The following is a 224,691-nucleotide window of genomic DNA, read 5'->3' on the forward strand; positions in this document are numbered from 1 at the left end:
CTCACCGATGCCGATGCCGATGCCGATGCGGGCGGGTCGGCGTCGGTGGGTGATGTGGTGCTGGTCGCCCCGAACGTCGAGTTCGGGTACGAACCCGAGGGCACCGTCACGGTGAGGACAGTGGCAGTGGATACCGATTACTGGTCGAGCAGTTGTTCTGGCAGCACCTCGACGTGCTCGCGGACGGCGAAGCCGCACGCGACCTCGCAACTCACCTGTATCCCGATCCGGTGCAGGTGCTGCGCGTCGGAGAATCGCAGGCCGAACGGCTCGGGCCGATCCTCGATGAACTCGCCACACTCACCGGCGAAGACCAATCGCCGCGCGGCTACTTCCGTGCGTATGCGCTGCTGTTCACGGTGCTCGCCGCCATCGCGCCGCTGGTTCGTCACGCGCCGGTGGAGGTGCCGCCGCTGACCTCTCGGCAGCGGGCCGTGCGGGTCGCGCCTCCCCGGTGGCGGGAGTTCAAGCCGGTGCGCCGCGAGATTATGCGCACGGCGGCGCTCATGCAGAGCAACATCGCCAGGCAGTGGCCGCTCACCGAACTGGACGCGCACGCCTGCCTGTCGCCGAGTCAGCTCAATCGGGTGTTCAAGGACTCGTTCGGGGTGACGCCGCCGGTGTACCTGTCGATCCTGCGCGTACAGGAGATGGCGCGCCTGATCCGCGAAACCGATCTGCTCATCGGCACGATCACCGAACGGGTCGGCTGGTGCCACCACTGCGGGCAAGCCTCGCGCATCTTCCGCCGCTACATGGGCGTGACCCCCATCGAGTACCGGCGCTACGGCCCACCGTCCGCGAGCCGGGCGGGGCCGGGCGTCGGCATCGCCACCGCACGCGCCGACGACTCCCGTGGGAACGGGTGCGCACCTACCTACTGACACCTGCCCACACGACCGGAGGAACCCGACGATGAGCACCGCCACCACGCGACCGCGATACGCTCCGGCGCGCCTGCATGTCGGGGTGGGGGTGACGGTTCCGGCAAATTGCCGGAACCGTGCGACCAGGGCTTTTACTCCCGGCCGGGGTGGTTCCGTCGAATCGGCGGCACCACACTCGCGGGGCGACGGTCGGGGAAAATTTCCCACACCGTCCAGCCTGCGACCTCGGCCCGCTGTGCTGCTCGTTGTGGTTCTCGTGACGGTGGTGGCAAATTGGCACCACCGTCCGACCAGGAGTTTCGCCGTTGCCCCCGCGAACCAAGCCGCATCCGCTGCGACCTCACCGCGACCGTTCACGGTGGTGTCGAATCGCCACCACCGTCGGACCTGCGCTTTCGCTCCGCTCGGCTGGCCGTCACGGGCGCGAACGGTGCCGCAAAATTTGCGGCACCGTTGAGCCGGTTCACGAGGGTACCGAATCGGCACCCCCGTGACATACCCCGTTTGGGGTCGGTCGCAGGTAGCTCCCTGTGGATAAGTCTGCATATAGTACCTCAACTCGATGCCAGGTACTAGATGTACCCGGCCATGAGGTTGGTGGCGTTTCCGGTCTTGTGAAAGGGGAGAACCTCCGGGCTTAGTGGAGATGTCTGACGTCTTCACGAACTCGGAGGTTCTCGTGTCCCACCGTAATGCCCGCTTGACCGTGCACGGCAGGCTGCTCATCGTCCATCGTGCCGGTGCCGGGTGGAAGCAGGCGCATATCGCCGCGGCAATGGGCGTGTCCCGACGCTGCGTGAAGCGGTGGCTGGACCGCTACCGCGCCGAGGGTGAAGCCGGTCTCTACGATCGCTCCTCGCGGCCTCACCACGTCGCCAACCGCACCCCCGATGCCAGGGCCGCGGCGGTGGTCGCGATCCGGAAGAAGGAACGAGTCGGCCGTGACGAGGTCGCGGCCCGCACCGGGGTGCCGGCGCGGACGGTGTCGCGCATCATCGCCCGGTCCGGGCTGCCTCGTCTGGTCGATCTGGACCCGATGACCGGGGAGCGGATCCGCGCGTCGAAGACCACAGCGGTCCGCTATGAACGCGAGCAGCCCGGCGAGCTGGTGCACATGGACGTGAAGAAGCTCGGTCGCATCCCCGACGGCGGCGGGTGGAAGGCGCACGGCAGAGCGATGGGCTCCACAGCCGCCCGGAAACAGACCGTCGTCGGCTACGACTACGTGCACTCCGTCGTCGACGACCACTCCCGGCTCGCATACTCCGAGGTCCTCCCCGACGAGAAGGGCCCGACCTGCGCCGCGTTCCTCGAACGCGCCATCGGCTACTTCGCCGCGCACGGCATCCCCCGCATCGAGCGGCTGATCACCGACAACGCCTGGGCCTACCGATGGTCGCTGCGCGGCGTCTGCGGCGCGCACGGCATCCGGCAGAAGTTCATCAAACCGCACTGCCCGTGGCAGAACGGCAAGGTGGAGAGGTTCAACCGGACCCTGCAAACCGAATGGGCCTACCGGCAACCGTTCACCTCGAACGACGACCGCACCGCAGCACTTGACCCCTGGCTCGAGCACTACAACACTGGACGACGCCACTCAGCCCTCGGAGGCAACCCCCCGATCAGCCGACTGCAACCAACGTCCTGACCCCGTACACCTAGATGTTGTGGTTTGCCTGTCGTACCTGTCTACATGGATACCTCGACGCAGACCACCACAACCACGCCCGAACCAGCCTCGACCGATGCCCCCGAACCACTCGGCGCACGCCTCGCGCGGGAGAGCCGCGCAGCGCAGGGCCTGCCTCCGGTCATCGCTGACCCACGGGTGCGTGAGCAACTGCAAGCCCTCTGCGGCCTGCCGAAGGCGCGGGGGCGTTAGGCGCGCCAGACGAACTCGACCCGATGTGCGAGAATCCCCGCCCGGTACACCTCACGGCGGGCATGAAACGCTTCGACGGTCTCATTGCGCCGCCTCGCCGGTGTCGCGCCGTTCATCCCCCTGGGCAGGGCGTGAACGAGGACGGCTTCAAGGACGAGACTGGCGGCCTGGTGCTGCCACATCGGGGTACGGTCGGCCCACTCCTGTGCGACGGTCGTCATATCAATCGACGGGCCAGTGTGCTCCGGCACCGTGGCGGCGTACTCGCGGCGGGTGCGTTCGATGCGTTCGGCGATCCGTGAGCGTTGCCGCACCCACATCGACTTGTCGATCAACCCGTCGTAGTAGTCATCATCGAGCCGGGCGAGGCGTTCCCGGTCGGCATCGAGCGTCGCGGCAAGCCCCACTCGTGCGGCCTGATCCGCGCCCGGAGACTGGCGCTTGGCGGGGTTGAGGGTGATCTGCTCGAACGTCGCGAGCACGGCTTCCTCCACGAGTTTGGTGAGGTCGCCGGAACGGATCGAGCGGTTGCACCCGCCCGGCACCTGTTGCACACACTGATACACCTGGCCGCGATGCAGCATGGCGCGTCCGCAGGTCGAGCAGCGGATCAGACCCGAGAACGGATACAGCCGTTTCGCCGCCCCACTGCCGGGCTGATGGAAGTTTCGGGCCTGCTTGCGGGCATCGAGCACATCGGAGACCTGCTGCCAGGTGTCCTCGTCCAAGATCGCGGGCCACGCGGCGGTCGTCTGCATCAGGGAGGTTTTCGACCGGGTGCCGTCCGGCAACAACGGTCGATACTCCCGTACCCCCTTGATCGAGGGGTTGCGCAGCACCAGTTTGAGTGTCCGATCCGACCACCGGCACCCGTGCGTCGTACGGATACCCCGCCGGTTCCAGTCGGTGAGAATCCGGTACAACGTCTCTCCGGCCAGCACCCGCCGCGCGGCTTCCCGCACCAACTCGGCAGCCTCGGGGTCGATCACGAGCGTGTGGTTCTCGGCGCGGTAGCCGAACGGCACCTGCCCACCATGCCAAGTGCCCTCGATGGCCTGCTGCTTCGCCGCCCGAGCGACACGGCGGGCGGTGTCGGCTGAGGACTTGTTCGCCATCGCGACCAGCACCCGCGCCATCGCCACATCAGAATCCGTATCCAACCTCAGCGAGCCGGTCACGGAGCGGACGCTGAAGCCGTTGAGTACCTTGGCGTCGATCAGGTCTTCCAAGTCTCTCGGGTCGCGCACCGCCCGATCCAGGTCGTAGGCGATCATCACCCCGGCGCGCTGCTCGCTGAGGTGCTTCAACATCGCGCGGAACTCCGGGCGCACCACGCGCCGCACCCGCTCACCCGTCGGGAGTGTGATCGTGCGCTGCTTGAACGCCGACGTGTCGTTCTCCCGGTACACCTGGGCGACTTCCCACCCGTGCGCTGCCGCATACGCCCGGCAGTCAGCTTCCTGCCGGTCAACACCGCGCTCGGTGCCCTCGGGATCATCACTGATCCGCACATACACCACCGCCCGCAACGACGGCGACGCCTGCGCCGTCGCCTGGTCGTTCGGCTCATTGCCTGCGGTTCGTTCCTGCTGATCGTGGCTCATCTCAGCCACCGCCTTCCTAGCTCTCATCGAGAGGTAGGTGCGTTTACAGAACCTCGGCTACTCGTGCACGACGACTCGGGCGAACCGCGCAAGATCATCATCTTCACCGAGCACAAGGACACCCTTGACTACCTGCGGCAGAAGATCACGACGCAGCTGGGTCGCCCGGAGTCGGTCATCACGATTCACGGCGGCACGCGCCGCGAAGACCGCAAGGCGGCGCGCGAGCAGTTCACCTACGACCGCAACACCGTCGTGCTCCTGGCGACGGATGCCGCGGGCGAAGGCCTCAACCTGCAGCGGGCGCACCTCATGGTCAATTACGACCTGCCGTGGAACCCGAACCGGATCGAGCAGCGTTTCGGCCGCATCCACCGCATCGGCCAGCGGGAAGTGTGCCACTTGTGGAACATGGTCGCGAAGGACACACGCGAGGGGGACGTGTTCACGCGGTTGCTGTCGAAGATCGACCAGATGTCGATCGCGTACAACGGCAACCTGTTCAACGTTCTCGGCGACGCGGATGCTTTCCAGGAGAAGTCGCTCCGTGAACTGCTGATCGAGGCGATCCGGTACGGCGACGAGCCGGAACGCAAGGCCGAGCTCGACCGAGTCATCGACGCGAGCGTCGCCCACGGGCTCGACACCATGGTCGCTGAACGAGCCTTGCACCCCGAGATGTACTCCTCGCTCAATCTCGAAGAGATCCGTGAGCGGATGGAGAAGGCCCGCGAGCGACGCCTGCAGCCCGGATACATCGCGGCGTTCTTCCTCCCCGCCTTCGAACGCCTCGGTGGCCGTATCCGTCGGCGCGAGAAGGGCCGATACGAGATCACGCGGATACCACAGCGCGTCATCGACACGGCACGCCGACTCAACCGGTGGGCACCTGTGCCGGAGCGGTACGAACGAGCCACGTTCGAGACTGCACACGTTCGCCCCGAGAATCAGACACAGGCGGCACTTCTCGCCCCCGGCCACCCGCTCCTCCAAGCGGTCATCGAACTCACGATCGAAGACCTCGGGCCCGTGCTCAAACGAGGAACCGTGTTCGTCGATCGCCGTGAACAGCAATCCGAGCACACTGCACTGCTGTATGCCGTCGAGCAGCGCATCCAGAACGCCACCACCGATGCCGACACCGTGTCGCACCACTTCGACTACCCCGTCCTCGACACCACGGGGGCTGTCACGCTCGCTGCTGCGCCGCCCTACCTCGACTACGACGCACCACACGCGGGTGAGGCTGCGGCAATCGCCGAGGTCCTCGCGGACGAGTGGGCAAACAGCGACCATGAACGCTCTATCCGGACGTGGGCGTATCGAGACGGACTCGCACCTCGCATGGACGAACTCGCCGCGCGGATAGCCGTGGATGTCGACCGCACCCGCGTGCAGGTCAAGGAACGCCTCCTGGCCGAGATCAACCATTGGGACCGCGAGCACAATCGCCTCGAAGCGCTCGAACGCTCCGGCACCATAGGCCGCCTCCGCGCCGACGCCGCGCTCCAGCGAGCCCGCCAGCTCGACGAACGACTCGACAAGCGGCTCCGCGCCCTCGACGAGAGCACGCAACTCGTCGCACTTCCCGCCGTTGTCCGCGGGTCAGCACTCGTCGTGCCGAGCAAACGACTGTCGCCTGGCGACGAGGATGCCGCGCCTCAGACCTTCGCGCGCAACACCGAGCTCGTCGAACGCCGAGCCGTCGAAGCCGTTCTCGCTACCGAACGCGCACTCGGCCGCACGCCCCACGAGATGCCCAGGAACAATCCCGGATACGACATCCAGTCCTTCGATCCCGACGGGCGCATTCACTACATCGAGGTGAAGGGGCGGATCGAGGGGTCCGACACCTTCACCATCACGACGAACGAGGTCACGTTCGCGCAGACGCAGGGCGACCGTCACCGACTCGCCCTCGTCCTCGTGTCGCCGGACGGCGAGAAGCGGGACCGACTTCGCTATGTCATGGACGCGTTTACCCACATTGAGCCGTCCGCGACAACACGGTCGTACAACGAGGAATGGCACGACTACTGGGATCGCGGAGGCCCACCGCGATGACAGATTCAGGCGACACGACTAACGGACCCACGAGAGATGCATCAGTGAACGCAGCACCCAAGAAGAAGCTCATCGAGACGTCTCTGCCGCTCGAAGCCATCAACTTCGCCGCCGCTCGTGAGAAAAAGTCGATCCGCAAAGGGCTACCTCTGATGGTGCACCTTTACTGGGCGCGCCGCCCTATTTCGGTCGCACGCGCCGTTCTCTTCGCCCAGCTGGTCGACGACCCTGCGTCTCGTCCGGAAGAGTTCCCCACAGTCGATGCGCAGGACGCGGAGCGTGCACGACTGCATCGACTGCTCGAGCGGCTGATCATCTGGGAGAACAGCAATGATGATGCGCTTCTTGCCCAGGCGAGAGCGGAAATCCGCAAGAGCAACGATGGCAAGCTACCCTCCGTCCTGGACCCGTTCGCCGGCGGTGGGGCCATTCCACTCGAAGCGCAGCGGCTGGGGCTCGAAGCGCACGCGAGCGACCTAAACCCCGTCGCGGTCCTCATCAACAAGGCGCTCATCGAGATTCCGCCGACCTTCGCCGGCCGACCACCTGTCCATCCAGGCGCTGCTGGGACCCGCAATGCGTGGGGCCGCTCCGAGGGATTGGCGGAGGATGTTCGCGCGTACGGCAACTGGATGCGAGACCAAGCCGAGCGGACCATCGGGCATCTTTACCCCAAGGTCACCGGACCAGACGGTACGCAGCACACTGTCATTGCCTGGATCTGGGCCCGCACCGTCAATAGCCCGAATCCGGCAAACCCAATCGAGGTTCCGTTGGTTCGCTCCTGGTGGCTGAACAAGAAGAAGGGTAGCGAGGCGTGGATCGAAGCCCGGGTTGTCGGCAGAAAGATCCACTACGAGGTGCACAATGACGCCAACGGCCCGAAGGGTGATGACGACGGCACCATCAAGCACGGGAAAGGCGCCCGCTCGGTTGCTGATGGCACACCCTTCACGTATGACTACGTCCGCGAAGCGGGGAAGCGGGGCGAGCTTGGAGCACACCTCATAGCCGTAGTGGCGGAGGGCGCGCGCGGCCGACTCTACCTATCGCCCACTGCAGAGCAGGCCGCGGCCGCGGCGGTCGATCGTCCGGATTCATCTATCGATGCCGACGTACCAACGAACCCCCGTTGGTTTTCGCCACCGGCCTATGGATTGACGAAGTTCTCCGACCTCTTCACCAATAGGCAGCTCGTTGCGCTGACCACGCTGAGTGATCTCGTCGCGGACGCCCGCGAGAAGGTCCGCGACGACGCGCTTGCCGCGGGTCTCCCGAAGGGCGACCGACTCGAGAATGGAGGGACTGGCGCGGAGGCTTATGCAGATGCCGTCGCAACGTATCTCGCGCTGGCGGTCAGCCGAGAAACCAACGCCTCGTCATCAAGTTGCGGCTGGGACAGCAGTCTCCAGAAGATCCGAAACGTGTTCTCTCGTCAGGCCATTCCCATGGCGTGGGACTACGCAGAGGCGAATGTGTTTTCGACATGGTCTGGAGGGTTCATAACCCAGATCGATGGAATGGCCGACGCCATCGACCGTCTCCCGGCGGGACGTCGAAGCACCGCACGTCAGGCGGATGCCTCGACACGTGACTACTCGGGCGCCGTCATCTCCACCGACCCGCCCTACTACGACAACATCGGTTACTCGGACCTATCGGACTTCTTTTACGTCTGGCTGCGACGATCTCTTTCAACGATCCACTCGAAGACGGTTGGGACTATGCTCACTCCGAAGTTCGAGGAGCTTGTCGCTAATCCGTACCGACATGATGGCAAAGCAGGAGCGGAGAAGTTCTTCATCGAGGGCTTCAACTCGGTCTTTGCCCGAGTCCGCGAGGGCGCAGACCCGAATGTCCCGCTGACTGTCTATTACGCGTACAAGCAACAGGAGGCCAACGCCGAGGGGACCTCCTCTACCGGCTGGCACACGCTACTGGACGGTCTCATTGACTCTGGGTGGGAGATAACCGCGACGTGGCCCATGCGAACCGAGATGAGCGGAAGGCTAATCGGTTCAAATGCCAACGCCCTGGCCTCTTCGATTGTCCTGGCTTGTCGCCCCCGCCCGAGCGATGCGCCTACGACGACCCGACGAGCGTTCGTGGCCGCACTGAAGGCGGAGCTCCCAGAGGCGCTACGCACGTTGATGCAGGGCGCGATTGCACCCGTCGATCTCGCGCAGGCGGCAATTGGACCCGGCATATCCGTGTTCTCCCGGTACTCGCGGGTGCGGGAGGCGGATGGCTCCGACATGAGTGTGAAGGACGCACTCCTGCTCGTAAACGCCACGCTGGACGAAGTAATCGGCGAGCAAGAGTCGGACTTCGATCCCGACACTCGGTTCGCAGTCAAGTGGTATCGCCAATACGGCTGGACCCAGGAGAACTCCGGCATTGCTGACCAGCTTGCGCGCTCTTCCGATACGTCGATCGGAGCGCTTGAGCGCGGGGGCATCTTCGAGGCAAAGGGCGGGAAGGCGCGACTTCTCTCGCCGACCCAGCTTGAAGGCGCATGGGACGTGAGCGCCGACGAGCGCGTCAGCGTGTGGGAGGCGACGGTTCGCCTTGCGGCGGTGATGGCAAAGCACGGAGCCGATCAGGTCGCTTCCCTGCTTCCTTCAGTTCAGACGCGGGTGAATCTCGACGCGGTGAAGGAGTTGGGATTCCTGCTATTCCACGAGGCCGAGAAGAAGCGCGACACCAAAGACGCGATTCTCTTCAACGGGCTGGTGAGTGCGTGGGGTGACGTGAACGAGCAGGCGCGAAAGCACGCCGGTACGCCGCGGGCCGTTCAGCAGGCGTTCGACTTCGATGAGGATGGGGACTGAGCTCGATGGCGATGAACAACCGTGATCGCGTGGGAAAGGCCTTCGACCTGTTGTCGGAGGGTCTGCTCGATTCCGTCGATGAAGTGATGACCGCAGCCTACGGTACGTCGGATTGGCCTGCCGCGTGGGCACAAGAAGACGCGCAGCGCCGGGGTGGACTAGCCCGAACGCTGACTAAGCATGATGTGCAGGTGCAGCTTCGCGCGATCACCGAGCAGGGCTACCGGTTCAAGGACGTGCTGTCGCGTGCGCAGCAGGGTTTCGGCTCAGAGCTCCGCGAGACGCGAAATCTGTGGGCGCACAACGAGCCGTTCAGTTCTGATGACGCGGCGCGCGCGCTCGACACGATCGAGCGACTGCTTCATGCCGTTGGAGCGGTGGACTCGGCCGAGGACGTCCGTAAGCTCCGGGTCGACCTACAGCGCACGGTCTTCGAGGATCAGACGCGTAAGCAGGTCAAGCGGACGGCAGTGACGCTCGACCCGGGTTCGGGGTTGCGGCCGTGGCGCGAGGTTATCCGCCCGCACGATGATGTGGCACGCGGCGAGTTCACGGCATCCGAGTTCGCTGCCGACCTGCATCTCGTGCGAACCGGTCAGGCGACGAGCCCCGAGTATGGCGACCCGGTCGAGTTCTTTACCCGCACCTACCTCACAGAGGGTCTGCGGGATCTGCTGTCGCGCGCGCTCCGACGCGTGGGCGGCGGGGACGGCAACGCGAGTCCGGTCGTCAACCTGCAGACCAACTTCGGTGGTGGCAAGACGCACTCGATGCTCGCTCTCTACCACCTCTTCAGCGGCACCCCCGCAAAGGACTTCCCGCAGGAGCTGCAGGAGCTCATCGCCGAGACCGGAAACCCGGATCTTGCGGCGCTGGGCGTGAAGCGCGTCGCGCTCGTCGGCACGTACTTGAAGGCGGGATCACCTCTCATTAAGGACGACGGGACCGAGGTGCGCACGCTCTGGGGCGAGCTCGCGTGGCAGCTCGGCGGCCGCGCGGCGTACGACCTCATCGCAGACGATGACCGTGCTGGGACGAACCCCGGTGAAGCGCTGCGGACGCTGATCGCGAAGTACTCGCCGGCGCTGATCCTGATCGACGAGTGGGTCGCGTACGCCCGGCAGCTCGTCACGGACAAGGAGCTTCCGTCAGGCTCGTTCGAGACACAGTTCACGTTCGCGCAGTCGTTGACGGAGGTCGTGCGGTCAGTGCCCGGCGCGATGCTCGTCGTCTCGATCCCGGCATCTGATACCGGTGATGCGGGTAGCGGTAGCGACATCGAGATCGGTGGCGCCAACGGCCAGCTTGCGCTGGAGCGCCTGCAGAACGTGATCCGCCGGGTCGCCGACCAGTGGCGACCGTCGAGCAAGGACGAGTCGTTCGAGATCGTCCGCCGCCGGATCTTCCAGGCGCCGAACGCTGAGGGCTTGACCACGATCTCCGCCGTAGCTCGCAGCTTCGTCACTCTTTATCGGAGCAACACCGCCTTATTCCCCCGGGATGCCGCGGCACCGAGTGACGACTACGAGCAGCGCATTCGCGCGTCGTACCCGCTGCACCCCGAGCTGCTGGATCGCCTCTACGAGGACTGGTCAACGTTGGAACGGTTCCAGCGCACCCGCGGCGTGCTCAAGCTCGTGTCGTCCATCGTGCACGAGCTGTGGGCTTCGAACGACACGTCCCCGCTGATCCTCCCCGGCAACGTGCCGCTGGAAGCGACGACGGTCAACACCGACCTCACTCAGTATCTCGAGGACCAGTGGAAGCCGATCATCGACTCGGACATCGACGGTCCGGGGTCGATGGCGCAACAGATCGACCTCGACCGCCCCAATCTGGGCCAGCGGTTCGTGACGCAGCGGATCGCGCGAACGATCTTCATGGGAGCTGCCCCGAGGATCAAGGCGTCGCGGAAAGGCTTGGATAAGCAGTACGTCTGGCTCGGAACCGCGGCGCCCGGTGACACGCTCGGCAACTTCGGCAGTGCGATCGAGCTGCTCGCGCAGCGGTCGACGTACTTCTACGAGGAACAGGGCCACTATTGGTTCGACACTCAGCCGTCGGTGACGAAGACTGCGAACGACTATGCCGAGCGACTCCGCGAAGACGTCGAGACCGTGTGGAACGAGATCACCGAGCGACTTCGCAGCGAGGAACGTGCGCGCGGTGTCTTCGATCGAGTTCACGTCGCGCCGGCATCCAGCGCCGACATCCCCGACCTCGAAGACGCGCGCCTGGTGATCGTCCACCCGCGCCACTCGCGGCGGAAGTCCGACGGTGCCAACTCCTCAGCCCACCAGTGGGTGCGCGAGGCGATCGAGACCAAGGGCGCCAGCCAGCGCGTGCACCGCAACACTCTCGTGTTCCTGGTGGCCGATAAGAGCGAGCTGGAGAGCCTGGAGGCCGCTGCTCGCAGCTATCTCGCGTGGAAGCGCGTGCAGGCGACCAGCGAGAGCCTCAACCTGTCGGTACAGCAGCGCAAGCAGACCGACGACTGGGTCACGCGCCTGGATCGGACCGTCTCGGATCGAATCCGCGACACCTTCGTGTGGGCGGTCTACCCCGAGCAGTTCGACGCCACCAAGCCGTTCGAGCTGATCACCGACAAGGTGCCGGACTCGAGCGGCCGCTCGCTTGCCGAGCGCGTCGCCGCAAAGCTGTCCCGCGACGATCAGCTTGTGACCGAGCTGGGTGCGCCGATCCTCGGAGCGACCCTCCATCAGGAGCTTGGGCAGCTGTGGCGCGACAAGGGCGAGATCAGCGTTGGCGAGTTGTGGGGCTACTTCACGCGCTACGTCTACCTGCCGCGCCTCGTCAAGAGGGAGACGCTCGACTCCGCGATCGAACGCTCGCTCAACTCGGTCCTCGTCGACGGCGAGAAGTTCGCGATCGCGTCAGCGAAGGACACTGAGGCCAGTCGCTACCGCGGACTGATCGTGCCGCCTGCGCAGAACGCCGCGCTCCAGGTGACCGACAGCACGCTCCTCGTGGACTGGAACAAGGCCGACGAACAGGCCTCTGCAGATCGTGCCGCCGCCGCTCGAGAAGCCGCCCGGCGCGCAGCAGAGGACGGCGCCGCCGAGGTCGGCCCGGTGGACGTCGTCTTGATCGATGACGAAGCAGACGAGGAGGGATCGAACGAAGAGAGCTCCGCGCCGCGACGCCCGAGCCGCTACTTCGGCTCCGTGAAGGTCGACCCCGACCGGTACTCGCGCGACATCGGAAACGTGACTCGCGAAATCATCGACCGCCTCGCCGGCGCCGGCGCCAAGCTCGAGATCACCATCGACATCCAGGCCAGCAAGAGCGACGGATTCGACGAAGGCGAAGTGCGCACGATCTCCGAGAACGCGCGCGTTCTCAAGTTCGACCCGAGCTCCGGTTTCGAGAACTGACCAGAGTCTGGACACGATCAATGACCCGATTCCTCGTGTCGGCGGTAGCGCCGAATGGTGGCAGTATCGACCGTCAGCAGGTTGACGCGGGCAGTGAGCGGGAAGCTGCAGATCAGTTCCTCGCCATCCACACCTGGGACCCTCCGCTCAAGGTGACGTCCATCAGTCGAATGCCGACTGATGGTGACAAGTTCCCCGACTCGGTCACCATCAGACGAGCTGGCGTCTTTGGGATCGACTCGGTTGGCTCTGAGCACGAATTCATCGAGATCTCGGACTGGTCGCACCCAGTCCAGTACTTCGTCGGGCGAAATGGCAGCGGAAAGTCAAAGGCCGCTCGCGCGATCGCCTTGGCCACAGGCGAGCGGATCCTGACAACCGATCGCCTGGTCGGGTTGATGAACGTTGTTAACCACGGCTGGGGTTCAACACCCACCGAGTACCGCGGCGTCCCAATCGGCGAGGAAGAACGCCGACAGATCCTCGAGATGGCAAGGCTCGCTGGTCTCGCGACCACTGAGCTCTATGCGCTTCGTGAGGAGCCAGAGGTCCTGCTACGCGTTGCAGCTTTCACCCGTCGCGCTCTCGGGCGATCCATCGAACTGCGCGAAACAGCCGGATTCCTAGACCCGTACGTGCGCATGGGATCAGTCGAGTACTCGTTGCTTCGAGACGAGGGTCACGGTCTTCGCGAGCTGGTGGTCCTCCTCGCCGCGGTCTATCGAGATGACTGGCGGTTGCTTGTTGTCGATGAGGCGGAACTCCACCTGCACCCCTCCATGGCCAGGCTGTGGCTCGCCGAGCTGAACAGAGAATGCGAGCAGTCGGGACGATCCGCGATCGTAGTCACACACGAGCCGAGCTTCTTGCGGCCACGACTCGCCAGCGACTTGGCGTCGATTTGGGTCTTCGGCGCCGGATCGCCGCCGCGCCGGATGAGCGAGAGCGTCTTGGATGTGCAAGCGGACCGCGTGGAGGCTTCGCTCGCACAGAATCCACAACTGGTAAGCGACATCGTGTTCTCGCCCCGACCTGTTCTGCTCGAGGGTGTGACGGATGTCGCCGCGATGTCTACAACTCTTACACGCGTCGCGTCGGCGGAAGTGGTCGCGCAGACAGATCTCGTCGACTGCGGCGGGAGCGGCGGTGTGGCGTTATGGCTGGAGATCTGCACGAAGCTGGGCTTGGACGTACGCGCGGTGTGTGATCTTGACGCGCTGTTCGACCCCGAGATGCAGCGCACCCTCGACTCACTGCCGGGGCTCTCAAGTGCAATCACGGAGACGTTCGCCGAGAGCCCCGGTCGGATCTCAACGGTGCTGCGTCCCCTAATCCGCAAAGCGGATGAGGCTAAGGTTCCGAGCGATCCCGCATCGAGGGGAGCTTGGTTGGCCGGTCTCGATGACGAGTCGACTGCGGAGGGCATCCGAAAGGCGCGGCTCCTCACTTTGCTTGCGGACCACGGGGTGTGGGCGCATCCGCAAGGCACGTTGGAGCAGGTTCTAGCTATCGATCGCAAGGGCGTCGCTGAGGCACGTGCCGCAGCCTCGGTGACCTGTGACCTCGACCCCGCCGCGGTGTGGTCCGCCTACGAGCTTGACCTCCATGGCGACGTTGAAACGCTTCTCGCAGTGGCCGTGGAAAGAGTCGCGCACTCGATCATGGAAGCCCTCAGAGAGGACCCATCGGCCCAGTTTGGTTCGCCGGTCGGAACATCCGCGCAGGCTGACGCGCGCCTCGTCAAGGTCCTTCCGGTTGGCGAAGGCGTGCACAGGCTGGAAGTGATTGCGCCGGCTGCCTTCGCAGGGTGGTGGCTCGAGTTCTCACGGGAGAGCAGAGCGACCGACTTGAACCTCCAAGCACCAGCCTGACCGGCGCTTGGATGTCTCTTGAGACATCCGACTTGCGCATAAACGCCGGCTCGAGGAACCGCGAATCGATCCGCTCCGTCTCCGACTTGACCAGATCGAGCATGTCGTCGACCAGCCAACGAGGCGTGAACACCTCGCCGTGATCAGAGACGCGCTGCCGTGATTTGACCAGGCGCTCAGGCGGCGCGGCATCCCCATTCCCATTCACGATCATGAGTGTACAAGTACCCGGGGACACACGCCCTGGCACGATCAACCTGGGTTGATCAGGCTTGATGGGTGCCCCGAATCCCGTCCGCCGCCGCAACTCACGTCGGCACGAGAATCGCCGCACAGCGCAAGGCGCGAGGCCTCACTCAGGACCAGCTCGCGGTGCTCAGCGACATCGACTCGTCGAACATCCGCAGCTACGAATCAGGGCGCGCGATGCTCAGCGTTCAGACGCTCGTGCGCATCGCCGAAGCACTGAAGACGGAGCCCGGCGAATTCCTCGATGGACTCACCTCGGAGATGTTCGGCGGAGCGGCCACGAAGCAACGCGCGTCGTAGGCAGGGCGCGCGACGTTTCGGCTCGCTCCGCTCGCTCAACGACCTGAAGCGAGAACCCAGGAGAGAGCCTTTCCAGTGTCACGGCCGAATGTCGTAGGTATGTTCGATACTCGGTGCATGAACACGACACCTGCCACCGAGGCTGAACAAATCGTCCGCTCACTCGCACGCACGCTGACCGCCCCGCAGCCGACCGAATGCCTTCCGTGCTACCTCGATCGCGTACTGCGCGTCGCGCGGTGCGACGGAACGTTACGACTCGCGAAGCGATACCGCGACACGGTCGCTCCGCGCGCCACCGCCCTGGAGCGACGGATGCACCAGTCCGGCGGATGCTGCGACTGCGAGATCCTCATGAACGTCTACGAATCGAAATCCGACGACGTGCACCCATGCCAGGGCACACGAAAAGGAAGCACCTCGCCGTGCGGACTGTGGAGGCCGGTACGTCACTGGTGACCCCGCGGCATCCGCTTGATGCGATGCGGCGACTATGCCCGCCCCTGGGACCGCATGGTACCACGCGTGTCCAGGGCGAGCTCCTCGGCGTCTATCGCCGTCATCAGCTCGCGCATGAGCTCCTCGTCGAGGCCGTCGGCATCGCGCGCAGCGAGCAGCACCTCGCGCCGCACGTGCAGCCAGCCCTTCGACAGCGCGACGAGATCGTCGTACGACGGCCGCGGCACGGACTCCTCGACCTGCTGCGCACGATCGGTGTCGGTCTCCACCCGCGTCATCCGCGACGTGAACGCGTCGAACGCCTTCATCTCGGCCTCGCCGTACTTCGCCGCCCACACCCCGCGCTGCTCGGCCAGGAACTTCTTGCCGGCCTCGCGGCTCCGCCGGCGCACGGCCGCCATCGCCGCGGTATCCTCGGCGTGATCCGCGTCCCCCGCAACCCCGAGCCGCCGGATCAGCACCGGCAGCGTCAGCCCCTGCAGCAGCAGAGTCGCCACGGTCACGATGAACGCGACCACCACGATCGCGTGCGAGGACTTCACGTCCAACGTCGCGAGGTCCGCCGCGGCGAGCGCCGTCGCCAGCGTCACGACCCCGCGCATGCCCGCCCACGAGATGACGGCATTGTCCTTCCAGTCCAGCGTCGGCTCGGTGAGCCGCTCCTTCATCTGTTCCGCGGTGACTGGCCGACGACCCGGTCTCTGCCGGCTCTCATCGAACCGCCCTGCGGCCACCGCTCTATCCCAGCGACGCAATCGTGCTCGCTCCTGCCAGCGAGCGAGCGCGTGAGCCGGATAGATGTACAGCGGCCGGACCAGCAGCACGACCGCACAGCGCCCGACAGCAGCAGGATGTGCCACACCGACTCGTCGCCCAGGTCGCTCAGCACGCGCTTGAACTGCAGACCGATGTACGCGAACACGAAGCTCTCCAGCAGCAGATCCGCCGACAACCACAGCGGCGCCTCCTGCTGCCTCGTCGTGTAGTCCGTGCGCGGTGCGTTAAACCCGACGTACAGACCCATCGCGACGACGGCGAGCACGCCGGAACCGCCCAGGTGCTCGGCGATCGCATAGGCCCCGAACGGCACGAGCAGCCCGAACGTGCCGATGACGACGGGATCGGCGACACGCATCCGCAGCTGATGGAGGAGGATGCCGAACACCAGCCCGATGGCGACGCCGAGCACGACGGCCAGAGCGAACTGCCAGATGCCGTCCCACACCGTGAGCGTCGCGCCCGCGATGATCGCCGCGAACACCCGGTAGAGCGTGAGCGAGGTGGCGTCGTTGATGAGGCTCTCCCCCGACAGCACCGTCATGATCCGCCGCGGCAGCCCGAGCTTGCGGCCGATCGCCGCCGCCGACACGGCATCCGGCGGCGCGACGATCGCGCCGAGCAGCAACGCCCCCGGAAGCGTCAGCGACGGCATGATCAGCCACGCGATCACCCCGACGACCGCGGTCGTCAGCAGCACCAGCCATATCCCCAGCCGCCGGATCTGCGGCAGGCTGCGCTTGAACCCCACGAACGAGACGTCCAGCGCCGCCGAATACAGCAGCGGCGGCAGCACGATGTTCAGCAGCACGTGCCCGTCGATCTCCATCTCGGGGATGAACGGCAGAAAGGATGCCGCGAGCGCCACGACCGTCACGAGCAGCGGCGCCGGCCACCCCCGCCATCGCGCGATCGCCGCCACGACCACCGAGCCGACGAGAACATAGAACAGCGTGGCGTCCATGCCGAAAGACTACGCGGGGGAATGCTGGCGCCCGCGGCCCGGTTGCCAGAGATGATGACTGCTGCAGCCCCCGCCCTGTCCGTGCTCGACCTCGTTCCGGTGCGAACCGGTCAGACCAGCTCCGAGGCCATCGCCGCCTCCCTCGCCCTCGCCGAGACGGCCGACCGGCTCAGCTACCGCCGCTACTGGTTCGCCGAGCACCACAACATGCCCGCCGTGGCATCCACCACTCCCCCGGTGCTCATCGCCGCCGCGGCGTCGCGCACGACCACGATGCGCCTGGGCTCGGGCGGCGTCATGCTCCCCAACCACGCTCCCCTCATCGTCGCCGAGCAGTTCGCCGCCCTCGAGGCCATCGCCCCCGGCCGCATCGACCTCGGCCTCGGCCGCGCTCCGGGCAGCGACCCCGTCATCACGCAGCTGCTGCGAACCGCCGGAACGACCAGTGACGTGGAGCAGTTCCCCCGCCACGTGCAGGACATCGCGCTGCTCCTCGGCGCCGAGGGCGCCAGCCTGCGCTTCACGTCGGGCGGGGAGTACACCGTGCACGCCACCCCGGCGGCCACCGGCGCACCCGAGGTGTGGCTGCTGGGTTCGAGCGACTACTCCGCCCAGCTCGCGGCATCCCAGGGCCTGCCCTACGTGTTCGCGAATCACTTCTCGGGTCAGGGGCTCGAGCGCGCCCTCGACCTGTACCGCACCGGATACCAGCCGAGCGAGGCGCACCCGACTCCCCGGACCTTCCTCACCGTCAACGCCGTCGCCGCGTCGACGGCCGAAGAGGCCGAGGAGCGTGCACTCCCCCAGCTGCGCATGATGGCCCGCCTGCGCCTGAACAAGCCGCTCATCGCGCTCGAGACCGTCGACGAGGCCCTCGCAGCGGCATCCGACCCCCAGACCGATCAGGTCATCGAAGCGGCGCGCTCGCGCTGGTTCGTCGGCACCGGAGAATCGGTCGCGGCCGAACTCCGCGAGTTCGCGGCGAAGTTCGGTGTCGACGAGGTCATGCTCTCCCCCGTCGCCGGCGCGTACGCCGCCGAGGCGATGGATGCCGCGACCGGCCGCGCGCAGACCCTGGAGCTGATCTCCGCCGCACTCTGACCAGCCTCTGGCCGAAACGCCCGTGCGGGAGTACGGTCAGCAGTATCGAGTCGGAAGGGGGCGGTCATGAGTGCAACGCAGACGCGCGGACTCTGGGTCGCATACGGATCGAACGGGGTCGTCGGCAGCATCCGCCACGAGGACGACGACTACATCGTCGTGATGGCCGCAGCGGATGCCGAGACCGGGCGCTATCCGAGTCTCGAAGTCGCCAAGGGCGCCCTGTACTCGCACATGTCGCCGGGCAGCTCCTGGCCCCGGTACCAAGAGCACTGACGGACGGTCAGACCTCGGGCTCGCCGGTGATGAGCCCGCGCAGCCAGTCGCGCGCCTCGACGAAGACCTCGTCGGCGTAGCGGTCCGGATACTGAACGATCTTCCGGTCGGCCCGCGGGTACGACCCCAGGAACACCACGCGCGGGCTGAACCGGCGGATGCCGAGCAGCGCATCCGCCATCCGCTCGTCCGCGACGTGGCCGTCCGCGTCGAGGACGAACCGGTAGCGCCCGAGCGCGTCGCCGATCGGACGCGACTCGATGAGCGACAGGTTGATGCCGCGGGTCGAGAACTGCTCGAGCATGTCGAGCAGCGCGCCGGGGTGGTCGTCGGGCAGCTCGACGATGAGGGAGGTCTTGTCCGCGCCGGTGGGATCCGGCGGCGTCGTGGTCCGCGTCACGAGCACGAACCGCGTGACGGCCGAGGTGCTGTCGCCGATCTCGGAGGCGAGCACGTCCACGTCGTAGTGCTGCACGATTCCGGGCGGAGCGATCGCGGCCTGCGCGGGCGACGACCCGTCGAGGACGCCGATCGCGGATGCCACGTTGCTCGCCGCAGGCACGTGGGCGTGGTTCGGCAGGTGTTCGCCGAGCCAGCTGTGGCACTGCGCATACGCGACCGGATGCGCGGCGATCACCGTGACGTCGTTGAGCGTCGTGCCGCGCGGCGCGACGAGCACGAAGTTCACCTTCACCAGGTACTCGCCCACGATCCGCAGGCCCGGCAGCGTCGCCAGAGCATCCTGCGTGGTCGAGACGCCGCCCTCGATCGAGTTCTCGATCGCGATCATCGCGGCGTGGCTGCGCCCCTCGAGCACGTCCGCAAGCGCCTCGCCGACGTTGTGCACGGCCCGCCACTCCTGCCCTCGGGCCTCGGCGACCTGGTCCAGTGCCGCTTCGGTGAAGGTGCCCGCAGGGCCCAGGTAGCTGTAGGTGCGCCGTTCAGTCACGCGTTTCACCTTAGCCCTGCCCGCCCTCCCCGGCGCGAGACGGCATTCGGCGTGCGCGCACGCGATGAATTCGGCGTGCGCGCACGCGATGATCGGGGCAGACTGTTCCCATGACCAGTCGTGCCGGCCTCCCCGCGGAGGAAAGTGACCTCATCGATGTCGACGCCCTGATCGCCGCGTACTACGACCGGCATCCGGATCCGTCAGACCCCGCGCAGCGCGTCGTGTTCGGCACGAGCGGCCACCGGGGTTCGTCGCTGTCCGGCAGCTTCAACGAGAACCACATCCTCGCCACGACCCAGGCGATCGTCGACTACCGACGCGAGCAGGGCATCGCAGGTCCCCTGTTCCTCGGCCGCGACACCCACGCGCTCTCGCTCCCAGCCGAACGCAGCGCGATCGAGGTGCTCGTCGCGAACGGCGTCGACATCCGCGTCGACGCCCGCGACTCGTGGGTGCCGACCCCGGCCCTCAGCCACGCGATCCTCACGTACAACCGCGCCCTTCGACAGGCTCAGGGAGCGGGAGACGCGGATGCCGCGGGCCGGGCAGACGGCATCGTCGTCACCCCGTCGCACAACCCGCCGCGCGACGGCGGCTTCAAGTACAACCCTCCGCACGGCGGCCCCGCCGACACCGACGCGACGAGCTGGATCGCGAACCGCGCGAACGAACTGATCGAGGGCGGCCTCGAAGGCGTGAAGGCGCAGAGCTTCGCCGACATCGACTGGGACGCCCTGCCGAGCTACGACTTCCGCGACGCGTACGTCCGTGATCTGCCGTCGATCATCGATGTCGAGGCGATCAAGAAGGCCGGTGTCCGGATCGGCGCCGACCCGCTCGGCGGAGCCTCGGTCGACTACTGGGCGCTCATCAAGGAGATGCACGGCATCGATCTGACCGTCGTCAACCCCGAGGTCGACCCCACGTGGCGCTTCATGACCCTGGACTGGGACGAGAAGATCCGGATGGATCCGTCCTCGCCGAACGCCATGGCATCCCTCGTCGCGAAGAAGGGCGACTTCGACGTCCTCACCGGCAACGACGCCGACGCCGACCGACACGGCATCGTGACGCCGGATGCCGGGCTCATGAACCCCAATCACTACCTCGCCGTCGCGATCGACTACCTGTTCTCGCACCGCGCGGACTGGCCGCGGGATGCCGCGGTCGGCAAGACCCTCGTGTCGTCCATGATCATCGACCGCGTCGCCGAGTCACTCGGCCGCCGTCTGCTCGAGGTCCCGGTCGGCTTCAAGTGGTTCGTGCCCGGCCTCCTCGACGGCTCTGTCGCGTTCGGCGGCGAGGAGTCCGCCGGCGCATCGTTCCTGCGCCGCGACGGATCCGTGTGGTCGACCGACAAGGATGGCATCCTGCTGTGCCTGCTCGCGGCCGAGATCATCGCCGTCACGGGAAAGACCCCGTCGGAGCGCTACGCCGAGCTCGAGCAGGCGTTCGGCGCATCCGCCTACCAGCGGGTCGACGCCCCGGCGACGCCCGAGCAGAAGGCCACCCTCGGAAAGCTCGCACCCGAGTCCGTCACGGCGACGACGCTCGCCGGCGAGGCGATCAGCGCGAAGCTGTCGCACGCGCCGGGCAACAGCGCTGCGATCGGCGGCCTGAAGGTGCAGACCGAGCACGCGTGGTTCGCGGCGCGCCCGTCCGGCACGGAGGACGTCTACAAGCTCTACGCCGAGAGCCTCAAGGGTCCCGAGCACCTCGCCGAGGTCCAGGAGGAGGCCAGGGCGGTCGTTGCTGAGGCGCTGGGCGGCTAGAGCCGCCGAGCGAGGTCCGCACCGGCGGCTCTCAGCCACCGGGCGGGTTCGCCGAGGGACGCCTCAGCGGAGCCGGCGAGATCGGTGAGCGAGACGGCTGCCGCGAACAGGCCGGTGTCCGCCTCGGGTGTGATGCGACCGGCCACGACCGCGGCGCGCACTCCTGCGGCTGCGGCGATCCCGGCGACGTACGAGGGGACCTTGCCGTCTCCGGACTGCCCGTCATAGGAGCCCTCGCCCGTGATGACGACGTCGGCACCGGTGACGGAATCCGCCAGTCCGATCAGACGGGAGACTTCAGCTGCACCGGACTCGATCCGCGCGCCGCATCTCATCAGGGCGGCACCGGCACCACCGGCGGCGCCGGCTCCGGGCAGGCTCGGGTCGACGCCGATCAGACCTGCCAGGCGGGCGAGCGAGCGATCCACCCGTCGGATGTCGGCATCCGCCGCGAAGCCCTTCTGCGGACCGAACACGGCCGCGGCGCCGCGATCGCCGGTCAGCGGGTTGGTGACGTCAGTGAGCACGACGGCGTCGGGGATCGGACGCAGCCCTGTCAGGTCGACGGCCGCGACGTCGAGGAGACCGCGCGCGCCGGGCGCTACGGGTGCCCCGGACTCGTCGAGGAATCGAACGCCGAGCACACTGAGCAGACCCACGCCGCCGTCGGTCGATGCGCTCGACCCGATGCCGAGCACCAGACGGGAGACGCTGTGGTCGAGGGCCGCCACGATCGCCTGTCCGAAGCCAGAGGTGTCGGCATCCCAGGGACGCAGCTCGTCGAGCAACTCGATGCCCGACGTCGAACCGATGTCGATCACGGCGGTGCCGGCGGGATAGTCCGGCGTCGGCGGCAGCAGCAGCCAGGATGTATCGGTCGGCGTCCCGGCCGGCCCGTCGACGGCGATCGGCATCCGCTGGGCACCCGGAACAGCCGTGGCGAACGCATCGACGGTCCCCTCGCCGCCATCCGCCATCGGGCGCGACAGGATCACCGCAGCTGGATCGACACGGCGCCAGCCGTCAGCGAGTGCCCTGGCCGCCTCCGCGGCCGAGATCGTCCCCTTGAAGCTGTCGGGAGCCATCACAACAGTCGTCATCCTCGGAGCCTAGCGAGCGCGCGGAGCGCACCCTTCACGGTGCGGGCTCGCACGTCGCGCGGTTCGCAGAGTGCGAGGATGGAGACACTGCGAATCGAGCACGAGGAGAGCACATGTCCTGGATCGTCACCGGCGGCGCCGGCTACATCGGAGCGCACGTCGTGCGCGCACTCGCAGCAGCCGGGCTCACCCCGGTCGTCCTGGACGACCTGTCCAGCGGCGTCCCGTCGTTCGTGCCCGGGGACGTGGCGCTCGTCGAAGGAAGCATCCTCGATCGCGACCTCGTCGAGAAGACGCTGCGCGATCACGCGGCCGAAGGCGTCATCCACGTCGCCGGCTTCAAGTACGCCGGCGTCTCGGTCCAGCGCCCGCTGCACACCTACGCGCAGAACGTCGAGGGCACGCGCGTGATCCTCGAGGCGATGGAGGCCGCCGGCGTCCGCAACATCGTCTTCTCGTCGTCCGCTGCCGTGTTCGGCACGCCCGATGTCGACCTCGTCGTCGAGGACACCGCGAAGCGGCCGGCGAGCCCGTACGGCGAGTCGAAGCTCATCGGCGAGTGGATGCTGCGCGACCAGGGCGTCGCGACGGCCGGGAGCGCCGCACCCCTGCGGCACACCTCGCTGCGCTACTTCAACGTCGTGGGGTCCGCGGACCCGACCGTCTACGACGTCAGCCCGCACAACCTCTTCCCCATCGTGTTCGAGAAGCTGCTGGCCGGCGAGACCCCGGCGATCTTCGGCGACGACTACGACACCCCCGACGGCACGAACGTGCGCGACTACGTGCACGTCGGCGACATCGCCGCAGCGCACGTCGAGGCCGCGAAGCGCCTGGCATCCGGCGAGCCGATCGAGCCCGCGTACAACCTCGGTTCGGGCGACGGCCTGTCGGTGAAGCAGATCATGGACGCCATGGTGCGCGTCACCGGCATCGACTTCGTGCCCGAGATCGGTCCTCGCCGCCCCGGCGACCCGGACCGCATCGTCGCCACCGGCGAGCTCGCCGCCCGCGACCTGGACTGGCAGATGCGCTACACGGTCGACGAGATGGTGCAGACCGGCTGGGAGGCCCGCCGCAACGCGGGCTGAGCGATGCTCGTGCGCGCAGCTGTTCCCGCCGATGCCGACGGCATCGGCGAGGTGCACGTGCGCTCCTGGCAGGGCGCGTACCGCGGTCTCATGCCGCAGGACGTACTGGACGCACTGTCGGTCGAGCAGCGCGCGGAGGGCTGGCGCGGCATCCTCGGCGACGCGTCGCGCGCCTCGCGGACGCTCGTCGCCGAGCACGAGGGGCGCATCATCGGGTGGGCGAGCTTCGGCGACGCGCGCGATGCGGATGCCGTGGGCACCGGCGAGCTGTGGGGCATCTACGCGCACCCTGACACCTGGTCGTCCGGGGTCGGACACGCGCTGATCACCGCGGTCGAGCGCGACCTGGCGGATGCCGGGCACACCGTCGCCTACCTGTGGGTGCTGGACGGCAACGAACGCGCGAGCGGCTTCTACGAGCGGCACGGCTGGGATGCCGACGGCGGCGTCAAGGTCGACGAGCGCCCCGGGCTCGTGCTGCACGAACGGCGGCATGTGAAGGTGCTGGGGAGGGCGGTGTGAGCAAGGCCCCCATCGTCGACACGGCTTCCGGCCCGGTGCGCGGCTTCTGGCGCGACCACGGAACGCCGGACGCATCGGCCGCGTTCCTCGGCATCCCGTTCGCGAAGCCGCCGGTCGGCAAGCTCCGATTCGCAGCTCCCGTCCCTCCCGATCCGTGGACCGAGCCGCTGGATGCCACCGCCTACGGCGCCACGCCGCTGCGCATCACCGGTGTCGACAACCTCATCCCGGAACCCGCGATCCCGGGCAAGAGCACCCTGAACGTCAACGTCTTCACGCCTGCCCTCGACGGCGCCCTCCCCGTGCTCGTCTGGATCCACGGCGGCGGCTACACCGAGGGTTCGCCGGCGAGCCCCTGGTACGACGGCGCCCGGTTCAACCGCGACGACGTCGTGACCGTGACGATCTCGTACCGCATCGGCTTCGACGGCTTCGGGCACATCGAAGGAGCCGCGGCGAACCGTGGCGTGCTCGACTGGATCGCCGCCCTCGAGTGGGTGCAGCAGAACATCGCCGCGTTCGGGGGCGATCCGTCCCGGGTCACGATCGGCGGCCAGTCGGCCGGCGGTGGCGCAGTGCTGACGCTGCTCGGGATGCCGCAGGCGCAGCACCTGTTCCACCGGGCGATGTCGTTCTCGGGCGCTCTCGCCGATGTTCCTCTCGCCACCGCGAAGGCCAGGGCGGACCGGATGGCCGAGATCGGCGGAGTGCAGGCGGATCTCGAGGGCTTCCGCACCCTCACCGAGCGCCGCATCCGCCAGCTGCAGCCGCAGGCCGCGACGCCGCGGAAGGGCATCGGCATGGTGTTCGACCTGCTCGGCGACGGCCTGCCGTGGGGCCCGATGATCGACGGCGAACTGATCCGGCAGCCCACCGTGGACGCGCTCACCGCGGGCGTCGGACGCGACAAGCCGCTGATGCTGGGGTCGGTCGACGACGAGTTCACGATGGTCGCCGAGCGCGAGGGCGGGCGTGTGAAGTGGCTGCCGTCCGGCATCCTGCTCCTGCCGTTCCTGCGCCCGTGGCGCACCCGCCGCGCGTATCTCGCCGCCAATCGGCCGCAGCGCAAGAGAGGCGGCGTCGCGATGGTGGGGCGCTTCATCAGCGACCACGTGTTCCGCGTGCTCGTCCCGCGCGTCGCGGAGGCGCGAGCCCATGCAGATGCCGGTACCTGGGCGTACCGGTTCTCCTGGGTGTCGCCGGTGAAGGGCTGGGCGTGCCACTGCCTCGACGTGCCGTTCTGGTTCGACGGACTCGACCGCGAGAAGGTCGCGAACCTCGCCGGGGAGGACCCGCCGCAGAAACTGGCCGATGAGATGCACGCCGCCGCCGTCGCGTTCATCGCGGGGGGCGACCCGGGCTGGCCGGCATGGTCGACCGCCCCCGGTGTCGCGCGCGTGTTCGGCGGGACGGGCGCGACTGTCGCCGACGATGCCTACGACAGCGTCCTCGCGCTCGTCTGAGCGCACTCGGACCGACGCCGCCCGACGACGCGAGAAGCTTTTCGGGCCTTCCGAACGCTCACCAGCCCCGAAACCCTTCTCCCGGCGGCGAAACCTCAGTCGCGCAGGCGCTCCACGGCCTCCGCGACGAGGAGGTCGGGGGCGCGGTCGACGATCACGTCGAATCCGGCCTCGTCGGGCTCCAGATCCTCGAGCGTCGCGAGCTGCGAGTCCAGCAGCGACGCCGGCATGAAGTGGTCGGTCCGCGCGGCGGCCCGCGAGGCGAGCAATTCGCGGGATCCGGTCAGGTGCACGAAGACCACGTCGGGGGCGACCGCACGGATCCGGTCGCGGTACACGCGGCGCAGCGCGCTGCACGCCATGACCAGCCCTGTGCCGGATGCCGACGCGAAGGCGGCGCCGACGGCATCGAGCCACGGCCACCGGTCGTCGTCGGTCAGCGGGGTGCCGGCGTTCATCTTCGCCGTGTTGGCGGCGGGGTGCAGCCCGTCGGCATCCGCGAACGGCAGGCCCAGGGTCTCGGCGAGGGCGGTGCCGACGGTGGACTTGCCCGCCGCCGACACCCCCATCACGCACACCAGAGGCGTGCTCACCAGTCGTGGACCGTTCCGTCGGCGAGGCGGTTGTAGGGCAGGTACGCCTGCTCGTACGGGTACATGCCCGCCTCGTCCAGGTTCAGCTCGACGCCCAGGCCCGGGTTGTCGCCCGGGTGCAACAGGCCGTTCTGCCAGGTGAATGACTGCTCGAACACCTGGTCGGTCTTCTGACCGTGCTGCATGTACTCCTGGATGCCGAAGTTGTGGATCGCCAGCCCCAGGTGCATCTGCGCGGCCATGCCGACCGGCGAGATGTCGGTCGGGCCGTGGAAGCCGGACTTGATCTGGTACATCGCGGCGTAGTCGACGGTCTTCTTCAGCGGGGTGATGCCGCCCATGTGGGTGACCGCTCCGCGGACGTAGTCGATGAGCTGATCGCGGATGAGGTCCTTGAAGTCCCAGATCGTGTTGAAGATCTCGCCGATCGCGAGCGGTGTGGTGGTGTGCTGGCGGACGAGCTTCAGAGCCTCCTGGTTCTCGGCCGGGGTGCAGTCCTCGAGCCAGAACAGGTCATAGGGCTCGAGCGACTTTCCGAGCTTCGCCGCCTGCAGCGGAGTCATGCGGTGGTGGCCGTCATGCAGCAGCGGCATCTCGGGGCCGAACTCGTTGCGCACGGCCTCGAAGACGCCGGGAAGGTGACGCAGGTAGGCGCGGGTGTCCCAGTCCTCCTGCACCGGCTTGGCGCCGCGGCGGGCCGGCTCGTGGTCGTAGCGGGCCTCGCCGCCGCCGGTGTCGGCCGCCTGCGACGCGATGCCGTAGATCGCCTTGAGTCCGGGCACACCGGTCTGCACGCGGATCGCGCGGTATCCCTGCTCCTGGTGCGACCGGATGCTGTCGAACAGCTCGGGAAGCTCCTTGCCGGATGCGTGGCCGTACGCGAGCAGGCCCTCACGGGATGCACCGCCGAGCAACTGGTACAGCGGCATGCCTGCGGCCTTCGCCTTGATGTCCCACAGCGCCATGTCGACGGCGGCGATAGCAGCCATCGTCACGGGTCCGCGGCGCCAGTACGCCGAGCGGTACAGGAACTGCCAGGTGTCCTCGACCTTCGAGGCGTCCGAGCCGATCAGCAGCGGCACGACGTGCTCCTGCAGGTACGCGACGACCGACAGCTCGCGGCCGTTCAACGTCGCGTCTCCCAGTCCGGTGAGCCCCTCGGCCGTGGTCAGCTTCAGCGTGACGAAGTTGCGATCGGGGCTGGTGACGATGACTTCAGCCTTGTCGATGATCATGATTCCTCCCGTGGTGTCAGTTCTGAGTGACGTCGTCGGCGGCTCGGTGACAGCCTTGACGATATCCGATTCGGTGACACGCTCATCGATCAGCGTCAGCAGGGCCTCGACGGCGCGATCGCCCTGAGCCGCGGCCTGTGCGACTGCGACCCCGTTGGTGTCCTCAGGCAGTGCGCCCGAACGGGCCTGCGCGACCCACGCTCCGAGCACGCGGATGCTCGCGGCGGCATCCCGGCCGGCCTCGCGCTCCGCCAGCAGCACCTCCACGATGCGCATGCGCAGCTTGGTCGTGCCGTCCTTGCCGATCTGGGCGAGCAGGTGCTGGATGCGGGCGTTGTCGAAGCGGTCCAGCAGCGCCGCCCGGTAGTCGTCCAGGTTCAGGTCGGGCGCGGTGAGGTGCCGTGCGGACTCGTCCCACAGCTCGCCCACCCAGGCGCGGATCTGCGGGTCGCCGATCGCCTGCGCGACCGTCTCGTGTCCACGGGCGGCACCCGCGTAGGCGAGGAACGAGTGCGATCCGTTCAGCATCCACAGCTTGCGACGCTCGAACGGGTCGATGTCGTCGACGAAGCGCGCGCCGGCCTTCCCCGCGCTCTGAGATCGCTCCCGCGCAGCAGGTGCGCGATGCGGTCGATGCGAAGCGGGCGACGATGGATCACCTCTCGCACCCGATCGGAACCGCGACCGGAACCTACTCCGGGGAGGCGTAGTAGAACCTCAGCGATGCGCTCGATGCCGCAGATGCCGCTGCATCCGACCCGGAGCTGAGTCAGGAGGACGCCGACGACGTTCTGGCCCGGATCACCGCAGCACAGACGGCACTCGACGGATCGCTGAGCCTGGAGGGCGACGGCGTGACGTACAACGCCCATCGCTCGTTCGAGTTCGACGAGGCCGGCAAGCTGCCGTACGGAATCGCCGTCGAGGACCTCACGAACGGCGCCACCGCGCTCGTCGCCGAAGAGGAGGGGAACACGTTCCTGCGGCTCACGACCGAGGCCAGCGGGAAGGCGAATCTGAGAGAAGCTCATAGGCCATCGATTCGGGATCGACGGCTACGCCGACGCCTCCATCGACTTCGACGACTTCAGCGTCCAGGTCGTCGGGGAAACGGATCCCGCCGAGGGCTGAGCAGCGCTGAAAGAAGAGTTTCCGGCCTCCGATTCGTCTCGGAGGCCGGAACTTCTTCTTTCACCGGGTGGATGCGGGGGCCGTCAGGGGGCCGCGACCTCGGCGTGTGGCATCCGCTCGCGCATCACGCGGATGGCCTCGGGGTTGTCGTCGACGAGCACGGCGTCGCGGCCGAACGCCGATGCCACGGCCCCCGTCGTGCCCGACCCGGCGAACAGGTCGAGCACGCGGTCGCCGGGACGGCTGGAAGCCTGAACGATGCGCCGCAGGATCCCCTCCGGCTTCTGCGTCGGGTAGCCGGTCTTCTCCCGGCCCGTGGTCGGGACGATCGTGTGCCACCAGACGTCCGTGGGGAGCTTGCCGCGCGCGGCCTTCTCGGGGGTGACCAGCCCCGGAGCCATGTACGGCTCGCGGTCCACGTCGTCCGAGTTGAAGACGTGCCCGCCCGGCGTCTTCACGTAGACGAGGATCGTGTCGTGCTTGGTCGGCCAGCGCCGCCGCGACTTCGCACCGTAGTCGTATGCCCAGATCAGCTCATTGAGGAAGGCCTCGCGCCCGAACACCGCATCCAGCATGACCTTGGCGTAGTGCGCCTCGCGGTAGTCGAGGTGCAGATAGAGCGTGCCGTCGTCGGCGAGCAGGCGCCAGGCCTCTTCGAGCCGCGGCATGAGGAACGCGCCGTAATCGTCGAAGCGGTCGTCGTAGGAGCGCAGCATCCCGCGCACCCGCTCGTACTCGTGACCGTGGAATCCGTGCCGAACCTCCTTCAGCGGCTGCTCCGGTTGATAACTCCTCAGATCCACCTCCGAATCGGCGGGTTCGGCCGAAGAACCACCCGGCTGCGCCGATTCTTGAGGAGTTGTGAACATCCGACGGGCGGTGATCACCTGCCGAGCCTGGGCCCTGCCGGTGTTGAACGGCGGATCGAGGTAGATCATGGTGAAGGATGCCGATGGCAGCGTGCGCGCGACGTCGAGGTTGTCGCCCTGGATGACCCGGACGGCGCCGATCCGTGGCCCTTCGACGGGCTCAGGGGTCGAAGGGTCGGCGGACGCGGACTCACTCACGGCACACGGTGCAGCCACGCCTCGGTCGAGAACTTCGACGCGACGAGCGCCTCGGCATCCGCGTACTCGTCGGCCGTGATCGCGCCGTCCTCGGCATTCGTCAGCGAACGGAAGGTGTCCGTGAAGCGATCGATGATCTCGGCGCGGCTGAGTCCAGTCTGCGTGCGCAGCGGGTCGACGCGCTTGGCGGCAGAGGTCGTGCCCTTGTCGCTGAGCTTCTCGCGCCCGATGCGCAGCACCTCGGTCATGACCTGGCCGTCGATGTCGTACGAGATCGTCGCGTGGTGCAGCACGCCACCGTTGGCGAGGCGCTTCTGCGCGGCGCCGCCGATCTTGCCCGTGGGGCTCGCGATGTCGTTGAGCGGCTGGTAGGTCGCATCGATTCCGAGCGAGCGCAGCGCCTGCAGCACCCAGTCGTCGAGGAACGCGTACGAGTCCGCGAACGTCAGACCCTGCACGAGGGATGCCGGCACATACAGCGAGTACGTGATGATCTGACCCGCAGCCATCATCATCGCCCCTCCGCCGGAGATGCGGCGGACGACGTCGAAGCCGTGCTTCGCCGCCCCCTCGGGGTCGACCTCGTTGCGGTAGGACTGGAACGAGCCGATGACGACGGCGGATTCGTCCCACTCCCAGATGCGCAGCGTCGGACGCCGTCGCCCCTCGCCGACCCGTGAGGTGAGCACCTCGTCGAGCGCGAGATTCATCCGCGGCGAGACGGCCTTCTCGTGCACGATCTCCCAGTCGAAGTCGCGCCAACCCGGAGCCGTCACGAGCGCGCGGCGCACGGCGGTCCCCACGGACTCCGGATTGAAGCCGAGCAGCTGAGCACCGGCGGGCAGGGCCGCCCGCACGGCGTCGGCGATGACCGTGGCGTCGGACTCCGCCGGCAGACCGTTGACCGCCGCATTGATGTCGTCGAGAGCCGAGTCCGGCTCGAGGAAGAAGTCGCCGGCGAGCCGGAAGTCCGTCAGCCTGCCGTCAGCGACCTCGACGTCGACGACCACGAGCTTTCCACCGGGGACCTTGTACTCACCATGCACGAGACCAGCTTAACGCCGGACCCCTCGACCGTCTCCGGGCCGGAGAGCCCGCGGCGTCAGCGGCTCGGGATGTGCTTGTCGAGCCAGGCGAGCAGGTCGGCGCGGACCTCCTGCTGCTGCAGTTCGTTGAAGATCTCGTGACGGGCATCCGGATACACGAGCGTCGTGACGTCGGTCAGACCCGAGCGCGAGCGGTACTCGTCCGCGAGCTTGTGCACGCTGTGCGGACCGCCGACCGGATCGTCGCGCCCCACCATGAGCAGCATCGGGATGTCGCGGCCGAGGTCCTTCGCCGGCCGTCCGTAGAGCTTGAACGCCTCGATCGGCCCGAACAGCTTCAGCAGCGGCACGTTGGTCGTCAGCGGGTCGTCGTCGAACTCCTGCCAGACGGCCTTGTCGCGGCTGAGCCATTCGTAGCCGGTGGCGTCCTTGTCCTCCCACTTGGCGTTCAGTGGTGCCGCGTTCAGGTCGCGGATCGTGCGCAGCGCCGAGCCGGAGAGCACGACGGCATCCCAGGCTTCCGGATGCTCGTTCACGAGCATCTGCGCGAGAAACGACCCCCACGAGTGTCCGAGCAGCACGAGGGGAAGATCCGGGTGCTCGTCCTTGATGATCCCGGTCAGCTGCCAGACGGCATCCTTCGCCGCACGCAGACCGCCCTTGCCGAGGTGCCCGAGCTTCGCAGGTCCGCCGTGCTGGCGGATGCCGGTGCGCCCGTGCCCGCGGTGATCGTCGGCGTAGACGATGAATCCGGCCGCGGTGAGGGCGGCGATGAGCTTGCCGTACCGTCCCGCGTGCTCGCCGACGCCGTGCAGCAGCTGCACGACGCCTCGGGGCGCGCCCTCGGCCGCGTGAACGTCGTAGACGATCGCGACGCCGTGCGCGTCGGTGAACTCCGAGGTCTGGGGCATGCGTCGAGTCTAGGGTCGCGGAGCCTCGCGCGTCAGAGGCCGAGGGCTTTCCGCACGGCGAATGCGGCGTCGCGGTCGGTGACGTCGTGCCCGCCCATGCTCGCCGCGACCGATCCGTCCGCGGGAGCGGCGATCGTGCGCTTGGCCGAGAAGTGCAGCGCATCGACGCCGACGGCGGCGAGCGCCGGGGCGGATGCCGCGTTCACCCCGCTGCCTGCCATCACCTCGATGCGCCCGGAAGCCGCACCCACCATCGCGCGCAGGATGTCGATGCCGCCCTGCGCCGTGGATGCTCCGCCGGAGCTGAGCACGCGGCGCAGACCCAGATCGATCGCCTGCTCGAGCGTCGTGACCGGGTCCGCGGTGACGTCGATCGCCCGATGCAGCGTGACCGATGCGGAGCCGGCGGCATCCCGCAGCCGTGCGAGCGCATCCGTGTCGAGCCCGCCCACCGGGTCGAGCGCCCCGACGACGACGCCGGCCGCTCCGGCCGCGACGGCCTGTTCGACGTCGCGCACCGACATCGCGATCTCGTCGGCGTCGTAGTGGAACCCGCCCGCGCGCGGGCGGATGAGGACGTGGATCTCGGGTCCGCCCTCCCCCGCCGCATCCAGCGCCAGCTCGAGCAGACCGATCGACGGCGTGAGCCCGCCGAGGGCGAGCGCCTGGGTCAGTTCGACGCGTGCCGCGCCGACCTCTCGGGCGATGCGGACTCCGGCGGCATCCTGGACGGCGATTTCGAGGGCGATCGTCACGGCATCCATTCTGCACTCCCGTTCCCCAGAAAACTTAGTTAGACTACCTAAGTAATGACCCACGATGATGACCTCCTCCACGACACCGCCACCGATCTGCGCCTCGCCACGTTCCGGCTCGCACGACGGCTGCGCCGCGAGCGCGCCCGCGACGACATCAGCGACGCGCACTTCGCCGTCCTCGCCAATCTGAAAGCACACGGCCGCATGGCCATCGGCGAGCTCGCCCAGCGCGAGCGGGTGAGCGCTCCGAGCATGTCCAGCAGCGTCGACGCCCTCGCCGAGGCGGGCCTCGTCATCCGTATGCCCTCCGAGGAGGATCGCCGCCGGGTCTACATCGAGATCACGGATGCCGGCATCGAGATCGTCACCGCGACCGTCCGCAAGCGCGACGCCGCCCTCGCCGACGCCCTGGCCGAGCTCGACTTCACGGCGAAGGAGCTGCACACGCTGCGCGAAGCCTCGGCCTTGATGCGGAAGGTGGTCGAACGATGAGCGCCATGTTCCGCTCGTTCACGAACGTCAACTACCGCATCTGGTTCCTCGGCGCCCTCGTCTCCAACATCGGCGGATGGATGCAGGCGACGGCCCAGGACTGGGTCGTGCTCACTGAGCTCACCGACAACGACGCCACCGCGATGGGCGTGACCATGGCGCTGCAGTTCGGTCCGCCGCTCGTGCTCGTCAGCCTCACCGGCTGGGTCGCCGACCGGTTCGACCGCCGGCGCATCCTGCTGCTGACCCAGTCCGTGCTCATGCTCCTCGCGCTCGGCGTCGCCGCCCTGCTGCTGACCGGCGTCATGACGCTGCCGCTGATGTTCTGCTTCGCCCTCGCCTTCGGCATCACGAACGCGTTCGACGCCCCGGCGCGTCAGGCGTTCGTGTCCGACATGGTGACGCTCGAGGACGCCTCGAACGCCGTCGCCCTGAACTCGGCCTCCTTCAACATGGCGCGCCTGATCGGACCGGCCGTCGGCGGCCTGCTCATCGTCGCCGTCGGCACCGGGTGGGTGTTCGTCGTCAACGCGGCCACGTTCCTGGCGATGCTCGTGGCGCTGATGCTGATCCGCCGCGGCGAGCTCATCCCCCGGGCGAAGAACAGCGGCCGCGGCGGTCTGGCCGAGGGCTTCCGGTACGTCTGGGCGCGCAGCGACCTCAAGGTCGTGTTCGTCATGGTGTTCCTCATCGGCGCGTTCGGCATGAACTTCCCCATCTACGCCTCCACGATGGCGCTCGAGTTCGGGAGAGAGGCCGACGGGTACGGCATCCTCAGTTCGATCCTCGCGATCGGCTCGCTGGCAGGAGCACTGCTCGCGGCCCGGCGCGATCGGGCGCGCGTGCGCGTGCTGATCGTCGCGGCGGGGCTCTTCGGCGCGGCATCCATCCTCTCCTCGGCCATGCCGACATACGGGACGTACGCCGCCGTCCTCGTCCTCGTCGGGTTCTCGACCGTCACCATGCTGACCACCGCGAACGGGTACGTGCAGACGACGACCGACCCGGCGCTGCGCGGGCGCGTGCTCGCCCTGTACATGGCCGTCGTGATGGGCTCGACCCCGATCGGCGCTCCCATCGCCGGATGGATCACGGATGCCGCGGGTCCGCGCGCGGCGATCCTCTTCGGCGGCGTCGCCGGGCTCGTCGCCGCGGGCGTCGGGCTGACGTGGATCATCGCCTCAGGACGGCTCCGTCGCGAGACCGGCGCGCGATTCCGCCTGACGCTCGACGAGACCCGGCCGATCACGATCGCGCCGGTGGACCCGGTGGAGTTCAGCGACGAGGTCGCCGCGGCGACCACTCCGATCCGCACGGAACGCACCGACTGATCCTGCGGGTTCGGGGTGCTTCTCGGTACCGTGTAGCCATGAGCTCTTCGGGGGAAGCACAGAACCGGGATGCCTCGGCATCCACCGCCTCGGATGCGGCGGAGGCCGCGCCACCGCCCCACCGGTCTCTGCCTCCGGTGCAGCGCTGGGTGTTCTGGCCGGCGGCGATCATCGTCATCCTGTTCGTCGCGTTCACGCTCATCGTCCCGGGCGTCGCGGAGAGTCTGTTCACGACCATCCAGACGAGCATCGTCAACGCCTTCAACTGGTACTACGTGCTCATCGCCGCGGTATTCGTGGCGTTCAGCCTGTTCCTCGGCTTCAGCAAGTACGGCGACATCAAGCTCGGCAAGGACGACGACGAACCCGAGTTCTCGCTGATGAGCTGGTTCTCGCTGCTGTTCGCCGCCGGCATGGGCATCGGGCTCGTCTTCTACGGCGTCTCAGAGCCGCTCACCCATTTCGTGACGCCGCGCCCCGGCGTCACCGGCACCCCGGAGCAGCTCGCGCAGGCGGCCCTCGGCCAGACCTACCTGCACTGGGGCGTGCACGCCTGGTCGATCTACGTCGTGATCGGTCTCGCCCTGGCGTATGCGATCCACCGTCGCCGCCGCCCGATCTCGATCCGGTGGACGCTCGAACCCCTGCTCGGCAAGCGCGTGGAAGGCGGCTGGGGGCACGTGATCGACGTCATCGCGCTCGTCGGCACCCTGTTCGGCGTGGCCACCTCGCTCGGACTCGGCGTGCTGCAGATCAGCGCCGGCCTCGACGTCGCCGGCATCGCCGATCCCGACGAGACGACGCAGATCGTCATCATCCTCATCATCTCGGTGTTCGTGCTCGCCTCCGTGCTCTCGGGAGTCACGAAGGGCATGAAGTGGCTGTCGAACATCAACCTGATCATGGCCGGCATCCTCGTGCTGTACCTGCTGGTGGTCGGCCCGAGCGAGTTCCTGCTGCGCGACTTCGTGCAGTCGATCGGGTACTACATCCAGAACTTCATCGGCCTCTCGTTCAACGTCAGCGCGTTCCAGGGCGAGGCGGGCGAAGCCTGGCAGGCGAGCTGGACCTCGTTCTACTGGGGCTGGTGGATGTCGTGGGCGCCGTTCGTCGGCATCTTCATCGCCCGTATCTCGAAGGGACGCACGGTCCGCCAGTTCGTCGCAGGCGTCATCCTCGTGCCGACCCTGATCGGCATCCTGTGGTTCGCGGTCATGGGCGGGTCGGCACTGGCGATGGAGCTGGAGAACCCGGGCATCCTCCGCAACAGCGAAGGCGGGGTCGACCTGCAGGGCGCGCTGTTCGAGATGCTCCAGCACGTGCCGGGCAGCACGATCGCGAGCTTCGGCGTGCTGTTCCTGATCGCGATCTTCTTCATCACCTCGGCGGACTCCGGAGCGCTCGTGATGGGCATGATCGCCACGGGCGGCCAGCAGAACCCGAAGCGCTGGATCCGCACCTTCTTCGTCGCGGTCACGGCGGCCCTCGCGATCGCGCTGCTGCTGGCCGGCGGCCTGACGGCGCTGCAGACCGCGGCGATCACGATCGCCCTGCCGTTCAGCGTGGTCATGCTGCTGATCTGCTGGTCGACGATCGTCGCGTTCACGCGCGAACGTCGTGCGTACGCGCGAGCAGAACGCGCACAGCTCATCGACAAGATCGGCGACTACTACGGCCTCGAGGTCGAGTCGCGCGATGCGGGAGGCGTGCTCGGTGCGCAGCCGCGCTGGCTGCGGCAGCTGCAGAAGCGGCTGGGCATGCCCGTTTCGCCCACGACGCCCATCCGCATTCCGCAGGCGATCCTCGATGCGGAGCGCAGCGCGGACGCGGGACCTGCCACGCTCGACGTCGACGAGCTGGTCTCATCGGATGAGCTGTCCGGGTACGACGACCACGACGTCCCCTCCCACGGCGAGGACGAGGCCCCGCCGGTGAGGTAGCGTAGCCCTCCCGGCGCTCAAGTAACGCAAATGACCCCATCCTGCGCCCGGATGGGGTCATTTGCGTTACTTGAAAGTGGGTCAGCCCGCGAGGACCACGCGCAGCTGCTCAAGCGCCCAGTCGATCTCGGTCGCGCGGATCACCAGCGGCGGCGCGATGCGGATCGTCTGCCCGTGCGTGTCCTTGACGAGCACGCCGCGCTCCATGAGCTTCTCGCTGATCTCGCGTCCGGTGCCGCGTGCCGGGTCGATGTCGACACCGGCCCACAGGCCCGCGACGCGGATGCCGGTGACGCCGTCGCCGACGAGCTTCTCGAGCCCCGCGCGCAGGTGCTCCCCGAGCTGGCGGGCGCGATCCTGGAACTCGCCGGTCTCGAGCATCTCGACCACACGGAGTCCGACCGCGGCCGCGAGCGGGTTGCCGCCGAACGTCGAGCCGTGCTCGCCGGGGCGGATGACGCCGAGGACGTCGCGGTTCCCCACGACGGCGGAGACGGGCAGGATGCCGCCGCCGAGCGCCTTGCCGAGCAGGTACAGGTCCGGGACGACGCCCTCGCGGTCGCAGGCGAACGTCTCGCCGACGCGGCCGAGGCCCGCCTGGATCTCGTCGGCGATGAACAGCACGTTCTTCTCGTCGCAGATCTCGCGGATGCGCTTCAGGTACCCCTCCGGCGGGATGATGACGCCGGCCTCGCCCTGGATGGGCTCGACGAGGACCGCTGCAGTCTCATCGGTGATGGCGGCGGCGATGGCATCCGCATCCCCGTAGGGCACGGCGTCGAAGCCGGGTGTGAACGGGCCGAACCCGTCGCGCGCGGTGTCGTCGTCGCTGAAGCTGACGATCGTCGTCGTGCGGCCGTGGAAGTTGCCGGCGGCGACGACGATGCGCGCCTTGCCGGCGGGGATGCCCTTGACGCGGTAGCCCCAGGCACGGGCGACCTTGATGCCCGTCTCGACGGCCTCGGCGCCGGTGTTCATCGGCAGGACGAGCTCCTTGCCGCACAGGCGCGCGAGCGCCTCTGCGAACGGCTCGAGCCGGTCGTTCATGAACGCACGGCTGGTGAGGGTGACACGTCCGAGCTGCTGTACGGTCGCCTCGACGAGAGAGGGATGCCGGTGCCCGAAGTTCACGGCCGAGTAGGCGGCGAGGAGGTCGAGGTAGCGCTTGCCGTCGACGTCCGTGACCCACACGCCCTCACCGGACTCGATGGTGACGGGCAGCGGGTGGTAGTTCTCCGCGACGTGCGCCTCGGCGGCCACGTCCGCCGGACCCTGAGCCTGTCGAAGGGCGCTCACTTCGCACCGCTCTCGCTCAGTGCACCGCGCAGTTCGAGCGTGCAGCACTTGATACCGCCACCGCCGAGCAGCAGCTCGGACAGGTCGACCGTGATGGGGTTGTAGCCGCGCTCGCGCAGCTGCTTCTCGAACCCCGTGGCGCGCGGCGAGATGATGACGTTGTAGCCGTCGCTGGCCGAGTTCAGGCCGAACACGGCGCCGTCCTCATCCGAGACGAGGATCGCGTCGGGGAAGCGCTCCTCGAGGATCGCGCGGCTCGCGTCGTCGAATGCTCCGGGCAGGTAGGCGATGTTCGCCTTCTCGGGGCCGCCGTTCTCTGCACCGATGACCGGGTCGAGCACGGTGAGCGCGGTGTCGAGGTGGTAGAAGCGCGGGTCGATGAGCGTGAGCGTGACGACCTCACGGCCGAAGACCTCGGCGACCTCGCGGTGACTGTCGCCGGCGGAGCGGAAGCCGGTTCCGGCGAGGATGACGTCGCCGGCGAGCAGGAAGTCGCCCTCGCCCTCATTGACCTCTTCGGGCAGGACGGTGTCGAAGCCGTTGGCGCGGAACCACTCGGCGAACGCGGGCGCCTCGCCGGCACGCTCCTCGAAGTAGAACTTCGGCACGTACGCGCGGTTATCGATGAGGAAGCCGCCGTTGGCGGTGTAGACCATGTCGGGGTAGCCCGCGAGCGGTTCGATGAGCTCGACCTCATGGCCGAGCTCGAGGTACAGGTCGTACAGCTTCTGCCACTGCTCGACGGCCTTGGCCGTGTCGGTGGGCTTGGCGGGCTCCATCCACGGGTTGATCTTGTAGCTGACCGTGAAGTGCTCCGGCTTGCACATCAGGTAGCGGCGGTGCTGCGCGGTGCGGGTGACAGCTGCGGAAAGCGTGGTCTGAGGCGTCGACATGGTGCTCCTTGAAAGGGGGACGCGGCGGACGCTGTCCAGGGGCCCGGCGGAAGTTCGACCCGCGGTCGGGGAAGATGCGCTCAGGGCACGCCGGATCTATTTTGACATCCGGCACGCCCTGATCGCCACCGGCACGTCGGGGTTCACTCCTGCGCGAGCACCACGACCTTGCCCACGGTGCGACCGGACTCGAGGCGCTCCAGGCCCGAAACCGCGGCATCCCAGGGCAGGGTCTGCTCGATGACCGGGGCGATGCGGCCGTCGGCGACCAGCGCGACGAGCTGCTCGTTGACCTCGCGCTTCGCCACGGCCATGACCATGCGAATGCTCCGGCGCGAGCCGATCGAGAGGAACATCGCCCGCAGCATCCGCGGGATGGGGCCGAGCACGCGCCCGCCCTCCCCGCCGACCATCGCGACGGTTCCGGTCGGGGTCACGAGTCTGCGCAGACGACGCAGCGGCAGATTGCCTGCGATGTCGATGATCGCGTCGAAGGATGCCGGGATGCTCGACACATCGGTGCTGCGATAGTCGAACGTGCGGGTCGCGCCGAGGGATTCGACGAGCTTCCGGTTGGGCTCGCCACACGTGGCCCACACCTCTGCTCCCCGGAGCGCAGCGAGCTGCACGACGAACGTTCCCACTCCGCCGGACGCCCCGAGTACCAGCACGCGCTGCCCGGGCTCCACACCGGCGACATCGAGCGCCTGCACGGCCGTGCCGCCGGAGATCGGCAGGGTCGCGGCGATCTCGGGCGCCACCTCCGCAGGGCGAGCGACGACGCGGTCGACGCGCGCGACAGCGAACGGGGCGAGCCCGCCGCCGCCGTCGAGCTCCACGACGACCTCCTCGCCGATGCGGCCCGCGTCTACCCCCTCGCCGACGCCGACGATCGCTCCGGCGACGTCATTGCCGCGGATCGGCTGCTTCGGCCGGCGGATCCCGAACGTGAGCCGCATGAGCAGCGGGTCGCCCTGCATGAGATGCACGTCGGCGGCATTGAGCGCCGTGGCCCGCACCCGCACCAGCACCTCTCCCTTGCCGGGCTGCGGGGTGGCGACGGTCTCCTGCCTGGTGCCGCTCGCCGGGCCGTACTGACCGTTCAGCCACGCGGGCATGGTGGCCGGTCCCTGAGCCCGTCGAAGGGTCGTGTTCATACGTCAGTCCTCCGGGTACTGGAAGAGGTCATCGATGCCGACCTCGAACGCGCGGGCGATCTGGAAGGCGAGTTCGAGCGTGGGCGAGTACTTGCCCTGCTCGATGGCGATCAGCGTCTGCCGGGTGACGCCGATGCGGCCGGCGAGGTCGGCCTGCGTGATGCCGGCCTCCTCGCGGCGCGAGCGGATGCTGTTGGTGACGAGCGTGGGCTTGACCATCACACGAGCCCGCGGCGGTAGGCGATGACGCGGGCGACGCCGCCGACGAACGCCGAGACGGCGAAGCCGAGGAACATCGCGTTGGCGATCCAGAAGAGGTGCGCGCCGACGGCGCACAGCACGATGACCCCGAGCCCGGCGATCACGAGCAGCGAGTGCTCGACGCGGCCGCCCATCCGGTCGATGTCGCGATCGCGGACGTCGGATGCCGTCGCCCCTTTCGGGTCGCGGAGGCCGGCGACGATCCCCCAGAGGATGCTGAGGACGATCGTCCCGGCGATGCTGAGCCCGATCGCCCACAGCATGTTCGGGACCCAGTCGACCGCCGTGAGCGGACCGCCTCCCGCCTGCTGGAGCGTCACGAGGATGTAGATCGGGACCATGACGACAGTCGCGACGAGCGTCGACCAGACGTTGCGTTCTGCGTAGACCATGACGACCTCCGATGTAAAAGATTCTTGACACGATGACCGTACCGCCGCCACGGCAGTCATGTCAAGAATCTTTTACATTGACGCGTCAGATGATGTCGGCGCTCCAGTCGTCCGGGTTGCCGAAGCGATGCGCCGTGATGGCGATGGCCTGCTCGTGCACGAACGGCAGCAGTTCGATCCGCCCTGCCGACGTCACCTCGCCGTCGTACACCGCGAGATCGGGGTCGCCGCCCACCGCCGCCGCCAGCGCGCGGTGCAGTTCTGCGACCGCATCCCGCGATCCGACCAGGCGCACGCGCGAGGCCCGCGGCGGAGCATCCGCATCGAGCAGCTCGTCCCGCGGCGCGGACATCCGGGCGATCCACTCCTCATCGCTCTCAACCGCCACCGCGACCCGGAGCTCCGACAGCGCCCGGCGCACCTCTGCGGGCAGGCCGACCGGCGCCGATAGGAAGAACGTCGACCCGGTGCGGATGCCGGCCACGACCACGCGCAGCAGTTCGTGCCAGCCAGCATCGCCCGTGGCACGGATCATCACCGGCACGGGACGGTAGCGGAACAGGTTCCGCTCGACGCCGAGCTGCGACACGTCGCGCACCCGCCCGAACTCGCGGTCCCACGCGATCGCATCCGACAGGGCGCCGCGGCGCAGCCATTCGAAGCTCTCGTAGTCCAGCGACGGCTGAGCCGCTTCGATGAGGTCGGTGATGCGCGAGTCGAGCCCGCGCAGATGCAGGGTGCTGGATGCCGCTCCCCCGCTGCTCGCACGCCACCGGCCGAGCCCGATGAGATAGTTCGGTCCGCCGGCCTTCGCACCCGGTCCGACCGACGAGCGCTTCCAGCCGCCGAAGGGCTGACGCTGCACGATGGCCCCGGTGATGCCCCGGTTGACATACAGGTTGCCGGCCTGCACGCGGTCGAGCCACGTCGCGAGGTCCTGCGGATCCTGCGTGTGCAGCCCCGCCGTCAGCCCGTAGTCGACGGCGTTCTGCATCTCGACGGCGCGCTCGAGGTTCGGCGCGTGCATGATGCCGAGCACGGGGCCGAAGAACTCCTCCTTGTGGAACCGCGATCCCGGCTGGACTCCGACGCGGACCCCGGGGCGCCACATCCGCCCCGTCTCATCCCCGGGTACGGGCGACGGCTCGATCAGCCACTGCTCGTCGCCCTCGAGTTCCGTGAGCGCCCAGGCGAGCTTGCCCTGCGGCTTCTCGATCACCGGGCCCATCTCGCTCAGGGCATCCGCCGGCCAGCCGACGTGCAGCGAACGGACGGCATCCACCAGCTGCCGCGCGAAGCGCTTGGATCGCCCGACCGGGCCGACGAGGATGACGAGCGACGCCGCCGAGCACTTCTGCCCTGCGTGCCCGAAGGCGCTCCCCACGAGGTCGGCGACCGCGAGATCGAGGTCCGCCGACGGCGCGATGACGATCGCGTTCTTGCCACTCGTCTCGGCCAGCAGCGGCAGGTCCGGCCGCCAGGAGCGGAAGAGGGCTGCGGTGTCCCAGGAACCGGTGAGGATGACGCGGTCGACGAGCTCGTGGGAGATCAGCTGGCGGCCGAGCTCCCCCTCCTCGATGTCGACGAGCGCGAGAACGTCGCGCGGGATGCCGGCCTCCCACAGCGCTTCGGCGATCACCGCGGCGCATCGGCGCGCCTGCGGCGCGGGTTTGAAGACGACGCCCGAGCCCGCGGCGAGCGCGGCCAGCGCGCCGCCCGCCGGGATCGCGAGCGGGAAGTTCCAGGGCGGGGTGACGACCGTGATCCGCGCCGGTTCGAAGGCTGCGCCGGCGACGGCATCCAGCTCGCGGGCCTTGGCGGCGTAGTACCGGGCGAAGTCGACCGCCTCGCTGACCTCGATGTCGGCCTCGGCGAGCACCTTGCCCGTCTCGGATGCGGCGACCTCGATGAGTTCCGCGCGCCGCGCCTCCAGCGCCGCCGCCGCGCGCAGCAGCGTCTCGGCGCGCTCGGCGGCCGGGCGCGCACCCCATGCGGGTGCCGCATCGTGCACCCTGCGGATCCGCTCCTCGAGAAGCCCGGCATCGTCGACGAGGGCTGCGCGGAGGGTGGCGTCTCCGGCGGTCGAGTCCTGGATGCGCGATCGGATCTCGCGGGCCCAATCGCGGTTGGCGGGCAGTGCCGGGTCGCTGTCGGAGGTGTTGTGGAATCCCGGTGCGCCGGCGGGTTCGGCGTCCACCTCGCGCGGCGAGTACACGGCCGTCTCGACGAACGCATCGCCGCCACCCGAACCGCGGGCGATGCCGAGCACCGCCTTGGTGAGATCTTCCTCCGCCGCCGGGGCGGGTGCGGCGGGTCGCAGCGACTCGTGCACGGGTGTCTGCCGGTTCTGGGTGCGCAGCGGCACGATGCGCAGCGTCCTGTCGCGCGAGCGCTCGAGCGCCGCGAGGAACCGGTCGCGCTCGCGGGCGAACAGGCTCTCGTCGTCGTGCAGGTGGAAGGCGGCGGACAGGAAGTTGTCGTGCTCCGCACTCTCCTCGAGGCGGCGCACGAGATAGCTGATGGCGACGTCGAACTCGGCAGGACTGACGACCGGCACGTACAGCAGTACGTGCCCGACCTCGCGCGACACGGCCTGCACCTGCCCCTGCGCCATGCCGAGCAGCATCTCGAACTCGATCGCGTCGCGGACATCCCGCTCGCCCGCGAGCAGCCAGGCGTACGCGATGCCGAAGAGGTTGTGTCCGGCGATGCCCACGCGCACGGCCGCCGTGTTCTCCGGGCGCAGCGCCTCGTCGAGGACGCGCAGGTAGTTCGCGTCGGTGTCGAGCTTGGTGTCGTAGGTGGCGAGCGGCCAGCCGTGCATTCTGGCATCCACTCGCTCCATCGGCAGATTCGCGCCCTTGACCAGCCGCACCTTGATCGGCGCGCCGCCGTGCATGACGCGATCCTTCGCCCAGGCGGTCAATTCCCGCATGGCAGCGAGCGCGTCGGGCAGGTACGCCTGAAGGACGATGCCGGCCTCCAGCCCTCGGAGCCCCGGGTCCTCGAGGATGCGGGTGAACACCGCGATCGTGAGGTCGAGGTCGCGGTACTCCTCCATGTCGAGGTTGATGAAGGTGCCGGTCTCGGCCGCGGTGGCGTACAACGGGGCGAGACGATCGGCGACGCGTTCGACGACCTCGTCGAACGCCCACATCGACAGATGACTCATGACGGACGAGACCTTGACCGACACGTAGTCCACGTCGTCGCGGCGGATGAGGTCGTGGATGCCGTCGAGCCGGCGCTTGGCCTCATCCTCACCGAGCACGGCCTCGCCGAGCAGGTTCAGGTTCAGCCGGGCGCCGCTCTCGCGCAGCTTCGCGATCGTCGCCTCGAGCTTGGCGGGGCGCGCATCCACCACGAGATGGCCGACCATCTCGCGCAGCACCCGTCGCGCGATCGGTACCACGGGCGCGGGCAGGGCCGGCGCGATGCCGCCGCCGACGCGGACGGCGCCGCGCAGATACCAGGGCAGGAACTCCGGCACGATCGGCGCGATCCGCTGCAGTTGCGCGGCCGCGGCGGACAGGCTCTCCGGGCGCATCACGCCGTCGACGAACCCGAGGGTGAAGGGCAGGCCGTTCTCGTCCTGCAGCACGTCGGCGAGCCGGGCCGCCGACGGGTCGACCTCCGCCTCTGATGCCTCGATGATCCAGCGCTGCGCGAGCTGCACGGCACGATCGGCGAGGGAGGCTGCCTTCTGGTCGGGCGACTCGGACATGAGATCAGCCTAAATCCGTTGCCGGGCGCGGGGCGGGCGGACACTCTATGCTGTTTGCCGTGGCGGGGGGACCGAAGGCGACAGGCGACGGCCAGGCCGCGCCCTCTGCCGGAGCGGATGCTGCGTCGCCCTCTGCGGAAGCGGATGCCAGGGCCAAGGTGCTCGGGTGGGCACGGCGCAGCATCGACCTCATCCCGACCGGATGGTTGATCACCGGCGCCGGGGCCGTCCTCCTGGCGGCGACGGCGATGTTCGGCGGCCTCGAGGCCGTCGCCGCCCCACCGACCCCAGAGCTCTCGGTCGGCGAGACGTTCGCCGGATCGGACTTCGAGATGACCGTGATCGGAGTCGAGCTCAGCGACGAACGGGGCCAGGCGCTGGTGTTCCCCGACGAGGAAGCCGGCGAACGCGTCCTCATCGTCACGGTCGACGTCGTCAACACCTTCTCATCACCGCGCAACTCCACGGATCAGTCCGAATCGTCGCCGGTGATCACCGGCATCCGCATTCAGGGCCTCGACGAGGCTCCGGCGATCTCGCGGGCCGACGACGGCACGGGCTCGCCGGTCCTGCAGCCCGACGTCCCGGCACGTCTGCTGCTGGCCTGGCTGGTCGGGCCGGGTGATTTCCACGACAGAGACGAGATCGTGCTGACGCTGCCGGACTCGACGCACCGCGTCGGCGAGAGCCTGTTCCGCGGCGACTACTGGGATGACGTGCACGTCGGGGCGCGTGTGACGGCGACCGTCGAAGAGGTGAGCACCCCGTGAAGAAGCACATCCTCGTCTGGTCGCTCACCGCCGCGCTCCTGGCGGGCGCATGGCTGGTCTCGAAGGCCACGCTCGACGACGACGCCCCGACCTCGCCGTTCGTGACGACGGCCCGGGTCGGCGAGCAGGCGACGACGCGCAATCTCGCCGTCACCGTGCACGACGTGCGCCTGGCGAACCGTGTGACGGATGCCGCCGGATGGTCGGCGCAGGGCACCTGGCTCGTGATCGATCTGGATGCCGCGACCGTGCTGACGCAGGAATCCGGGCTCCTGTCGTTCGCCCGCCTCACCGTCGGCGAGCGCACCTTCAGCGCGACCGATCGAGGCAGCACCTTCGCCGACCAGCGCCTGGTCACCGGGGTCCCGCGCACCGGGAGCCTCGCGTTCGAGCTCGCCGATGATGTGATGGGCGGTCAGGCCACGCTGAGCCTTGCCGTGGGCACCGCCGGCGGCGACGTCATCGCGGACGGCGTGATCGAGGTCCCGATCGACCTCGGCGACCTTCCGATCGAGGCCGAGGCGACGCTGGTGGAATCCGGGTGGGCGGACTGATGACGATCCCTCCGCTGCCCTCGGCGCAGCCCTCGACCGAGAACGAGACGCCCGCCGACGGCGAGGGCGTGCAGCCGGCGCCGAAGCGGTCGTGGTGGCGGAGCAACCTCGTCGCCCTGGTGGCGCTCGTCATCCTGCTGCCCGCCACGGCGGCGACGGTCGGATACCAGGAGTGGTACCAGTACTTCGGGTTCGGCGCTCGCGCGGTCACCGCCGTCATGGTGCCCGATGACGAGTCGGTCGAGCGCCTCGGCGCGACCTGGGGCCCGTTGCGCGGCGGCGAGGTGCAGGACCTCTCCGGGCTCGACGTGCCGGAGGGCACGAGACTGCTCGGCGTCGCCGTCCCCGTCGACGCGAGCACGGAGGGCATCGCCTGCGAGACCCCGAAGCTCGTCGAGCAGTCGACCGGTCGTGAGTGGCGACCGGTGCGGCTGGAGATCGGGCTGCTGTCGAGTTCCGACGAACCGGAGAGATGCCTGAGTGCGGAGAGCGGCGAGTACGAGATGATCGTGCCCTTCGTCGTGCCGGACGACGCGGAGGGCCCGTTCTGGGTCGATGTGTTCCTCTACGACTCCGGCGGCGAGTTCCTCAGGTTCTCATTCGAGCCCTGACCGCTGATCGTGTCCCGCGGCGGAGCGGAGACGACGGCTGCGGCGACAGCATCCACGGAGGAGGGCAGGAGCCCTGCCGCGTCGGCGACGGCCCGCATCTCGGCCTCGGCCGGCGTCGTCGCCGTGTCGGACTCGGTGCGCTCGCTCTGCTTGCGCCTGAGGCGCCCGAGCGTCGCATCGTAGGCGCCGCTGATGACGCTGAGGCGCAGCGGCTCGATGAGCAGCATCGGTGCCAGGGAGACAAGCGGCATCGCGACGCCCCAGAAGACGAAGTCCTGCGGACCGATGAGGCGGGTGACCCCGAAGGCCAGGAACGACTCCAGGGCCTTCACCGCCACGTAGACCAGCGCGTAGGAGGCGACGAGCTGGGGGCCGGCGCGCCACATGAGGAGCAGGGCCCGCCCGATCGGCCGGAACCTGGCGCCGAGCTCGTCGCCGAGGTCGCGCAGCCGGCGCACGAGAGGGTTCGGGATCGACTTGGTGTGCTGGCGGAAGCGCGAGATCAGATCGCTCTCGACGCGCAGCTTCTCGGCCACGATCGCCTGACCGAAGACGACACCGGCGATGGTCAGCCAGGCGAGCGGGGCGAGCAGCACCGGGCCCGCCTCGGTGATCACCCACCCGACGGCATCCCAGAGCCAGCGCAGCGGTGCGACGGCATCCAGCACCTGCTCGCGCACCGACTCGAGGAACACCATCGCAGCACGGCTGTCGACCCATGCCTTGACGGCGTCGACGATGTCGCCGATCACCATGACCGAGAAGAACACCCAGACGACTTCGAAGTAGACGGCCACCGGCGAGAGCCAACGGGCGATCTTGTCCGACCACTTCGACCACGCCCACCGGCCGGCGAACGCCACGACGATGATCGTGATCGTCCACACGTTCAGCGGCAGATTGAGCACCGTGTCAGCGGCGCTCACCGGCTCATCGCCACCGAAGATCGCGACCGCGACGATATCGCTGCGGACCGCGAGGGCGCGGGCGGAGTAGGCGCGCACGTCCTCGCCGAGCAGGCCCTGCGCCCAGTAGACCGCGAAGAACGGCAGGATGCCGGCGAGCAGGGCCGTGAGGAAGGTGCGGCGGCGCTCCGCGGCCGACTCCGGGAGCGGGGCGATCTCCTGGAGGTTGCGCAGCCCGTCGCGGAGGACGAGGAACATCGCGACGAGGCTGACCAGCCGGGCGAGGATCGCGAGCGGCAGCACGAGGAAGCCGAGTGTGGCCGACGATGCGCCGATGGTTCCGGCGATCTCGGTGATCACGTAGTGGACGAGGATCCCTGCCAGATACCAGGCGACGAGAGCGGGCCAGTGCCGCCACAGCACGCGACCGGTCGTCGCGAGGATCGTCAGCACGGCGGTGCGGATGCGGTCATCGCCGTCACGAGGCGAAGGGGAGCCAGAGGAAGGTCGCGACGAGCAGCAGGATGCCGGTGAGCGCGGCGAGCGCCGACAGCACGATCGCGATGATCCCGAAGAGCCTGCCGCGGGGCGTGCGCAGGGCGAGGATACCGAGCACGATGCCCGCGACGGCGAGGATCAGGCCCAGGATCGGCACCCAGCCGAGGACGAAGGCGACGATGCCGACCACGAGTGCGGTGATCGCGAGGCCTCCGATGCCAGGGCCCTGGTTGATCGGCGCGGGCGGGTACGGCGACGGCCCGGTGTAGCCGGGGTACTGCTCGGACATGCTGCCGGGCGCACCTGCCATGTTCGCGGGGCCGGTGGCCCCCGGATAGGCGACGGGGGCGATGGGGTCGGGGTAGTCGGGTGTTCCGTACTTCTCGGGGTCGGGGTTCATCCGCTCGTCAGACATCCTGTGCTCCCTCATCGCCTGCCTGTGCGCTCGACACTAATGGGTCGGCGGCCAGGTCACCAGGTGCCCGGCGTCAGTTCCAGACGCTGGGGGCCTCGGCACGGGTCGGCGGGAGCGCCGTGGCGGCGGCCCACTCGTGCATCCACTCGTCGATCTCGGGAATGCCGTCGGGGCGCCCGACCGCGGCGAACAGCTCTTCGTGCGAGAGGGTGCCGCCCGAGCGCTTGAGCATGCGGCTGCGGATGATCGCGCGCGCGTACACCTCGCCGTCGACGACCGCGCGATGCTCGAGGTAGATCGCCTTGTCGTCGTGACCGATCATGCGGGACTCGACGTCGAACCGCTGCCAGAGCTCGAGCGACTTGCGGAACGTGATCGTCTCCGCCGACACGACCGCATACCAGTCGTTGCGCTTCATCACGTCCAGCATCCCCGTGCGGACGAGAAGATCCCAGCGACCGAGATCGAACAGCGACAGGTAGCGGCCGTTGTTCATGTGCCGGAGGATGTCGAGGTCGGTGGGGAGGGTCGTCACGCGGATGCGGCTGATCTCCGACGGCGCGATGCGTCCTTCGCGGCGGAGTCTGCGGCGCGCGCGCCACATCACGAGCAGGGTTCGCCAGATCACGTTCACGAGATCAGATCGTAGCCAGCGCCGCACGATGCGCCGATCCGTTTGTCGGGTTCGCACAGACGACTCCCCCGATTTCCCGTTCTCGCCGGGCCCGCGTAGAGTCGCGGCATGAGCGCCGAAGCCCAGCCTGAAGTCATTGTCCGTCCGGTCCGTGATGTGGATGCGGAGGCCCTGGGTCGCGTGCACGCGAAGTGCTGGCACGAGACCTACGACCACCTGATCAGCAAGGCTGCGCTCGAGCGGGTCTCTCCCCGCCGCATGGCCGAACTCTGGACGCACTGGGCCTCGCAGGGCGACGACTTCACGATGCGCGCCGCACTCGTCGACGGCGAGATCGTCGGCTTCGTCGGCTCGGGTCCTGCCCGCGACAAGGATGCTCCCGCGTTCCGCGAGCTGTACTTCATCTACCTGCTGCACGAGTGGCACTCCACCGGCCTCGGCCAGAAGCTGTTCGACGCGGCTGTCGAGAAGGATGCTCCGCTGTACCTGTGGGTCGCCGAGGACAACCCCCGCGCGCACCGCTTCTACGAGCGCAACGGCTTCCACCTCGACGGCGCGACGCACACCGAGCCGTTCCTCGGCGAGACGCTGACCGAAGTCCGCTTCGTCCGTCCCTGACACCTCGACAGACCCCGTCTTCGATACCTCGACAGACCCCGTCTTCGCGACGAGACCCCGTCCTGCTGACGTCGGCAGGACGGGGTCTCGTCGATAACGCGAGGTCTGTGCGCGGTCAGCGGCTGCTGACGCTGCCGAAGAGCCTCGCGATCGGTGCGAGCACGAGTGGCCTGGCGGCGACCCATGCTGCGGCGATGACGACGAGGGATGCGACGAAGAACCAGAACCCGGTCCAGTTGCCGGCGTAGGCGTTCGGGTCGACCGAGCCCTGCGCGGCGTACATGTGGTTGAGGTTCCGCAGCGCACCGGTCGCGAACACGAGGAACACGTGGATCGCGATGAACACGACGAAGTAGAGCATGACCGGGAAGTGCACGGCGCGCGCCCACTCGATCGGGTACGCCTTGCTGAGCTTCTCGGCGTTCTTCGGCCACATCCCGCTCATCCGGAATCCGGTGACGGCGGCCAGAGGCGCCGCGATGAAGATCGTCGTGCCGTAGGCGAGCTGCTGCAGGGAGTTGTAGTTGACCCAGCCGTTCTCGGTGGGCCAGTCCAGCGACACATACTGCAATGCGGCCGAGATCGCGTTGGGGATGACCTCCCAGCTGGTGGGGATCACCCGCATCCACTGCCCGGACACGAACAGCAGGATCACGAACACGATGCCGTTGAGCAGCCAGAGGATGTCGAGGGACTGGTGGAACCAGATCGTCAGGCTGACCTTGCCCTTGGGGTTGTTCTTCGGGGTCCAGAACGCAGTCGGACGCTTCTCCGTTCGGATGCGCAGACCCGACCGGATGATCAGCACCATGAGGAACACGTTGAGGAAGTGCTGCCAGCCCAGCCAGCCGGGGAACCCGACCGGGGCGCCCTCGGGCAGGTGGTACTCGCCGGGGAAGGTCGCGACGAAGTCCTGCAGGGCGCCGAAGCTCAGCAGCCAGCGCACGAGCAGCACGGCCATCGCTGCGGCACCCAGGAGCGCGGCCCCACAGACGATCACGGCACCGGCCCACTGGGCCTTGGTGAACGGTCCGATGCGCTCGGGCTCCGGCTTCGGCGCGGGGCGCTCGAACGCGGTCGCACCCGGGAACACGGTCTGCTGGAACGGCAGGGGCGTCGAGACGTCTACCGTCGCGACAGCGGTGGATGCCGGAGCATCTGCCGGGTCGTTGAGCGAAGGCTGCGCAGCAGCCGGAGACGACCCTTCGACAGCTGAGCCTGTCGAAGCGTCAGGGACCGGCTGAGCGAGCGAATGCGAGTCGAAGCCATCCACGACGACAACGGCGGCAGTGCCCGCAGGTGGCCAAGGCTCGCCGCCGGGCGTGCGCGGCAGGCCCCGGCGGAGGGCTGCGCCACCGGATGCTGCAACTGGGGACGCGGTTTCGACTCGCTCCGCTCGCTCAACCCGTTTCGTCTCGCCTTCGGCTCGCTCAACGCCCCGCACGGGATCGCTCGCGGGAGCGGAGGGACTCGCCACAGGAACAGTCGACGCGGCGGCGACAGGAGCGGCATCCGCAGGGGGCCACGGCTCCCCGCCCGGCGTGCGCGGGAGCCCGCGTCGCAGGGCCGCTCCCCCCGCGGACTTCTCCTGCGGGTCGTTGAGCGGAGGCGACGCCGTCGCCGCAGACGACCCTTCGACAGGCTCAGGGGCCGGCTGAGCGAGCGTCAGCGAGTCGAAGCCGTCTTCAGCCGCAGGAGCCTCCGTCGGAGCATCCGCCACCGGAGCCTTAGTCGCCGGCGCAGCAGTCGCAACATCCGCCACGGGCGCAGCAGTCGCAGTATCCCCCACCTCGACGTCCCCGGCCGGGGGCCAGGGGTCGCCGCCTGCGACGCGCGGCAGACCGCGTCGGAGCATCCGCGTGCCCATGGTTACTTCTTCCGCGCTTCGAGGGCCTCGACGACCTGCGGGACGATGGTGAAGAGGTCGCCGACGATGCCGAAGTCGGCGATGTCGAAGATCGGGGCCTCACCGTCTTTGTTGATGGCGACGATCGTCTTCGCGGTCTGCATGCCGGCACGGTGCTGGATCGCGCCCGAGATGCCGACCGCGACATACAACTGCGGCGACACCGAGACACCGGTCTGACCGACCTGGTGCGCGTAGGGGATGTATCCGGCGTCCACGGCCGCGCGCGATGCGCCGATCGCAGCGCCCAGGGCGTCGGCGAGCTGCTCGACGAGCACGAACTGCTCCTTCGACCCCAGCCCGCGGCCGCCCGAGACGACCTTCGCCGCTCCGCGCAGCTCGGGACGCGACGACTCGACCTCGACGACCTCGACCGCGCCGGCCTTCGCCGCGACCGCACCGGATGCCGCCACCTCGAGCGCCTCGACGGCAGGCTGCGCGACAGCTTCCGCACGGTGGTCCACCGCGCCCTGACGGACCGTGATCACCGGGGTGCCGAACGTCGGCGCCGAGTCGACGAGGTACGCGCCGCCGTACACCGAGTGGTGCGCGACGATGCCCTCGTCGTCACGGGAGACGCCGATCGCATCGACCGAGACGGCGAGCTTCTCTCGCACGGCCAGGCGGCCGGCGACATCGCGGCCGGTGATCGAGTTCGAGATCAGGACGGCGTCGGGCTGCACCTGCTTGTACGCGGCCTGAACGGCGTCGACCAGCGGAACCGTGAGCGTCTCGGTGTCCACGGATGCCGTCAGCACGACGGATGCACCGGCGGCGGCCGCGGCATCCACCGCGTTCTGCGCCCCACCGGGAACGAGCGCGACCGGGGAGCCGATCTGGGACGCGGCGCCGATCAGCGCCGCCGTCGACGAGGCAGCCTCGCCTGCGGGGGTCACATCGACGAGGACGAGGATCGAATCTGCGGGATACGACATGCTCACACCAGCCTGTTCTGCACGAGGAACTCGACCAGCTGCGCGCCGGCATCGCCCTCATCGGTGATCTTCACACCCGCCGCACGCGGGGGCTTCTCGGAAACAGTCGTCATGATCGTGCGGGGAGCGGCGGAAGGGTCAGCGGAGACGCCGAGGTCGTCCAGCGACAGCACCTCGAGGGGCTTCTTCTTCGCAGCCATGATGCCCTTGAAGTTCGGGAAACGCGCATCCGGCAGAGCCTCGGTGATCGAGATCACCGCCGGGAACGGCACAGTGACCGACTGGTTGCCGTCATCCGCGGCGCGCGTTCCGGAAACGCCGTCCGAGGTGATCTCGACCGCGTTCAGCGCCGTCGCCTGCGCGAAACCCAGGTGCTCGGCGAGCATCGCCGGGATCATGCCGCCCGAGCCGTCCGTCGACAGGTTGCCGGTGATCACGAGGTCGGGCTCGGCGCGGCGGATCGCCGCGGCCAGCGCCTCAGCCGTCAGACCCAGATCCGCGCCGGTGAGCTCTGCGTCCACGACATGCACCGCCGACGCCGCACCGATCGCGAGCGCACGGCGGATGGATGCCGTCGAAGACTCCGGAGCCATCGCGAGCGCCACGACCTCGGTGCCGTCGTTCTTGTCGGCGTAGCTCAGCGCGACCTCGAGGGCACGCTCGGTGATCTCGTCCAGAACGACATCCCCGGCCGCACGATCGGCCAGACCGGTCTCCAGATTCAGCTTGCGGTCACCATAGGTGTCGGGCACCTCTTTGACCAGGACGAAGATCTTCATCGAATGCTCCTCACGACTGAGTCGAGTCTAACCGCGGAAGGGTGTGGAATCGAGTGTCATAAACCATGATACTCAGATTCAGAAGAGGTTCTCAGTGGAGGCTGTGCGCACCCGATACCGTAGACCCATGGCCCGTCCCCGTCCGCTCCCGATCGATCCGCTCGCCGAGGCGAAGCGGCAGTGGCTCGCGCACGGCTGGACGGATGCCGCCGACGGCATGACCGCCGTCATCTCGGTGATGCGTGCGCAGCAGCTGCTGCTGGCTCGGGTGGATGCCGCGCTCAAGCCGTTCCGCCTGTCGTTCGCGCGGTATGAAGTGCTGCGCCTGCTGGCGTTCAGCCGCGCGGGACGCCTTCCGCTGTCGAGCGTCGTCTCGCGCCTCCAGGTGCATGCGACGACCGTCACGAGCACGGCGGAGCGTCTGGTGCGCGACGAGCTCGTCGTGCGCGAGCCGCATCCGCACGACGGCCGCGCCGCGATGCTCGCGCTGACCGATTCCGGTCGCAACCTCGTGGAGCGCGCCACGGCTGCCCTGAACAGCCAGGTCTTCACCAATCCGGGCCTCAGCGACGAGGACACGGCGGACCTCGTCGCGATCGTGGCACGCATGCGCCGGGATGCCGGGGACTTCACCGCGCCCCGCCCGACGCCCGACCCGCTCTGAGCCGCCTCGCCCATACAGATGTCGGTCCGGATCACGGGTGTCGGCACGGAACCGCCGATTTTGACCGACGACTGTATTCCGCACTGACGTGTGTCGATCGCGATTGATCGAGGAGCGCAACGACCACCTCACGAGGGAAGTCGAGTCGGCGTAGCCTGTCGCGCATGAGTGAACTGCATCTGAGCACCACCCTCGAGCCCCGCGGTCCCGCCGCAGCGATCGTCCTCACCGACGAGCAGGTCGCGTCACTCGGCGCCGGCAAAGCCTTCCCCGTCGTCGTGGACTTCGGCGATCGCAGCATCCGCCTGCGCCTGGCGCGCATGGGCGGCGAGAACATGATCGGGTTCAGCAAGGCCGCGCGCGCCGAGGTCGGCGTCGCGCCCGGCGACACGATCGACGTGACGATCCGGGTGGATGCCGAGGAGCGCGTCGTCGAGGTCCCGCCCGCGCTGGCCGACGCGCTGGATGCCGATCCCGGCGCCCGAGCCGCTTTCGACGTCCTCGCACCGTCGAAGCGCAAGGAGATGGCGCGCCAGATCGCCGAGGCGAAGCAGGACGAGACCCGTCAGCGCCGCTTGGAGAAGGTGCTCGACGCGCTGCGCGAGTGACCACCGTTACAGCGCGGGCCGGACGTCGGTCTCGCTGAAGTCGTCTCCGACGAACAACAGCGACTCCCCTGAACTCACGGCGAGCGCGTATGCGAAGCAGTCTCCGTAGTTGAGTCGCGCGGCGTGACCACTTTCTCGCCCGTACCGGCGGTACGCATCACGTGCGATTCGCGCCTGGTCGGCTGTCACCGGCGCGACAGAGATCTGGGCCAACGACATCAGCTCGTCGAACTCCCGTTGCGTGACGATGGACCGGTTGTCGACGACGATCCCGGCCTCGACCCAGTTCGCGGCAGAGATCCGGCATTCCTCCGCCAGGAGCCGGTCGATGCATTCGGCTGCCTTCGGTTCGCCCTGCATGACCGCGAGCAGGGCGGAGCTGTCGACGATCATCGGGGAAGGCCCGTCTGCTCGTCGTACAGGTCCTCTACGCGCACGATGCCTCGGGCTGGCGTGCGCTCCTCGCGTCGGAAGCGCGCACCCATCGCCAGCATCCGTTCAGCACGCGCGGCACGATCCGCCTCGCGCGGGTCGCTCCCTCGTTCGCGAAGCAGCGCCTCGAGCGCCTGCTCGATTGCGCTCGTCTGCGAGCCGCCCGTCAGCCGCGCGGCCTCGCGGGCCAGCTCATGCACACGCTCGTTCTTGATGTTGAGCCCCATGGAACCATGGTACCTCTACAAGAATCTACCTTCTACCCTGGTACGAGGGTCACCGGCCGGTGCGAACGTCACCGGTTCGTGAAGTTCGGCGCCCGCTTCTCGCGGAAGGCGGACATGCCCTCCTTCTGGTCCGCGGTGTCGAAGAGCTCCGCGAACGTCTGCTTCTCGTGCGCGAGTCCGTCGGCGAGGGTCGTCTCCATCGCGGCATCCAGCGCGGCCTTCGCCGCGTAGACCGACGGCAGACTCTTCGACGCGATCGTCTCGGCGAGCGCGGTCGCCTCATCGAGCAGATCGGATGCCGGCACCACCCGTGAGACGAGTCCGGCTCGCTCCGCCTCCTCGGCGCCCATCATCCGTCCGGACAGGATGAGCTCCGCCGCCTTGTAGTACCCGACGGCGCGAATGAGCCGCTGCGTGCCCCCCATGCCGGGGATCACACCGAGGTTGATCTCGGGTTGGCCGAACTTCGCGGTGTCGGCGGCGAGGATGATGTCGCACATCATCGCCAGCTCGCATCCGCCGCCGAGGGCGAATCCGCTGACCGCGGCGATCACAGGAGTCTTCACGGCCGCGAAGTCGCCCCACGCCCCGAAGTGGTCGGTGGAGAGCATGTCGGATGCCGACATCCCCTCCATCTCCTTGATGTCGGCCCCGGCGGCGAACGCCTTCTCCGATCCGGTGACGACGATCGCGCCGACGCCCTCGTCCCCGTCGAAGGCCGTGGCGGCGGCCGTCACCTCGTCGGCGATCTGTCCGTTCAGAGCGTTCAGCGCCTGCGGGCGGTTCAGGGTGATCCATCCCACGCGTCCACGCTGCTCGACAAGGATCGTCTCGTACTCGGTCATCGGCTTCCTCTCCATCGGGGTCGTGTTCAGTCTGCCGGATGCCGGTCAGACCCGCCCGTCGCGGATGTCGGTGATGATGCCCGAGAAGTCGCGGCCCGCGCCGTCGCCTGCGGCGAACGCCGCGTACAGCTCCTGCGCCAGCCGCCCCATCTTCGCGTCGGTCGACGTCTGCTCGATCGCCTGCAGCGCGAGGCCGAGGTCCTTCGCCATCAGTGCCCCCGCGAATCCCGGCTGATAGTCGCGGTTCGCCGGGCTCGTCGGCACCGGACCCGGCACCGGGCAGTTCGTCGTCAGCGCCCAGCACTGACCCGACGCGTTCGCGGCGACGTCGTACAGAGCGTCGTGCGAGAGCCCCAGCCGCTCCCCGAGAACGAACGCCTCGCCCACCACGATCTGCGACACCGCGAGGATCATGTTGTTGCACACCTTGGCCGCCTGGCCGAGCCCCGGGCCGCCGCAGTGCACGATGCGCTTGCCCATCGCCTCGAGCAGCGGGCGCGCCACCTCGAAGTCCTCGTCGGATGCGCCGACCATGAACGCCAGCGTCCCGTTCTCCGCACCGACCACGCCGCCCGACACGGGGGCGTCGACGTTTCGGTGACCGGCCTCCACAGCGAGAGAGTGCGCGGCGCGCGCCTCATCCACGGCGATCGTCGACGACTCGATGAACAGCGTCCCCGGCGCGACCGCCTCGAGCAGCCCGCCCTGATACGCCTCGAGCACGTGCCTGCCGGCCGGGAACATCGTGACGACGACATCCGCGCCGGACGCGGCATCCGGCCCAGACGAAGCGACGACCAGGCCGGCATCGGCAGCCGCGGCGCGCGCAGCATCCATGACGTCGAACGCGACGACGTCGTGACCGGCCTTGACCAGATTCCGGGCCATCGGCAGCCCCATGTGGCCGAGCCCCAGGAAGGCGATGCGGGTCATGATGCGCTCCTCACCGGCTCGCTCGCGACGCTGCGCATGGACGCGGAACCCGCAGGGCGAAGCATCTCGCGGCCCACGATGAGCCGCATGATCTCGTTCGTGCCCTCCAGGATCTGGTGGACCCGCAGGTCGCGGACGACCTTCTCGATCCCGTAGTCCTGAAGGTAGCCGTACCCGCCGTGCAGCTGAAGGGCACGGTTGGCGACGTCGAATCCGGCATCCGTCGCGAAGCGCTTGGCCATGGCGCAGCGCATCGTGGCATCCGGCGCCTTCTCGTCCACGGCCTGTGCGCCGTCCCTGACCATCAGCCGCGCGGCCTGCAGTTCGGTGCGCATGTCGGCGACGGCGAACAGGATCGACTGCTTCTCGGCCAGCGGCTCACCGAACGCGACCCGCTCGTGCACGTACTGCACGGCGCGGTCGAGCGCCCATTGCGCGCCGCCGAGCGAGCAGGCGGCGATGTTGAGGCGGCCGCCGTTGAGAGCCGACATCGCGATCGCGAATCCGGTTCCCTCGTCGCCGAGCATCGCGGATGCCGGAACACGGACGCCGTCGAAGATCACCTGACGGGTGGGCTGGGCGTGCCAGCCCATCTTCTTCTCGAGCGCGCCGAAGCTCAGGCCCTCGGCGTCGCCGGGAACGAGGAAGGCGCTGACGCCGCGAGCGCCGCTGCCGGCGTCGCCGGTGCGCGCCATGACGACGTAGACCGCCGCCTCCCCCGCGCCCGAGATGAACTGCTTGACGCCGGTGAGCACGAACTCGTCGCCGTCGCGTACGGCGCTCGTCGCGATCGCCGCGGCATCAGATCCGGCACCGGGCTCGGTCAGGCAATAACTGCCGAACCCGTCCATGGCGGTGAGCTCGGGCAGCCAGCGGCTCTGCTGGGCGTCGTCGCCGTAGGTGTCGATGATCCAGGCGACCATGTTGTGGATGGAGATGTACGACGCGACGGCGGGGTCGCCTTTCGCGAGCTCCTCGAAGATCGCGACGGTGTCGACCCGGGAGAGCCCGGTGCCGCCGTTCTCCTCGCGGACGTAGATGCCGCCCAGGCCCAGCTCGCCGCCGCGGTGCAACGACTCCCGCGGGAACAGGTGCTTCTCGTCGCGCTCGCCCGAGAACGGGGCGAGTTCGGTCTCGGCGTATTCACGCACAGCGCCGAGGATGGCCTCGCGCTCCTCGGCGGTCGTGGTGGTGATCATCGTCATGGTGCATCCTTGTGGGGCTCAGTGCATGGTCGGGATGACGAAGCTGGCGCCGTCACGGGTGTCATGAGACAGCCAGCGGCTCGTCACCGTCTTGGTCTTGGTGTAGAAGCGGAAGGCGTCGGCGCCGTGCTGGTTGAGGTCTCCGAAGCCGGACTTCTTCCAGCCGCCGAACGTGAAGTAGGCGATCGGCACGGGGATCGGCACGTTGACACCGACCATGCCGACGTTCACGCGAGCGGTGAAATCACGGGCGGCATCGCCGTCGCGGGTGAAGATCGCGACGCCGTTGCCGAATTCGTGATCGGATGCCATCGCGAGCGCCTCTTCGTAGTCGTTCGCCCTGGCGATCACGAGCACGGGCCCGAAGATCTCCTCGCGGTAGATCGACATGTCGGTGGTGACGTGGTCGAACAGGGTCGGGCCGAGGTAGAAGCCCTCCTCGTGGCCTTCGACGGAGAAGCCCCGACCGTCGGCGAGGAGGGTGGCGCCGGCATCCACGCCCTGCTGGATGTAGTCCTCGACGCGCTCGACCGCGGCGCGGCTGACCAGCGGCCCGTAGTCGACGCCTTCAGCGAGCGACGGGCCCACCGTGAGCTGCGCGACCCGCTCGGTGAGCTTGGCGGCGAGCGCATCAGCGGTCTCCTTGCCGACCGGGACGGCGACCGAGATCGCCATGCACCGCTCACCCGCCGAGCCGTAGCCGGATCCGATGAGCGCGTCGACGGCTTGGTCGAGGTCGGCGTCGGGCATGACGATCATGTGGTTCTTCGCACCGCCGAAGCACTGCGCGCGCTTGCCGTGTGCGGCGGCGGTCTCGTAGATGTACTGCGCGATGGGTGTGGATCCGACGAAGCCGACGGCCTTGACGCGGTCGTCGGTGAGCAGTGTGTCGACGGCCTCCTTGTCGCCGTGGACGACGTTGAGGATGCCTTCGGGCAGTCCCGCCTCGAGGAACAGCTCGGCCAGGCGCACCGGCACCGATGGGTCGCGCTCACTGGGCTTGAGGATGAAGGCGTTGCCGGCGGCGAGCGCGGGCCCTGCCTTCCACAGCGGGATCATGGCGGGGAAGTTGAATGGCGTGATGCCGGCGACGACGCCGAGCGGCTGGCGCATCGAATAGACGTCGATGCCCGTCCCCACCTGCGTGGAGTATTCGCCCTTGAGCAGATGCGGTGCACCGATGCAGACCTCGATGACCTCGAGACCGCGCTGGATGTCGCCCTTGGCGTCGTCGAAGGTCTTGCCGTGCTCGCTGGAGAGAAGCTTGGCCAGTTCGCCCATGTCACGGTTCACGAGATCGACGAAGCGCATGAGGACCCGAGCGCGCTTCTGCGCGTTGGTAGCGGCCCATTCCGGCTGCGCGGCCTCGGCGTTCTCGATCACACGGCGGACCTCGTCGGAGGATGCCAGCGGCACCCGCGCCTGGACGGCTCCCGTGCTCGGGTCGAAGACGTCGCTGAAGCGACCCGATTCCGGGGTGATGAGCGATCCGCCTACGAGATGCGGGATTGTACGAGTCATTGTGCACTGTCCCTTCACGCCGTCGTTGGCGTGATGAACAGATTACTCCGCCACCCGGATAATTACGAGGATGTCCTTGTATATCGGCGCTCTGAGTTGGTCACCCGGTGCGCACCAGATCGTTTCAGTGGGCGTCGAACACGCCGCGACGGCGGGTGGCGTACAGGACTCCTCCCGCCACGAGCAGCAGCACGGCGCCGAGCGCCCAGCCCCATGGCGCCTGGGCCCCCGTGGTGGCGAGCTCGCCCGCGCGGACGACCGTGATCGAGCCCTCGAGCGGCGTCAGCGATCCCGATTCGATCACGAGCGTGTGCTCGCCGAGCGCGAAGTCGACGGGGATCACGACCTCGAAGCTCACGCGCCCTGACGCGTCGGCTGCGGGGATGCCGGAGATCTCCAGCGGGTCGCTGTGCAACGTCGCCGTGATCTTCTGCCCGGGCTCGAGGCCGGTCACGGTCGCCGTGAAGGAGCCGCCCTGCTCGACCCGCTCGGCCGACAGTGAGAGCGTGCCCCACGCGTCGGAGTCATCGCCGTCGCCGCTGCCGTCACCATCACCGTTTCCGTCGCCATCACCGTCGCCGTCGCCATCGCCCGGGCCGGTGGGCGGCGTCTTCCGGTCGTCGACCAGGACGGCCACGGAGCGCGCCGGCACCGACACGGTGCCCGTCGCCGATTCCCACGTCGTCGAGGCCACGACCTCATCCACGCCGTCCGCCTGAGCGGCGGTCAGCTCGAAGTCGCGACCGGCGAGGCCGGCCACGGTCTCGGTGACCGCGTCGGGCGAGGCGTTGAAGACGACGAGAGCTCCGTCGAGTGCGGGATCGGCATCCTTGCCGACGAGATCGTCGATCTGCATCACGATCACGCCGGGGGTGGCGTCGGCGCCGCTGTTCGGGAAGGTGACCTTCTGCTCGATCAGGTCGGCCGAGCCCAGACGCAGCAGAGACACCTCCTGACGCACCTTCAGCAGTTCGAGCGCCTGCGCCTCGGCCGAGGCGATGTCCGCCGCGCCGGGCTTGAGGTCGGCGTTCGACAGGAGCGGCTCCATGATCGACCACTTCTCTTGGTTGTCTGCCGCCGTCGGCAGTCCGGAGCCGAATGTCGACTCCTGGCCCGTCCAGTCGATGCGGTTGAACCAGTCGCCGGAGTTGTAGCTGTTGCGATCGAGCGACTTCGAACGCAGCAGCTCGGTTCCGGCGTGCCAGAACGACGGCGACTGCGAGAGCGCGACGGTCGCCAGCGACAGCGTGTTCATGCGCACGCGGTCCTCCATCGACGTGTCGACGGGCAGCTTGAGCACGGACAGGTCGTACAGCGTCTCGTTGTCGTGCGCGTCGACGTAGTTGATCACCTCGTCGGGCTCGTCGGCGTAGCCGGCCGGGGCACCGCGATAGTCGATGTCCTCTCCGGCCGTCACCTCGCCGTCGCTGGTGACGAACGAGAAGTCGCGCAGGTTGCCCGCGAGCCCGAGCTTCACAAGATCGGTCTGGTGCCCGAGATCGGCGAGAGCCTCCTCGGTCGTCCCGTTGATCGCGTTGCCGTTGGGGTCGGTGCCCAGCCCCGTGCCGAAGCCCTGCTGGAACGTCGACGCGCCGTCGACCGGGCTGCCGCCGTGCACGGCATCGCGCAGCCGGTCGTTGAACGTGCCGATCCCCGTACCGCCGAGCTGCCCCTGCGTGGCCTGCTCGAACAGAGCGTTGTCGGCGACCTCGCCGAAGTTCCAGCCCTCGCCGTACAGGTAGATCGCCCGGCCGTCGACACCGTCCTTCTTGAGGGTCAGCTCGTCGAGCGCATCGCGGATCGCCTGCATGTTGGCGGTCGAGTGGTGCCCCATCAGGTCGAAGCGGAACCCGTCGACCTTGTAGTCGCGCGCCCAGGTCACGATCGAGTCGACCATGAGCTTCTGCGCAGCCAGGTGCTCGGTGGCGACGTTCTGGCAGCACGTCGACGTCTCGACCGAACCGGCGGCGTTCAGCCGGTGGTAGTACCCGGGCACCACCTGATCGAGCACCGAGCGCTCGCCCTGACCCGACTCCGCCGTGTGGTTGAAGACCTGGTCGAGCACGACCTGCAGGCCCATGCCGTGCAGCGCACCGACCATCGAACGGAACTCGCTCACGCGTGCACCGCCGTCGGCGTCGACCGCGTACGAGCCCTCGGGAGTCGAGAAGTGGTACGGGTCGTAGCCCCAGTTGAAGCCGTCGTCGTCTGCGACGGCCTGGATGCACGCCTGCTGCGCGTCGTCGGCAGGACCGTAGGACGCCAGATCGCAGTCCGGCACGGCCTGCGCCTCGCGGTCCTCCTCGATCGTGGCGATGTCGAACGATGGCAGCAGGTGCACCGTGTTGATGCCGGCGTCGGCCAGCTCGCGCAGCTGCGCGGTGCCGGCGCTGTCGCGCGTGAACGCGAGGTACGTGCCGCGCTCGGTCTCGGGGACGCTGTCGTCGCCGATCGAGAAGTCACGGATGTGCAGCTCGTAGATCGCTCGATCGACCGGACGCTCGACGACGGGTGCCGCGGTCGTCCGCCACTGCTTCGGCTGCCACTCCTCGTCGGCCAGATCGACGGCGACCGAGCGCTCCGAGTTGAGCGTGAGTGCCACCGAGTAGGGGTCGGTGACCACGTTCGTCTCGATCGCACCGGTGGAGGGAGCGTAGACGCGGACCTCCCAGGCGTACTCGTCGCCCGCGAGCCCCGCAGCGCCCGCGACCTCCCACACGCCGGTCGCGTCATCGCGCTCGGCGTCGTGACGCACCGGCTCGTCGTCGGAGCCGGCATCCCACGTGATTAGCGTCGCCTGCTGCGCGGTCGGAGCCCAGACGCGGAACGCGGGCGCCTTGCCGGAGAAGTCGACTCCGAGTTCGGCCGCGTCGAGCGCATCCGCGTAGAGATCGTCGAGGACGCCGGCGATCTGAACGCCAGTGACGGCCGTCAGCGCGCCCGATTTGTCGCGCTGGGCGACGGCGAGCTGCGTGCGCAGCCGTTCCGCGGCATCCGCGTCGTCGACGCGGAGCACGAGGTAGCCCTCGAGCGCAGAGAAGCGCTCGAGCTGCTCCGACGTGAGTCCGCCATCCACGACCGAGAGGGCGATGGGGTCGCCTCCCTCGACCTCGTCGTCGACGACCGCGACCGACGCGTCATCGGACGAGTACAGCTCGTACGATGCGCGGTCGATCGTACCGAGGGTCGCCGGCCACGCGATGGTGGTCTCGTCGATCCACTGCGCACGCAGCTGTCCTGCTCCCGGCAGCGGCGGGTCGTCGCTGGAGATCTCGAGGACATGCGTCTGGAGCGTGTACCGGAAGGTCGTGACCTTGCCCTCGGCCGCGCTGAACGAGATGTTCGCGCCGTCGCGGACGCCGTCGACGCCGTAGTTCTCGGCCCAGCTCAGGCCGTGCGCGACCTTGAGCTCGTACGCGCCCGTCGGGAGCTCGGAGGTGCTGAACTCGTAGACGCCGTCGTGGTCGCCGTCGGCCATGAGCGTGCCGAGGCAGTCGGGCATCCAGTCGCCGGAGCAGCCCAGCTCATCCTGGAGCGAGCCGGGGAGCGTCACGACGGGGCCCTCGGCGGTCGACTGCACGATGTTCGTGCGCGGGTCGAAGTAGAACGTGATCGGACCGCCGTCGTGGCTGATCGCGATGTTGGGGCCGTCGAGCACGCCGTTCGCACCGTAGTTGACGGCCCAGCTGCCGTTCACGGCAGCCTTGTACTCGTAGTCGCCCGCGGGCAGGTCGAAGGTGCCGGCCCACACGCCGTCGGCGCGCAGCGTCAGCTTGGCCTTCTCGCACGCGGGATCCCAGTCGCCCGCGCAGCCCATCTCGGAGTTCAGGCTGCCCGACACCGTGACCATGTCGATCGGCGACTCCGGCTCCTCGCCGACCTCGAGCGTGACCGCGTTGCCGACCGAGGCGAACGTCGATGCGGCGGCGTGATCGCCGGCGGCATCGGTCGTGATCGCGCGGTACTCGACGAGCGTGCCCTTCGCGAGCCCGCGGACGTCGTGGAAGACCCGGGGCTCGGTGTTCTCCGCCGTGCCGAGCGCGTGCCACTCGTCGGAACCGACGACGCGCCACGCGAAGCTCGTCTGCGCCCACTGGTCGGCGATGTCGGCCTGCACGGCGGACTGCCCCGAGATGCCGGCGCCCGCGGCCGGTGCGCTCACCGACAGGGCGGCCGCCTCTTCGGGAGCCGTGACGGTCGCGCCGGCCTTCCAGACCACCGCCGAGCGGGCCGGGACCGTGATGGAGGTCGCGGCCCCGGCATCCGTCGTGATCGGCGAACCGTCGCCGTAGACCACGGCGTACGACGCTCCCGCCGTGAGGGTCGTGAGGTCGACCGTCTGCGCGGTCGCGGCGTTGTTCACCGCGACGAGGTACTCGACCTTCTCGTCGGCGTCGACGCGCGAGAACGCGTACACGCCCGCGCCGGATGCCGCGTACCGCTCGATCTGGGCGCCGTCGCTGAGCGCCGGGGTCTCCGAGCGGAGCGCCGAGAGCTCGGCGATGTGACGGTACAGCGCGGCATCCGTGTCGTAGCGATCGACCGAGCCGGCGTTCTCTCCGGTCACCAGCGGCTGGTTCGCGTACTCGGCCACCTGCGTCGCGAACAGCGTCTGGCGGGCGTCCTTGTCGCCGCCCGTGCCGGCGAAGCCCTGCTCGTCGCCGTAGTACACGACCGGCTGGCCGCGGGTGAGGAACATCAGCTCGTGGGCGAGCTCGTCGCGCTCGAGAGGCGCGTCGGTGGACCGCAGGAATGAGCCCACGCGACCCATGTCGTGGTTGCCGAGGAAGGTCGGCAGCGCCGTCGCCGAGGAATCCGGCGTGGTATAGCGGTCGTCTCCGGCGAAGAGCGTCTGCAGGCCTTTGGCCGAGTTGCCCGAGGCGTAGCTCACCGCCGACGACTGGAAGGTGAAGTCGAGCACGGAGTTCATGTCGGTGTCGCGCACGTAGGGGGCGAGCTTGACGGGATCGGCGTCGTACACCTCGCCGAACATGAAGAAGTCGTCCTTGCCCTGGCCGTGGGCGTAGTCGAGGACGGCGGTCGTCCACTTCTGCCAGAACTCGAAGTTCACGTGCTTGACCGTGTCGATGCGGAAGCCGTCGATGCCGAGGTCGATCCACTGGTTGTACACCTGCACGAAGCCGTTCACGACGGTCGGATGCTCGGTCATGAGGTCGTCGAGGCCGTCGAAGTCCCCGTAGGTGACCGACTCGCCCGACCACGTGGAGTTTCCGCGGTTGTGGTAGAGCGTGGGGTCGTTCAGCCAGGCGGGAACCTTGACGTCGGCCTCGGCGTCGGAGACGACCGGGGTGTACGGGAAGCTCGTCGCGCGGTCGAGGGTCGGGAAGCCGTCGGTGCCGGCGTACTCGGCCGGGTCGAACGCCTCGCCGTCGGCGTCCGTGTAGGGGCTCGTCGCCTGGTCGATGTAGCCGTACTCGCCCTCTTCGTAGTCGATGACGTCGGCGGTGTGGTTGGTGATGATGTCGAAGTAGACCTTGATGCCGCGGTCGTGCGCCTCGGCGATCAGCGCCTCGAGCTCCTCGTTCGTGCCGAGGTGCGGGTCGATGCGGGTGAAGTCGGTGATCCAGTAGCCGTGGTAGCCCGCTGAGGCGTCCGCGCCCTCGCCCTGCACGGGCTTGTTCGCGAAGCTCGGGGTGAGCCAGATCGCCGTCGTGCCCAGACCCTCGATGTAGTCGAGGTTGTCGCGCAGACCTGCGATGTCACCGCCCTGGTAGAAGCCCTTGTCGGTCGGGTCGAGCCCCGTCACGAGGCGGTCGCCCGTCAGCCCGCCGGTGTCGTTCGACGCGTCGCCGTTCGCGAAGCGGTCGGTCATGACGAAGTAGAACTGCTCCCCCGCACCGGCCTGACGCACCGGGTCGGCGATCAGATCCTCGTCGTCGGCGGTGTAGGCGCCGCGCAGATCGACGACCTCCACGCCGACCCGCTTGAGGTTGTCGTCGAACGTGAAGCGCAGCGTCGCCGGCCCCGCGATCGTGAGCGGGATGTTGTCGGCGCCGCCGTCGAGGCCGTATGCCTCATCCCACGCGTCGTTGATCGCGACCTTGTACTCGTATGTGCCTGCGGGCACCTCGAACTCGGTGGAGTAGATGCCCTCGGCCCCGGTCGGGGCGAGCTCGCTCTCGGCGCAGTCGGGTGCCCAGTCGGCGGTGCAGCCGAGCTCGGACTGCAGGTCGCCGACCAGCGCGACCGTGCGGTCGGCGGCGGATGCCGGCGCCGGGGCGAGGGCGAGGGCGGCGAGCGCCGAGACCGCAAGAGCTGTCGCGGTCAGGAAAGCGGCAGGGCGTACGGCGGTCGGCTTCGACACTGGGGCTCCGTGGGGGATCGGCGGCAGGCACGACGACGTGCGTGGAAGTGAAAGTACCAGCATCCGACGCCGATGTGCAAGCGTTTTCAGAGAGATGGCTGAATGCGCACGACCCAGGTGCTCCCCGCCGTTCAGGCGCGGTTCACCCGCACGTCACCCGGAACGCGTACAACTGCTGGTGCGCGGGACGACTCAGACCGGATCGGGTAGTCAGAAGCTTTCCGCGCCTCGGTGAGCTCGGCTCCCGAAAAGGCCCCCGCCGAATCGGGTCGGCGGGGGTCTTGCCTCCCCACCGCGTTCAAGTAGCGCAAATGACCCGATCTCCGCGTTGAATCGGGTCATTTGCGTTACCTGAACAGACGAGGGGCTGTGGATAACGCCGTCACCGAGGTCAGCGAACGTGCCAACCTGCAGCGATGGGACGACGAACCCCGCTGCCGACGGAACTTCCAACCGCGTTCTCCACCGCGCTCGCGCGAGGACATGGCACCAGTCGCTCGCGCTTGAACGGGAGCGACTTGGATGCGCCGTTCCACGGCGTCCGCATCCGGACGGAGCCACCCACCGAGTCCGAGTCCGCATCCGACGATCCGTACGAGCGGCAAAGGCGCGGGCGAATCTCTCGTGCACGCCAGTACGCACCGCGGCTGCACACAGGACACGTCTTCAGCCACGAGACGGCGGCCGCGATCTGGGGCGCGCCGCTGCCTCTCGTCTTCGATTCGTTCGGCCGGATCGCCGAAGCGGAGGATCTCGAACTGCACGTGTGCGCCGTCGGCCCCGCGCCCGTACCGCGAGCCGCGGGGGTAACCCGGCACAAGACATATGCAAGTCTCACAGTTCCGGACGAACACGATGGTCTGCGCGTGCCCTCACCGGCGGCCACATGGGTGCAACTCGGCCGCCTCGCGCTCAAGGACATCGTCGCCGCGGGCGACTACTTCTGCCGCAAGTGGCGTCCGGGGTACGGGCGGCCGAATGCGGGAAAGCCACCCCTCGCCGAGATCGACGAACTGCGGACCCTGTTGGAGGCAGGACGTCGGCGGGGCGCAGCCCGGCTGCGGACGGCTCTCGACCTGATCCGCGAGGACTCGTGGTCGCCGAGGGAAAGCGCTGTGCGCATCATCCTTGTGGCCGCGGGCCTCCCGGAGCCGCGTCTGAACATCGACGTCTTCGACGACGACGGCCGCTTCCTCGGTTGCGTCGACATGGCCTACCCCGAGCGCAAGATCGCAATCGAATACCTGGGGATGCTGCACGGCGAGAGCTGGGCAAGAGACGTGGAGCGCATCGCCCGGTTGCGCGCCGCCGGCTGGAACGTTCTCGAGGTCACGTCGCCGCTCCTGAAGCATCCCGATGAGTTGGTCCGACGCGTGACCGCGGCCCTGGCTGCGTTCAAGTAACGCAAATGACCGCATCCACGGCGCGGATCGGGTCATTTGCGTTACTTGAACGGGTTCAGAGCCGCTCGAGAATGAGAGCGTTGGCCATGCCGCCGCCCTCGCACATCGTCTGCAGACCGTAGCGACCACCCGTCGCATCGAGGTGGTCGATCAGGGTGCCCAGCAGCCGTGTCCCGGAGGACCCGAGCGCGTGGCCGAGGGCGATCGCCCCGCCGCGCGGATTGAGCTTGGACGGGTCCGCTCCGAGCTCGGCCGCCCAGGCCAGCGGCACCGAGGCGAACGCCTCGTTGACCTCGTAGGCGTCGAGGTCGTCGATGCCGAGCCCCGCGCGCTCCAGCACGCGCCACGTCGCGGGGATGGGACCGGTGAGCATGAACATCGGGTCGTCACCGACCACGTCGAACGCGCGGAAGCGAGCGCGAGGGGCGAGACCCAGTGCGTTCGCACGTTCTGCGCTCATCATCAGAGCGGCGGACGCGCCGTCGGTGAGCGGTGAGGAGTTGCCGGGCGTGATGCGCCAGTCGAGTTCGGGGAAGCGCTCGGCCAGCGCGTCGGTGCGGAAGGATGCCGGGAGCCCGGCGAGCTTCAGGGCCGTCGTGCCCGCGCGAACGGTCTCATCGAGGCGCGCTTCAGGAGCCTCGGGGACGGGGACGACCGTGCGATCGAAGAACCCGTCCTCCCATGCCTGGGCTGCCCGGCGGTGCGACTCGGCGGCGAACGCATCCAGCTCCTCTCGCCCGAGGTCCCACTTCTGGGCGATGAGCTCGGCGCTCACGCCTTGGTTCACGAGGCCGTGCGGGTAGCGCGTCCGCATCCGCGGCGACATCGGCGATGCGTCCCCGAGCGAGGAGCCGAGCGGGATGCGACTCATCGATTCCACTCCCCCGACGACCACGATGTCGTAGGCACCGGCGGCGATGCCCTGTGCGGCGAAGTGCACGGCCTGCTGACTCGATCCGCACTGGCGATCGATCGTCGTCGCCGGGACCTGCTCGTCGAAGCCTGCCGCGAGCACCGCCTGCCGCGCGATGTTCATCGCCTGCTCGCCGACCTGGCTGACGCAGCCGAGCAGCACGTCGTCGATCTGCGCCGACTCGAGGCCGTTGCGTTCCAGGAGCGTCTGCAGGACCCCGGCGGCGAGGTCGACGGGGTGCACGCCCGACAACGTCCCGCCCTGCTTGCCCCGGCCCACGGGTGTGCGGATGACGTCGACGATCACGGCTTCATTGCTCATGCCTTCGATTGTGCCTCGGCTGCGCCCCAGCCGGGGCCGCCCCCGCTCATCTACACTCGTATCCGGCCATCCGCCGCCCCGTTACGCTCAGACCCGAGCAGCAGCATCCTGAGGACCCACCTTGTCCGAGCCCGTCACCGTCTCCATCCGCCGCGAAGTCGACCCCGAGCGCATCCCCGAGGCCACCGCCTGGGTGCAGACCGGCGTCAACCTCGCCAACCGCCACCCGGGATTCCTCGGGTCCGGCTGGGTGCGCGAAGGCGCGGACTCCCGCGTCTGGCACATGCTCTACCGATTCGCGACGGACGAAGATCTCGAGCAGTGGGAGCGCTCGCCTGAGCGCGCAGGGTGGCTCTCGATGGGCGAGGGCTTCGTGCTCAGCGAACGCGTCGAGCGGCGCACCGGGATCGAGGGATGGTTCGACGAGCCGACGACCGGGACGATCACGATTCCCGACCCGGACACCGGAGGCACGACGACCGTCGCGGTCGTGCACACACCGCCGCGGTGGAAGCAGGCCGTCTCGATCTGGCTGGGGTTCTTCCCGGTGAACCTCGCGTTCAACTATGCCATCGCACCCGTCCCCGGCTGGGATCAGCTGCCGATCTGGCTGCGCGCGCTCACCACCACGGTCGTGCTCACCCCGATCATGACGTACGGGGTGCTGCCGTGGGTGACGCGGATGCTGCGCGGGTGGCTCGGGCGCTGAGCCGATCCCGCGCCGGCCGGCCGTCCGCTGATCACGCCGAGACGGCGTCTGCTCCGACCCGCGCCGCCAGCCGCATCCAGGTCTCGACCACCGTGTCGGGGTTCAGCGACATCGACTCGATGCCCTGATCGAGCAGCCAGTCCGCGAGGTCCGGGTGGTCCGACGGCCCTTGCCCGCAGATGCCGATGTACTTGCCGCGGCGCCGGCACGCCTCGATGGCCATCGCGAGCATCTTCTTCACGGCAGGGTCCCGCTCGTCGAACGTCTGGGCGACGAGTGACGAGTCACGGTCGAGACCGAGGGTGAGCTGGGTCATGTCGTTCGAGCCGATCGAGAACCCGTCGAAGTGGTCGAGGAATTCATCCGCCAGGAGCGCGTTCGATGGGACCTCGCACATCATCACGACCTCGAGGCCGTTCTCGCCTCGGCGCAGCCCGTTCTCCGCGAGCAGGTCGACGACGGCGGCGCCTTCGGCGACCGTCCGGACGAACGGGATCATGATCTTCACGTTCGTCAGGCCCATGTCGTCGCGCACGCGCCGCAACGCCTCGCACTCCATGTCGAAGCACTCGCGGAACTCGTCCGAGATATAACGAGACGCCCCCCGGTACCCGATCATCGGGTTCTCCTCGTGCGGCTCGTACCGGTCTCCGCCGAGCAGGTTGGCGTACTCGTTCGACTTGAAGTCGCTCATCCGCACGATGACCGGCTCGGGTGCGAAGGCCGCGGCCAGCATCCCGACGCCTTCCGCGACGCGCTGGATGAAGAACTCGCGCGGCGACGGGTAGGCGGCGATGCGGTCGGCGACCTGCGCGTGCAGGTCGGCCGGGAGCGCGTCGAACTCGAGCAGCGCGCGGGGGTGGATGCCGATCTGGCGGTTGATGATGAACTCCAGCCGCGCGAGGCCGATGCCGCGGTTCGGAAGCCGCGAGAACGAGAACGCCTGATCGGGCGTGCCGACGTTCATCATGATCTTGACCGGGACCTCCGGCATCCGATCCAGGTGCGTCTCGTCCTCGCGGAAATCGAGCAGTCCCTGGTAGACGAAGCCGTCGTCGCCCTCGGCGCACGACACGGTGACGTCGAGCCCGTCGGGCAGCACGTCGGTCGCGTTGCCGGTGCCGACGACAGCGGGGATGCCGAGTTCCCGCGCGATGATCGCGGCGTGGCACGTGCGTCCACCGCGGTTCGTGACGATCGCGGAGGCCCTCTTCATGATCGGCTCCCAGTCGGGATCGGTCATGTCCGCGACGAGCACGTCGCCGGCGCGGAAGTGGGCCATCTGGTCGATGCCGCGCAGCACGCTCACCGCTCCCGAGCCGATCTTCTGCCCGATCGCCCGTCCGGTGGCCAGAACGTCGCTGCGCTCGGCGAGTACGAAGCGGCGCATGACGTTGGCGTCGGCCCGCGAGACGACGGTCTCGGGGCGGGCCTGCAGGATGTACAGCCTGCCGTCGGCGCCGTCACGCGCCCACTCGATGTCCATCGGACGCCCGTAGTGCTTCTCGATCGTCACAGCGTGGCGGGCGAGTTCGGTCACCTCGGCATCCGTGATGCTGAACAGTCGACGCTGCTCGGCGGGGACATCTTCGAAGACCGTCGTCCCGCCGACCTGGCTGCTCGTCGTGTAGCGCATCGCGACGGCCTTCTCGCCGACCGAGCGCTTGAGGATCGCGGGGCGGGATGCGGCCAGCGCCGGCTTGTAGACGTAGAACTCGTCGGGGTTCACAGCCCCCTGCACGACGGCCTCGCCGAGGCCGTACGAGCTGGTGATGAACACGGCATCCTCGAAGCCCGACTCGGTGTCGACGGTGAACATGACCCCGGACGCCCCGATGTCGGAGCGCACCATGCGCTGCACGCCGACGGAGAGGGCGACGTCGTGGTGGTCGAAGCCGTTGTGCACGCGGTAGGCGATCGCGCGGTCGTTGTAGAGGGAGGAGAACACCTGGCGCACGGCCTGCAGGATGTTCTCGATGCCGGAGATGTTCAAGAAGGTCTCCTGCTGGCCGGCGAACGACGCGTCGGGGAGGTCCTCGGCGGTCGCCGACGATCTCACCGCCCACGAGACGGCTTCCGGAGCCACGTCGTTCTCGAGCAGACGCGTGTAGGCGGAGCGGATGTCGCGCTCGATGTCAGCGGGAAGCGACTGCTGCTCGATCCACTGCCGCACGGTGGCGCCGACGCGCGCGAGCTGGGTGACGTCGTCGACGTCGATCGCCTCGACGGCCGCGCGGATTCGCGCGTCGAGCCCGTCGGATGCCAGGAAGGCGCGGTACGCGTCGGCGGTCGTCGCGAACCCGCCCGGCACGCGCACGCCGAGGTCGGACAGGTGCGAGACCATCTCACCGAGCGACGCGTTCTTGCCGCCGACCTGGGGAAGGTCGGCCATGCCGACCTCGTCGAACCAGAGGATGTTGCTCATAGCGCTGCTTCTTTCACTGGGTTGGCGGAATGCACGGGTTTGCGGAAAGCACGGTCAGGCACGCAGCTTCATGGTCTGCATGATGACCGCCGACATCTCCTCGACGCTCTTGGTCGAGGAGTTCAGGAACGGGACACGATTTCGTCGGTAGAGGTCTTCGGCGCGGCGCAGCTCGAGCGTGCACTGCTCGAGGCTCGCGTACTGGGATCCGGGCCGGCGCTCGTGACGCACCTGGCTCAGACGCAGGGGCGTGGTCGTGAGCCCGAAGCAGCGGTCGCGGTACTTGGCGATGGATCGCGGCAGACCCTCGGCGGGCAGGTCGTCTTCCGTGAGCGGATAGTTCGCGACGCGCAGACCGTGCTGGAGCGCGAGGTACATGGTCGTCGGCGTCTTGCCGCAGCGCGAAGGTGCGACGATGACGACGTCGGCCTGATCTAGGGCGCGGTAGCTCTGCCCATCGTCGTGTTCGATGGCGTACTCGACCGCGCGCATGCGGGCGAAGTAGCGGTCGGTGTCGCCGAGGCCGTGATATACGCCCAGCTGCTCGGATGCCGTGACCCCGAGCGCCTGCTCGAGCTCGGTGAGGTGGCCGGCGAGGAGGTCTATGACTGTCGCCTTCGATGCACTGAGGATGCCGCGGAGCGCTGCCTGCTTCACCGTGATGAACAGGAGCGGCTCGCGACCCTCGGCCGCATCTGCCGCGATGCTCGCGGCGACCGTGCGCGCTTCGGACTCGGACGCGACGAACGGGATCGTCTGCTTCGAGAAACGGATGCCGGGGAAGTTCGCCAGCAGCGCGCTGCCGAGCGTCTCGGCGGTGACGCCCGTGCTGTCCGACACGAAGTACGCGGGGCGCGTCGCTGCCGGATCGCGATCGGTCATGCGTTCACTCTAGGAAAGAGTCCCTGGCTCCCTTGACCGATCCAGCGCGAAGGATTCGCTGTTCTTTACGTTTCGGCAAGCGGGATACTCGCGCCCGCGTGCCTCATCAGCCCGCGGCCTCCTCCGGCCGCTCCTGCACCTCGACCGCAGCCGTGTCGGGGACGTACCCGTCGATGTGCCGCTCGTCCGGTCCGTTGTACGCCGACAACGGGCGGATCAGTGCGTTCGAGGCCTGCTGCTCCATGATGTGGGCCGTCCATCCGGTGACCCGCGCCGCGATGAACAGCGGCGTGAAGGTGAGCGTGTCGTAGCCGATGAGGTTGTAGGCCGGGCCCGACGGGTAGTCGAGGTTCGGATAGATGCCCTTGCGCGAGACGAACTCATCCTCGAGGGTCTCGTAGAGCTCCGCGACATCCGGCCGGTCGTAGTGCGCGACAAGAGTGTCGAGTGCGGCCTTCATCGTCGGCACCCGCGAGTCGCCGCGCTTGTAGACGCGGTGACCGAAGCCCATGATCTTGCGCTTCTCGGCGAGCGCCTCGTCGAGCCATCCCGAAACGGCGGACGCCGTGCCGATCTCGTCGAGGATGTGCATCACGGCCTCGTTCGCACCGCCGTGCAGCGGGCCCTTCAGCGCGCCGATCGCACCGACGACGGCCGAGTAGATGTCGCTCAGCGTCGACGTGATCACGCGCGCCGTGAACGTGGACGCGTTGAAGGAGTGCTCCGCGTACAGGATCATCGAGCGGTTGAAAGCATCCACGACCACGGCATCCGGCTCCTCGCCGAACGTGAGCCACAGGAAGTTCGCCGCGTAGTCGAGGTCGTCTCGCGACTCGACGATCTCCTGGCCGCGACGACGCCGCTGGCCGTACGACACGATCGCCGGAAGCACGGCGAACAGCTTCAGGCTGCGCTCAAGGTTCTCAGCAGGCGTGCCGACGGCATCCAGAACATTGGTGATGCCGGCCGTCTCGATCGCGCCGATCACGCTGACCGCCGTGCGCACCTCATCCATCGGGTGCGAGTCGAGTGGCAGGCGGTCGATCGCCTCCTTGACCTCCGCGGGGAGGGCACGGTTCGCGCGCTCGGTCGCACGGAACTCGGTCAATTGCTCGTCCGAAGGCAGCTCGCCGTGCCACAGCAGATACGCGACCGCCTCGAAGGGCTGCGTCGCGGCGAGCTCCTGCACCGGGTATCCGCGGTAGAGCAGGCTGTTCGTCTCGGGATTGACCTTGCTGATCGCCGTCTCATCGGCGACGACGCCGGCCAAGCCCTTCTTGATGTCGGTCATGCTGTGCTCCTTTGCAGTGTGTGCGTGCCGCTCAGCGGTCGATGGTGAAGTTGAACACGCCGGAGTCGAAGTGGTTGTACGACTCGTAGTCGATCAGGTCGTAGAGGTCGGCGCGGTGCTGCATCTCGCCGAGCCTGCCGGTCAGGTGCCCTTCCTCCAGCAGGGTATCGAGACCCCGCCCGACCGCCCCCATGGCCAGACGCAGCAGCGACACCGGCCAGATGACGATGTTCACGCCGACATTCCGAAGCTGGTCCACCGAGAACAGGTCCGATTTCCCGAACTCGGTCATGTTCGCCAGAATCGGCACGTCGACGGCATCCCGGATCGCGGCGAACTCCTCGAGCGACCGCATCGCCTCGGGGAAGATCGCGTCGGCACCGGCATCCACCAGCGCCTTCGCACGATCCTTCGCGGCCTCCAGCCCGTCGACGGCGGCGATGTCGGTGCGCGCCATGATGAGGAAGTTCTCGTCGCGACGGGCGTCGACGGCGGCGCGGATGCGCTTGACCGCGGTGTCCGCGTCGACGACGGCCTTGCCGTCGAGGTGCCCGCACCGCTTCGGGTTGATCTGGTCCTCGATGTGGGCGCCGGCGATCCCGGCATCCTCGAGCGTCTGGATCGTGCGCGCCACGTTCATCGGCTCGCCGAACCCGGTGTCGGCATCGATGATCGCCGGCAGCTCGGTCATCCGCGCGATCTGCTGCCCGCGGCCGGCGACCTCGGTGAGCGTGGTCAGTCCGATGTCGGGCAGGCCGAGATCCGCCGAGACCACGGCACCCGAGATGTAGACGCCCTCGAAGCCCTTCTGCTCGATGAGCCGCGCCGACAGCGGGTTGAACGCGCCGGGGAACCGCAGCAGCTCACCGGTCGCGAGCCGTTCGCGGAACAGCCGCCGCTTCTCGGCCGCCGGGGTGGTGGAGTACAGCATCAGAACAGCCCCCGCGTGACGGCTTCGGATGCCACGACGCCCGGCTTCGCGATGATCGACAGCTCCGCGACCTCGGCGGCCGTCAGCTCGGGCAGGCGCTGAACGAGCGACAGGAAGCGCTCGATCTCCTCCGGCGCCAGCACCGGCTCCGCCAGCAGACGGAACTTCGAGATGTAGTTGTCGCGCGCGAACGGGCGTGCACCGAGCGGGTGCGCGTCGGCGACGGCGATCTCGTCGACGAGAGTGGTGCCGTCCTCGAACGTGATCTCGACGCGACCGCCGAAGGCCTTCTCGCTGATGTCGTTCGAGTGGTAGCGACGCGTCCACTCGGCGTCCTCGAGCGTCGTGACCTTGTTCCACAGCTCGACCGTGTCGGTGCGGCCCGCGCGCTCGGGGGTGTACGAGTCGACGTGGTGCCAGGCGCCGTCCTGCAGGGCGACCGTGAAGATGTACGGGATCGAGTGATCGAGCGTCTCGCGCGATGCCGTCGGGTCGTACTTCTGCGGGTCGTTCGCGCCCGAGCCGATCACGTAGTGGGTGTGGTGGCTCGTGTGCAGAACGACGGATCTGATCGAAGACGTGTCGATGCCGTCGTTGTGCAGCTTGCGCGCCAGGTCGATCCACGCCTGCGCCTGGTACTCGGCGGAGTGCTCCTTCGTGTACGTGTCGAGGATCGCGCGCTTCGCCTCGCCCTTCGCCGGCAGCGGCACGTCGTACGCGGCATCCTTGCCGTCCAGCATCCAGGCGATGACGCCGTCTTCGCCTTCGTAGATGGGCGATGGGCTGGTCTGGCCCCGCATGGCGCGGTCGACGGCCTCAACAGCCATCTTGCCGGCGAACGCCGGGGCGTGCGCCTTCCACGTGGAGATCTCGCCCTTGCGGCTCTGCCGCGTCGCGGTCGTCGTGTGCAGCGCCTGACCGATGGCCTGATAGATCGTCTCGGTGTCGAGACCGAGGAGCGTGCCGATGCCGGCCGCGGCCGACGGGCCGAGGTGGGCGACGTGGTCGATCTTGTGCTTGTGCAGGCAGATCGCCTTCACGAGGTCGACCTGGATCTCGTAACCCGTCGCGATGGCGCGCACGAGGGCCGTGCCGTCACTGCCCGCGTGCTGCGCGACCGCGAGGATCGGCGGAATGTTGTCCCCGGGGTGCGAGTACTCGGCGGCGAGGAAGGTGTCGTGGTAGTCGAGCTCGCGCACGGCGACGCCGTTCGCCCACGCCGCCCACTCGGGACTGGTGCGCTTCTCCAGCGGGGCGCCGAAGACGGTCGCGCCGGCGCCGCCGGTCGAGACCGGGTGGCTGAACGCCTGGTCGCGGGCCGCGACGATCGGTGCGCGGGTGAGGGATGCCGCGGCGACCGATGCGTTGTCGATGATGCGGTTGATGATCATGTCGACGACGTCCTGCTCGACCGCGACGGGGTCGGCGGCGACCTCGGCGATCTTCCAGGCGAGCTGCTCCTCGCGGGGCAGGTCCTCTTCGCTCTTGTAGACGCGGACGTGGTGGTTGACGGTCATTTCGTTCCTTCCGGCAGGGAGCTCTGCTGTTCCAAAGAGTCGAGGATGCTCGTGAGCGCATTGCGCAGGTGCACGTGCGTGGCATGGGCTGCGAGGTCGCCGTCGCGCTCGGCGAGCGCCTCGGCGATGAGCCGGTGCTCGGCGACGGATGCCGCGAGCCGCTCCGGCTTGTCGCGGGCCATGCGCCGCACCCGCACGAGGTGCGTGCGCACGGTGCGCAGGGCCGCGGCCATGTAGTCGTTCGCGACCGCCGCGTCGACAGCGGCGTCGAAGCGGGCGATGAGGGCGTAGTAGTCGTCGCGTCCGGTGTCGGCGTCGAGGGATGCCGCAGCCTGGGCGAACTCGTGGGCCAGAGACCCGAACAGTGAAGCATCGCCGCGAAGGGCGGCCAGTCGCGCACCCGACTCCTCGAGCGCACGACGGAGCTCGAACAGCGAGCGGATGTCATCCGCATCGATCCCGGCGACGACGGTGACGCGCGGCGACTGCTGCTCGACGAGTCCGTCGGCGCTGAGCTGTTGCAGGGCTTCGCGCAGCGGCGTGCGGCTGACGCCGAGGCGAGCCGCCTGCTCGACCTCGGCGAGGACGGCACCGGGCGCGAGCACACCGGACTGGATCTCATCCAGCAGCGCCGCGTAGGCTCGATCGCTCGCGCGGGTGCGCTCGGGGGCGGTGCGCTCGACAGTGCTGCTCACACGATCAGTGTATACATAATTCGCGCTCCGCGGCGCGGAGGCCCCTCAGGCGGTTACGAAGGTATACAGAGTGCCTACTCGGTCGTGCCCTCGTACAGGCCGATCGAGTTCCCGTCGGGGTCGCTGATGACCGCCCACCAGCTCGTCTCGCTGATCGGCTGCTTCTCCATCAGCACCGTCGCGCCGGAGGCGACGGCCGCGGCGACCGTCTCCTCGATCGAATCGACCTCGACGTAGGAGCGCGGCTGGGTGAAGTCATCGCTGCGCGGAGCGAGACCGCCGCCCGAGATCTTGTTCGGCGCCTGCCACATCGGGTAGCCCTCGTAGCCGGGCATCTCCGAGATCTCCCAGCCGAACAGTCCCGAGTAGAAGGCCTGCGCCTTCGCCAGATCGCTGACCGGGATGTCGATGTGCGTGATGTCGCCGTGTGCCATGTCGAGTCCTTCCGTCGTTTCGTGGACGACGCCGGGAGGCGCCGGGCACGGCAAGTCTCGCCCTGCCCCCGCGCGAGATCAAGGGGTCTCGTCGAAGTCCAGCACCGGATCGCCCGAGACGGATGCCGCGGGCTCGCCGAGCTTCACGACGACGACCCCCGCGAGCACGAGAACAGCACCGAGCCCCTGCAGCAGGTTCGGCAGTTGGCCGAGCAGCAGCCACCCGAACAGCAGCGCGGCGACAACTTCGGCGAGCGCGATGAACGACGCCAATCGCGATCCGAGAAGGCGCGTCGAGGCGATGCCGAGCACGTACGCGAGTGCGGTTGCGACGATCCCGATGGCCAGCACCGGGACGAACCACGGCACGGTTCCGAACCGGTAGGTCACGTCATCCGTGTTCCAGGCGATCGGCAGGATGCCGACTGCTCCGGCGAGGGTGAGCCCCACGGCTCCCACGAGCAGCCCGGAGCCTGCGAGCGCGATCGGCGGCAGTCCGGTGTCGCTACGCCCCGACAGCACGAAGTACGCCGCCGCACCGATCATCGCCCCGAACGCCCAGAGGATGCCGCCCACGTCGACGCTGCGGCCCGAGAGCACATCGAGCATGAGCACGAGACCTGCGAACGCGATCAGCGCACCGAGGATGCTGCGCCTGGTCGGCTTCTCGCCGCGCCGCATCCAGAGCCACAGGACCACGGCGATCGGTGCGGTGTATTCGATGAGCAGGGCGAGTCCGACGTCCATCACGGCGACGGCCTGGAAGTAGAACAGCTGCGTGGCGGTGACGGCCAGCAGCCCGTAGGCGGCGATCATTCCGAGGTTGCGGCGCAGCAGCATCCAGCGCCCGCGCAGCGCGATGACCGTCGGGATCAGGAGCACGAGCGCTGCGACCCAGATCCGTACCGTGACCGCAGCTCCTGGCGTCCAGCCGGCGTCGATGAGTCCGCGCGCCCAGGCCCCGGACATCCCGAACGCGAAGGCCGCCGCGATCGCGAGCGGAAGCCCGAGCCGCAACCCCGAGCGCACGCGGGTGTCATCTGTCAAAGTCCTCATGGTCGATGACAGTAGCGAGCGGGGTTGTAAGGTGTCAACATGATCTTCACCGATGACACGGCCGAGGCGATGCGAGCGGCCGTCCACCTCGCGAACAGCGCGCAGGACCCGGACACGCTCGTCACCCGTGCGGACTTCGACGCGTTCCTTGTCGAGTTCCCGTACACCGGCCGCATCGACCGCGACGCCGACGAGCTCGCAGCCGTGCGCGCCCTGCGACCGCGGTTGCGCCGGATGCTCCTCGCCCCGCGCGACGAGATGGTCGACGAGATCAACGACGCGTTCCGCGACATCGTCTTCGACGCGCATGTCGTCCGCCACGACGGCGCCGACTGGCACCTGCACGCTGTCGCCGACGACCGCCCGCTCGCCGAGCGCATCCTCGCCGAGACGGCGATGGCGCTCCTCGACGTCGTCCGCGCCGACGAGGGCAGCCGGCTCGCGGTGTGCGCGGACGACGACTGCGACGGCGTCGTGCTCGACCTGTCGCGCAACCGCTCCCGACGCTACTGCTCGGTCGCCTGCACGAATCGCAACGCCGTCGCGGCGTATCGCGCCCGGCAGCGCTGAGGCATCAGCGCGCCCGATACCCGGTGTGGTCCGGGTTCGGCGCGAGCTTCCACCCGTCGCCGTCCGCCACGACGAGGTTCTTCATGCCGCCGGCTTCGGCGATCACCTCATAGTCCTGTCCGGCGTCGGCCGCGTAGCAGAAGAGCGTGACGAACGGCTCGTCGCCGACGTTGACGCTGCGGTGGATCCAGTGCCCCGGCACGTCGACGGCCTTGCCCGGCGTGAGCTCGATGGCCGAGCTCTCACCGTCGAGCGTCTCGAGCAGCATCACTCCCCGCCCACTGAGGCAGTAGTACAGCTCGGCGCGGTCTGCGACGGCGTGCAGGTGGCCGCGCGTGACCGCGAACTCCTCGCCGTAGCGACCGGGCAGCAGCGCACTCGTGCCGACGATCAGCGCGCCGGGACCCTCCTGGTAGCGGTGGTCGTCGACCCAGTAGACGAGCTCGTCCGTGCCGCGCTCGCCGACGGCATCCTGCCAGGCCCGGTCGTCGCGGTATACGCCGGCCATGTCGCCGAGGAACTTCTCGTAGCGGCGCGACCGCCCCTCGATGCCGCCCTGCGGCGAGATCTCCAGCAGGGCGGGGACGTCCACGACGGGGGTGCTCACGATGTTCTCCTACGACTTGTAACTACAGGACTTGTAATTACAGGTATACTCCATCTCAGCACGATCCGGAACCGCAACCAACGAAGCAGGCACGAACTGTGATCATCGCCCACGACCTCGGCACCACCGGGAACAAGGCATCGCTGCACCACGACGACGGCAGGCTCGTGGCATCCACGACCGTCGGCTACCCGGCGTACTTCGCCGCCGGCGGCGTCGCCGAGCAGAACCCCGACGACTGGTGGGATGCCGTCGTCCGAGCCACCCGCGACCTCCTCTCGAGCACGGACACCGCGCCCACCGATGTCGGCGGACTCGTCGTGAGCGGCCAGATGATGGGCGCTGTGCTGCTCGACGGCGAGGGACGCCCGGTGCGCCCGGCGATCATCTGGGCCGACACCCGCGCCGGCGCCCAGCAGCGCGAGCTCGAGCAGGCGCTCGGTGCCGAGCACGCCTACGAGATGCTCGGCCACCGGCTCAACCCGACCTACTCCGTCGAGAAGGTCATGTGGGTGCGCGACAACGAGCCGGAGGTCTGGGAGCGCGTGCGGCGGTTCTGCGTCGCCAAGGACTACATCGTCCTGGGCCTCACCGGGCGCCTGGCGACGGACCGCTCGGATGCCTCCGGCACGAACGCCTACGACCAGCGCACCGGCGACTGGTCGGATGAGGTGCTCGCCGCGGCGGGCCTCGACCGAGCGCTGTTCCCCGAGATCCTCGACGCGACCGCGATCGCCGGCACGCTGACGGATGCCGCGGCATCCGCCCTCGGCCTGAACGCCGGCGTCCGCGTGGTCATGGGCGGCGGCGACGGCCCGATGGCGGCCGTCGGATCCGGCATCGTCGCGCCGGAGGACGGCGCCTACGTGTCGCTCGGCACCTCCTCCTGGATCTCGTTCGCCACCGACGCACCGTTGATCGACCGCGGGCTGCGGACCTTCACCTTCGACAACGTCGTACCCGGATCGTTCGTGCCGACCGCGACGATGCAGGCCGGCGGCGCATCGATCCAGTGGATCGCCGAGGCGCTGTCCGCGGACCCCCGGCATCCGGAGACGGCGCGGCTGACCGCCGAATCCGAGGACGCCGACACCGAGGACCTCTACTTCCTGCCCTACCTGCTCGGCGAGCGCTCCCCCATCTGGGACCCGAATGCCCGCGGCGCGTTCCTCGGCATCGGCCGCCACCACACGCGCAGCCATCTCGTCCGCGCCGTGCTCGAGGGGATCGGGTTCAACCTGCTCAGCAGCATCCACGCGTTCCGCGAGTCGGGCGCGACGATCGACCGCATCGACGCGGTCGGCGGCGGGGCGCAGAGCGACGTGCTGCTGCAGGTCCTCGCGGACGTGTGGGGCGTGCCGGTGCGGCGGCGCACGGTCGTCGAAGAGGCGAACAGCCTCGGAGCGGCGGTGACCGGGGCGGTCGGCCTCGGTCTCGCCGACTTCGCCGCCGCCAGGGCGCTGAGCGAGGTCACGGCGGAGTTCACGCCGGATGCCGCGCGCCACCGCGTCTACGCCGAACGACATGGCCGCTTCACCGCCGCCTACGACGCCCTCGCGCCCTGGTTCGCGGGAGGCACGCGCTGATGGGCGTCATCCTCGCCACCAGCCGGTCGTTCTCGGACGGCGACATCGACCTCGTCGCGCGCGCCGCGGCCGCGGGGCACGAGATCGTCCGCGGCCCCGCGCATCACGGCCTCGCCGAGCTCGCCCCCCTGCTCGCGCAAGCCGATGCCTGGATCGCCGGCACCGGCCCGGTCACCGCCGCGCATCTGGATGCCGCGCCGAACCTCCGGGTCGTCGCACGCTACGGCGTCGGCATCGAGGCCGTGGATCTCGACGCGGCCGCCGCTCGCGGCATCCCCGTCACCAACACCCCCGGCGCCAACGCGGATGCCGTCGCCGACCACGCCACAGGCCTCATGCTCGCGGCGCTCCGGCTCATCCCGGACGGAGATCGCCGCGTCAGACAGGGCGACTGGAGCGTCCGCCGCGGCCGCGAACTCGGCGCCGCCACGGTCGGCATCGTCGGCTTCGGCCGGATCGGGCAGGGCGTCGCGGGGCGCCTGTCGGGCTTCGGCCCGCGCATCCTCGCTGCCGACCCATTCCTCGATCCAGGCCGCATCCGCGATCTCGGCGCCGAGCCGATGGACCTCGACGAGCTGTTCCGCACCGCCGATCTCATCACGCTGCACGCTCCCGGCGGGCAGCGGCTCATCGACGCGCAGCGGCTCGCCGGCATCCGCCCCGGCACGGTCATCGTGAACACCGCGCGACCCGACCTCGTCGACGAATCCGCTCTCGCAGCCGCGCTGCGCGGCGGACGACTCGCGGGGTACGCGGCCGACACGCTCGACGGCGACACCGCGGCGTCGTCCAGCCCGCTCCTCGCCGACGACCTGGCCGATCGCGTGATCGTCACCCCGCACCTGGGCGCACAGACCACGCAGGCCGTCGACAACATGGGCTCGATGTCGCTCGACGACGCGCTCGCCGTCCTCGCGGGTCGCGCGCCCGCCCATCCTGTGAAAGGCACCTCATGACAACCACCCCCGACGCCGACTACATGGGCTTCGTCGGCGTGACCACCGGCTCCTCCTCGATCATGAAGGTGTTCCCGCTGTGGGCCGACATCCTGGGGCTCCCCACCCGCCGGCTCATCGGCCACGACCTGCCGATGGATGCCTCCCCCGAGCAGTACCGCGCGCTCGTCGAGCAGATCCGCGACGACCCCCGCCACCGCGGCGCGCTCGTGACCACGCACAAGATGAACGTGTACGCCGCGGCATCCGACCTGTTCGACGAACTCGACCCGTTCGCCGTCTCGTGCTCCGAGATCTCCAGCATCGCCAAGCGCGGCACGCGCCTGTCCGGCCGCGCGAAGGATCCGATCACCGTCGATCTGGCACTGAACGACTTCCTGCCGGCCGACCACTTCGCGACCACCGGCGCCGAGGTCGTCATCCTCGGCGCGGGCGGGTCGGGGACGGCGCTCAGCTGGGCGCTGTCGGAGCGCGACGACGCACCCGCGAAGGTGACCGTGACGGCGCGCGACGACGCCAAGCTCGAGCACCTGCGCGAGGTGCACCGTCAGCACGGCACCCGCGACGGGCTCATCGAGTACGTGCGGACGGACACGGTCGACGACGCCGCATCCCTCGTCGCGGCCGCTCCACGCGGCTCGCTCATCGTCAACGCGACCGGGCTCGGCAAGGACCGGCCCGGCTCCCCCCTGCCCGACGACGCCGTGTTCCCCGGGGATGCCTACGTCTGGGAGTTCAACTACCGCGGGTCGCTGGAGTTCCTGCACCAGGCGCGTGCTCAGCAAGCCGCTCGGAATATGCACGTCGTCGACGGCTGGCGTTACTTCATCCACGGATGGTCGCAGGTCGTCGCCGACGTGTTCGAGCTCGAGCTCACCCCCGAGATCGTCGAGCAGCTCGCGCGGGCCGCGGAGGGTGCGCGCTGATGATCCGCACGGTGCTCGGCGACATCGACCCCGCGCTGCTGGGCCCGACGAACTATCACGAGCACCTCTTCCAGGTCACGCCCCTGCTGCCCGGAGACGAGCTCGACGACGAGGATGCGTCGGGCCTCGAGGCAGGGCTTCTGCAGGCGAGCGGCTTCGCCGCGATGGTGGATGCCACGCCCTTCGGTCTCGGCCGCGACCCCGAGGCCCTCGCACGCATCAGCTCCGCCACGGGACTGCACGTCGTCGCGACGACCGGCAGGCACCGCGAGGCGCACTACGCCTCCGACCACCCGACCCGCTCATGGGATGCCGACCGGCTCGCCGCACTGTTCATCGCCGACGTCGAGGAAGGCGTGCCGGTCTCGGATGCCGCGCACGTGTCCCCCGGTGGTGCGGGCACCCCCGCGCGGACGCCGGACGGAAGCCCGGTGCGCGCCGGCATGCTCAAGGCCGGCATCGACTACTGGCGCATCAGCCCGTTCGAGCGCACCACGCTCGACGCGCTGGCCGCCGCGCACCGGACCACGAGCGCCCCGGTCATGGTGCACCTGGAGTTCTGCACCGCGGCGCACGAGGTGCTCGATCTGCTGGAGGGTGCGGGCGTGGCATCCGACCGGGTCGTCCTCGCCCACGCCGACCGCGATCCGGATGCGGGCCTGCACGCCTCGCTCGTCGAACGCGGCGCCTATCTCGGCTACGACGGCTTCGCCCGCCCCCGCACGCGCTCCGACGCCGAACTGCTCGCCCTGACCGAACGCGTCGTCGACCTCGTCGGCACCGACCGCATCCTGCTCGGCGGCGACGTCGCCCGGCGCACCCGGTACATCGCTTACGGCGGCATGCCGGGCCTGGCCTACCTCGGCGAGCGGTACCTGCCGCGCCTGCGGTCGGCGATCGGCGCGGATGCTGTCGAGCGGATGCTGGTCGCAGGCCCCGCGCGGCTGCTCGACCTGTCGCGCTGAGGCGAAGTACGGCCGCGTACAGACGTAGGGGCCCTGAACGGATGCAGGGCGACAGGCCGAGGATCTGCCCTGCATCCGTTCATTCGTCCTGCATCTGTACCGAGGCGGGACGATTCCTGTAGCCCCGAACGCGAAGCGGCCCCGCACCTGAAGGTGCGGGGCCGCCCGTGTCAGACGACGATCACTCGTAGAGGACCGCGGCGATCTTCTCGTCCTCCAGGTTGGTGGCGTCGTACCAGTACGAGCCGGTGTCGTAGAACTCGTCGACGGACTCGCCCATGGCGGCGTCGTACGCGGCCTGCACGACCTGCTCGCCGATGCCGATCGGGTCCTGCGTGATGGCGCCGGCCATCGTGCCGTCCTTGATGGCGTTGATCTGGGCTGCGCCCGAGTCGAAGCCGACGATCTTGATCTTGCCCTTCTCCAGGCCGAGCTCGTTCGCGGCGTTCACGACGCCGATGGCCGAGCCCTCGTTCGTGCCGTAGATGCCCTTGAGGTTCGGGTGGGCGGCGATCATGGCCTTGGCGATGTCGGCCGACTTCAGGTGGTCGCCGTCACCGTACTGGATGTCGACGATCTTGATGTCGGGGTAGTCCGCCTCGATCTTCTCGACGAAGCCGTCGCGGCGCTCGACACCGGTGGAGTTGATCTGCGAGTGGCCGACGATGCCGACCTCGCCCTCGCCGCCGATGAGCTCGGCCATGTGCTCCGCGGCCAGGGCTCCGGCGACCTTGCTGTCGGTTGCCGACAGGCTCAGGCCCACGTCGCCGTTGCACGGGGCGTCGAAGTAGACGACCGGGATGTCCTTCGACTTCGCCTGCTCGAGCGGGGCGACGCACGCCTCCGGGTCGAGGGCGGCGTAGGCGATGGCATCCGGGTTCTTGTCGATCGCGGCCGTCAGCATCTCGAGCTGCTGGGCGATCTCGGTCTCGGCGGCCGGGCCTTCGAAGGTGATGCGGACGCCGAGCTCGTCGGCCTTCTGCTCCGCGCCCTTCTTGACGGCCTGCCAGAACTGGTGCTGGAAGCCCTTCGAGACGAGGGCGATGTACATCTCGCCGTCGCCGCTGCCGGTGTCGGTTCCGCCACCCTCTTCGATGACGTCGCCGCCGCCGGCACAGCCGGCCATGACGAGAGCGGATGCGGCCACCAGGGCCGCGAATGCGGTCTTCTTGCCGAATTTCATGGAAACTCCATTGTTCTGTGATTGGTGCCGGCCGGGGCCGACGGGGTGGGCAGGGAAGGAGAGGTCAGGTGCGCTGGCGGTTGCGCAGCGAGTCGAGGAACACGGCGAGCAGCACGACGAAGCCGACGACGACGTTCTGCCACTCGGTCTGGATAGACATGATGCGCAGGCCGTTGACGAGCACGCTCATGATGAGGGCGCCGATCACGGTGCCGAGGATCGAGCCGCGGCCACCCAGCAGCGAGGTGCCGCCGATGATCACGGCCGCGATCGCCTGCAGTTCGTACCCGGTGCCGATCTGCGGCTGCGCCGAGTCGAGCCTGGAGGCGATGATGATGCCCGCGATGCCGGTGAAGGCGCCGGCGAACATGTAGATGAGGATCGTCCAGCGGCGGGTGTTCACACCCGACAGGCGCGTGGCCTCCTCGTTCGAGCCGATCGCGAACGTGTAGCGACCCAGCAGCGTCTTGGACAGCACGATCGCCGCGATGATCGCGAGGACCGCGGTGATGAGGACGGCGTTCGGGATGCCGGGGATGATGACGCCCAGCGCGATCTTCTTGAAGTCCGGGGCGGACGTGGAGAAATAGATCGGCGCGACGTTCGAGACGACCAGAGCGAGACCGCCCGCGATCATCATCATCGCGAGCGTCGCGATGAACGGAGGAAGCCGCAGGAACGTGATGTTCACGCCGTTGACGAGCCCCATGAGCACACCGGTCGCGATGCCGCCGAGGATGCCGACCCAGACGGGGAGGCCCCAGTTCGTGATGAACACACCGGTCATCACGGCGCACAGCGCCATACCGGTTCCCAGCGACAGGTCGATGCCGCCGGTGATGATCACGAACGTCGTGCCCAGGGCGAGGATGCCGATCACGGCGGTCGACAGCAGCACGGTGGCGATATTGCTGAACGTGAAGAAGTTCGGGCTCGCGATGGCGAAGAAGATCACCAGGATCACGAGCGTTCCGAACGCCAGCGACTGCTGGAGCTGGCGCTTCAGGAACCCGACGACATCCCGCTTGTCGGTGTCCTCTGTCACGGCCTGCTGGATGAGAGTCGTCGTCTCTCCGGCGGACTTCTCTGGGGTGCTCATCAGTCTTCCTCCCCGTGGGCTGCGAGTTGCATGATCTTCTCCTGGCTGGCTTCTTCGTTGCGGAGGGTCCCGGTGATCCGACCGTTCGCGAACACGGCGATGCGGCCGGCGACGCGAAGGATCTCGGGGAGCTCCGACGAGATGACGATGATGGACTTTCCGGCGTCGGCGAGCTGCTGCATCAGCCGGTAGATCTCCTCCTTCGCGCCGACGTCGATGCCACGGGTCGGTTCGTCGAAGATGAGGATGTCGCAGTCGCGCATCAGCCACCGGGCGATGACGACCTTCTGCTGGTTGCCGCCGGAGAGGAGCTTGACGATCTGGTTCACCGACGGGGTCTTGATGCGCAGCTGCTGCACGTACTGCTTGGTCTGGTTCTTGGCCTTGCCGTCGCCCATCCAGCCGATCGCCCCGGCGTAGCTGCTCAGCGACGCGAGGACGGTGTTGAACGTGACGTCCTGCTCGAGCATGAGACCCAGCTGCTTGCGGTCCTCGGAGAGGTACCCGACACCGCGGCGGACGGCATCCGCCGGCTTGTGGATGCGCGCATCCCGGCCATTGATCGTGATCGTCCCCGCCGTGCGCGGATCGGCGCCGATCACCGCACGTGCGGTCTCGGTGCGCCCCGCGCCCATGAGCCCGGCGAACCCGAGGATTTCCCCCTTGTGCAGCTGGAACGACACGTCCTTCAGCAGCTCCCGCGTCGACAGCCCCACAACATCGAGGACCACCGGCGCCGAGGCGTGATCGCGCGGCGCCGGACGCGTCCCCTCATCGATCGCACGCCCGACCATCATCTCGATGATCCTGGGGATGCTGATCTCGTCCTTCTCGAGCGACCCGATGTACTGCCCGTCGCGGAGCACGGTCACCCGATCCGCGAGCCGGCGCAGCTCGTCCATCCGGTGCGAGATGTAGACGATGCCCGTGCCGCTCTGCTTGAGCTGCTCGATGAGCGTGAACAGCGTCTCGACCTCGCTGTCGGTGAGCGCCGAGGTCGGCTCATCCATGATGAGCACCTTGGCGTTGAACGACAGCGCCTTCGCGATCTCGACCATCTGCTGCTCGGCGACCGTCAGCTCGCCCACCTTCTGCCGCGGATCCAGCCGGATCTTCAAACGGGTCAGCAGCTCCGCGGTCTGACGGTTCAGCTTCCGCTCCGACAGGATGCCGGCAGAGACCGGCTCACGGCCGATGAAGATGTTCTGCGCGACCGTCAGGTCGGGCATCAGGTTCAGTTCCTGATGGATGATCGTGATGCCGAGCTGCTGAGCCTGGAGCGGGCCGGTCAACTCGACCTCCTGACCCTCGAAGCGGATCGTCCCCTCGTCGCGCGTGTAGATCCCGGAGAGGATCTTCATCAGCGTCGACTTACCGGCGCCGTTCTCGCCGACGAGGACGAGAACCTCACCGGCGCGCACCTCGAGATGCACATCCTGGAGCGCCTGCACCCCGGGAAACCCCTTGCTGATGCCTTCCACCCGGAGGATGGGATCACTCATGTGCTCACCTGCTTCCTTGAAGGTCGTGCTGTCGATTCCATCGTGGAATCCATTTCAAACATCGGATCAATTGTGCCGCTCGGGATACTGCGGCGCAAGTTGTATCTAAATGTACCTAAGCGCTGTCTCAGATGGTAGACCTGTAATAACAACTTTGTCACGGGTGCGCTCGGATGCGCATCGGAAGGGATCGACATGCTCATCGGCGCGCACGGCCTGGTCTTCACCGGAACCTTCGACGAGGCGGGCCTGCGGCGCGCGATCGAGGGCACGAAGAACGCGGGATTCGACCTCATCGAGATCCCGCTGATGGATGCCGCGGCCTTCGACTCGGCCCTGGCCGGACGGATGCTGCGCGACAACGGCCTCGCCGTCACGGCATCCCTCGGACTGACCCCGGCGACGGACCTGTCCAGCGACGACCCGGCAGTCATCGCCACCGGGCGGGCACTGCTCGAACGCTGCATCGACCACGTGGCGACGATGGGCGGCGAGGTGCTGTGCGGGGTCATCTACTCGGCGATGGGCAAGTACATGGCGCCGGCGACCGAGCGGGGCGTCGCACACAGTCAGGAGGCGATCGGCGGGCTCGCAGCCTTCGCGGCGGAGCGCGGCATCCGACTCTCCCTCGAAGTCGTCAACCGCTACGAGTCGAACGTCTTCAACACCGGCCGCGGCGCACTGCAGTTCCTGGACGGCGTCGCGGGCGACGTCAGCGTTCACCTGGACACGTACCACATGAACATCGAGGAGTCCGACTTCTTCCAGCCGGTCCACGACGTGGCCGCAGCCGGCCGTCTCGGATACGTGCACATCGGCGACAGCCATCGCGGCTACCTCGGCACGGGCACCGTCGACTTCGCGACCTTCTTCCGCGCCCTGCACGATGTCGCATACGACGGGCCCGTCGTGTTCGAGTCGTTCTCGTCGGCCGTGGTGAGCGCTCAGCTCAGCAACACGCTCGGCATCTGGCGCAACCTGTGGCAGGACTCCGACGACCTCGCCGCGCACGCGAACCGGTACATCCGCGACGCGATGCATGCGGTCGCGACGATCGATCGCCACTAGGGCCCCGCTACGCCGAGGCATGGCCGACGACGCCCTTCCGCAGCAGCGCGTTGCCGTACGTGCGCGTCTCCCCCGTCCGCACCATCAGGTAGGCGGGGCGGGCGACGTCGTAGTACGCGAAGCGCTCCACGAAGCGCGTCGTCTGCTCGGCCGTGCCCGCGGCATCCATCAGCTCCCGCTGGACCGCGAGGATCTCGCCGTCCGCGGACTCCATGAGATCGAGTGCAGGGGCGTCATCGAGCGGGATCACGCTGCGGATGGCCGCCAGGACCTCGGGTGTCGTGGTGCCGGGCAGATCGATCACGCGCTCCCCCAGCGCCCACGCCGGGAAGTGCGCGTCGGCGATGACGACCGCGTCGGAGTGGCCCATCCGGTCCAGATGCAGCAGCAGCTCACCGGTCAGCAGGGGGTTGATTCCTTCGAGCATCAGTCCTCCTCGGAGACCGGCGGGATCAGTCCGCCGGCGGTCAGGTCGTCCCAGAACTCCTCCGGGATCTCGGCGGCGGCGAGGTCGGCGTTCTGCCGCACCTGCTCGGGGCGGGAACTTCCGACGACCACCGACTGCACGACGGACGAGCGCAGCGGGTACTGGATCGCCGCGGCGGGCAGTGCGACATCGTGCGCCGCGCACACGGCGACGATGCGCTGCAGACGATCCCAGATCTCGTCGGGGACGCCGCCGTACTCGTAGCGATCGCCGCGGACCGGCTCGCTCTTCGCGAGGAGGCCCGAGTTGAAGACGGATGCGGCGACCGCCCCGGTACCGCGCTCGACGCACGCCGGCAGCACGTCGGCTGCCGCGGGCTGCTCGAGCAGCGTGTAGCGGCCGGCGATCATGACGATGTCGAGGTCGGCCTCGCGCACGGATCGGGCGAGCGCATCGCTGACCATGGACCCGACGCCGATCAGCCCGATCGCGTCCTCCGCGCGCAGCGCCTCCAGCGCGGGGAACGCCTCGGCGAGTGCGAGATCGAGATCGTGACGCTCGGGGTCGTGCAGGTAGACGATGTCGATGCGGTCGATGCCCAGCCGCTCTCGCGATTCGTCGAGGGACGCGCGGATCCCGGCATCCGAGAAGTCCCACACCCGCTGCAGGTCGTCGGGCACGAAGAAGTCGTTGACGGTGTCGAGGCCGCCCGGCCCATGAGCCGGGTTCGCCCTCAGGAGGCGCCCGGCCTTGGTCGACAGCACGAACTCGTCGCGCGGCTTCGTCCGCAGGAACGCGCCGAGGCGCCGCTCCGACAGCCCGAGACCGTAGTGAGGAGCGGTGTCGAAGTAGCGGATGCCGCTCTCCCATGCGGCATCCAGCACCGCCCACGCCTCATCGTCGGTGAGTTCGCGGAAGAGGTTCCCGACGTTCGCGGCGCCGTACCCGAGCGCGGGAAAGCCGGCCGGCGACATTCTGGGGGCCGATGCGTCACGTGTCGGACTGTTCGTCACGGTTCGTCCGACATCTGTCGTGTCGACCCCCGAAGTGTCAGGCCGCGACATGCGTGCCCGTCCAGGTGTACTCCGCGATGCTCTCGGCCTTCATCTCCATGCCCGCGCCCGGCGCCGTCGGGGCCATGTAGGAGCCGCCCTGGATGTCGGTGGGCACGACGAAGTGCTCGTGCAGATGATCGACGTATTCGATGAGGCGGCCTTCGCGCGCGCCGCTGACGGCGACGAAGTCGAACATCGACAGATGCTGCACGGCCTCGCAGAGCCCCACGCCGCCGGCGTGCGGACAGACCGGAACGCCGAACTTGGCGGCGAGCAGCAGGTTCGCGATGTTCTCGTTGACGCCGGCGACGCGCACCGCGTCGATCTGCATGACGCTGATCGCGCCCGCCTGCAGCAGCTGCTTGAAGATCACGCGGTTCTGCGCGTGCTCGCCCGTCGCGACGCGGATCGGGGCGATCGCACGGGCGATCTCGGCGTGGCCGAGGACGTCGTCCGGGCTCGTGGGCTCCTCGACCCATGCGGGCCGGAACTCGGCGAGGGCGTTCACCCAGGCGATCGCCTCGGAGACCTCCCAGCGCTGATTGGCGTCGATGGCGATCGGGAAGTCCGGCCCGACGACCTCGCGCGCCTTGCGGAAGCGACGGATGTCGTCGTCGAGGTCGTCCCCGACCTTGAGCTTGATCTGCGTGAAGCCGTCGGCGAGGGCTTCCCGGGCGAGCCGCTCGAGCTTCTCGTCGGAGTAGCCGAGCCAACCAGGGCTGGTCGTGTAGGCCGGATAGCCGGTCGCGAGGAGTTCGGCCTCGCGTTCCGCGCGACCGTCGACACCCGCGCGGAGGATCTCGAGCGCCTCCTCGCGTGTGAGGGCATTGGTGAGGTAGCGGAAATCGACGAGGTCGACGAGCTCCTCCGGGCTCATGCGGCCGAGCAGCTGCCACAGCGGGAGCCCGGCGCGCTTGGCCTTGATGTCCCACAGCGCGTTGGTGACGGCGCCGATGGCCATGTGCATGACACCCTTCTCCGGGCCCAGCCACCGCAGCTGCGAGTCGCCGATGATCTCGCGGAAGGTTCCGCCCATGTCGTCCAGGAGCGGTTCGATCTCGCGCCCGACGAGGTGATCGGCGAGTGCGTCGATGGCCGCGACCTGCACGTCGTTGCCGCGGCCGATCGTGAAGACGAAGGAGTGCCCGGCGATGCCGTCGACATCATCGGTGCGGATCACGACGTAGGCGGCCGAGTAATCGGGGTCGGGATTCATCGCGTCCGAGCCGTCCAGGCTCAGCGACGTCGGAAAGCGGATGTCGGTCGTGTCGAGTGCGACGATGCGGCTCACTGCGATGGTCTCCTTGTGCAGTCCTGATCCTCTCGAGAAGGGATTCTCGACGGATCCCTTGGAGTGTAAACATCCGATGTCTATACTGTCAATCAGATGCACCGCCGCATGGCGGATCCCCGACGAAGTAGGAGAACCATGAAGTTCGCGCGGCTTGGCGCCCCTGGATCCGAGATTCCTGTCCTGATCGACGGCGATCGCCATCTCGACCTCCGCCCCGTGACATCCGATGTCAACGGTGACTTCCTGGCGAGCGACTTCCGCGCTCGCGTGGCCTCGGCACAAGCATCCGGCGAACTGCCCGAGCTCGAGAACGCCGCCGAACTGCGCATCGGCGCCCCGATCGCCCGCCCGAGCGCAGTGATCTGCATCGGCATGAACTACGCCGAGCACGCCGCCGAGTCGAACTCCGAGCCGCCCAGCATCCCGATCATCTTCCTGAAGACCCCGAACACCGTCGTCGGCCCGAACGACACGGTGACGATCCCCCGCGGCAGCGAGAAGACGGACTGGGAGGTCGAACTCGGCATCGTGATCGGCGCCAGAGCCGCGTACCTGGACTCCCCCGACGAGGCCGACGCCCACATCGCCGGCTACGTCGTCGCCAACGACGTCTCGGAGCGCGACTTCCAGATGGCTGTCTCGGGCGGCCAGTGGTCGAAGGGCAAGATCGCAGCCGGCTTCAATCCCACCGGCCCGTGGCTGGTCACCCCCGACGAGGTCGACGTCGACGATCTGAATCTGCGCAGCTTCGTCAACGGCGAGCCCCGTCAGGACTCGAACACCTCCGACATGATCTTCGACGTCCGCACGATCGTCCACCACCTCTCGCAATACGTGACGCTCGAGCCGGGCGACCTCATCCTCACCGGCACCCCGCAGGGCGTCGCCCTCTCCGGCCGGTTCCCGTATCTGAAGGACGGCGACGTCGTCGACATCGAGATCGACGGCCTCGGCCATCAGCGGCAGACCTTCACAGCCTGGGAGGCGCAGCGATGAGCGCGCCACTGGAAGGACTCGTAGCGATCGTCACCGGAGGCGCGTCGGGCATCGGCGCCGCGGTTGCGGCCCGCCTGCACGCCGACGGCGCGCAGATCGCCGTCCTCGACCGCGACCCGTCAGGCGCCGATGAGCGCTTCGCCGCGTTCACGGCCGACGTCTCGGACCGGGCGAGCGTGGATGCCGCTGTCGCCGCGGTCGCCGAGCGCTTCGGCCGCATCGACATCGTGATCAACAACGCCGGCATCGGCGCCGTCGGAGACATCGCCGCGAACGACGACGACGAATGGGCCCGCGTCCTCTCGATCAACGTCACCGGCATCGCCCGCGTCACCTCAGCAGCGCTCCCGTGGCTGCGGCAGTCGCCGTCGGCCGCGGTGTGCAACACGGCATCCATCGCGTCTTCGACCGGACTCCCCCAGCGCGCGCTGTACTCCGCGTCCAAGGGCGCGGTCTCGGCGCTGACGCGCGCCATGGCCGCCGACCACATGCGCGAGGGCATCCGCGTCAACGCCGTGAACCCGGGCACCGCCGACACTCCGTGGGTCGGGCGCCTGCTGGATCAGGCGAGCGACCCCGGGGCCGAGCGCGCGGCGCTCGAGGCGCGCCAGCCGCACGGACGGCTGGTCTCGCCGGACGAGGTCGCAGCCGCCGTCGCCTACCTCGTGTCGCCTGCGGCGGGCTCGACGACCGGAACCTTCATCGAGGTCGACGGAGGCATGGCGCAGCTGCGTCTGCGGGCCGAGTGACCGGCGCCGCGGCGAAACCTCAGCGGATGCCGTAGAAGCGGACCGCGTTCGACCAGAACAGCTTCTCGGTGTCGAGGCCGCGCGCCTCGGCCCAGTTGCGGACCGTGTGGCACCAGTCGTCCCGGTTGCCGGACCAGTAGTACGTGTCCTCGGGGTTGCCGTCGTGGGTGGACGACGAGACGGGCCAGTCACTCCCCCACATCAGACGGTCCGCGCCGAAGGCATCCGCGGCGACGTCGAGGAACGGCTCCATCTGGTCCTCGTCGATCTGCCCCTGGGATTCGGCGGGGAGCCCGGAGAGCTTGACCGCGACCTGCGGGTTGGCCGCGAGCGTGCGCAGATCGCGGATCCACTGCGCGCTGGGCGCGAGCGGCTGCTCCAGCGTGCCGATCGCCGGCTTGCCGAGATGGTCGAGAACGATCCGCAGACCGGGCACCGCCTCGGTGAGCGCCGTGACGTCGGGGATCTGGTGGGCGCGGACGCAGGCGTCGAAGGTGAGGCCGCGGGCGGCGAGCTCGCGAGCTCCCTCGATGAACGCGGGGCGACGGGCGAAGCCGTCCTTCTCGCCCTGGAGCAGGTGTCGGACGCCGACGACGAGCTCGTGCGAGGCCAGGTCGTCGAGGTGCTTGCGGAGCTTGCGCACGCGGTCCAGCCGCGCCCCGGCCACGATGGCCACCACTCCGGCTTCCCGGGCGATCGACTCGACCCACCGGACTTCGGCGAGCGCCTGATTGGGGAGGGGCTCCGCCTGCACGAACACCGCGACCTGCTGCTCGACATCCTCGATCATGTCCTCGCGCAGCGCCTCCGCGGCGAAGGTGCCGTCCAGCTCGCCCTGGAGCCAGTCGTACGTGAGGACGTCGGGATCCCACAGGTGCAGGTGGCTGTCGACGACACGCATGCGTCCATCCTCACACAGCCGGAGGCAGACATCCGATCAATCGCTAGGATGCCCTCATGGCTGTCACCGATGAGGCGATCGAGAAGATCAAGGCGATGATCGTGTCGGGGGAGCTCTCCCCCGGCGACCGGCTGCCTCCCGAGAAGGAACTCGCCGAGCGCCTCGGCCTCAGCCGCAACTCGATGCGCGAGGCGGTGAAGGCGCTCGAGGTCATCCGCGTGCTCGCCGTGCGGCGCGGCGACGGCACGTACGTGACGAGCCTGGAGCCGCACCTGCTGCTGGAGGCGATCTCGTTCGTCGCCGACATGCACGACGACGACTCGCTCCTCGAGATCTTCGCCGTGCGGCGGATGCTGGAGTCCCAGGCGACGGGCCTCGCCGCCACGCTCGGCTCCGACGACGCGATCGGCGCGCTGCAGCAGGAGCTCGACGCCATCAGCTCGGAGGTCAGCATCGACGACCTCGTCGCGCACGACATCCGCTTCCATCGCGAGATCGTCCGCATGGCGGGCAACGCGTATCTCGCCAGCCTCATCGAGAGCCTCAGCGGCCAGACGGTCCGCGCCCGGATCTGGCGCGGTCTCACCGAGCAGGGCGCAGTCGAACGGACGCTGTCGGAGCACCGTGCGATCGCCGATGCGATCGCCCAGCACGATCCGAACCTGGCCACCTCGCTCGCCACGGCGCACATCGCCGGTGTGGAGCGCTGGCTGCGCCAGGCCGCGACGGCCTGAGCCTCGAATCCCCCAGGCCGCGCCGAGACTGCGCCAACTCCGTGCTGTCTCGGCGCGGCCTTGCAGTCTCGCGAGTTACGCGCCGATCCGCCCCATGGCCGCCTCGAACTCGGCGGCCGAGGAGTCGCTGACGTCGTGCTGCAGCAGTACGTCGAGCACGTCCGGCGCCGCGGTGAAGTACGGCACACCGGCCAGACGCAGGGACACGATGTCGTCCGCGGAGCGCAGGCTCGCAGCGAGGACGTTCGTGTCGCTGCCCGCGCAGACCTCCTGCATCCGGGCGATGAGCGCGTCGCCGTCGACACCGGCATCCCGCAGGCGCCCGAGGTACGGGGCGATGTACCGCGCGCCGATGCTCGCCGCGGCGAGCGCCTGCCCGACGGAGTACACGGCCGTGACGAGCACGCTCGCCCCGTCGGCGACGAGCACGGATGCTGCGGCGAAGCCCGCTGCGGTCGCGGGGACCTTGACGGCGACCCGATCGCCCAGCGCGCGGATCGCGTCGGCATTGCGGAGCATCTCGGCCGTGCTGCCGCCCCAGGTCTGGAAGAAGACCTCGGACGCGCCCTCGCCCTCCCACCGGGCGTAGAGCTCGCGGATCTGCGCGGCGGAGCATCCACCCCGCTCGAGGATCGTCGGGTTCGTCGTCACACCGTGCACGACCCGCGCCGCGAGCAACCGCGAGACTCGTTCGACGTCGGCGCTGTCGACGTACAGACGCGGAGCGATGGCGGCAGCAGGCATACGGGACTCCTCGAGAGCGCAGGGGACCGCCAACCTGTCGTTACAAGTGCGGATTCGGCTAATGTAATGACAGCGAACGGCGAAGTCAAAGGAGCCCCATGCCCACCTCTCCCACCGAAGGGCGCACCGGCGTCGTCATCGTCGGAAGCGTCACGGCGGACGTGACCACCTTCTCCCAGCGGCTCCCCGCCCGCGGCGAGACGATCCTCGGCGATCAGTTCACCCTGTTCCTCGGCGGCAAGGGCGCGAACCAGGCCGTCGCGGCCGGCCGAGCCGGTGCGCGCACCAGCTTCGTCGGGTGCGTGGGCGACGACCTGTTCCGAGACCTCGTCGTCGACGGGCTCACCGAGGCCGGCGTCGACCTCGCCCATCTGCGCACCGTCCCCGGTCCGACCGGCATCGCGCACATCCGTGTGGACGCCTCGGCCCAGAACGACATCGTCATGGTCCCGCTCGCCAACGCCGAGCTGAACACGGAGCAGATCGACACCGCACTGGATGCACTGGCGAGCACGAGCGCCGTGCTGCTGACGCAGCTCGAGACGCCGTCGGCCCTGACCGCGCACATCACCGGACGCGGCCGCGAGCTCGGCTTCACGGTCATCCTCGACCCGGCGCCTGCCGCACCGCTGGCAGCCGAGGTGTGGCGGAGCATCGACATCGTCACTCCGAACGAGACCGAGGCCTCGGTGCTCAGCGGCATCGAGGTGACCGATGCGGCGTCCGCAGAGCAGGCCGGCCGCTGGTTCCTCGACCAGGGCGTCGGTGCGGCCGTCATCACCCTGGCGGCCCAGGGGTCCTGCGTCGTCACCTCCGAGGGCACGACGATCGTCCCCCCGCTGCCCGTCGACGCGGTCGACACCACGGCAGCCGGCGATGCCTACGCGGGCTACCTGGGCGCAGCGCTCGCGAACGGCGCGACGCTGACGGATGCCGTGCGCCTGGCCACGGCCGCCGGCGCTCTGACCGTCACGAAGCAGGGGGCATCACCGAGTCTCCCCGAACGCGATGAGGTCGACGCCTTCCTCGCCGAGCGCACCGAGAGCGCTGCGCGCGCCGCATCCTGAACAGGAGCCCCACCACCATGCGAAAGACGTCCACGACGATCAACCCCGCGCTCTCCCGCGTCATCAGCGAGACCGGCCACACCGACCTCATCGTCGTGACCGATGCGGGGCTGCCCATCCCGCCGGGATCGGAGCGGATCGACCTCGCGTACCGCCCGGGTGCGCCGGCGTTCTTCGATGTGCTCGACACCGTGCTCGCCGAGCTCGTCGTGGAGGGTGCGACCGTCTCTGCCGAGGTCGCCGACCACAGTCCCGAGGTGCTGGCCCAGCTGCGCGAACGTCTGCCCGGCATCGAGATCGAGCTCGTGCCGCACGTCGAGTTCAAGCAGCGCACGCACGACGCGAGAGCGTTCGTGCGCTCGGGAGAGTTCACCCCGTACGCGAACGTCATCCTGCACGCCGGGGTGGCCTACTGATGTCCGCGCGCCCGGCATCCGTCGACACGATCGATCGGCACTCGGCCGCCCCGATGTACGACCAGCTGCGGCAGCTGATCATCGACGGCATCGAGCGGGACGGACTCCAGCCCGGCGACCCGCTCCCCGGCGAGCACCGGCTGTGCGAGCGCTACGGCATCTCGCGCACGGTCGTCCGGCAGGCGCTCGCCCAGCTCGAGCACGAAGGGATGGTCGAGCGCGTCAAGGGCAAGGGAACGTTCGTCTCGCGCCCCCGCACCAGCGAGTCCCTCGTGCACACGCTGATCGGCCTGTTCGACGATGTGGAGCGCCGCGGCGGCCACGTGCACAGCGACATCCTCCGGCACGAGCGCGAAGAGGCGGACGCCGATGTCGCAGCGGCCCTGGAGATCCCCGTCGGCTCCCCGGTCATCGCCCTCGAGCGCCTCCGTCACGTCGACGGCGCGCCCTGGTCGCTGTCGACGACGTGGATGCCGGAAGCGGTCGGTGCACTGACGCTCGACGTCGACCTGTCCGAGGCATCCCTCTACCGGCTGCTCGCGGAGCACGGAGTCCAGGCGACGGACGGAGTCCGCTCGGCCGAGGCCACCGTCGCGACGCACGACCAGGCTCAGCACCTCGGGATCAGCGCCGGGTCGGCGCTGCTGCGTCTGCGCAGCATCAGCCGGGATGCGTCCGGAACGCCGATCGAGTACTTCATCGCCCTGCACCGCGGCGACCGGTCGCGGTTCGAGTTCCAGCTGCGTCAGGAGCAGTCGCAGGCGTCGCTTCTGCATGTCGATGACAGCGGAGGCACGTTCCAGGCGGGTACAGTCTCTGTCTGAGGCTAGTGCCGCCTCGGAGAGGACGACGGACGATGGTCGACGCCGCAGATGACGCCGCCCCGGGCGATGCCACCCAGAAGCCCGAGACCGGTTCGGTACCGCCGATCGCCGATCTGACCGACCGCCCTGCGCCGACTCCCGGGCCGTTGACGAAGCCCGCTCCGGTCGTGCGGCCTCCCAAGCGCGCTGCGCGCTGGCTCGTGCCCGTCATCGTCGTCGTCGTGCTCGCCGCCGTCGCGGGCGCCGTGATCGCCTGGCAGGTGGCGCAGTCCGGGATCGCATGACCTCCTGGACAAGCTCGGCGATCGCCCTTCTCGAGGCCGACGCCAACCGCAGCGCCGACACGCACCTGCACGTGTTCCCTCTGCCCGCCGAGTGGGGCATCGACCTGTATCTGAAGGACGAGTCGGTCCATCCGACGGGCTCGCTCAAGCACCGCCTGGCGCGCTCGCTCGTCCTCTACGGTCTGGTCAACGGCCGCATCACCGAGGACACGACGCTCGTGGAGGCATCCAGCGGGTCGACCGCGGTGTCGGAGGCGTACTTCGCCCGGATGCTCGGTCTGGACTTCATCACGGTCGTGCCGCGCTCGACGAGCCCCGAGAAGATCGAACTCATCGAGTTCTACGGCGGGCGGTGCCATTTCGTCGACAGCGGGCCGGAGATGTACGGCGAGGCCGAGCGCCTCGCCGCCGAGTGCGGCGGCCACTATCTCGACCAGTTCACGTACGCGGAGCGCGCGACCGACTGGCGCGGCAACAACAACATCGCCGAGAGCGTGTTCAGTCAGCTCGAGCGGGAACGGCATCCGATCCCGGAGTGGATCGTCGTCGGGGCCGGCACCGGCGGAACGAGCGCCACGTTCGGACGGTACGTGCGGTACCGGCGGCATCCCACCCGCGTCGCGGTCGTGGACCCCGAGGGTTCGGCGTTCCACGGCGGATGGAGCACGGGGTCGGCGGACTACACGACCGGCACGCCCAGCCGCATCGAGGGCATCGGGCGGCCGCGGGTCGAGCCGTCTTTCGTGCCCGGCGTCATCGACGAGATGATCCAGGTTCCGGATGCGGCGTCCGTCGCGGCCGTGCGTCTGCTCAAGGAGCGCACGTTGCACTGGGCGGGCGGGTCGACGGGCACCAATCTCGTCGGCGCGTTCCAGCTGATCGCGCGGATGCGCGCCGCAGGACGCACCGGCAGCGTGGTGACGCTGATCTGCGACGGCGGGGCCCGCTACGCCGGAACGTACTATTCGGACGACTGGGTGTCCGAGCAGGGCTGGGATCTCGCCCCGCACCGGGCGCGTCTCGAGCGGTTCCTCGAGACCGGGGTCTGGAACGACTGACCCGGTTACGATGACGGCATGACCACTCTGATCCTCACCGTCGCCGGATCCGATCGCCCTGGCCTCGTCGCCGCCGTCGCCGACATCGTCGACGCGCACGGCGGCAACTGGGAGAGCAGCCAGCTCGCCGAACTCGCGGGCGTGTTCGCGGGAGTCGTCCAGGTCTCGGTCCCCGCCGAGCAGGAGGCGGATCTGCAGGAGGCGCTGCGGGCGCTGGACGGGACGCTGACGGTCTCAGTGCACACCGGTGCGGATGCTCCGGCTCCTGCCGATCAGCCCATCACCCTGCAGGTGCTCGGCAACGATCAGCCGGGCATCGTGCGCGAGGTGTCCGCCGTGCTGCGCGCGCACGAGCTCAGCATCCACGACATGACGACCGAGACGCGGGATGCCGCGATGGCCGGAGGACGCCTGTTCGAGGCATCCGTGGCGGCGACGGTCCCGGCATCCGCCGATCTCGCCGCCCTGCGCGCCGACCTGGAGCGTCTGACCTCCGAGCTCCAGGTCGACATCACGCTCGACTGAGCGCGCGTCCCTCGATCCCTGAGCTTGTCGAAGGGTTCGAGGGACGCGACCTCGGTCTCAGACCAGGCGGGACTTCGGCGAGACCGCGTAGGTGTCCTCGGCGTCCCGGTTCACCGTGCCGCCGAGTGCCTCGTCGATCGCGGTGAGCGTGTCGGCATCCAGCGTCACGCCCGACGCCTTGACGGTGTCGGCGAGCTGCTCGGGGCGGGATGCGCCGACCAGCGCGGCAGCGACGTTCTTGTTCTGCAGCACCCACGCGATCGCGAGCTGCGGCATCGTGAGACCCGCCTGTTCGGCGATGGGCTTCAGCTTCTGCACGGCCGTGAGAATGTCATCCCGCAGGAGCCGCTTGATGAAGTCGGCACCGCTGTGCGGGTCGGTCGCGCGCGACCCCTCTGGCACGGGCTGACCGGGCAGGTACTTGCCGCTGAGCACGCCCTGCGCCATGGGCGACCAGACGATCTGCGAGATGCCGAGCTCTTCGGATGCCGGGACGATCTTGCCCTCGATGACGCGGTGCAGCATGGAGTACTGCGGCTGGTTCGAGATGAGCTGCACGCCCAGCTGCTTCGCCAGGGCGTGGCCCTCGCGCAGCTGCTCTGCCGTCCACTCGCTCACGCCGATGTAGAGGGCCTTGCCCTGGCGGACGACGTCGGCGAAAGCCTGGAACGTCTCCTCCAGCGGGGTCTCGTAGTCGAAGCGGTGGGCCTGGTAGAGGTCGACGTAGTCGGTTCCGAGGCGCTTCAGCGAACCGTTGATGGACTCGAGGATGTGCTTGCGCGACAGTCCGGTGTCGTTCGGTCCCTTGGGCCCGGTCGGGAAGTACACCTTGGTGAAGATCTCGAGGCCTTCGCGCCGCTGACCTTCGAGCGCCTTGCCGAGGATGACCTCTGCCGCGGTGTTGGCGTACGTGTCGGCCGTGTCGAACGTCGTGATGCCGGCGTCGAGCGCGGCGTGCACGGTCTTCACCGCGGCGTCGTCCTCGACCTGGGAGGCGTGCGTCACCCAGTTGCCGTAGGTGATCTCCGAGACCTTGAATCCGCTGTTACCGAGATAGCGATAGTTGACCATGTCTCAACGCTACGGCCACTCGGCCGGCATGGCGCCCGCATGTCAGATTGTCACGGGCTCCGGCTGCGTCCGGGCGCTCGCGACGGCGCGGGCGGTGACGATGATGACGGCGACGAACGCCAGGGCGCTCACCGCGTACAGCGGGAGGTACCAGGGGGAATGGTTTCCGCCGGAGATCAGGAAGGTGTCCGCGAGCGCCATTCCCGGGCCGAAGGATGCCACGAAGTATCCCGGGGCTCCGAGGATCAGCAGCGCCAGGGGCCCGGACACCGCGACGATCGGCGGCACTCGATTCGCCACGCACACCCAGGCAGCGGCGATCGCGAGCGCGGGTCCGATGCCGAGGACGACGAGAGGGGCCATCAGGTTCACCGCTTCGCCGGACGCGACCATCGCCCCGTTGATCTCGGCCAGGGAGCTGCCGGGCACTGCGGCGAGCGGGTTCAGGACCAGGATCTGGACCGCCGCCCACGCGGCGTACAGCGTGACGGCGACCGCACCGAGAATCGAGACGAGGACGGTCGCGCGGTGCGGTTCGTTCATGCGGCGACCGTATCGGCGCACCCTGGGAGATCACCAGGCGCGTCAGGGAAGAAGATTTTCCGGGCTCGGATTCGATCGTAGGCCCGGAAACTCTTCTCCGAGAGTCAGGCGTCCACCGATTCGCGCAGGTCGGCGCGGGTGATCGGCTGCGTCGGCACGTCGGTGGTCGAGGGAGCGGCGGTCGAGGCAGCGGATGCCGACGCCTCGGGCCCCGGCGATGGGTCGGATGCCGCGGCATCCGCCGTCGTCACGATCGACGCCCGATCGCGGAAGCCCTCGGCGGTCACCCGATCCAGATCGACCTGCTTGCGGATCGCGTACGCCTTCTCGTACAGCGACGGGTCGCCGTAACTCGTCAGCACCTTCACGATGACGGGGAGCAGCTCGATCATGAAGAACAGCGCGGCGATGAGCCAGTGCGCCCACCAGATGGTCGGCTCCTTCTCGGCGAGGCGGTTCAGGCCGCTGATCTGACTCAGCAGACCGACTGCTCCGGCGTTGCCCTGCGCGACGGAGTCGGCGCGGGCGTTGTATGCGGCGAGCGCCTGCTCGTACGTGTCACGAGCCGCGGGCAGCTGGTCGTTCGCCTGCTGGCGGTTCGCCGACTCGGACGAGGCCGTGTTCTCCTTGGCGGAGGTCTCCGCGGCGGCGAGGTCGTCGTTCGCCGTGCGCAGCTGTGCGGCCAGCGCGTCGTAGGTCTGCTGGGCCTGCGCGAGCTGCGCCTGGGCGGCATCCGAGCTCGACCCCTCGCCGTTTACCCCGGTGCAGCCGGGGACCTCGCCCGCGCCTTCACCGGTGAGCTCGCATTGGTAGAGCGCGCGCGCCTGGTCGATGACCTTCTGCTGCTCGGCCATCTTCGACGTGATGTCGTCGACGGTGGCCTGCGCGGCGGTCGTGGATGCCGAACCCGACTCGGTGTCGGCGACGATTCCCGTGGCCGCCTGGTTCTCGAGCGCGGCGACCCGCGCGGTCGCGGCATCCAGCGCCTTCTTCTCCGGACCGCTCTCGAGAGCATCCTGGTCCGACTGCGCCTGCACGATGTTCGTCGCGGCGACCTCGCGGTTGATGTCGTTGTGGAACACCTGCAGAACCAGCGGCTCGGCGACGAGGAATCCGATCAGGACCGCCATGGCGACTCGGGGAAGCGCGAGTCCGATGAGCTTTCCGATGCTGCGCGTCGACGTCATGGTCGATGTCAGGAACCGGTCGAGGTTGAAGATGATGCCGGCCCAAACGATCGCGAGGGGAACCGCGATCCACATCGCGGCCTGCACGCCCGTGGTGAGGGCGAAGAACATCGAGATCGCCGAGACGAGCGCGGTACCTGCGAGCACGAAGAACATCTGCACGAATCGGGGCGTCTCGCCGGGAACCCGGTCGAGGATCTCGCCGTCCGCGCCGCCGAGGATCGCCATGGTGCGCAGCCGCGACCCGCGCGTGCGCGGCGCTTTCTTCTCGCGCTTCCCCTTCGCGGCCCGGCGCCGCGCGACCTTCATCTTGGTGGGCCCGAACGCGCCCTGCGCCCGCTCGAGGTCGCCCAGCTCATCGACCGCGGGCTCGGCCCCGCGCGGCTCGTCGCGGGTCGCGGATGTCTCGCTGCCGGTGGGCTCGTAGCTGCGGAGGAAGTCGAGGTCTTCGTCGGTGACGGAGCCCTCGGGGGCTTCGCCGTCGATCGAGATCTGCCCGTCGGAGCCCGTGCGGCCAGGGCGATGCGCGGAATAGGACATCCCTAGAGGCTACGAAACTCCGCCTGAGCGACAGCCGGAAGCCCGTCAGTCCGCAGACAGGGCGGCCGCTGCGACCTCGTCCTCGGTGGTCGCCACGAGCTGGCCGCAGGCGCCGTCGATCTCCTTGCCGCGGGTATCGCGGAGGGTCGTCGGGATGCCGGCATCGTTGAGCCGGCGGACGAACTCGTCGGTGACGTCCTTCTCGGACGACGTCCACACCGACCCCGGAGTCGGATTGAGCGGGATCGGGTTGACGTGCACCCAGCCGCGGCCGCGCTGGTTGAGCTTCTCCGCCAGCAGGTCCGCACGCCACGCATGGTCGTTCATGTCCTTGATGAGCGCGTACTCGATCGAGACGCGGCGACCGGTCTTCTTGTAGTACTCGTGCGCGGCATCCAGCGCCTCGTCGACCTTCCACCGCGAGTTCACGGGGATGAGGTCGTCGCGCAGATGGTCGTCGGGCGCGTGCAGGGAGAGCGCGAACGTGACGGGGATGTTCTCGTCCGCGAGCTTCTTGATCGCCGGCACGAGTCCGACCGTCGACACCGTGATGCCGCGAGCGCTCATGCCGAGGCCGTCAGGCTGCGGGGCGACCATGATGCGCACGGCATCCATCACGCGCTTGTAGTTGGCGAGCGGTTCGCCCATGCCCATGAAGACGATGTTGCTGACGCGCTCCATGGAGTGGTCGTCGCGCTTCTTTCCGCCCAGTTCGCCGTTCGCGATGACACGGTTGGCGCGGACGATCTGCTCGATGATCTCGGCGGTGGACATGTTGCGGGTCAGGCCCGCCTGGCCGGTGGCGCAGAACGGGCAGTTCATGCCGCATCCGGCCTGGCTCGAGACGCACAGCGTGATCCGGCCCGGGTATCGCATGAGCACCGACTCGACGAGCGCGCCGTCGTGCAGTCGCCAGAGGAACTTGATCGTGTCGCCGCGGTCGGTCTCCAGCCGCCGCACCTCGGTGAGCAGCGGCGGAAGCATCCCGGCGACGAGCTCGTCGCGCTGCGCGGCTGGGAGGTCGGTCATCTGGGCGGGGTCGGACGTGTAGTGCGTGAAGTAGTGGGTCGCGAGCTGCTTGGCACGGAAGCCGGGCAGCCCGAGTTCCTTGACCTTCTCGATCCGCTCTGCCGGCGTCAGATCCGCCAGGTGCACCGGCGGCTTGCCGCGCTTCGGGCTCGCGAACTGCAGCAGCGGACGGCCTTCGGCGTCCTTCTGCTGCGTCCATCCCTCCGTGCGCGGTCGCACCTGCGCTTTCGCCGGGCCCGTCTGGCGGATGGAAGATTTGTCGGTCATACCCTCCAGGGTACGGGCTGAGGGGTGGGAATGCCCTGGATCGCGCCGCTCGCACCGGTTGTCATGACAAGTCGGCATCCGAGAGAATGAGGGCAGTCCCGATGAAGGAGCCCCATGTCTGATCGCCTCGCCCGCGCGCGTGCCGCCGGCGTCCTCGCCGTCCTCCGCGCCCCCTCCCCCGAGTCCGCCCTCGAGACCGCCGAGGCGATCATCCGCGGTGGGGTGACGGGCATCGAGGTCACGTACTCCACCCCCGATGCGCCGTCCGTGATCCGCGAGCTCATCGCTCGCCATGGGGATGCCGCCTACGTCGGCGCGGGAACCGTGACGTCGGCCGACGAAGCACACGCCGCCGTCGAGGCGGGCGCGGAGTTCCTCGTGAGCCCCGGCACCCTGCCCGACCTCACCCGCACGATGCTCGACACCGGAGCCGTCGTGATGACCGGCGCACTGACGCCGACCGAGATCATGGGGGCACTGGGGCTCGGCGTCGACGTCGTGAAGGTGTTCCCGGCATCCCTCGGCGGGCCGTCCTACTTCGGCGCGCTGCGCGGACCGTTCCCGGATGCTCCGCTCATGCCCACCGGCGGCGTCAGCCCCGACAACCTCGCCGCGTGGTTCGCGGCCGGATCGGTCGCGGTGGGCGCTGGCGGAGACCTCGCGAACTCGGCGTCGATCGCCGCGCAGGACTGGGACGACATCACGGCGCGCGCCGCGCGGTTCGCTGCGGCGCTGGCCGCCGTGCGCGCTTGACCCTGCCCGATCTGCTGCCCTGGGCGTGGATCGCACTCGGGGCGGCCGCCGTCACCATCGGCATCTCGAAGACCGCACTGCCGGGCGGCAGCACACTCGCGATCGCGTTGTTCGCCTCGGTGCTCCCCGCTCGCACCTCCACGGCGGCGATGCTCCTCCTGCTCATCGTCGGCGATGTGTTCGCACTCATCTCCTACCGGCGCCACGCGCACTGGCCGACGCTGCTGCGCCTCGCACCCGCCGTCGTCCTCGGCCTCCTCACCGGGTTCGCGTTCCTCGCTCTCGCCGGTGACGGCATCGTGCGCCGCGCGATCGGCGTCATCCTGCTCGCGATGATCGCGGTGACACTGTGGCGGCGTTCGCGACCCATCACGTCATCGCCCGGGGGCAACCTGCTGCTCGCGGGCACCTACGGCACGCTCGGCGGGTTCACGACCATGGTCGCCAACGCAGGCGGGCCCGTGATGTCGATGTACTTCCTCGCGACACGCGCGCAGGTCATGACGTTCCTGGGCACGTCGGCATGGTTCTTCGCGATCGTGAACATCGTCAAGGTGCCGTTCCTCGCGGGTCTCGGGCTGTTCCCCGCCCCGGTGCTGCTGATGGATGCCGTGCTCGCACCGCTGGTCGTGATCGGCGCGCTGATCGGCCTGCGCATCGCCCGGCGGATCGATCAGCGACTCTTCGACCGGATCGTGATCGGCCTCACGATCGTCGGAGCGGTCTACCTGCTGTTCTGACGTCGTCGACGGACCCCGAGCCGATCACCGCGGCCCGAATCCCGGATGAGCCCTCGCGGGCACAGCATGTCGAACATGTGACACGCCGCGTGGCCGCCGCATCGTCTGGGATTCGGCACGCCGGTGCCGGTGCCTGCTCAGTCCAAGAAGATGTCCGGGAAGAGGCGGTCGTCGGGGGTGCCGGGGATCGCGGCGTAGCCGGAGAAGTCCGTCACGCCGTCCGCCTCGAGCACATCCTCGACGATGAGCGACTGACCCGTGTACGACGCCGCGGGCTTCGTGAGCACCGAATACGCGGCATCCGCGTAGATGTCGGCCGTGCGGCTGGCGGCCATGACCTTGTCGCCGCCGAGCAGGTTCTGCACCGCGGCGGTCGCGATCGTCGTCCGCGGCCACAGAGTGTTCGCGGCGATGCCGTCTGCGGCGAACTCGGCGGCGAGCCCGAGCGTCACCATGGTCATGCCGTACTTCGCGAGCGTGTAGCCGGTGTGCGCGCCGAGCCACTTCGGCGTCGGGTTCAGCGGCGGCGAGAGCGACAGGATGTGCGGATTCGCGGCACCCTTCAGCACCGGCACGGCGGCCCGCGAGAGCATGAACGTGCCGCGGACGTTGACGTCCTGCATCAGGTCGTACTTCTTCGCGCCCAGGTCGAGCGAGCGCGACAGGTCGATGACGCTGGCGTTGTTGATGACGATATCGATGCCGCCGAACTCGCCCTGCGTCTTCATGACCGCTTCGGTGATGTCGTCGTCCTCGCGCACGTCGCCGACGATCGGCAGTGCATTGCCGCCGGCTGCGCGGATCTGCTCGGCGGCCGTGTGGATCGTGCCCTCGAGCTTCGGATGCGGGGTGTCGGTCTTGGCGAGCATCGCGATGTTCGCGCCGTCGCGCGCAGCGCGCAGCGCGATGGCGAGGCCGATGCCGCGGCTGCCGCCCGACATCAGGATGGTCTTTCCAGCAAGGGTGCTCATGGGTCTCCCTGGGTGATGGTTCTGCGGATGCTTACTTGGGTGCCATGCGGATCGCGCCGTCGAGGCGGATCGTCTCGCCGTTGAGGTAGCCGTTCTCGACGATGCTCTGCACGAGTGCGGCATACTCGGCAGGCTTGCCGAGGCGTGCGGGGTACGGCACCTGCTGTCCGAGCGACGCCTGCGCCGCCTCGGGGAGGCCGGCGAGCATCGGGGTCTCCATGATCCCGGGCGCGATCGTGCACACGCGGATGCCGTAGCGCGCGAGCTCACGGGCGATCGGCAGCGTCATGGCGTGCACACCGCCCTTCGACGAGGCGTACGCGGGCTGACCGATCTGGCCGTCGAACGCGGCGACGGACGCCGTGTTCACGATGACGCCGCGGTCTCCGCCGTCGGTGGGGTCGTTCTTCGCGATCACGGCCGCGGCCTGGGAGGCGACGTTGAACGTGCCGACGAGATTGATGCGGATGACGCGCTCGAAGTCGGCGAGCGCGGTGGGGTTGCCGTCGCGGTCGAGCACCTTGGCCGGGGTCGCGACCCCGGCGCAGTTGACGACGATGCGCAGCGGGGCGTGCCCGTTCGCGGCGGCGACGGCGGATGCGGCATCCTCGGCGTTCGTCACGTCGCCGGGGACGAACGCGCCGCCGAGCTCCGCGGCCATCTCGGCCCCGGCCGACGACGGCAGGTCGAGAAGCGTGACGTGCGCTCCTGCGGCGGCGAGGGCGCGGGCGGTGGCGAGGCCGAGGCCGGAGGCTCCGCCGGTGATCAGCGCACCGGATCCCTGGATCTGCATGGTTCTCCCTCGAACGGATTGCAACTCAGTGTCAGCATACGCGGTTCTCAGTGTCACCTCTGGCCATTCCGATCACGGAGGTGTTGGCTGGGGTCATGGAACTGCGTCGCAAGCGAGCCTACGACACCGCCGAATCCTCCGACGGCTTCCGGGTCCTCGTCGACCGGCTGTGGCCACGGGGCCTGTCGAAGGAGCGCGCTGCCATCGATCTGTGGGCCAAGGACACCGCTCCGAGCCCGGAGCTGCGCAAGGCCTGGCATGCCGCATCCGCCGAGGAGTGGAGATCCTACGCCGACCGCTATCGCGCCGAACTCGACGGCGAATCCGCGGCCGCTCTCGACGACCTGGCCGTCGAACTGAAGAAGCACGACACCGTCACCCTCGTCTACGCCGCCCATGACGAGGAGCACAACCACGCCGTGATCCTCGAGCAGGCGCTGCGAGCGCTGCTGCCATGAGCACAACTTCGGATCCGGCGCTCGACACGCCGCGACGGTGGCCGAATCGACGGCGCGTCACGGCGGGGTTCCGAAGCTGTGCGCGGCGCAGCGGCCCGATGTGAAGGATTCCGGATGGCGCATCCGGTGATGTTCTCCCCCGACGATCCGCTCCTGGCGCGGGTGCGGCGGATCGCGCTCGCGCTGCCGGAGGCCGACGAGAAGGTCAGCCATGGGCGCCCGGCGTTCTTCACGCTGAAGGTGTTCTGCTACTTCGGCGGCTCGGTCGGCGTCGACGGCGAGTGGGTCGCGCACGATGCGGCGATCATGGTGCGCCCCGATCCCGACGATGAGCCGGCGCTGCGGCAGGACCCGAGATTCTGGGTGCCCGCCTACCTCGGGCCGTCCGGCTGGCTCGGCGTCGACCTGACCGCTGACACCGACTGGCAGGAGGTCGCCGAACTCATCGATGCCTCCTACCGGGTCACCGCTCCCCGCCGGCTCGTGAAGCAGCTCGACGAGGACTAACTCCAGACGAACCGGAAGGTGCCGGCGAGCACGGCGGCGGCGAGCGCGAGCGTCATGATCGCCGCTCCGCCGAGCAGCGCGACGGCATCCCTCCCGTGCAGGGTCGACGGCCGCGACCAGGTGCGCGGCATGCCGGACCCGAAGCCGCGCGCCTCCATCGCGAGTGCGAGCCTGGTCCCCCGCCGCACCGCGAAGACGAGCAGCACGAACGCCATGGAGAAGAAGCGCCGGATCGCTCCGCTGTCGCCCACCCCGCGCGCCCGGCGCGCGAGGCTCATCGTGCGCCAGTCGTCGAGGAACAGTCCGAGCATCCGGGTACCCGCGAGGATGCCGAGCACGAACCGACTGGGCAGCCTCGCGACCTGCGCGAGGGCGTCGGCGAGCTCGGTGGGGTCGGTGCGCCCGAACAGCACGATCGTCGGCAGGCCGAGGGCCACGACCCGCAGGCTCACCGCGATCGCGAGCGCGATCGAGTCGTCGCTGATCGTCGCGAACCCGAAGGTCCAGTGGATGCGCCCGGCGGGTTCGGCGTAGAGCAGCATGCTCAGGCCTGCGATCGGGGCGAACACGACGATCGGCAGGATGCGCCGGAGCACCGTCGGCAGCCGCAGGCCCGTGAGCGGCAGGCACAGCAGCTGCAGCGCGATCGCGACGAGTCCGCTGACGACGTCGATCGAGGCGAACAGCGGCACGGACAGCAGCAGCGCGAGAACGATCTTCGTGACCGGGTTCACTCCGTCGAGCCAGGGCCGCGGTGGCGCCGCAACAGCAGAGGTCATGCGCGCACCTCCTGCAGCACGAGATCGATCCGGTGTCCGCCGAGGTGCCGGACCACGCCCTCGTCGTGCGTCACGGCGACGACCGAGGTTCCGGCGGCGATCTGCTCCTGCAGCAGCGCGACCAACTCGATCCAGCCGCGACGGTCCTGCCCGAAGGTCGGCTCGTCGAGGACGATCACCTCAGGGGATGCCGCGAGCACGGTCGCGACCGACAGCCGGCGCTTCTGTCCGCCCGACAGCGTGAAGGGGCCGGCGAGCGCGAGTGGTGCGAGGTGCAGCCGCTCGAGCAGCTCGTCGACGACGGTGGCGGTGCGGGACGCCGTCCACCCGAGCGCCCGGGGGCCGACCGCGAGCTCCTCGCGCAGCGTGGGCTTCAGGAACTGGTGCTCCGGCTCCTGGAAGACGGTGCCGATGCGGGTGAGCAGCTCGCGCGAGGTCCACTGGATCGGCCGACGTCCGCGCCTCCCGGCGAGCGAGCGCGCGGACTCGACGACGCCCGCGTGCTCGGGGATGAGGCCGGCGAGCGTCAGCGCGAGCGTGGACTTGCCGACGCCGTTGGGTCCGGTGACCACCGTCGCCTGCCCGCGCGGCACCTGCACATCGAGCCCGGCGCGCACCACCGCGTTCCGTTCGCGTGCGATCGACAAGCCGGATGCCGCGAGCACGGGCTCCGCGGTGTCCGGGGCGCCCGGCAGCCGAGGCAGGTCGACCTCACGGCCGGGCACCCAGACGCCGGCCGCCGCCAGCGCGTCGCCGTGCTCGGCGAACACGCGAGAGGGTGCGCCGTCGGCGAGCAGTCCCCCGTCGGCTCCGAGCACGATCACGCGGGTCATGAGCGAGGCCCACACCGGCGTGCGGTGCTCGACGACGACGAGCGTCGCACCGGTGGCCTCCACGGCGCGCTCGACGCTCGCCCTGACCTCGTCGACCCCGTCGGGGTCGAGGTTCGCGGTCGGCTCGTCGAGCAGAAGCAGCCCGGGCCGCATCGCCAGGACGCCTGCGAGCACGAGTCGCTGCTTCTGCCCACCGGAGAGCGCCTTGGTCGCGCGCTGCAGCGGCACGGCGAGGCCGACGGCCTCCATGGCCTCCGCCACCCGATCGGGAATCTCGGATGCCGGCACGCCGAGGTTCTCGCATCCGAACGCGACGTCGTCGCCGACCTTGGACAGCACGATCCCGGCATCCGGGTCCTGCATCACGAGCCCCGCCTGCCCTCGGCGGGACTCGGGGGCCGCGCCGTCGACGAGCAGCGAGCCGGTCCGCTCGCCCTCATCGGCATCGCCGAGGACCCCTGCGAGCCCGGCGAGCAGGGTCGACTTGCCTGCGCCGGATGCGCCGAGCAGCAGCACGCGCTCGCCGGGCTCAATCGTGAAGGTGACGTCTGAGACCGCCGGACGCCTGCGCCCCGCGTAACGCCAGCCCCAGCCCGCCGCCTGCACGCGGGCCGGGGTGGTCCCAGCCCCGCTCATCTCAGACCTCGCGGATGCGCTCTCGCCCTGCCGCGAAGCGGCTGAGCGCCCCTGTGGCGGCGAGGGCGCGCACCAGCAGCCAGCCCACGACACCGGCGAGCACGATGCCCGACACGATGAGGCACACGAGGTAGATCGTGTTGAACTCGAGGGACTTCAGGATGTTCGGGGAGCTGCCGTAGAACAGCTCGAAGATCCACGCGGCGATGCCGGCGCCCGCACCGGCGAGACCGGCGACGACGATGCCGAAGCGGCGGTACAGGAACAGCGCGAAGATGAGCTCGGCCCCGAGACCCTGCACGATGCCGGAGAGGATCGTCGAGACCCCCCAGACGTTGCCGATCAGCATCGAGACGATGGCCGCGACGAGTTCGACGACGAGGGCGGCGCCCGGCTTGCGGATCACGAGGCCGCCGACGACGCCGCCGAGCAGCCAGATGCCCACCGCGATGCCGCCGAAGCCAGGGGTCAGCGCGTCGGCGGCGCTGAACCATGCGTAGCCGATGGTGTTCCAGCCCCAGAAGACGAGGCCGATCGCGACGCCGAGGACGGCGGCGACGACGATGTCGACGACGCGCCAGCGCCAGCGACTCGGTGCGATCGTCTGGGCGATCGCGGACGTGCGTGTAGACGTACTCATCTGAGCTCCTCCCTGCGCCGGCATGATCCGGATCAGGTTCGACGGTCGAAGCGCTTCTCGCTCCCTCTCAGCCCGGCATCGCCCGGACTCCCGTGGTTGTGCCCTCGATCATACCCGCCTCCCGTGCCCGGCGTTACAAGATCGACACCGGGGATTGGGTAGCGTGGGCAGGTGACCATTGACGATGCGACGCCTGTGATGACCCGTCGCGCCTTCCGTGCTCACCGGGAACGCACCACGGTCCCCACCGGTTCGGCACCGGCATCCGTCGAGGCGCCGCTTCCCGTTCCGCCGCCGGAGTCGCCAGAGGATCAAGAGCCTGCCGTCCAGTGGGCGGATTCCGAGCGGCCCGCGACCGCGCTCCTCTGGCTCGAGACAGCCGATGTCATCGAGACCACGCTTCCCGCCGATCTGGATGCTGCGGCGACCCGCCCGTCCGGTGACGACCTGCTCGCCGGGACCCGTTCCGGACTGCTGCGCACGCGCTGGCTCGTGCCGCTGGGCACGCTCGCACTGTGCACCGTCGCCTATGGCGCCTCCATGCTCCTGTGGCCGCTGCACGCCGTCGCCCCGGTCGCCTCAGCCGTCGAGGTCCGGATCGCGCCGGCCGCGGCATCCGACATCACGTGGCCGTCCGGGGGCAGCTCGGGCGTCGGAATCGCGGGAGTGTCCTCCGTCGCATCGGCGACCGGAGCCGTGCCGATCGCCAGCGTGACGAAGGTGGTCTCGAGCCTGATGGTGCTCGACCGACTGCCGCTGGCGCTGGGCGAACAGGGACCGGAATACGCGTTCACGTACGCCGACAGCGTCGAGTACTGGGACTACCGCGTCTCGGACCAGTCCGCACTCGATGTTCCCGTCGACGGCGTACTGACCGAGTACCAGCTGCTGCAGGGGACCCTGCTCGGATCGGCGAACAATTACATCGACCGGCTGGCACGGGAGATCTGGGGCTCGGACGCGCAGTTCGCCGCCGCGGCGAAGACGTGGCTCGCCGACCGCGGCCTGAGCGACATCACGATCGTCACGCCGTCCGGCTTCGACGACCGCAACACGGCCACGCCCGCCGCCCTTCTGAAGCTCGGCGAGCGCGCCATGCAGAACCCCGTCTTCGCCGAGATCGTGGGCACGAAGAGCGTCGAGCTTCCCGGCGCAGGGGTCGTGACGAACACCAACGGGATGCTGGGCGACGCCGGCGTCGTCGGCATCAAGACCGGCACGCTCGGCGAGGACTGGAACCTGCTCACCGCCAAGGACGTCACGGTCGACGACGTCACGGTGCACCTGTACGCGGCCGTCCTCGGGCAGGACGACGACAAGGGCCGGCTTGCGGCGACGCGATCTCTGTTCACGCAGGTCGAGGCCGACCTCACAGCTGCCGGGCCGACCGTCGCCGCCGGCACGGTCGTGGGCCGGGTGCAGACGGACTGGGGCACGACGGTCGACATCGTCACGGACGACGACGCCACGGTCGTGCAGTGGAACGGAGCGACCTCGGCCGCGACCGTGACCCTCGATCTCATGGACCAGTGGGCCGAGGGCGATGACGTCGGCACGCTCGCCGTTCACGGACCCGTGGATGCCGAGACCGTCGACGTCTCCCTCGCCGAAGAGGTCACGGGCCCGAGCCCTTGGTGGCGCCTGACGCACCCGCTGCAGCTGCTCGGCATCATCACGAAGTGACCGGACCGGAACGCTGAGGGGCGGGGCGCCCTCCCGGTCGCCCCGCCCCTCACTCCTGCGTCAGTTGTCGCCGCGCTGTTCGGCGCTTCCCGCATCGACGCTCTCGGCATCCGACGCCTCGCCCGTCACGACGACGGGGACCGAATCGGTCAGCGCCTCTTCGGCATCGATGTCGGTCGCGGCCTGCTCGAACTGCGACTGGTACAGACGCCAGTACGCGCCCTGCGCCGCGATGAGCTCGTCGTGCGAGCCCTTCTCGACGATGTCGCCGTGCTCCATCACGAGGATGAGGTCGGCGTCGCGGATCGTCGACAGGCGGTGCGCGATCACGAACGACGTGCGGCCCTGTCGCAGTGCCGCCATCGCGTGCTGCAGCAGCAGCTCGGTGCGGGTGTCGACCGCGCTCGTCGCCTCGTCGAGGATGAGGATCGACGGCTGCGACACGAACGCGCGCGCGATCGTGATCAGCTGGCGCTCACCGGCCGACACGTTCGAGGCGTCCTCGTCGAGGACCGTCTCGTACCCGTCGGGGAGCGAGTGCACGAACCGGTCGACGTAGGTCGCCGTGGCCGCCTCGACGACTTCCTCATCGGTCGCGGTGGCACGGCCGTAGCGGATGTTCTCGAGGATGGACCCGGCGAACAGCCACGGGTCCTGCAGCACCATGCCGGTGCGCGAGCGCAGCTCTTCCCTCGTGACGCCGGCGATGTCCTGACCGTCGATGAGGATCCGGCCGGAGCTCAGCTCGTAGAACCGCATGATGAGGTTCACCAGAGTCGTCTTGCCCGCACCGGTCGGTCCGACGATCGCGACGGTCTGACCCGGCTCGACCCGGAACGACAGATCCTTGATCAGCGGACGGTCCGGCGTGTACGAGAAGGACACGTCCTCGAACTCGATGACGCCGCGGCCGGCGACATCGGGGTCGGGCAGCGTCGCAGCATCCTCGGCATCCGGTTCCTGCTCGTCGGCGTCGAGGAAGTCGAACACGCGCTCGGCCGACGCGGTGCCGGACTGCACGACCGCCGCCATGCCGCCGAGCTCCGAAAGCGGCTGGGTGAACTGCTGCGAGTACTGGATGAACGCCTGCACGTCGCCCAGGCGCAGCTGGCCGCTGGCGACCATCAGACCGCCGAGCACTGCGATGCCGACGAAGGTCAGGCTGCCGACGAAGGTCATGGCGGGCATGATGATGCCCGACAGGAACTGCGCCTTGAAGCTCGCCTGGTACAACTCCTCGTTCTCAGCCTGGAAGCTCTCGAGGGCCTCCTGCTCGCGGCCGAAGACCTTGACGAGCGCGTGGCCCGAGAAGGACTCCTCGACGCGGGCGTTCAGGCGCCCGACCTTGCGCCACTGCGTTCCGAACGCCTTCTGCGAGCGCGGGCCGATGATGCCGAAGATGACGCCCATCAGCGGGAGCGCGACGAGGGCGACCAGGGCGAGCTGCCACGAGATCGAGAACATCATGACCAGCACGCCGATGACGGTCAGCACCGAGGTCAGCGCGCCCGACAGCGACTGCTGCATCGTCTGGGTGATGTTGTCGATGTCGTTCGTGACGCGCGAGATGAGCTCACCGCGCTGCACCTTGTCGAAGTACGACAGCGGCAGGCGGTTGATCTTCGCCTCGACGGACTCGCGCAGGCGCCACATGGTGCGGACCATGATCACGTTGATGACGTAGCCCTGCAGCCAGCTCAGGAGCGCCGCGACGACGTAGATCGCCAGCACCGCGATGATCACCCAGCGCAGGCGGTCGAAGTCGATGCCCGCGCCGACTTGGAAGTCGCTGAACGCGGCCACCATGTTCGCGAAGTCGTCCTGCCCCTGCGAGCGCAGCATCTCGACGACCTGCTCCTGCGTCGTTCCGGCGGGTACGCCGTTGTCGCCGAGGACCTTCGAGATGTAGCCCTCGTAGATGAGGTTGGTCGCCTCGCCGAGCACCTTGGGCGCTGCGACCGTGAGCACGACGCCGACGGCGCCGAAGAACGACACCAGCACGAACCAGGCGGCGGAGGGCTTGAGCAGCCCGATCATGCGGGCGAAGCTCTTGCCGAAGTTGTCGGCCTTGCCCGGCTTGATGGCGTCCCAGTCGCCGGAGTTCTGACGGGCCGCCTCGGCGAGCTCCGCCTCGTACTGCTCCTCGGGAGTCAGCGTCTCGGTGGGGCCCACCTGTGCGTCGGGCCCAGGAGTGGGGGCGTTGCCGCTCATGCGTCCACCCCCAGCTGCGACTCGACGATCTCGCGGTAGGTGTCGTTGGTCTCGACGAGTTCGTCGTGCGTGCCGACGCCGACCATCTCTCCTCCTTCAAGGACCACGATGCGATCGGCATCGGTGATCGTGGACACGCGCTGGGCGACGACGATCTTCGTCACCTGCGGCAGCTCTCGCCACAGGGCTTGTCTCAGCCGTGCGTCGGTGGTCAGGTCGAGCGCCGAGAACGAGTCGTCGAAGACGAGGATCTCGGGCTGGTGCACCAGGGCTCGGGCGATCGCCAGACGCTGGCGCTGACCGCCGGAGACGTTGGTGCCGCCCTGGGCGATGCGGGTCTCGAGCCCGTCGGGCATCTCGGAGACGAAGTCCTTGGCCTGGGCGATCTCGAGCGCATGCCACAGCTCCTCGTCCGTGGCATCCGACCGGCCGTAGCGCAGGTTCGACGCGATCGTTCCGGTGAACAGGAACGGACGCTGCGGCACGAGGCCGATCGTCTTCCACAGCGCGTCCATGTCGGCCTCGCGCACATCGACGCCGCCGACCCGCACCGTGCCACCGGTGACGTCGAACAGCCGCGGGATGAGCGAGACCAGCGTGGTCTTGCCGGCGCCGGTGGATCCGACGATCGCGACGGTCTGGCCGCGCTCCGCGCCGAACGAGATGTTCCTGAGCACCGCGGAGTCGGCTCCGGGGTAGGTGAACTCGACGTCCTCGAACATCACGGTGCCGGGCACCGGGAAGTCGGTTGCGCCGTCCTCGGGACGCTCGAGGCTCGACTCGGCGTCGAGCACCTCGCCGACGCGCTCCGCCGAGACGGCCGCACGCGGGATCATCATCGCCATGAAGCTCGACATGATGACGCCCATCATGATCTGGCCGATGTACTGCATGAAGGCGAACAGCGTGCCGACCTCGACGTTGCCGTTCTGGACCTCGAGCCCGCCGAACCAGATGACGCCGACCACGGTGACGTTGAGGATCAGCATGAACAGCGGGAACAGCAGCACGAACAGCGAGCCGATGTTGCGGCCGAGCTTCATGAGGTCGGTGTTCGTCTCACGGAACCGCTCCTCCTCGACGCGCTCGCGCACGAAGGCGCGGACGACGCGGACGCCGGTGAGCTGCTCGCGCATGACGCGGTTGATCTGGTCGAGCTTGCCCTGGTTCTTGCGGAACAGCGGGACCATGCGCATGATGATCAGCACGGCGACGATCAGCAGCACGGGCACGGAGACGGCGATCAGCCAGCTGAGGCCGACGTCCTGCTGCACGGCCATGATGATGCCGCCGATGGCGAGCAGCGGCGCGGTGACGAACATGGTCGCGCCCATCATCGCCAGCATCTGCACCTGCTGCACGTCGTTGGTGTTGCGGGTGATGAGGGAGCCGGCGCCGAACTGCGACACCTCGCGCTCCGAGAAGCCGCTCACGCGCGCGAACACGTCGGAGCGGATGTCGCGGCCGACGCTCATGGCCGCCTTCGCGGCGAAGTACGTGGCGACGACCGAGCAGACGATCTGGCCCAGCGAGACGACGAGCATCCAGGCGCCGGTGCGCCAGATGTACCCGGTGTCGGCGGCCGCGACGCCCTGGTCGATGATGTCGGCGTTCAGGCGGGGCAGGTAGAGCGTGGCCAGGGCGCTGGCGAACTGGAAGACCAGCACGCCGACCAGCAACGGCCAGTACTTGGAGAGATAGCGGAAGAGGAGTTTTCCGAGCATAGAGGAGGAGTCCTTCTGGAGAAGAGCCCGAAAGGGCCAGAAGCTAGCGTGCCACGACCCGCCGACATTGCCCATCCCCCGTGAGGATTATCCGCTCAGGGCGAACGACCCGCAGATGAGGCCGGATTTCTCACCCGCGTCCAAGAACCTGCGACGTCGTCGTCAGCCGAACAGCGGGGTCTCCGGGACGTATCCGCGAGCGCCGGCACCGGCATCCTCGGCGAGTTCCGCGATCGTCGCCGGCTGCCACCGCGGCGAGCGGTCCTTGTCGACCAGTTGCGCTCGAATGCCCTCGGCGAGGTCGGGATGCTGCGTCGCGAACCACATCACGCGCCGGTACTCGCCGATCAGCGCATCCCGAAGGGTGCCCTCGCGCGCCTCGCGCACGGCATCCAGCGTCACCGCGAGGCCCGTCGGCGACAGCTCGGCGAGCGTGGCTGCGGTGGCGGATGCCGACACCTCTGCGCGTGCGGAGAGCCGATCCGCGATCTCGCCCACGGAGTCCGCCGAGAAGACCTCGTCGATCCAGGCGCGCTCCCCCGCGAGCGCCGAGGCCTCGGGCGTCTCATCGAACAGCAGCACGAGTTCGGACGGGCTCGTCGGATCGGCGCGGTTGCGCAGCGCCTCGCGCAGGTCGTCGAGCCGCTGCGAGGGCACGTAGTGGTCCGCGAAGCCGGCGTACACCGCATCCGCCGCCGTCATGATGCCCCCGGTGAGCCCCAGGTATTCGCCGAGGCATCCCGGGGACCGGCCCAGCAGATACGTGCCGCCGACGTCGGGGGTGAATCCGATGCGGGTCTCCGGCATGGCCAGCCGGCTGCGCTCGGTGACGATGCGGATCGCGGCGTGGCCGGCGAGGCCGATGCCGCCGCCCATCGTGATGCCGTCGGCGATCGCGACGATCGGCTTCGGGTACTCCGAGATCATGAGGTTCAGCGCGTACTCGGCGCGGAAGAAGTCCGCCGTCCGCTGCGCCTCGCCGGCCGTGACCTGGTCGTAGAGGGCGCGCACGTCGCCGCCGGCGCACAGCCCGCGGTCGCCGGCACCGTCGAGCAGGACGATGTCGATGTCGGTGTCGTCGCGCCAGGCGTCGAGGGCGGCGGTCAACTGCCCGATCATGTCGAGGTCGAGCGCGTTGATCGCCTTCGGCCGGTTGAGGGTGAGCCGCCCGAGCGCACCTTCGGTGCGGACGAGAACGGTGGGCTCGGCGTCGATGTCAGTCACCCTGGCCACGTTACATGGGCCTGTTCTGGGGTTTCTGCGCTCGGTCGATGCGGAATTCTGCGTGTTTTCCGGCAAGATGGGGAGAACGTCCATGCAGGAAAGGCACTTGATGGCAGACGGACAGCTGATCGAGTTCGACCGTGCGACCAAGCGCTTCGGCGCCGTCGCCGCGGTGTCGGACTTCTCCGCGCGCGTCAATCCGGGCGTCGTGACCGGGTTCCTCGGGCCCAACGGCGCCGGCAAGACCACGACCCTGCGGATGCTGCTCGGGCTCGAGCGGCCGACCAGCGGCACGGCCACGATCGGCGGCTCCCGCTACGCGGAGCTGCGCAGCCCCGCCGGCGTCATCGGCGCGATGCTCGACGACCCCGGCTTCCGCGCCCGTCGCACGGTCGAGCGCCACCTGATCACGACGGCCAAGGCGAACGGCATCCCGCTGGGCCGCGTCGGCGAGCTCATCTCCTTCGTCGGACTCGATGCCGACGTCGACACCCGCATCGCCGCCCTGTCGCTCGGGATGCGCCAGCGCCTGAGCGCGGCGACCGCTCTGCTCGGAGACCCCGGAGTCCTCGTGCTCGACGAGCCGGCCAACGGGCTCGATCCCGAGGGCATCCGCTGGATGCGCACGCTCATCCGCGGCCTCGCCGACGAAGGACGCACCGTCCTGGTCTCGTCGCACGTCCTGTCGGAGGTCGAGCAGATCGCCGACGAGATCCTCGTGATCGCGCGCGGCGAGCTGAAGTTCGCCGGCACCATGGAAGACCTCGCCGACCCCCGCAGCGGGCCCGTCGTCGTGGATGCTCCCGATCGCGATGCCCTGTCGGGTGCGCTGGCGGATGCCGGCTACGACTACGAGATCCTGCGATCGGGCCTCACCGTCCGCGGCAGCGACGCCGCGACGATCGGTCGCGTCACGGCGCGCGCCGGCGTCGCGCTGACGACTCTGCAGCAGCGCGGTCCGACGCTCGAGGACGTCTTCCTCGACCTCGTCAACGACCGGTACGTCCGCCCGGAGCCGGCTGCGACGACGGACACGGACACGCTGTTCGAGATGACGGATGCCCAGGACGCGGCGGACGCGGAGACCCCCGCGGAAGCCGCCGAGGTGGACGCGACCCTCGAAGAGTCCGCATCTGAGGAATCCGAACCTCTCGAGTCCGAGCCGGCGGAGCCGGCTTCGAACGCGCCCTCGCCCGCGGAGGTTCCTTCCGACGAGGAGTCCGGCGCGAGTGACGTCGCAGACGAGATGCCTGCCCCGGACCAGGCATCCACCGACGAGCGCCCGCTGCCGGGCCTGGCCGGTCTCGCCGCTGTCGCCAGCATGTTCGCGAACCCGGTCACCGACCCGAGCGGCGCGGCCGCCGAGGTCGAGGCCGTCGAGGCCGAGACGGCAGAGGATGCCGGGGCCGCGGAGGAATCCGAAGCAGCCGAGGACGAAGCAGAGTCCGAAAGCGCCGACGCCGACGATGCGACCCGTGTGATCGACATCGTCCCGGGGCTCGACGAGGCCGCCTCTGACGACGCGTCGGCAGAAGATGCCTCAGTCGATGGCCTGGCCTCGTCCGAGGACGCGGCACCCGAAGAGAGCGCAGCAGAGGGCACGCACGAGCACGACTCCGAAGAGTCCGACCGGGGCTGAGCTCAGACCGGGCGCGGACGGATGACCGGCCGCTGACGTCCCGTAACCACGGGGATCGGCGCCGTTCCCGCGAGTTCGACGACATCCACCGGCTCCTCGGATGCGTCCAGCCGAAGCGCCTGCGTGAGCGCGAGTCCGTGCCGGGTGGTGAAGATCAGCCGTTGGAACTGCTCGTCGCCGTCGAGATCGATGACCACGCTCGGCCGACGCCGGCGGATGAGGACGAAGTCCGTCGTCGCGGCCGCCTTCCAGGTGCCCGCGGCGAGGATGCCGGGAAGGTGCGTGCCGGGCCCTGGGACGCCGCGCAGCCACGTCCACGCGTCATCGGTGAGCTGAACCTTCGTGATGGTCTCCCGCGCGACCCGCAGGTTCTCGCGGTGGAACGTGGCCGCACGCTCGACCGGAGAGAGCACAACCTCGAGCTGCGTCTGGTCCAGGAGCAGGGTCACCATTCGTCCAGTCTGCCAGCGTCGACCTGCAAACGGCGTGCGACTTCCTCACAGCCCGACAACGATCACGTTGTGCGGTTCCTCACTCGCGCCGTGCGCAGCTCCGGAGAAAGTGCGCTCCGTCGCCGTGCGCGACGACGACAGCGGAATTCTGGAAGAACTCCGGAGTCATGCGGGACGCGAGGCGGATGCGGCAGCCCGCGCGGCCGCCGGGAGTGCTGCCTCGATGCGGCTGAGCGCCTCGTCATCGTGAGCCGCGGTGAGGAACCACGCCTCGAACACGCTCGGCGGCAGCGCGACGCCCTGCTCCCGCATGGCGTGGAAGAAGGGGGCGTAGCGGAAGGACTCCTGCGCCTGCGCTTCGGCGTACGTGCGCGGCGCGGTCTCGGCGAAGGCCACGCCGAACAGGTTGCCCGCCCGTGGGATGGCGTGCACGACGCCGGCCTCGGTGAGCGCGGCATCAAGAGCATCGGCGATGCGGGATGCCGCGGCATCCACCTTCGCGTAGACCGCAGGCGTGGCCAGGCGCAGGGTCTCGAGGCCCGCGGCGACGGACAGCGGGTTCCCCGACAGGGTTCCCGCCTGGTAGACCGGGCCGGTCGGCGCGAGCAGATCCATGACGTCGGCGCGTCCGCCGAGGGCGGCCAGCGGCATCCCTCCTCCGACGACCTTTCCGAACGTGATGATGTCGGGCAGGTACTCCTCGCCCGTCGCCGCCTGCAGCGCCCAGAACCCGGCGTGGTGGACGCGGAACCCGGTGAGCACCTCGTCGAGGATCATGAGCGCGCCATGGCGGTGCGCGGTGTCGGCGATGAACCGGTTGAACCCCGGCTCGGGCGCGACGACGCCCATGTTGGCGGCGGCGGCTTCGACGATGACGGCGGCGATCCGGTCGCCGTGCTCGGCGAACACGGCCTCGAGCGCTTCGCGGTCGTTGTATCCGATCACGAGGGTCTGCGCGGCGATCGGCGCGGGGACTCCGGCAGACCCCGGCAGCGCCAGGGTCGCGACGCCGGAACCGGCCTCGGCGAGCAGTCCGTCCGAGTGGCCGTGGTAGTGGCCGGCGAATTTCACGAGCAGATCGCGGCCGGTGGCGCCGCGGGCGAGGCGGATCGCGGTCATGGTCGCCTCGGTGCCGGTGGAGACCAGGCGCACGCGCTCGATCGGTGCGAGGTCGCCGAGGCGGACGCGCTCGGTGATCTTGCGCGCGAGCGCGACCTCGCCCTCGGTGGGAGCGCCGAACGACAGGCCGCGGGCCGCGGCATCCTGCACGGCGGCGACGACCTGAGGATGCGCGTGCCCGAGCAGCGCCGGCCCCCACGATGCCACGAGGTCGACGTATTCGTCACCCGCGGCATCGGTCACGTACGCGCCGTGGGCGGATGCCAGGAACCGGGGCGTCCCGCCAACGGATCCGTACGCGCGGACCGGCGAGTTCACACCTCCGGGGGTCACCGTGCGCGCGGCGGAGAAGAGCTCGTCGTTGCGGTCGGTCATGGTGGCTCCTGTTCGTGCTTCGGTTCGGCTTCGGCTCGCTTCGCTCGCTCAGCCCGGTTCGTCTCGCTTCGCTCGCTCAACCACCCGCGAAAGGCATCCTCTCAAGGCCCGCCCGAGAGGCCACCCGGGCGCCCCGGGCGGGTCAGCGTTCGCGGAGCCAGCCGGCGGCTTCGGTCGCCCAGTACGTGAGGACGGCGTCGGCGCCGGCGCGACGGATCGACAGCAGGGACTCGAGCACGGCAGCGCGGCGGTCGATCCAGCCGTTCGCCGCGGCCGCCTCGATCATCGCGTACTCGCCCGAGATCTGGTAGGCCCACACCGGCACCCGCACCGCGTCGCGCACCTCGCGCAGCACGTCGAGGAAGCTCATCGCGGGCTTCACCATCACGATGTCCGCGCCCTCGGCCTCGTCGATCAGCGCCTCGCGGACGCCCTCGCGACGGTTGCCCGGATCGAGCTGGTACATGCGCCGATCGCCCTGCAGCTGCGAGTCGACGGCCTCGCGGAAGGGACCGTAGAACGCACTGGCGTACTTGGCCGCGTAGCCCAGCAGCAACGTGTCGGTGAAGCCCTCGGCATCCAGCCCGCGACGGATCGCCGTGACCTGGCCGTCCATCATTCCCGACAGCCCCAGCAGGTGCGACCCGGCGCGCGCCTGCGCGAGCGCCATCGCCACGTACCGGTCCAGGGTCGCGTCGTTGTCGACGGAGCCGTCGTCCGCCAGCACTCCGCAATGCCCGTGGTCGGTGAACTCATCGAGGCAGAGATCGGTCTGCACGACGAGACGGTCGCCCACCTCCGAGACCAGCGCGCGCGTGGCCACGTTGAGGATGCCGTCGGGGTCGTCCGCACCGGAGCCCGTGGCATCCCGCACCTGAGGAACGCCGAACAGCATGACGCCGCCGACTCCGGCCTCCGCAGCCTCGACGGCTGCGCGGCGCAGGGAGTCCAGCGAGTGCTGGACGACGCCGGGCATCGACGAGATCGGCACGGCCTCGCTCAGCCCCTCGCGCACGAACATCGGGAGGACGAGCTGCTGCGGCTCGAGCGTCGTCTCGCGCACGAGAGCGCGGACGCCCGGCGACTGCCGCAGCCGCCGCGGTCGGATGTCAGGGAAGCCTGCGGATGCGGGGCTCACGGCGCGAACTCGTCGGCCGCGTGCGGAAGCGTGAAGTGCGAGACGGCGTCGATCAGGGCGTCGACGGTCTGCTTGTCGGCCACCACCGTGATCGGGAGGCCTGCCCGGCGGGCGTCGTTCGCGGTGCGCGGCCCGATCGCGGCGAGCAGGGTCTCGTCCGGGATGTCGGGGAACTGCTCGCGCACCTGCTCTGCGACCGATCCGCTCGTGATGAGGATCGCGTTGATGCGGCCGCTCTCGACGTCGCGGCGGATGCGCTCGGTGACCGGCACGCCGACCGTGCGGTAGGCGACGATGCTCGACACGTCGTGACCTGCGGCGATGAGCGAGCGGGTCAGCACGGGCTTGGCGATCTCGCTGCGGAGGGTCAGGATGCGACGGGGCTCCGGCTCGAGACCGATGAGCTGCTGGGCCATACCCGCCGCGGAGTTGTCGGTGTCGGGGACGAGCGCGACCTCGTAGCCGACGGCCTGGAGCGCCGCGGCGGTCGTCTCGCCGACGGCGGCGATCTTCGTGGACTTCGGCACGACGGCACGATGCGCGAAGAGGACGTCGACCGTCGTGGCGCTCGTGATCGTCAGCCAGTCGTACTCTCCGGCGGCGAGCTTCTCGAGGGCGTCGTCCAGCGCCGCCTGGTCGGTCGTGGGGCCGAAGTTGATGAGCGGCGCCACGACAGGGGTCGCGCCCTGGGAGCGCAGGGACGCGGCGACGCCGTCGCCCCACGGGCCTCCTCGCGGGACGAGGACGCGCCAGCCGGACAGCGGCTTGTCGTGCTTGGTTTCGGGTGTGGTGGTCATCACGGTTGCTCTCGGGGTACGAGGTCGGCCGCCCCTTGTTCGAGCAGCCGACGGGCGACAGAGATCCCGAGCTCGTGTGCGGCGAGAGTCGGGTTCGCGCCATCGGCAGCATCCGCTTCGTTGCCACTGCCGTGACTCCGAATATACCCCCGGTTCAGGGATTCCGTGACGTCGAGCCCGATCCGCCGCTCTCCGGCGGGGTCGTAGACGACGCTCCGGACGCGCACGGCGTCGCCTGTGACGACCGCGTGCGCCGCCATGGGCGCCTGGCATCCGGCATCCAGCCCCTCGAGCACGGCGCGCTCCACCGTGATCGCCAGACGGGTGCTCTCGTCGTCGAGTTCGGCGAGCGCGGAGCGCAGATCGGATGCCGCATCCGCCGTCGTCTCGACCGCGAGCGATCCCTGCCCCGGAGCCGTCGGCCATTCGGCGAGTCCCAGTTCTTCGCGCTGGAGCGCCGTCTCGGATCCGAGTCGGGACAGGCCGGCGGCGGCGAGGATCACCGCATCCAGTTGGCCGGACTCAACGCGCGCGAGGCGCGAGTCGACGTTGCCGCGGATGTCGACGACCTCGGCGCGCGGAGCGCGGATGCGCACCTGTGCGATCCGTCGCGGCGAGCCGGTGCCGATCTTCGCACCGGCGGGCAGCCGGTGCAGCGGCGTCCCGTCACGGGTGATCACGACATCGCGGGCGTCCTCGCGCACGGGCGTCGCCGCGATGACAAGGCCGTCCGGGATCGCGGTGGGCAGATCCTTGAGCGAGTGGACGAGGATGTCGCACTCGCCGGCGAGCAGAGCCTCACGAAGACGCGTCGCGAAGATGCCGAGCCCACCGATCTCGGACAGGGAGGCGCGGTTCGTGTCGCCCTCGGAGACGATGGGCACGAGCTCGACGGGTCGGCCGGAGATCTTCTCGAGGGCTGCGGCGACGTGCCCGGACTGGGCCTGGGCGAGCGCGCTGCGCCGCGTGCCCAAGCGGATCGGACGCTGTCGGATTGAGGTCGACATGGCTTACTGCAGAACGTCCGCGATCTCGTCGAAGCGCAGGCGCCGCCCGGTGTAGAACGGCACCTCCTCCTTCACGAAGCGTCGGGCATCGGTGTAGCGGAGATCGCGCATGAGATCGACGAGCTCGGTCGGGTCGTCCGCCTCGAGCGGGAGCAGCCATTCGTAGTCGCCCAGCGCGAAGGCCGCGACGGTGTTGGCGATGACACCGGTGAACGCAGCGCCCTTGCGGCCGTGATCGGCGAGCATCTTGCGGCGCTCGGCCTCGTCGATCAGGTACCACTCCGGCGTGCGGACGAACGGGTACAGGCACAGCCAGCCCTTGGCCTCGACACCACGGAGGAACCCCGGCACGTGCGCACGGTTGAACTCCGCATCGCGGTGTACGCCCATGACGTTCCAGACCGGCAGCAGGGTGCGCAGCAGCTCGGTGCGCCGCATGCGCCGCAGGGCCTTCTGCAGGTCCTCGGCGGTCTCGCCGTGCAGCCAGACCATGAGGTCGGCGTCGGCCTTCAGCCCCGAGACGTCGTAGAAACCGCGGACGGTGACGCCGGAGTCCTCGATGTGACCGACGATCGTCTCGAGCTCGGTGGCGTCCGTCTCGACGACGGGCGCATCGGGGTTGCGTCGCCAGACGGCCCAGAGGGTGAAACCGGACGGGTTCTGTTCACTCGCTTCGGACATGCCCCCAGTCTGCCCCTTTCCGGAGCGGGGAGCGAATGCGTGACGGACCGGCCCTTCGACAGGCTCAGGGATCGGCCCGGCAGGCGGGACGAACGCGGGGGCTCAGCGGGCGATGGCCCGCGCGATCGCCCAGACGAGACCGCCGGCGACGGCGGCGACGCCGACGACGGCCGCCACGGCTCCAGCCGGATTGCGGTCTGCGAACGTGCGCGCCCTGGCGATGCCGCGCTGAGATGCCTTCTCGAGCCGGCGGGGCACGTTGCCCTTGATCTCGATGGCGGCGAGCGCCGCCTTCAGCTCGGCTCGCGCCGACTCGACGGGGTCGGTGATCCCGGCCGGGACCGCGGTGCGGGGCAGGGAGTCAGAGCTTGTCATCACCGGCATCCTTCACGATTCGAATATCGGTCGCGACGGCCTGGCCGGGGTTCTCACGGCGCAGCACCTTGCGGAACTTCAGCAGCCCGAACACGACGCACAGCAGCACGCAGACGAGCAGCAGGCCGAGAACGGCCAGCGCGGACAGCCACACCGGCCACCACGACGAGAGCCCGGCGACCGCGAACACGAGGATCATCGGCACGAGCCAGAACAGGAAGAACAGCGCGATGACGAACCAGACGCTGCCGATCCCGGCGTCCTTCGCCGTGCGCGACACCCACGCCTTCGCGGCGTCGATCTCGGCCTTGACGAGCTTCGTGACGAGCTCGGGCAGATCGCCCAGCAGCGTCAGGAGGCTGTCGTCGGCGCGGTCACGGTATCCGCGGACCATGTCAGTTCCCGTTCGTCGTGGTCTTCTTCGCGCCGGTGGAGCGCGTGGTCGTCTTCTTCGCTGCGGACGTCGCGCTCTTCTTCGCCGACGACGCGGTCTTCTTCGCGGCGTCGACGGCGTCTTCGAGAGCGTCCTCGACGTTGCTCGCCGCCTGCTTTCCCGTGGCGATCGCCGAGTCGAGCTTCTCACCGGGGGTGTCCCCGTCGCCGACGGACTTCGCGACCTTGACGACGCCGTTCCAGATCGCTCCGGGAACGGCCGAGGCCTTGGCCCCGACGAACGCCTTCGCCTTCTCGACCTGCCGCTGCACGGGCTCCTGGTTCCAGACCTTCAGCCACTGCTTCTTGATCTGCTCGTACCGTTCGCGTCCGGCGCGCGTGCCGAGAACGTATCCGACGCCGAGTCCGACGACGAGTCCGATCTTTCCCTTCATGCGGGGCTCCCTCACGTTGGTTCCGGTCGAGCCTTCGGCATGCATGCCGTCGGCCAGGGTTCCTAGCGTAACCCCATATGCCGAAAACGGCATCTAAACGTCAGAAGGCGTCCGGGTGATCGTCCTGGCCCCACAGCAGCGACCGGCGCACCCGATCCGCCTCGGCCGTCGCTTCGGGGATGACCTGCGCGAGGCCGGTTCCGGACACCCATGCTCCGACGACGCCGAGGCCCTCCGCCTTCGCGATCGCCGAGCGCAGTTCGCGTCTCCTGGCGGCTGCACCGATCAGCGAGGCGGGCTGCGACTGCGTGAAGCGCGCCCGGTGCGCGGCGACGAGCGACGACGCGGGAAGAGCGACACCCAGCATCGCGGATGCCTCGTCGAGAGCGAGGCGCGCAGCGGTATCGTCGTCGAGTCCTGCCGTGGCCGCCGGCTCGCCCTGAGACCCGAACGACACGCGCACGACGTGACGCCCTCCTGCCGCCTCGCGCAGCCAGCCCCACTTGGCCGTCGCATGCGTGAGCGCCTTGGCGGTGCGGCTGCCGGGAACCGTCAGGACGCCGGTGCCGCGCGGCGCGGCATCCAGTTCCGGGGCTGCGAGCAGCAGGCTCACGATCTCGATCTGCGGCGCCTCGCCCGCTTCTCCGAGGCCGACGACGTGGCCGTCGAGCAGCGCACGCGCGGGGGGTTCTGCGGTGGCGATGATGACGGCATCCGCGGGGAGCGTCTCGTCGGGCAGGTCCTCTTCCGCGTCGTCGCCGACAGCCGGGACCGCCACCGTCCACCCCGCGCCGTCGCGGGCGATGGAGCGCACTGCGGTGCCGGTGCGGACGTCGGCGCCGAGCTCGGCGAGGTCCGCCGCCAGTGCCGCAACGAGCGCCGTCATGCCGCCGGAGATCCCCTCGACCGCCGACCCCGGGGCCTTCTTCGCTCGGTCGGCACGGTCGACGAGCAGTTGTGCGACGCCACCGGAGAGCGAGCCCGTCCTCGTGAGGGCCTCGTTCAGGCCGGGGGCGGCGACCTCGGTGTCGACGTCGTCGGGGTCCGCCGAGTAGACGCCGGCGGTGACCGGTGCGACAAGCAGGTCGCGGACCTTGTGTCCCATGCGCTTCGCGACGAGGGCCCCGAGGCTGTGCTCCTGGCCGATCGTGAGCGGCGGCCGCAGGCGGTCGACGTACGCGCGCCACGCGCCGCCCCAGCCGATGATGCGTCGCACGTCCTCCGCGAACGGGTTCGCCGGGATGCCGAGGATGCCCCCCTTCGGCAGCGGCGCCGAGTCGACGCCGGGCGCTCCGACGAGCCAGGCGCCCGCAGGATTCGGGGTGACGATCCGGTCGTCGAGTCCGAGCTCGACGAGCATCTTCCTGACATGACCGCCGCGGGTCGCGTACGACTCGGCACCGGCATCCACGTTCACGCCGTCGAGCTCCGCACCGCGGATCGCGCCGCCGAGCTCCCCCTCGGCCTCGAGCACGGTCACGCGCATGCCGACCTTCGCGCACTCGCGTGCCGCGACGAGGCCGGCGATGCCGCCTCCGATCACGACGACATGACGGTGCGCGGCACGCGCGGCGAGGTCAGCCGTGGTGTCGGCGGTCATGAGTGCGCGAGCTCGACGATGCGCGTGAGCTGGTCGGGGTCGGTCTCGGGCGGCACGCCGTGACCGAGGTTGAGGATGTGGGCGCGCGCAGCGCGTCCGCGTTCGAGGACGTCGCGCACGTGCGCTTCCAGGATCGGCCACGGGGCCTGCAGCATCGCGGGGTCGATGTTTCCCTGCACGGTGACGTCGGGTCCGAGGATGCCGGCGGCCTCGTCGAGCGGCTGACGCCAGTCGACGCCGACGGCGGATGCCGCACCGTCCAGGCGCATGTCGCCGAGGAACGGTCCGGTGCCGACACCGAAGTGGATGACGGGGAGTCCGAGCCCCTCGACCGCGGCCTTCGAATGCGGGGCGACGTGAGTGCGGTAGTCCGCGGGGCTCAGGGAGCCTGCCCACGAGTCGAACAGCTGCACGGTCGCGGCTCCGGCGTCGCGCTGCGCCTCGAGGAATCGGCGGGAGACGCGGGAGAGCCAGCCGGCGAGCCGGTCCCAGGCATCCGGGTCGGTGTGCATCATGGCACGGGCGCGCAGATGCTCCTTCGAGGGGCCGCCTTCGACGAGGTAGGCGGCGAGGGTGAACGGCGCACCGGCGAATCCGATCAGCGGGGTGTCGCCCAGTTCTGCGGTGACGATGCGCACGGCCTCGGCGATCGCCGTGGTGTCCAGATCGTTCGGATCGATCGCCGTGATGCGGTCGACGTCGGCGGCGGTGCGCACGGGCTCGGCGAAGACCGGACCACGGCCGGGCTCGATCACGACGTCGACGCCCGCCAGCCGCAGCGGGATGACGATGTCACTGAAGAACACCGCGGCATCCACCTTGTGCCTGCGCACCGGCTGCAGCGTGATCTCGGCCGCGAGATCCGGGGTGAGGCAGGCGTCGAGCATCCGGGTTCCGACGCGGAGCTCGCGGTACTCCGGGAGCGAGCGGCCGGCCTGACGCATGAACCAGACGGGGGTCTGCTCGGGTCGGTCTCCGGCGAGCGCGCGCAGCAGCGGGGCGTGAGAGGAAGGCATGAGTCCATCCTCCCATCCGACGCACATGAACCGCCTGTCAGCGGCGGCTCGGCCGGGCGTCCGGCGGAGCGGGCTTACAATAGATGTCGTGCTGCTGTGTCTGACGGCGAGTCACAAGACCGCCTCCTTCGACATGCTCGAACGATTGAGCCGCACCCCTGACGACGTCGCGCCGAATCTCCTGCGCCTGACATCGTGCGTGCAGGGGGCCGTCGTGCTCTCCACATGCAACCGCTTCGAGGCGTACGTCGAGGTCGACGAACCCGTCACCGCCGCTGGCGCCGTGGGCGTCGAGGCAGTGCTCGAGGCGATCGAGCAGTCCACCGGCATCCCGACCGCAGAGCTCGACGGCGCCTACGAAGTGCACTCGGGGCGACGTGTCGCCGAGCACCTGTTCGCGGTGGCATCCGGCCTCGAGTCCGTCGTCCCCGGCGAGGGCGAGATCGCCGGTCAGGTGCGCCGCGCTCTCACGGCCGCGCGCAAGGACGGCACGACCTCTCCCGAGCTCGAGAGGCTGTTCCAGCGGGCGAGCCAGGCGCAGCGCAAGGTCAAGAACGTCACGGCGCTCGGCCGTGCCGGCCGCTCGCTCGTGCGGCTCTCGCTCGAGCTCGCCGACAGCCGCATCGCCGACTGGTCGGCGGAGCGCGTGCTGCTGGTCGGCACCGGCGCGTATGCCGCCGTCACCCTCGCCACGCTCCGCGAGCGCGGGGCCGTCGACATCTCGGTGCACTCGCCCTCCGGTCGCGCGGAGCTGTTCGCGAAGAAGCACGGCATCACCGCCGTCGCGGACGCCGACTACGCGCGCGTCGCATCGCGGTCGACCCTGCTGATCACCTGCACGAACGCCGCCGAGGAGCCCGTCCTCGGTCCGGAGCATCTGCAGGCGCCATCCGCCCCGGTCGCCGTCGGCTGCCCGGTGCACACTGCGAACGCGCACGCACGCTCGCAGCTGGTCATCGACCTGGGGATGCCGCGCAACGTCGACCCCGCCGTCGCGCAGCTCGAGGGCGTCGCCCTGCTCGATCTCGAGACGATCCGCCTGCACGCTCCGCTCGAGGAGCTCCAGGCGACGGATGCCGCCCGCACGATCGTGCGCGATGCAGCAGACACCTTCAACGTGCTCGGCGACCGCCAGAGCGTCACACCGGCGGTCGTCGCGTTCCGCTCGCACATCTTCGCCCTCATGGAGGCCGAGATCGAGCGCGCCCGATCCCGCGGCGACAAGGACGGCCGGGTCGAGCAGGCGATGCGTCACCTCGCCGGCGTGCTCACGCACACGCCGACGACACGGGCGCACGAGCTCGCGGCGGACGGTCGAGGGGCGGAGTTCGTCGCAGCGCTCGAGACGATCTACGGGATCGCGCCGGCCGCCGACGACGACGCGGACGACGTGCGCGCCGCGACGGCCTGATCAGCGACGCCGTCGGCGCAGCCTCGGCACCAGCATCCATGCCGTCCAGCCGATCACCGCGACGGCGAGCACGACGAGCACGACGATCCGCCACGGACCGGGAACGACCGTGGCCGACCAGCCGAGCAGGGGCACGCCGTACCAGAGCCTGCCGGCCGCCTGCCCGCGGTCGATGACGAACGCGTCCGCCCCATCGGCGTCGCCCCGCACGATCAGCGAGGTGCCGTCACCGCCGACCACGCGGCGGATGACGACCGCATCGCGGTCGGAGCCGGGCGTCAGCGCGATGACGTCGCCGACGCCGACGTCCGCCGGATCGACCTGCTGCGTCACGACCAGTGTGCCGCGCGGGATACTCGAAGACATCGCGTCGTCAGCAACGTCGACGGCGCTCGCGCCGGTGATCAGCGGGATGCCCAGCGCCAGCACGGCGGTGAGCACGAGCATTCCCAAGATGCCCGCACTCACGCCATGCCAGAGCGCCACCCCCATCGACCGCAGCTTCGTTTCGGTCGTTGACGGCTGATCCGGTTCCTTCTGCTGCTCGGTCACCGGCTCTGCCTCGTCCCCAGCATTCCGATGCCGGCCCTCGTCGCGGGTATCTCACGAGGAGATCAACGCGGCCCGTCATCGATACTTCGACGATATAGACCTTTGGCCAGGCGGCACTAGGTCTTTCAGCCACCAAAACGGGTGGATGCCGTGTCGGAGGATGCGGTCGCGAGAGCCGATCGCCCCTCGGGGAGGATGCGTGCGATGAAACTGCCGTCCGCCCGGTCGAGTTCTCCGACCAGCCAGGCGCGCAGCCGTTCGAGCACGTCATCATCGATGTCTCGGTCGGCGACGTCATCGATGAGCACGACGTCGACACCGCGCGACCGCGCCCGCGCGGCGGCGGCCGCGACGGCGGGGACGTCGAGGCGCCCGGCGCGGTATCCGTCGCGCAGCGCGCCCTCGTGGACGAGGCACTCAGCGATCTCAGCGTCGGTGAGCGGGGTCCCCTCGCCGATGCGGTCGAGGAGCGGACCGATCGTCGCATCCCAGCCCGCGGTCTTCTCCCTGGCGAGGGTCGTGCCCTCGGCGAGCCAGGCGTGTTCCGTGCTCGCGGCCAGCGTGACAGCCCTGTCCCGCTCGACGTGCCGGTCCAGGCGGCGGATCGAGACGGCGAGCGCGGTCGCCGCGACGACCACGACCACCGCGCGCATGACGGCTGCGCGTATCTCGGTGTACGGTCCGGGGACGACGGCCATCACCGCAAGGGCGACGACCGGCACGAGGAGGACGAGCGCGGTTCGCGGCCGGCTGCGCAGACACAGCATCCCGAGAACGAGGGATGCGCCCACGAGGGGCCACATGCCGGCGAAGGTCGGTGTACCAGCCGTATCGGGAACGGCGACACCGGCGAACATCGTACCGACGGCGGCGATCGCGAGCACCGCAGCGCAGACGACGACACCGGCACGGGCGCGGTCGGCGCGCCAGGAGACGACCACGAAGGCGGCGGCGAGGGCCAGGCCCGCGAGAAGACCGGGCAGCGGATTGCGCAGCCACACGAAGGAGTAGGCCGCGAGGACGAGGTGCCCGGCCGCGAACAGGCCACCGGCGAGGCGCATGTCGCGATCCGGGAGCAGCCCGACCGACGGCGGATGGATGGCAGCGGTCGGGGCTTTCGGCTGCCAGGAGGTGTCGACGACGACGCCGCGGCCCAGCTCGGTGTGCACCTCGGCCAGGCCGCCGACCGATCGGAGCCGGGCGAGGATGCTGACGGCGATCCCGAGCCGACCCGGGGTGACGTCGTGCTTGTCGAACCCGGGGCCGTCGTCGCTCACGGCGACGCGGAACCCGTCGCCGTCGTGCGTCAGCGTCAGGCTGCTCTCGCTCTCCGGGGCATGCACCTGGGCATTGATGAGCGCCTGTTCCGCCGCGCCCGTCATGGCGGCCGCCACGTCGGCGGGCACTTCCGCGGACTGCTCATCCGCGTCCTCCTCGACGAACTCCGCGCCGTGAGTGCGCGCGAGATCCTGCAGCTCGGACCGGAACGCCGAGACCGTGACCGTTCCGGTGTGCGGGGTCGCGAGCGCGGCGAGCGCGGCACGGGCCCGGTGCGCCTGCGCGGCGAGGACCGGCAGCATCTCGGTGGTCGCCCGCGCCGCGAACGCCAGGGTGGCGAGCACCTCATCGTGGACCAGTGCCTGAGCGCGGGCTTCGACATCTCGCCGTGCCGCGCTCTCGGCGTCGCGCACGTCGGCTTCGCGGACGGCCGCCGCCGCAGCATCTGCCCGCCGGGCGCGGCCGAGCGCCGCCCCAGCCAGTGCGCACAGCAGCATGGCCGTCCCCAGCGCCTGCAGATCGTTCGTGATCGCGTTCGCCGTCGTGTCGGCCAGGGCGAAACGCAGCAGGGGGACGAACACGGCGAGCGCGCCGAGCACGATCCAGCCCGCCGTCTGCCCCCAGGCGATCACGGCCGCGAGCACGGCGATCGCGTTGACGGTGAGCACCCAGGCGAGCTGGCCGCTCGCCTCCGATCGGGTGAGCGCGACGACCGGCCAGGCCGACGCGACCAGCAGCAGGTAACCGATCGCCACCGCGCCGTTGAGCAGGCGGATCGCGCGCCGCGAGCACACCAGGGCGACGAGCGCCACGACGATCGCGCCGCCGTAGAGGCACAGGACCGCGCCGTGGAAAGGAAGGGGCAGGGCGAGAACGTTCGGCTGCACGACGACGGTCGCCAAGCCGAGGGCTGCGATCGCTGCGACGGCACCGTTGCCGGCGGTGAGCAGCCGTGCGGTCAGCAGTTCGTGACGGTCGGCCGATCGTTCGCGTGCGCGCTGCGGTCGACCGGCCTCGACCCGGCCATTCATCGCCGTCCTGGCACAGGGAGGAAGCCGTCTTCCACGCCCCGGCGGTACAGCTCGACCTTGGTCGGCGCGGGGCGCCCGAGACGCTGGTAGGCGAGTTTGATGCGCTTGAGGTGGTCGTTGACCGTGTTCTCGCTGATGCCCAGCTGCGTCGCCACCTGCTTGGCGCCGATGCCCGAGGCGTACAGCGCGAGCACATCCCGCTCGCGGTCGGTGAGCGGCGCGCTCTCGAGGTCGGGGTCGGCATCCACGGTCACGGCCCACTCCGCGTCGACGACGAGCTCGCCGCGAGCAGCGCGTGCGATCGCCGCGAGGATCGCGGCCGGCGGAGCGGACTTGCGCACCACGCCGAGGGCGTCGGTGCGCAGCGCCTCTCGGACGAGATAGCGGTCCTCCCCCGACGTCAGGACGAGCACCTGCGCACCGCGGTCGCGCAGGACCTGCACGTTGTCGGCCGGCGCGGTCCCGTCGCGGAGCATGAGGTCGAGCACCACGAGGTCGGGATGCAGATCGCCCTGTCGGAGGGCAGTGACCGACGGCACCGCGCCGAGGAAGGAGAGATCGTCGGACTGCTCGATGAGCGGGCCGATCGCCAGCCCGATGAGCGCGTGGTCGTCGACGATGGCGACGCTGAACCTACCCCCCATGCTCCTTACCTTAGGACAGGGGACGGACCCGCGCACCGGGGGTTGCCACGCGGTGCCACACTGGTGCGATCACGTTCGGGGCGGGCCGCCGGTCACGCACCGTCAACGCCGGCAAGGACCGATGCGATCGCTGCGCGTACGTGCGGCAGGTCGACGTCGACGGTGGCCCACACGGCGTCGTAGTCCGTCGCCTCGTAATGATGCGCGAGCCGATCACGCATGCGCTTGATGCTCGACCACGGAACCCGCGGATTCGCCGTGGTCGTCTCATCGCTGAGCCTCGCGACGTTCTCGCCGATCTTGATGATGATCGACTCGGCTGCGAGCCCCGGTGTGTTGAGCTCGTCGGACACGTACCATTCGCGACCCCGGTCCGCGAGTCGCGCACCGACGTCGCACAACCGCAGGATCTCGCGCAGAGATCGTTCGTCCCGATCGATCACGCAGCCACCGCAGACCGCAGGATCGGGTGGCCCTCGGGGAGACCGCCGTCCGTCACCACGTCGACCGGAACACCGAGCAGCCGTTCAGCGGCGAACCCGAACTCGGCGATCGTCAGCAGCCCGACGTCCGGTGAGCGAGTGACGAGGAGGTCGAGGTCGCTCCGTGCAGTGTCGGTGCCCTGCGGAACAGAGCCGAAGACCCGCAGGTTCGTCAGCCCGTACTGCGCAGCAAGCTCCTTGAGCTCGTCCCGATGCCGGTCGAGTGCTTCATGCGGCAATGGCCGCAACGCCGACCGCAGCCGATCGAGCATCGCCGCAGACGGATTGCGCCTTCCGGACTCGTACGCGGCGATGTTCGGCTGCGCGACACCGCTGCGGAGTGCGAGCTGTGCCTGGCTGAGCCCAGCTCGTTCGCGCAGGTCGCGCAGCGTCTCGCTCATATCATGATGATATCGGGTTGATCGTCGGGCGGGAAGGGAGTCCGATCGACGCGGACGGCTCGCGAGCAGGCCCACGGGGCTACGGACTCGTGAACGGGTTTGCCGCTCCACGGCAACGCCACGCGGTGACAGACTGGGGGCATGGCTCTGCACATCACCGGCGACACGGCAGCCGACGAACTGCTCACGGACAACCCGCTCGCGCTCCTGGTCGGGATGCTCCTCGACCAGCAGGTGCCGATGGAGACGGCGTTCGCCGGCCCGCTGAAGATCGAGCAGCGCACCGGTGCGACCGATGCCGCGGCGATCGCGGGCATGGACCCCGAGGAGTTCCTCGAGGCGTTCAAGCAGACCCCGGCGGTGCACCGCTTCCCCGGGTCCATGGCGACCAGGGTGCAGACGCTCTGTCAGACCCTCGTCGACGACTGGGGCGGGGATGCCGCGGCACTGTGGACCCAGTGCGACCCGGACGGACCGGAGGTGCTGCGGCGCCTGAAGAAGCTGCCCGGCTTCGGCGAGCAGAAGGCGAAGATCTTCCTGGCCCTCCTCGGCAAGCAGTACGGATTCACCGGTGCCGGGTGGCGCGAGGCGGCAGGCGACTACGGCGCGGAGGGCTCGTTCCGCAGTGTCGCCGACATCGTCTCACCCGAGTCGCTCACGAAGGTCCGCGAGCACAAGAAGGCGATGAAGGCCGCGGCGAAGGCTGCGAAGTGAAACCGACCGGCGGCAGCGTCGCCGCGTTCATCGCCGGTGTCACGCCCGCCGTCCGGCGACGGGATGCCGAGACCCTCACTGCCCTGATGCAGGAGATCTCCGGCCGCGAACCGGAGCTGTGGGGCACCATCATCGGGTTCGGCAGCTGCCACTACCGCTACCCGACCGGCACCGAGGGCGACATGCCCGTGCTCGGCTTCGCCCCGCGCAAGAGCGCATCGACCCTGTACCTCGACAGCACCGACCGGCACGCCGCGGCCCTGGCCGAGCTCGGGCCCCACACCACAGGTGTCGGGTGCCTGTACATCAAGGACCTCGAGAAGGTCGATCTGGACGTGCTGCGTCCGATCCTCGAGGACGTCCTGTCCTGGACAGAGGCCGGCGGCGACGAGTACGCCAAGATCACGGTACTGAATTGATCACCGTGCACGACTGAGCCCGGCCGCACACCACCCCGCGAAGGAGCCCCGACGCATGCACGATCAGACCTCGCTCACCGTCGGCCGTGTGAAGCGGGTGCTGAACGAGAGGGTGCGCCCGGCCATCCACTCGGCCCGCGTGCCGCTCGAGATCGCCGCGCATGCCCTACCGGGGGAGCCGATCCCGCCGGCCGAGGGTCTCGCTCTCGAGTTCGCGCCGTTCGAGGCCGGAAGCCCGTGGGGTCCCGCCTGGGGCACGACGTGGTTCCGCGTGCGCGGGACCGTTCCTGCCGAGTGGGCGGGCAAGCGGGTCGAGGCGATCATCGACCTCGGCTTCGATGTGACCATGACCGGCTTCCAGTGCGAGGCGCTCGCCTACCGACCCGACGGCACGCCGGTCAAGAGCCTGAATCCGCGGAACCAGTGGCTGCCGGTCTCGGATGCCGCCGTGGCCGGCCAGTCCGTCGAGTTCTACCTCGAGGGCGCGTCCAACCCGGTGCTGCTCGACCACCACCCCTTCCTGCCCACCCGCGAGGGCGACATCCGCACGTCCTCCCCCGAGCCGCTGTACCGGGTGCGGCACATGGATCTCGCCGTCTTCGAGCCGGAGGTCTTCGAACTCGCCCTCGATCTCGACGTTCTGCTGGAGCTGCAGGCCGAACTCCCCGAGACGGGTCCACGGCGCATGCGCATCCTGCAGGCGCTCGACGACGCGCTCGATGCCCTCGATCTGCAGCGCATCGTCGAGACGGCATCCGATGCCCGCGCCCGCCTCGCCGACGTGCTCGCCGCGCCCGCCGAGACGAGTGCGCACCGCATCGCGGCGATCGGCCACGCGCACATCGACTCGGCCTGGTTGTGGCCGGTGCGCGAGACCATCCGCAAGGTCGCCCGCACGACGGCATCCATGACGGCACTCATCGACGAGCAGCCCGACTTCCTCTACGGCATGTCCAGCGCGCAGCAGTACGCGTGGATCAAAGAGCACCGCCCCGAGGTCTTCGAGCGCGTGCGCGACGCCGTGAAGGCCGGCCGGTTCCTGCCGCTGGGAGGCATGTGGGTCGAATCCGACACCGTGATGCCCACGGGCGAATCGCTCGTGCGCCAGTTCTCGCACGGGCAGCGCTTCTTCGAGCGCGAGTTCGGCCTGCGGTCGAACGGCGTGTGGCTGCCGGACAGCTTCGGTTACTCCCCCGCCCTGCCGCAGCTCATGCGCCGGGCCGGCTTCGAGTGGTTCTTCACGCAGAAGATCTCGTGGAACCAGCGCAACGTCTTCCCGCACCACAGCTTTCTCTGGGAAGGCATCGACGGGTCGCGCATGTTCACGCACTTCCCGCCGATGGACACGTACAACGCGCAGTTGTCGGGCATGGAGGTCGCGAAGGCGGCGCGCCAGTTCCAGGAGAATCGCGTGGCATCCATGTCGCTCGCCCCGGTCGGCTGGGGCGACGGCGGCGGGGGCACGACGCGCGAGATGACCGGCCGCGCCGCACGCCTCACCTCGCTCGAGGGCTCGGCGCAGGTCGAGTGGAAACATCCGGACGCCTTCTTCGCAGATGCCCGCGCCGAGCTGACCGACCCCGCCGTCTGGGTCGGCGAGCTCTACCTCGAGCTGCATCGCGGCACGCTCACGAGCCAGCACGCCACCAAGGCGCTGCACCGCTGGGCCGAACACGCGCTCATCGAGGCCGAGCTGTGGGCGGCGACCGCGTCGGTCCGGTCCGGCGCCGCGTATCCGCACGACGAGCTCGACCGCCTCTGGCAGATCGTGCTGCTGCACGAGTTCCACGACATCCTGCCGGGCACGTCGATCGCCTGGGTCCACCGCGAGGCAGTCGAGGTGCTGTCGCGCGCGCTCGAAGACGCCGAGGCGATCTCCGACGCCGCCCGCCGGACGCTGGCCGGCGAGGGCGACGTCCTGCTGCGCTTCGTGCCGTCGTCGGTCGGCACGGCGGACGGCCGCGGGCCGGCCCTCGGCGCCGCACGGATGCCGGATGCCGCAGGTGCACCCTCCGAGCTCACGGCGCTGCCGGACGGCGGGATGCGCCTCGCGAACGGCGTCGTCTCGGTCGTCCTCTCGCCCGAGGGACTCATCACCTCCGCGATCGACGAGGCGACCGGACGCGAGACGATCCCCACCGGACGCCCCGCGAACCTGTTCCAGCTGCACCAGGACTTCCCGAATCTGTGGGACGCGTGGGACATCGACCGCCACTACCTGGGCCGGGTCGACGACCTCACCGCGGTCTCGTCGCTCACGGCATCCGTCGTCGAGGGCGTCGCGACCGTGGTCGTGAAGCGCGCGTTCTCGCAGTCCACGATCGAGCAGACGATCCTGCTGCAGCCGGGGAGCCGCACGGTGGTGCTGCGCAACGACATCGACTGGAACGAGACCGAGAAGCTGCTCAAGCTCGCCTTCCCGCTCGACCTGTTCGCGCGCGAGACGCTGGCCGAGACGCAGTTCGGGTTCCAGCGCCGCGTGACGCACGTGAACACGAGCTGGGAGGCCGCGAAGTTCGAGACCTCGATGCACCGATTCGTGCTCGCGCAGGAGGATGACGGCTTCGGCGCGGCGCTCGTGAACGACTCGATCTACGGGTACGACACCGTGCGCGAGGTCGACGGCGACGACGTCACGACCACGATCCGTCTGTCGCTGCTGCGCGCTCCGCGCTTCCCCGACCCCGAGACCGACCACGGATCCCATCAGATCGAGATCGGATTCGTCATCGGGGCGGATGCCGAGATCGCCACCGCAGAGGGTATCCGGCTGGGTTCACCGGCGACCCTCGTGCGCGGCGCCCAAGAGGTCGAGCCGCTCGTGACCGTGGCCGGCGCGGGGATCGTGATCAGCTCGGTGAAGCTCGCCGACGACCGCTCGGGAGACGTCATCGTGCGCGTGTACGAGTCGCTCGGCCGACGGACGACCGGGGCGCTGCAGGTGGGCTTCGAGCACACCGGCATCCGCGAGGTGTCGCTCATCGAGGACGATCTGGATGCTCCGCGCACCGGCGCCGACCTGTCACTGAGGCCGTTCGAGATCCGCACGCTCCGCATCGCGCGGGACTGACGGGCCTCCCTCAGCGCGCGCCGTACCGCGTGACGATCTCCTCGGTGAGCGGCGGCCAGATGCGCTTGTGCTCGTCGCCGAAAGGCACGCCGGACAGGAATGCCGCCGCCAGATCGCGGGAGCGATCCACGAAGAAGAAGCTGCCCTGCCCGCCGAAGTGCCCTGCGGTCTCGGGCGGGAAGGAGTCGGCGAGCCAGTGCGGGCTCTTCGCGCCCTTGAGCTCGAAGCCCAGCCCCCACTGGTTGTCGTCGAACGAACCGTAGCCCGGTACGACGCCCTTGAGTCCGGGCTGCGACACCATGAGGGCGAGGTCGCGCAGCTCCACCGGGATCAGGGTCGGGCGCAGCACCTCGCGGCCGAAGATCAGCAGGTCCTCGATCGAGGCGCGGTATCCCGCCGACGGACGGCCCGAGACGACGGCATCCTGCATCCCGAGCGGGCCGGTCACCTCGGCGGCGAGCCACTGGGCGAACGGCATCCCTGCTGCTTCCGCGACGCGCGCGCCGAGCGCGTCGAAGCCGGCGTTCGAGTAGATGCGGCGGGCCCCCGGGGCCGACTGGGTCTGCTCGCCCTCGAACGGCAGGCCGCTGGTGTGATCGAGGAGGTTGAGCAGCGTCGACCCGTCTGGGCCGGCCGGTTCATCGAGGTCGACGAGTTCGCGTTCGACCGCGATCAGCACGCCCCACGCGGTGATCGGCTTCGACACCGACGCGAGCGGGAGCGCCGCGCGCGGGTCTCCCTGCACGGCGAGGGTGCTCCCAGCATCCGTCACGCCCACCAGGGCCGTATGCGGGAACCCCTCGGTGGCGGCGAAAGTCGTCGTCTCCACGCGAAGACCGGCCTCAGGCGCCGCGCAGGCGCTCGGCGAGGTACGCGTGCAGATCGTCGATCGCGATGCGCTCCTGCGCCATGGTGTCACGGTCGCGAACGGTCACGGCGTTGTCGTCGAGCGAGTCGAAATCGACCGTGACGCAGAACGGCGTGCCGATCTCGTCCTGGCGACGGTATCTGCGGCCGATGGCACCGGCATCGTCGAAGTCGATCGTCCAGCGACCGCGCAGCGAGTCGGCGACCTCACGGGCCAGCGGCGAGAGGCGCTCGTTGCGCGACAGCGGCAGCACGGCCACCTTGACGGGAGCCAGGCGCGGGTCGAGCTTGAGCACGGTGCGGGTGTCGGTGCCGCCCTTGGCGTTGGGCACCTCCTCCTCGACGTACGAGTCGACGAGGAACGCCATCATCGAGCGGGTGAGGCCGAAGGACGGCTCGATCACGTACGGCGTGTAGCGCTCGCCGGACGCCTGGTCGAAGTACGTCAGGCTCTGGCCGGATGCCTCGGTGTGGCTCGACAGGTCGTAGTCGGTGCGGTTGGCGACGCCCATGAGCTCGCCCCACTCCTTGCCGGGGAATCCGAAGCGGTACTCGAAGTCGATCGTGCCGGCGGAGTAGTGCGCCCGCTCGTCCTCAGGCACGTCGAACCGGCGCATGTTGTCAGGGTTCACGCCCAGGTCGATGAACCAGTCCCAGCACGCCTCGACCCAGTGTTCGAACCACTCGGTCGCCTCGGCCGGCGGCACGAAGTACTCGATCTCCATCTGCTCGAACTCGCGGGTGCGGAAGATGAAGTTACCGGGCGTGATCTCGTTGCGGAACGCCTTGCCGACCTGGCCGATGCCGAACGGCGGCTTCTTGCGGCTCGCGGTGAGCACGTTCGAGAAGTTCACGAAGATGCCCTGCGCGGTCTCGGGGCGCAGGAAGTAGAGGCCCGACTCGTCATCGACGACGCCGAGGTAGGTCTTCACGAGACCCGAGAACGCCTTCGGCTCGGTGTACTGGCCCTTGTTGCCGCAGTTCGGGCAGGGCACGTCGGCGAGACCGTTCTCGGCCTTGCGGCCCTTGCGCGCCTCGAAGTCCTCGATGAGGTTGTCGGCGCGGAAGCGCTTGTGGCAGTTCAGGCACTCGACGAGCGGGTCGGTGAAGGTCGCGACGTGGCCGGAGGCCTCCCACACGCGCTTGGGGAGGATGATGCTGGAGTCGAGGCCCACCATGTCGCCGCGGCCGCGGACGAACGTCTGCCACCACTGCCGACGGATGTTCTCCTTCAGCTCGGTGCCGAGGGGGCCGTAGTCCCACGCAGAGCGCGAACCGCCGTAGATCTCACCTGCTTGGAACACGAACCCGCGGTGGCGGGCGAGGCTGATGACCTTATCAAGACGGGACTGTTCGGCCACGGTGGCTCCAATGGTCGCAAGGGGTGGATGCTGGCGCGCGGCGATGCCGCGGCATCCTCCAGTCTATCCGCGGCTCCGAGGGCATTCACTCGCAGTCAGGACCGCGTCCAGGCGCGGAATCACCGATGCGGGAAGGCCACCCCTCCGTCGGCGGCGAGCGCCTCGGCGACGATCTCGATGTGCTCGCGCATCATGTCCTCCGGCATGGCCGGCATGCTCTGCTCCCAATAGGGCAGGATCGCACCGCGGCCCTGCATCATCCCCAGAGGGCGTGCGTACGCCCACAGGTGCAGGTGAGCGGACCCGTCGTTCCACCGGCTGAAGTGGCACCGGGCGACGGCGGGGATGCGCTTGGTCGCCTCCGACAGCCGGATGCTGCACGAATTCGCCCTCGGAGGTCATGCCTCCATGAAAGCAGACCGGCTCACTCGGTGAAGAGGTACCCGCGCTTCACGTCGAAGCCGGCGATGCGCAGGCCGCGGCCGAGCAGCTGCTCCATCTCGCCGCGCAAGCGCGTGCGCCATTCGTGGGCGGCCGCGGCATCCGTCTCGCGCATCCCCTCGACGTCCTCCGGGATCTCGAGCGTCGCGACGACCGCGTCGTCGGCCGGGGGCTTGGCGATGTCGGCGAGGGCCCACTCGACGTCGAGTCGGTCGCTCTCATCACCAGCATCCCCGCCGCCGAAGATGCCGTAGTTGTTCACGGAGTACCCAGTCACGCGCGCGCCGAGCACGGTGAGGAAGAAGTGCGCGTTGCGCGCCACGAGCGGGTCGAACGTCCAGGTGATGCCGCCGACGTCGCGCGAGAACGCCCACTGGCGCTGGTGCTCCTTGAGCTCGCGGCCCCAGCCGCGGCCGCGGTAGTCGGGCAGGAGCGCGGTGATGTGCGAGTGCATCCGGCGCTTTCCCGGCTCGCCGAAGAAGGCGATGGATGCTCCGACCATCCGTTCCTGGCCGCCCTCGTCGTCGAACAGGCCGACGACGTAGTTGCCGGACTGCTGCAGGGCGCGCAGCGTTCCCGCGTCGATGACGCGCTCGGGTCCGCGGATCGAGTCCAGCAGGCCCTGCGCGTCGATGATGAGTTCAACGGTGTCGAGGTCACGGATGGTTCGCACGAACCCAGTCTGCCCCTCTCGCGCCCATCTGCGGAATCCGCCGCTAGCCTGGACAGGTGGGAGACAGCGACGACAAGGCCAGGAAACGCCTCTCGCGCACCCCGAACAAGGCCCTCACGGTCGCGGTCCTCGCCTTCGCCGGCCTGGCGTCCTCGTTCATGTTCACGCTGGTCGTCCCCCTGCAGGCTGAGCTGCCGACGCTGCTGAACGCGTCTCGCGAGGACACGAGCTGGGTCGTGACGATCACGCTCCTCGTCGCCGCGATCGCGACCCCGATCTCGGGTCGGCTCGGCGACATGTACGGCAAGCGCCGGGTCGTGATCGTTCTCATGATCGCGCTCATCGCCGGCTCGGTGATCGCAGCACTGTCGGGATCGATCGTCGGGGTCATCATCGGGCGCGCCCTGCAGGGCGGCGTGACCGGCGTCATCCCGCTCGGCATCGCGATCATGCGCGACATCCTGCCGCCCAAGCACCTCGGCACGGCCGTCGCGCTCATGAGCGCGACGATGGGCGTCGGCGGTGCGCTCGGGATGCCGCTGGCCGCGTACCTCGCCCTGAACGCCGACTGGCACTCGCTGTTCTGGCTCGCCGCCGGGCTCGGCGTCGCCGGGCTCGTGCTCGTTCTCCTCTTCGTCCCCGAGGACGTGCTGCTCTCCCCCGGACGCCTCGACATCCTCGGCGCGGTCGGCCTCGCGATCGGCCTGACCGGGCTGCTGCTCTACGTCTCGCGCGGTGCCCAGTGGGGATGGACCTCGCCGCTCGGCCTGAGCCTGGTGATCAGCGGCATCATCGTCCTGCTGCTGTGGGGCTGGTACCAGCTGCGCACCACCGACCCGCTGCTCGACCTTCGCGTCGCCGCGCGACCCGCCGTCCTGCTGACGAACGTCGCGGCGATCGGTATGGGCTTCGCGCTGTTCGGATCGAACGTCACGTTCCCGCAGATGCTCGAGCTGCCGGTCGAGACCGGATCCGGCTTCGGGCTCGACATGATCTCGGCGGCGTTCGTCGTCATGCCGGCGGGCCTCGTGATGATGGTGATCTCGCCGCTGTCCGGCTGGCTGGAGCGCACGATCGGCCCTCGCCCACTCTTCACGGGCGGTGCAGCCGCGATCGTCATCGCGTACGTGTACGTGCTCATCTTGTCGAGCGAGTGGATTCACATCCTCATCGCGAACGCCATCATCGGCGTCGGCATCGGCTTCACGTTCGCCGCCATGCCGATGATCATCATGCGCTCGGTGCCCTCGAACGAGACCGGGGCATCGAACGGCCTCAACGCCCTGTTCCGCTCGGTCGGCACCTCGAGCGCGTCGGCCGTCATGGGCGGCGTGCTCGCTTCGATGAGCGTCGAAGCCGACGGCGTCGCGATTCCGACCCACGATGCGTTCCAGGTGTGCTTCTGGCTCGCGATCGTCGCGGGCACCATCGCACTCGTGCTGTCGCTGTTCATCCCGAAGATCCGGCCGCTCGAGAAGCACCCCTCGCTGCCGAGCTGACGGCTCGGGCCTACAGCGTGAAGCCGTCCGGATCCCCGGGCTGCGGCGGACGCAGCCGGTCGGGCAGCGGCCAGGCGAGCACGATCGGCTCGGACGCCGGGCGCGTGATATCGCCGTAGTCCTCGGCCTTCACGACGATGCGGCCAGGGATGCCGTCGCGGTCAGGAGTGACCTCGACGATGCGGACGCGGGTCGGACGCCCGTCGTCCTCGAGCATCCACGGCTCGGCGAGCCAGGCGAGGCCGTGCGCCTCGAGCGCCTCCTCGGCGACGAGCCAGTCGACCGGGTCGGAGACGGTGCGACCGAGCACGTCGACGGCCACCCAGTCGTCGCCCGACGGATGGATCCAGCCGAGCAGCTCGCCGTCGTCGCGGCGGTGCGGGGTCCAGTCGTCCATCCCGACGATGGTACGCGGCCGCGACGGTTCGGGGGCAGAAACGACGGATGTCGGACGGAACCGTCTGTTCCGTCCGACATCCGTGCAGGAAGCCCCCGAAGTGTCAGGGGATCGAGTCAGGCGCGGACGGCGAAGCCGCCGGTCCAGCCGATCTGTTCGCGCACGGCGAGCACCATCTGCAGGAAGCCGAGGGCCTCGAGCTCGCGCGCGCGCTTCAGCGCTCCGGCATCCGCGACCTTCAGACCTGCAGCCGTGACGACGTCGGCGAGGAGCTTCTTCGCGGCGTCGTCATCGCCCGCGACCTGCACGACGGTCGGCTCGCCGCCGAGCTCGCCCGCGGCGAGGGTCGCGGCGAAGTTCGTGTTGAAGGCCTTGACCACCTTCGCACCGGACACGAGCGCCGCGAGCACGGCCGCCGCGGACGAGTCGTCCGGCACGACGAGACCGTCGAACGTGGCGAAGTCGACCGGGTTGGTGATGTCGACGACGACCTTGCCGGTGAGCTGCTCGCCGTATGCGGCGGCGATCTCGGCGAGTGCCGGGTACGGCACGGCGAGCACGACGATCTCACCCGTGATCGCGTCGCCCACGACCCCGGCGGTCGCGCCGATGGATGCTGCAGCGGTTCCCGCCTTCTCGATGTCGCGCGCGAGGATCTGCACGCTCGCTCCGCCCTTGGCGGCGATGCCGGCGATTGCCTGGCCCATGTTCCCGGTTCCGATGACGGTGATCGCGGTCATTCTGATGCCTTTCGTCTGTTGTTCCGCCGTCGCATTTACTTGCTTCGGCAACTACATATCGAAACGCCCTTGTCTCGGCAACTATTCCCGACAGAATGGAGAACATGGCCGCATCGCTCCCCCGGATGACCCCGCAGCAGTCCCGAGCATGGCTCGCGCTCATCAGCACCGCCGAACTGCTCCCCGCGGCTCTGGACGCTCAGCTGCAACGCGACGCGTCACTGACCCACTACGAGTTCATGCTGCTGAGCGCCCTGCAGCGCACCGGCGCGATGCGTCTGAGCGACCTCGCGGCGGCGACGAACGCCACGCTCCCCCGAGCCTCGAAGGTCGTCAGCAGACTCCAGCAGCGCGGACTCGTGCAGCGTGAGGAGAGCGAGCACGACCGGCGCAGCATCCTGCTCGAGCTCACCCGGCAGGGGCGCCGTCAGCTCGTGCTCGCGACGCCCGACCACTTCGACACCGTGCACCGACTGGTTCTCGACCAGCTGAGCCCGGAACAGCTCGACCACCTCGCCGATGCCCTCGAACCCGTCCTCGAGGCACTGGACCCCCACCAGCGGTTCGGGGTGCCAGGGCGCTGAACAGAGCGGCTTGTTCACGTGCCGCCGAGGATGGCGACGAGGAACGCCGCGCGATCGAGGGCGTTGAGCGGGTTCAGCCCGGTGATCTCCTCGATGCGCGCGGCGCGCTTGCGGAGGGTGTTCTCGTGGATGAACAGATCGGCTGAGGCCGCCTGCACCGCGCCGTCCCTCCGGCAGAGAGCCTCGGCCGTCTGCAGCAGCTGCGTGCGGTGACGCGCGTCGTACCGGCGCAGCGGCGTGATCACGTGCTCCGTGAACGGAGCGATCTGGTCGGGTGTGAGACGGTGCACCAGCCCCTCCCACGTGGCGAGGTCGCGGGGACCTGCCGGTCGCCGCAGCCGGGGCGCGATGGCGGCAGCGGCGAACGCCTCCCGAAGCGCGATCGCGATGCGTTCCTGCACGATCGGACCGCTCCAGCCGAACACGGCATCGATGTCGTGCGGTGCGGAGAGCAATCCACCGATGGTCCCCGGCACGATCGCGACCGTGTCCGCGCCGACCGTTCCGACGACAGAGCCTTCGGGGAGCGGCAGGCGGATCGCGCTGGGCGCGACGACGATGTGCACAGCATTCGCGTCGTCGAGTTCAGCGCCGAGGACGACGGCGCTGGCCTGCCCTCGGCGCACCATGTCGATGATCGCCCCGACACGGGCGCGCTCGCGAGCCTCCTGCTCCTGCCGGTGCTGCTCGGCCGCGAGGCGCTGCGTGATCTCGACGAACGCGACATCGGCGGGGATCCGCAGCACCGCGACGCCCAGGGCGTTCGCCGTCCGGATGATCGGCGCCGGCACCTCATCGGTCACGACGCCGAGGGCGAAGCCGATCGCCGACGCGCCGGCACCGCAGACGGCCGCCACGAACCTGCGCTGCGCTTCGACTTCAGTCATCGAGATCCCCGAGGTCAGCACGAGCTCGCCGCCGCGCAGGTACGGGCTCGGGTCGAGCAGGTCCGACGGCAGCGACCAGCGGATCACCCGATCAAGGCCGACCGGCCGTCCGGCGAGCTCCATCGGCGGCCCGTCCCACGTGAGCAGGTCCGCGACGCGGACGTCGCCGACCAGCGCATCCGCGTCTTCCCTTCTCCGCCCGACCATCACCCGACGATAAGGCGGCCGTGTTTCGCCACCGTTTCCCCGAGATTGCCGGAGGTGTGCTCTCCCCCACCTCCGGATGCCCGGACAGGTGATCTCCTCCACACAATCCCCTCCTGCAACAGCGCCGAAACATTCGAGGACTCCAATGAGCGGTGACCGAAAGGAATGCGCCATGACCACCACATCCGCACCTCCCGCCACACCCGCAGCCCCGCCCGCCGCCGAGCGCGTCGACAGGGACTATCCGCTCTCACGCGTCCCCGCACACTCTCGACAGGGCTGGTTCGGCGTCCTCGTCGTCGTCGGTGGGTTCGTCTTCTTCACCCCGACGATGGTCACCGGCGGACAGGTCGCCGGTGCGTTCGGCTTCGGCACGTTCCTGCTCCTGTGCGCTGTCGCGACCGCCGTGCTCGGCCTCTACATCTCCACCCTCGGCGCGGCGAGCGCCCGCACCGGTCTGTCCACGGTCCTCATCTCGCGCCTCACCCTCGGCCGGGTCGGCGGCAAGTGGGCCTCGATCGTGCTCGGCGGCACCCAGATCGGCTGGTACGGGATCACGGTCGGCATCTTCGCGAACCTCCTCGCATCCGCCCTCGGCTGGTCGGAGTCGTGGCCGCTCGCGATCTTCGGCGGCCTCCTCATGGCGACCACCGCCTACTGGGGGTTCAAGGGCATCGAAGTGCTCTCGTGGGTGTCAGTGCCGCTCATGTTCGCCCTGTGCATCTGGATCACCGCGCTCTCCCTCGACGAGGTCGGCGGCATCGGCGGACTCTTCGCGACGAGCGGCGACAGCTCGATCACCCCCGGCATGGCGATCACCATGATGATCGGAACGTTCATCTCCGGCGGAACGCAGATCGGCAACTGGACCCGCTTCGCCCGCAGCGCGCGCACCGCTTTCCTGGTCTGCCTGGGTGCGCTCGTGGTCGTCGAGACCGCGATGCTCGTGTTCGGCGGCATCGGTGCGATCGCGTTCGCCGAGGCCGACTTCACCACGCTGCTGTTCACGATGGGTCTCGCCGGCCTCGGCGTCTTCATGCTCACGTTCAACCTCTGGACCACCAACGACAACGCGGCCTACGCGTTCGGCGTCGCAGGGTCCGAGCTGTTCGGCAAGGCCGACAAGCGCCCCTTCATCATCGGCGGCGTCATCATCGGCATCGCCCTCGCGGTCAGCGGTCTGGCCGACTCGATGACCATGTTCCTCGTCACCCTCGGCACGGTGATCCCGCCGCTGGGCGGGGTCATCATCGGCACGTTCCTGTTCGTCTGGCGGCGCCGCGACCCGGGGACAGACCTCGACAGCGTCCCGGCGTTCGTCTGGCCCGGCATCATCGCCTATCTGCTGGGCACGGCAGCAGCCGGGTTCGGTTCCGTCACCGGCATCGGCAGTCCGGCCATCCAGGGCGTCCTCGTCGCCGTGATCGCCGCCCCGATCTGCCACTGGGTCGCCCGCAGCACCCGCCCGGCCGCGGTCGCGGCTTCTCCCGCAGCACCGGCGCCGGACGCCGCGCAGCACACGGACGCACAGAACGGAGCAAGCGAATGACCGCCACCCTGATCCGCAACGCGGATGTCATCACCATGGACGCGAACACGCACGCGACACCGGTACGGCGTGACCTGCGCATCGCGGAGGGATGCTTCACCGAGATCGGCACGAACCTCGAAGCACGACCAGGCGAGACCGTGATCGACGGCACGGGAATGCTCGTCACCCCGGGTTTCGTCAACGCGCACACCCACTCGTGGGAGTACCTCTACAAGGGCCGCTACGACAACATGCCGCTGGAGCTGTGGATGGCGTACGCCTACCCCATCCTCGGCGGCAGCCCCACCCCGCCGGATCTCATCCGGCTGCGCACGCTCATGTTCGCGATGGAGTCGATGAAGTCGGGCGTGACCACGCTCATCGACGATGTGCTCGAGACGCCGGGGCAGGACCTCGACCAGCTCGCGGCCGTCGCCGGCGCGTACAGCGACATCGGGATCCGGGCCAATGTCTCTGGCCACATCATCAACCGGCCGTTCGTCGACACCCTGCCGTTCGTCGCCGATTGGCTGCCCGAGGAGGTCGTCCGCCAGGTGCGGCAGGCGCCGACGCTCACCGCGGCGGAGTACCTCGACTACTCCCGTGATGCCTTCCGCAGGCATCACGGGACGGCGGGCGGTCGCATCCGATACATGCTGGCGCCGTCCGGCCCCCAGCGCTGCACCGACGATCTGCTCGTGGGGGCGGCATCCCTGTCCGCGGAGTACGGCGCCGAGGTGCACATCCACGTGCTCGAGACGAAGACGCAGGCGGTGACCGGAGACGAGCTCTACGGCGGACGCACCCTCGTGCAGCACCTCGATGAGATCGGCGCCCTGAACCCGCGTACGACGTTCGCGCACGGCATCTGGGTCACGGGCGACGACATCGAGCGGATCGCACGGTCGGGCGTCTCCGTCTCGCACAATGCGATCTCGAACCTCAAGCTCGGGTCCGGCATCCTGCCCTGGCGCGCCTACCAGGACGCCGGCGTGAATCTCGGCCTCGGCACGGACGGATGCTCCTCGAGCGACACACCGCGCCTCATGGAGGTCATGAAGACCGCGGCTCTCCTGCACAAGGTCACCGAACCGGACTTCGAGCGCTGGCCGACCGTGCCCGAGGTGCTGGACGCCGCGACCATCGGCGGCGCCCGCAGCGGGGTGCTGGACCAGACGATCGGCTCCATCGAAGTCGGCAAGCGCGCCGACCTCGTCATGTTCGACACGACGACCCTGGCGTTCCTGCCCACCAACCGCCTCGAGAACCACCTCGTATACAGCGAGAACGGATCGTCGATCGTGCGTGTCATGGTCGACGGAGTCGTCACGGTCGAGCACGGCCGGCTCACTCTCGTCGACGAGGACGCGGTCCTCGCCGCATTCCGCGAGATCATGCCGAAGATCCGGGAGGAGCAGGATCGCCTGGATGCCGTGAACGAGGTCTTCGCACCGGCCTTCGCCCGGATGCACATGGAGTCGGCCCGGCGGCAGATGCCGGTCAACCGCTGGACCGGCGACGAGCGGACCTGGGTGGGCGCGCACGCGCACGCCTGATCGCTCGATCCGGAGCCCCGTCCGATCACGGGCGGGGCTTCAGTGCGCGTACTCCATGAGTTCGACGCCGAGTACGCGGAACGCGTCGTGCACGCGCAGCCGGTGCGCGATCGAGAGGTCGTCGAATCCGACGATCATGGCGTACGCGACACCGGATCGGGGGCCGGCGAGCACACCGGCCTCGGCGCGCACGCCCCGGTCGCGCCCGGTCTTGTTGATGAACAGCAGACCGTGGGCGTCGTGGTCGTGCGCGAACGGATCGAGGCCGGTGGATGCCGCCACGAGGCTGAGGTCCTGGTTCAGGCTCAGCCACTCGGCGACCTGCGCGCTGACCGCGGCGTCCACAGTCCGGGAGTTCACCAGGGCCGAGAAGAGTCCGGCCAGCTCGCGTGCGGTGCCGACGGCGACCTGCGGCGCGTCATCGGGCCCGCGCTCGTCACGGAACCGGTCGAGGACCGCCGTCTGCGGCATGCCGAGCGCGGCGATGCGCTCGCGCACCCGGTCGAGCCCGACCTGCTCCAGCAGGATGTTGACGGCGATGGGGTCGCCGACGGCGGCGGCGAGCACCGCGAGATCGCTGAGCGGCAGGGCGGGAGCGCGCAGGCTGCGCCACAGGCCCGATGCCGCCACAGCATCGGTCGAGGCGCGGTCCACGATCTCGAGCGGATCGAGGGCGCCCGACTCGAACCCGGATGCCACCTCGATGAGCAGCGGTACGACGCCGAGCCCGGCGATCGGCAGCGTGAGGTGGTCATCTCCGGCGAGCACCTGCGAGCCGCTGTCGAGGTCGATCACGTGCACCGCCACGTGGGCGCCGGCATCCGCCAGCTCCTCGAGGGCCCGCGTCGTCGCGGCGAACGACCTCCGCCCGATGGCTGCACGGCGCGGTAGACGACGGGTGCTGCGCTGCGATCTGCGCATCATCGCAGGCTCGGGGGGAGTGCCCACGCGAGGTCCTTCCGAGAAGGTGGGGGGAGGTGCCGCACCGGCCGAGGCGTCGACGACTCAGGCCATCCTAACCCCGGCCGTCGACAACCTGTCCTGGCTTGCGCCGAAGATCACCAGATGGTCACGCGCTGGTCGCTCGGAAGGTACAGCGCATCTCCTTCGGCCACCCCGAACGCCTCGTAGAAGGCGTCGATGTTGCGAACGATCTGGTTGCAGCGGAACTCGTTCGGCGAGTGCGGGTCGATCGTCAGCAGACGGATCGTCTCGGCGTCGCGGCTCTTCTGCTGCCACACCTGCGCCCAGCTCAGCAGCAGTCGCTGCACGCCGGTGAGGCCGTCGATGACCGGCCCTTCGACAGGCTCAGGGACCGAAGGATCAGAGCGGAGCGACAGCTCGTACGCCTTCAACGCGATGCCGAGCCCGCCCAGGTCGCCGATGTTCTCACCGATCGTGAGTGCACCGTTGACGCGGTTCTCCTCGTCGAGGCCGACCGGCACGAGCGCGTCGTACTGCGCGATCAGAGCCTTGGTGCGCTCCTCGAACGCCGCGCGGTCGGCATCCGTCCACCAGTCGTCGAGCTTGCCGGTGCCGTCGTAGCGGCTGCCCTGGTCGTCGAAGCCGTGGCCGATCTCGTGACCGATCACGGCGCCGATGCCGCCGTAGTTCGCCGCGGCATCGCGCGAGGCGTCGAAGAACGGGTACTGCAGGATCGCGGCGGGGAACACGATCTCGTTCATCGACGGGTTGTAGTACGCGTTCACCATCTGCGGCGGCATGTGCCATTCGTCGCGGTCGATGGGCTTTCCCACCTTGTCGATGTTGCGGTCGTTCTCGAAGATGTTGGCGCGGCGCACGTTGCCGAAGATGTCGGCGGCGTCGATCTCGAGCGTCGAGTAGTCGCGCCACACCTCGGGATGCCCGATCTTCGGGGTGAACGCGTCGAGCTTGGCGAGCGCCCGCTCACGGGTGTCGGGGCTCATCCACTCGAGCGTCGTGATGCTCTGCCGGTACGCCTCGATGAGGTTCGCGACGAGCTCGTCCATGGCGGCCTTCGCCGCCTGGGGATAGTGCCGCTCGACGTAGACCTTGCCGATCGCTTCGCCGAGGGCCCCCTCGGTGACCGAGACGCCGCGCTTCCAGCGCTCGCGGATCGTGGGGACGCCGGTGAGCTCGGTGCCGTAGAACGAGAAGTTCTCCTGCACGATGTCGTCGGTGAGGAACGGCGCCGCGGCATGCACGGCGTGCGCACGCAGCCATGCCTTCCAGTCATCGAGACGGTCTGCGCTGAGCAGCGAGCCGAGCCCTTCGAAGGCGCTCGGCTGGCTGACGACGACCTCGGCGAAGGCATCCGGGTTCGTCGGGCCGACGGCATCCCGCCACCCGGTCAGGTCCACGCCGACGAGCGCCTGGAACTCGTCCCACGTCTTCAGGTTGTACGTCTTGACGGCGTCACGGCTGGCGACGTTGTCCCAGTGGTGCGAGGCGATCTCCGTCTCGAGCGCGAACGAGCGCTCGGCGTCGCCCGCGGCATCTGCGATTCCGGCGAGCGCGAGCAGGCGCTCGAGGTGCGCACGGTAGGCGTCGCGCGTGCCGGCGAAGTTGTCGAGGCGGTAGTAGCTCTCATCGGGCAGTGAGAGGCCCGACTGCACGAGCACGGGCACGTAGCGCTCCGGGTCGCCGGGGTCGCCGTCGACGTACAGGCCGATGAGGTGCGCGCGGCCGTCGCGCTCGTACGCTCCGGCGAGAGCCAGCAGGGCGGGGATGCCGTCAACGGCATCGATCTCGGCGAGGGTCTCCTGCAGCGGCTGGATGCCAGCGGCATCGATGCGCGCGGTGTCCATGAAGCTCGTGAACAGGTCGCCGATCTTGCGCTCGAGCGTGCCGGGCTCGGCGCTCTGCGCCTCCTCGATGATCGTGCGCACATCCTTCTCGGCCTGCTCGGCGAGCATGTGGAACGACCCCCAGCGCGCCTTGTCTCCGGGGATCTCGGTGCGCTCGAGCCACGCGCCGTTGACGTGGCGGTACAGGTCGTCCTGCGGGCGGATGTCGGAGCTGAACTCTTCGGTCGCGAGACCGGCGGGAAGAACATCAGTCATGCGTCCACCCTAACTGCGCGGAATCCGCTCTGGCCCGGGGCGGGTGGGTGGCAATATCATGTCGAGAAGGGGAGACGAGGGGATCGTTGTGAGGGGACTGGGGCAGTATCTGGTGTCGACGGGCGCGCCCGCCGACGAAGTCGGAAGCGCGATCGCGGAGGTCGGCGACGGTGAGGAGCTCACCCGCCATCTGCTGCGCAAGCGCACCATCACCGAGGCGCAGATCGCGCAGGCGACGTCGATCGCCTCGGGCTACAGCTTCATCGACCTGTCGAACTACGCGTTCGACCCCGATGTGATCGCGCTCGTGCCGGGGCCGCTGTGCCGCAAGCACCGCCTGCTGCCGCTGCGGCTCGTGCGCGACCAGTTGACGGTCGGGATGCTGGATCCGACCGACATCATCGCCCTCGACGACATCGCGAGCCTGACCGACCTGCGGGTCGCGCCGGTGGTCGTCGCCGAGGACTCGCTCATGCAGGCCTTCGAGCGTCTGCTGCGCTCGGACGGCGAGCTCACCGACCTGTCGGAGCAGATCGGCGAGTCCTCGTCGAGCTCCGAGTCGCTGTTCACCGAGCAGCTCGACGACCCCGATTCGGATGCTCCCGTCGTCCGCTTCGTGAACCTGCTCATCACCCAGGCGATCAACGACCGCGCCAGCGACATCCACATCGAACCGGGCGAGCACCGCCTCACGGTCCGGTTCCGCATCGACGGCGTTCTGCACGAGATGCAGCGCGCGGATCGCGGCATCCAGGACGGTGTCATCTCGCGTCTGAAGATCATGTCGTCCATCGACATCGCCGAGAAGCGCGTGCCGCAGGACGGCCGCATCTCGGTCATGCACGAAGGGCGCACGGTCGACCTGCGCGTGGCGACCCTGCCGACGGTGTGGGGCGAGAAGATCGTCATGCGCATCCTCGACAACAGCGGGCAGTCGCTGGCGATGGAGGACCTGCTGTTCCTGCGGCGCAACGAGCACCGCTTCCGCGAGGCGATCACCCGCCCGCACGGCATGGTGCTCGTCACCGGCCCGACCGGTTCGGGCAAGTCGACCACGCTGTACACCGCGCTGCGCACGGTGTCGAACCCGCGGGTGAACGTGATCACCGTCGAGGATCCGGTGGAGTACCGCATCCCCGACATCAACCAGATCCAGGTCAATCCGCGCGCGGGCCTCACGTTCGCGACCGCGCTGCGGGCGATCCTGCGCTCAGACCCCGATGTCGTGCTCGTGGGCGAGATCCGCGACCGCGAGACGGCCACGATCTCGATCGAGGCCGCACTCACGGGTCACCTCGTGCTGTCGACGCTGCACACGAACGATGCGCCGAGCGCGCTCACGCGGCTCGTCGAGATCGGCACCGAGCCGTTCCTCGTCGCGACCGCGCTGAGCGCCGTGGTCGCTCAGCGCCTCGCACGCCGACTGTGCACGCGGTGTCGCCAGCCGATCGAGGACGACCGCGCCATGCTCGACGCGATCGGGATGCCGGCAGAGCTCATCCCGCATGCGACGGTGTACAAGGCGGCCGGATGCTCCGCTTGCTCGAACACCGGGTACCGCGGCCGCGTCGGCCTGCACGAGGTCATGACGCTCACGGACGAGATCGAACAGGCCCTGGTCGCCCACGCGACCGGCAGCGACCTGCGTCAGCTCGCCCTCAAGCAGGGCATGGTGCCGCTGCGCGAGGACGGCTGGGCGAAGGTCGCCGACGGCATCACCACGATCGAGGAGATCCTCCGCGTCACGGTGTGAGGAGTCTCACCCCTGGTTCGCGAGGTCTCCGTAGAGCGAGAAGATCGGCATGTACAGCGAGATGACCATGCCGCCGATGATGACGCCGAGACCGACGATGAGGATCGGCTCGATCAGCGACGACAGCTGCTCCGTCGCGGTCTCGACCTCTTCCTCGTAGAAGTCGGCGATGCTGGCGAGCATCTGCGCGAGCGTTCCCGATTCCTCGCCGACCGCGACCATCTGGGCGACCATGGGCGGGAAGACGCCCTCCTTGGCGAGCGGGCCTGCGAAGGTGCGGCCGTTGCGGATCGACTCCTGGATCTCGCGCACGGTGTGCTCGATCTTCCAGTTGTTCGACGCCTGGCCGACGATCGCCAGCGCCTGGATGATCGGCACGCCGGCGTCGAGCATCATCGACAGGTTGCGGCTGAACCGCGCGACCGCCATCTTCGTGATGAGCTTGCCGAAGACCGGCATCTTGAGCTTGATCGGGTCGACGACCTTGCGGTACTCGTCGGTGTACCGGTAGCGCGACCAGAGCACGGCCAGCACGACGATCAGCACGATCAGCAGCGGCAGGATCCAGATCATGTTGTGCGAGACGGTGACGAGGATCTGCGTCGGCAGGGGCAGTTCTCCCCCGAGCCCGGCGAACATGTTCTCGAACACCGGCACGATGAAGGTCACCATGACGAGCACGCCGATGAGCGCGATCACGAGGACCACGGCGGGGTACGTCGTCGCCGAGCGGATCTTGCCGTGCAGCTCGGCCTGCTTGCGGTAGTTCTCGGCGATCGAGTTCAGCGCGGCGCCGAGGAATCCACCGGACTCGCCGACCTTGACGATCGAGATCATGAGTGGGGGGAACACGTCGGAGTGTCTTCCGAGCGCGTCCGAGAGCGACGACCCGCTCTCGACGTCGGATGCCACGGATCCGAGCACCCCGCGCAGCTTCTTGTCGTCGGTCTGGTCCTCGAGAACGAGCAGGGTGCGCATGAGCGGCAGACCGGCGTTGATCAGAGCCGCCATCTGCCGCGAGAAGATCGCGAGCGTCTGCGCGGACACTCCTTTGTTAAGGGACGGCAGGGTGATCTCGCGCCGCAGACCCGTCCTGTCGACCGGCGCGACCTGCACGGGCATGAGTCCCTGCGCGCGCAGCTTCGCGGTGACGGTCGCCTCGGTGGTGGCGTCCATCGTGCCCTTGATGAGCTGCGTGGTGCCCGGGTCGATGGCCTGGTAGTGCCATTCCTGCATGGTCGACATCACGACCCCCATTCGGTGAGCTGGCGGTCGACGGCGTAGTGCGACCACGAGTCGGCGTCGAGATCGGCGGGCCGCACGTGGACGTTGTCGAGCGATGCGGGGTCCACGGCGAACGTGCGCGCGACGTGCGCGGCGACAGTCCCCTCGCCGACGAGCCGGCGCAGGTCCTGGTCGAGGGTGTGCATGCCCTCAGCGGCACCGGCCTGCATCGAGCTGTAGATCTGGGCGACCTGGCCCTCGCGGATGAGGTTGGCGACGGCCGGGGTGTTGATGAGCACCTCGGTCGCGATCGTCCGTCCGGCGGTCTGAGCCCGCGGCAGCAGGCTCTGGCTGATGATGCCCTGCAGCGTGTCGCCGAGCTGCGAGCGGATCTGATCCTGCCGGTCGGCGGGGAACACGTCGATGATGCGGTTGATCGACTTCGACGCGCCCTGCGTGTGCAGGGTCGAGAGCACCAGGTGTCCGGTCTCGGCCGCCGACAGCGCAGTCGAGATCGATTCGGGGTCGCGGAGCTCGCCGACGAGGATCACGTCGGGGTCCTGACGCAGCACGCGGCGCAGCGCCTCGGCGAACGAGTTCGTGTCGCTGCCGACCTCGCGCTGGTGGATGAGCGCCTTGCGGCTCGTGTGCTGGAACTCGACCGGATCCTCGATCGTGACGATGTGCACCGGGCGGATGCTGTTGATGATGTCGACCATGGCGGTCAGCGTCGTCGACTTGCCCGATCCCGTGGGGCCGGTGACGAGCACGAGGCCGCGGGGGCGCAGGGCGAGGTCCTGGGCGATCTGCGGAGCGCCGAGCTCTTCGAGCGTGAAGATCTTGCCGGGGATGAAGCGCAGTGCCATCGCGATCGCCCCGAGCTGCCGGAACACGTTCACGCGCAGGCGACCGAGGCCGGGTTCGAGGTGAGCGAGGTCGACCTCGTGACGACGGACGAACTCGTCGCGCTGTCCGTCGCTCATGAGGCTGTGCGCGGCTTCGCGCACCCACACGGCGTCGAGCGGCTCGAGCTGCTGCGGCACCGGCTTCAGGTCGCCGTCGACGCGCATGAGCGGCGCGGCGTCGGCCGTGATGTGCAGGTCGGATGCCCGGGCCCGCGCTGCGATCGCGAGCAGCTCGCTGAGGGTCACGGGCATGTCAGTCGCCTCCCTGAGTGCGGATGAATGCGAGGGCCTCGACGCTGACATCGAACCCGTCGGTGGACTCCGTGACGGTCACGTCGTCGAACGCGATGGCGCGGGGCCCGGCACGGAGCCCGTCGAGGAACTTCTGGGCGCTCTCGATGTCGGGGGCGATGACCTGGATGCTGATCGCGACCTGCATCCGGTCGTCGGATGCCGGTGCTGTCGCTGGGTCGGTGGCCGAAGCATCCGTCGCGGCGGCGTCCGACTCGGCACCCGCTACGTCGGCGGCGGCATCGGTCGTGTCCGTCGCCGTGTCGGCGGCCTCGGTCGGCGCCGGCGCGGCTGCGGCATCGTCGTCCGTGCCCAGACGGGCCGCGTAGGGCGTCGTCTCGCCCTTGGTCGCCGAGACGACGTCGACGCCGGCGGCGGACGCGGCACGCGAGATCCGCTCGAACACGCCGTCGAGCTCGGCGGCTGCCGGGATCTGCGTGGTCAGCGTGGCGACCGACTTCTCGGTCTCGGCGATGCTCTCCTGCTGCTTCTGCAGCGTGGCGATCTGCATCTCGTAGACGGCGTTGGTGTCTGCGACCTGCTTCTGCTGGTCCTGCGCGGTGAAGACGCCGCCGACGAGCGGCATGACGCCGAGCACGACGCCGAGGATCAGGACCACGGCGGTGACGAGGCCGCCGACGAGAGTGATCAGCTGCTTGTTCATCACTGACCTCCTTCTTCGGCAGCGAATCGGCCGCTGTAGATGCCCTGATCGAAGACGACGTCGATCGTGTAGGTGAAGTGCCCCTCTGTCGTGCTGCTCTCGGCGATCGCGTTGGAGTCGCTGGAGGCGACGGCGCCGACGGTGCGCAGCTGGCGCGAGATGCTCGCGATGTCGATCGTGTTCGGGCTGTCGAGGGTGATGGTTCCGGTGAGGCCGACGGTGCCCGCGGCATCCTCTTCGCCCAGCACCGTCGTCGACGGCGCCCCCGGAACGAAGGAGAACCCGATCAGCGAGACGTCGGCGGGCAGAGCCGACTCGATCTTGGTGCGCACGTCGCCCCACGCGAGGTCGGATCCCATGGCTTCGGCGAGGTACCCGCTGAGGTCCTGTTCGGTCGCGATCGCGCTGCTGACCTCGGAGAGCGCGGCGATCTCGGTAACGAGCTGCTGCGTGCGCTGCTGCTCGGCGGCGAGCTCCTGCTGGGCGAGCTGGTTCCAGGCCCAGGCGCCGGCGACGAGCAGAGCTGCGATGACGAGCGCGCCGAACACGGCCCAGAGCCATCGCCCGGCCAGGCGGTCGCGCTCGCGGCGGGCCCGCTCGGAGGCGGGCAGCAGATTGACGCGGGGGGCCGCGTTGTACGACAGGGTTGCCGCGCGCGACATCAGGTGTCCTTTCCGAGCGCCAGCCCCGCGGTGCTGACGAGGTTCAGGGCGAGCTCGCCGCCGGGTTCGCCACCGGCGACGGCGCCGACGTCGGCGAGCGAGATGACCTGCACGGGATACGCGTCCCGGTCGGCGAGGCCGCGCTGCACGCCGTTCACGGCGGCGCCCGCGCCGGTGAGCAGCACGCGGTCGATGCCGGTGCCGCCGGGGCGGGTCATGTAGAAATCGAGAGTGCTGTGCAGGCGGCTGAGCAGGTCTGTGACGGCGCGGCCGCCGAACTCGCCCCGCAGGGTGCCGCGGAGTGCACCCGGTGCGAGTGCGTCGGCCTGGCGAGCGATGCCAGCGGGCAGGATGCCGGCGGCGCCGACCGCCGCGAGCATCGGGATCTCGGCATCCGCTGTCTCGTCGACGGGAGCGAGGACGCCCCGCCGGCGGACGGCCGTCGTCTCGATGTCAGCGGGCAGGATGCGGACGAACATCGGGATGCCGTCGCGCAGGATGACGACCTGCGTGGTGTGGTCGCCGACGTGGATGGCTGCGACGGTTCCGACCGAGGCGTCGCGGCGCACCGCGCGGGCGAGACCGAAGGCTGTGAGGTCGACGCGCGTCACGCGGATGCGGCTGCGCGTGAAGGCGGCGATCATCTGCTCGACCGTCTCGGCGACTGCGGCGACGAGCAGACCGTGCACCTGGTCGCCCTCCTGAGCGGTCGGGTAGAAGTCGAGCACGGCCTGGTTCACCGGAACGGGCAGGAGGTCCTGCACCTGGAACGGCAGCGCCTTCTGCATCACCGGGCGCGGAAGGGCTGCGGTCGTGTACTCGCGGACGAGGACGCGGCGGCTCGCGATGCCGAGGGTGACGTTGCGCGACTTGATGCAGGCTGTGCTCCAGAGCTGCCGGATGGCGACCGCGACGGCACCTTCGTCATGGATCTCGGAGTCCTTGGCCGCGTCGGGCGGCAACGGCGCCTCGCCGTATGCGAGCACGCGCGGCGATCGTCCGATGGTCATCTCGACCGCTCGGACGCTCTCTTCGGTGATCTCCACACCGACCCTTGTTGCTGCCATGTCCCCTCCTACGTGTAGATCCCCAGATACCAGCGAGCGATCGGTTCGCCGAACAGGATGCCGAGCCAGGCTCCGGCGAGCATCCACGGTCCGAACGGGATCGCGCTCTTGCGCTTCGCGCGGCGGAGCAGGATGAGTGCGATGCCGACCACGCCGCCGAGCACGAACGCCGCGAAGGCTCCGACGACGAGTGCTCCCCAGCCGAACCAGCCGAGCACGGTGCCGACGAGGCCCGCGAGCTTGACATCGCCGCCGCCCATGCCGCGCGGGCTGATGAGCCGGATGACGAAGTAGAAGAGGAACAGCGCCACTCCCCCGAGCAGAGCCCGGATGAACGGTTCGGCGGCGATCCCTGAGCCGCCGCCGTTTTCGATCCCTGAGCCGCCCCCGGCGATCCCTGAGCCTGTCGAAGGGTCGCTCCCCGCAGCGATGCCCGCGATCGTCGTGAGCCCGAGGATGACGACGGTCGCCACCCATCCCGGCAGCACGATCGCGTTCGGCAGCCGCTTGACGTCGACGTCGATGGCGGTGAGCACGACGCTGAGAGCCGCGAACAGCACGAGCATGACGAGCTCGCCCCAGAACCACGGGTTGCTGGACCACGAGATCGTTCCCTGAGCCGCACTCGTCGATCCCTGCGCCGCCCAGGTCGCTCCCTGCGACGCCCAGGTCGATTCCTGAGCCTGTCGAAGGGTGCCGACAGCGACCGCCGTGAACAGCGCGCCGGTCACGAGTTCGATGAGCGGATACCGCCCCGAGATCCCCGCCCCGCAGCTCGCGCATCGCCCACCCTGCACCGCCCATGAGAGCACGGGGATGTTCTGGTGCGCCCGGATCGGAGCCTCGCACTGCGGGCACCGGCTCTCGCGCAGCAGCGAGATACCGGCCGGCACGCGGTACGCGACGACGTTCAGGAACGAGCCGATCACGAGGCCGAAGACGCCCGCGAACGCGGTGAGGAGGATGGCGGCGGCGGGCATCACTGCACGTCCCGCTGAGCGATGAGGGTGCCGAGGATCGTGCTGCCCACGCCGCCGGTCTCGTCACCGGCGATGGAGCCCGGGACGGTCACCGGCTTGTAGGTGTGCGCCCAGGTGGCGCCGCCAGCAGAAAGGGTCCCGCCGTAGATCTGCCCGTTCCAGGTTCCCTGCCCGATCGTGATCTGGCACGGCGAGTAGGCGAGGCCCGTGATCTTCGAGCCGAGCTGCGCCGCGTAGATGTTGAGCGTTCCCTGCCCCGAGGCGCAGGTGGGAGCGTTGTTCGCAGTGTTGTCGGGAGTGATCAGGCTGAAGTCCAGCTCCGCGCCGCTGGCGGAGTTCACTTTGAGCTGCTGGGTCGAGAACTCGTTGGCGATGATCGCGATGTCGGTCTTGATGTCGAGGGTCACGTTGTAGCCCTTCACGACGCCCGTGACCTTCTTGTTGTCCTTGCATGCGAGCGCGTTCACCACCGTCGGCGAGTTGTACCCGATCACGGCGCTCTTCAGTGCCGATCCGGCCGTCGCCATGTCGCAATCACCCGTCCAGTTCACGACGGAGTAGCCGAGCCCTTCCCACTTGCTCTTCTCGAAACCGAGGTCGAACCAGGCGAATCCGTCCGGCTGAAGAGGAGCCGGGGCAGACACCTTCGGCGTCGACGGTGCAGCCCCGATCGGCGGTGCACTGACGAGGATTCCACCGATCTTGGACTCCTGGAACGACGAGAACGGCACCGCGACGTGGACGGACCCGAACTCGGCCCGGAAGACCACTCCATGGGTGCCGCCGGTGTAGGAGCTCGAGGCGTCGCCACCGACGAACGATGAATTGAATGCCAGCACGCCCCCGGCCCGGATGTCCCCATCCACGCGCGCCTTGTCGATCGACACGCCGGCTTCGGTGGTGAGGTTGCCCTTGATCTGGGTGCTGTTGTTGAGAATCACCTTGCCGCGCGCGAACGCGCTGCCGGCGATGTAGGTGCTGTTGGATGTCGTCAGAGTGCCCAGCGAGACCACGTCGCCGCCCACGTTCGCGAAGCTGTCGAGGCTGACGTCCTTGGATGCGTAGACGTTGCCCGTGACCTTGCAGTAGTTGGTGATGGCCGCAGAGCCGTTGCGCACGATCACGCTTCCGTTGATCGTGGTGGCGCTGTTGCAGTTCAGGCTGCCGTTCTCGACGATGACGTCGCCGTCCGCCCCGGCGGCATCGATGCGCACCGTGGACGTGCTCAGTCCGCCGGTGCCCGCGACCAGTGCCCCCGTCAGACCTCGAGGTGCTGTGACCGGCACGGTCTCATAGACGGCGATGATCGTCGTCGATGACCCTCCAGCAGTGCCGGTGACGGAGAAGGTCACCTGGCCGGTGTTCGGGGAATCGCATGCGACCGCGACCGTGTACGCGGGTGAGGTGCCCGCCGGAACCGCGGCACAGGGGTCGGCGTCGGCACGGCTGGCCCGTGCGATCGCATCGGCGAGTCCGGCATCGGCAGCAGCGCGTGACTGCGCGGTGCTGCGGCTCGAGACCACGCTGCTCGCGGTGTTCGTGACGAGACCACCGACGAGGACGGCTCCGACCATGAGCACCATCATCACGATGATCACGACGACGAGCGTCGCCCCGCGGTCGTCGGGTTCGCGATGTCCGTCACGCCACCGGCGCATGATGTCGTGCAGCGTCACCAGCATGGTCCGCCTCCGGGGATGACCGCCTGCGCCGTGACCGCACCCCTGATCGGGATGCTGGTGTCGCCGACTTCGGCGGTGAAAGAGTAGGTCAGCCGCGTCGCCGACGAGGCTGAGAAGATCGGGCCGCCCTCGATGCCGGTCGCGAGCGTGGTCCACCCCGTCGTGGCGTTGGGGTCGATGGCCGCGCTCGAGGTCTTGTAGAGGAGGTCGCCGGATGCCGTGCGCTTCCAGGCCCGGCATTCCGAGCCGTTCGTGCCCGTCGCGACCCGGGCGACGAGCGTGTCGCTCGTGCCGGTCGTGAGGCTCAGCGCGCCGGCGTTGCGGATGGACTTCTGCAGCGAGGCGCTGACGAGATTCGCCTGGCCCGTGGCGGCATCCCGATCGGTGGTGGACGCCTGCGCCATCCACCCGTTGATGAACGTCGCGGAGACGAGCGCGAGGATCACCCCCGCGATGAGCATGTACAGGATGAGCTCGATGAGGGTCACCCCCTCGTCATCCGGACGTTCGATTTTCATTGCTTCGCGACCATCACCTTCGTGGAGACCGAGGTCAGCGGTTCACCGGCCGAGATCACCTGCACGGTCACGGTGACAGCTGCCGGATACTCGGCAGCGCCGGTCGGGCACGTCACCGCCGATGTGCGGATCGTCATTCCCGAACCCGACGGGTCGGGCAGATCGCCGCTCTTGGCTGCCAGATCCGCACAATGGGAGGCTGCGGATCCGGTCGGAAAGACCGAGCGGATCTCGGCGATCCGGTCATTGGCGAGATTCGTCGCCACGACCGAGGATCGATTGTCGACGCTGAGTCCCATCGCCGAGATCAGGAGCGGAAGCACTGCGAGCGCGAGAACCGCGAGCAGCACCATCGCGATGATGACTTCGATGAGGCCCAGTCCGTCGTCGGTTCGGGTTGACCGCGACATGAGTGGTCCTCAGGTAGTGAGCCGGAGTGGAGGCCCACAGGGGCGAGCCTCCACTCCAGTCAGACACGGATTAGCAACCGGGGCCGGAAGAGTAGGCCTTCGTCGTGGCCTTGATCTGGTTGTTCGTCGCGGTTGCGCATACGGTGTTGATCTCGGCGCCCGCGGCAGGCGTCGCGCTCAACGTGATGTCGGAGTCGCCGGTCTTGTAGTCGGTGGGCGTCTCTCCCGCGGCGAGCTGCGCAGACCACTGCGTGGCTGCACTAGCGGCGACCTGCTTCGTGGCATTGATCCGCGCGTTGTCCTGGATGCTGCCGAAAACGGGAATCGCCACAGCCACCAGGATCCCGAGGATCACGACGACGATGATGAGCTCGATGAGCGAGAAGCCGGCTTCGCCGTTCTCTTCGCGCTCGACCTTCTTGGCCTCGATGAGGCGTCGGATAGTACGCATGACAGAGTCACACTTCCCGGGATGACGAACGGGTACCCCTGGTCAGGCGCGTCTGTCGACGGGCTTCGTCGTCTCCCCAACCCCAGGATCAGGAGCCGCCGCCACCCCTCAGTTGAGCGGCTCCTGCAGACATGTTGGCGACGGCCCGTCAGCCGGAACAATCCCCCAGTTCTGGGGATACCTGCCCAAAAGTCTCTACTGCTATTCGCGCGCATATAAAGAGGTATCGACGAAGGTCCACATCGCCTGGACGAAGGTCTAAGGGCACCTCTACCCATCGACTCCTCAGGTCGACCGTTATACCCGCGTTACCCGGAGTTCTGCCGACGCTCCCGCCAACGCCGCACTTCGGCACCCACATCGCGGGTCTTCGTCACCACCGGCGGTCCGCCCAGGAGCTGCCGTCGCGCCTCGATCACGCGCTTATTGAAGTCCTCGAGCAGCTCTCTGACGTCGCTCTCGCGCGAGAATCCGTCGAGCGTCGCGTCGAGCTCGCGGTCCTCGGTGCGCAGCAGGATCGCCGGCGGGCCGAGCCCCGTCAGATTCTCGGTCTCGATCTTCCGGCGGATCCACCAGTCCGGATCATGATGGGTTCCGAGGCCCTCGAGCGGCTTGCCTGCTCCCGGCAGATCGTCGAACGCGCCGCGCCGCATCGCCACCTGGATCGCGCTCTCGACGAATTGATGCTTGTTCTCTGCGGTGAGCTGCATCGGCGGCGCTTGGGGCTCAGCATCCGGTTCGCCGTTCTGCCGCGCCCGATAGCGGGCCGCGGCGTCTCGAGGATCAGTCATCATCCACCTCCGGATGCCGGTCCTCCCACCCTACGCGCGCATCGGGGCGGTGTCGCCGGCAGGCCATAGGCTCGAGGGGTGACCGCCCGCCCCGCCTCCCTCAATCGGGAGATCCTGCGCCTGGCGGTCCCGGCGCTCGGCGCGCTCGTCGCGGAGCCCGCGTTCCTCATGGTGGATGCCGCCCTCGTCGGCCACCTCGGCACCGTGCCGCTCGCGGGGCTCGGCATCGCGAGCGCCGTGCTGCAGACGATCGTCGGTCTGATGATCTTTCTCGCGTATTCGACCACACCGGCCGTCGCCCGCCGGTTCGGCGCCGGGGATCACAAGGATGCCGTCTCCGTCGGCATCGACGGCATGTGGCTGGCGCTCGGACTCGGCGCGGTTCTCGCGGTCGTCGGCGCGACGTCGTCGGACTGGCTCGTCTCGCTGTTCGGCGCATCCGCCGAGGTCGCCGAACAGGCCGACACGTACCTGATGATCAGCATGTGGGGCCTGCCGGCCATGCTCATCGTGTTCGCCGCGACCGGGCTGCTGCGCGGCATGCAGGACACCGTGACGCCGCTGTGGATCGCCGGCCTCGGCTTCGGCGCGAATGCGCTGCTGAACCTCCTGTTCATCTACGGCTTCGGCTGGGGGATCGCCGGATCCGCCGTCGGCACGGTCACCGCTCAGTGGGCCATGGTCGCGGCCTACGTGATCATCGTCGGTCGCCTCGCACGCAAGCACTCGGCGTCGGTCCGCCCGCAACGCGACGGCGTGCGCGGATCGGCACGGTCGGGCGGCTGGCTGTTCCTGCGCACGGTCAGCCTGCGCGCGGCTCTGCTGATCACGGTCGGCGTCGCCACGGGCATCGGCACCGATGAGCTCGCCGGATGGCAGGTCGTCTTCACGATCTTCTCGGCCGCCGCGTTCGCCCTCGACGCCCTGGCGATCGCCGCCCAGGCGCTCATCGGCAAGGGCCTGGGCGCCGGCGACATCCCCGGCGTCAAGCACGTCCTCGCCCGCACCGTCGCCTGGGGCGCCTGGTTCGGCGTCATCGTCGGGGTGATCATCGGCGCCCTCTCCGGCGTGATCGGGCTGGCGTTCACCGGCGACCCGGCGGTGGCGGCGCTGATCCAGCCGGCGCTCATCGTGTTGGCCGTGGCGCAGCCGATCGCCGGGATCGTCTTCGTGCTCGACGGCGTGCTGATGGGTTCAGGCGACGTCCGCTACCTGGCGATCGCCGGGGGCCTCAACCTCGTGCCGTTCCTGCCCGCGCTGCTCATCGTCGCGCTCACCGGCGTGACCGGAACCGCTGGAGTCACCTGGCTGGCCGTGGCGTTCTTCGGCGTGTACATGCTCGCCCGGTTCGCGACCCTCGGCTGGCGGGTGAAGACGGGCGGCTGGCTGCGAGTGGAGGCGTAGGCGGGAGCGAGCGACGAGCGAGCGACGAGCGAGCGACGAGCGGCTTCGACTCGTCGCTGCGCTCCTCGCTCAGCCCCGTGGATCCTGAGCCTGTCGAAGGGTCGTCTCGCTTCGCTCGCTCAACGACCCGCGGGGACGGGGTCGCCGGTACGAGCGGTACGCACGTCGGCCGCGCGATCCTCGCGATCCAGGACGTAGCCCCACGTCGCGAGCCCCAGCGCCGGGCCCCACAGCCAGAACGGGAAGACGAGCATGAACTCGACGAACATGGCGACAGAACCATCACCCAGGCTCCCGTTCGTCAGCGACACGAGCCAGTCGATTCCGCCGGCGGTGAAGAGCGCGGCGATGACGGATGCCGGAACCGCCGCGAGCGCGACCGGCACAGGGCGTCCGCCCGCACCCGCCATCCACCGCGGGAAGCGCCGCCCCCAGGGCAGGATCAGCCCGAGCGTGAGCACTCCCCCGGCGAGCATCGCCGCTCCCAGGCTCAACCCGGTCAGCAGCACCATGGGCTTCTCGGCAAGGTCGAGACCGCTCGGCGCGAGCAGCGGCCAGGGCGTGAGCCACGAGACGCGCGCGAACGTGTACGGCACGGCGCAGCATGCCGCGACGATCGTGATCGCCACCCGGTGCCGAAGCACCCACGCGGCAACGGCGCCCCTGGTCCGCTGCGGATTCGCCGAGACCTGTACGACGAGCGCGATCGCGACGACCAGGTGCATCACGGCGAGAATCAGACCAGGCAGGACCTCGAGGAGCGAAGCGACGAAGTTCTCGGTGAGGCGGGCGGCCTGCATCCCCACGATCGCCCAGGTCGCAAGGGCCGCCAGGACGACGATCAGCGCGAGCCCCCAGACGGGATGCCGCCGCACGAGCAGCACGGCCAGCGCGACGACGCCGATGAGCGTCACCATCGCGAACGTGTACCCGGCGACGGGGATCATCCCGCCCGGCGTGAGCAGCAGCAGCACCACGGCGACGATGACGGCCGCCACACGAAGAGGTGCCGGCGACACGGCGCGTCGTGCGAGCCCGATCGCCGCACCGGCGAGGCCGGCCGCGAGACCGAGCGCGGCGTACGGCGCGTCGGCGAGGACGTGCTGCGCGAGGCTCGGACTGAGCGTGTCGAGTCCGGCGAGTGCGCCGGGTGCGACGAGCCGCACGAGGGCCGCGAGCGCGAGCAGCGCTGACCCGCCGACGATGACGATGGTCAGGATGAGACGATTCTTGGCGTTCATGCCTTCACGCTAGGAATCCGGCCCCGCGCCCGGCATCGCCCGCAGCGGTGGATCGTCTCACCCGCGCGGGTGAGCCATCACCCCTGCGGGCGCAGGATCCCCTGCTCGTACGCCCAGATCACGACATGGATGCGGTCGGGCAGGCCGAGCTTCGCGAGCACCGCCCGCACATGCGTCTTCACCGTGTTCTCGGAGAGGAACAGGTGACCCGCGATGTCCTCGTTGGATGCTCCGGTCGCCAGCAGCCGCGCGATCTCCTGCTCGCGCGGGCTGAGCACGTCGAGGGCGGCAGGCGCAGCACCCGCCGGAGCGCCCTCGCGCACGAAGCCGAGGAGCGCCCGCGTGGCACGGGGCGTCATGACGGGCTCACCCGCCGCGACCGCGACGACGGCGTCGGCGAGGGCCTCGGGCGTGGCATCCTTCGTCAGGAATCCGCTCGCTCCTTCGCGCACCGCACCGAACACGTACTCGTCGAGGTCGAAGGTCGTCAGCACGAGCACCCGGGTCTGCGGTCGCAGCCGCAGCACCTCGCGCGTGGCGGCGATGCCATCCGTGCCGGGCATCCGGATGTCCATGAGGATCACGTCGACGGCGTGCGCACGGACGAAGGCGATCGCCGCGTCACCCGAGTCGACGGACCCGACGATCTCGAGGCGCCCATCGCGCGCGAGCATCGCCGCGACCGCTTCGCGGAACAGCGCCTGATCGTCGGCCAGCAGCACGCGGATGGTCACGATTCCTCCTTCGTCGCGGCATCTGCGCGCGGCAGCGCGACCCGCACGGTCCAGCCGGGCCCTTCCGCGGCCGACGCCGTCATCGTTCCGCCCGCGCTGCGCACGCGCTCGGCCATGCCGATCAGTCCGATCCCCGTCCCCCGCGCGTCCGTCGCAGGCCCGGCTCCGCCGTCGTCATGGACAGTCGCGACGACCTCTTGCGGTTCCCACTGCAGATGCACATCGATCCGACGCGGCGGGAGGGTGTGGCGAATCGCGTTCGTCAGCGCCTCGCGCACCGCATGCCGCAGGGCGATCCGCGCGGCAGGATCGAGCCGGCCCCGCTCCCCCTCTTCGGCGTGCTGCGCGACGGTGTCGATGCTCCGTACGCCGTCGATATCGGCGGCGACCGTGTCGACGTCGGGCACGGGCTCGCGCGGAGCATCCTCATCCACGCCGATGATCCCGCGCATCCCGCGCAGTGCCTCGCGCCCGGTGCCGGCGACGACGGTCATCGCATGCGCGCTCGAATCGGGGTCGTCGCGCACGTACGCGCGCCCGACCTCGGCCTGCGCGATCATCACCGTCATCGCGTGGGCGACCACGTCGTGCAGGTCGCGGTTGATGCGCAGGCGCTCGGCGACGATCGCCTCCTGCACGCGCGTGCGCTCGTGTTCGGCGGTCTGCTGGCGGCGCAGGCGCTGAAGCGTGCCCACCGCCCACGCGGCGCAGACGAGGGCGATCAGGCCGACGAGCAGGCCGATCCGCATCTGGACGTCGAACGCGGGCGACGGGATCGCGGCGATGATCACGGCCCCCGCGACGCCGATCGCGAGAGCGCCGATCCCGAAGCGCCGGTCGCGCTGGATCGCCACCTGCGAGGTGCACAGCAGGTACGCGAACGACGAGGGGAACATGACCGCGGGGACGCCGTCGGAGCCCGGCAGCAGCGCCAGGGCCAGCATGACGATGCTCGCCGCGCCGAGGGCGATCAGCGGGCGATGGACGGCGACGAACGAGAGTCCGTGCAGCAGCGCGAACAGAACCGTCAGCACGATGAGGATCGGCGCATGGACCGGCTCCTCGGACTGCACGAGCGCGAGGAGCGTCGCCGGCAGCAGGACCACGACGAGCACCGCGGCGAGCAGCACATCGGCGCGACCGATGCTCCGCCAGCCGCCGGCGCTTCTCGTCCGACCTGCAGGCACGGCCCCATGGTGTCACGTCGCGTCGGCGTTGCGGATCATCCGTGCGGGTGAGCGCGCGATGCGAGGATGGGGGCATGAGCGCAGCCTGGCCCGGAGACTCCGCCACCGTCGAGAACTGGGTGCGGGCCGTGCTGCGGCACTCGGCATCCGCCGACGAGATCGCGGTGCAGGGGCTCGACGGCGTCCGCGTGACCGCCGATCTCGACGGCCTCGACCTGCGCGAGCTGACCGTGGATGCCACGCGCGCCGATCTGCGGATCACAGCGAACCGCGGGGCAGCGCCGGGCGCACCGCCGGACGAGGTCGCGGAGCCGGACGAGCTGGCACGCGAGGTCGGGATCGCGCGAACCCTGCGGTTCACGGCGCTGCCGATGCGCATCCAGAAGACTCCCGTGACGATCGACGTCCGCGTCGAGGACCTGCCGATCGCCTGGATCACCTACGCCGAGCCGACGGAGCCGGGCCTCTCCGAGAGCCGCTACGCCCTGGCTCCGGACGACGAGCGCGACGGGCTGCGCGGGACGTTCCGATTCGCCATCGCCGCCGACGACATCGGCCCGCTCGTCACGATGGTGATGCGGCCGCTGCTGCGCGAAGGCGGGGTGCGGCTCGGTCGGATGCGCATCGCCGTCGACGGTGCGGGCGGCGACGACATCCGGATCAGCGCATCAGCCGGCCTGCGCTGGAAGCTGCTCTTCGCGTCGGCGCGAGTTGAGGCGACTGTCTCCATCACTCAGGACGGGGTCGTCACCGTGAAGGCCCTGACGCTCGGCAGCCGCAACCCGGCGGTGAAGGTCGCGCTGCTGTTCGTGCGGCGACACGTGCGCGAGGTCGTCGGGAGGTCCTTCGACGCGGGCGAGATGTTCGACGACGAGGGGTCGGGCATCCGCCTCCACGACGTCCGCGTCGGCACCGGTCACGAGCTGAGCGTGGCGGGCCGGTTCTCCTGAGTCGGGCCGACTCGTTATCCACAGGCGACGAGAATCTCGAGTTTTCCTCCGTTCGTGGGGATCCGCGAACGGGGTCGGCCCGCCCCTGGCATCCTTGCGGCAAAGCGAGCATGATGAAGGGATGCTGACGATGACCGAACCGCAGGTCTGGACCCTGATCGGCGTGTTCGCCACGGGTCTGTTCGGCATGATGACGCTCATGTCGACGATGTTCGTACGCATCATCCGCACGGAGATCCAGGGCGTTCACCGTCGCCTCGACCGACTCGACGCCGACGTCAACGCGCTGATGCGACACACGTTCGGCATTCAGCGCGACTGATCCTCATCCGGCGGGTGCCGCCGGCGGGCTACGCCCACCTCCGGCTCGGCCCGCACGCGGGCCTCACCCGGCACTGCGCCGGTCTGCCGTGCTCCGCACGGCGGATGCCGCCGGCGGGCTACGCCCACCTCCGGCACCACTCGTACATGATCACGGCGCCCGCCGCGCTCGCGTTGATCGACCGCGTCGACCCGTACTGCGTGATCTCGATGTGGCCCGACGCCGCGGCGATGGCCTCGTCGGTGAGCCCCGGGCCCTCCTGACCGAACAGCAGGACGCAGCGCTCGGGCAGATCCGCTCTGTCGACGGGAACGGCGCCGTCGACGTTGTCGACCGCGATGATCGGCAGGCGCTCGGAGGCAGCCCACGCCGCGAACGACGCGACGTCCTCGTGGTGCACCACGTGCTGATAGCGGTCGGTGACCATCGCGCCGCGCTTGTTCCAGCGGCGACGGCCGATGATGTGCACGGTGTCGGCGAGGAATGCGTTGGCGCTGCGCACGATCGAGCCGATGTTCATGTCGTGCTGCCAGTTCTCGATCGCGACGTGGAAGGGATGCCGACGCGTGTCGAGATCGGCGACGATCGCCTCCATGCGCCAGTAGCGGTAGCGGTCGATGACGTTGCGGGTGTCGCCGTGTTCGAGCAGCTCGGGGTCGTACTGGTCTCCATCGGGCAGGTCGCCCTGCCAAGGACCGACGCCGTGGGTGGTGCGCTCGGGCGTCTGCTCGTCCATCCAGCCAGATTATCCGGTCGTCTCACGCCCGTCCCGGATATTTCGGCATACCTAAAAATAGGCTACGATTTCGGCGTGCCTAAACATCTGACGATGGATGCTCCGACCGCCAGCGCCGCTCCCCCGCGGAGCCTGTGGCTGCTCGGGCCCGCGCTCGTGGCCGGCGTCGCGTACCTCGATCCGGGCAACGTCGCCAGCAACATGACCGCCGGGGCGCAGTACGGCTACCTGCTGGTCTGGATCGTGCTCGCCGGCAACGTCATGGCCTGGCTCATCCAGTACCTGTCCGCGAAACTCGGCGTCGTCACCGGGCAGAGCCTGCCCGAAGTCCTCGGCACCCGGCTGCGCAATCGCTGGGGCCGCCGCGCGTACTGGCTGCAGGCCGAACTCGTCGCCATGGCCACCGACCTCGCCGAGGTCATCGGCGGCGCCGTGGCGCTGAATCTGCTCTTCGACGTGCCGCTCCTCCTCGGGGGACTGATCACCGGCGCGGTCTCGATGATCCTGCTCGCGGTGCAGTCCCGTCGGGGTGCTCGGCCCTTCGAGTTCGTCATCGTCGGCCTCATGGTCATCATCACCGTCGGATTCCTCGCCGGCGTCTTCATCGCCCCGCCGGATGCCGCAGGCGTGGTCTCCGGCATCGTCCCGCGCTTCGAGGGAACCGGGTCCGTGCTGCTGGCGGCCTCCATTCTCGGCGCCACGATCATGCCGCACGCGATCTACGCGCACTCCGCACTCAGCCGCGACCGCTTCGGCGCGAACTCGCGCACCCGCCCGGCGGATGCCGCCGCCGAGGCCGCTCGCACCGAGACGTCGCGCATCCGGCGCCTGCTCACCGCCACCCGCTGGGACGTCACGATCGCCATGATCATCGCGGGATCCGTGAACCTCGGCATCCTGCTGCTCGCGGCGGCCAACCTCGCCGGCGTCGACGGCACCGACTCCCTCGAGGGCGCGCATGCCGCTCTCGCCGCGGGTCTCGGTCCGGTCGTCGCGACCTTCTTCGCGGTGGGCCTGCTCGCCTCGGGTCTCGCCTCGACGTCGGTCGGTGCCTACGCGGGTGCCGAGATCATGCACGGACTGCTGCACGTGCGCATCCCGCTGCTCGCCCGCCGTCTCATCACGCTCATCCCGGCGCTGCTGATCCTCGGCGTGGGCGTCGACCCGACGCTCGCGCTCGTGCTGAGTCAGGTCGTCCTGTCGTTCGGCATCCCGTTCGCGCTCATCCCGCTCGTCGCGCTGACGGCGCAGCGGCGCACGCTCGGCCCATGGGCGAACCGGGCGTGGACGACGGCCGCAGGCATCGTGGCATCCGTGCTGCTCATCGCCCTCAACGGCGCCCTCCTCTGGCTGGTGCTGACGGGGGTGTGAGGCTCCCGCCTAAGCTGGTCGTGTGGCATCCCCCGCAGCTGACGACTATCTGAAGACGGTGTTCGCGCACACCGAATGGCAGGACGCCGCGATCACTCCTTCGCAGCTCGCCGCGAAGCTCGGCATCGCCCCCTCGAGCGTGACCGAGATGGTCAAGAAGCTCGCCGCATCGGGGCTCGTCTCGCACGTGCCGTACGGCGCCGTCCGGCTGACGGATGCCGGCGAGGCTCGCGCGCTGCAGATGGTGCGGCGGCACCGGCTCATCGAGACCTGGCTCGTGCAGGAGTTCGACTACGCATGGGACGAGGTGCACGACGAGGCAGAGGTGCTCGAGCACACGATCAGCGAGCGGCTGCTCGAGGGCATCGACGCGCGGCTGGGCCACCCGCGGTTCGATCCGCACGGCGACGCGATCCCGGATGCCGCGGGCACGGTCGTCCGCGAACCGTTCGTGCTGCTGGCCTCCGCCGACATCGGTCACACCGGGCGCGTGCTGCGAGTCAGCGACGTCGACCCCCAGCTGCTGCGCGAGATCGAGGCATCCGGACTCGGCGTCGGGCACACCCTCGTCGTGACCGCCGACGGCATCGAGGTCGACGGCTCCCCCGTCGCCCTGCCCGACGGCGCTGCCGAGGCGATCTGGCTCAGCGCGTAGCGCGTGCGGGTGCTGCCGAGGCCCCTCGGCATGCACAACTCCTCAAAGAGCGGCCTCGTGAGCGATCTGGCGGCCGGAATCCCGGTCCACGGCGTCCAACAGCCGCGCCGTCTTTGAGGAGTTGTGAACATGAACCGACCAATAGGCTGAGCACATGGCACACCGCGATGACATCGAATGCTGGCTCACCGACATGGACGGCGTGCTCGTGCATGAGAACGACGCCATCCCCGGAGCATCCGAACTGCTCGCCGGGTGGGAGGCGAACGGCATCCCGTATCTCGTGCTGACGAACAACTCGATCTTCACGGCGCGCGACCTGTCGGCCCGGCTGCGCGCGAGCGGCCTGCGCGTCCCCGAGGAGCGGATCTGGACCTCGGCGCTGGCCACGGCGGACTTCCTCGCGCAGCAGGTTCCTGGCGGCTCGGCGTTCGTCATCGGCGAGGCCGGCATCCTCACGGCGCTCCACGAGGCCGGCTTCGTCATGACCGAGACGAACCCCGACTTCGTCGTCGTCGGCGAGACGCGCAACTACTCGTTCGAGGCGATCACGAAGGCCATCCGCCTGATCAACAAGGGCGCGCGCTTCATCGTCACCAACCCCGACGCGACCGGCCCGAGCGCCGACGGCGTGCTGCCGGCGACCGGCGCGATCGCCGCCCTGATCACCAAGGCCACCGGCAAGGAGCCGTACGTGGTCGGCAAGCCGAACCCGATGATGTTCCGCTCGGCGCTGAACAAGATCGGCGCGCACTCGAAGAAGACCGGCATGATCGGCGACCGCATGGACACCGACATCGTCGCCGGCATCGAAGCCGGCCTGCACACGGTGCTGGTGCTCACGGGCATCAGCGACCAGCGCGAGATCGAGAAGTACCCGTTCCGCCCCGACGAGATCGTCGACTCGGTCGCGGATCTGCTGCCGACGATCACCGGGACGATCCCCACCCAGGGCTGACATGGGCGTTCTCGACGACGGCGAGAGGATCACGGCAGCGGATGCCGCAGCCTGGCGCGCCTGGCTCGAGGAGCATCACGCGACGGCCTCTGGCGTGTGGCTGCTGAATGTACGCGGTGATGCGTCGGGGCTGTCGTACGAGGATGCCGTCCGCCAGGCGCTCTGCTTCGGGTGGATCGACGGACCGGTGCGGAAGTTCGATGCGGCGAACGCGCAGTGGTTCTCGCCGCGTCGCCCGTCGAGCGGCTGGGCCGCGACGAACAAGGCCCGGCTGGCCGAGCTCGAGGCGTCCGGCGAGCTCGCTCCCGCCGGCATCCGCGCGATCGAGGTCGCGAAGGCGAACGGCACGTGGGAGATGCTCGACGGCCCGGAGGCCGGCATCGAGCCCGATGAGTTCGCCGCCGCACTGGATGCTGTTCCCGCCGCCCGCGCGAACTGGGATGCTTTTCCGAAGTCGGTGAAGAAGTTCGGGCTGACGAACATCGCGATGGCGCGGCGTCCCGAGACGCGGTCCGCGCGGATCGCCAAGATCGTCGCGGATGCCGCAGAAGGGAAGCGCCCATGACTCAGCAGGACCTGCTGTTCCTCGTCCTGATCCTCATCACGCTGTCGACCCTCACAGTCATCATCGTGCAGTGGGTGCGCTCGCGCCGTCGCGGCGGGTCCGACGACCGCGGCGGCAACTGGTGGGAAGGCCCCTGGGACGAGGACAAGCGCTGACGCGCGCGCCACGCTGTCCCGCAGGAGGGGGCGCAAACGGCGGCCCCACTCGGGCTAAAGCAACCATTCGCGCCACCTCGCGCCCGAGGCCGGCGCCGCCCGCGCAAGCAGGGGTCGCGAACGGCGGCCATACTCGGGCCAAAGCAACGATTCGCGCCACCTCGCGCCCGAAACGCCGCCTGCGCGGTAGCGGCCGCTCAGCCAGTAGTCAGCGCAGGGTGAGGCCGCGGAGCGCGGCAACGGGCTCCGGCATCCGCAGCGGGCCCGAACCAGGGGTGATTGTTCCGAGGATGCGAGGCTCGCGCGCGCCGGTGCCGCCAGGGATCACTGCAGGGATGCCGTACATCGTGCACCAGCCGATAAGGGCGAACAGGATCGCCTCCTTCGCATCCGCCGACGCTCCGAGCTCATCGGCGAGCACGACCTCGGTGCCGGGGAGTGCGGCGCGGAGCCCGTCCATGATGAGCGGGTTGCGGCATCCACCACCCGAGACCGCGAGGTAGCCGACGCCGGCGGCGGCGACATCGCGCGCCACGGTCTGCACCGTGAGCTCGGTGAGGGTGCGCACGAGATCCGCGATCGGCAGATCCCGGCCGAGAGCGGCGACGTGCTCGCGCACGTATGCGAGGTGGAAGTGCTCCTTGCCCGTGCTCTTGGGCGCCGGCAGGGCGTAGTAGGGGTCGGCGAGGAGCTCATCGAGGAGCTCGGCGTCGACGCTGCCGGCCAGCGCGATCGCGGCATCCTCGTCGTAGCCGAGCGGGTTGAGCCCGTATGCGCTGATGACCGCGTCCACGAGGGCGTTCGCCGGACCGATGTCGTAGGCGCGCAGGCCGTCGCCGACGACCGTGATGTTGGCGATGCCGCCGAGGTTCAGGGCGGCCGAGACCCCGGCGTGCTCGCGCAGCAGCAGTTCGTCGAGGAAAGACACCAGCGGCGCGCCGTGCCCGCCGGCCGTGATGTCGCGGATGCGGACGTCCGAGATCACGGGAGCGCCGACCGCCTCGGCGATCCAGGCGGGCTGGCCGATCTGCAGGGTTCCGCGGGCGCGATCGTCCTCGACCCAGTGGAAGACGGTCTGGCCGTGCGAGCACACGGCGTCGACGCCGCCGACGGATGCCGCGGCATCCCGTGCCACGTCGGCGAACGCCTGCCCGATCAGCGTGTCCAGCTCGCACACCTCGGCGAGCGTGGTGGCCGCCGGCGGGAGCGCCGCGACGAGGCGGGCGCGCAGCGCGGCCGGGTACGGCACGCTGCCGGTGTGCAGAACTTCGCCGCGCAGCATCCCGTCGCTCTCATCGAAGTCGACGACGGCGACGTCGATGCCATCGTGGGACGTGCCGGAGAGCAGGCCGAGTACGCGCATTGTTCGAGCCTACGACCTCCACCGGCCGACACTCTGGGGGCCGTCGACACGCATGTCGGACGGATCACGTCTATCGGTCCGACATCCGTCGTCGCCGCCCCCGAAGTGTCGGGCGCCTATCGCAGTGCGAGGGCGGCCGCGCCGATGAGGGGGCCGCCGTCGCCGAGTCCCGACATCACCACGCGTGCGGCGCGGGAGTAGTCATGGGCAGCGGATGCCGTCAGCGCCTGCTGCACGAGCGCGACGTAGTCCGGAGATACCCGGGAGAAGCCGCCGCCGATCGCGATGACATCGAGGTCGACGAGGGTCGCGGCATCCGCCAGCGCCTCTCCGACCGCCTTCGCCGAGCGCTCGATGGCGGCCCGAGCGATCGGGTCGCCGGCGTCGGAGTCTCGGGCCAGATCCTGCCCGGTCTCGCCGGCCCAGCCCTGCGACTGGGCCCAGGCGGCGCTCGCCGGGCCCGAAGCGATCTCCTCGAGCGTGAGACCGCCCTCGCGGCGCATCTGCCCGAGATGTCCGGCATTGCCGCTGGCGCCGGGCACGTACCGGCCGTCGATGACGAACCCGCCGCCGACGCCGGTCGAGACGACGATCGACAGCGAGGACCGCGCATCGCGTGTCGCACCCAACCACGCCTCGGCCAGCGCGAGAGCGCCGCCGTCATGGCCGAACACGGTGCGGACGTCGTGGCCGAGCCCGACGGATGCCGCCGATCGGACGGCCCCTGCCAGACCGTAGCCGCGGACGGCGGGCATGTTCACCGGGATGATCGTGCCCGTGGCACGGTCGACCGGACCCGCGCTCCCGACGCCCGCTCCGATGAACTCGGCGTCGTCGGGCACCGCGGCCAGTGCGTGGCCGACGACCGAGGCGATCGCGGCATCCATCGACGCGGGGGTCGCCTCGCGACCGGTCGCCTGCCTGCTGCGGCTGCCTCGGACGAGCTCCCCCTCAGAGGTGACGAGGGCGCCTTCGAGCTTCGTGCCGCCGACGTCGATCGCGAGCGCGACCTGCTTCTCGGTCACTGCGGGTCGAGTCCGAGGTCATCGAGGTCGAAGGCCGCGAGCCACTGCAGCCCCTCGGCCTCGATCGCGGCCTGGGCGCCGGTCTTGCGGTCGACGATCACGGCGACGGCGACGACCTCGGCGCCCTCACGGCGCAGGGCCTCGACGGCCTTGAGGGCGGACTGGCCGGTGGTCGACGTGTCCTCGAGCACGACGACGCGCTTGCCTGCGACATCCGCGCCCTCGATCTGGCGGCCGCGGCCGTGGTCCTTGGGCTCCTTGCGCACGACGAAGGCGTCGAGCGGACGGCCGGCCTGGACCGAGGCGTGCATGACGGAGTTCGCGATCGGGTCGGCACCGAGGGTGAGACCGCCGACGGCGACGACCTCGAGGTCGCCGATGAGGTCGAGCATGATCCGGCCGATCGCGGGAGCTGCGCGGTGGTCGAGGGTGAGCTTGCGCATGTCGACGTAGTACGTCGCCTTCTTGCCGCTCGAGAGGGTGAAGTCGCCGTGGAACACCGCCTCGTCCGTGATCAGAGCGAGCAGGGACTGGCGGTCGGCTTCGAGAGTCACGGCATCCAGTGTATGGCGCGCCGCCCTGGCCATGAGCGAGAGGGCCGCCTATCGTGGCGATGGATCCACAACGGGAGGAGCCCCATGTTCTCGTACGACCCCTATGCCGAGCTGGCCACGCTGCGCGACTTCGCGCCGCTCGAGCTGACCAGTCCCGACTTCGAGCCCGGCGGGCCGCTGCCGCTGTTCGCTTGGTCGGCCGGTCGCGACGGCGAGGATCGCTCCCCCGGCCTGCAGTGGTCGCAGCCTCCGGCGGGGACGAAGAGCTTCGCGATCTCATGCTTCGACCCGGATGCACCGACCGGATCGGGATTCTGGCACTGGGCGGCGTTCGATCTGCCCGCCGACACCACCGCGATTCCGAGCGGCACCGGCACGGTCGACGCGCTTCCGGCCGGCGCGAAGGTCATGCCGAACGAAGCCCGCCTGGAGCGGTACATCGGTGCGGCGCCGCCCGCCGGGACCGGCATCCACCGCTACTTCTTCGTCGTCGACGCGCTCGATGTCGACAAGCTCGACCTGGACGGCGACGAGACCCCGGCGACGCTCGGGTTCAACCGCCACTTCCACACGCTCGCCCGCGGCGTGCTGATGGGGACGGCGGATCCCGCGGAGCGCTGAGGCTGGGTGGGCGTCGAACGTCCGGGCCCGCCCGTAGGCTGGATGCATGCGTCTGGCCACCTGGAACATCAACTCGATTCGCACCCGCGTCTCGCGTGCCGTCGACTTCGCCGTCCGCGAGGACATCGACGTGCTCGCACTGCAGGAGATCAAGTGCAAGCCCGAGCAGTTCCCCTATGAGCCGTTCGAGGCGGCCGGGTACCACGTCGAGGCGCACGGTCTGAACCAGTGGAACGGCGTCGCGATCGCCAGCCGCCTGCCGATCACCGACGTCGAGACGTCGTTCGCGGGGATGCCGGGCTTCGCGAAGGGCCACGAGGGACCGGATGCCCCGCTTGAGGCGCGCGCGCTGGGCGCGACGATCGACGGCGTGAAGGTGTGGAGCCTCTACGTGCCCAACGGCCGCTCCCTCGACGACCCGCACTACGCGTACAAGCTGCACTGGCTCGAGGAGCTGCGCAAGGCCACGGCCGCCGAGCTGCAGGCGAAGCCCGACCTGCCGCTCGCGCTCGTCGGGGACTTCAACATCATTCCGTTCCCCGAGGACAACGGCGACCCCGACATCGTCGAGGGCGTCTCGACGCACGTGTCGCCGCAGGAGCGCGAGGCGTTCTTCGCGCTGAAGGACGCCGGCGTCACCGATGTCGTCCGCCCCCTGCTGCCTGAGGGATTCACTTACTGGGACTACCAGCGACTGAAGTTCCCGCGCAACGAGGGCATCCGCATCGACTTCATTCTGGGGTCCCGGGCGCTGGCGGATGCGGTGACCGGAGCATCCATCCACCGCAACGAGCGCAAGGGCGAGCAGCCCAGCGACCACGTCCCGGTGGTCGTCGACCTCGCCTTCGGTGCCGCCGAGGACGACGACGACATGCCGATGATCTTCGCCTGAGACTCAACTCCCCATCGTGCCGGTGCGCACCGGGCCTGCAGCCGGCGCGTAGCGCAGGCTCACCGCGCCGTTCGCGCCCGCCTCGACGCCCAGGAGCGTGAGGTTCGCGGCATCCGTCCCCTCGGGGAACACCTTCTTGCCGCGCCCGAGCACGAGCGGATACACCCACAGCTGCAGCACGTCGAACAGTTGATCGTCGATCAGCGTGTGCACGAAGTCGATGCTGCCGATCACGTGCACGTCCTGATGCTGCGAGCGCAGCCAGTGGATCTCGGCATCCAGGTCCCCGCCGACGCGGGTCGAGCCCTGCCACCCGAGCTCGACGTTCGGATTGCGGGATGCGACGTACTTCGGCACCCGATCGAACAACTGCCCGATCCCGCCCTCGGGACCGGTCGTGTGCTGCGGCCAGTATCCGGCGAACAGGTCGTAGGTGCGACGGCCGAGCAGGAGCGCGTCGAGCGTCGACATCCCGTCCATGACCCAGCGTCCGACCGCGTCGTCCGGGACTCCCGCCTGCCAGCCACCGAACGGGAAGCCGCCGTCGGTGTCCTCCTCCGGACCGCCCGGAGCCTGAGCGACGCCGTCGAGCGTCGTGAACAGGTCGATGATGATCCGTCCGGTCATGATGCCGTCTCCTCTGCTCGAAGCGCACCGTGGTGCGCCCCTCCAGAGTGCGCGCATCCGCGGCCCACGTCGATGGGTACCGGACGCAGAATCCCTCGCAGGACGGATGCCGCGGCATCCCCGCCCCCGTACCGTGGAATCATGTCCGCACCATTCCGCGCGCTGACGCCGCGCCAGCGTCAGTCCGACGCACTCCTGGCCGTCGTCGTGTTCGTCGCCGGCGTGCTCAGCGCGGCGCTGTCCGCCGCCGCCGAGATGTACGGCGATGAGCAGGCGCCCCTGTGGCAGGCCCTCGTCTATCTCGCCGTCGTCGCCGCGCCCCTGGCCTTCCGCCGGGTGTGGCCGGCGCCCGTCGCGATCGTGGTCGCCGTCGCGTACTTCGTCTCGGTCACCCTGCACATCCCCGAGATCTACGCGGGCAACGTGGCGATGTTCATCTCGCTGTACACGGTCGGCGCATGGATGGCGAACCGCCGAGCGGCCGTCATCGTGCGCGTCGCGATCATCATCGGGATGTTCGCGTGGCTGATCATCACGATGTACCGCGACGCGATCGACACCGCCCGCGAGGAGGACGTCATCGCCGGCGCCATGTCGCCGTATCTCGCCTTCATGCTGCTGAACCTGCTCATCAACGTGCTGTACTTCGCCGGCGCGTATTACTTCGGCGAGCACGCCTGGCGCTCGGCCATGCAGCGTCAGGCGCTCGAGCAGCGCACGGCCGATCTGGAACGCGAGCGCGAGGTCACCGCCGCGCAGGCCGTTGCGCTCGACCGCGTGCGCATCGCGCGCGAGCTGCACGACGTCGTCGCCCACCACGTTTCGGTCATGGGAGTGCAGGCCGGGGCCGCGCGCATGGTCATCGATCAGGACCCGCAGAAGTCGAAGGAGATGCTCGGCGGCATCGAATCCTCGGCGCGCGAGGCGATCGGTGAACTGCGCCACTTGCTCGAGACCCTGCGCTCGTCGGATGCCGAAGCAGACGACGCTCCGTCGACGGTCGGACTCTCGGACCTGCCCGAGCTCGCCGCGGCATCCTCGGCCGCCGGGCTCCCGACGGCGTTCACCACTGTCGGCGAGGAGCGCCCCGTGCCGTCGGTCGTGCAGGTGAGCCTGTACCGGATCGCGCAGGAATCGCTCACGAACGCGCGCCGTCACGCCGGTCCCACAGCCACCGCGGACGTGCGCCTGCGCTACACCGACCGCGACGTCGAGCTCGAGATCGTCAACACCGGCCGTCGGGCGCTGACCCCGCGACCGGGGCTGGGGCAGCTCGGAATGCGCGAGCGCGCCCTCGCCTCGGGCGGCGTGATCGAGTCGGCGCCGCGCGAGCAGGGCGGATGGCGGGTGCGCGTGCAGGTGCCGCTGGGCGCACCGGCGCTGACGGGAGCGACCGCATGAGCGACCCGATCCGAGTGCTGCTGGTCGACGACCACGCGATGCTGCGGGCCGGGTTCCGGGCGATCCTCGACAGTCAGCCCGACATCACGGTCGTCGGCGAGGCGTCGAACGGGGCGGAAGCCGTGGCCCAGGCATCCGCGCTGCGACCCGACGTGATCTGCATGGACGTCCAGATGCCCGACATGGACGGCATCGAGGCGACGAGGCGGATCGTCGCCGACACCGAGGTGGAGTCCGCGATCGCAATCGTGACGACCTTCGACCGCGACGACTACCTGTTCAACGCACTGGATGCCGGCGCCGGCGGATTCCTGCTGAAGAACAGCAGCCCGGAGGACCTCGTCTCGGCCGTCCGGGTGCTGGCGGCGGGCGACGGGATGCTGGCGCCCGAGGTCACGCGTCGAGTCGTGCAGCGGTACGCCGGGGCGCGGGATGCCTCCGGCGGGGCGGCGGCGCGGCTCGAGCCGGCAGAGCCGCTGACCGAGCGGGAGTCCGAGGTGCTCGCGCTCATGGCGGACGCGATGAGCAACGCCGAGATCGCCGCGAGGCTGTTCATCGGCGAGGCCACCGTGAAGACGCACGTGTCGCGGATCCTGCAGAAGCTCGGCGCGCGCGACCGGGTGCAGGCGGTCGTGCTGGCGCTGCGCGGCGGGTTGGCCTAGAGGGTGTTGATGGGAGGAAAGCGGTCAGCGCGGAGCGCCGAACCGACCGCATTCCTCCCATCAAGCGGGATGCTTACGCGTTCACGAGCTCCGCGGAGTGCTGCACGCGCGAGATGAGGCCGTTGAACGCCTCGAGGTAGCCCACGAGGAAGCCCGCGGTGCTCTCGTCCGTGACCTGGCCGTCCTCGGTGAACAGGCCCGGGCGGTCCTGGATGAAGCCCTCGGGCTGACCCATGGTGACGGCGCTGAAGTGGCCGAGGATCGCGCGCAGGTGCTGCTGGGCGGCGGCGGTCGCGACACCCGATCCCGACGTGCCGATGACGGCGACCGGCTTGCCGTAGAACGACATCTCGCCGTACGGGCGGGTCGACCAGTCGAGGGCGTTCTTCAGGACGCCGGGGATCGAGCGGCTGTACTCGGGCGTGACGATGATGACGCCGTCGACGTCGGCGATGGCCTTCTTGTAGTCGAGCGCGACCTGCGGGAAGTCCCCGTCGAAGTCGGGCGAGTAGAAGGGCAGGTCCTTGATCGGGATCTCGACGAGCTCGGTGCCCTCGGGGGCGAGGTTCGCCAGCACACGCGCCAGACGGCGGTTGATGGAGGTGCTGGAGATGCTGCCGACGATGTATCCGATGGTGCGGGTCACAGGAGATTCCTTCTGTTCGGGCTCGGTGCGAGCCTGGATGCTTTCCCGGGTCTTAACGCTTGTCGAAGCAATCTATTCCCACGCATGCAAAGAAGGTGGGATCCGCCTCACGGCTGAACGTCGATGTCCGCCCCAGGGGGGATGCCGTCAGGTCATGGGATTCGTAGCGTGGAGGCATGACCTCAGGGACACTGCAGCTGACCGGCGTGACCAAGAGCTACGGCTCGCGGCGCGTGCTCGATGACATCTCCTTCCCCGTTCGCGCGGGCCAGCTCACCGGCTTCGTCGGCGGCAACGGCGCAGGCAAGACGACGACCATGCGGATCATCCTCGGCCTGCTCGTCGCGGACGGCGGCAGCGTCACCCTCGGCGGCTCGGAGCTCACCGGCGACATCCGCCGCCAGTTCGGCTACATGCCCGAGGAGCGCGGGCTCTATCCGAAGATGAAGGTGCTCGAGCAGGTCGTCTACTTCGCGCGGCTGCACGGCTTCTCCAAGGCGGATGCCACGGCCAAGGCGACCGCCCTGCTCGGCGAGCTCGGGCTCGAGGAGCGGCTGAACGACAACATCGAGACGCTGTCGCTGGGCAACCAGCAGCGTGCCCAGATCGCGGCATCCCTCGTCCACGAGCCGGAGGTGCTCATCCTGGACGAGCCGTTCTCGGGTCTGGACCCGATCGCGGTCGAGACCGTCGCGGGGGTGCTGCAGGAGCGCGCCTCGCGCGGGGTGTCGGTCCTGTTCTCGTCGCATCAGCTCGACGTCGTCGAGCGGCTGTGCGACGACCTCGTGATCATCGCCGGCGGCACGATCCGCGCGGCCGGCGCCCGCGACGAACTGCGCGAGCGGTACTCCGCGCCGCGCTGGGAACTCAGCGGCACCGGCGACGTCGGCTGGCTGCGCGACGAGCCGGGCATCACGGTCGTGGACTTCGAAGGCGGCAGCGCCGTGTTCGACGCCGATGACCCCGCCATCGCGCAGCGCGTTCTGCGTCGAGCCCTGCAGGACGGCGACGTCAGCCGGTTCGGCCCGCAGCATCCCACCCTCGCCCAGATCTTCAAGGAGGTCATCCAGTGAACGCGTCTCCTGCCGCCGTCTCCAGCGCCCAGGGCATCTGGCTCGTCGCCGAGCGCGAGCTGAGCACGAAACTGCGCAGCAAGGCCTATCTCATCTCGACCGGCATCCTTCTGCTCATCGTCCTGGCGGGCGTGATCTGGGCGGGCGTCTCGTCGGCCAATCCGTCGTCGACGCCGGTCGCGGCGACGGCCGCGACGGCATCCGCCCTGGAGGATCTCGGCGGGTACGACGTGACCGAGGTCGGCGATCGGGATGCCGCGGCGGACCTCGTCGAGTCCGGCGAGGTCGATGCGGCCGTCGTCGACGACGCGTCCTCGGCGACCGGGATCGTCATCATCGCCGATGAGGAGGCTCCGCAGGGGCTGCTCATGGCGCTCTCCGTGACGCCCGAGGTCGAACTCCTCAGCCCTGATGCCGCACCCGGCCCGCTCCGCTACCTGCTCGGCATCGCCTTCGGGCTCGTGTTCATGATGGCCGCGATGATGTTCGGCACTCCGATCGCGACGAGCGTGGTGGAGGAGAAGCAGACCCGTGTCATCGAGATCCTGCTCTCGAGCATCCCCGCACGGGTGCTGCTCGCCGGAAAGGTGATCGGCAACACGATCCTCGCGATCTCGCAGATCCTGCTGCTCGTGGCGGTCGGAACGGTCGGTCTCATCGTGACGGGGCAGACCGAGATCCTCGCCGGGCTCGGCGGCCCGGTCGTCTGGTTCGCGGTGTTCTTCCTGTTCGGATTCATCCTGCTCGCGGCGATGTTCGCGGCGGCGGGGTCGATGGTGTCGCGCCAGGAGGACGTCGGCGCCACGATGACCCCCGTGATGTACCTGACGATGATCCCGTACTTCCTCGTGATCTTCTTCGGCGACAACCCGGTCGTGATGACGGTGCTCTCGTACGTGCCGTTCTCGGCGCCGGTCGGGATGCCGATCCGTCTGTTCTTCAACGAGGCCGAGTGGTGGGAGCCGCTGCTGTCGCTGGTGATCATGCTCGGCGCGTGCGTCATCGTCATCGGGCTCGGCGCGAAGATCTACGAGAACTCGCTGCTGAAGATGGGCGCGCGGGTGAAGTTCCGGGAGGCCCTGCGCGGCTGAGGGATGCCGGGGCCGATCATGTCGCCTCATGACGAGGAAATATGTGGCTGCATGGAGGCGTTCTAGACTGCTGAACGCGGACGACGGGGTCGGCACAGGCTTCGACCCCGAAAGGCCCCCATGAGCACGTCCACTCTCGACCGCAGCGCATCCACCTCCGTTCCCGTCCTCGACGTTCTCGCCGCGCGGTGGAGCCCGCGCGCCTTCGACCCGTCGTCGCCGATCGACGAGGACAAGCTGGCCGCCGCTCTCGAGGCGGCGCGGTGGGCGCCGTCGGCCAGCAACACGCAGCCGTGGCGGTTCATCGTCGCTCGGCGCGGCACCGATCTGCACGCCGCGATCGAGGGCGCACTCATGGGCTTCAACCGCGAGTGGGCCGGCAGTGCCCAGGTCCTCATCGCGGCTTTCGCCGAGCAGGCGGATGCCGACGGAAACCCGCGTCCGTGGGCGCAGTACGACCTGGGCCAGGCCGTCGCGCACCTCTCGGTGCAGGCGCACGCCGATGGCCTGTTCGTGCACCAGATGGGCGGTATCGAGCGCGAAGTTCTGCAGGCCCTGCCCGGTGTCGAGGGCCGCTTCGCCCCGGTCTCGGTGATCGCCCTCGGCGAGCTCGGCGATGCCACGGCGCTGTCGGAGAAGCTTCAGCAGCGTGAGGCCGCGCCTCGCATCCGCCGCCCGCTGACCGAGACGGTCATCGCCTCGGCGTAAGGCTCGCATCCCGGTCCGAGATCAGGAGAACACCCCCGCATCAGGACGATTCTGCAGATTCCTCCTGATCTCGGACGCAGGTCCTGATTCCGGGAGGGCCGGATCGGCTCCTTACCGGGCCCTCAACCCGTCCAACGCCACCGCGAGCACGTCGCTTGCCAACTCCGCGCCGCCCTCGCCGCCGCTCGGCCGGTACCACTCGACGATCGAGTTGACCATGCCGAACAGCAGTCGGGTGGCGACCGACGGGTCGATGTCGCTGCGCACCGTCCCCTCATCCTGTGCAGCGCGCACGAGTGCGGTGACGCGACGGTCGAAGGCGCGCCTGCGCTCGAGCGCCGCCCGCTCGACGTCGCTGTTGCCGCGCACCCGCAGCAGCAGCGTCACATAGGCGAGCTTGTCGACGAGCACGAGCACCGCGCCGTGCAGCACGTGCTCGAGCCGCTCGCGGGCGGATCCGCCTTCGGCATCCGCGAGCACGCCTTCGAGACCGCCGAGGGCCTCGTTCAGCGCGACCTCGAGCAGCTCCTCCTTCGACGAGAAGTGGTGGTACAGCGCCGACTTCGACAGCCCGAGCCGCTCGGCGAGCGACGCCACCGACGTCGCGTCGTAGCCCTGCTCGATGAACACCTGGACGGCGATCTCGAGCATCCGGTCCCGGTCGTAGCCGGGGCGCCCTCGTCGCACGGGCGGGTGGTCGGGGTTTGACATCGCCCCCAGTCTGGCACGGCGGCCGCCCTGCGCCACCGCAGGAGACGCAGCGCCCGGGCGAGGTCAGTCGGTTCGGCGGAGGGATGCCAGGCGGGCGCGCAACGCGGCCATCCCGGTGCGGATGCGTCCGTGGTTCGACCCCGCACGCGCGATCCGCGCCCGGACCGCGCCCAGGCGCCGTCGGGCGTGCGCCGAATCGGGATCGAGCTCGAGGGCCTGCAGCATCGCCTGTTCGGCGTCGGCGAGGTCGCCGTTCGCGAGCAGCCATTCGCCGAGCCGAAGCCGATACTCGGGCCGTGCCGGCCGCAGGTCGACCGCGCGTCTCATCTCATCCACGGCGGCCGGGAGGTCCTTCCGCCCCGCGTGGATGTGGCTGAGCCGCACGTGGGCGTCGGCCGCATGGGGGTCGATCTCGAGCGCCCGGGCGAGGGCGTGCTCTGCTGCATCGAGATCACCCGCGCGCAGCAACCGCGCGCCGAGCTTCAGGTGCAGCCGAGCCAGATCGCCGGTCTTCTCGACCGCGATCCTCAGTTGCGCGATCGAGCCCTCGACGTCACCGGCCTTCCAGAGCACTTCCGCCTGTCGCTCGTACGGGTAGTGCGTCTCGAGAGTCGCGGCATCCACCTCGCGCCGGAACGCCGGCTCATCGAACTCCTCGGCGGCGATCTCCGAGATCAGGCGCTTGATCTTGTACGTGCGGTTCAGGTAGAAGCCGACGGGGTGACCCCCGTAATCGAGCGGCACGAGAGTCGCGGCCGTGTTCGCTGCGATCCTCTCGGCGTGCCGTTCATCGGCGGTGGACGTGCAGTAGAAGACGTAGCCCTTCGAATCCCGGCCGATGCCGGTCTTGATCAGGTTGTGGTCGAAGCGGGTGTGCGACCAGTCCGCCTCCCAGCGCCGCTCGCGCAGCTCGTTCCCCGGCTCGACGTCGAACAGCGGCGAGACGGCGATGAATCGATCGGCGCGGAGCGCATGCGCGAAGTTCACCGCGGCGAACGCCCCCATGCTGCTGCCGTAGGTGATGATCCGCGTGCCCTCGGCCGCCTCGACGATGAGCTCGATGACGCGCTCGATCTCGGGCGTCTGATACCAGTGGTTGCGGTTGCGCCGGACGAGGTACTCGTTCATGCCGAGGGGTCCGAATCGGCCGCGCCCGAAGCCCGGACCGAAGGCGCTGCTCGAATCGTCGGCCAGGTGCTGGTCCCGCGATTCGAAGGTCACGATCGACACGGAGTGACCGCCCTCGTACACGTCGAGCGCGAGATCGTCACCGCTGAAGATCGTCCTGTGCATCCCCCTCAGGATACCGGCCGGAGTCTGTGATTGCCGGGGCGGAGCATCCCTGCGATACTCTTTTACTGAACGAACGGTCAGAAAATATCGACGAGCCGACGACGACGTCAGGAGGTCCGATGGACGCGATCCCGCCCACCGGCGACCCCCTGCTCATCGAGCGCCGCGCCGACCGCGTCGTCGCGCGATTGAACCGTCCCGACAAGCGCAACGCGATCGACCGCGAGATGATCGACGCGCTGCACGTGCTGTGCGCCGAACTCGAGGCAGCGCCGCGCACCCTGATCCTCGCGGGAGCCGGCGAGGATTTCGCCGCCGGAGCCGACATCACTCAGCTCCGTGCCCGGCGCGCGGAGGACGCGCATCGCGGCATCAACGCCATGGCGTTCGTCCGCATCCACGACCTGCCGATGCCCGTGATCGCCGCCCTTGACGGCTACGCCCTCGGCGGCGGCGCCGAACTCGCGTACGCGGCCGACATCCGGATCGCGACGACGCGTCTGCGGATCGGAAACCCCGAGCCGAACCTGGGAATCATGGCTGCGGCAGGCGCCACCTGGCGCCTGCGCGAGATCGTCGGCGAGGGGCTCGCGTCCGAGCTGCTGCTGACCGGTCGCTCGCTCGAGGCGGAGGAGGCGCGCGCAGCAGGTCTCATCTCGAGCATCCACTCACCGGAGGAGCTGATGGATGCCGCGCACGCGATCGCCGACCGCATCGCCGCTGCCGACCCGCTCGCCGTCCGGCACACGAAGACCGCCCTGCACGCGCCGCGCGACGCGCACCCCGCGATCGACGGCGACCTGCAGGCCGAGCTGTTCGAGAGCCCGGAGAAGATGCGGCGCATGACCGAATTCCTCGAACGGAAGGGGCGCCGGTGAAGGTCGGAGTCCTCGGCGGCGGACGTATGGGCGCCGGCATCGCGCACGCCTTCCTCCTCGCCGGAAGCGAGGTCGTCGTCGTCGAGCGCGATGACGCGACAGCGGATGCCGCGACCGCCCGCATCCGCGACAGCATCGCGCGTTCGGTCGAGCGCGGGGCGACGGCAGCGAATGCGCAGGTGTTGGAGGGCGCGCTGGCGGTCGGCATCGACATCGCCGCATTCGCCGGATGCGAGCTCGTGATCGAAGCCGTGCCGGAGGACCGTGCGCTCAAGGTGGATGCGCTTCGGCGCATGGAGGCGGCGGCACCCGACGCCGTGCTGGCATCGAACACGTCATCGATCTCGATCGACGCACTGGCTTCGGCTCTCACCCGCCCCGAGCGGTTCCTCGGTCTGCACTTCTTCAATCCGGTCCCGGCGTCGGCGCTCGTCGAGATCGTGGTCGGGTCGGCGACAGACCCCTCGCTCGTGGACGCGGGGCGCGGGTGGATCGAGATGATCGGAAAGACGCCGATCATCGTTCGCGACTCCCCGGGTTTCGCATCGAGCCGACTCGGGGTCGCGCTCGCTCTCGAGGCGATCCGGATGCTGGAGGCAGGGGTCGCCTCGGCGGAGGACATCGACCGCGCGATGGAGCTCGGGTACCGGCATCCGATGGGTCCGCTGCGCACGACCGACGTCGTCGGGCTCGACGTGCGGCTCGGCATCGCCGAGGAGTTGCAGGCCGAGCTGGGTGACCGCTTCGCACCCCCGGATCTGCTGCGGCGCCTCGTCGCCGACGGAAAGCTCGGCCGCAAGAGCGGCGAAGGATTCTACGAATGGGAGACACCATGACCGTGGCGACGGAGACCGCGATCCTGCCGAGTTACGTGCGCGACGCGTGGTGGCAGCCTTCGTCCGACACGCAGGCGACGGTCGTTCGGGATGCTGCGACGGGCGAGGAGATCGCTCGGGTGAGCACCGCCGGGCTCGACCTCGCCGCGGCTCTGGAACATGCGCGCTCGGTCGGTCAGGCGTCGCTCGGTGAGCTGACGTTCCATCAGCGGGCGCTGCTGCTGAAGCAGTTCGCGCTCGCCCTGACCGAGCGCAAGGACGAGTTGTACGCGCTGTCGGCGCGCACGGGCGCGACCAAGGCGGACTCGTGGGTCGACATCGACGGCGGCATCGGGGTGCTGTTCGCGTATTCCGGCAAGGGCCGCCGTGAACTGCCGAATGCGCAGGTGTACGTCGACGGGCCGGTCGAGCCGCTGTCGAAGGACGGCAGCTTCCTCGGTCGTCACGTGTACACGCGTCTGCCCGGTGTCGCCGTGCAGATCAACGCCTTCAACTTCCCCGTCTGGGGTCCGCTCGAGAAGTTCGCGCCGGCTTTCCTCGCCGGGTTGCCGTCGCTCATCAAACCGGCGACGCCGACCGGGTACCTCACCGAGGCGATGGTGCGGATCCTCGTCGAGTCGGGCCTGCCCCCGGCAGGGGCACTGCAGCTGGTGAGCGGCAGTGTCCCCTCTTTGTTCGACGAGCTGCGCCTGGGCGACGTCGTCGGATTCACCGGCAGCGCGTCGACCGCCGCCTCGCTGCGCGAGCGCACGCCGGCCGGCGTGCGCTTCACAGCCGAGACCGACTCGATCAACGCCTCGGTCCTCGGGCCGGACGCGGTCGCGGGCACACCGGAGTTCGACGCGTACGTCCGCCAGCTCGTCGTCGAGATGACGACGAAGGCCGGGCAGAAGTGCACGGCGATCCGCCGGGCGATCGTCCCGACCGGTCAGGCGGACGCCCTCATCGACGCCGTACGCGTGCGCCTCGACGAGAAGGTCGTCGTCGGCGACCCGCGCGAGGACGGCACCACGATGGGTCCGTTGGTCTCGGTCGAGCAGCGCGACGAGGTGCTGCGGCAGGTGCGGGCGCTTGTCGACGGAGGCGGGCGGATCGTGATCGGTTCGTCCTCTGTTCCCGGAGGCAACGGCGCCTTCGTCGACCCGGTGCTGCTGCGCTTCGACGACGCCCGCGACGACGCCGTCCACTCGGTGGAGGCGTTCGGTCCGGTGTCGTCTCTGATCACCTACGACACCGTGGCAGAGGCATCCGACATCGTCGCCCGCGGCGGCGGATCGCTCGTGACCAGCGTCGCGACGCACGACCCGGCGTTCGCCACCGCGATCATGGCCGGGGTGGCGCCGTGGAACGGGCGCGTGCTCTTCCTCGATCGCGACGACGCGCGCTCGTCGACCGGGCACGGTTCGCCGATGCCGGGTCTCGTGCACGGCGGGCCGGGCCGCGCCGGCGGCGGCGAGGAGCTCGGCGGCATCCGCGCGGTTCTGCATCACATGCAGCGGACGGCCGTGCAGGGCTCGCCCGAGATGCTGACCGCGATCACCGGTCAGTGGCACGCGGGTGCTGGGGCGCGTGAGGACGGCATCCATCCGTTCCGGAAGTCGCTCGCGCAGCTGCGGATCGGCGATCGGATCGCATCACGCACCCGCGAGGTGACGCTCGACGACATCGAGACGTTCGCGCACTTCACCGGCGACACGTTCTACGCGCACATGAACGAGGAGGCGGCGGCCGCGAACCCGTTCTTCCCCGGACGGGTCGCGCACGGCTACCTGCTCGTGTCGTGGGCGGCAGGACTCTTCGTCGACCCGGAACCCGGCCCGGTGCTCGCGAACTACGGGCTGGAGAACCTGCGCTTCATCACTCCGGTGTCGCCGGGCGACAGCATCCGCGTGGAGCTGACGGCTAAGCAGATCACGCCCCGCGAGACCGACGAGTACGGCGAGGTGCGGTGGGACGCCATCATCCGCAACCAGGACGACGAGACGGTTGCCACGTACGACGTGCTGACGCTGGTTTCGAAGGAGTAGGCGGAGGCTGCGCCTCACATGCTGGATGATTTCGGCCGGTTCTCAGCATCCAGAACCGACGAAAAGCATCCAGCATCGGCGGCGATGCACGATTCTCGAAAAAGCCCTCTGATCGGCCGGTTTCTCGGGTCGGAATGTCCGTGGCCCCCTGTTGAATAGGGGTATGAACAGCATCGTCGCCCACCTCGAAGACCTCGACAGGTCTCTCGCCGAGGCGGGCCGCGATGCGTTCGATCGGGAAGAGATCCCCGACCTCTCGGATGCCGAGATCGCTGCCCTTCTCGAGGCGAGCGGCCGCATCCAGAAGCGGATCGAAGCACTGCAGATCGAAGCCTCCGTCCAGGTGCTCGAGCGCTCGGCGCCGATGCGTGATGACAAGATCGCCGCCAAGTACGGGTGGGACCGGCCCGTCGACCTCGTGCGGGCGCTGACCCGCACCGAGACGCGTGACGCGAATCGTGTCGTGAAGGCCGCGCGCCTGACGAGCCGGATCCGCGGGATGTCGAGCGGTGAGTTCGTGCCGGCCCGCTATCCCGAGCTGCGAGCGGCCATGCTGTCCGGGGCGATCGGCGTCGCCGGGCTCCTGGCCGCGATCGAGCCCCTCGAGCAGTCCCACGACCGGATGTTCGACGAAGACCGGCTCGAGGCCGACCGGCAACTCGCCGACCTCGCCCTTGGGACGATCCGCGACGACGAGGGCAGAGCCGTCGACTCCGGCCCGTTGCCGCGCCCGAGGATCTCCGGCTCCTTTCGCGCATCCTCGTCGCCTACCTCGACCCCGACGGCGCCGAGCCGTCCGACAGCGCCGGGGCGAGAGCCCGCAGCTTCATCATCGGGCGCGAGCGCGACGGCAGTGTTCCGGTCCGAGGCAACCTCCTTCCCGAAGTGGCCGGGCAACTGCAACTGCTGCAGGACAGCATCCTCAACCCGCGCGTCGACGGACCCGCCGACCCGACCGTCGGCGTGCAATTCACCGAGAACCCCGACGATGTCGTGACACCGGGCGGCTACGTGCTCACCTCGGCCGAGATCGATCGGCGCACGAGGACTCAGAAACTGCACGACGCCTTCGCGATGATCGTGAACGCTGCCGCACGCTCGGGCGAGTTCCCCGACCTCGGCGGTGCCGCTCCGACACTCGTCGTCACCGTGAGAGCCGAGGACTATGCATCCGGGGCCGGGTGGGCGACCATCCTCAACACCGGCGACCGCATCCCCTCGCGCGTGGCCGCGCAGACCGGATGCGCGGGCGGTATCCAGCGGGTCATGTTCGACGAGAACGGCCGCATCGCAGCCCTCGGCACCTCAGCCCGCATCTTCAACGCCCTGCAACGCCGGGCGATCACTCTTCGCGACGGAGGCTGCGTCATTCCGGGGTGCACCGTCCCGGCATCCTGGTGCGAGATCCATCACGTCACCGAGTACGCCGACGGCGGCCCCACACACACCGACAACGGCGTCCTGCTGTGCTGGTGGCATCACCGCAACCTCCACCTCTCCGAATGGCGGATCCGCATGCGCGACGGCGTCCCCGAGATCCGGGGACCGGCCTGGTGGGACAGCAAGCAGCGCTGGCACCCCGCGGGAGTCCCGCGCCCCCGCATCCGAGAACGGGCCGGGTAGGCGACGATGCGCGAAACCCTCGAATGTGAGAGAATTACTGAACGTACGGTCAGTAAAGACGAGGGAGTCGCCGTGACCGAGGAACCCACCGAGACGAGCAGCGCCGACGACATGAGCGCCGAGCAGCGCCGCTTCGACGAGATCATCGCCGCGGACTCGCGCATCGAGCCGCGCGACTGGATGCCGGATGCCTACCGCAAGACGCTCATCCGTCAGATCAGCCAGCACGCGCACTCCGAGATCATCGGTATGCAGCCCGAGGGCAACTGGATCACCCGCGCCCCGAGCCTCAAGCGCAAGGCGATCCTCATGGCGAAGGTGCAGGACGAAGCCGGCCACGGCCTGTACCTGTACTCGGCCGCGCAGACCCTCGGCATCACGCGCGACGAGATGACCGACCAGCTCATCACAGGCAAGGCGAAGTACTCGTCGATCTTCAACTACCCCACCCCGACGTGGGCCGACATGGGCGCGATCGGGTGGCTCGTCGACGGCGCCGCGATCTGCAACCAGGTGCCGCTGTGCCGAGCATCTTATGGTCCCTACGGCCGCGCGATGGTGCGGGTCTGCAAGGAGGAGTCGTTCCACCAGCGGCAGGGTTTCGAGATCCTGCTGACCCTCATGCAGGGCACGGACGCGCAGCGCCAGATGGCCCAGGATGCCGTGAACCGCTGGTACTGGCCGTCGCTGATGATGTTCGGACCGCCCGACGGCGACTCCCCGAACTCGGCGCAGTCGATGGCCTGGAACATCAAGCGCTTCTCGAACGACGAGCTGCGTCAGCGCTTCATCGGGATGCTCGTGCCCCAGGCGGAGGTGCTCGGCGTCACCCTGCCCGACCCCGAGCTGCGCTTCGATGAGGAGGCGCAGCAGTACGTCGGCGGCGAGATCGACTGGACCGAGTTCTTCGAGGTCCTCGCCGGACGCGGACCGATGAACGCCGAGCGCGTTCGTGCGCGGCGCGAGGCGCACGAAGACGGCGCGTGGGTGCGCGAAGCCGCAGCGGAGTACGCCCGCAAGAAAGCCCTTCGGCAAACCGAGGAGGTGGCCGCATGAGTGAGGAGACCTGGCCGCTGTGGGAGGTGTTCGTCCGCGCGAACCGCGGCATGAGCCATGTTCACGCCGGCTCATTGCATGCACCAGATGCCGAGCTCGCGGTGCGCAACGCGCGCGACCTGTACACGCGGCGCGGCGAAGGCACGTCGATCTGGGTCGTCCCGTCGGATGCCATCACCGCCAGCGACCCCGACGCGAAGGGCTCGTTCTTCGAGAGCCCCGCCGGCAAGAACTACCGTCATGCCGTGTACTACACCGCCTCCGAGGGGGTGCCGCACCTGTGATGACCCTTCGACAGGCTCAGGGGCCGGACCCGCACGGCGCCGTCACCGTCGACGAGCTCGAGCTCAGCGCCGAACTCGCCGGCAGCGAAGGCGCGATCGCCACACAGGACGTCGCCGAGTACGCGCTCTGGCTCGGCGACGATGCGCTGATCCTGTCGCAGCAGCTCGGCATGTGGATCGCGCGCGCTCCCGAGCTCGAAGAGGACGTCGCGCTCGCGAACATCGCCCTTGACCTGCTCGGCCACGCCCGCTCGCTGCTCCGCTACGCGGGCACCGCCGACGGGCGCAGCGAGGACGACCTGGCGTACTTCCGCGACGAACCTGCCTTCCGCTGCGCCTGGCTGTTCGAGCACCCGAACGGCGACTTCGCCCAGACGATCGCGCGGCAGCTCGCGGCATCCGCCTATCTCTTCGAGCTGTACTCGATGCTGCGCCGCTCGAGCGACGCGACCCTCGCCGCGATCGCCGAGAAGGCGCTCAAAGAGGTCGACTACCACCGCGATCACGCTGTGCAGTGGACCCTGCGCCTCGCCGGCGGCACCGACGAATCGCGTCAACGCATGATCCGCGCGGTCACCGACGTATGGCCGTACGTCGAGGAGCTGTTCCGCGACGAACCGCTGATCGATCGGCTGGGCGACATCGCTGCGCGTCCGTCATCGCTTCGCGCAGGCTTCGACGCCGCGATCGACGCCGTCTTCGCCGAAGCGGAGCTCGAGGTCCCCGACGTGAAGCCGTCGATGGCCGGCGGGCGCCGCGGCAGTCACTTCCCCGCGCTCGCGCGCATCCTCGCCGAGATGCAGGTTCTCGCCCGGCAGCATCCGGGGGCGACATGGTGACGACAGCGACGCGACGCGAGACGGCATGGGCCGTCGCCGCGACCGTGACCGACCCCGAGGTTCCTGTGCTCACGATCGAAGACCTCGGCGTGCTCCGCGACGTGACCGTCGACGGCGAGCGAGTGACCGTCACGCTCACGCCGACCTACAGCGGATGCCCCGCCCTCGACACCATGCGCGACGACGTGCTCCTCGCCCTGACGGCGGCCGGCTTCGACGACGTCGAGGTGCGCACCACCCTGTCGCCGGCGTGGACGACGGACTGGATGACGGATGCCGGAAAGCGCAAGCTCACCGAGTTCGGCATCGCTCCCCCGTCGGGACGCGCGGCGCTGGCTCAGGGGCCGATCCGGCTGCGCTTGGCCGTGAAATGCCCGCGCTGCGGATCGATCGACACGCGCGAGGTGTCCCGCTTCGGCTCGACGTCGTGCAAGGCCCTCTACGAATGCCGCGCGTGCCTCGAGCCCTTCGACCACTTCAAAGCGATATGACGACGACGCGCCGCCGCGGGCGCTTCCACGAACTCGAGATCGCCGAGGTCCGGCCGCTGACCGCCGAGAGCATCGAGGTCACCTTCGCGGTCCCTCCCGAACTGGAAGGCGACTACGACTACCTGCCGGGGCAGTACGTGGCGCTGCGCGCGCACGTCGACGGTCATGAGGTGCGCCGCAGCTACTCGATCTGCCGGCCGCCCTCCCCTTCGACAGGCTCAGGGAACAGCAGCATCTCGGTCGGCATCAAGCGCGACCTCGGTGGACTGTTCTCGGTCTGGGCGCACGAGAACCTCAAGTCCGGCGATCGCATCGACGTCATGAGTCCCGAGGGCACGTTCACCACGAACCTCCCCGACCTCGATCACGCGCACATCGCGGGCATCGCCGCGGGGTCTGGCGTGACGCCGATGATGGCACTGGCCGCTCACGTGCTGGCATCCTCCCCGACCGCGCAGTTCAGCCTCGTCTACACGAACCGCGCCACGCAGGACGTCATGTTCCTCGACGACCTCGCCGACCTCAAGGACCGCTACCCGTCGCGACTCGCGCTGCACCACGTGCTCTCGCGCGAGCAGCGCACGGCACCGCTGCTGTCGGGGCGCATCGACGCCGAGAAGCTCGGCGCGATCCTCGATGGGTTGCTTCCGCCGGCAAGCGTGACCGAGTGGTTCCTGTGCGGGCCCTTCGACCTCGTCGCGCTGTGCCGCGAGACGCTCGAACGGCGGGGCGTTCCGGCCGTCAGCATCCGCTTCGAACTCTTCACGAGCGACGCCGACGGCCCTCGTGTCGATCGCGGCCGCCCCGTCGTGATCGACAAGGGCGACGAGGTCCGGACGATCGAGTTCACGCTCGACGGCCTGTCGTCGACCGTCGAGTCCCCGGTGCCCGCGAACGAGGCGATCCTGGATGCCGCGCTCCGCGTCCGCGGCGACGTGCCGTTCGCGTGCGCGGGAGGGGTCTGCGGAACCTGCCGTGCCCGCCTCATCGAAGGCGAGGTGCGGATGACCGAGAACTACGCACTCGAACCCGATGAGCTCGAACGCGGCTACGTGCTCACGTGTCAGTCCCATCCGACCACCGAGAGAGTCGTCGTCGACTACGACGCCTGATGCAGCAGACCGGAGCGACCATGATCGACCTGACCATCGCGGACGGCGTCGCCCACGTCGTGCTGAACGCGCCCGGCAAGCGCAATGCGCTCGACGTGCAGGCGCTCGCCGATATCAGCGCCGCGTACGACGAGGCTTCGGCTGCCGACGTGCGCGCACTCGTGTTGCGGGGCGAGGGTCCTGGATTCTGCGCGGGTCGCGACATCGCGGGCGTCGATCCGGCGACCGACGACGTCACCGGCTACCTCGACGGACTCGTGACTCCGCTGCTGCAGAAGATGTCGGCGTTCCCCGCCCCCACCTTCGCCGCCGCGCACGGCGCATGCCTCGGTGTCGGCCTGGGGCTGCTGATCGCCACCGACGTCGTCTACGTCGCGGACACCGCGAAGATCGGCTCGCCGTTCGCGGCCCTCGGCGCGACGCTCGACTCCGGCGGGCATGCACTGTTCTTCGAGCGGCTCGGCGCCCACAAGACCCTCGACCTCGTCTACACCGGAAGGCTCATGAGCGGTTCCGAGGCCGTGCAGTCCGGGCTGTTCTCGCAGGTGCTGCCGGCGGACGAGGTTCGGCAGGCGACCGAGGATGCGGCATCCCGCGCCGCCGCCGGCGCGACGCAGGCGTTCCTCGCGAGCAAGCGTCTCGTCGCTCGACTGCGCGACGAGCGCCTCGCGCTGTGGGATGCCGTCGCCGCCGAGAACGCGAACCAGGCGGCGCTGCGCGACACCGCCGACTACCGCGAGGGCTTCGCGGCGTTCCAGGAGAAGCGGCGGCCGGAGTTCACCGGGGACTGACAGTCGTGGTGGAGATGCGCCCTCCCTGGCGGGAGTCGACGACGCCGATGATCGCCGTGGTGATCGTCCCGACCCAGCCGAGGAACGCGATGATCAGCGCGACGGCGAAGATGCTCGATGACGCCTCGCTGCTCATCCAGCCCCACGTGGAGAACACTGAGCCGAACGGCGGCGAATCTCCGCCGTCTTCGAGCGTGAACATCATCACCAGCAGCGCCGCCCAGGTCACCCAGCTGGCGATGTCGTAGAACAGCCGGGTGCTGCGCGCCGCTTTCGCGTCGCGGTCGAAGACGACCACGATCGGCGCGATGTACATCGCGATGATGACGAACGGACCGACGAACATCCCGATCAGCGCCATCCACCCCATCGGAGCACCGAAGAAGCCGCGCCCGAACACGACGAGGAACGTCAGCAGCACCGGCGCGATCCAGTGGAACACGCGCACGAACCGATTGCCCGAGAAGTTCATGGCCCCGAGCGTAGCTTCCCGCGCCCACCCGTGAAACAGGCCGTGCTGCCCGAAACGTGGCGTGGCACGGCCTGTTTCGCAGGGCAAGGCCTGTTTCGCAGGGTGGACAGCGGGCGCGGCGCGCCCGGCTACAACGCCCGCAGGATGTCGTCGACGCGCTCCTTGGCGTCGCCGAACAGCATCTGCGCGTTCTCGCGGAAGAACAGCGGGTTCTGCACGCCGGCGTATCCCGAGGCCATGGACCGCTTGAACACGATGACGTTCTCGGCCTCCCAGACGCGCAGCACCGGCATGCCGGCGATGGGGCTGCCGGGGTCCTCGGCGGCCGCGGGGTTGACGGTGTCGTTCGCGCCGATCACGAGGACGACGGCGGTGGATGCCAGGTCGTCGTTGATCTCGTCCATCTCGAGCACGATGTCGTACGGCACCTTGGCCTCGGCGAGCAGCACGTTCATGTGCCCGGGCAGGCGCCCGGCGACGGGATGGATGCCGAAGCGCACGTCCACTCCCCGATCGCGCAGCTTCTGCGTCAGCTCGGCGACGGGGTACTGCGCCTGCGCGACGGCCATGCCGTAGCCGGGGGTGATGACGACGGTCGACGCGTTCGCGAGCATGTCGGCAGCGGTCGCGGCATCCACTTCACGGTGCTCGCCGTGATCGACATCATCAGAAGCGGGCGCGGCGATGCCGAACCCGCCGGCGATCACCGAGATAAACGACCGGTTCATCGCCTTGCACATGATGTACGACAGGTACGCACCGGACGAGCCGACCAGCGCACCGGTGACGATGAGCAGGTCGTTGTTGAGCAGGAAGCCGGCCGCGGCGGCGGCCCAGCCCGAGTAGCTGTTGAGCATCGAGACGACGACGGGCATGTCGCCGCCGCCGATGGATGCCACGAGGTGCCAGCCGAGCGCGAGCGACAGCGCCGTGACGACGATGAGCAGCACGAGCGAGGGTGTGATGACGTACCAGACGGTCAGCGCGATGAACACGACGATCGCGCCGAGGTTCAGCACGTTCTTGCCCGGCAGCATGAGGGGCTTGGACGAGATCCGCCCGGACAGCTTCAGGAACGCGACGATGGAACCGGTGAAGGTCACACCGCCGATGAAGATGCCGATGAAGACCTCGGCGTGGTGGATGTCGGCCAGCGCACCGGTGAGGCCCGGGCTGTGCAGGTGTCCGTTCCACCCGACGAGGACGGCGGCGAGGCCCACGAAGCTGTGGAGCAGGGCGATGAGCTCGGGCATCCCGGTCATCTCGACCTTCTTCGCCCGCCACAGGCCGATCACCGCTCCGACGAGCATCGCGACGAGGAGCAGTACGAGACCCGTGATGGCCTGCGGCTGACCCCAGGCGCCCTGCAGGGTGACCCAGATGGTCGCGACGAGCGCGATGGCCATGCCGACCATGCCGTAGGCTACGCCGGCGCGCGAGGACTCGTGTCGGCTGAGCCCTGCCAGGCTCATGATGAACAGCAGCGCGGCGACGATGTACGCGGCGCCCGCGACGGACGCGGAGATCTCCAGGGCGCTCAACGCTCTGCTCCCTTCGAGAACATCTTGAGCATTCGGCGGGTGACCGCGAACCCTCCGAAGATGTTGATGGATGCCACGAGCACGGCGATCGCGGACAGGATCTGCACCACCACGTTCGGCGTCGTGATCTGCACGATCGCGCCGACGATGATGATGCCGCTGATGGCGTTCGTGACGCTCATGAGCGGCGTGTGCAGCGCATGCGAGACCTTGCCGATCACGTAGAAGCCGACGACGACCGACAGCATGAGCACGGTGAAGTGCTGCGGCAGCGGCGCGGGCGCGAACGCGTTCACGAGGAACAGCGCGGCGATGCCGGCCGCGACGAGGCCGACCTTCGCACCCGCCGACAGACCCTTCTTGGCTTCGACCCCTGAGCCTGTCGAAGGGTCAGCGATCGAAGACGCGGCCTTGGCGACGGGCGCCGCCGACACCTGAACGGGGGGCGGCGGCCACGTCTCCTCGCCGTCGCGCACGACGGTGACAGCCCGCTGCACGATGTCCTCGAAATCGAGGACGAGTCGGCCGTCCTTCTCGGGGGTGAGCAGCTTCAGCAGATTGACGAGGTTCGTGCCGTACAACTGGGATGCCTGGGTGGGAAGACGCCCGGCGAGGTCGGTGTACCCGAGGATGATCACGCCGTTCCCGGTCACAACGCGCTCGCCGGCGACGGAGCCCTCGACGTTGCCGCCGGACGACGCGGCCATGTCGACGATGACGCTGCCCGAGCGCATGCTCGCCACGTCGGCCGCGGTGATCAGCCGCGGTGCAGCCCGGCCCGGAATCTGCGCGGTCGTGATGATGATGTCGACGTCGGCGGCCTGCTCGCTGTACAACTCGGCCGCGCGGCGGTCGTAGGCCTCACTGGTGGCCTTGGCGTAGCCGTCGCTCGAGACCTCCTTCTGCTCGTCGGGCACGATGACGTCGAGGTACTCGCCGCCGATGGACTTCACCTGGTCTGCGACCTCCGGTCGCGGGTCCGTCGCGCGGACGATGGCACCGAGGCTGGACGCCGCCCCGATCGCCGCGAGCCCCGCGACACCGGCGCCCGCGACGAGCACCTTCGCCGGCGGAACCTTGCCGGCGGCCGTGACCTGACCCGTGAAGAACCGGCCGAACTCGTGCGCGGCCTCCACGACAGCGCGGTACCCGGCGATGTTCGCCATCGAGCTCAGCACGTCCATCGACTGCGCGCGCGAGATGCGCGGCACGGCATCCAGAGCAAGCGCCGTGATGCCGCGCGTGGCGAGCGCCTGCCGCAGCTCGGGACGCAGGTTCGGGCTCAGCTGCGCGATGAGCGTGGCGCCGTCCGCGATCCTCGCGATCTCGGCATCGGTCGGGGCGTTCACCTTGAGCAGGATCGGCGCCGCCCACGCCTCATCCGCGGTGACGATCGCCGCGCCCGCTGCCGCGTAGGCGTCGTCGGGGTAGGCGGATGCCGCGCCCGCTCCCGCCTCGACGGCGATCTCGTAGCCCAGCTTCAGCAGGGCTCCCACGGTCTGCGGAGTCGCGGCGACCCGCGTCTCACCCGGTTGTTCACGCACGATGCCGATACGCGTCATCCACTGCTCCTGTCTCTCGTCGACGGGGCAGACCTCACGGTCAGCCGTCGACACGCATGAGACGAGACTCTATCGACGCAGCACCGAAGCGCAAGGGAAAGTTTCAGTCGATCGCGCCGAAAGAACCGCAGTTCTTTCGGGTACGCGAACTCTGTCGGCTCGCCTCTAGGACTCCGAGGTCAGCACCAGGCCGGAGCCGTCGGCGGCGACATCCACCCGCACCGTGTCGCCGTCGTGCACGCCGCCCGACAGCAGCGCCGTCGCGAGCCGGTTCTGCACCTCGTTCTGGATGAGCCGCCGCAGCGGGCGCGCGCCGTAGACCGGGTCGTACCCGCGCTGGGCGAGCCACGACCGAGCGTCGGGCGTGACGGCGAGGGTGAGCCGGCGATCGTGCAGCCGCTGCTGCAACTGGTCCACGGAGAGCTCGACGATCTGCGCCAAGTCGTCCTCCGACAGCGCCTGGAACATCACGACATCGTCGAGCCTGTTCAGGAACTCGGGCCGGAACGCCTGCCGCACGAGTGCCATGACCGCGTCGCGCTTGTCAGCGTCGGACATCACCGGGTCGATGAGGATCGGCGAGCCGATGTTCGAGGTGAGGATCAGGATGACGTTCGAGAAGTCGACCGTACGGCCCTGGCCGTCGGTGAGGCGGCCGTCGTCGAGCACCTGCAGCAGCACGTCGAACACCTCGGGGTGCGCCTTCTCCACCTCGTCGAGCAGCACGACGCTGTACGGGCGACGCCTGACCGCCTCGGTCAGCTGCCCGCCCTGCTCGTAGCCGACGTATCCGGGAGGGGCGCCGACCAGGCGCGACACCGAGTGCTTCTCGCCGTACTCCGACATGTCGATGCGCACCATGGCGTGCTCGTCGTCGAACAGGAACTCGGCGAGCGCCTTCGCGAGCTCGGTCTTGCCGACACCGGTCGGACCGAGGAACAGGAACGAACCGGTCGGGCGCCCGGGGTCGTTGATGCCCGCGCGAGAACGGCGCACGGCATCCGACACGGCCTTCACGGCATCCTTCTGCCCGATCAGGCGCCGCCCCAGCTCGCTCTCGAGGTGCAGCAGCTTCTCGCTCTCGCCCTGCAGGAGCCGGCCGACGGGAATGCCGGTCCACGCCGCGATGACGGCGGCGATGTCCTCGTCGGTGACCTGCTCGTTGACCATGCGCCCCTCCGACGAGACCGAAGCCTCGGCACTCTCCGCCTCCGCGATGTCGCGCTCCAGGCGCTTGATCGTCTCGTACTCGAGCTTGGACGCCTTGGTGTAATCGGCGTTGCGCATGGCGAGGTCGCGCTGGGTGATCGCGTCGTCGAGCTGCTTCTTCAACTCACCGACGCGGTTCAGGCCCGAGCGCTCGCGCGACCAGCGCTCCTCCAGACCGGCGAGTTCCTTCTCCATCTCCGCGAGCTGCTCGCGAAGGGTGCCGAGGCGCTCCTTGGATGCGGCATCCTTCTCGCGCTTCAGGGCGAGCTCCTCAAGCTTCATCCGGTCGACCTGGCGCTTCAGCTGATCGATCTCGACCGGCGACGAGTCGATCTCCATCTTCAGCCGCGACATGGCCTCGTCGATCAGATCGATCGCCTTGTCGGGCAGCTGTCGCGCCGGCAGATAGCGGTTCGACAGGGCGGCAGCGGCGACGAGCGCACTGTCGGAGATCGTGACCCCGTGGTGCGCCTCGTATCGGCCCTTCAGCCCGCGCAGGATGGCGATGGTGTCCTCGACGGACGGCTCTCCGACGTACACCTGCTGGAAGCGCCGCTCGAGTGCGGCATCCTTCTCGATGTACTCGCGGTATTCGTTGAGCGTGGTGGCGCCGATCAGATGGAGCTCGCCGCGCGCGAGCATGGGCTTGAGCATGTTGGATGCCGCGACCGAACCCTCGCCGCCACCCGCGCCCATGAGCGTGTGCAGCTCGTCGATGAAGGTGATGACCTTGCCGTCGGATTCGGTGATCTCCTTCAGCACGCTCTTCAGGCGCTCCTCGAACTGCCCGCGGTACATGGCACCGGCGACCAGAGCCGAGATGTCGAGCGAGACGAGCTCCTTGTCTTTTAGGGACTCGGCCACGTCGCCCGCGACGATGCGCTGCGCCAGGCCCTCGACGACGGCGGTCTTGCCGACGCCCGGCTCGCCGATCAGCACGGGGTTGTTCTTCGTGCGGCGGGTGAGCACCTGGCTGACGCGGCGGATCTCGCTGTCGCGTCCGATCACCGGGTCGAGCTTTCCCTGACGGGCACGGTCGGTCAGGTTGATGCCGAACTGCTCGAGGGCGGACTGCTGGTCGTCTTGTGCGGGCGTGGTCATCTGCTTCCTCCTGAAGGACTCCTCACAAAGTTGAGTGTTATTGACTCAACTTTACCACAGCGTCCCAGATCGCGGAAGAGACCGAACGCTTCGACCCGGCCACTGACGCCACGACCGACCCGCCGTCGCCGATGACCTCGACGGCGTTGTCGGCGGACTCGAACCCGTTCTCCGCATCCGCGAGGTTGACGACGAGCAGGTCGACGCCCTTGCGTTCGCGCTTGCGCCGAGCACGCTCGCGCCGGGCATCGGCATCGGCCAGCGTCTCGGCCGCGAACGCGACGACCACCTGCCCCGCAGGTCGCGATGCCGCGAGCCCTGCGACGATGTCCTCGTTCTCGACGAGGTCGATGCGATCGAGGATGCCTTCCTCTTTCGTCAGTTTCTGATCCGCCGCGGTCGCCGGCCGGTAGTCCGCGACCGCGGCGGCCATGACGACGACATCGGCGGATGCCGCGGCATCCCGCACCGCCTCGCCCAGTTCGGCGGCCGTTCCGACCGGTCGCACGTCGACGAGCGGATGCCGCGACGCGGCCAGCACATCGGCCGAGACGTTCGCGGCCACGAGCACGACCCGCGCCCCGCGCGCCGCCGCTTCAGCAGCGAGCGCAGCGCCCTGCCGGCCGCTGGAGCGGTTGCCGAGGAAGCGCACCGGGTCGATCGGCTCGCGGGTGCCTCCGGCCGAGACGACGACGGTCCGGCCGGCGAGGTCCTGGGGCGCGAGGAGGGCGAGAGCGTGGTCGAAGAGCTCCTCGGGTTCGAGCATCCGCCCCGGGCCGGAGTCGCCGCCGGTGAGTTCGCCGTCGCCGGGGCCGAGGATGTGCACGCCGCGCTCGCGGAGCGTCGAGATGTTCGCCTGCGTGGACGGATGCCGCCACATCTCGGTGTGCATCGCCGGGGCGATCGCCACCGGGGCGAGGGTGGCGAGCAGCGTCGTGCCGAGCAGATCGTCGGCGAGACCGGCCGTGATCTTCGCGATCGTGTTCGCCGTGGCGGGGGCGACGATGACGAGATCGGCGGCCTGGCCCAGGGCGACGTGCCGGACGCGCGCGACGTCGTCATGCACGCTCGTGGTGACGGTGTTGCGGCTGATCGCCTCCCAGGTCGGAAGTCCGACGAAGCGGAGCGCATCCTCGGTGGGGATGACCGTCACCTCGTGCCCCGCCTTGATCAGCAGCCGCACGAGCTGCACCGTCTTGTACGCGGCGATGCCGCCCGTGACTCCGACGACGATGTTCATGGCTTCGATTCTGCCCTCCTGTCGACCCTCAAGTAACGCAAATGACCGCATCCGCAGTTCGGATAGGGCCATTTGCGTTACCTGAACGGTGAGTATGCTGAACCGCGTGTGCACGGTCGTGATCGATGTCGCCGAACCCGGCGGTTCCCGGCTGCTCGCCGTGCGGGACGAGGACCCGGAGCGCGAATGGGACTCGCTCGGCCCGTGGTGGCCCCAGCAGTATCCCGGTGTCATCGGCATCCGTGATCGTCGGGCCGGCGGCGCGTGGCTCGCGATCGACAGGGATGCCCATCGCCTGGCCGTCCTGCTCAATCGCGCCGACGTGCTCGAACTCCCGGAGGACCAGGTTCGCAGCCGCGGCAGCCTCGCGCTGGAATCCGTGGCCGGCCGCTCACCCGAGCCACCCCTGCCGATGCACGGCTTCAACCTGCTCGAGGTCGGACCGGATGCCGCGCGCGTACTGTCGTGGGACGGGCAGCAACTCACCGAGACGCCCGTGCCCACCGGCGTGCACATGATCGCGCACGACGGGCTCGACGACCCCGCCACCGCCCGCATCGCACGGTGGCTGCCGGAGTTCCGCCGGTGCCCCGCCCGCGCCGACGGATGGCAGGAGCGCTGGACCGCACTGCTGGCGGCATCCGCCGAGCTCGACCCGACCGACGACGCCGCGATCATCCGCGACAACCGCCCCCACGGCTACCCGACGCAGTCGCTCCTGTACTGCGTCGCCGACATCGGGCACCACGGCGTCGAGATCGAGGAGTCCAACCTCACCGCGCCCGGCCACTGGTGCTGAAGCCGAGCACGGTCGCGCAGGGCAGTTCTGCCCGGTCGAGCCCCTACCGGTGACCGAGCGCCCGCGGATAGGCTCGGCCGCATGAGCGATCCCCAGCAGCCGCAGGTTCCGCCGTACGCTCCCCAGATGCCCCCGCAGGGCTTCCCCGATCAGCCGCATCACCCGGCGCAGCCGCCGTCCGCGCAGTACGCCGCGCCCCGGCAACCCGCACAGGGATACGTGCTGAACGGGCAGAGCATGCAGACCGCACCATCGGGCGCCACCGCGAACCCAGCGGGTCGCACGGGTCTCATCCTCGGTTTCGTCGCGCTGGCGATCTCACTGGTCACCGGCATCGCGGTGCAGGTGCTCATCCGCACGGCCGACTACAGCATGTTCGGCGCCTACAGCGTTGTGAACGGGATCGGCTCTCTGCTCGCACTCGGCGCGGCGGTGGCCGCGCTGATCCTCGGGCTCATCGGGATCCGGCGCGTCGGCGCCCCGCACGCCGCCGCCGGGATCGCCGTCGGGATCGGCATCGCCCAGATCATCAGCATCCTCTTCGGATGGCTCTCGACCGTCGTCGGGTCGTTCCTCTACTTCTGAGAGCCCCTGTTTCTGAGAGCCGGAGAGATCAGCGCTGCCACCGCCACCGGCGCCGGCGGCGACGCACGAGAACCGGCTCGGGCTCGGGCGGAGGCGGCACGGCCGTCCGGTCACCGCTCACCCACCGCAACCACAGCGCATCAGGGTTGCCCTCGAGCACGAGGGCGCGGACGAGGAGCGTCAGCGGGATCGAGAGGATCGCACCGAGCGGACCGATCACGAAGGTCCAGAAGATCACGGAGAAGAAGCTCAGCGTGAGGCTCAGGTCCACGGCGTCGCTGACGAACTTCGGCTGCACCAGCACCTGCAGCACCACGTTGACGACGCAGTACACGGCGATCACGCCCAGCAGGAGCGGCCAGTCGCCGACCGCGTAGGCGAGGATCGCGGGCGGGACCAGCCCGAGGATGAAGCCGACGTTCGGGATGAAGTTGGTCACGAATGCGAGGATCGCCCACACGATCGGGGCGGGGACGCCCATCCACCACAGCGCCAGCCCGTCGATGATCGCCACGATCGCTCCGAATGCGGCGTTGACGACGTAGTAGCGGCGGATGCCGCGGTTGAGGACGGTGATCCGGCCGATCACGTGGCTCCGCGTGGCGCCGAAGACCGCGGGCGCGTGGCGGTAGCGGGCGGCGTCCACCGCCATGAAGATGATGTACGCGAACACGAAGAACAGAGCCGTCGCCACGGCGATCACGGTGCCGCCGACGCTCTGCACCACCCGCAGAAGGTTGGCGGGGGCGAGCAGCGAGGTGACGGCATCCGTCGCCTCCTGCCCGAACCCGACGTCATCGAGCCAGGAGACGAAGACGTCGAGCTGGCGAGCGACCTGCCCGTCCGAGGTGAGATCGACGACCAGTCGGGCGAACTGATTGCCTGCGAACCAGAGCAGTGCACCCATCGCCAGCAGGATCACGTAGGCCAGCGCGATCACGACCGTCGACCCCAGCCATGACGGCATCCCCCGGCGCATGAGCGGCATCCGCACGGGCTCGCAGATCACGACGATCACGATCGCCAGCGCGATCGGTCCGACCACCTCGCGCGCGAAGGAGAGCCCGGCGATGACGATCATCGCCGCCGCGAGCGTCAGGAGCACGCGCAGGCTCGAGGAGAGTCCGCGGGAGGAGGACGGCTCGGGACGGACCCGCGAGTCGGAGCTCATCGGCTCAGCGTATCGTCGGCGGCCAGCACCCGTTCGTAGATCTCGATCATCGCGGCGGTCCGCGAGGACTGCCGGAAGGCCGCGGCCACCTCGCGGTCGGGGATCGGTGCGGTACCGGAGCGGATGTCGGAGGCTGCACGGTTCAGCGTGTCGGCGAGAGCGGCCACCGACGCGTCGGGCACGGACCACAGTCCGCCGCGCAGCTCGGCGGCGATGTCGGGGTCACTGACGACGGTGGGCGTGCCGAGGGTCGCGGCTTCGAAGGGCGTCATGCCCTGCGTCTCGAATCCGATCGAGGTCTGCACCACGGCATCCGCCGCCGCCATCCGTGCGAGTGTCTCGGCGTAGGGCAGGCGTCCGGCGAAGCGGATGCCGGAATGACCGCGGGCGATGCGCCGCGCGGCGCGCAGCTGGCCTCCACCGCCGATGACCTCGATCTCGGCGTCCACTCGCGACTCGACGACCGCCTCGAGGAACGGCAGGAGGCGCTTCTCCGGGCTCATGCGCCCGAGCCACACGAAGCGGGGGCGACCCGGGGCGCGGCCCTCGGGTGCGGCGGCGAGCACCTCCGTGCGCAGGTCGTCGTCGATCCCGTTCCAGACGACGTCGACCCGCGGGAAGACCTCGTGCTGTTCGAGGCGACGAGCGAAATGCCCCGACGGGGCGGTGACAGCGTTCGATCCCTGGGCGATGCCGCGCAGGAACGCCCAGCCGTCCCGTCCCGTGACGGGCTTCCCGATGCCGCGCATGGTCCGCCGGCGCCAGAGGTTGAGCACCGCGAGCACCTGCCGGTGCAGCGGTGTGACCGCGGCCATGCCGACGTCGACCCTGTTGTGCATGGTGTGGACGACGGGGATGCCGTGACGATGCGCGAATCGGTGGCCGATGAACGCACCCCAGAAGTCCGCCTGGACGTGCACGAGGTCGACCGGCGGCCGCGAAGCGAGCGCGCGATCGAGGAAGTGGTCGGTGCGACGGCCCGGCCATGACATCGAGTACTCGCGGTCGACGGTGATCGGGACGGAGGGCAGATCGACGTAACCAGGGTCGGGCGGACGGTCGCCACCGTGCATCCGGGGCGCGACCGCGGTCACGGTGTGGCCGGCGCGCTCGAGGTACTGCTTCTGCAGCCGCATCGACACCTGCGCGCCGCCGAGGGATGCGAGGTGCTGATCGCCGAAGAAGACGATGTGCATGCGGCTATTCCGGCAGCGGCTGGTCGCGGTACAGCGCCTCGAACGTGTCGAGGGTGCGGTTGATGTCGTGCACGGTCACGCCGTCGAGGGATGCCTGCTGCATCCGCTCGTACTCCGCGGGCTCGGCCGTGAAGACATCGGTCAGCCGCGCCGCGAGCTCGTCAGCGTTCCCGGGTTCGAACAGGTACCCGTTCTCGCCGTGGTGGACCAGGTGCGGCAGGGCGACGGCATCCGCCGCGACGATCGGGAGCCCGGATGCCATCGCCTCCATCGTCGCGATGGACTGCAGCTCGGCGATCGAGGCGATCACGAACAGGCTCGCGCGGGTGAGGAGCGCGCGCAGCTCCTCGTCGGTGGTGCGACCGTGGAAGGTGACGCGATCCGAGAGGCCGAGTTCGCCGGTGAGGCGTTCGAGGCTCTTGCGCTGATCGCCGCCGCCGACGATGTCGAACTGCACGTCGAGGGCCGGATCGAGCTTGGTCATGGCGTCGAGGATGACCTCGACCTGCTTCTCGGCGGTGAGGCGGCCCACGAAGACCATCCGGTGCTTCTCGCGGGGCCCCTTGACCGCGGTGTACTGGGTGCGGTCGATGCCGCAGCTGACCGGGATGACGTCATTCACCTCGACCGTGCGCTCGAGGAAGTCGGCGGCGCGGCGGGTCGGCGTCGTGATCGCGCGGGTCAGATCGAACGTGCGCTTGGCGTCGGCCCAGGCGAGCTTCAGCACGATGTCGTCGATGAACTTCGGCATCGTGGTGTGGTCGAGGATGTTCTCGGCCATCACGTGGTTGGTGGCGATGACCGGGATGCCGCGCTGATGCGCGATGCGCGACAGGCCGCGGCCGATCACGATGTGCGACTGGATGTGCACGACGTCGGGCTTCACACGGTCGAGCACCTTGCGCGCGTAGTGCTTGGAGCGCCACGGCCACACGAAGCGCAGCCAGTCGTGCGGCGCCCAGCGGACGGACGGCAGACGGTGCAGCGTCATCGGCTCGCCCTCGATGACCTCGGTGGCAGGGGCCGTGCGACGGTACTTCTGGTTCGGGGCGACGACGTGCACGTCGTGCCCTCGCTGCACGAGGCCGGCAGCCAGGCGCTCAGCGAACCGTGCGGCCCCGTTGATGTCGGGAGCGAAGGTGTCGCAGCCGATGAGGATCTTCAGCGGGGCGTCAGGGGAGGTCACGAATATGCAGCCTTCGGTTACGCGGGAGCCCGGATCAGGGCGCTGGCCACTCTACCCGAGGGGTCTGAGGAGCCCCGGCTCCCCCGCCGGGCCGCCCACAGCCGGCGCGGGTACCGTGTGAGCATGCGCCTCACCAGCTCCGCAGACCCGCAGCTCTGGATCCCCGTCACCGACTCGTTCGGCTGGAAGGGACGACGCCACCGCAAGGCCGCGATCAGGATGCTGATGGGCCAGGCCCTGCAGCGCGGACCCGCCTCGGACGGGCAGAGCCCTCTCCCCCGCGCCGCGGGGGCGGGAGCATGGCTGATCAGCCAGTTCGCGCCGGCGATGATGAAGCGGGCGGATGGCCGTGTGCTCGTCTGGACGTGGAAGGCCGACCCCGAGCTCGTCGTGGCGATGGCGAACACGCAGGAGCTCACGAATGACGTGCGCCGAGCCCGCGCCATGATGCCGATCGAGTACGACGACACCGAGACCTTCCCCACGGCGCTCGGCGCCGGCGAGAAGCTCGTCATGTCGTTCCCGACGCAGCCCGGTCAGCCGCCGTTCGCGACGTATACGTGGGATACGGGCAGCCACCTGATCACGCTCACGGCCGTCGGTGGGGATCGCGAGCGGTTCGGGACCCTCATCCCCGCCCTCGACGACCTCGCGCGCAGCATCCGGATCGCCGACGACCTCACCGGCGGGGAGTCCCCCGACGTCCTGCGACTCCCACCCGCCTGAGCCTCGCCTCTGCACTGCATCGGATGCTGCTGCAGCGGACTGACGCCACGGCCCCGCCGGGGCATCCGCGGTGCCATGATGTTCGCATGAGCACCGGAGCGCTCCGCCCGCCATCCCGCGCAGAGCTGATCCAGCGGGGCCGCGACGCGCGAAAGACCATGCCGCGTCGCGACCTCGCGGTGCTCGCGAGCGGAGCGCGCGACCCGCTCGGCATCCTCGCCGAGCAGGACGCCGGGCGCATCCCCGACCTCGTCCCGCTGCGCGCCGAGCGCATGGCCGCGAGCCCCTTCGCGTTCTTCCGGGGCACGGCGGCGCTCATGGCGGCCGACCTCGCGGATGCTCCGCACTCGGGCATCCTCGTCGCCTCCTGCGGCGACGCGCACGTGTCGAACTTCGGGTTCTACGCCTCGGCGCAGCGCGACCTCATGTTCGACCTGAACGACTTCGACGAGGCCGCCTGGGCACCCTGGGAGTGGGACCTCAAACGACTCACCGCGAGCATCGTCGTCGGCGGGCGGGCGTCGGGACGTGCCGACGAGGTCGTCGAGCAGGCCGTTCGCGCAGCGGTCGCCGGCTACGCCCGCGGCATCCGACGCAACACGAAGCTGAGCCCGACGCAGAGGTACTTCACGCGCTTCGACGTCGAACAGGCGCGCAAACTGCTCGATCCCGATGCGCGACGCGCCATCCGCAAGGCGGTCGAACAGGCGCAGCGACGCACGGGCGAGCGGGCCGTGCGCAGGCTCACCGAGACGGATGCCGACGGCAGGCGCCGTTTCGTCCATCAGGCGCCGACGACGACATCGGTTGAGCCCGAGATCGAAGCGAACGTGCACGCGCTGGTGAGCGAGTACCGTCGCACGGCGTCGGCCGACATCGCGCTGCTCATGGAGCACTACGCCGTCACCGACGTCGCACGCCGGGTCGTCGGCGTCGGCAGCGTCGGCACGCGCTGCTACCTGGTGCTGCTGCAGGACGGCGACGACAACACGATCCTCATGCAGCCCAAGCAGGCGTCGCAGAGCGTGCTCGTGCAGTACGGCCGAATGGCGCAGCCGCCGCAGGTGGCCGACCTGATCGAGCAGTCCGGCGAGGGTGCGCGGGTGGTGTCGATGCAGCGGATCCTGCAGGCGCTGTCCGATCCGTTCCTCGGCCACGTGCGGGGCCCGCGCGCCGACTACTACGTGCGGCAGTTCCACGACATGAAGGGCGGTATCGAGGTCGAGGAGCTCGATGACGGGCCGTTCATCACCTATGCGGCGGCCTGCGCGGCGACACTCGCCCGCGCGCACAGTCAGTCCGTGACGGCCACCACGGTCGCGGGCTACCTCGGAGACGGCGCCGTCGTCGCCGATGCGCTCCTGACCTGGAGCCTCGCATACGCCGATGTCTCGGCGGCGGACCACCGCGCATTCTCTGCGCCCCTCGTCGCCCCGCTCGTCTGAGCGACTGCACCGACCGACTCCGTAGACTCGCCGGATGACGTTCTCACGCGTCGGAGAGGAGCCCGCGAGCCGGTGAGATCACGGATCACGTTCGGCGTGCTTCGCCTTCTCACGGCCGCGGTGTGCCTGACGGCGCTCGTGCATCGCCTCCTGTGGGGGCTGAGCTCGCAGACCATCGCAGGCCAGAACTTCTTCGCGTACCTGACCGTCGAATCGAACATCGCACTCGTGGCGGTTCTGGTGTTCGGGGGCATCTTCGCGCTGCGCCGTCCGGAGGATCCGCGCTGGTTCAGCGTCGCGCTCGCTCTCGTGCTGACATGGACCATCACCGCGGGCCTGGCGTTCGCACTCATCGTCTGGCAGGCAGGGCTGCGCGGCATCCGCGTCGACGTTCCGTGGTCCGACCAGGTGCTGCATTTCTGGCTGCCCGCGTTCACCGCGCTGGCGTGGACGCTGACCCCGGGTCACCGCTCTGTGCCGTGGTGGATCGTCCCCGGCTGCCTCGTGTTCCCGCTCGCCTGGGGCGGGGTGACCATGCTGCGCGGGCCTGTCATCGGCTGGTATCCGTACTACTTCCTCGATCCGCGTCAGATCAGCGGTCCTGCGGAGTTCCTGCTCACGAGCGGGCTCGCGCTCGTGATCTTCGCGGTCGTGGCGGCCGTCCTCGCCCTGATCAGTCGGATCAGTCCGGCGAAGTCCGACGCCGTGCGCGAGCGGCGCGGCTCCGGTCGCCGACGTGCCCGGGGTCGGCTCAACCCGCAGTCGAAGGAAGGAACGGCGCCAGCGACGTGAGCGCCGCGACCAGCGCGCCCTGATCGTCGAGCTCGGCGAACTCCTCGGCCGCGGAGCCGCCGACGACCCCGACGAGGATGCCGTCGCCGGTGAGCGGCTGCAGGTTGAGCCAGGTCTGCACGGGCTGGTCGTCGCCTGCGGAGTGCCAGATCGCGGCCTCGGTGTCCCAGAGCGGCTCGTCGTAGCGGAGCCAGATCGTCTCGATGTGCCCCACGCCGAGGGCGTTGATGGCACCGCGGTGCGCGAACGGGAGCGGCGGAGAGAACTCGATGCGCTCGTTCTGGAGAACCCCCAGCGGAACAGTGACGACCACGCGGTCGAACGACGTCGCCTCCCCCGTTCCCAGTCGCAGGCTCACGCCCGCGTCGTCGTAGGCGACGCGGGTCACCGGAGACGAGAGCGCGAGCTGCGCGCCGGCGAGCAGTTCGCGGATGTGCGCGTCGAAGTCGCCGACGATGGCCCGCCGTGCCGCGGTCGGCAGGGCGGGCGGGAACCATGCCGACAGTGCGTCCGCATCCGCTCCGGCCGTCGTCGCGAGGTAGGCGAGCAGGGCCGCGATGGCAGGGTCCTGCAGGTCGGTGCCGTTCTCGGCGAGGGCTTCGGCGAGCGCGATGTCCGTGGGCAGCGCCTGCGCGGCTCCGATGGCATCCGACAGCGGCTGGACGCTGACCGCGTCGACATCGCCGTCGGGAAGATGCCAGAGAGCGGATGCCAGATCCGCGGTCTCGGGCAGGCCCTCCTCCTCGCGGGCGGGGGCCTGGCCGTCGGCGAGCGCCGGCAGCAGCCAGCCGCCGAGCTGGACGGGAACCGCCCAGTCGCCGTCGACCCGGGACGGCGTGCGTCCGCCGACGCGATCGCGGGCTTCGAGCACGGTGATCTCGAGGTCGGCTTCGGCCAGTTCGGAGGCCACGGTCGCTCCGGCGAGGCCGGCTCCGATCACGGCGATCCGCTCTCCGGGGGCAGCGATCGCCCGGACGCGCACGGCGGCGCTCTCGCCGGAGTGGATCGCGCCGCGGATCGTCGCCGGGTTCTCGGCATCCGTCGCCTCACCCGCGAAGAAGACCCGCTGCTCGATCGGTTCGGCCAGGCGTTCGCGCGCCTCGGGCTGCACGCCGATGCGCGTGTAACTGACGGCGCCGCGCGAGAACGGGTCGCTCGCCCAGGAGCTGCGGAAGCTCGCGGCCGGAGCAGGGACGGCGGTCGTCGGCAGCGGGGACGGTGTGCGCGTCGTCGTGGGCGTCGGCGTCGGGGCGGGCTCCGGGAAGCACGACACGAGCAGCACGCTGAGGGCGCCGACTCCGGCGCCGACCAGCATTTCGCGACGCGTCATCCTCACCCGCGTCAGACTACCTGCTCGCGTCGATGTGCTCCGTGCGCTGCGGACGCGAGACGGAGTTTGCAGCACGAGACCCGTGCCACCTGCATCCTTCTCATGCGACAAACCCCGTCTCGCCGCTCAACCCCGCGCGTACTCGGCCAGCACGACCCCCGACTCGAACGGGGTCACGGACGTCGGGCGGAACGTCTCGGGTGCATACGAGCTGCGAGCGAAGAGCGGGATGCCGTCGCCGAACACGACCGGATTCCGCTTGAGCGCGAGGCGGTCGATCTCGTCGCGCAGCACCGCGGCGAGCGCACCCCCTCCGCACAACCAGATGCCCTTTCCCTCCTCGGTCTTGAGCTCGCGCACGACCTCGACAGGGTCGCGATCGGTGAACGTGACCGCCTCGGATCCCTCGGGAGCGGTGTGTCCGCGCGTGAAGACGATCTGCCGCAGGTGCTGGTACGGGCTCGGCAGCTGCGGCAGACCGACCGCGTAGGTGTTCCAGCCCATGAGGACAGTGTCGAACGGGCCATCATCCACGGGGATGCCGACGGCTTCGGCGAGCGCTGTCGGCACGGTTCCCCGGTATTTCTCGCCGATCGCCGCCATGTGGTCGCCTTCGACGAGGAAACGGTCGAACTCGCCGTCGGGCCCGGCGATGTAGCCGTCGATGCTGACGGCCGCGTAATAGGTGAGTTCTCGCATCATCTTCCAATCACGACAGGTGCAGTGATTGGAAGACTACAACAGATGCAGTGGTTGCGCTAGGGTCGAAGTATGGCCAAGAACGAGGCGCGGCGGAACCTGCTCGCGGACGCCGGCATCGCCGTGCTCGCCGCCGAGGGCTCGCGCGGCCTGACTCATCGCGCGATCGACGCTGCGGCGGGAGTGCCGATCGGCACGACATCCAACTACTTCCGCAGCCGCGAGAAGCTCATCTCAGGGATCTTCGAACGGATCGGAACGCGGCTCGCGCCCACCGACGAGGACCTCGCCGCTCGGGCATCCGCTCCCCCGTCGCGGGAGCTGTTCGCCGACTACGTCCGCGACATCGTCCGGCGGCTTCTCGGGCAGCGCGAGGTGACGCTCGCACTGCTCGAACTCCGGCTCGAGGCGGCGCGGCATCCTGAACTCGCGGCATCCCTCAGCGCCTGGCAGCGCGAGGGCTTCGACGCGGACGTCGCGTTCAACGAAGGGGCCGGGCTCCCGGGCAGCCGCCGAGAGATCGCCCTGTTCCACTACGCGATCGACGGGCTGATCCTCGATCGGCTGACGCGACCGATCGACCCTGACACGACGACGGATGAGATCGTGGATGCGCTGGTGGCGGGTCTGCTGCCGTAGCCCTCCCACGCGCGTGAGACAGGCCTTGCAGCACGAGACAGGCCCTGCCACGACCTGTTCGGCGCGGCAGGGCCTGTCTCAGCAGGGGGCGACCTCAGATGGCGACGTCGCCGATGAGGTTGACCTTGATGCCCATGCCGTCGAACATCGCAGCCTTGGCGATCAGGGCCTTGTCGGCGGTCTCGGCGTCCGGGGCGTAGACGAGCTGCGCGTGGTTCGCCTTGTGGCGGGCCATGAACTGGTCGCGCGAGACGCCGTGCAGCACGACGTGCGCGATCGGCCACTCCGGGTTGGTGGCGTCGTGACGGCGCTGGGTCTCCTCCGCCGGCAGCTCGACCACGGACGCGCGGAAGATGTCGGCCTGCAGGATGCCGTCGGCGATGAAGACGCGCGAGAGCACGACCTCGCCCGGCTTGGAGACACCGTTGATCGTGGCGCCGCCGGCCGGGAAGAACACGTGCCCCTGGCGCCAGCCCTCAGCCTTGTCCCAGCCGCCCAGGTGCGATGCGGGCACGGAGCCGGAGATCTCGTAGGCCCACACGAACCGGCCGTCGTAGTCCTCGCCCCAGCGCACGTCGTGCAGGGTGTTGTCGGGCACGAGACCCATCGCGCGCCAGACGCGATCGGTGACGAGCGCGTCGACCGCGACGCCCTCATCCGCCTCGTTGAAGTGCGGGAACGCGCGGCCCTCGTGCAGGATGCGCGAGCCGTCGCGCGAGGTCACCGGAGGGCGCTCGGTGGAGTTCAGGATGCCCTCGGCGAGGTCGGATGCCGGGACGAGATCCTTGAGCCCCTGCTGGTACTGGATGCCCACGGCGTCCAGACCGAAGTCGTCGGCGATGCGCAGGGCTGCGATGTACATCTTCATCTGCCACTGCACCTGCTCGCGGGTGAGCTCGGTGGTGCCGTCCTCGCCGTACTTGAACGTCATGCCTGCGTCGACGAGCCAGTCGTAGGCGGCGTCGGCCTCGTCCTCGGTGACGTTCAGCATCTCGGCGTAGAGGGCCGACTGCGAGAGCCGCTCCTTGTAGATGCCGGTGTGGTTGAGCAGCTCGTCGTCGAAGATCGCGTTGTACATGCCCATGCAGCCCTCGTCGAAGACGCCGATGATGGCCTTCTCGTCGCGCAGCTGGGCGGCGAGCGCCTCGCCGAGCTCCTTCTCGGGAGAGTCCGGAAGCGCCGGCAGTTCGCGCACGTGCGAGTAGTCGTGCGTGATGGTTCCGGACTCGGTCCACTCCTTGATGCCGTCCGTGAACCAGTCGTCCGTGAAATCGACCGACCAGGTCGTCGAGTACGGCTTGTCCATCTTCGTCAACCCGGCGTTGAGGCCTAGGAGTCCGACGAGGCCGGGCCAGTCGCCGGCGAAGTTGGCGACCGTGAGGATCGGGCCCTCGTGGGTGCGGAGCCCTGCGAGCACGTGATGCGAGTACTGCCAGTTCGCGATCGCGACGATGAGGGGGGCATCCGCGGGGATGTTCTTGAAGACCTCGAGACCCATGCGCTGGCTCGAGATGAAGCCGTGGCCAGTCTCGGGATCGACGTCGAAGGCGCGGACGACGCTCCAGCCGAGGTTCTCGAACACGCGTGCGACGCCGGCCTCGAGGGCTTGCTGCGTCGGCCAGCCGCCGACGTTCGCCGACTCGCGAAGGTCGCCGGACGTGATGAGATACGCGGTCTTCGGGGTGGATGCCGGGCGGGTCGCCGGGGTGGGAAGGGTGTAGGTCATGGTTCCTCCGTGGGGGTCAGGCGCGCTGCTGCGCGGCCAGTTCGTGGACGACGTCCTTCGACGACTTGTACAGCCGCACGTAGCGGTCGAAGAGAGCGTCGTAAAAGTCGGCGAGGTCGGGTTCGGGGGTGATGGTGTCGGCGATCGGGTTCCAGTCGGTGATGACGGGCGCCTTGCCGTCTGGGGCGACGGCGGATGCCGCGAGGAACGCCGCGCCGTAGCTGGCGCCGATCGTGGTCGCCGGGACCTCCTGGACGAGACCGGTGACGTCGGAGACGACCTGCATCCACAGCCGCCCCTGCGTGCCGCCGCCGACCGCGACGATCCGGCGGATGTCCGCACCGGCGGCGTGCATCGTCTCGACGTTGTGGCGCACGCCGAGCGCCGTCGCCTCGAGGGCGGCGCGGTAGAGGTCGCCGCGCGTGTGCTGCAGGGTGAGCCCGGCGATGACGCCGCGGGCATCCGGATCTTGGATGGGCGTGCGCTCGCCGGCGAAGTACGGCAGCATGAGCAGGCCGCCAGCCCCGGGACCGGCTGCCTCGGCCTCGGCGAGCAGCTGCGGGTAGTCGGCGTCGGTGAGATCCTTCAGCCAGGCCGTGAGCGCGCCCGACGTCGACAGCCCGCCCGCGAGGTTGCGAGTGCCGGGGAAAGCACCCGCGGTCGTCCACATCGACGGGGTGCGGAGCGTCTCCTTCCCCGTGGCGACGAGGAACATGGTCGTGCCGTACATCAGCATGAGATCGCCGACCTCGTGCGCGCCGACACTGACGGCCTCGGTCCACGCGTCGATCGTCCCCGTGATCACCGGGGTTCCGGGCGGGATGCCGGTGAGTGCAGCGGCGGCGTCGGTGACGGCGCCGGCGATCTCGCCCGCCCAGGTGAGGCGGGGCTGCTCGATGGTGCCGGCGTATCGCTGCCACCACGGGTCGTACCAGGCGTCGTTCTCGATGTCGTAAAGGGGTGAGGTCTGGCTCGCCGACTGGTGGTCGAGCACATATGCACCGGTCAGGTGGCGCGCGAGCCATGACGCCGGCATGAAGAAGCGCGCGGCTCTGGCGAAGGCTTCCGGCTCTTCGTCGGCGACCCAGGCGATCTTCGCGCCACCGGCCTGCGAGGTGAGGGCCGATCCGCCGACGCGGGTGATCTCATCGAGGCCGAGCTCGTCGTTCATCCGCGCGATCTGCGCACCGGATCGCGTGTCGACGCCGTAGAGGATCGCCGGGCGCACCGGCTCGTCGTCTTCGTCGGCAAGGAGCACGCAGGGTCCCATGCCGCTCACCCCGACGGCGGTGATCTCTGCGTCGGCGGCGCTGGCGAGCAGTCCGGCGGCGATCGAGACGAATTCGTCCCACCAGATGCGGGCGTCCATCTCGACCCAGCCGGTGTGCGGCCGGTCGACCTCGTGCGCACGGGTGGCGGACGCCACGATCCGGCCGTCCTCGGTGACGAGAACGCCCTTCGTGCTCGACGTGCCGACGTCGACGCCCAGCGTGCATCGCATGGCGTTCCTCCTGGGTCTTGTCCTCTTCGTCACCGTACGTTCGCCACTGTACGCGAAATCGATTTCATGCCGCAACCGGATGCGGCTGTGACGGATGGCCGAGCAGTCAGCGCGGGATGCGCGCGGACTGCACTTCGCTGCGCAGCATCGCCGTGCGCGGCGGCTGCACATCGCCCCGAATGCGGTCGAGCAGCATATTCGCCGCCGTCACGCCCATGTGGCGGGCATTGAGGCGCACGACCGTCACCGCGCTCGGCGACAGCGTCGTGAACGGCAGGGAGCCGATCACCGCGACGCCGACGGATGGCGGGGTCAGATCGTGTTCGGTGAGCACCTGGATCGCCCCGATGCCGATGAGGTTGTTGCCGGCGACGACCGCGTCCGGAGGCTCGGGCAGGGCGAGCAGCTCCTCCATCGCCTGCCGTCCACCGTCCACCCCGAACGTTGAGAACCGCTGCAGCTCGGCATCCGGCTCACGGCCGGCAGCGGCAAGGGCATCCCGCCACCCGCCGGCCCGCTCGGCCGCCGTATCGATGTGCGCGGGGCCGCCGATGTAGGCGATGCGCCGGTAGCCGGCCCGGATCAGGTCGTCCGTGGCCGATGCTCCCGCGGCACGGTTCGCCATCACCACCCCGTCGATGTCGTACCGGGTGCCGCGGTCGACAGCCACGACCGGCCTGCCGGTCGCGAGGATCGGCGCGAGATCAGACTGCTCGGATGCTGTCGCGATGATGACGCCCGACATGTGCTCCGAGATCGCGATCTGCAGGTACGTCGCCTCTTTCTCGAGCTGCGCATCGGAGTTGCACAGCACGACCGAGTACCCTGCCTCGGAGGCCACGTCCTCCACCCCTCGAGCCATCTCCGTGAAATACGGATTCTCGATGTCGGGGATCACCAATCCGATGACCTCCGAGCTCTGCCGGCGCAGCGTGCGCGCGGCGCGGTTCGGGGTGAACTGCAGTTCTGCGGCGGCCTTACGCACGGCATCCGTCTTCTCCTGCGAGACGCTGGTGCCGTTGAAGACGCGCGAAACGGTCGCGGCAGACACCCGCGCGCGCGCGGCGACGTCGTGGATCGTGGCCATGAAACCTCACTGTAACCGATTTCAACGACGTCGCCGGGGGTGGCGGCTATCTTCGCGCGTACCTTCGCGCGATCGTCGACAGCGCGACGGCGAGCACAAGGATGCCGCCCTTGAAGACGTACTGCCAGAACGTCGGAGTGCCCAGCAGCGCGAGTCCGTTGAAACCGACGCTCACCACGAGCACGCCGACAAGCGTGCCGAGGATGTGGAACTCACCGTCGCGCAGAGTGGCGGAGCCGAGGAACACCGCGGCGAACGAATCCATGAGGTAGCCGTCGGCGGCACTGACCGTGCCGCTTCCGAGGATCGATGCGAGCAGCACACCCGTGAGCGCTGCGCACACGCCGGCGATCACGAAGGCGGTGATCTTCGCCCTGTCCACCCGGATGCCCGCGAGACGTGCGGCCTTCGGGTTCGCCCCCACCGCCTGGATCCGCTGCCCCGTCGCGGTGCGATTGAGCACGACCCACAGCACCGCGACGACGATGAGCATGAACCAGATCGGATTCTGGATGCCGAGGAAGCGGGCGAGCGTGATCCAGGTGAATTCCTCGGGCAGCTGCGTGATCGGAGACCCGGCCGTGTACCCGAAGGCGAGGCCCGTGAGGATCGTGCCCACCCCGAGTGTCGCCACGACCGCGTTCACACGGGCTTTCGTGACAAGCAGCCCGTTCGCGGCACCGATTCCTCCGCCTATCATCATCGTCACGACCACCGCGACTACGATCGGAAGGCCCTGATTGGCGATGATCCCGGTGACGAGCACGCCTGCAAGACTCGCCGCATAGCCGACGCTGAGGTCGAACTCGCCGACGACGAGCACCATCGTCAGGCCGCACGCGATGATGGCCGTCAGCGCCGACTGGTTCACGATGCTCAACAGGTTGTTGGGCGTGAAGAACGCACCGTTGGGCACGGCGAACGCGAAGATCGCGATCATGATCGCCATCGCGATGAGCGTGCCGTACTTCGACACGATCAGCAGTGCGGTGTTGCCCACGCGTCCGCGGGGTCGGATCGCCTCGGCGCTCCCCGGCGGGATCGCCGTACTCGGGTCCATGGTGGACGCGTTCATTCCCATTCCTTTCCGTCATGGCGCTCGAAGCTGAGCCCCAGGATGCGGTCTTCCTTGATCTCGCGTCCGCGCAGTGCTCCTGTGATGCGGCCCTCGGCCATGACCACCACGCGGTCGCACAGCGCGACCAGTTCTTCGTTGTCCGACGAGATCGTCAGCACCGCCGTGCCGGCGGCTGCGAGCTCACGGATCACCCGGTGCACCTCGGCGCGCGCGCCGACATCGACACCGCGCGACGGCTCGTCGAGGATGAGCAGCCGTGGCGGGTCGACGAGCCACCGTGCGATCGCGACCTTCTGCTGATTCCCGCCGGACAGTGAGCCGACGGGATCTGCCACGTCGCGCGCTTTCACCGTGACGGCCGAGGCCAGCTCACGCGCGCGCTTGCGCCCCTCACGCAGCCGCAGCAGCGGCAGAATCCGCGAAAGACGCAGCGAGCCGAACGCGGACACGTTGATGTTGAAGTCGATCGAGCGTTCGAGGAACAGCCCCTCGCTGCGGCGCTCCTCCGGTACGAGGCCGATTCCGGCCCGCACGGAGTCGGCGGGTTCGCGGAACTCGACCGCGCGCCCATCGAGGGTGATCGTCCCTGCGGTGCGCTTGTGCGCCCCGTAGATGAGCGCGGCGAGCTCGGTGCGCCCGGCGCCGACGAGACCTCCGATCCCCAATACCTCACCCGCATGCACGGTGAGCGACACGCCGTGCACGCGCCGCCCATCGTGTACGTCGTCGACCACCAGCACCGCCCGGCCGTGCTCGGCGGGCTCGCGGCCCTCGACGGCGATCTCCATGTCGCGCCCGACGATCGCTCGAACGAGCTCCGCCTTGTGCACCTTCTCGGCGACGCGTCGCTCCACGACCTCGCCGTCGCGGAACACCGTGACGTCCTCGCACAGGTCGCTGACCTCATCCAGGCGATGCGAGACGAAGATCACGGCTGTGCCCGACGAAGCGAGCTCTCGGATGATCGTGTGCAGCCGCCCTGCCTCTTCGGACGACAGCGAGGCGGTGGGCTCGTCCATCGCGATCAGCCGCGCGTCGCGCATGAGCGCCCGCCCGATCAGTACCAGCCACTGGTCGGCGGGGCTGAGGTCGTCGACGTTCGTGTTGAGGCCGAAGTGCATCCCCAGCCGTTTCGCCACCTCGCGCGCCCGGACGCGAGCCGGACGCCAGTCGATGACGCCCAGGCGGGTAGGCGGGTTCTGGCCGAGCATCATGTTGCGCAGCACGCTCCACCCGGGGATGAGGCTCATCTCCTGATGGATGAACGCCATTCCCAGTTCGGTGGCGTCACCGGGCGCCGCGATCTCGCGCACCTCGCCGTCGATGACGATCTCGCCCTCATCAGGATACTCGATCCCCGCCAGGCACTTGATGAGCGTGGACTTGCCCGCGCCGTTCGCGCCGACGAGCCCGTGCACGACGCCCCGGCGGATCTCGAAATCCACCGCGCGCAGCGCATGCACGCCCCCGAAGTTCTTGCTGATCCCCCGGACCGCGACGAGCACATCCGTGTCGCCGGGTCGGGAGGTCGTGGTGTGCTCCCGCGGAGGAAACGTGCTCCGCATCAGTCCAGCGCCTCGGGGTGCTCGTCGAGGAACGAGTCGATGGTGTCGGCGGTGACGAGGATGCCGGGAACGTCGGCGGTGCGCGAGGCGAAGTCGCCCGATTCGATGGCCGCGAGCGTCTCCTGGAACATCTTCGCGCCCTCGGCGCGAGCGTCCTCGAAGACGGTGGCGGTGAGCTCGCCGTCCTGGACGGCCTTGATCGCCGTGCTCGAGCCGTTGATGCCGTAGGTGAGCACGTCGGTGCGGCCCTGCTGCTTGATCGATGAGATCGCGCCGAGGGTCGGGTCCTCCCAGCATCCCCAGACGGCGAGGTTGCCGCTGTTCGCGGGGTTCGCCGCGAGCCAGGCGTTGGCGTAACGCGCGCCGTCCTGCAGGAATCCGGGAATGTTGACCTCATTCTTCGTGATGTTCACATCCGGCGCCTGCTCGGCCATCATCTCGTCGAAGAGCGCTTCGCGGTCGCGGCAGACCTGACCGGTGCGGTACGTCAGCGCCAGCACCTCGCCCTCGCCGTCGAGCGCATCGATGAGCGCCTGAGTAGCGGGCTCCGCGAACGGAGCGCCGTCACCGGCGACGACCACGATGCCGTCACCGGGGCCGCCGCCCCAGGTCGCGACCGGGATGTTCGCCTGCGAGGCGGCGTTCAGACCTGCGCCGAGGGAAGTGGCGGGGAACACGAGATTGAAGATCATCCCGGCGTCCTTGTTGACGAAGTTCTGGATCGCCGTGTTCGCCTGATCGGCGTTGCCCGCGGCGTCGACGACCTGCACGGTCCAACCGGCTGCTTCGGCCGCCTCGGTGGCGCCCTCGATCACTCGGGCGTTGTTCGCGTCGGTCGCACTGATGGTGACGATCCCCAGCAACGTGCTCTCACTGGCCTGAGTGCTGCCGGTGTCGGCCGGTGCACTCTCGGGCACGCTGCAGCCGGATGCGGCGATGGTCGCGGCGCAGAGGACCGCGGCTGCGAGAACCACTCTGTTCTTCCACATGGTGTTCATCCTTTTTCTCGGGTGGGACTTGGTTGGGCGGCGTCAGTCGATGCGGGAGGACTCGCCGGGGGCGAGGATCAACTCGGCGACCGAGAGACGGTCGTCATAGGTGCGGGAGGGATGCCGCCGGAAGGTGTCGTACTCATGCACGATGACGAGGCGGTCGGTGTCACCGGCCGTGCGCGACATCTCGTCGATGATCTGCAGGCCCCGCCATCCGCTGCCACCGCCGAATCCGATGTTGACGGGGACGCCTGACCCTCCGATCCCCTCAGCGTTCTCGTACGAGTAGAGCGCGTCGCCGGTGACGACCCAGTTGTCGCTGCCGTCTTCGACGACGACGTATTGGCCGCCCATGGTGTGGGTGTCCAGGGCGGTGCGGATGTGCAGGCCGGGGAAGAGGTTCTCGACCGGGCCGTCGAGCAGCCGCAGCCGGCCGCTGTCGGCCATCTCTTCCAGCATGCGCACGTCTTCCGGATCAAGGGCGCCGATGATCGAGGCGTACAGATGTGCGTTCTCCAGCGCCCAGCGCGAGCTCTCGAGTTCAATTCGCTGCAGATAGAAGGTGGCGTTGGGGAAGTAGCGCGCCGCGCCGGCGTGGTCGTAGTGCGCGTGCGTGAGGATGATGGTGTCGATCTGCTCGGGCTTGACCCCCACCTTCGCGAGCACCACGTCCGGCGGCTGGAAGTCGACGATGTCGTTCTCATCGTTGTACGCACGGTTCGAACCGCGGTTGTCATGACCGACATCGACCAGGATCCGGTGGCCGTTGCCTTCGATGTACACGTAGGAGTACGCGAACTTTCGAGTCGACCCGTCCCACGTGCCGTAGAAGATGCATCCGACCGGATGTTCCAGGCAGTGCGAGTACTCCAGCATCCACATGGAGTATGACGTCATTGTTCCCTCTTCCCGGCGGTCCGCCTCGGCCTCTCAGCCGACTCTAGGGACGCGTCGACGTTCGGAGCAAAGCCCGCAACACGCGTTTGAGGGCCTACCGAATGCACGACGGGACGTGCACTCGAAATTGCGAGAAGCCAATGCCAAGAGGGGGCTTATTATCGTTTGTCCACTGATCCAGACCAGTAGTCTGAACGTATGGCGGTGAGCGACGGAGCATGGAGGGCGGTCTCCTACGAAGAGCGCCACTGGAGCCCCGCCGCGGACGTGCGCGACTCATTCAGCCCGCATCTGGCGGCGTCGGGCCCCTATCGCGCGTCGCTTCCTCCGTTCATCGCCGATCTGCCGGTAACGCTCGACGCCGACACCCTCAGCCGCGCGCACGACGCGACGAGCGAACTCATCCGGCTCGACGCCGAACTCAGCCGGCACGCCAATTCGCTCGGGCCGTTGCTGTTGCGCGCCGAGTGCGCGGCGAGTTCGGCGATCGAGCGCGTGACGGCGCCGGCTCTCGCGATCATGCTCGCCGACATCGACGAGTCGATCGAGCCGCACGCCGTGCAGATCATGGCGCATGTGAAGGCCGACCAGACCGCACTGAGTCTTGCCGGTTCGCTCGACGAAGACGCGATCGTTCACATCCAGCGCACGCTCATGGCGTCCACCCGGCCCGACCGACGCGGACGGTGGCGCAGTCAGCAGATCTGGATCGGCGGAGGCTCGCGCGGCCCGCAGCGCGCGTCGTTCGTCCCTCCCCACGAATCACGGGTTCCCGACCTCATGGCCGACCTCGTCGCATTCATGAAGCGGCGCGACATCCCGCCCCTCCCGCAGATCGCCATCGCGCACGCCCAGTACGAGACCATCCATCCGTTCCTCGAAGTGAACGGCCGCACCGGTCGTGCCCTGTTGCAGGCCATGCTGCGCCGGTCCGACATCACCCGCTCGGTCGTGCTCCCCGTCTCGGCGGGACTCCTGCAAGACACCGCGGGATACTTCGATGCCCTCACCCGCTACCGGGCCGGACACATCGCCGACGTCGTCGACACCATGGCGCAGGCCGCGCACACCGCCGTTGCGACCTCCCGCGTTCTCATGGACGACCTCGACGCCGTCCAGGAATCATGGCGGGCGCAGGTAACCGCGCGGCAGGGATCCGCGGCCCGACGCCTGCTCGATCTGC

Annotated in this window: 211 protein-coding genes, 1 pseudogene and 1 riboswitch (1 of these 213 cut by a window edge); of the genes and pseudogenes, 87 read left to right on the forward strand and 125 right to left on the reverse strand. The window is 69.1% G+C overall.

Annotated elements, in window-relative coordinates; translation table 11 throughout:
- Nucleotides 1-173: 173 nt before the first annotated feature.
- Together AB0269_RS08010 and AB0269_RS08015 are read left to right on the forward strand one after the other, a co-directional pair.
- Nucleotides 174-884, forward strand: a complete 711-nt coding sequence (locus AB0269_RS08010) for an AraC family transcriptional regulator (protein ID WP_157553712.1) — start codon at nt 174-176, stop codon at nt 882-884.
- Nucleotides 885-1,566: 682 nt separating this feature from the next.
- Entirely contained in the window at nt 1,567-2,535 is a 969-nt protein-coding gene (locus AB0269_RS08015) for an IS481 family transposase (RefSeq protein ID WP_101852925.1), read from the forward strand.
- Between the two features lie 230 nt (nt 2,536-2,765).
- On the opposite strand, the gene AB0269_RS08020 is transcribed toward AB0269_RS08015, so the two are convergent.
- Entirely contained in the window at nt 2,766-4,373 is a 1,608-nt protein-coding gene (locus AB0269_RS08020) for a recombinase family protein (RefSeq protein ID WP_024476692.1), read from the reverse strand.
- A 63-nt stretch (nt 4,374-4,436) separates the two neighbouring features.
- Here AB0269_RS08020 and AB0269_RS08025 point away from each other — a divergent pair, with 63 nt between their 5' ends.
- From AB0269_RS08025 to AB0269_RS08050, 6 genes are all read left to right on the forward strand, one after another.
- Nucleotides 4,437-6,437 (forward strand): helicase-related protein, encoded by a 2,001-nt coding sequence (locus AB0269_RS08025; RefSeq protein WP_195694482.1) that lies wholly within the window; start codon nt 4,437-4,439, stop codon nt 6,435-6,437.
- A 44-nt stretch (nt 6,438-6,481) separates the two neighbouring features.
- Nucleotides 6,482-9,268, forward strand: a complete 2,787-nt coding sequence (locus AB0269_RS08030) for a DUF1156 domain-containing protein (RefSeq protein ID WP_228177893.1) — start codon at nt 6,482-6,484, stop codon at nt 9,266-9,268.
- Nucleotides 9,269-9,279: 11 nt separating this feature from the next.
- A complete protein-coding gene (locus AB0269_RS08035; RefSeq protein WP_366210690.1) occupies nt 9,280-12,663 on the forward strand; it encodes a DUF499 domain-containing protein in 3,384 nt (1,127 codons plus the stop codon).
- Nucleotides 12,664-12,683: 20 nt separating this feature from the next.
- The gene (locus tag AB0269_RS08040; protein ID WP_267189608.1) at nt 12,684-14,534 is read left to right on the forward strand and encodes a TOPRIM nucleotidyl transferase/hydrolase domain-containing protein; all 1,851 of its coding nucleotides are present in this window, start codon (nt 12,684-12,686) and stop codon (nt 14,532-14,534) included.
- A 279-nt stretch (nt 14,535-14,813) separates the two neighbouring features.
- Entirely contained in the window at nt 14,814-15,083 is a 270-nt protein-coding gene (locus AB0269_RS08045; RefSeq protein WP_366210691.1) for a helix-turn-helix transcriptional regulator, read from the forward strand.
- A 117-nt stretch (nt 15,084-15,200) separates the two neighbouring features.
- Entirely contained in the window at nt 15,201-15,542 is a 342-nt protein-coding gene (locus tag AB0269_RS08050; protein WP_366210692.1) for a DUF2695 domain-containing protein, read from the forward strand.
- A 32-nt stretch (nt 15,543-15,574) separates the two neighbouring features.
- Here AB0269_RS08050 and AB0269_RS08055 read toward each other — a convergent pair whose 3' ends face one another.
- Together AB0269_RS08055 and AB0269_RS08060 are read right to left on the reverse strand one after the other, a co-directional pair.
- Entirely contained in the window at nt 15,575-16,210 is a 636-nt protein-coding gene (locus AB0269_RS08055) for a cation:proton antiporter (protein WP_366210693.1), read from the reverse strand.
- Nucleotides 16,207-17,283: a sodium:proton antiporter gene (locus AB0269_RS08060; RefSeq protein ID WP_366210694.1), complete on the reverse strand. Its 1,077-nt coding sequence runs from the start codon at nt 17,281-17,283 to the stop codon at nt 16,207-16,209. Before AB0269_RS08060 ends, AB0269_RS08055 begins: the two co-directional genes overlap by 4 nt.
- Nucleotides 17,284-17,337: 54 nt before the next feature.
- Between AB0269_RS08060 and AB0269_RS08065 the strand changes: the two genes are divergently transcribed.
- Together AB0269_RS08065 and AB0269_RS08070 are read left to right on the forward strand one after the other, a co-directional pair.
- Complete coding sequence (locus AB0269_RS08065) at nt 17,338-18,384, forward strand: LLM class flavin-dependent oxidoreductase (protein WP_366210695.1); 1,047 nt, start codon at nt 17,338-17,340, stop codon at nt 18,382-18,384.
- A 66-nt stretch (nt 18,385-18,450) separates the two neighbouring features.
- Nucleotides 18,451-18,660, forward strand: coding sequence for a methyltransferase (locus AB0269_RS08070; protein WP_175985027.1), 210 nt, complete (start codon nt 18,451-18,453; stop codon nt 18,658-18,660).
- 7 nt (nt 18,661-18,667) lie between these two features.
- On the opposite strand, the gene pheA is transcribed toward AB0269_RS08070, so the two are convergent.
- On the reverse strand, nt 18,668-19,618 hold the full coding sequence (gene pheA, locus AB0269_RS08075) for a prephenate dehydratase (RefSeq protein ID WP_366210696.1): 951 nt from the start codon (nt 19,616-19,618) through the stop codon (nt 18,668-18,670).
- 101 nt (nt 19,619-19,719) lie between these two features.
- Between pheA and pgm the strand changes: the two genes are divergently transcribed.
- Nucleotides 19,720-21,384, forward strand: a complete 1,665-nt coding sequence (pgm, locus tag AB0269_RS08080; RefSeq protein WP_366210697.1) for a phosphoglucomutase (alpha-D-glucose-1,6-bisphosphate-dependent) — start codon at nt 19,720-19,722, stop codon at nt 21,382-21,384.
- Here the strand turns inward: pgm and AB0269_RS08085 are convergent.
- Complete coding sequence (locus tag AB0269_RS08085) at nt 21,381-22,484, reverse strand: glycerate kinase (protein WP_366210698.1); 1,104 nt, start codon at nt 22,482-22,484, stop codon at nt 21,381-21,383. The two genes, pgm and AB0269_RS08085, sit on opposite strands and share 4 nt — an antisense overlap.
- Before the next feature lie 113 nt (nt 22,485-22,597).
- Between AB0269_RS08085 and galE the strand changes: the two genes are divergently transcribed.
- The 3 genes from galE to AB0269_RS08100 are packed head-to-tail and all read left to right on the forward strand — an operon-like array spanning nt 22,598 to nt 25,560.
- Nucleotides 22,598-23,575: a UDP-glucose 4-epimerase GalE gene (gene galE, locus AB0269_RS08090; RefSeq protein ID WP_366210699.1), complete on the forward strand. Its 978-nt coding sequence runs from the start codon at nt 22,598-22,600 to the stop codon at nt 23,573-23,575.
- Between the two features lie 3 nt (nt 23,576-23,578).
- Nucleotides 23,579-24,097: a GNAT family N-acetyltransferase gene (locus tag AB0269_RS08095; protein WP_366210700.1), complete on the forward strand. Its 519-nt coding sequence runs from the start codon at nt 23,579-23,581 to the stop codon at nt 24,095-24,097.
- Complete coding sequence (locus AB0269_RS08100; RefSeq protein ID WP_366210701.1) at nt 24,094-25,560, forward strand: carboxylesterase family protein; 1,467 nt, start codon at nt 24,094-24,096, stop codon at nt 25,558-25,560. Before AB0269_RS08095 ends, AB0269_RS08100 begins: the two co-directional genes overlap by 4 nt.
- Before the next feature lie 95 nt (nt 25,561-25,655).
- Here AB0269_RS08100 and AB0269_RS08105 read toward each other — a convergent pair whose 3' ends face one another.
- From AB0269_RS08105 to AB0269_RS08135, 7 genes and pseudogenes are all read right to left on the reverse strand, one after another.
- Nucleotides 25,656-26,153, reverse strand: coding sequence for a gluconokinase (locus tag AB0269_RS08105; protein WP_366210702.1), 498 nt, complete (start codon nt 26,151-26,153; stop codon nt 25,656-25,658).
- Nucleotides 26,150-27,388, reverse strand: coding sequence for a D-mannonate dehydratase ManD (manD, locus tag AB0269_RS08110; protein WP_366211445.1), 1,239 nt, complete (start codon nt 27,386-27,388; stop codon nt 26,150-26,152). Before manD ends, AB0269_RS08105 begins: the two co-directional genes overlap by 4 nt.
- A 105-nt stretch (nt 27,389-27,493) precedes the next feature.
- Nucleotides 27,494-27,967: pseudogene (locus AB0269_RS08115) on the reverse strand (mannitol dehydrogenase family protein); the annotation flags it as partial.
- A gap of 635 nt (nt 27,968-28,602) precedes the next feature.
- The gene (locus AB0269_RS08120; protein WP_366211446.1) at nt 28,603-29,529 is read right to left on the reverse strand and encodes a DNA methyltransferase; all 927 of its coding nucleotides are present in this window, start codon (nt 29,527-29,529) and stop codon (nt 28,603-28,605) included.
- A 53-nt stretch (nt 29,530-29,582) separates the two neighbouring features.
- Nucleotides 29,583-30,632, reverse strand: a complete 1,050-nt coding sequence (locus AB0269_RS08125) for a biotin/lipoate A/B protein ligase family protein (protein ID WP_366210703.1) — start codon at nt 30,630-30,632, stop codon at nt 29,583-29,585.
- Between the two features lie 56 nt (nt 30,633-30,688).
- A complete protein-coding gene (locus AB0269_RS08130; protein ID WP_366210704.1) occupies nt 30,689-31,543 on the reverse strand; it encodes an alpha/beta hydrolase in 855 nt (284 codons plus the stop codon).
- Nucleotides 31,544-31,575: 32 nt separating this feature from the next.
- Nucleotides 31,576-32,298, reverse strand: a complete 723-nt coding sequence (locus AB0269_RS08135) for a copper homeostasis protein CutC (RefSeq protein ID WP_366210705.1) — start codon at nt 32,296-32,298, stop codon at nt 31,576-31,578.
- A gap of 54 nt (nt 32,299-32,352) precedes the next feature.
- Here AB0269_RS08135 and AB0269_RS08140 point away from each other — a divergent pair, with 54 nt between their 5' ends.
- Genes AB0269_RS08140 through AB0269_RS08150 form a run of 3 tightly spaced genes read left to right on the forward strand, consistent with a single transcriptional unit; the run spans nt 32,353 to nt 36,064 of the window.
- Nucleotides 32,353-32,793, forward strand: coding sequence for a MarR family transcriptional regulator (locus AB0269_RS08140; protein WP_366210706.1), 441 nt, complete (start codon nt 32,353-32,355; stop codon nt 32,791-32,793).
- 5 nt (nt 32,794-32,798) lie between these two features.
- On the forward strand, nt 32,799-34,124 hold the full coding sequence (locus AB0269_RS08145) for an MFS transporter (protein ID WP_366211447.1): 1,326 nt from the start codon (nt 32,799-32,801) through the stop codon (nt 34,122-34,124).
- Nucleotides 34,125-34,162: 38 nt separating this feature from the next.
- Nucleotides 34,163-36,064: a BCCT family transporter gene (locus AB0269_RS08150; protein ID WP_366210707.1), complete on the forward strand. Its 1,902-nt coding sequence runs from the start codon at nt 34,163-34,165 to the stop codon at nt 36,062-36,064.
- Nucleotides 36,065-36,145: 81 nt separating this feature from the next.
- On the opposite strand, the gene rocD is transcribed toward AB0269_RS08150, so the two are convergent.
- From rocD to AB0269_RS08180, 6 genes are all read right to left on the reverse strand, one after another.
- Nucleotides 36,146-37,360: an ornithine--oxo-acid transaminase gene (rocD, locus tag AB0269_RS08155; RefSeq protein WP_366210708.1), complete on the reverse strand. Its 1,215-nt coding sequence runs from the start codon at nt 37,358-37,360 to the stop codon at nt 36,146-36,148.
- Nucleotides 37,357-38,253 (reverse strand): dimethylargininase, encoded by an 897-nt coding sequence (gene ddaH, locus AB0269_RS08160; RefSeq protein WP_366210709.1) that lies wholly within the window; start codon nt 38,251-38,253, stop codon nt 37,357-37,359. Before ddaH ends, rocD begins: the two co-directional genes overlap by 4 nt.
- A 143-nt stretch (nt 38,254-38,396) precedes the next feature.
- Complete coding sequence (locus tag AB0269_RS08165) at nt 38,397-39,410, reverse strand: NAD(P)-dependent alcohol dehydrogenase (RefSeq protein WP_366210711.1); 1,014 nt, start codon at nt 39,408-39,410, stop codon at nt 38,397-38,399.
- 3 nt (nt 39,411-39,413) lie between these two features.
- Nucleotides 39,414-39,629, reverse strand: coding sequence for a helix-turn-helix transcriptional regulator (locus AB0269_RS08170; RefSeq protein ID WP_366210712.1), 216 nt, complete (start codon nt 39,627-39,629; stop codon nt 39,414-39,416).
- Nucleotides 39,629-40,063 (reverse strand): hypothetical protein, encoded by a 435-nt coding sequence (locus AB0269_RS08175; protein ID WP_366210713.1) that lies wholly within the window; start codon nt 40,061-40,063, stop codon nt 39,629-39,631. The genes AB0269_RS08170 and AB0269_RS08175 overlap by 1 nt, the downstream gene beginning before the upstream one ends.
- Before the next feature lie 85 nt (nt 40,064-40,148).
- On the reverse strand, nt 40,149-43,787 hold the full coding sequence (locus AB0269_RS08180) for a bifunctional proline dehydrogenase/L-glutamate gamma-semialdehyde dehydrogenase (RefSeq protein WP_366210714.1): 3,639 nt from the start codon (nt 43,785-43,787) through the stop codon (nt 40,149-40,151).
- A gap of 59 nt (nt 43,788-43,846) precedes the next feature.
- Here AB0269_RS08180 and AB0269_RS08185 point away from each other — a divergent pair, with 59 nt between their 5' ends.
- The 3 genes from AB0269_RS08185 to AB0269_RS08195 are packed head-to-tail and all read left to right on the forward strand — an operon-like array spanning nt 43,847 to nt 45,722.
- Complete coding sequence (locus AB0269_RS08185) at nt 43,847-44,557, forward strand: hypothetical protein (RefSeq protein ID WP_366210715.1); 711 nt, start codon at nt 43,847-43,849, stop codon at nt 44,555-44,557.
- Nucleotides 44,554-45,111: a hypothetical protein gene (locus tag AB0269_RS08190; protein ID WP_366210716.1), complete on the forward strand. Its 558-nt coding sequence runs from the start codon at nt 44,554-44,556 to the stop codon at nt 45,109-45,111. Before AB0269_RS08185 ends, AB0269_RS08190 begins: the two co-directional genes overlap by 4 nt.
- Nucleotides 45,111-45,722: a hypothetical protein gene (locus AB0269_RS08195; protein ID WP_366210717.1), complete on the forward strand. Its 612-nt coding sequence runs from the start codon at nt 45,111-45,113 to the stop codon at nt 45,720-45,722. Before AB0269_RS08190 ends, AB0269_RS08195 begins: the two co-directional genes overlap by 1 nt.
- Here AB0269_RS08195 and AB0269_RS08200 read toward each other — a convergent pair.
- The 3 genes from AB0269_RS08200 to AB0269_RS08210 form a co-directional block, all read right to left on the reverse strand.
- A complete protein-coding gene (locus tag AB0269_RS08200; protein WP_366210718.1) occupies nt 45,677-47,080 on the reverse strand; it encodes a hypothetical protein in 1,404 nt (467 codons plus the stop codon). The genes AB0269_RS08195 and AB0269_RS08200 overlap by 46 nt on opposite strands.
- A gap of 25 nt (nt 47,081-47,105) precedes the next feature.
- The gene (locus AB0269_RS08205) at nt 47,106-47,540 is read right to left on the reverse strand and encodes a DUF4190 domain-containing protein (RefSeq protein ID WP_366210719.1); all 435 of its coding nucleotides are present in this window, start codon (nt 47,538-47,540) and stop codon (nt 47,106-47,108) included.
- A 73-nt stretch (nt 47,541-47,613) separates the two neighbouring features.
- Nucleotides 47,614-48,174, reverse strand: a complete 561-nt coding sequence (locus tag AB0269_RS08210) for an acyl-CoA thioesterase (RefSeq protein WP_366210720.1) — start codon at nt 48,172-48,174, stop codon at nt 47,614-47,616.
- A 108-nt stretch (nt 48,175-48,282) separates the two neighbouring features.
- On the opposite strand from AB0269_RS08210, the gene AB0269_RS08215 reads away from it, so the two are divergent.
- Nucleotides 48,283-48,792, forward strand: a complete 510-nt coding sequence (locus AB0269_RS08215; protein ID WP_366210721.1) for a GNAT family N-acetyltransferase — start codon at nt 48,283-48,285, stop codon at nt 48,790-48,792.
- 115 nt (nt 48,793-48,907) lie between these two features.
- Here AB0269_RS08215 and AB0269_RS08220 read toward each other — a convergent pair whose 3' ends face one another.
- The 3 genes from AB0269_RS08220 to AB0269_RS08230 are packed head-to-tail and all read right to left on the reverse strand — an operon-like array spanning nt 48,908 to nt 52,412.
- Nucleotides 48,908-50,659, reverse strand: coding sequence for a cytochrome b/b6 domain-containing protein (locus AB0269_RS08220; protein WP_366210722.1), 1,752 nt, complete (start codon nt 50,657-50,659; stop codon nt 48,908-48,910).
- A 2-nt stretch (nt 50,660-50,661) separates the two neighbouring features.
- Entirely contained in the window at nt 50,662-51,633 is a 972-nt protein-coding gene (locus AB0269_RS08225; RefSeq protein WP_366210723.1) for an electron transfer flavoprotein subunit alpha/FixB family protein, read from the reverse strand.
- Between the two features lie 2 nt (nt 51,634-51,635).
- Nucleotides 51,636-52,412: an electron transfer flavoprotein subunit beta/FixA family protein gene (locus AB0269_RS08230; protein WP_366210724.1), complete on the reverse strand. Its 777-nt coding sequence runs from the start codon at nt 52,410-52,412 to the stop codon at nt 51,636-51,638.
- Nucleotides 52,413-52,539: 127 nt separating this feature from the next.
- Here AB0269_RS08230 and AB0269_RS08235 point away from each other — a divergent pair, with 127 nt between their 5' ends.
- Together AB0269_RS08235 and AB0269_RS08240 are read left to right on the forward strand one after the other, a co-directional pair.
- A complete protein-coding gene (locus tag AB0269_RS08235) occupies nt 52,540-53,076 on the forward strand; it encodes a MarR family transcriptional regulator (protein ID WP_366210725.1) in 537 nt (178 codons plus the stop codon).
- Nucleotides 53,077-53,240: 164 nt separating this feature from the next.
- A complete protein-coding gene (locus tag AB0269_RS08240) occupies nt 53,241-53,684 on the forward strand; it encodes a YdeI/OmpD-associated family protein (protein ID WP_366210726.1) in 444 nt (147 codons plus the stop codon).
- 6 nt (nt 53,685-53,690) lie between these two features.
- On the opposite strand, the gene AB0269_RS08245 is transcribed toward AB0269_RS08240, so the two are convergent.
- The 7 genes from AB0269_RS08245 to pulA all read right to left on the reverse strand — a co-directional run bounded on the left by AB0269_RS08245 (nt 53,691) and on the right by pulA (nt 65,172).
- A complete protein-coding gene (locus AB0269_RS08245) occupies nt 53,691-54,077 on the reverse strand; it encodes a type II toxin-antitoxin system VapC family toxin (protein WP_366210727.1) in 387 nt (128 codons plus the stop codon).
- On the reverse strand, nt 54,074-54,343 hold the full coding sequence (locus tag AB0269_RS08250; RefSeq protein WP_366210728.1) for a type II toxin-antitoxin system VapB family antitoxin: 270 nt from the start codon (nt 54,341-54,343) through the stop codon (nt 54,074-54,076). The genes AB0269_RS08245 and AB0269_RS08250 overlap by 4 nt, the downstream gene beginning before the upstream one ends.
- Before the next feature lie 68 nt (nt 54,344-54,411).
- Nucleotides 54,412-55,188, reverse strand: a complete 777-nt coding sequence (locus tag AB0269_RS08255; RefSeq protein WP_366210729.1) for an enoyl-CoA hydratase — start codon at nt 55,186-55,188, stop codon at nt 54,412-54,414.
- A gap of 45 nt (nt 55,189-55,233) precedes the next feature.
- Complete coding sequence (gene mmsB / locus AB0269_RS08260; protein WP_366210730.1) at nt 55,234-56,121, reverse strand: 3-hydroxyisobutyrate dehydrogenase; 888 nt, start codon at nt 56,119-56,121, stop codon at nt 55,234-55,236.
- The gene (locus tag AB0269_RS08265; RefSeq protein ID WP_366210731.1) at nt 56,118-57,326 is read right to left on the reverse strand and encodes an acyl-CoA dehydrogenase family protein; all 1,209 of its coding nucleotides are present in this window, start codon (nt 57,324-57,326) and stop codon (nt 56,118-56,120) included. Before AB0269_RS08265 ends, mmsB begins: the two co-directional genes overlap by 4 nt.
- Nucleotides 57,327-57,344: 18 nt before the next feature.
- On the reverse strand, nt 57,345-58,847 hold the full coding sequence (locus AB0269_RS08270) for a CoA-acylating methylmalonate-semialdehyde dehydrogenase (protein ID WP_366210732.1): 1,503 nt from the start codon (nt 58,845-58,847) through the stop codon (nt 57,345-57,347).
- Nucleotides 58,848-58,971: 124 nt separating this feature from the next.
- On the reverse strand, nt 58,972-65,172 hold the full coding sequence (pulA, locus tag AB0269_RS08275; RefSeq protein ID WP_366210733.1) for a pullulanase-type alpha-1,6-glucosidase: 6,201 nt from the start codon (nt 65,170-65,172) through the stop codon (nt 58,972-58,974).
- Nucleotides 65,173-65,675: 503 nt separating this feature from the next.
- Between pulA and AB0269_RS08280 the strand changes: the two genes are divergently transcribed.
- Nucleotides 65,676-66,575: a hypothetical protein gene (locus tag AB0269_RS08280; protein ID WP_366210734.1), complete on the forward strand. Its 900-nt coding sequence runs from the start codon at nt 65,676-65,678 to the stop codon at nt 66,573-66,575.
- A 55-nt stretch (nt 66,576-66,630) separates the two neighbouring features.
- On the opposite strand, the gene AB0269_RS08285 is transcribed toward AB0269_RS08280, so the two are convergent.
- Nucleotides 66,631-67,809 (reverse strand): thiolase family protein, encoded by a 1,179-nt coding sequence (locus AB0269_RS08285; RefSeq protein WP_366210735.1) that lies wholly within the window; start codon nt 67,807-67,809, stop codon nt 66,631-66,633.
- Nucleotides 67,810-67,930: 121 nt separating this feature from the next.
- Here AB0269_RS08285 and AB0269_RS08290 point away from each other — a divergent pair, with 121 nt between their 5' ends.
- Nucleotides 67,931-68,518, forward strand: a complete 588-nt coding sequence (locus AB0269_RS08290) for an antibiotic biosynthesis monooxygenase (protein WP_366210736.1) — start codon at nt 67,931-67,933, stop codon at nt 68,516-68,518.
- A 31-nt stretch (nt 68,519-68,549) separates the two neighbouring features.
- Here the strand turns inward: AB0269_RS08290 and ppsA are convergent, their stop codons facing one another.
- The 8 genes from ppsA to AB0269_RS08330 all read right to left on the reverse strand — a co-directional run bounded on the left by ppsA (nt 68,550) and on the right by AB0269_RS08330 (nt 77,749).
- A complete protein-coding gene (ppsA, locus tag AB0269_RS08295) occupies nt 68,550-70,943 on the reverse strand; it encodes a phosphoenolpyruvate synthase (RefSeq protein ID WP_366210737.1) in 2,394 nt (797 codons plus the stop codon).
- A gap of 54 nt (nt 70,944-70,997) precedes the next feature.
- Nucleotides 70,998-71,825, reverse strand: a complete 828-nt coding sequence (locus tag AB0269_RS08300) for a pyruvate, water dikinase regulatory protein (protein ID WP_366210738.1) — start codon at nt 71,823-71,825, stop codon at nt 70,998-71,000.
- Between the two features lie 106 nt (nt 71,826-71,931).
- Complete coding sequence (locus AB0269_RS08305; protein WP_366210739.1) at nt 71,932-73,116, reverse strand: bifunctional 2-methylcitrate synthase/citrate synthase; 1,185 nt, start codon at nt 73,114-73,116, stop codon at nt 71,932-71,934.
- A 31-nt stretch (nt 73,117-73,147) separates the two neighbouring features.
- Complete coding sequence (gene prpB / locus AB0269_RS08310; protein WP_366210740.1) at nt 73,148-74,047, reverse strand: methylisocitrate lyase; 900 nt, start codon at nt 74,045-74,047, stop codon at nt 73,148-73,150.
- Nucleotides 74,047-75,564 (reverse strand): MmgE/PrpD family protein, encoded by a 1,518-nt coding sequence (locus AB0269_RS08315; protein WP_366210741.1) that lies wholly within the window; start codon nt 75,562-75,564, stop codon nt 74,047-74,049. Before AB0269_RS08315 ends, prpB begins: the two co-directional genes overlap by 1 nt.
- The gene (locus AB0269_RS08320) at nt 75,561-76,259 is read right to left on the reverse strand and encodes a GntR family transcriptional regulator (RefSeq protein WP_366210742.1); all 699 of its coding nucleotides are present in this window, start codon (nt 76,257-76,259) and stop codon (nt 75,561-75,563) included. Before AB0269_RS08320 ends, AB0269_RS08315 begins: the two co-directional genes overlap by 4 nt.
- 74 nt (nt 76,260-76,333) lie before the next feature.
- Nucleotides 76,334-76,693 (reverse strand): VOC family protein, encoded by a 360-nt coding sequence (locus AB0269_RS08325; protein ID WP_366210743.1) that lies wholly within the window; start codon nt 76,691-76,693, stop codon nt 76,334-76,336.
- 78 nt (nt 76,694-76,771) lie between these two features.
- Complete coding sequence (locus AB0269_RS08330; RefSeq protein WP_366210744.1) at nt 76,772-77,749, reverse strand: EamA family transporter; 978 nt, start codon at nt 77,747-77,749, stop codon at nt 76,772-76,774.
- Between the two features lie 39 nt (nt 77,750-77,788).
- Here AB0269_RS08330 and AB0269_RS08335 point away from each other — a divergent pair, with 39 nt between their 5' ends.
- Nucleotides 77,789-78,319 carry a CGNR zinc finger domain-containing protein gene (locus AB0269_RS08335; RefSeq protein ID WP_366210745.1) on the forward strand — a complete coding sequence of 177 codons (531 nt, stop codon included), beginning with the start codon at nt 77,789-77,791 and terminating at the stop codon, nt 78,317-78,319.
- 4 nt (nt 78,320-78,323) lie between these two features.
- Here the strand turns inward: AB0269_RS08335 and AB0269_RS08340 are convergent, their stop codons facing one another.
- The gene (locus tag AB0269_RS08340) at nt 78,324-78,926 is read right to left on the reverse strand and encodes a glucose-6-phosphate isomerase family protein (protein ID WP_366210746.1); all 603 of its coding nucleotides are present in this window, start codon (nt 78,924-78,926) and stop codon (nt 78,324-78,326) included.
- Between the two features lie 98 nt (nt 78,927-79,024).
- Between AB0269_RS08340 and xylB the strand changes: the two genes are divergently transcribed.
- Genes xylB through AB0269_RS08360 form a run of 4 tightly spaced genes read left to right on the forward strand, consistent with a single transcriptional unit; the run spans nt 79,025 to nt 83,359 of the window.
- Nucleotides 79,025-80,512: a xylulokinase gene (gene xylB / locus AB0269_RS08345; protein ID WP_366210747.1), complete on the forward strand. Its 1,488-nt coding sequence runs from the start codon at nt 79,025-79,027 to the stop codon at nt 80,510-80,512.
- Nucleotides 80,512-81,468 (forward strand): phosphoglycerate dehydrogenase, encoded by a 957-nt coding sequence (locus tag AB0269_RS08350; protein ID WP_366210748.1) that lies wholly within the window; start codon nt 80,512-80,514, stop codon nt 81,466-81,468. The genes xylB and AB0269_RS08350 overlap by 1 nt, the downstream gene beginning before the upstream one ends.
- Complete coding sequence (locus AB0269_RS08355) at nt 81,465-82,394, forward strand: shikimate dehydrogenase (RefSeq protein WP_366210749.1); 930 nt, start codon at nt 81,465-81,467, stop codon at nt 82,392-82,394. Before AB0269_RS08350 ends, AB0269_RS08355 begins: the two co-directional genes overlap by 4 nt.
- Nucleotides 82,394-83,359: an aryldialkylphosphatase gene (locus tag AB0269_RS08360; protein ID WP_366210750.1), complete on the forward strand. Its 966-nt coding sequence runs from the start codon at nt 82,394-82,396 to the stop codon at nt 83,357-83,359. Before AB0269_RS08355 ends, AB0269_RS08360 begins: the two co-directional genes overlap by 1 nt.
- A gap of 181 nt (nt 83,360-83,540) precedes the next feature.
- On the opposite strand, the gene AB0269_RS08365 is transcribed toward AB0269_RS08360, so the two are convergent.
- From AB0269_RS08365 to AB0269_RS08375, 3 genes are all read right to left on the reverse strand, one after another.
- Nucleotides 83,541-84,542: an ABC transporter substrate-binding protein gene (locus AB0269_RS08365; RefSeq protein WP_366210751.1), complete on the reverse strand. Its 1,002-nt coding sequence runs from the start codon at nt 84,540-84,542 to the stop codon at nt 83,541-83,543.
- A gap of 64 nt (nt 84,543-84,606) precedes the next feature.
- On the reverse strand, nt 84,607-85,641 hold the full coding sequence (locus tag AB0269_RS08370) for an ABC transporter permease (protein WP_366210752.1): 1,035 nt from the start codon (nt 85,639-85,641) through the stop codon (nt 84,607-84,609).
- Nucleotides 85,641-87,143 carry a sugar ABC transporter ATP-binding protein gene (locus AB0269_RS08375; RefSeq protein ID WP_366210753.1) on the reverse strand — a complete coding sequence of 501 codons (1,503 nt, stop codon included), beginning with the start codon at nt 87,141-87,143 and terminating at the stop codon, nt 85,641-85,643. Before AB0269_RS08375 ends, AB0269_RS08370 begins: the two co-directional genes overlap by 1 nt.
- 195 nt (nt 87,144-87,338) lie before the next feature.
- Between AB0269_RS08375 and AB0269_RS08380 the strand changes: the two genes are divergently transcribed.
- The gene (locus AB0269_RS08380; protein WP_366210754.1) at nt 87,339-88,211 is read left to right on the forward strand and encodes a sugar phosphate isomerase/epimerase; all 873 of its coding nucleotides are present in this window, start codon (nt 87,339-87,341) and stop codon (nt 88,209-88,211) included.
- Between the two features lie 7 nt (nt 88,212-88,218).
- Here AB0269_RS08380 and AB0269_RS08385 read toward each other — a convergent pair whose 3' ends face one another.
- The 3 genes from AB0269_RS08385 to AB0269_RS08395 all read right to left on the reverse strand — a co-directional run bounded on the left by AB0269_RS08385 (nt 88,219) and on the right by AB0269_RS08395 (nt 90,984).
- Nucleotides 88,219-88,638 (reverse strand): RbsD/FucU domain-containing protein, encoded by a 420-nt coding sequence (locus tag AB0269_RS08385; RefSeq protein ID WP_366210755.1) that lies wholly within the window; start codon nt 88,636-88,638, stop codon nt 88,219-88,221.
- The gene (locus AB0269_RS08390; RefSeq protein ID WP_366210756.1) at nt 88,638-89,612 is read right to left on the reverse strand and encodes an aldo/keto reductase; all 975 of its coding nucleotides are present in this window, start codon (nt 89,610-89,612) and stop codon (nt 88,638-88,640) included. Before AB0269_RS08390 ends, AB0269_RS08385 begins: the two co-directional genes overlap by 1 nt.
- A gap of 76 nt (nt 89,613-89,688) precedes the next feature.
- On the reverse strand, nt 89,689-90,984 hold the full coding sequence (locus AB0269_RS08395; RefSeq protein ID WP_366210757.1) for an L-fuconate dehydratase: 1,296 nt from the start codon (nt 90,982-90,984) through the stop codon (nt 89,689-89,691).
- Between the two features lie 138 nt (nt 90,985-91,122).
- Here AB0269_RS08395 and AB0269_RS08400 point away from each other — a divergent pair, with 138 nt between their 5' ends.
- Nucleotides 91,123-91,983: a fumarylacetoacetate hydrolase family protein gene (locus AB0269_RS08400; protein WP_366210758.1), complete on the forward strand. Its 861-nt coding sequence runs from the start codon at nt 91,123-91,125 to the stop codon at nt 91,981-91,983.
- Nucleotides 91,980-92,732: an SDR family oxidoreductase gene (locus AB0269_RS08405; RefSeq protein ID WP_366210759.1), complete on the forward strand. Its 753-nt coding sequence runs from the start codon at nt 91,980-91,982 to the stop codon at nt 92,730-92,732. Before AB0269_RS08400 ends, AB0269_RS08405 begins: the two co-directional genes overlap by 4 nt.
- A gap of 19 nt (nt 92,733-92,751) precedes the next feature.
- On the opposite strand, the gene AB0269_RS08410 is transcribed toward AB0269_RS08405, so the two are convergent.
- Entirely contained in the window at nt 92,752-93,633 is an 882-nt protein-coding gene (locus AB0269_RS08410; protein WP_366210760.1) for an amidohydrolase family protein, read from the reverse strand.
- 56 nt (nt 93,634-93,689) lie between these two features.
- Here AB0269_RS08410 and AB0269_RS08415 point away from each other — a divergent pair, with 56 nt between their 5' ends.
- Nucleotides 93,690-94,367 (forward strand): FadR/GntR family transcriptional regulator, encoded by a 678-nt coding sequence (locus tag AB0269_RS08415; protein WP_366210761.1) that lies wholly within the window; start codon nt 93,690-93,692, stop codon nt 94,365-94,367.
- A gap of 75 nt (nt 94,368-94,442) precedes the next feature.
- On the opposite strand, the gene AB0269_RS08420 is transcribed toward AB0269_RS08415, so the two are convergent.
- Nucleotides 94,443-95,111, reverse strand: coding sequence for a transaldolase family protein (locus AB0269_RS08420; protein ID WP_366210762.1), 669 nt, complete (start codon nt 95,109-95,111; stop codon nt 94,443-94,445).
- A 98-nt stretch (nt 95,112-95,209) separates the two neighbouring features.
- Between AB0269_RS08420 and AB0269_RS08425 the strand changes: the two genes are divergently transcribed.
- From AB0269_RS08425 to AB0269_RS08450, 6 genes are read left to right on the forward strand one after another with little or no spacing between them, the layout of a single operon-like run.
- Entirely contained in the window at nt 95,210-96,178 is a 969-nt protein-coding gene (locus AB0269_RS08425; RefSeq protein ID WP_366210763.1) for a ribokinase, read from the forward strand.
- A 17-nt stretch (nt 96,179-96,195) separates the two neighbouring features.
- Nucleotides 96,196-96,594, forward strand: a complete 399-nt coding sequence (rbsD, locus tag AB0269_RS08430; RefSeq protein WP_366210764.1) for a D-ribose pyranase — start codon at nt 96,196-96,198, stop codon at nt 96,592-96,594.
- Complete coding sequence (locus tag AB0269_RS08435; RefSeq protein ID WP_366210765.1) at nt 96,594-97,418, forward strand: GntR family transcriptional regulator; 825 nt, start codon at nt 96,594-96,596, stop codon at nt 97,416-97,418. Before rbsD ends, AB0269_RS08435 begins: the two co-directional genes overlap by 1 nt.
- 32 nt (nt 97,419-97,450) lie before the next feature.
- A complete protein-coding gene (locus AB0269_RS08440) occupies nt 97,451-97,702 on the forward strand; it encodes a hypothetical protein (protein WP_175984969.1) in 252 nt (83 codons plus the stop codon).
- The gene (locus tag AB0269_RS08445) at nt 97,699-98,760 is read left to right on the forward strand and encodes a PLP-dependent cysteine synthase family protein (RefSeq protein ID WP_366210766.1); all 1,062 of its coding nucleotides are present in this window, start codon (nt 97,699-97,701) and stop codon (nt 98,758-98,760) included. The genes AB0269_RS08440 and AB0269_RS08445 overlap by 4 nt, the downstream gene beginning before the upstream one ends.
- Before the next feature lie 18 nt (nt 98,761-98,778).
- On the forward strand, nt 98,779-99,285 hold the full coding sequence (locus AB0269_RS08450; protein ID WP_366210767.1) for an ACT domain-containing protein: 507 nt from the start codon (nt 98,779-98,781) through the stop codon (nt 99,283-99,285).
- Between the two features lie 57 nt (nt 99,286-99,342).
- Here the strand turns inward: AB0269_RS08450 and AB0269_RS08455 are convergent, their stop codons facing one another.
- The 4 genes from AB0269_RS08455 to rlmN form a co-directional block, all read right to left on the reverse strand.
- Complete coding sequence (locus tag AB0269_RS08455; RefSeq protein ID WP_366210768.1) at nt 99,343-100,356, reverse strand: aldo/keto reductase family protein; 1,014 nt, start codon at nt 100,354-100,356, stop codon at nt 99,343-99,345.
- A gap of 42 nt (nt 100,357-100,398) precedes the next feature.
- Nucleotides 100,399-100,899, reverse strand: coding sequence for a hypothetical protein (locus AB0269_RS08460; protein ID WP_366210769.1), 501 nt, complete (start codon nt 100,897-100,899; stop codon nt 100,399-100,401).
- A 104-nt stretch (nt 100,900-101,003) separates the two neighbouring features.
- The gene (locus AB0269_RS08465; protein ID WP_366210770.1) at nt 101,004-102,626 is read right to left on the reverse strand and encodes a DUF4407 domain-containing protein; all 1,623 of its coding nucleotides are present in this window, start codon (nt 102,624-102,626) and stop codon (nt 101,004-101,006) included.
- Between the two features lie 45 nt (nt 102,627-102,671).
- Nucleotides 102,672-103,922 (reverse strand): 23S rRNA (adenine(2503)-C(2))-methyltransferase RlmN, encoded by a 1,251-nt coding sequence (gene rlmN / locus AB0269_RS08470; protein WP_366210771.1) that lies wholly within the window; start codon nt 103,920-103,922, stop codon nt 102,672-102,674.
- Between the two features lie 114 nt (nt 103,923-104,036).
- Between rlmN and AB0269_RS08475 the strand changes: the two genes are divergently transcribed.
- Nucleotides 104,037-104,675, forward strand: a complete 639-nt coding sequence (locus tag AB0269_RS08475) for a bifunctional 4-hydroxy-2-oxoglutarate aldolase/2-dehydro-3-deoxy-phosphogluconate aldolase (protein WP_366210772.1) — start codon at nt 104,037-104,039, stop codon at nt 104,673-104,675.
- 2 nt (nt 104,676-104,677) lie between these two features.
- The gene (locus AB0269_RS08480; RefSeq protein ID WP_366211448.1) at nt 104,678-105,415 is read left to right on the forward strand and encodes a sulfite exporter TauE/SafE family protein; all 738 of its coding nucleotides are present in this window, start codon (nt 104,678-104,680) and stop codon (nt 105,413-105,415) included.
- Between the two features lie 137 nt (nt 105,416-105,552).
- Here the strand turns inward: AB0269_RS08480 and AB0269_RS08485 are convergent, their stop codons facing one another.
- Together AB0269_RS08485 and AB0269_RS08490 are read right to left on the reverse strand one after the other, a co-directional pair.
- Nucleotides 105,553-106,386 (reverse strand): NAD(P)-dependent oxidoreductase, encoded by an 834-nt coding sequence (locus AB0269_RS08485; RefSeq protein WP_366210773.1) that lies wholly within the window; start codon nt 106,384-106,386, stop codon nt 105,553-105,555.
- A gap of 31 nt (nt 106,387-106,417) precedes the next feature.
- Nucleotides 106,418-107,179, reverse strand: coding sequence for an SDR family NAD(P)-dependent oxidoreductase (locus AB0269_RS08490; RefSeq protein ID WP_366210774.1), 762 nt, complete (start codon nt 107,177-107,179; stop codon nt 106,418-106,420).
- Nucleotides 107,180-107,274: 95 nt separating this feature from the next.
- Between AB0269_RS08490 and AB0269_RS08495 the strand changes: the two genes are divergently transcribed.
- Both AB0269_RS08495 and AB0269_RS08500 read left to right on the forward strand, forming a co-directional pair.
- On the forward strand, nt 107,275-107,637 hold the full coding sequence (locus AB0269_RS08495; RefSeq protein WP_366210775.1) for a DUF488 family protein: 363 nt from the start codon (nt 107,275-107,277) through the stop codon (nt 107,635-107,637).
- A gap of 114 nt (nt 107,638-107,751) precedes the next feature.
- The gene (locus tag AB0269_RS08500) at nt 107,752-108,144 is read left to right on the forward strand and encodes an MmcQ/YjbR family DNA-binding protein (RefSeq protein ID WP_366210776.1); all 393 of its coding nucleotides are present in this window, start codon (nt 107,752-107,754) and stop codon (nt 108,142-108,144) included.
- Here AB0269_RS08500 and AB0269_RS08505 read toward each other — a convergent pair.
- The 3 genes from AB0269_RS08505 to AB0269_RS08515 form a co-directional block, all read right to left on the reverse strand.
- On the reverse strand, nt 108,141-108,923 hold the full coding sequence (locus tag AB0269_RS08505) for an energy-coupling factor transporter transmembrane component T (RefSeq protein WP_366210777.1): 783 nt from the start codon (nt 108,921-108,923) through the stop codon (nt 108,141-108,143). The two genes, AB0269_RS08500 and AB0269_RS08505, sit on opposite strands and share 4 nt — an antisense overlap.
- Entirely contained in the window at nt 108,920-110,392 is a 1,473-nt protein-coding gene (locus AB0269_RS08510) for an ATP-binding cassette domain-containing protein (protein WP_366210778.1), read from the reverse strand. The genes AB0269_RS08505 and AB0269_RS08510 overlap by 4 nt, the downstream gene beginning before the upstream one ends.
- Before the next feature lies 1 nt (nt 110,393).
- Nucleotides 110,394-111,032, reverse strand: a complete 639-nt coding sequence (locus tag AB0269_RS08515; protein WP_366210779.1) for an ECF transporter S component — start codon at nt 111,030-111,032, stop codon at nt 110,394-110,396.
- Nucleotides 111,025-111,136: riboswitch (TPP riboswitch) on the reverse strand. (Overlaps the previous gene by 8 nt.)
- A gap of 67 nt (nt 111,137-111,203) precedes the next feature.
- Between AB0269_RS08515 and AB0269_RS08520 the strand changes: the two genes are divergently transcribed.
- Nucleotides 111,204-112,715, forward strand: a complete 1,512-nt coding sequence (locus tag AB0269_RS08520) for a D-alanyl-D-alanine carboxypeptidase (RefSeq protein ID WP_366210780.1) — start codon at nt 111,204-111,206, stop codon at nt 112,713-112,715.
- Between the two features lie 60 nt (nt 112,716-112,775).
- Here AB0269_RS08520 and AB0269_RS08525 read toward each other — a convergent pair whose 3' ends face one another.
- The 3 genes from AB0269_RS08525 to AB0269_RS08535 form a co-directional block, all read right to left on the reverse strand.
- Nucleotides 112,776-114,926 carry an ABC transporter ATP-binding protein gene (locus tag AB0269_RS08525; protein ID WP_366210781.1) on the reverse strand — a complete coding sequence of 717 codons (2,151 nt, stop codon included), beginning with the start codon at nt 114,924-114,926 and terminating at the stop codon, nt 112,776-112,778.
- Nucleotides 114,923-116,650 (reverse strand): ABC transporter ATP-binding protein, encoded by a 1,728-nt coding sequence (locus AB0269_RS08530; RefSeq protein WP_366210782.1) that lies wholly within the window; start codon nt 116,648-116,650, stop codon nt 114,923-114,925. The genes AB0269_RS08525 and AB0269_RS08530 overlap by 4 nt, the downstream gene beginning before the upstream one ends.
- 162 nt (nt 116,651-116,812) lie before the next feature.
- Nucleotides 116,813-117,874: an enoyl-CoA hydratase/isomerase family protein gene (locus AB0269_RS08535; RefSeq protein ID WP_366210783.1), complete on the reverse strand. Its 1,062-nt coding sequence runs from the start codon at nt 117,872-117,874 to the stop codon at nt 116,813-116,815.
- A gap of 109 nt (nt 117,875-117,983) precedes the next feature.
- On the opposite strand from AB0269_RS08535, the gene AB0269_RS08540 reads away from it, so the two are divergent.
- Nucleotides 117,984-119,513 carry an ATP-binding cassette domain-containing protein gene (locus AB0269_RS08540; RefSeq protein ID WP_366210784.1) on the forward strand — a complete coding sequence of 510 codons (1,530 nt, stop codon included), beginning with the start codon at nt 117,984-117,986 and terminating at the stop codon, nt 119,511-119,513.
- Between the two features lie 2 nt (nt 119,514-119,515).
- Here AB0269_RS08540 and AB0269_RS08545 read toward each other — a convergent pair whose 3' ends face one another.
- The 11 genes from AB0269_RS08545 to hemE all read right to left on the reverse strand — a co-directional run bounded on the left by AB0269_RS08545 (nt 119,516) and on the right by hemE (nt 128,900).
- The gene (locus AB0269_RS08545; RefSeq protein ID WP_366210785.1) at nt 119,516-119,965 is read right to left on the reverse strand and encodes a hypothetical protein; all 450 of its coding nucleotides are present in this window, start codon (nt 119,963-119,965) and stop codon (nt 119,516-119,518) included.
- A gap of 165 nt (nt 119,966-120,130) precedes the next feature.
- Entirely contained in the window at nt 120,131-121,459 is a 1,329-nt protein-coding gene (locus tag AB0269_RS08550) for a glutamate-1-semialdehyde 2,1-aminomutase (protein ID WP_366210786.1), read from the reverse strand.
- Between the two features lie 142 nt (nt 121,460-121,601).
- Nucleotides 121,602-122,597, reverse strand: a complete 996-nt coding sequence (gene hemB / locus AB0269_RS08555) for a porphobilinogen synthase (protein WP_366210787.1) — start codon at nt 122,595-122,597, stop codon at nt 121,602-121,604.
- Nucleotides 122,594-123,394: a uroporphyrinogen-III synthase gene (locus tag AB0269_RS08560; RefSeq protein WP_366210788.1), complete on the reverse strand. Its 801-nt coding sequence runs from the start codon at nt 123,392-123,394 to the stop codon at nt 122,594-122,596. The genes hemB and AB0269_RS08560 overlap by 4 nt, the downstream gene beginning before the upstream one ends.
- Nucleotides 123,394-124,401, reverse strand: a complete 1,008-nt coding sequence (gene hemC, locus AB0269_RS08565) for a hydroxymethylbilane synthase (protein WP_366210789.1) — start codon at nt 124,399-124,401, stop codon at nt 123,394-123,396. Before hemC ends, AB0269_RS08560 begins: the two co-directional genes overlap by 1 nt.
- 3 nt (nt 124,402-124,404) lie before the next feature.
- Nucleotides 124,405-125,082: a hydrogen peroxide-dependent heme synthase gene (hemQ, locus tag AB0269_RS08570; protein ID WP_366210790.1), complete on the reverse strand. Its 678-nt coding sequence runs from the start codon at nt 125,080-125,082 to the stop codon at nt 124,405-124,407.
- 102 nt (nt 125,083-125,184) lie between these two features.
- Nucleotides 125,185-125,457 carry a hypothetical protein gene (locus AB0269_RS08575; protein WP_366210791.1) on the reverse strand — a complete coding sequence of 91 codons (273 nt, stop codon included), beginning with the start codon at nt 125,455-125,457 and terminating at the stop codon, nt 125,185-125,187.
- Entirely contained in the window at nt 125,444-125,851 is a 408-nt protein-coding gene (locus AB0269_RS08580) for a phage holin family protein (RefSeq protein WP_366210792.1), read from the reverse strand. The genes AB0269_RS08575 and AB0269_RS08580 overlap by 14 nt, the downstream gene beginning before the upstream one ends.
- Before the next feature lies 1 nt (nt 125,852).
- Entirely contained in the window at nt 125,853-126,284 is a 432-nt protein-coding gene (locus AB0269_RS08585; RefSeq protein WP_366210793.1) for a hypothetical protein, read from the reverse strand.
- A gap of 100 nt (nt 126,285-126,384) precedes the next feature.
- Nucleotides 126,385-127,884 carry a protoporphyrinogen oxidase gene (gene hemG, locus AB0269_RS08590; RefSeq protein WP_366210794.1) on the reverse strand — a complete coding sequence of 500 codons (1,500 nt, stop codon included), beginning with the start codon at nt 127,882-127,884 and terminating at the stop codon, nt 126,385-126,387.
- A complete protein-coding gene (hemE, locus tag AB0269_RS08595) occupies nt 127,881-128,900 on the reverse strand; it encodes a uroporphyrinogen decarboxylase (RefSeq protein WP_366210795.1) in 1,020 nt (339 codons plus the stop codon). The genes hemG and hemE overlap by 4 nt, the downstream gene beginning before the upstream one ends.
- An 88-nt stretch (nt 128,901-128,988) precedes the next feature.
- Between hemE and AB0269_RS08600 the strand changes: the two genes are divergently transcribed.
- The gene (locus AB0269_RS08600) at nt 128,989-130,311 is read left to right on the forward strand and encodes a glutamyl-tRNA reductase (protein ID WP_366210796.1); all 1,323 of its coding nucleotides are present in this window, start codon (nt 128,989-128,991) and stop codon (nt 130,309-130,311) included.
- On the opposite strand, the gene AB0269_RS08605 is transcribed toward AB0269_RS08600, so the two are convergent.
- From AB0269_RS08605 to AB0269_RS08625, 5 genes are all read right to left on the reverse strand, one after another.
- Nucleotides 130,312-130,863 carry a hypothetical protein gene (locus tag AB0269_RS08605; RefSeq protein ID WP_366210797.1) on the reverse strand — a complete coding sequence of 184 codons (552 nt, stop codon included), beginning with the start codon at nt 130,861-130,863 and terminating at the stop codon, nt 130,312-130,314.
- Nucleotides 130,864-130,988: 125 nt separating this feature from the next.
- Nucleotides 130,989-133,172 carry a hypothetical protein gene (locus AB0269_RS08610; RefSeq protein WP_366210798.1) on the reverse strand — a complete coding sequence of 728 codons (2,184 nt, stop codon included), beginning with the start codon at nt 133,170-133,172 and terminating at the stop codon, nt 130,989-130,991.
- Nucleotides 133,169-133,816, reverse strand: coding sequence for a response regulator transcription factor (locus tag AB0269_RS08615; protein ID WP_366210799.1), 648 nt, complete (start codon nt 133,814-133,816; stop codon nt 133,169-133,171). The genes AB0269_RS08610 and AB0269_RS08615 overlap by 4 nt, the downstream gene beginning before the upstream one ends.
- A gap of 92 nt (nt 133,817-133,908) precedes the next feature.
- Entirely contained in the window at nt 133,909-134,169 is a 261-nt protein-coding gene (locus tag AB0269_RS08620; RefSeq protein WP_366210800.1) for a HepT-like ribonuclease domain-containing protein, read from the reverse strand.
- An 86-nt stretch (nt 134,170-134,255) separates the two neighbouring features.
- Nucleotides 134,256-134,699 (reverse strand): helix-turn-helix domain-containing protein, encoded by a 444-nt coding sequence (locus tag AB0269_RS08625; RefSeq protein WP_366210801.1) that lies wholly within the window; start codon nt 134,697-134,699, stop codon nt 134,256-134,258.
- Between the two features lie 141 nt (nt 134,700-134,840).
- Here AB0269_RS08625 and AB0269_RS08630 point away from each other — a divergent pair, with 141 nt between their 5' ends.
- The 3 genes from AB0269_RS08630 to AB0269_RS08640 are packed head-to-tail and all read left to right on the forward strand — an operon-like array spanning nt 134,841 to nt 138,902.
- Nucleotides 134,841-135,413: an HhH-GPD-type base excision DNA repair protein gene (locus tag AB0269_RS08630; RefSeq protein ID WP_366210802.1), complete on the forward strand. Its 573-nt coding sequence runs from the start codon at nt 134,841-134,843 to the stop codon at nt 135,411-135,413.
- Nucleotides 135,410-135,832, forward strand: a complete 423-nt coding sequence (locus tag AB0269_RS08635; protein ID WP_366210803.1) for a DUF1801 domain-containing protein — start codon at nt 135,410-135,412, stop codon at nt 135,830-135,832. Before AB0269_RS08630 ends, AB0269_RS08635 begins: the two co-directional genes overlap by 4 nt.
- 55 nt (nt 135,833-135,887) lie before the next feature.
- Nucleotides 135,888-138,902: a glycoside hydrolase family 38 C-terminal domain-containing protein gene (locus tag AB0269_RS08640; protein ID WP_366210804.1), complete on the forward strand. Its 3,015-nt coding sequence runs from the start codon at nt 135,888-135,890 to the stop codon at nt 138,900-138,902.
- A gap of 10 nt (nt 138,903-138,912) precedes the next feature.
- Here AB0269_RS08640 and AB0269_RS08645 read toward each other — a convergent pair whose 3' ends face one another.
- The 4 genes from AB0269_RS08645 to AB0269_RS08660 all read right to left on the reverse strand — a co-directional run bounded on the left by AB0269_RS08645 (nt 138,913) and on the right by AB0269_RS08660 (nt 142,244).
- Nucleotides 138,913-139,731, reverse strand: a complete 819-nt coding sequence (locus AB0269_RS08645) for a serine hydrolase domain-containing protein (RefSeq protein WP_366210805.1) — start codon at nt 139,729-139,731, stop codon at nt 138,913-138,915.
- Between the two features lie 13 nt (nt 139,732-139,744).
- On the reverse strand, nt 139,745-141,130 hold the full coding sequence (locus AB0269_RS08650) for a glycine--tRNA ligase (protein WP_366210806.1): 1,386 nt from the start codon (nt 141,128-141,130) through the stop codon (nt 139,745-139,747).
- Between the two features lie 119 nt (nt 141,131-141,249).
- The gene (locus AB0269_RS08655) at nt 141,250-141,390 is read right to left on the reverse strand and encodes a hypothetical protein (protein WP_366210807.1); all 141 of its coding nucleotides are present in this window, start codon (nt 141,388-141,390) and stop codon (nt 141,250-141,252) included.
- 164 nt (nt 141,391-141,554) lie between these two features.
- Complete coding sequence (locus AB0269_RS08660; protein ID WP_366210808.1) at nt 141,555-142,244, reverse strand: GNAT family N-acetyltransferase; 690 nt, start codon at nt 142,242-142,244, stop codon at nt 141,555-141,557.
- 56 nt (nt 142,245-142,300) lie between these two features.
- Between AB0269_RS08660 and AB0269_RS08665 the strand changes: the two genes are divergently transcribed.
- Complete coding sequence (locus tag AB0269_RS08665; protein ID WP_366210809.1) at nt 142,301-143,743, forward strand: MFS transporter; 1,443 nt, start codon at nt 142,301-142,303, stop codon at nt 143,741-143,743.
- 10 nt (nt 143,744-143,753) lie between these two features.
- Here AB0269_RS08665 and AB0269_RS08670 read toward each other — a convergent pair whose 3' ends face one another.
- Both AB0269_RS08670 and AB0269_RS08675 read right to left on the reverse strand, forming a co-directional pair.
- Nucleotides 143,754-144,140 carry a hypothetical protein gene (locus AB0269_RS08670; protein WP_366210810.1) on the reverse strand — a complete coding sequence of 129 codons (387 nt, stop codon included), beginning with the start codon at nt 144,138-144,140 and terminating at the stop codon, nt 143,754-143,756.
- A 116-nt stretch (nt 144,141-144,256) separates the two neighbouring features.
- A complete protein-coding gene (locus tag AB0269_RS08675) occupies nt 144,257-144,880 on the reverse strand; it encodes an NAD(P)-binding domain-containing protein (protein ID WP_366210811.1) in 624 nt (207 codons plus the stop codon).
- A gap of 104 nt (nt 144,881-144,984) precedes the next feature.
- On the opposite strand from AB0269_RS08675, the gene AB0269_RS08680 reads away from it, so the two are divergent.
- A complete protein-coding gene (locus AB0269_RS08680; RefSeq protein WP_366210812.1) occupies nt 144,985-145,464 on the forward strand; it encodes a MarR family transcriptional regulator in 480 nt (159 codons plus the stop codon).
- A gap of 14 nt (nt 145,465-145,478) precedes the next feature.
- Here AB0269_RS08680 and AB0269_RS08685 read toward each other — a convergent pair whose 3' ends face one another.
- Nucleotides 145,479-146,558: a PucR family transcriptional regulator ligand-binding domain-containing protein gene (locus tag AB0269_RS08685; protein WP_366210813.1), complete on the reverse strand. Its 1,080-nt coding sequence runs from the start codon at nt 146,556-146,558 to the stop codon at nt 145,479-145,481.
- 172 nt (nt 146,559-146,730) lie between these two features.
- Here AB0269_RS08685 and codB point away from each other — a divergent pair, with 172 nt between their 5' ends.
- Together codB and AB0269_RS08695 are read left to right on the forward strand one after the other, a co-directional pair.
- Nucleotides 146,731-148,107 (forward strand): cytosine permease, encoded by a 1,377-nt coding sequence (gene codB / locus AB0269_RS08690; protein WP_366210814.1) that lies wholly within the window; start codon nt 146,731-146,733, stop codon nt 148,105-148,107.
- Nucleotides 148,104-149,645 carry an amidohydrolase gene (locus AB0269_RS08695; RefSeq protein WP_366210815.1) on the forward strand — a complete coding sequence of 514 codons (1,542 nt, stop codon included), beginning with the start codon at nt 148,104-148,106 and terminating at the stop codon, nt 149,643-149,645. Before codB ends, AB0269_RS08695 begins: the two co-directional genes overlap by 4 nt.
- Before the next feature lie 39 nt (nt 149,646-149,684).
- On the opposite strand, the gene AB0269_RS08700 is transcribed toward AB0269_RS08695, so the two are convergent.
- Both AB0269_RS08700 and AB0269_RS08705 read right to left on the reverse strand, forming a co-directional pair.
- Nucleotides 149,685-150,569: a serine hydrolase gene (locus AB0269_RS08700; RefSeq protein ID WP_366211449.1), complete on the reverse strand. Its 885-nt coding sequence runs from the start codon at nt 150,567-150,569 to the stop codon at nt 149,685-149,687.
- Nucleotides 150,570-150,703: 134 nt separating this feature from the next.
- Nucleotides 150,704-152,689: a M13-type metalloendopeptidase gene (locus AB0269_RS08705; RefSeq protein WP_366210816.1), complete on the reverse strand. Its 1,986-nt coding sequence runs from the start codon at nt 152,687-152,689 to the stop codon at nt 150,704-150,706.
- Between the two features lie 88 nt (nt 152,690-152,777).
- Between AB0269_RS08705 and AB0269_RS08710 the strand changes: the two genes are divergently transcribed.
- Nucleotides 152,778-154,442, forward strand: coding sequence for an ATPase, T2SS/T4P/T4SS family (locus tag AB0269_RS08710; RefSeq protein WP_366210817.1), 1,665 nt, complete (start codon nt 152,778-152,780; stop codon nt 154,440-154,442).
- Nucleotides 154,443-154,448: 6 nt separating this feature from the next.
- Here AB0269_RS08710 and AB0269_RS08715 read toward each other — a convergent pair whose 3' ends face one another.
- The 11 genes from AB0269_RS08715 to AB0269_RS08765 form a co-directional block, all read right to left on the reverse strand.
- Nucleotides 154,449-155,687: a type II secretion system F family protein gene (locus tag AB0269_RS08715; protein ID WP_366210818.1), complete on the reverse strand. Its 1,239-nt coding sequence runs from the start codon at nt 155,685-155,687 to the stop codon at nt 154,449-154,451.
- A complete protein-coding gene (locus tag AB0269_RS08720) occupies nt 155,687-156,823 on the reverse strand; it encodes a type IV pilus twitching motility protein PilT (RefSeq protein WP_366210819.1) in 1,137 nt (378 codons plus the stop codon). Before AB0269_RS08720 ends, AB0269_RS08715 begins: the two co-directional genes overlap by 1 nt.
- 1 nt (nt 156,824) lies before the next feature.
- Nucleotides 156,825-157,526 (reverse strand): type 4a pilus biogenesis protein PilO, encoded by a 702-nt coding sequence (pilO, locus tag AB0269_RS08725; RefSeq protein WP_366210820.1) that lies wholly within the window; start codon nt 157,524-157,526, stop codon nt 156,825-156,827.
- Nucleotides 157,526-158,188: a hypothetical protein gene (locus AB0269_RS08730; RefSeq protein ID WP_366210821.1), complete on the reverse strand. Its 663-nt coding sequence runs from the start codon at nt 158,186-158,188 to the stop codon at nt 157,526-157,528. The genes pilO and AB0269_RS08730 overlap by 1 nt, the downstream gene beginning before the upstream one ends.
- Nucleotides 158,188-159,255: a pilus assembly protein PilM gene (gene pilM, locus AB0269_RS08735; RefSeq protein WP_366210822.1), complete on the reverse strand. Its 1,068-nt coding sequence runs from the start codon at nt 159,253-159,255 to the stop codon at nt 158,188-158,190. The genes AB0269_RS08730 and pilM overlap by 1 nt, the downstream gene beginning before the upstream one ends.
- 8 nt (nt 159,256-159,263) lie before the next feature.
- Nucleotides 159,264-160,235, reverse strand: a complete 972-nt coding sequence (locus AB0269_RS08740; RefSeq protein WP_366210823.1) for a prepilin peptidase — start codon at nt 160,233-160,235, stop codon at nt 159,264-159,266.
- Nucleotides 160,235-161,917: a hypothetical protein gene (locus tag AB0269_RS08745; RefSeq protein ID WP_366210824.1), complete on the reverse strand. Its 1,683-nt coding sequence runs from the start codon at nt 161,915-161,917 to the stop codon at nt 160,235-160,237. Before AB0269_RS08745 ends, AB0269_RS08740 begins: the two co-directional genes overlap by 1 nt.
- Complete coding sequence (locus tag AB0269_RS08750) at nt 161,908-162,435, reverse strand: hypothetical protein (protein WP_366210825.1); 528 nt, start codon at nt 162,433-162,435, stop codon at nt 161,908-161,910. Before AB0269_RS08750 ends, AB0269_RS08745 begins: the two co-directional genes overlap by 10 nt.
- Nucleotides 162,432-162,845: a prepilin-type N-terminal cleavage/methylation domain-containing protein gene (locus tag AB0269_RS08755; protein ID WP_366210826.1), complete on the reverse strand. Its 414-nt coding sequence runs from the start codon at nt 162,843-162,845 to the stop codon at nt 162,432-162,434. The genes AB0269_RS08750 and AB0269_RS08755 overlap by 4 nt, the downstream gene beginning before the upstream one ends.
- Nucleotides 162,846-162,915: 70 nt before the next feature.
- The gene (locus AB0269_RS08760) at nt 162,916-163,296 is read right to left on the reverse strand and encodes a type II secretion system protein (RefSeq protein ID WP_366210827.1); all 381 of its coding nucleotides are present in this window, start codon (nt 163,294-163,296) and stop codon (nt 162,916-162,918) included.
- A 308-nt stretch (nt 163,297-163,604) separates the two neighbouring features.
- Nucleotides 163,605-164,090, reverse strand: a complete 486-nt coding sequence (locus tag AB0269_RS08765; RefSeq protein ID WP_366210828.1) for a DUF1992 domain-containing protein — start codon at nt 164,088-164,090, stop codon at nt 163,605-163,607.
- Between the two features lie 75 nt (nt 164,091-164,165).
- On the opposite strand from AB0269_RS08765, the gene AB0269_RS08770 reads away from it, so the two are divergent.
- Nucleotides 164,166-165,491, forward strand: a complete 1,326-nt coding sequence (locus AB0269_RS08770; RefSeq protein WP_366210829.1) for an MATE family efflux transporter — start codon at nt 164,166-164,168, stop codon at nt 165,489-165,491.
- Nucleotides 165,492-165,610: 119 nt separating this feature from the next.
- Here AB0269_RS08770 and AB0269_RS08775 read toward each other — a convergent pair whose 3' ends face one another.
- The 3 genes from AB0269_RS08775 to AB0269_RS08785 all read right to left on the reverse strand — a co-directional run bounded on the left by AB0269_RS08775 (nt 165,611) and on the right by AB0269_RS08785 (nt 168,653).
- Nucleotides 165,611-166,732, reverse strand: coding sequence for a hypothetical protein (locus AB0269_RS08775; RefSeq protein ID WP_366210830.1), 1,122 nt, complete (start codon nt 166,730-166,732; stop codon nt 165,611-165,613).
- Between the two features lie 77 nt (nt 166,733-166,809).
- Nucleotides 166,810-167,466, reverse strand: a complete 657-nt coding sequence (locus tag AB0269_RS08780) for a response regulator transcription factor (RefSeq protein WP_366210831.1) — start codon at nt 167,464-167,466, stop codon at nt 166,810-166,812.
- A complete protein-coding gene (locus AB0269_RS08785) occupies nt 167,463-168,653 on the reverse strand; it encodes a histidine kinase (protein WP_366210832.1) in 1,191 nt (396 codons plus the stop codon). The genes AB0269_RS08780 and AB0269_RS08785 overlap by 4 nt, the downstream gene beginning before the upstream one ends.
- A gap of 74 nt (nt 168,654-168,727) precedes the next feature.
- Between AB0269_RS08785 and AB0269_RS08790 the strand changes: the two genes are divergently transcribed.
- Together AB0269_RS08790 and AB0269_RS08795 are read left to right on the forward strand one after the other, a co-directional pair.
- Nucleotides 168,728-169,603 (forward strand): hypothetical protein, encoded by an 876-nt coding sequence (locus tag AB0269_RS08790; RefSeq protein WP_366210833.1) that lies wholly within the window; start codon nt 168,728-168,730, stop codon nt 169,601-169,603.
- Between the two features lie 130 nt (nt 169,604-169,733).
- Nucleotides 169,734-169,925 (forward strand): hypothetical protein, encoded by a 192-nt coding sequence (locus tag AB0269_RS08795; RefSeq protein WP_366210834.1) that lies wholly within the window; start codon nt 169,734-169,736, stop codon nt 169,923-169,925.
- A gap of 118 nt (nt 169,926-170,043) precedes the next feature.
- Here the strand turns inward: AB0269_RS08795 and AB0269_RS08800 are convergent, their stop codons facing one another.
- On the reverse strand, nt 170,044-170,661 hold the full coding sequence (locus tag AB0269_RS08800; RefSeq protein ID WP_366210835.1) for a TrmH family RNA methyltransferase: 618 nt from the start codon (nt 170,659-170,661) through the stop codon (nt 170,044-170,046).
- Between the two features lie 93 nt (nt 170,662-170,754).
- Between AB0269_RS08800 and AB0269_RS08805 the strand changes: the two genes are divergently transcribed.
- The 5 genes from AB0269_RS08805 (at nt 170,755) to AB0269_RS08825 (ending at nt 174,365) form a co-directional block, all read left to right on the forward strand.
- Nucleotides 170,755-172,032, forward strand: coding sequence for an Nramp family divalent metal transporter (locus AB0269_RS08805; protein ID WP_366211450.1), 1,278 nt, complete (start codon nt 170,755-170,757; stop codon nt 172,030-172,032).
- A 22-nt stretch (nt 172,033-172,054) separates the two neighbouring features.
- Nucleotides 172,055-172,687 carry a metal-dependent transcriptional regulator gene (locus AB0269_RS08810; RefSeq protein WP_366210836.1) on the forward strand — a complete coding sequence of 211 codons (633 nt, stop codon included), beginning with the start codon at nt 172,055-172,057 and terminating at the stop codon, nt 172,685-172,687.
- A 154-nt stretch (nt 172,688-172,841) separates the two neighbouring features.
- Nucleotides 172,842-173,645 (forward strand): HAD-IIA family hydrolase, encoded by an 804-nt coding sequence (locus AB0269_RS08815; protein ID WP_366210837.1) that lies wholly within the window; start codon nt 172,842-172,844, stop codon nt 173,643-173,645.
- Nucleotide 173,646: 1 nt separating this feature from the next.
- The gene (locus AB0269_RS08820; RefSeq protein ID WP_366210838.1) at nt 173,647-174,210 is read left to right on the forward strand and encodes a YdeI/OmpD-associated family protein; all 564 of its coding nucleotides are present in this window, start codon (nt 173,647-173,649) and stop codon (nt 174,208-174,210) included.
- Nucleotides 174,207-174,365 carry a hypothetical protein gene (locus tag AB0269_RS08825; RefSeq protein WP_366210839.1) on the forward strand — a complete coding sequence of 53 codons (159 nt, stop codon included), beginning with the start codon at nt 174,207-174,209 and terminating at the stop codon, nt 174,363-174,365. The genes AB0269_RS08820 and AB0269_RS08825 overlap by 4 nt, the downstream gene beginning before the upstream one ends.
- A 208-nt stretch (nt 174,366-174,573) precedes the next feature.
- Here the strand turns inward: AB0269_RS08825 and AB0269_RS08830 are convergent, their stop codons facing one another.
- From AB0269_RS08830 to pyrE, 3 genes are all read right to left on the reverse strand, one after another.
- On the reverse strand, nt 174,574-175,728 hold the full coding sequence (locus AB0269_RS08830; RefSeq protein ID WP_366210840.1) for an anhydro-N-acetylmuramic acid kinase: 1,155 nt from the start codon (nt 175,726-175,728) through the stop codon (nt 174,574-174,576).
- A 116-nt stretch (nt 175,729-175,844) separates the two neighbouring features.
- Nucleotides 175,845-176,753: an ROK family protein gene (locus tag AB0269_RS08835; RefSeq protein WP_366210841.1), complete on the reverse strand. Its 909-nt coding sequence runs from the start codon at nt 176,751-176,753 to the stop codon at nt 175,845-175,847.
- On the reverse strand, nt 176,750-177,307 hold the full coding sequence (gene pyrE / locus AB0269_RS08840) for an orotate phosphoribosyltransferase (protein ID WP_366210842.1): 558 nt from the start codon (nt 177,305-177,307) through the stop codon (nt 176,750-176,752). The genes AB0269_RS08835 and pyrE overlap by 4 nt, the downstream gene beginning before the upstream one ends.
- Nucleotides 177,308-177,391: 84 nt before the next feature.
- Here pyrE and AB0269_RS08845 point away from each other — a divergent pair, with 84 nt between their 5' ends.
- Together AB0269_RS08845 and AB0269_RS08850 are read left to right on the forward strand one after the other, a co-directional pair.
- A complete protein-coding gene (locus AB0269_RS08845; protein ID WP_366210843.1) occupies nt 177,392-177,928 on the forward strand; it encodes a YbhB/YbcL family Raf kinase inhibitor-like protein in 537 nt (178 codons plus the stop codon).
- A 46-nt stretch (nt 177,929-177,974) separates the two neighbouring features.
- Nucleotides 177,975-178,820 (forward strand): exodeoxyribonuclease III, encoded by an 846-nt coding sequence (locus AB0269_RS08850; RefSeq protein ID WP_366210844.1) that lies wholly within the window; start codon nt 177,975-177,977, stop codon nt 178,818-178,820.
- Nucleotides 178,821-178,823: 3 nt separating this feature from the next.
- Here the strand turns inward: AB0269_RS08850 and AB0269_RS08855 are convergent, their stop codons facing one another.
- Nucleotides 178,824-179,447: a dihydrofolate reductase family protein gene (locus AB0269_RS08855; RefSeq protein ID WP_366210845.1), complete on the reverse strand. Its 624-nt coding sequence runs from the start codon at nt 179,445-179,447 to the stop codon at nt 178,824-178,826.
- Nucleotides 179,448-179,588: 141 nt separating this feature from the next.
- On the opposite strand from AB0269_RS08855, the gene AB0269_RS08860 reads away from it, so the two are divergent.
- Both AB0269_RS08860 and AB0269_RS08865 read left to right on the forward strand, forming a co-directional pair.
- The gene (locus tag AB0269_RS08860) at nt 179,589-180,848 is read left to right on the forward strand and encodes a histidine kinase (RefSeq protein ID WP_366210846.1); all 1,260 of its coding nucleotides are present in this window, start codon (nt 179,589-179,591) and stop codon (nt 180,846-180,848) included.
- On the forward strand, nt 180,845-181,510 hold the full coding sequence (locus AB0269_RS08865) for a response regulator transcription factor (RefSeq protein ID WP_366210847.1): 666 nt from the start codon (nt 180,845-180,847) through the stop codon (nt 181,508-181,510). The genes AB0269_RS08860 and AB0269_RS08865 overlap by 4 nt, the downstream gene beginning before the upstream one ends.
- A 73-nt stretch (nt 181,511-181,583) precedes the next feature.
- Here AB0269_RS08865 and AB0269_RS08870 read toward each other — a convergent pair whose 3' ends face one another.
- A complete protein-coding gene (locus tag AB0269_RS08870; RefSeq protein WP_366210848.1) occupies nt 181,584-182,156 on the reverse strand; it encodes an NADPH-dependent FMN reductase in 573 nt (190 codons plus the stop codon).
- A 176-nt stretch (nt 182,157-182,332) separates the two neighbouring features.
- Here AB0269_RS08870 and AB0269_RS08875 point away from each other — a divergent pair, with 176 nt between their 5' ends.
- The 3 genes from AB0269_RS08875 to AB0269_RS08885 all read left to right on the forward strand — a co-directional run bounded on the left by AB0269_RS08875 (nt 182,333) and on the right by AB0269_RS08885 (nt 185,028).
- Complete coding sequence (locus AB0269_RS08875; RefSeq protein ID WP_366210849.1) at nt 182,333-183,229, forward strand: ATP-binding cassette domain-containing protein; 897 nt, start codon at nt 182,333-182,335, stop codon at nt 183,227-183,229.
- Entirely contained in the window at nt 183,226-184,320 is a 1,095-nt protein-coding gene (locus AB0269_RS08880) for an ABC transporter permease (RefSeq protein WP_366210850.1), read from the forward strand. Before AB0269_RS08875 ends, AB0269_RS08880 begins: the two co-directional genes overlap by 4 nt.
- A 120-nt stretch (nt 184,321-184,440) precedes the next feature.
- A complete protein-coding gene (locus AB0269_RS08885; protein ID WP_366210851.1) occupies nt 184,441-185,028 on the forward strand; it encodes a nitroreductase family protein in 588 nt (195 codons plus the stop codon).
- Between the two features lie 111 nt (nt 185,029-185,139).
- On the opposite strand, the gene AB0269_RS08890 is transcribed toward AB0269_RS08885, so the two are convergent.
- The gene (locus AB0269_RS08890; protein ID WP_366210852.1) at nt 185,140-185,739 is read right to left on the reverse strand and encodes a TetR/AcrR family transcriptional regulator; all 600 of its coding nucleotides are present in this window, start codon (nt 185,737-185,739) and stop codon (nt 185,140-185,142) included.
- A gap of 63 nt (nt 185,740-185,802) precedes the next feature.
- Nucleotides 185,803-187,032: a tetratricopeptide repeat protein gene (locus AB0269_RS08895; protein ID WP_366210853.1), complete on the reverse strand. Its 1,230-nt coding sequence runs from the start codon at nt 187,030-187,032 to the stop codon at nt 185,803-185,805.
- Nucleotides 187,033-187,151: 119 nt separating this feature from the next.
- Here AB0269_RS08895 and AB0269_RS08900 point away from each other — a divergent pair, with 119 nt between their 5' ends.
- The 10 genes from AB0269_RS08900 (at nt 187,152) to AB0269_RS08945 (ending at nt 196,969) form a co-directional block, all read left to right on the forward strand.
- Nucleotides 187,152-187,910 carry an enoyl-CoA hydratase/isomerase family protein gene (locus AB0269_RS08900; RefSeq protein WP_366210854.1) on the forward strand — a complete coding sequence of 253 codons (759 nt, stop codon included), beginning with the start codon at nt 187,152-187,154 and terminating at the stop codon, nt 187,908-187,910.
- A complete protein-coding gene (locus AB0269_RS08905) occupies nt 187,907-188,746 on the forward strand; it encodes a 3-hydroxyacyl-CoA dehydrogenase family protein (protein ID WP_366210855.1) in 840 nt (279 codons plus the stop codon). The genes AB0269_RS08900 and AB0269_RS08905 overlap by 4 nt, the downstream gene beginning before the upstream one ends.
- Entirely contained in the window at nt 188,731-190,773 is a 2,043-nt protein-coding gene (paaZ, locus tag AB0269_RS08910) for a phenylacetic acid degradation bifunctional protein PaaZ (protein WP_366210856.1), read from the forward strand. Before AB0269_RS08905 ends, paaZ begins: the two co-directional genes overlap by 16 nt.
- 756 nt (nt 190,774-191,529) lie before the next feature.
- The gene (locus AB0269_RS08915; RefSeq protein ID WP_366211451.1) at nt 191,530-192,396 is read left to right on the forward strand and encodes a DUF222 domain-containing protein; all 867 of its coding nucleotides are present in this window, start codon (nt 191,530-191,532) and stop codon (nt 192,394-192,396) included.
- A gap of 111 nt (nt 192,397-192,507) precedes the next feature.
- Complete coding sequence (gene paaA / locus AB0269_RS08920) at nt 192,508-193,452, forward strand: 1,2-phenylacetyl-CoA epoxidase subunit PaaA (RefSeq protein WP_366211452.1); 945 nt, start codon at nt 192,508-192,510, stop codon at nt 193,450-193,452.
- Entirely contained in the window at nt 193,449-193,736 is a 288-nt protein-coding gene (paaB, locus tag AB0269_RS08925; protein WP_147038381.1) for a 1,2-phenylacetyl-CoA epoxidase subunit PaaB, read from the forward strand. Before paaA ends, paaB begins: the two co-directional genes overlap by 4 nt.
- The gene (gene paaC, locus AB0269_RS08930; RefSeq protein ID WP_366210857.1) at nt 193,736-194,575 is read left to right on the forward strand and encodes a 1,2-phenylacetyl-CoA epoxidase subunit PaaC; all 840 of its coding nucleotides are present in this window, start codon (nt 193,736-193,738) and stop codon (nt 194,573-194,575) included. Before paaB ends, paaC begins: the two co-directional genes overlap by 1 nt.
- Nucleotides 194,569-195,066, forward strand: a complete 498-nt coding sequence (gene paaD, locus AB0269_RS08935) for a 1,2-phenylacetyl-CoA epoxidase subunit PaaD (protein WP_366210858.1) — start codon at nt 194,569-194,571, stop codon at nt 195,064-195,066. Before paaC ends, paaD begins: the two co-directional genes overlap by 7 nt.
- Nucleotides 195,063-196,178, forward strand: coding sequence for a 1,2-phenylacetyl-CoA epoxidase subunit PaaE (paaE, locus tag AB0269_RS08940; protein ID WP_366210859.1), 1,116 nt, complete (start codon nt 195,063-195,065; stop codon nt 196,176-196,178). The genes paaD and paaE overlap by 4 nt, the downstream gene beginning before the upstream one ends.
- A gap of 20 nt (nt 196,179-196,198) precedes the next feature.
- A complete protein-coding gene (locus AB0269_RS08945; RefSeq protein WP_366211453.1) occupies nt 196,199-196,969 on the forward strand; it encodes an enoyl-CoA hydratase-related protein in 771 nt (256 codons plus the stop codon).
- Here the strand turns inward: AB0269_RS08945 and AB0269_RS08950 are convergent.
- The 5 genes from AB0269_RS08950 to coaBC form a co-directional block, all read right to left on the reverse strand.
- Nucleotides 196,956-197,441, reverse strand: coding sequence for a hypothetical protein (locus AB0269_RS08950; protein WP_366210860.1), 486 nt, complete (start codon nt 197,439-197,441; stop codon nt 196,956-196,958). The two genes, AB0269_RS08945 and AB0269_RS08950, sit on opposite strands and share 14 nt — an antisense overlap.
- 128 nt (nt 197,442-197,569) lie before the next feature.
- Nucleotides 197,570-198,982: a Re/Si-specific NAD(P)(+) transhydrogenase subunit beta gene (pntB, locus tag AB0269_RS08955; RefSeq protein ID WP_366210861.1), complete on the reverse strand. Its 1,413-nt coding sequence runs from the start codon at nt 198,980-198,982 to the stop codon at nt 197,570-197,572.
- Complete coding sequence (locus tag AB0269_RS08960) at nt 198,979-200,544, reverse strand: Re/Si-specific NAD(P)(+) transhydrogenase subunit alpha (protein WP_366210862.1); 1,566 nt, start codon at nt 200,542-200,544, stop codon at nt 198,979-198,981. Before AB0269_RS08960 ends, pntB begins: the two co-directional genes overlap by 4 nt.
- A 165-nt stretch (nt 200,545-200,709) precedes the next feature.
- Nucleotides 200,710-202,854 (reverse strand): AAA family ATPase, encoded by a 2,145-nt coding sequence (locus tag AB0269_RS08965; RefSeq protein WP_366210863.1) that lies wholly within the window; start codon nt 202,852-202,854, stop codon nt 200,710-200,712.
- A 37-nt stretch (nt 202,855-202,891) separates the two neighbouring features.
- A complete protein-coding gene (gene coaBC / locus AB0269_RS08970) occupies nt 202,892-204,094 on the reverse strand; it encodes a bifunctional phosphopantothenoylcysteine decarboxylase/phosphopantothenate--cysteine ligase CoaBC (RefSeq protein WP_366210864.1) in 1,203 nt (400 codons plus the stop codon).
- Between the two features lie 106 nt (nt 204,095-204,200).
- Here coaBC and AB0269_RS08975 point away from each other — a divergent pair, with 106 nt between their 5' ends.
- Both AB0269_RS08975 and AB0269_RS08980 read left to right on the forward strand, forming a co-directional pair.
- Nucleotides 204,201-204,893, forward strand: coding sequence for an NRDE family protein (locus AB0269_RS08975; RefSeq protein WP_366210865.1), 693 nt, complete (start codon nt 204,201-204,203; stop codon nt 204,891-204,893).
- Nucleotides 204,894-204,974: 81 nt separating this feature from the next.
- Nucleotides 204,975-205,478 carry a hypothetical protein gene (locus AB0269_RS08980; protein WP_366210866.1) on the forward strand — a complete coding sequence of 168 codons (504 nt, stop codon included), beginning with the start codon at nt 204,975-204,977 and terminating at the stop codon, nt 205,476-205,478.
- A 28-nt stretch (nt 205,479-205,506) separates the two neighbouring features.
- Here the strand turns inward: AB0269_RS08980 and AB0269_RS08985 are convergent, their stop codons facing one another.
- From AB0269_RS08985 to AB0269_RS08995, 3 genes are read right to left on the reverse strand one after another with little or no spacing between them, the layout of a single operon-like run.
- Nucleotides 205,507-206,649: an AI-2E family transporter gene (locus AB0269_RS08985; protein ID WP_366210867.1), complete on the reverse strand. Its 1,143-nt coding sequence runs from the start codon at nt 206,647-206,649 to the stop codon at nt 205,507-205,509.
- Nucleotides 206,646-207,845, reverse strand: coding sequence for a glycosyltransferase family 4 protein (locus AB0269_RS08990; RefSeq protein WP_366210868.1), 1,200 nt, complete (start codon nt 207,843-207,845; stop codon nt 206,646-206,648). The genes AB0269_RS08985 and AB0269_RS08990 overlap by 4 nt, the downstream gene beginning before the upstream one ends.
- Nucleotides 207,846-207,849: 4 nt before the next feature.
- A complete protein-coding gene (locus AB0269_RS08995; protein WP_366210869.1) occupies nt 207,850-209,031 on the reverse strand; it encodes a glycosyltransferase in 1,182 nt (393 codons plus the stop codon).
- Between the two features lie 123 nt (nt 209,032-209,154).
- On the opposite strand from AB0269_RS08995, the gene AB0269_RS09000 reads away from it, so the two are divergent.
- From AB0269_RS09000 to AB0269_RS09010, 3 genes are all read left to right on the forward strand, one after another.
- Complete coding sequence (locus tag AB0269_RS09000) at nt 209,155-209,757, forward strand: hypothetical protein (protein ID WP_366210870.1); 603 nt, start codon at nt 209,155-209,157, stop codon at nt 209,755-209,757.
- A gap of 86 nt (nt 209,758-209,843) precedes the next feature.
- A complete protein-coding gene (locus tag AB0269_RS09005) occupies nt 209,844-211,202 on the forward strand; it encodes a DUF2252 domain-containing protein (protein ID WP_366210871.1) in 1,359 nt (452 codons plus the stop codon).
- A gap of 72 nt (nt 211,203-211,274) precedes the next feature.
- On the forward strand, nt 211,275-211,994 hold the full coding sequence (locus tag AB0269_RS09010; RefSeq protein WP_366210872.1) for a Pr6Pr family membrane protein: 720 nt from the start codon (nt 211,275-211,277) through the stop codon (nt 211,992-211,994).
- On the opposite strand, the gene AB0269_RS09015 is transcribed toward AB0269_RS09010, so the two are convergent.
- Together AB0269_RS09015 and AB0269_RS09020 are read right to left on the reverse strand one after the other, a co-directional pair.
- A complete protein-coding gene (locus AB0269_RS09015) occupies nt 211,954-213,324 on the reverse strand; it encodes an FAD-dependent oxidoreductase (RefSeq protein ID WP_366210873.1) in 1,371 nt (456 codons plus the stop codon). The two genes, AB0269_RS09010 and AB0269_RS09015, sit on opposite strands and share 41 nt — an antisense overlap.
- A 126-nt stretch (nt 213,325-213,450) precedes the next feature.
- The gene (locus AB0269_RS09020) at nt 213,451-214,026 is read right to left on the reverse strand and encodes a dihydrofolate reductase family protein (protein WP_366210874.1); all 576 of its coding nucleotides are present in this window, start codon (nt 214,024-214,026) and stop codon (nt 213,451-213,453) included.
- Nucleotides 214,027-214,095: 69 nt separating this feature from the next.
- Between AB0269_RS09020 and AB0269_RS09025 the strand changes: the two genes are divergently transcribed.
- Nucleotides 214,096-214,662, forward strand: coding sequence for a TetR/AcrR family transcriptional regulator (locus AB0269_RS09025; RefSeq protein ID WP_366210875.1), 567 nt, complete (start codon nt 214,096-214,098; stop codon nt 214,660-214,662).
- A 94-nt stretch (nt 214,663-214,756) separates the two neighbouring features.
- Here AB0269_RS09025 and AB0269_RS09030 read toward each other — a convergent pair whose 3' ends face one another.
- The 7 genes from AB0269_RS09030 to AB0269_RS09060 all read right to left on the reverse strand — a co-directional run bounded on the left by AB0269_RS09030 (nt 214,757) and on the right by AB0269_RS09060 (nt 223,508).
- A complete protein-coding gene (locus AB0269_RS09030; protein WP_366210876.1) occupies nt 214,757-216,388 on the reverse strand; it encodes a fucose isomerase in 1,632 nt (543 codons plus the stop codon).
- 16 nt (nt 216,389-216,404) lie between these two features.
- The gene (locus tag AB0269_RS09035; RefSeq protein WP_366210877.1) at nt 216,405-217,889 is read right to left on the reverse strand and encodes an FGGY family carbohydrate kinase; all 1,485 of its coding nucleotides are present in this window, start codon (nt 217,887-217,889) and stop codon (nt 216,405-216,407) included.
- 106 nt (nt 217,890-217,995) lie between these two features.
- A complete protein-coding gene (locus tag AB0269_RS09040) occupies nt 217,996-218,976 on the reverse strand; it encodes a LacI family DNA-binding transcriptional regulator (protein WP_366210878.1) in 981 nt (326 codons plus the stop codon).
- 46 nt (nt 218,977-219,022) lie between these two features.
- On the reverse strand, nt 219,023-220,051 hold the full coding sequence (locus tag AB0269_RS09045) for an ABC transporter permease (RefSeq protein ID WP_366210879.1): 1,029 nt from the start codon (nt 220,049-220,051) through the stop codon (nt 219,023-219,025).
- Entirely contained in the window at nt 220,048-221,619 is a 1,572-nt protein-coding gene (locus tag AB0269_RS09050; protein ID WP_366210880.1) for a sugar ABC transporter ATP-binding protein, read from the reverse strand. The genes AB0269_RS09045 and AB0269_RS09050 overlap by 4 nt, the downstream gene beginning before the upstream one ends.
- Complete coding sequence (locus AB0269_RS09055) at nt 221,619-222,608, reverse strand: sugar ABC transporter substrate-binding protein (RefSeq protein WP_366210881.1); 990 nt, start codon at nt 222,606-222,608, stop codon at nt 221,619-221,621. The genes AB0269_RS09050 and AB0269_RS09055 overlap by 1 nt, the downstream gene beginning before the upstream one ends.
- Before the next feature lie 42 nt (nt 222,609-222,650).
- Nucleotides 222,651-223,508 (reverse strand): MBL fold metallo-hydrolase, encoded by an 858-nt coding sequence (locus tag AB0269_RS09060; protein ID WP_366210882.1) that lies wholly within the window; start codon nt 223,506-223,508, stop codon nt 222,651-222,653.
- A 198-nt stretch (nt 223,509-223,706) separates the two neighbouring features.
- Between AB0269_RS09060 and AB0269_RS09065 the strand changes: the two genes are divergently transcribed.
- Nucleotides 223,707-224,691, forward strand: partial view of a Fic family protein gene (locus AB0269_RS09065; protein ID WP_366210883.1) — the 5' portion only. 206 nt of this gene lie beyond the right edge of the window; the window shows 985 of its 1,191 coding nt (coding positions 1-985); the start codon lies at nt 223,707-223,709; the stop codon falls past the right edge of the window.

The sequence above is a fragment of the Microbacterium sp. NPDC077644 genome, assembly GCF_040702785.1.
GTDB lineage: Bacteria > Actinomycetota > Actinomycetes > Actinomycetales > Microbacteriaceae > Microbacterium.

Excerpts from the sequence above, each read along its gene's own strand:
- prpB (WP_366210740.1), bottom strand. The coding sequence starts at position 74,047 with ATGCTGTACTCCACCACCCCGGCGGCCGAGAAGCGGCGGCTGTTCCGC.
- AB0269_RS08405 (WP_366210759.1), top strand. The coding sequence starts at position 91,980 with ATGAGCGCGCCACTGGAAGGACTCGTAGCGATCGTCACCGGAGGCGCG.
- AB0269_RS08510 (WP_366210778.1), bottom strand. The coding sequence starts at position 110,392 with ATGAGCGGGGCTGGGACCACCCCGGCCCGCGTGCAGGCGGCGGGCTGG.
- AB0269_RS08580 (WP_366210792.1), bottom strand. The coding sequence starts at position 125,851 with ATGGTCCGCGGATACCGTGACCGCGCCGACGACAGCCTCCTGACGCTG.
- codB (WP_366210814.1), top strand. The coding sequence starts at position 146,731 with ATGACCACCACATCCGCACCTCCCGCCACACCCGCAGCCCCGCCCGCC.
- AB0269_RS08230 (WP_366210724.1), bottom strand. The coding sequence starts at position 52,412 with ATGAAGATCTTCGTCCTGGTCAAAGAGGTGCCCGACACCTATGGTGAC.
- AB0269_RS08040 (WP_267189608.1), top strand. The coding sequence starts at position 12,684 with ATGACCCGATTCCTCGTGTCGGCGGTAGCGCCGAATGGTGGCAGTATC.
- AB0269_RS08960 (WP_366210862.1), bottom strand. The coding sequence starts at position 200,544 with ATGACGCGTATCGGCATCGTGCGTGAACAACCGGGTGAGACGCGGGTC.
- AB0269_RS08895 (WP_366210853.1), bottom strand. The coding sequence starts at position 187,032 with ATGCACAGGACGATCTTCAGCGGTGACGATCTCGCGCTCGACGTGTAC.
- AB0269_RS08165 (WP_366210711.1), bottom strand. The coding sequence starts at position 39,410 with ATGAACACGACCCTTCGACGGGCTCAGGGACCGGCCACCATGCCCGCG.
- AB0269_RS08950 (WP_366210860.1), bottom strand. The coding sequence starts at position 197,441 with ATGAACTTCTCGGGCAATCGGTTCGTGCGCGTGTTCCACTGGATCGCG.
- AB0269_RS08965 (WP_366210863.1), bottom strand. The coding sequence starts at position 202,854 with ATGACCACGCCCGCACAAGACGACCAGCAGTCCGCCCTCGAGCAGTTC.
- AB0269_RS08255 (WP_366210729.1), bottom strand. The coding sequence starts at position 55,188 with ATGACCGAGTACGAGACGATCCTTGTCGAGCAGCGTGGACGCGTGGGA.
- AB0269_RS08505 (WP_366210777.1), bottom strand. The coding sequence starts at position 108,923 with ATGACCTCTGCTGTTGCGGCGCCACCGCGGCCCTGGCTCGACGGAGTG.
- AB0269_RS08985 (WP_366210867.1), bottom strand. The coding sequence starts at position 206,649 with ATGAGCTCCGACTCGCGGGTCCGTCCCGAGCCGTCCTCCTCCCGCGGA.
- AB0269_RS08745 (WP_366210824.1), bottom strand. The coding sequence starts at position 161,917 with ATGCTGGTGACGCTGCACGACATCATGCGCCGGTGGCGTGACGGACAT.
- AB0269_RS08385 (WP_366210755.1), bottom strand. The coding sequence starts at position 88,638 with ATGCTCGAAGGAATCAACCCCCTGCTGACCGGTGAGCTGCTGCTGCAT.
- AB0269_RS08095 (WP_366210700.1), top strand. The coding sequence starts at position 23,579 with ATGCTCGTGCGCGCAGCTGTTCCCGCCGATGCCGACGGCATCGGCGAG.
- AB0269_RS08175 (WP_366210713.1), bottom strand. The coding sequence starts at position 40,063 with ATGGTCTACGCAGAACGCAACGTCTGGTCGACGCTCGTCGCGACTGTC.
- paaA (WP_366211452.1), top strand. The coding sequence starts at position 192,508 with ATGAGCGCCGAGCAGCGCCGCTTCGACGAGATCATCGCCGCGGACTCG.
- AB0269_RS08525 (WP_366210781.1), bottom strand. The coding sequence starts at position 114,926 with ATGAGCGGCAACGCCCCCACTCCTGGGCCCGACGCACAGGTGGGCCCC.
- paaZ (WP_366210856.1), top strand. The coding sequence starts at position 188,731 with ATGGGAGACACCATGACCGTGGCGACGGAGACCGCGATCCTGCCGAGT.
- AB0269_RS08375 (WP_366210753.1), bottom strand. The coding sequence starts at position 87,143 with ATGAGTGATCCCATCCTCCGGGTGGAAGGCATCAGCAAGGGGTTTCCC.
- AB0269_RS08545 (WP_366210785.1), bottom strand. The coding sequence starts at position 119,965 with ATGGTGACCCTGCTCCTGGACCAGACGCAGCTCGAGGTTGTGCTCTCT.
- AB0269_RS08490 (WP_366210774.1), bottom strand. The coding sequence starts at position 107,179 with ATGCAGATCCAGGGATCCGGTGCGCTGATCACCGGCGGAGCCTCCGGC.
- hemC (WP_366210789.1), bottom strand. The coding sequence starts at position 124,401 with ATGTCGACCTCAATCCGACAGCGTCCGATCCGCTTGGGCACGCGGCGC.
- AB0269_RS09040 (WP_366210878.1), bottom strand. The coding sequence starts at position 218,976 with ATGGCCACGATCCACGACGTCGCCGCGCGCGCGCGGGTGTCTGCCGCG.
- AB0269_RS08805 (WP_366211450.1), top strand. The coding sequence starts at position 170,755 with ATGGATGCTCCGACCGCCAGCGCCGCTCCCCCGCGGAGCCTGTGGCTG.
- AB0269_RS09050 (WP_366210880.1), bottom strand. The coding sequence starts at position 221,619 with ATGCGGAGCACGTTTCCTCCGCGGGAGCACACCACGACCTCCCGACCC.
- AB0269_RS08615 (WP_366210799.1), bottom strand. The coding sequence starts at position 133,816 with ATGGGGGGTAGGTTCAGCGTCGCCATCGTCGACGACCACGCGCTCATC.
- AB0269_RS08630 (WP_366210802.1), top strand. The coding sequence starts at position 134,841 with ATGGCTCTGCACATCACCGGCGACACGGCAGCCGACGAACTGCTCACG.
- AB0269_RS08060 (WP_366210694.1), bottom strand. The coding sequence starts at position 17,283 with ATGGACGCCACGCTGTTCTATGTTCTCGTCGGCTCGGTGGTCGTGGCG.
- AB0269_RS09045 (WP_366210879.1), bottom strand. The coding sequence starts at position 220,051 with ATGAACGCGTCCACCATGGACCCGAGTACGGCGATCCCGCCGGGGAGC.
- AB0269_RS08305 (WP_366210739.1), bottom strand. The coding sequence starts at position 73,116 with ATGACCGACATCAAGAAGGGCTTGGCCGGCGTCGTCGCCGATGAGACG.
- AB0269_RS08695 (WP_366210815.1), top strand. The coding sequence starts at position 148,104 with ATGACCGCCACCCTGATCCGCAACGCGGATGTCATCACCATGGACGCG.
- hemE (WP_366210795.1), bottom strand. The coding sequence starts at position 128,900 with ATGCCTTCCTCTCACGCCCCGCTGCTGCGCGCGCTCGCCGGAGACCGA.
- AB0269_RS08455 (WP_366210768.1), bottom strand. The coding sequence starts at position 100,356 with ATGGTCAACTATCGCTATCTCGGTAACAGCGGATTCAAGGTCTCGGAG.
- pilM (WP_366210822.1), bottom strand. The coding sequence starts at position 159,255 with ATGGCAGCAACAAGGGTCGGTGTGGAGATCACCGAAGAGAGCGTCCGA.
- AB0269_RS08225 (WP_366210723.1), bottom strand. The coding sequence starts at position 51,633 with ATGTCGTATCCCGCAGATTCGATCCTCGTCCTCGTCGATGTGACCCCC.
- manD (WP_366211445.1), bottom strand. The coding sequence starts at position 27,388 with ATGATCATCGACAAGGCTGAAGTCATCGTCACCAGCCCCGATCGCAAC.
- AB0269_RS08890 (WP_366210852.1), bottom strand. The coding sequence starts at position 185,739 with ATGTCAAACCCCGACCACCCGCCCGTGCGACGAGGGCGCCCCGGCTAC.
- hemQ (WP_366210790.1), bottom strand. The coding sequence starts at position 125,082 with ATGTCCGAAGCGAGTGAACAGAACCCGTCCGGTTTCACCCTCTGGGCC.
- AB0269_RS08980 (WP_366210866.1), top strand. The coding sequence starts at position 204,975 with ATGAGCGATCCCCAGCAGCCGCAGGTTCCGCCGTACGCTCCCCAGATG.
- mmsB (WP_366210730.1), bottom strand. The coding sequence starts at position 56,121 with ATGACCCGCATCGCCTTCCTGGGGCTCGGCCACATGGGGCTGCCGATG.
- AB0269_RS08530 (WP_366210782.1), bottom strand. The coding sequence starts at position 116,650 with ATGCTCGGAAAACTCCTCTTCCGCTATCTCTCCAAGTACTGGCCGTTG.
- AB0269_RS08625 (WP_366210801.1), bottom strand. The coding sequence starts at position 134,699 with ATGAGCGAGACGCTGCGCGACCTGCGCGAACGAGCTGGGCTCAGCCAG.
- paaC (WP_366210857.1), top strand. The coding sequence starts at position 193,736 with ATGACCCTTCGACAGGCTCAGGGGCCGGACCCGCACGGCGCCGTCACC.
- AB0269_RS08335 (WP_366210745.1), top strand. The coding sequence starts at position 77,789 with ATGATCTTCACCGATGACACGGCCGAGGCGATGCGAGCGGCCGTCCAC.
- AB0269_RS08380 (WP_366210754.1), top strand. The coding sequence starts at position 87,339 with ATGCTCATCGGCGCGCACGGCCTGGTCTTCACCGGAACCTTCGACGAG.
- AB0269_RS08460 (WP_366210769.1), bottom strand. The coding sequence starts at position 100,899 with ATGAACGAACCGCACCGCGCGACCGTCCTCGTCTCGATTCTCGGTGCG.
- AB0269_RS08020 (WP_024476692.1), bottom strand. The coding sequence starts at position 4,373 with ATGAGCCACGATCAGCAGGAACGAACCGCAGGCAATGAGCCGAACGAC.
- AB0269_RS08315 (WP_366210741.1), bottom strand. The coding sequence starts at position 75,564 with ATGACCGTCAACCACCACGTCCGCGTCTACAAGAGCGAAGAGGACCTG.
- AB0269_RS09055 (WP_366210881.1), bottom strand. The coding sequence starts at position 222,608 with ATGTGGAAGAACAGAGTGGTTCTCGCAGCCGCGGTCCTCTGCGCCGCG.
- AB0269_RS08435 (WP_366210765.1), top strand. The coding sequence starts at position 96,594 with ATGTCCGCGCGCCCGGCATCCGTCGACACGATCGATCGGCACTCGGCC.
- AB0269_RS08730 (WP_366210821.1), bottom strand. The coding sequence starts at position 158,188 with ATGTCGCGCGCGGCAACCCTGTCGTACAACGCGGCCCCCCGCGTCAAT.
- galE (WP_366210699.1), top strand. The coding sequence starts at position 22,598 with ATGTCCTGGATCGTCACCGGCGGCGCCGGCTACATCGGAGCGCACGTC.
- AB0269_RS08945 (WP_366211453.1), top strand. The coding sequence starts at position 196,199 with ATGATCGACCTGACCATCGCGGACGGCGTCGCCCACGTCGTGCTGAAC.
- AB0269_RS08795 (WP_366210834.1), top strand. The coding sequence starts at position 169,734 with ATGACCGAACCGCAGGTCTGGACCCTGATCGGCGTGTTCGCCACGGGT.
- AB0269_RS08700 (WP_366211449.1), bottom strand. The coding sequence starts at position 150,569 with ATGATGCGCAGATCGCAGCGCAGCACCCGTCGTCTACCGCGCCGTGCA.
- AB0269_RS08550 (WP_366210786.1), bottom strand. The coding sequence starts at position 121,459 with ATGACCGACCGCAACGACGAGCTCTTCTCCGCCGCGCGCACGGTGACC.
- AB0269_RS08215 (WP_366210721.1), top strand. The coding sequence starts at position 48,283 with ATGAGCGCCGAAGCCCAGCCTGAAGTCATTGTCCGTCCGGTCCGTGAT.
- AB0269_RS08740 (WP_366210823.1), bottom strand. The coding sequence starts at position 160,235 with ATGCCCGCCGCCGCCATCCTCCTCACCGCGTTCGCGGGCGTCTTCGGC.
- AB0269_RS08065 (WP_366210695.1), top strand. The coding sequence starts at position 17,338 with ATGACTGCTGCAGCCCCCGCCCTGTCCGTGCTCGACCTCGTTCCGGTG.
- AB0269_RS08575 (WP_366210791.1), bottom strand. The coding sequence starts at position 125,457 with ATGACAAGCTCTGACTCCCTGCCCCGCACCGCGGTCCCGGCCGGGATC.
- AB0269_RS08220 (WP_366210722.1), bottom strand. The coding sequence starts at position 50,659 with ATGGGCACGCGGATGCTCCGACGCGGTCTGCCGCGCGTCGCAGGCGGC.
- AB0269_RS08850 (WP_366210844.1), top strand. The coding sequence starts at position 177,975 with ATGCGTCTGGCCACCTGGAACATCAACTCGATTCGCACCCGCGTCTCG.
- AB0269_RS09025 (WP_366210875.1), top strand. The coding sequence starts at position 214,096 with ATGGCCAAGAACGAGGCGCGGCGGAACCTGCTCGCGGACGCCGGCATC.
- ddaH (WP_366210709.1), bottom strand. The coding sequence starts at position 38,253 with ATGTCGACGCCTCAGACCACGCTTTCCGCAGCTGTCACCCGCACCGCG.
- AB0269_RS08765 (WP_366210828.1), bottom strand. The coding sequence starts at position 164,090 with ATGATGACTGATCCTCGAGACGCCGCGGCCCGCTATCGGGCGCGGCAG.
- AB0269_RS09030 (WP_366210876.1), bottom strand. The coding sequence starts at position 216,388 with ATGACCTACACCCTTCCCACCCCGGCGACCCGCCCGGCATCCACCCCG.
- AB0269_RS08585 (WP_366210793.1), bottom strand. The coding sequence starts at position 126,284 with ATGAAGGGAAAGATCGGACTCGTCGTCGGACTCGGCGTCGGATACGTT.
- AB0269_RS08085 (WP_366210698.1), bottom strand. The coding sequence starts at position 22,484 with ATGACGACTGTTGTGATGGCTCCCGACAGCTTCAAGGGGACGATCTCG.
- AB0269_RS08245 (WP_366210727.1), bottom strand. The coding sequence starts at position 54,077 with ATGATCGTCGACAGCTCCGCCCTGCTCGCGGTCATGCAGGGCGAACCG.
- AB0269_RS08240 (WP_366210726.1), top strand. The coding sequence starts at position 53,241 with ATGAGTGAACTGCATCTGAGCACCACCCTCGAGCCCCGCGGTCCCGCC.
- AB0269_RS08055 (WP_366210693.1), bottom strand. The coding sequence starts at position 16,210 with ATGAAGGAGCGGCTCACCGAGCCGACGCTGGACTGGAAGGACAATGCC.
- AB0269_RS08355 (WP_366210749.1), top strand. The coding sequence starts at position 81,465 with ATGACAACCACCCCCGACGCCGACTACATGGGCTTCGTCGGCGTGACC.
- AB0269_RS09005 (WP_366210871.1), top strand. The coding sequence starts at position 209,844 with ATGAGCACCGGAGCGCTCCGCCCGCCATCCCGCGCAGAGCTGATCCAG.
- AB0269_RS08990 (WP_366210868.1), bottom strand. The coding sequence starts at position 207,845 with ATGCACATCGTCTTCTTCGGCGATCAGCACCTCGCATCCCTCGGCGGC.
- AB0269_RS08170 (WP_366210712.1), bottom strand. The coding sequence starts at position 39,629 with ATGGTCAAGCCCACGCTCGTCACCAACAGCATCCGCTCGCGCCGCGAG.
- AB0269_RS08815 (WP_366210837.1), top strand. The coding sequence starts at position 172,842 with ATGGCACACCGCGATGACATCGAATGCTGGCTCACCGACATGGACGGC.
- AB0269_RS09035 (WP_366210877.1), bottom strand. The coding sequence starts at position 217,889 with ATGCGATGCACGCTGGGCGTCGACGTCGGCACGTCGAGCACGAAGGGC.
- AB0269_RS08860 (WP_366210846.1), top strand. The coding sequence starts at position 179,589 with ATGTCCGCACCATTCCGCGCGCTGACGCCGCGCCAGCGTCAGTCCGAC.
- pilO (WP_366210820.1), bottom strand. The coding sequence starts at position 157,526 with ATGAACAAGCAGCTGATCACTCTCGTCGGCGGCCTCGTCACCGCCGTG.
- AB0269_RS08775 (WP_366210830.1), bottom strand. The coding sequence starts at position 166,732 with ATGAACGCCAAGAATCGTCTCATCCTGACCATCGTCATCGTCGGCGGG.
- AB0269_RS08885 (WP_366210851.1), top strand. The coding sequence starts at position 184,441 with ATGAGCACGTCCACTCTCGACCGCAGCGCATCCACCTCCGTTCCCGTC.
- ppsA (WP_366210737.1), bottom strand. The coding sequence starts at position 70,943 with ATGAGCAACATCCTCTGGTTCGACGAGGTCGGCATGGCCGACCTTCCC.
- AB0269_RS08070 (WP_175985027.1), top strand. The coding sequence starts at position 18,451 with ATGAGTGCAACGCAGACGCGCGGACTCTGGGTCGCATACGGATCGAAC.
- hemG (WP_366210794.1), bottom strand. The coding sequence starts at position 127,884 with ATGACCGCCGACACCACGGCTGACCTCGCCGCGCGTGCCGCGCACCGT.
- AB0269_RS08140 (WP_366210706.1), top strand. The coding sequence starts at position 32,353 with ATGACCCACGATGATGACCTCCTCCACGACACCGCCACCGATCTGCGC.
- AB0269_RS08150 (WP_366210707.1), top strand. The coding sequence starts at position 34,163 with ATGAGCTCTTCGGGGGAAGCACAGAACCGGGATGCCTCGGCATCCACC.
- AB0269_RS08370 (WP_366210752.1), bottom strand. The coding sequence starts at position 85,641 with ATGAGCACCCCAGAGAAGTCCGCCGGAGAGACGACGACTCTCATCCAG.
- AB0269_RS08485 (WP_366210773.1), bottom strand. The coding sequence starts at position 106,386 with ATGAGCACCCTTGCTGGAAAGACCATCCTGATGTCGGGCGGCAGCCGC.
- AB0269_RS08720 (WP_366210819.1), bottom strand. The coding sequence starts at position 156,823 with ATGCCCGTGACCCTCAGCGAGCTGCTCGCGATCGCAGCGCGGGCCCGG.
- AB0269_RS08540 (WP_366210784.1), top strand. The coding sequence starts at position 117,984 with ATGGCAGACGGACAGCTGATCGAGTTCGACCGTGCGACCAAGCGCTTC.
- rlmN (WP_366210771.1), bottom strand. The coding sequence starts at position 103,922 with ATGACCGACAAATCTTCCATCCGCCAGACGGGCCCGGCGAAAGCGCAG.
- AB0269_RS08875 (WP_366210849.1), top strand. The coding sequence starts at position 182,333 with ATGACCTCAGGGACACTGCAGCTGACCGGCGTGACCAAGAGCTACGGC.
- AB0269_RS08270 (WP_366210732.1), bottom strand. The coding sequence starts at position 58,847 with ATGACTCGTACAATCCCGCATCTCGTAGGCGGATCGCTCATCACCCCG.
- AB0269_RS08825 (WP_366210839.1), top strand. The coding sequence starts at position 174,207 with ATGACTCAGCAGGACCTGCTGTTCCTCGTCCTGATCCTCATCACGCTG.
- AB0269_RS08475 (WP_366210772.1), top strand. The coding sequence starts at position 104,037 with ATGTCTGATCGCCTCGCCCGCGCGCGTGCCGCCGGCGTCCTCGCCGTC.
- coaBC (WP_366210864.1), bottom strand. The coding sequence starts at position 204,094 with ATGAACATCGTCGTCGGAGTCACGGGCGGCATCGCCGCGTACAAGACG.
- AB0269_RS08800 (WP_366210835.1), bottom strand. The coding sequence starts at position 170,661 with ATGGACGAGCAGACGCCCGAGCGCACCACCCACGGCGTCGGTCCTTGG.
- AB0269_RS08445 (WP_366210766.1), top strand. The coding sequence starts at position 97,699 with ATGACCTCCTGGACAAGCTCGGCGATCGCCCTTCTCGAGGCCGACGCC.
- AB0269_RS09000 (WP_366210870.1), top strand. The coding sequence starts at position 209,155 with ATGCGCCTCACCAGCTCCGCAGACCCGCAGCTCTGGATCCCCGTCACC.
- AB0269_RS08820 (WP_366210838.1), top strand. The coding sequence starts at position 173,647 with ATGGGCGTTCTCGACGACGGCGAGAGGATCACGGCAGCGGATGCCGCA.
- AB0269_RS08755 (WP_366210826.1), bottom strand. The coding sequence starts at position 162,845 with ATGTCGCGGTCAACCCGAACCGACGACGGACTGGGCCTCATCGAAGTC.
- AB0269_RS08515 (WP_366210779.1), bottom strand. The coding sequence starts at position 111,032 with ATGAGTACGTCTACACGCACGTCCGCGATCGCCCAGACGATCGCACCG.
- pgm (WP_366210697.1), top strand. The coding sequence starts at position 19,720 with ATGACCAGTCGTGCCGGCCTCCCCGCGGAGGAAAGTGACCTCATCGAT.
- AB0269_RS08685 (WP_366210813.1), bottom strand. The coding sequence starts at position 146,558 with ATGGTCGGGCGGAGAAGGGAAGACGCGGATGCGCTGGTCGGCGACGTC.
- AB0269_RS08420 (WP_366210762.1), bottom strand. The coding sequence starts at position 95,111 with ATGCCTGCTGCCGCCATCGCTCCGCGTCTGTACGTCGACAGCGCCGAC.
- AB0269_RS08195 (WP_366210717.1), top strand. The coding sequence starts at position 45,111 with ATGACGATCCCTCCGCTGCCCTCGGCGCAGCCCTCGACCGAGAACGAG.
- AB0269_RS08760 (WP_366210827.1), bottom strand. The coding sequence starts at position 163,296 with ATGCGTACTATCCGACGCCTCATCGAGGCCAAGAAGGTCGAGCGCGAA.
- AB0269_RS09015 (WP_366210873.1), bottom strand. The coding sequence starts at position 213,324 with ATGACGCGTCGCGAAATGCTGGTCGGCGCCGGAGTCGGCGCCCTCAGC.
- AB0269_RS08495 (WP_366210775.1), top strand. The coding sequence starts at position 107,275 with ATGGAACTGCGTCGCAAGCGAGCCTACGACACCGCCGAATCCTCCGAC.
- AB0269_RS08285 (WP_366210735.1), bottom strand. The coding sequence starts at position 67,809 with ATGAGCAATGAAGCCGTGATCGTCGACGTCATCCGCACACCCGTGGGC.
- AB0269_RS08250 (WP_366210728.1), bottom strand. The coding sequence starts at position 54,343 with ATGGGGCTCAACATCAAGAACGAGCGTGTGCATGAGCTGGCCCGCGAG.
- AB0269_RS08560 (WP_366210788.1), bottom strand. The coding sequence starts at position 123,394 with ATGACCACCACACCCGAAACCAAGCACGACAAGCCGCTGTCCGGCTGG.
- AB0269_RS08465 (WP_366210770.1), bottom strand. The coding sequence starts at position 102,626 with ATGTCCTATTCCGCGCATCGCCCTGGCCGCACGGGCTCCGACGGGCAG.
- AB0269_RS08705 (WP_366210816.1), bottom strand. The coding sequence starts at position 152,689 with ATGACTGATGTTCTTCCCGCCGGTCTCGCGACCGAAGAGTTCAGCTCC.
- AB0269_RS08830 (WP_366210840.1), bottom strand. The coding sequence starts at position 175,728 with ATGCGCGTACTCGGCCTGCTCTCCGGCACGTCCCACGATGGCATCGAC.
- AB0269_RS08680 (WP_366210812.1), top strand. The coding sequence starts at position 144,985 with ATGGCCGCATCGCTCCCCCGGATGACCCCGCAGCAGTCCCGAGCATGG.
- AB0269_RS08130 (WP_366210704.1), bottom strand. The coding sequence starts at position 31,543 with ATGCCCCAGACCTCGGAGTTCACCGACGCGCACGGCGTCGCGATCGTC.
- AB0269_RS09020 (WP_366210874.1), bottom strand. The coding sequence starts at position 214,026 with ATGATGCGAGAACTCACCTATTACGCGGCCGTCAGCATCGACGGCTAC.
- AB0269_RS08855 (WP_366210845.1), bottom strand. The coding sequence starts at position 179,447 with ATGACCGGACGGATCATCATCGACCTGTTCACGACGCTCGACGGCGTC.
- paaD (WP_366210858.1), top strand. The coding sequence starts at position 194,569 with ATGGTGACGACAGCGACGCGACGCGAGACGGCATGGGCCGTCGCCGCG.
- AB0269_RS08410 (WP_366210760.1), bottom strand. The coding sequence starts at position 93,633 with ATGCGTGTCGTCGACAGCCACCTGCACCTGTGGGATCCCGACGTCCTC.
- AB0269_RS08750 (WP_366210825.1), bottom strand. The coding sequence starts at position 162,435 with ATGAAAATCGAACGTCCGGATGACGAGGGGGTGACCCTCATCGAGCTC.
- AB0269_RS08400 (WP_366210758.1), top strand. The coding sequence starts at position 91,123 with ATGAAGTTCGCGCGGCTTGGCGCCCCTGGATCCGAGATTCCTGTCCTG.
- AB0269_RS08425 (WP_366210763.1), top strand. The coding sequence starts at position 95,210 with ATGCCCACCTCTCCCACCGAAGGGCGCACCGGCGTCGTCATCGTCGGA.
- AB0269_RS08900 (WP_366210854.1), top strand. The coding sequence starts at position 187,152 with ATGGACGCGATCCCGCCCACCGGCGACCCCCTGCTCATCGAGCGCCGC.
- AB0269_RS08415 (WP_366210761.1), top strand. The coding sequence starts at position 93,690 with ATGGCTGTCACCGATGAGGCGATCGAGAAGATCAAGGCGATGATCGTG.
- AB0269_RS08145 (WP_366211447.1), top strand. The coding sequence starts at position 32,799 with ATGTTCCGCTCGTTCACGAACGTCAACTACCGCATCTGGTTCCTCGGC.
- paaE (WP_366210859.1), top strand. The coding sequence starts at position 195,063 with ATGACGACGACGCGCCGCCGCGGGCGCTTCCACGAACTCGAGATCGCC.
- AB0269_RS08300 (WP_366210738.1), bottom strand. The coding sequence starts at position 71,825 with ATGACCGATCGCGATCCGGCAGCGACGCGCCCCGCGTACTTCGTGTCG.
- AB0269_RS08350 (WP_366210748.1), top strand. The coding sequence starts at position 80,512 with ATGGGCGTCATCCTCGCCACCAGCCGGTCGTTCTCGGACGGCGACATC.
- AB0269_RS08035 (WP_366210690.1), top strand. The coding sequence starts at position 9,280 with ATGAACAACCGTGATCGCGTGGGAAAGGCCTTCGACCTGTTGTCGGAG.
- AB0269_RS08050 (WP_366210692.1), top strand. The coding sequence starts at position 15,201 with ATGAACACGACACCTGCCACCGAGGCTGAACAAATCGTCCGCTCACTC.
- AB0269_RS08790 (WP_366210833.1), top strand. The coding sequence starts at position 168,728 with ATGAGCGCAGCCTGGCCCGGAGACTCCGCCACCGTCGAGAACTGGGTG.
- AB0269_RS08845 (WP_366210843.1), top strand. The coding sequence starts at position 177,392 with ATGTTCTCGTACGACCCCTATGCCGAGCTGGCCACGCTGCGCGACTTC.
- AB0269_RS08715 (WP_366210818.1), bottom strand. The coding sequence starts at position 155,687 with ATGTCGACCATGCAGGAATGGCACTACCAGGCCATCGACCCGGGCACC.
- AB0269_RS08360 (WP_366210750.1), top strand. The coding sequence starts at position 82,394 with ATGATCCGCACGGTGCTCGGCGACATCGACCCCGCGCTGCTGGGCCCG.
- AB0269_RS08640 (WP_366210804.1), top strand. The coding sequence starts at position 135,888 with ATGCACGATCAGACCTCGCTCACCGTCGGCCGTGTGAAGCGGGTGCTG.
- AB0269_RS08865 (WP_366210847.1), top strand. The coding sequence starts at position 180,845 with ATGAGCGACCCGATCCGAGTGCTGCTGGTCGACGACCACGCGATGCTG.
- AB0269_RS09060 (WP_366210882.1), bottom strand. The coding sequence starts at position 223,508 with ATGACGTCATACTCCATGTGGATGCTGGAGTACTCGCACTGCCTGGAA.
- AB0269_RS08675 (WP_366210811.1), bottom strand. The coding sequence starts at position 144,880 with ATGACCGCGATCACCGTCATCGGAACCGGGAACATGGGCCAGGCAATC.
- paaB (WP_147038381.1), top strand. The coding sequence starts at position 193,449 with ATGAGTGAGGAGACCTGGCCGCTGTGGGAGGTGTTCGTCCGCGCGAAC.
- AB0269_RS08390 (WP_366210756.1), bottom strand. The coding sequence starts at position 89,612 with ATGTCGCCGGCCGGCTTTCCCGCGCTCGGGTACGGCGCCGCGAACGTC.
- AB0269_RS08235 (WP_366210725.1), top strand. The coding sequence starts at position 52,540 with ATGGCCCGTCCCCGTCCGCTCCCGATCGATCCGCTCGCCGAGGCGAAG.
- AB0269_RS08265 (WP_366210731.1), bottom strand. The coding sequence starts at position 57,326 with ATGACGATGATCACCACCACGACCGCCGAGGAGCGCGAGGCCATCCTC.
- AB0269_RS08500 (WP_366210776.1), top strand. The coding sequence starts at position 107,752 with ATGGCGCATCCGGTGATGTTCTCCCCCGACGATCCGCTCCTGGCGCGG.
- AB0269_RS08365 (WP_366210751.1), bottom strand. The coding sequence starts at position 84,542 with ATGAAATTCGGCAAGAAGACCGCATTCGCGGCCCTGGTGGCCGCATCC.
- AB0269_RS08670 (WP_366210810.1), bottom strand. The coding sequence starts at position 144,140 with ATGGACGACTGGACCCCGCACCGCCGCGACGACGGCGAGCTGCTCGGC.
- AB0269_RS08180 (WP_366210714.1), bottom strand. The coding sequence starts at position 43,787 with ATGTCCGAGTCGCCCGACCAGAAGGCAGCCTCCCTCGCCGATCGTGCC.
- AB0269_RS08440 (WP_175984969.1), top strand. The coding sequence starts at position 97,451 with ATGGTCGACGCCGCAGATGACGCCGCCCCGGGCGATGCCACCCAGAAG.
- AB0269_RS08610 (WP_366210798.1), bottom strand. The coding sequence starts at position 133,172 with ATGAATGGCCGGGTCGAGGCCGGTCGACCGCAGCGCGCACGCGAACGA.
- AB0269_RS08655 (WP_366210807.1), bottom strand. The coding sequence starts at position 141,390 with ATGATGCAGGGCCGCGGTGCGATCCTGCCCTATTGGGAGCAGAGCATG.
- AB0269_RS08330 (WP_366210744.1), bottom strand. The coding sequence starts at position 77,749 with ATGAGGACTTTGACAGATGACACCCGCGTGCGCTCGGGGTTGCGGCTC.
- rbsD (WP_366210764.1), top strand. The coding sequence starts at position 96,196 with ATGCGAAAGACGTCCACGACGATCAACCCCGCGCTCTCCCGCGTCATC.
- AB0269_RS08205 (WP_366210719.1), bottom strand. The coding sequence starts at position 47,540 with ATGTCTGACGAGCGGATGAACCCCGACCCCGAGAAGTACGGAACACCC.
- AB0269_RS08325 (WP_366210743.1), bottom strand. The coding sequence starts at position 76,693 with ATGGCACACGGCGACATCACGCACATCGACATCCCGGTCAGCGATCTG.
- AB0269_RS08450 (WP_366210767.1), top strand. The coding sequence starts at position 98,779 with ATGACCACTCTGATCCTCACCGTCGCCGGATCCGATCGCCCTGGCCTC.